The 230686-nt window shown below is 36.9% G+C and carries 195 protein-coding genes, 1 tRNA gene, 2 other RNA genes and 3 pseudogenes (2 of these 201 cut by a window edge); 66 read left to right on the forward strand and 135 right to left on the reverse strand.

All coding sequences use genetic code 11. The features are described 5' to 3' along the window. The 4 genes in view from DSM02_RS00445 to DSM02_RS00460 are tightly spaced (at most 58 nt apart) and all read left to right on the forward strand, a layout consistent with a single transcriptional unit that may run on beyond the window. A protein-coding gene (locus tag DSM02_RS00445; protein WP_205875034.1) for a beta-N-acetylhexosaminidase crosses the window boundary here: on the forward strand, nt 1–554 show its 3' portion. It extends 1087 nt beyond the left edge of the window; 554 of the gene's 1641 nt are visible here — the last part of the coding sequence; its start codon lies off the left edge, out of view; its stop codon occupies nt 552–554. A gap of 36 nt (nt 555–590) precedes the next feature. Next, nucleotides 591–2522 carry a glucosamine-6-phosphate deaminase gene (gene nagB, locus DSM02_RS00450; protein ID WP_128763802.1) on the forward strand — a complete coding sequence of 644 codons (1932 nt, stop codon included), beginning with the start codon at nt 591–593 and terminating at the stop codon, nt 2520–2522. Between the two features lie 58 nt (nt 2523–2580). Next, nucleotides 2581–4401: a sodium:solute symporter family protein gene (locus tag DSM02_RS00455; protein WP_128763803.1), complete on the forward strand. Its 1821-nt coding sequence runs from the start codon at nt 2581–2583 to the stop codon at nt 4399–4401. 32 nt (nt 4402–4433) lie between these two features. After that, nucleotides 4434–5063, forward strand: coding sequence for a copper homeostasis protein CutC (locus DSM02_RS00460; protein ID WP_128763804.1), 630 nt, complete (start codon nt 4434–4436; stop codon nt 5061–5063). 350 nt (nt 5064–5413) lie between these two features. Here DSM02_RS00460 and DSM02_RS00465 read toward each other — a convergent pair whose 3' ends face one another. The 9 genes from DSM02_RS00465 to DSM02_RS00505 form a co-directional block, all read right to left on the reverse strand. Further along, nucleotides 5414–5728 carry a DUF6730 family protein gene (locus tag DSM02_RS00465; protein WP_128763805.1) on the reverse strand — a complete coding sequence of 105 codons (315 nt, stop codon included), beginning with the start codon at nt 5726–5728 and terminating at the stop codon, nt 5414–5416. After that, nucleotides 5725–6549: a relaxase/mobilization nuclease domain-containing protein gene (locus tag DSM02_RS00470; RefSeq protein ID WP_128763806.1), complete on the reverse strand. Its 825-nt coding sequence runs from the start codon at nt 6547–6549 to the stop codon at nt 5725–5727. The genes DSM02_RS00465 and DSM02_RS00470 overlap by 4 nt, the downstream gene beginning before the upstream one ends. Beyond that, on the reverse strand, nt 6546–6842 hold the full coding sequence (mbpA, locus tag DSM02_RS00475; protein ID WP_128763807.1) for a mobilization protein MbpA: 297 nt from the start codon (nt 6840–6842) through the stop codon (nt 6546–6548). The genes DSM02_RS00470 and mbpA overlap by 4 nt, the downstream gene beginning before the upstream one ends. A gap of 88 nt (nt 6843–6930) precedes the next feature. After that, complete coding sequence (locus DSM02_RS00480; protein ID WP_128763808.1) at nt 6931–7785, reverse strand: toprim domain-containing protein; 855 nt, start codon at nt 7783–7785, stop codon at nt 6931–6933. Between the two features lie 220 nt (nt 7786–8005). Further along, nucleotides 8006–9184 (reverse strand): VapE domain-containing protein, encoded by a 1179-nt coding sequence (locus DSM02_RS00485; RefSeq protein WP_128763809.1) that lies wholly within the window; start codon nt 9182–9184, stop codon nt 8006–8008. A gap of 18 nt (nt 9185–9202) precedes the next feature. Further along, nucleotides 9203–9490, reverse strand: coding sequence for a helix-turn-helix domain-containing protein (locus tag DSM02_RS00490; RefSeq protein ID WP_128763810.1), 288 nt, complete (start codon nt 9488–9490; stop codon nt 9203–9205). A 298-nt stretch (nt 9491–9788) separates the two neighbouring features. Then, nucleotides 9789–11027 carry a site-specific integrase gene (locus tag DSM02_RS00495; protein ID WP_128763811.1) on the reverse strand — a complete coding sequence of 413 codons (1239 nt, stop codon included), beginning with the start codon at nt 11025–11027 and terminating at the stop codon, nt 9789–9791. Nucleotides 11028–11281: 254 nt separating this feature from the next. Beyond that, nucleotides 11282–11683, reverse strand: a transfer-messenger RNA (tmRNA) gene (ssrA, locus tag DSM02_RS00500). Nucleotides 11684–11792: 109 nt separating this feature from the next. Then, complete coding sequence (locus DSM02_RS00505; protein WP_128763812.1) at nt 11793–12620, reverse strand: GIN domain-containing protein; 828 nt, start codon at nt 12618–12620, stop codon at nt 11793–11795. Nucleotides 12621–12769: 149 nt separating this feature from the next. Here DSM02_RS00505 and DSM02_RS00510 point away from each other — a divergent pair, with 149 nt between their 5' ends. Beyond that, nucleotides 12770–13984 (forward strand): NAD(P)-dependent oxidoreductase, encoded by a 1215-nt coding sequence (locus tag DSM02_RS00510; RefSeq protein ID WP_128763813.1) that lies wholly within the window; start codon nt 12770–12772, stop codon nt 13982–13984. A gap of 37 nt (nt 13985–14021) precedes the next feature. Here DSM02_RS00510 and DSM02_RS00515 read toward each other — a convergent pair whose 3' ends face one another. The 10 genes from DSM02_RS00515 to DSM02_RS00560 form a co-directional block, all read right to left on the reverse strand. Next, nucleotides 14022–14423, reverse strand: coding sequence for a ribosomal maturation YjgA family protein (locus DSM02_RS00515; RefSeq protein ID WP_164918200.1), 402 nt, complete (start codon nt 14421–14423; stop codon nt 14022–14024). Continuing rightward, a complete protein-coding gene (locus tag DSM02_RS00520) occupies nt 14407–15084 on the reverse strand; it encodes a DUF1361 domain-containing protein (RefSeq protein ID WP_128763815.1) in 678 nt (225 codons plus the stop codon). Before DSM02_RS00520 ends, DSM02_RS00515 begins: the two co-directional genes overlap by 17 nt. A gap of 11 nt (nt 15085–15095) precedes the next feature. Beyond that, nucleotides 15096–15884: a DoxX family protein gene (locus DSM02_RS00525; protein WP_128763816.1), complete on the reverse strand. Its 789-nt coding sequence runs from the start codon at nt 15882–15884 to the stop codon at nt 15096–15098. Between the two features lie 34 nt (nt 15885–15918). Continuing rightward, nucleotides 15919–17295: a cell envelope integrity protein CreD gene (gene creD, locus DSM02_RS00530; RefSeq protein ID WP_128763817.1), complete on the reverse strand. Its 1377-nt coding sequence runs from the start codon at nt 17293–17295 to the stop codon at nt 15919–15921. Between the two features lie 4 nt (nt 17296–17299). After that, nucleotides 17300–17815, reverse strand: coding sequence for a Coq4 family protein (locus DSM02_RS00535; protein ID WP_128763818.1), 516 nt, complete (start codon nt 17813–17815; stop codon nt 17300–17302). Next, complete coding sequence (locus tag DSM02_RS00540; protein WP_128763819.1) at nt 17808–18107, reverse strand: winged helix-turn-helix domain-containing protein; 300 nt, start codon at nt 18105–18107, stop codon at nt 17808–17810. The genes DSM02_RS00535 and DSM02_RS00540 overlap by 8 nt, the downstream gene beginning before the upstream one ends. Before the next feature lie 24 nt (nt 18108–18131). Further along, entirely contained in the window at nt 18132–18788 is a 657-nt protein-coding gene (locus DSM02_RS00545) for a hypothetical protein (protein WP_128763820.1), read from the reverse strand. 106 nt (nt 18789–18894) lie between these two features. Then, complete coding sequence (locus DSM02_RS00550) at nt 18895–19752, reverse strand: universal stress protein (protein WP_128763821.1); 858 nt, start codon at nt 19750–19752, stop codon at nt 18895–18897. A 2-nt stretch (nt 19753–19754) separates the two neighbouring features. Continuing rightward, nucleotides 19755–21365 (reverse strand): BCCT family transporter, encoded by a 1611-nt coding sequence (locus tag DSM02_RS00555; protein ID WP_128763822.1) that lies wholly within the window; start codon nt 21363–21365, stop codon nt 19755–19757. 15 nt (nt 21366–21380) lie between these two features. Next, a complete protein-coding gene (locus tag DSM02_RS00560) occupies nt 21381–22526 on the reverse strand; it encodes a hypothetical protein (RefSeq protein WP_240673942.1) in 1146 nt (381 codons plus the stop codon). Nucleotides 22527–22660: 134 nt separating this feature from the next. Between DSM02_RS00560 and DSM02_RS00565 the strand changes: the two genes are divergently transcribed. Continuing rightward, nucleotides 22661–23005, forward strand: coding sequence for a DUF1801 domain-containing protein (locus DSM02_RS00565; protein WP_128763823.1), 345 nt, complete (start codon nt 22661–22663; stop codon nt 23003–23005). Nucleotides 23006–23062: 57 nt separating this feature from the next. Here DSM02_RS00565 and DSM02_RS00570 read toward each other — a convergent pair whose 3' ends face one another. Both DSM02_RS00570 and kdsA read right to left on the reverse strand, forming a co-directional pair. Then, nucleotides 23063–24952 carry a TlpA disulfide reductase family protein gene (locus tag DSM02_RS00570; protein ID WP_128763824.1) on the reverse strand — a complete coding sequence of 630 codons (1890 nt, stop codon included), beginning with the start codon at nt 24950–24952 and terminating at the stop codon, nt 23063–23065. 206 nt (nt 24953–25158) lie between these two features. Continuing rightward, nucleotides 25159–25977: a 3-deoxy-8-phosphooctulonate synthase gene (gene kdsA, locus DSM02_RS00575; protein ID WP_128763825.1), complete on the reverse strand. Its 819-nt coding sequence runs from the start codon at nt 25975–25977 to the stop codon at nt 25159–25161. Between the two features lie 355 nt (nt 25978–26332). Between kdsA and typA the strand changes: the two genes are divergently transcribed. Both typA and DSM02_RS00585 read left to right on the forward strand, forming a co-directional pair. Then, complete coding sequence (typA, locus tag DSM02_RS00580; RefSeq protein ID WP_128763826.1) at nt 26333–28126, forward strand: translational GTPase TypA; 1794 nt, start codon at nt 26333–26335, stop codon at nt 28124–28126. A 114-nt stretch (nt 28127–28240) separates the two neighbouring features. After that, complete coding sequence (locus tag DSM02_RS00585) at nt 28241–28687, forward strand: hypothetical protein (protein ID WP_128763827.1); 447 nt, start codon at nt 28241–28243, stop codon at nt 28685–28687. Between the two features lie 107 nt (nt 28688–28794). Here the strand turns inward: DSM02_RS00585 and DSM02_RS00590 are convergent, their stop codons facing one another. From DSM02_RS00590 to DSM02_RS00600, 3 genes are all read right to left on the reverse strand, one after another. After that, nucleotides 28795–30642, reverse strand: a complete 1848-nt coding sequence (locus DSM02_RS00590) for a RagB/SusD family nutrient uptake outer membrane protein (protein ID WP_128763828.1) — start codon at nt 30640–30642, stop codon at nt 28795–28797. Between the two features lie 17 nt (nt 30643–30659). Beyond that, nucleotides 30660–34025, reverse strand: coding sequence for a TonB-dependent receptor (locus DSM02_RS00595; protein WP_205875037.1), 3366 nt, complete (start codon nt 34023–34025; stop codon nt 30660–30662). 146 nt (nt 34026–34171) lie between these two features. Beyond that, a complete protein-coding gene (locus tag DSM02_RS00600) occupies nt 34172–35323 on the reverse strand; it encodes a FecR family protein (RefSeq protein ID WP_128763829.1) in 1152 nt (383 codons plus the stop codon). A gap of 134 nt (nt 35324–35457) precedes the next feature. Between DSM02_RS00600 and DSM02_RS00605 the strand changes: the two genes are divergently transcribed. The 5 genes from DSM02_RS00605 (at nt 35458) to DSM02_RS00625 (ending at nt 40579) form a co-directional block, all read left to right on the forward strand. Further along, nucleotides 35458–36036 (forward strand): RNA polymerase sigma factor, encoded by a 579-nt coding sequence (locus DSM02_RS00605; RefSeq protein ID WP_128763830.1) that lies wholly within the window; start codon nt 35458–35460, stop codon nt 36034–36036. Nucleotides 36037–36095: 59 nt separating this feature from the next. Beyond that, the gene (locus DSM02_RS00610) at nt 36096–37097 is read left to right on the forward strand and encodes a GNAT family N-acetyltransferase (protein WP_240673943.1); all 1002 of its coding nucleotides are present in this window, start codon (nt 36096–36098) and stop codon (nt 37095–37097) included. Further along, the gene (locus tag DSM02_RS00615; RefSeq protein WP_128763831.1) at nt 37094–38194 is read left to right on the forward strand and encodes a DegT/DnrJ/EryC1/StrS family aminotransferase; all 1101 of its coding nucleotides are present in this window, start codon (nt 37094–37096) and stop codon (nt 38192–38194) included. The genes DSM02_RS00610 and DSM02_RS00615 overlap by 4 nt, the downstream gene beginning before the upstream one ends. Continuing rightward, the gene (locus tag DSM02_RS00620; protein ID WP_128763832.1) at nt 38187–39491 is read left to right on the forward strand and encodes an O-antigen translocase; all 1305 of its coding nucleotides are present in this window, start codon (nt 38187–38189) and stop codon (nt 39489–39491) included. Before DSM02_RS00615 ends, DSM02_RS00620 begins: the two co-directional genes overlap by 8 nt. A 77-nt stretch (nt 39492–39568) precedes the next feature. Continuing rightward, a complete protein-coding gene (locus tag DSM02_RS00625; RefSeq protein WP_164918201.1) occupies nt 39569–40579 on the forward strand; it encodes an acyltransferase family protein in 1011 nt (336 codons plus the stop codon). Here the strand turns inward: DSM02_RS00625 and DSM02_RS00630 are convergent. Then, nucleotides 40494–41699 carry a glycosyltransferase family protein gene (locus tag DSM02_RS00630; protein WP_128763834.1) on the reverse strand — a complete coding sequence of 402 codons (1206 nt, stop codon included), beginning with the start codon at nt 41697–41699 and terminating at the stop codon, nt 40494–40496. The genes DSM02_RS00625 and DSM02_RS00630 overlap by 86 nt on opposite strands. 125 nt (nt 41700–41824) lie before the next feature. On the opposite strand from DSM02_RS00630, the gene DSM02_RS00635 reads away from it, so the two are divergent. Further along, the gene (locus DSM02_RS00635) at nt 41825–42841 is read left to right on the forward strand and encodes a glycosyltransferase (protein WP_128763835.1); all 1017 of its coding nucleotides are present in this window, start codon (nt 41825–41827) and stop codon (nt 42839–42841) included. Further along, a complete protein-coding gene (locus tag DSM02_RS00640; protein WP_128763836.1) occupies nt 42828–43226 on the forward strand; it encodes a sugar 3,4-ketoisomerase in 399 nt (132 codons plus the stop codon). Before DSM02_RS00635 ends, DSM02_RS00640 begins: the two co-directional genes overlap by 14 nt. Here DSM02_RS00640 and DSM02_RS00645 read toward each other — a convergent pair. The 3 genes from DSM02_RS00645 to DSM02_RS00655 are packed head-to-tail and all read right to left on the reverse strand — an operon-like array spanning nt 43213 to nt 45720. Beyond that, complete coding sequence (locus DSM02_RS00645) at nt 43213–44142, reverse strand: glycosyltransferase family 2 protein (RefSeq protein ID WP_128763837.1); 930 nt, start codon at nt 44140–44142, stop codon at nt 43213–43215. The two genes, DSM02_RS00640 and DSM02_RS00645, sit on opposite strands and share 14 nt — an antisense overlap. Continuing rightward, nucleotides 44135–45022, reverse strand: coding sequence for a glycosyltransferase (locus DSM02_RS00650; protein ID WP_128763838.1), 888 nt, complete (start codon nt 45020–45022; stop codon nt 44135–44137). The genes DSM02_RS00645 and DSM02_RS00650 overlap by 8 nt, the downstream gene beginning before the upstream one ends. Before the next feature lie 14 nt (nt 45023–45036). Next, entirely contained in the window at nt 45037–45720 is a 684-nt protein-coding gene (locus tag DSM02_RS00655) for a cell division ATP-binding protein FtsE (RefSeq protein WP_128763839.1), read from the reverse strand. A 232-nt stretch (nt 45721–45952) separates the two neighbouring features. Between DSM02_RS00655 and DSM02_RS00660 the strand changes: the two genes are divergently transcribed. From DSM02_RS00660 to DSM02_RS00670, 3 genes are all read left to right on the forward strand, one after another. Then, nucleotides 45953–48970 (forward strand): tetratricopeptide repeat protein, encoded by a 3018-nt coding sequence (locus tag DSM02_RS00660; protein ID WP_128763840.1) that lies wholly within the window; start codon nt 45953–45955, stop codon nt 48968–48970. Nucleotides 48971–49021: 51 nt separating this feature from the next. Further along, nucleotides 49022–50770 (forward strand): TonB-dependent receptor, encoded by a 1749-nt coding sequence (locus tag DSM02_RS00665; RefSeq protein WP_240673944.1) that lies wholly within the window; start codon nt 49022–49024, stop codon nt 50768–50770. A gap of 99 nt (nt 50771–50869) precedes the next feature. Further along, a complete protein-coding gene (locus DSM02_RS00670; protein ID WP_128763841.1) occupies nt 50870–52504 on the forward strand; it encodes an amidohydrolase in 1635 nt (544 codons plus the stop codon). 24 nt (nt 52505–52528) lie between these two features. Here DSM02_RS00670 and DSM02_RS00675 read toward each other — a convergent pair whose 3' ends face one another. The 4 genes from DSM02_RS00675 to DSM02_RS20710 form a co-directional block, all read right to left on the reverse strand. Next, nucleotides 52529–52759 carry a hypothetical protein gene (locus DSM02_RS00675; RefSeq protein WP_128763842.1) on the reverse strand — a complete coding sequence of 77 codons (231 nt, stop codon included), beginning with the start codon at nt 52757–52759 and terminating at the stop codon, nt 52529–52531. A 40-nt stretch (nt 52760–52799) separates the two neighbouring features. After that, nucleotides 52800–53927, reverse strand: coding sequence for a lactonase family protein (locus tag DSM02_RS00680; protein ID WP_128763843.1), 1128 nt, complete (start codon nt 53925–53927; stop codon nt 52800–52802). Nucleotides 53928–54060: 133 nt separating this feature from the next. Beyond that, on the reverse strand, nt 54061–54864 hold the full coding sequence (locus tag DSM02_RS00685) for an MBL fold metallo-hydrolase (RefSeq protein WP_128763844.1): 804 nt from the start codon (nt 54862–54864) through the stop codon (nt 54061–54063). 69 nt (nt 54865–54933) lie between these two features. Then, nucleotides 54934–55329: a GNAT family N-acetyltransferase gene (locus DSM02_RS20710; RefSeq protein ID WP_394342617.1), complete on the reverse strand. Its 396-nt coding sequence runs from the start codon at nt 55327–55329 to the stop codon at nt 54934–54936. 278 nt (nt 55330–55607) lie between these two features. Between DSM02_RS20710 and DSM02_RS00695 the strand changes: the two genes are divergently transcribed. From DSM02_RS00695 to DSM02_RS00715, 5 genes are all read left to right on the forward strand, one after another. Then, nucleotides 55608–56783, forward strand: coding sequence for a trans-sulfuration enzyme family protein (locus DSM02_RS00695; protein ID WP_128763845.1), 1176 nt, complete (start codon nt 55608–55610; stop codon nt 56781–56783). A gap of 74 nt (nt 56784–56857) precedes the next feature. Continuing rightward, complete coding sequence (bshB1, locus tag DSM02_RS00700) at nt 56858–57574, forward strand: bacillithiol biosynthesis deacetylase BshB1 (protein ID WP_128763846.1); 717 nt, start codon at nt 56858–56860, stop codon at nt 57572–57574. Nucleotides 57575–57660: 86 nt separating this feature from the next. Then, nucleotides 57661–57736, forward strand: a tRNA-His gene (locus DSM02_RS00705). An 887-nt stretch (nt 57737–58623) separates the two neighbouring features. Then, a complete protein-coding gene (locus DSM02_RS00710) occupies nt 58624–59139 on the forward strand; it encodes a hypothetical protein (RefSeq protein ID WP_128763847.1) in 516 nt (171 codons plus the stop codon). 160 nt (nt 59140–59299) lie between these two features. Then, nucleotides 59300–59947 (forward strand): hypothetical protein, encoded by a 648-nt coding sequence (locus tag DSM02_RS00715; RefSeq protein ID WP_128763848.1) that lies wholly within the window; start codon nt 59300–59302, stop codon nt 59945–59947. A gap of 100 nt (nt 59948–60047) precedes the next feature. Here DSM02_RS00715 and DSM02_RS20520 read toward each other — a convergent pair whose 3' ends face one another. Further along, nucleotides 60048–60320 (reverse strand): transposase, encoded by a 273-nt coding sequence (locus DSM02_RS20520; RefSeq protein WP_240673945.1) that lies wholly within the window; start codon nt 60318–60320, stop codon nt 60048–60050. A 417-nt stretch (nt 60321–60737) separates the two neighbouring features. Here DSM02_RS20520 and DSM02_RS00725 point away from each other — a divergent pair, with 417 nt between their 5' ends. Beyond that, nucleotides 60738–61247 (forward strand): hypothetical protein, encoded by a 510-nt coding sequence (locus DSM02_RS00725; RefSeq protein ID WP_128763849.1) that lies wholly within the window; start codon nt 60738–60740, stop codon nt 61245–61247. Between the two features lie 2 nt (nt 61248–61249). After that, nucleotides 61250–61765, forward strand: coding sequence for a hypothetical protein (locus DSM02_RS00730; RefSeq protein ID WP_128763850.1), 516 nt, complete (start codon nt 61250–61252; stop codon nt 61763–61765). 299 nt (nt 61766–62064) lie between these two features. Here the strand turns inward: DSM02_RS00730 and DSM02_RS20865 are convergent. The 10 genes and pseudogenes from DSM02_RS20865 to DSM02_RS00775 all read right to left on the reverse strand — a co-directional run. Next, a pseudogene (locus DSM02_RS20865) lies at nt 62065–62292 on the reverse strand (IS91 family transposase); the annotation flags it as partial. An 87-nt stretch (nt 62293–62379) separates the two neighbouring features. Next, nucleotides 62380–62913, reverse strand: a complete 534-nt coding sequence (locus DSM02_RS00735) for a DUF1697 domain-containing protein (protein ID WP_128763851.1) — start codon at nt 62911–62913, stop codon at nt 62380–62382. A gap of 1 nt (nt 62914) precedes the next feature. Further along, a complete protein-coding gene (locus tag DSM02_RS00740) occupies nt 62915–63520 on the reverse strand; it encodes a GNAT family N-acetyltransferase (protein WP_128763852.1) in 606 nt (201 codons plus the stop codon). Nucleotides 63521–63643: 123 nt separating this feature from the next. Next, nucleotides 63644–64690 carry a M28 family metallopeptidase gene (locus tag DSM02_RS00745; protein WP_128763853.1) on the reverse strand — a complete coding sequence of 349 codons (1047 nt, stop codon included), beginning with the start codon at nt 64688–64690 and terminating at the stop codon, nt 63644–63646. 164 nt (nt 64691–64854) lie between these two features. After that, nucleotides 64855–65550 carry an HAD family hydrolase gene (locus tag DSM02_RS00750; protein WP_240673946.1) on the reverse strand — a complete coding sequence of 232 codons (696 nt, stop codon included), beginning with the start codon at nt 65548–65550 and terminating at the stop codon, nt 64855–64857. A 142-nt stretch (nt 65551–65692) separates the two neighbouring features. Continuing rightward, complete coding sequence (locus DSM02_RS00755) at nt 65693–67006, reverse strand: hypothetical protein (protein ID WP_128763854.1); 1314 nt, start codon at nt 67004–67006, stop codon at nt 65693–65695. Between the two features lie 262 nt (nt 67007–67268). After that, entirely contained in the window at nt 67269–67607 is a 339-nt protein-coding gene (locus DSM02_RS00760; protein ID WP_128763855.1) for a gamma-glutamylcyclotransferase family protein, read from the reverse strand. Between the two features lie 6 nt (nt 67608–67613). After that, nucleotides 67614–70115, reverse strand: a complete 2502-nt coding sequence (locus DSM02_RS00765) for a T9SS type B sorting domain-containing protein (RefSeq protein ID WP_128763856.1) — start codon at nt 70113–70115, stop codon at nt 67614–67616. Between the two features lie 3 nt (nt 70116–70118). Beyond that, nucleotides 70119–71672, reverse strand: a complete 1554-nt coding sequence (locus DSM02_RS00770) for a hypothetical protein (RefSeq protein WP_317128217.1) — start codon at nt 71670–71672, stop codon at nt 70119–70121. 4 nt (nt 71673–71676) lie between these two features. Then, nucleotides 71677–72735, reverse strand: coding sequence for a glutaminyl-peptide cyclotransferase (locus tag DSM02_RS00775; RefSeq protein WP_128763857.1), 1059 nt, complete (start codon nt 72733–72735; stop codon nt 71677–71679). Nucleotides 72736–72823: 88 nt separating this feature from the next. On the opposite strand from DSM02_RS00775, the gene ffs reads away from it, so the two are divergent. From ffs to fsa, 3 genes are all read left to right on the forward strand, one after another. Then, an RNA gene (ffs, locus tag DSM02_RS00780) (signal recognition particle sRNA small type) lies at nt 72824–72923 on the forward strand. 45 nt (nt 72924–72968) lie between these two features. Next, nucleotides 72969–73772 (forward strand): SDR family oxidoreductase, encoded by an 804-nt coding sequence (locus DSM02_RS00785; RefSeq protein ID WP_128763858.1) that lies wholly within the window; start codon nt 72969–72971, stop codon nt 73770–73772. A 121-nt stretch (nt 73773–73893) separates the two neighbouring features. After that, complete coding sequence (fsa, locus tag DSM02_RS00790; RefSeq protein WP_128763859.1) at nt 73894–74550, forward strand: fructose-6-phosphate aldolase; 657 nt, start codon at nt 73894–73896, stop codon at nt 74548–74550. Nucleotides 74551–74823: 273 nt separating this feature from the next. Here fsa and DSM02_RS00795 read toward each other — a convergent pair whose 3' ends face one another. Continuing rightward, complete coding sequence (locus DSM02_RS00795; RefSeq protein WP_128763860.1) at nt 74824–76242, reverse strand: TlpA family protein disulfide reductase; 1419 nt, start codon at nt 76240–76242, stop codon at nt 74824–74826. 181 nt (nt 76243–76423) lie between these two features. On the opposite strand from DSM02_RS00795, the gene DSM02_RS00800 reads away from it, so the two are divergent. Next, nucleotides 76424–78049 carry an ABC-F family ATP-binding cassette domain-containing protein gene (locus tag DSM02_RS00800; RefSeq protein WP_128762135.1) on the forward strand — a complete coding sequence of 542 codons (1626 nt, stop codon included), beginning with the start codon at nt 76424–76426 and terminating at the stop codon, nt 78047–78049. A gap of 88 nt (nt 78050–78137) precedes the next feature. Here DSM02_RS00800 and DSM02_RS00805 read toward each other — a convergent pair whose 3' ends face one another. The 5 genes from DSM02_RS00805 to recG form a co-directional block, all read right to left on the reverse strand. Beyond that, nucleotides 78138–78737 carry a hypothetical protein gene (locus DSM02_RS00805; protein ID WP_128763861.1) on the reverse strand — a complete coding sequence of 200 codons (600 nt, stop codon included), beginning with the start codon at nt 78735–78737 and terminating at the stop codon, nt 78138–78140. Nucleotides 78738–78804: 67 nt separating this feature from the next. Next, nucleotides 78805–79323, reverse strand: a complete 519-nt coding sequence (locus tag DSM02_RS00810; RefSeq protein WP_128763862.1) for a putative signal transducing protein — start codon at nt 79321–79323, stop codon at nt 78805–78807. Next, nucleotides 79320–80042 (reverse strand): hypothetical protein, encoded by a 723-nt coding sequence (locus tag DSM02_RS00815; RefSeq protein WP_128763863.1) that lies wholly within the window; start codon nt 80040–80042, stop codon nt 79320–79322. The genes DSM02_RS00810 and DSM02_RS00815 overlap by 4 nt, the downstream gene beginning before the upstream one ends. A 68-nt stretch (nt 80043–80110) precedes the next feature. Continuing rightward, nucleotides 80111–82537 (reverse strand): phenylalanine--tRNA ligase subunit beta, encoded by a 2427-nt coding sequence (pheT, locus tag DSM02_RS00820; RefSeq protein WP_128763864.1) that lies wholly within the window; start codon nt 82535–82537, stop codon nt 80111–80113. 147 nt (nt 82538–82684) lie between these two features. After that, entirely contained in the window at nt 82685–84790 is a 2106-nt protein-coding gene (gene recG / locus DSM02_RS00825) for an ATP-dependent DNA helicase RecG (protein WP_128763865.1), read from the reverse strand. Between the two features lie 596 nt (nt 84791–85386). On the opposite strand from recG, the gene DSM02_RS00830 reads away from it, so the two are divergent. Together DSM02_RS00830 and DSM02_RS00835 are read left to right on the forward strand one after the other, a co-directional pair. Beyond that, complete coding sequence (locus tag DSM02_RS00830; RefSeq protein ID WP_128763866.1) at nt 85387–87456, forward strand: M1 family metallopeptidase; 2070 nt, start codon at nt 85387–85389, stop codon at nt 87454–87456. Then, a complete protein-coding gene (locus DSM02_RS00835; protein WP_128763867.1) occupies nt 87456–88379 on the forward strand; it encodes a patatin-like phospholipase family protein in 924 nt (307 codons plus the stop codon). Before DSM02_RS00830 ends, DSM02_RS00835 begins: the two co-directional genes overlap by 1 nt. A gap of 7 nt (nt 88380–88386) precedes the next feature. Here DSM02_RS00835 and DSM02_RS00840 read toward each other — a convergent pair whose 3' ends face one another. From DSM02_RS00840 to DSM02_RS00875, 8 genes are all read right to left on the reverse strand, one after another. Further along, a complete protein-coding gene (locus DSM02_RS00840) occupies nt 88387–88794 on the reverse strand; it encodes a hypothetical protein (protein ID WP_128763868.1) in 408 nt (135 codons plus the stop codon). An 81-nt stretch (nt 88795–88875) separates the two neighbouring features. Next, nucleotides 88876–90333 (reverse strand): potassium/proton antiporter, encoded by a 1458-nt coding sequence (locus DSM02_RS00845; RefSeq protein WP_128763869.1) that lies wholly within the window; start codon nt 90331–90333, stop codon nt 88876–88878. A gap of 33 nt (nt 90334–90366) precedes the next feature. After that, nucleotides 90367–90876, reverse strand: coding sequence for a DUF3124 domain-containing protein (locus DSM02_RS00850; RefSeq protein ID WP_128763870.1), 510 nt, complete (start codon nt 90874–90876; stop codon nt 90367–90369). Nucleotides 90877–90886: 10 nt separating this feature from the next. Further along, nucleotides 90887–91405 carry a DUF7935 family protein gene (locus DSM02_RS00855; RefSeq protein WP_128763871.1) on the reverse strand — a complete coding sequence of 173 codons (519 nt, stop codon included), beginning with the start codon at nt 91403–91405 and terminating at the stop codon, nt 90887–90889. Nucleotides 91406–91414: 9 nt separating this feature from the next. After that, complete coding sequence (locus tag DSM02_RS00860; protein WP_128763872.1) at nt 91415–93034, reverse strand: FMN-binding glutamate synthase family protein; 1620 nt, start codon at nt 93032–93034, stop codon at nt 91415–91417. 217 nt (nt 93035–93251) lie between these two features. Beyond that, complete coding sequence (locus tag DSM02_RS00865) at nt 93252–94535, reverse strand: amidohydrolase (RefSeq protein ID WP_128763873.1); 1284 nt, start codon at nt 94533–94535, stop codon at nt 93252–93254. A gap of 9 nt (nt 94536–94544) precedes the next feature. After that, on the reverse strand, nt 94545–95090 hold the full coding sequence (locus DSM02_RS00870) for a DsrE family protein (protein ID WP_128763874.1): 546 nt from the start codon (nt 95088–95090) through the stop codon (nt 94545–94547). 219 nt (nt 95091–95309) lie between these two features. Further along, a complete protein-coding gene (locus DSM02_RS00875) occupies nt 95310–96494 on the reverse strand; it encodes a vWA domain-containing protein (RefSeq protein ID WP_128763875.1) in 1185 nt (394 codons plus the stop codon). A gap of 324 nt (nt 96495–96818) precedes the next feature. On the opposite strand from DSM02_RS00875, the gene DSM02_RS00880 reads away from it, so the two are divergent. Both DSM02_RS00880 and DSM02_RS00885 read left to right on the forward strand, forming a co-directional pair. Continuing rightward, complete coding sequence (locus DSM02_RS00880; RefSeq protein WP_128763876.1) at nt 96819–99140, forward strand: ATP-dependent helicase; 2322 nt, start codon at nt 96819–96821, stop codon at nt 99138–99140. Nucleotides 99141–99209: 69 nt separating this feature from the next. After that, nucleotides 99210–99695, forward strand: a complete 486-nt coding sequence (locus DSM02_RS00885) for a hypothetical protein (RefSeq protein WP_128763877.1) — start codon at nt 99210–99212, stop codon at nt 99693–99695. Between the two features lie 9 nt (nt 99696–99704). Here the strand turns inward: DSM02_RS00885 and DSM02_RS00890 are convergent, their stop codons facing one another. Beyond that, nucleotides 99705–100529 carry a UDP-2,3-diacylglucosamine diphosphatase gene (locus DSM02_RS00890; RefSeq protein ID WP_128763878.1) on the reverse strand — a complete coding sequence of 275 codons (825 nt, stop codon included), beginning with the start codon at nt 100527–100529 and terminating at the stop codon, nt 99705–99707. A gap of 159 nt (nt 100530–100688) precedes the next feature. On the opposite strand from DSM02_RS00890, the gene aroC reads away from it, so the two are divergent. The 3 genes from aroC to DSM02_RS00905 all read left to right on the forward strand — a co-directional run bounded on the left by aroC (nt 100689) and on the right by DSM02_RS00905 (nt 104824). Further along, entirely contained in the window at nt 100689–101753 is a 1065-nt protein-coding gene (gene aroC, locus DSM02_RS00895) for a chorismate synthase (protein WP_128763879.1), read from the forward strand. A 365-nt stretch (nt 101754–102118) separates the two neighbouring features. Next, complete coding sequence (locus DSM02_RS00900) at nt 102119–103567, forward strand: dicarboxylate/amino acid:cation symporter (protein ID WP_128763880.1); 1449 nt, start codon at nt 102119–102121, stop codon at nt 103565–103567. Between the two features lie 132 nt (nt 103568–103699). Further along, the gene (locus tag DSM02_RS00905) at nt 103700–104824 is read left to right on the forward strand and encodes a lamin tail domain-containing protein (RefSeq protein ID WP_128763881.1); all 1125 of its coding nucleotides are present in this window, start codon (nt 103700–103702) and stop codon (nt 104822–104824) included. Here DSM02_RS00905 and DSM02_RS00910 read toward each other — a convergent pair. The 4 genes from DSM02_RS00910 to DSM02_RS00925 form a co-directional block, all read right to left on the reverse strand. Further along, nucleotides 104804–105466, reverse strand: coding sequence for a haloacid dehalogenase type II (locus DSM02_RS00910; protein ID WP_128763882.1), 663 nt, complete (start codon nt 105464–105466; stop codon nt 104804–104806). The two genes, DSM02_RS00905 and DSM02_RS00910, sit on opposite strands and share 21 nt — an antisense overlap. A gap of 8 nt (nt 105467–105474) precedes the next feature. After that, on the reverse strand, nt 105475–107376 hold the full coding sequence (locus DSM02_RS00915; RefSeq protein WP_128763883.1) for a mucoidy inhibitor MuiA family protein: 1902 nt from the start codon (nt 107374–107376) through the stop codon (nt 105475–105477). A gap of 113 nt (nt 107377–107489) precedes the next feature. After that, on the reverse strand, nt 107490–107888 hold the full coding sequence (locus tag DSM02_RS00920; protein WP_128763884.1) for a thiol-disulfide oxidoreductase DCC family protein: 399 nt from the start codon (nt 107886–107888) through the stop codon (nt 107490–107492). Beyond that, nucleotides 107888–110059: an endonuclease MutS2 gene (locus DSM02_RS00925; protein WP_128763885.1), complete on the reverse strand. Its 2172-nt coding sequence runs from the start codon at nt 110057–110059 to the stop codon at nt 107888–107890. The genes DSM02_RS00920 and DSM02_RS00925 overlap by 1 nt, the downstream gene beginning before the upstream one ends. Before the next feature lie 158 nt (nt 110060–110217). Here DSM02_RS00925 and ung point away from each other — a divergent pair, with 158 nt between their 5' ends. Then, nucleotides 110218–110883 (forward strand): uracil-DNA glycosylase, encoded by a 666-nt coding sequence (gene ung, locus DSM02_RS00930; protein WP_128763886.1) that lies wholly within the window; start codon nt 110218–110220, stop codon nt 110881–110883. A gap of 344 nt (nt 110884–111227) precedes the next feature. On the opposite strand, the gene DSM02_RS00935 is transcribed toward ung, so the two are convergent. From DSM02_RS00935 to DSM02_RS00960, 6 genes are all read right to left on the reverse strand, one after another. Continuing rightward, nucleotides 111228–112049 (reverse strand): substrate-binding domain-containing protein, encoded by an 822-nt coding sequence (locus tag DSM02_RS00935; RefSeq protein WP_128763887.1) that lies wholly within the window; start codon nt 112047–112049, stop codon nt 111228–111230. Between the two features lie 3 nt (nt 112050–112052). Continuing rightward, nucleotides 112053–114104, reverse strand: coding sequence for a polyphosphate kinase 1 (ppk1, locus tag DSM02_RS00940; protein ID WP_128763888.1), 2052 nt, complete (start codon nt 114102–114104; stop codon nt 112053–112055). Between the two features lie 71 nt (nt 114105–114175). Continuing rightward, complete coding sequence (locus tag DSM02_RS00945; RefSeq protein ID WP_128763889.1) at nt 114176–115048, reverse strand: nucleoside phosphorylase; 873 nt, start codon at nt 115046–115048, stop codon at nt 114176–114178. Further along, nucleotides 115049–115984, reverse strand: coding sequence for a DUF1835 domain-containing protein (locus tag DSM02_RS00950; protein WP_128763890.1), 936 nt, complete (start codon nt 115982–115984; stop codon nt 115049–115051). A 15-nt stretch (nt 115985–115999) separates the two neighbouring features. Continuing rightward, the gene (locus tag DSM02_RS00955; protein WP_128763891.1) at nt 116000–116332 is read right to left on the reverse strand and encodes a translation initiation factor; all 333 of its coding nucleotides are present in this window, start codon (nt 116330–116332) and stop codon (nt 116000–116002) included. 4 nt (nt 116333–116336) lie between these two features. Continuing rightward, entirely contained in the window at nt 116337–117287 is a 951-nt protein-coding gene (locus tag DSM02_RS00960; protein WP_128763892.1) for an isopenicillin N synthase family dioxygenase, read from the reverse strand. A gap of 152 nt (nt 117288–117439) precedes the next feature. Between DSM02_RS00960 and DSM02_RS00965 the strand changes: the two genes are divergently transcribed. From DSM02_RS00965 to DSM02_RS01020, 12 genes are all read left to right on the forward strand, one after another. Continuing rightward, nucleotides 117440–119449, forward strand: coding sequence for an alpha-ketoacid dehydrogenase subunit alpha/beta (locus tag DSM02_RS00965; RefSeq protein ID WP_205875038.1), 2010 nt, complete (start codon nt 117440–117442; stop codon nt 119447–119449). A 145-nt stretch (nt 119450–119594) separates the two neighbouring features. Next, nucleotides 119595–119753: a DUF1328 family protein gene (locus DSM02_RS00970; protein ID WP_073099802.1), complete on the forward strand. Its 159-nt coding sequence runs from the start codon at nt 119595–119597 to the stop codon at nt 119751–119753. Between the two features lie 20 nt (nt 119754–119773). Next, the gene (locus DSM02_RS00975) at nt 119774–120256 is read left to right on the forward strand and encodes a lipocalin family protein (RefSeq protein ID WP_128763893.1); all 483 of its coding nucleotides are present in this window, start codon (nt 119774–119776) and stop codon (nt 120254–120256) included. Nucleotides 120257–120339: 83 nt separating this feature from the next. Next, nucleotides 120340–121044, forward strand: coding sequence for an OmpA family protein (locus DSM02_RS00980; protein WP_128763894.1), 705 nt, complete (start codon nt 120340–120342; stop codon nt 121042–121044). 104 nt (nt 121045–121148) lie between these two features. Continuing rightward, nucleotides 121149–122270 (forward strand): NAD(P)/FAD-dependent oxidoreductase, encoded by a 1122-nt coding sequence (locus tag DSM02_RS00985; RefSeq protein WP_128763895.1) that lies wholly within the window; start codon nt 121149–121151, stop codon nt 122268–122270. After that, complete coding sequence (locus DSM02_RS00990; protein WP_128763896.1) at nt 122267–122968, forward strand: methyltransferase domain-containing protein; 702 nt, start codon at nt 122267–122269, stop codon at nt 122966–122968. The genes DSM02_RS00985 and DSM02_RS00990 overlap by 4 nt, the downstream gene beginning before the upstream one ends. Continuing rightward, nucleotides 122944–124011: a type III polyketide synthase gene (locus tag DSM02_RS00995; RefSeq protein ID WP_128763897.1), complete on the forward strand. Its 1068-nt coding sequence runs from the start codon at nt 122944–122946 to the stop codon at nt 124009–124011. The genes DSM02_RS00990 and DSM02_RS00995 overlap by 25 nt, the downstream gene beginning before the upstream one ends. Further along, nucleotides 124005–124814, forward strand: a complete 810-nt coding sequence (locus tag DSM02_RS01000) for an SDR family oxidoreductase (protein ID WP_128763898.1) — start codon at nt 124005–124007, stop codon at nt 124812–124814. The genes DSM02_RS00995 and DSM02_RS01000 overlap by 7 nt, the downstream gene beginning before the upstream one ends. A gap of 27 nt (nt 124815–124841) precedes the next feature. Beyond that, on the forward strand, nt 124842–125861 hold the full coding sequence (locus tag DSM02_RS01005) for a threonine aldolase family protein (RefSeq protein WP_128763899.1): 1020 nt from the start codon (nt 124842–124844) through the stop codon (nt 125859–125861). Nucleotides 125862–126091: 230 nt separating this feature from the next. After that, entirely contained in the window at nt 126092–129448 is a 3357-nt protein-coding gene (locus DSM02_RS01010; protein WP_128763900.1) for a transglutaminase family protein, read from the forward strand. Nucleotides 129449–129466: 18 nt separating this feature from the next. Beyond that, nucleotides 129467–132031 carry a circularly permuted type 2 ATP-grasp protein gene (locus DSM02_RS01015; protein ID WP_128763901.1) on the forward strand — a complete coding sequence of 855 codons (2565 nt, stop codon included), beginning with the start codon at nt 129467–129469 and terminating at the stop codon, nt 132029–132031. Continuing rightward, nucleotides 132031–132921 carry a transglutaminase family protein gene (locus DSM02_RS01020; RefSeq protein WP_128763902.1) on the forward strand — a complete coding sequence of 297 codons (891 nt, stop codon included), beginning with the start codon at nt 132031–132033 and terminating at the stop codon, nt 132919–132921. Before DSM02_RS01015 ends, DSM02_RS01020 begins: the two co-directional genes overlap by 1 nt. 3 nt (nt 132922–132924) lie before the next feature. Here the strand turns inward: DSM02_RS01020 and DSM02_RS01025 are convergent, their stop codons facing one another. The 5 genes from DSM02_RS01025 to DSM02_RS01045 all read right to left on the reverse strand — a co-directional run bounded on the left by DSM02_RS01025 (nt 132925) and on the right by DSM02_RS01045 (nt 137495). Then, complete coding sequence (locus tag DSM02_RS01025; protein ID WP_128762178.1) at nt 132925–133383, reverse strand: GNAT family N-acetyltransferase; 459 nt, start codon at nt 133381–133383, stop codon at nt 132925–132927. Between the two features lie 265 nt (nt 133384–133648). Then, nucleotides 133649–133867, reverse strand: a complete 219-nt coding sequence (locus DSM02_RS01030) for a hypothetical protein (protein ID WP_128763903.1) — start codon at nt 133865–133867, stop codon at nt 133649–133651. A 156-nt stretch (nt 133868–134023) separates the two neighbouring features. Beyond that, nucleotides 134024–134404 carry a PH domain-containing protein gene (locus tag DSM02_RS01035; RefSeq protein WP_128763904.1) on the reverse strand — a complete coding sequence of 127 codons (381 nt, stop codon included), beginning with the start codon at nt 134402–134404 and terminating at the stop codon, nt 134024–134026. A 287-nt stretch (nt 134405–134691) separates the two neighbouring features. Beyond that, a complete protein-coding gene (gene xylA, locus DSM02_RS01040) occupies nt 134692–136002 on the reverse strand; it encodes a xylose isomerase (protein WP_205875039.1) in 1311 nt (436 codons plus the stop codon). Nucleotides 136003–136004: 2 nt separating this feature from the next. Further along, nucleotides 136005–137495 carry a xylulokinase gene (locus DSM02_RS01045; protein ID WP_128763906.1) on the reverse strand — a complete coding sequence of 497 codons (1491 nt, stop codon included), beginning with the start codon at nt 137493–137495 and terminating at the stop codon, nt 136005–136007. A 140-nt stretch (nt 137496–137635) separates the two neighbouring features. On the opposite strand from DSM02_RS01045, the gene DSM02_RS01050 reads away from it, so the two are divergent. Beyond that, complete coding sequence (locus tag DSM02_RS01050) at nt 137636–138337, forward strand: NUDIX hydrolase (RefSeq protein ID WP_128763907.1); 702 nt, start codon at nt 137636–137638, stop codon at nt 138335–138337. Nucleotides 138338–138612: 275 nt separating this feature from the next. Here the strand turns inward: DSM02_RS01050 and DSM02_RS01055 are convergent, their stop codons facing one another. The 13 genes from DSM02_RS01055 to DSM02_RS01115 form a co-directional block, all read right to left on the reverse strand. Then, the gene (locus DSM02_RS01055; RefSeq protein WP_128763908.1) at nt 138613–139461 is read right to left on the reverse strand and encodes a mechanosensitive ion channel family protein; all 849 of its coding nucleotides are present in this window, start codon (nt 139459–139461) and stop codon (nt 138613–138615) included. A gap of 230 nt (nt 139462–139691) precedes the next feature. Then, the gene (gene blaOXA / locus DSM02_RS01060) at nt 139692–140531 is read right to left on the reverse strand and encodes a class D beta-lactamase (RefSeq protein WP_128763909.1); all 840 of its coding nucleotides are present in this window, start codon (nt 140529–140531) and stop codon (nt 139692–139694) included. A 164-nt stretch (nt 140532–140695) separates the two neighbouring features. Then, nucleotides 140696–141367 (reverse strand): SDR family NAD(P)-dependent oxidoreductase, encoded by a 672-nt coding sequence (locus tag DSM02_RS01065; RefSeq protein ID WP_128763910.1) that lies wholly within the window; start codon nt 141365–141367, stop codon nt 140696–140698. 99 nt (nt 141368–141466) lie between these two features. After that, entirely contained in the window at nt 141467–142357 is an 891-nt protein-coding gene (locus tag DSM02_RS01070) for a helix-turn-helix domain-containing protein (protein WP_128763911.1), read from the reverse strand. Nucleotides 142358–142513: 156 nt separating this feature from the next. Further along, a complete protein-coding gene (locus DSM02_RS01075; protein WP_128763912.1) occupies nt 142514–143983 on the reverse strand; it encodes an efflux transporter outer membrane subunit in 1470 nt (489 codons plus the stop codon). A 32-nt stretch (nt 143984–144015) separates the two neighbouring features. Next, nucleotides 144016–147162 carry an efflux RND transporter permease subunit gene (locus tag DSM02_RS01080; RefSeq protein ID WP_128763913.1) on the reverse strand — a complete coding sequence of 1049 codons (3147 nt, stop codon included), beginning with the start codon at nt 147160–147162 and terminating at the stop codon, nt 144016–144018. Nucleotides 147163–147293: 131 nt separating this feature from the next. Continuing rightward, nucleotides 147294–148499, reverse strand: coding sequence for an efflux RND transporter periplasmic adaptor subunit (locus DSM02_RS01085; protein WP_128763914.1), 1206 nt, complete (start codon nt 148497–148499; stop codon nt 147294–147296). 119 nt (nt 148500–148618) lie between these two features. Next, nucleotides 148619–149074 (reverse strand): hypothetical protein, encoded by a 456-nt coding sequence (locus DSM02_RS01090; protein WP_128763915.1) that lies wholly within the window; start codon nt 149072–149074, stop codon nt 148619–148621. A 320-nt stretch (nt 149075–149394) separates the two neighbouring features. Beyond that, nucleotides 149395–150306 carry a helix-turn-helix domain-containing protein gene (locus DSM02_RS01095; protein ID WP_128763916.1) on the reverse strand — a complete coding sequence of 304 codons (912 nt, stop codon included), beginning with the start codon at nt 150304–150306 and terminating at the stop codon, nt 149395–149397. Between the two features lie 32 nt (nt 150307–150338). After that, nucleotides 150339–151076, reverse strand: a complete 738-nt coding sequence (locus DSM02_RS01100; protein WP_128763917.1) for an SDR family oxidoreductase — start codon at nt 151074–151076, stop codon at nt 150339–150341. Between the two features lie 12 nt (nt 151077–151088). Further along, on the reverse strand, nt 151089–151991 hold the full coding sequence (locus DSM02_RS01105) for an NAD(P)H-binding protein (protein ID WP_128763918.1): 903 nt from the start codon (nt 151989–151991) through the stop codon (nt 151089–151091). 161 nt (nt 151992–152152) lie between these two features. Next, nucleotides 152153–152950 (reverse strand): DUF3147 family protein, encoded by a 798-nt coding sequence (locus DSM02_RS01110; RefSeq protein ID WP_128763919.1) that lies wholly within the window; start codon nt 152948–152950, stop codon nt 152153–152155. A gap of 289 nt (nt 152951–153239) precedes the next feature. Beyond that, nucleotides 153240–153527: a winged helix-turn-helix transcriptional regulator gene (locus DSM02_RS01115; protein ID WP_128763920.1), complete on the reverse strand. Its 288-nt coding sequence runs from the start codon at nt 153525–153527 to the stop codon at nt 153240–153242. 128 nt (nt 153528–153655) lie between these two features. On the opposite strand from DSM02_RS01115, the gene DSM02_RS01120 reads away from it, so the two are divergent. Continuing rightward, on the forward strand, nt 153656–154306 hold the full coding sequence (locus tag DSM02_RS01120) for an NAD(P)-dependent oxidoreductase (RefSeq protein ID WP_128763921.1): 651 nt from the start codon (nt 153656–153658) through the stop codon (nt 154304–154306). A gap of 18 nt (nt 154307–154324) precedes the next feature. Further along, nucleotides 154325–154972, forward strand: coding sequence for a DsbA family protein (locus DSM02_RS01125; RefSeq protein ID WP_128763922.1), 648 nt, complete (start codon nt 154325–154327; stop codon nt 154970–154972). A 72-nt stretch (nt 154973–155044) separates the two neighbouring features. Here DSM02_RS01125 and DSM02_RS01130 read toward each other — a convergent pair whose 3' ends face one another. Continuing rightward, the gene (locus DSM02_RS01130) at nt 155045–155389 is read right to left on the reverse strand and encodes a DUF983 domain-containing protein (protein WP_128763923.1); all 345 of its coding nucleotides are present in this window, start codon (nt 155387–155389) and stop codon (nt 155045–155047) included. A gap of 95 nt (nt 155390–155484) precedes the next feature. Between DSM02_RS01130 and DSM02_RS01135 the strand changes: the two genes are divergently transcribed. Beyond that, on the forward strand, nt 155485–156357 hold the full coding sequence (locus DSM02_RS01135; protein WP_128763924.1) for a helix-turn-helix domain-containing protein: 873 nt from the start codon (nt 155485–155487) through the stop codon (nt 156355–156357). Between the two features lie 326 nt (nt 156358–156683). After that, a pseudogene (locus DSM02_RS01140) lies at nt 156684–156788 on the forward strand (IS110 family transposase); the annotation flags it as partial. Between the two features lie 129 nt (nt 156789–156917). On the opposite strand, the gene DSM02_RS01145 reads toward DSM02_RS01140, so the two are convergent. From DSM02_RS01145 to DSM02_RS01180, 8 genes are all read right to left on the reverse strand, one after another. Beyond that, nucleotides 156918–159737, reverse strand: coding sequence for a M16 family metallopeptidase (locus tag DSM02_RS01145; RefSeq protein ID WP_128763925.1), 2820 nt, complete (start codon nt 159735–159737; stop codon nt 156918–156920). Nucleotides 159738–159743: 6 nt separating this feature from the next. Continuing rightward, nucleotides 159744–161894 carry a cytochrome c biogenesis protein CcdA gene (locus DSM02_RS01150; protein ID WP_128763926.1) on the reverse strand — a complete coding sequence of 717 codons (2151 nt, stop codon included), beginning with the start codon at nt 161892–161894 and terminating at the stop codon, nt 159744–159746. A gap of 176 nt (nt 161895–162070) precedes the next feature. Continuing rightward, nucleotides 162071–163252: a TlpA disulfide reductase family protein gene (locus DSM02_RS01155; RefSeq protein ID WP_164918203.1), complete on the reverse strand. Its 1182-nt coding sequence runs from the start codon at nt 163250–163252 to the stop codon at nt 162071–162073. Nucleotides 163253–163343: 91 nt separating this feature from the next. Beyond that, the gene (locus DSM02_RS01160; RefSeq protein ID WP_128763928.1) at nt 163344–164390 is read right to left on the reverse strand and encodes a thioredoxin fold domain-containing protein; all 1047 of its coding nucleotides are present in this window, start codon (nt 164388–164390) and stop codon (nt 163344–163346) included. 68 nt (nt 164391–164458) lie between these two features. After that, nucleotides 164459–165880 carry a RagB/SusD family nutrient uptake outer membrane protein gene (locus DSM02_RS01165; RefSeq protein ID WP_128763929.1) on the reverse strand — a complete coding sequence of 474 codons (1422 nt, stop codon included), beginning with the start codon at nt 165878–165880 and terminating at the stop codon, nt 164459–164461. Nucleotides 165881–165891: 11 nt separating this feature from the next. Further along, entirely contained in the window at nt 165892–169569 is a 3678-nt protein-coding gene (locus DSM02_RS01170; protein WP_128763930.1) for a SusC/RagA family TonB-linked outer membrane protein, read from the reverse strand. 109 nt (nt 169570–169678) lie between these two features. Beyond that, nucleotides 169679–170839, reverse strand: coding sequence for a FecR family protein (locus DSM02_RS01175; protein WP_128763931.1), 1161 nt, complete (start codon nt 170837–170839; stop codon nt 169679–169681). Between the two features lie 155 nt (nt 170840–170994). Beyond that, on the reverse strand, nt 170995–171549 hold the full coding sequence (locus tag DSM02_RS01180) for an RNA polymerase sigma-70 factor (RefSeq protein ID WP_240673948.1): 555 nt from the start codon (nt 171547–171549) through the stop codon (nt 170995–170997). A 489-nt stretch (nt 171550–172038) separates the two neighbouring features. Between DSM02_RS01180 and DSM02_RS01185 the strand changes: the two genes are divergently transcribed. After that, nucleotides 172039–176097 carry a hybrid sensor histidine kinase/response regulator transcription factor gene (locus tag DSM02_RS01185; protein ID WP_164918204.1) on the forward strand — a complete coding sequence of 1353 codons (4059 nt, stop codon included), beginning with the start codon at nt 172039–172041 and terminating at the stop codon, nt 176095–176097. Between the two features lie 761 nt (nt 176098–176858). Here DSM02_RS01185 and DSM02_RS01190 read toward each other — a convergent pair. The 4 genes from DSM02_RS01190 to DSM02_RS01205 form a co-directional block, all read right to left on the reverse strand. Beyond that, entirely contained in the window at nt 176859–177560 is a 702-nt protein-coding gene (locus DSM02_RS01190) for a response regulator transcription factor (protein ID WP_128763933.1), read from the reverse strand. 26 nt (nt 177561–177586) lie between these two features. Next, complete coding sequence (locus tag DSM02_RS20740; protein ID WP_128764320.1) at nt 177587–177742, reverse strand: ATP-binding protein; 156 nt, start codon at nt 177740–177742, stop codon at nt 177587–177589. Between the two features lie 310 nt (nt 177743–178052). After that, nucleotides 178053–178241: a histidine kinase dimerization/phospho-acceptor domain-containing protein gene (locus tag DSM02_RS20745; RefSeq protein ID WP_128764321.1), complete on the reverse strand. Its 189-nt coding sequence runs from the start codon at nt 178239–178241 to the stop codon at nt 178053–178055. Between the two features lie 33 nt (nt 178242–178274). After that, nucleotides 178275–178586 carry a hypothetical protein gene (locus DSM02_RS01205; RefSeq protein ID WP_128763934.1) on the reverse strand — a complete coding sequence of 104 codons (312 nt, stop codon included), beginning with the start codon at nt 178584–178586 and terminating at the stop codon, nt 178275–178277. Nucleotides 178587–179030: 444 nt separating this feature from the next. Between DSM02_RS01205 and DSM02_RS01210 the strand changes: the two genes are divergently transcribed. Further along, nucleotides 179031–180017, forward strand: a complete 987-nt coding sequence (locus DSM02_RS01210) for a transporter (protein WP_205875040.1) — start codon at nt 179031–179033, stop codon at nt 180015–180017. Then, nucleotides 180007–181551 (forward strand): phosphatase PAP2 family protein, encoded by a 1545-nt coding sequence (locus DSM02_RS01215; protein ID WP_128763935.1) that lies wholly within the window; start codon nt 180007–180009, stop codon nt 181549–181551. Before DSM02_RS01210 ends, DSM02_RS01215 begins: the two co-directional genes overlap by 11 nt. Before the next feature lie 250 nt (nt 181552–181801). Here DSM02_RS01215 and DSM02_RS01220 read toward each other — a convergent pair whose 3' ends face one another. The 7 genes from DSM02_RS01220 to DSM02_RS01250 all read right to left on the reverse strand — a co-directional run bounded on the left by DSM02_RS01220 (nt 181802) and on the right by DSM02_RS01250 (nt 190855). Next, nucleotides 181802–182332 (reverse strand): DUF1003 domain-containing protein, encoded by a 531-nt coding sequence (locus DSM02_RS01220; RefSeq protein ID WP_128763936.1) that lies wholly within the window; start codon nt 182330–182332, stop codon nt 181802–181804. A 418-nt stretch (nt 182333–182750) separates the two neighbouring features. After that, nucleotides 182751–183134, reverse strand: a complete 384-nt coding sequence (locus DSM02_RS01225; RefSeq protein ID WP_128763937.1) for a response regulator — start codon at nt 183132–183134, stop codon at nt 182751–182753. Further along, nucleotides 183121–184686 carry a hypothetical protein gene (locus tag DSM02_RS01230; RefSeq protein ID WP_128763938.1) on the reverse strand — a complete coding sequence of 522 codons (1566 nt, stop codon included), beginning with the start codon at nt 184684–184686 and terminating at the stop codon, nt 183121–183123. Before DSM02_RS01230 ends, DSM02_RS01225 begins: the two co-directional genes overlap by 14 nt. Further along, the gene (locus tag DSM02_RS01235) at nt 184683–186578 is read right to left on the reverse strand and encodes a glycosyltransferase family 2 protein (RefSeq protein ID WP_128763939.1); all 1896 of its coding nucleotides are present in this window, start codon (nt 186576–186578) and stop codon (nt 184683–184685) included. Before DSM02_RS01235 ends, DSM02_RS01230 begins: the two co-directional genes overlap by 4 nt. 1 nt (nt 186579) lies before the next feature. Beyond that, on the reverse strand, nt 186580–187470 hold the full coding sequence (locus tag DSM02_RS01240; RefSeq protein WP_128763940.1) for a hypothetical protein: 891 nt from the start codon (nt 187468–187470) through the stop codon (nt 186580–186582). After that, nucleotides 187460–189499, reverse strand: coding sequence for a cellulose biosynthesis cyclic di-GMP-binding regulatory protein BcsB (locus DSM02_RS01245; protein WP_128763941.1), 2040 nt, complete (start codon nt 189497–189499; stop codon nt 187460–187462). The genes DSM02_RS01240 and DSM02_RS01245 overlap by 11 nt, the downstream gene beginning before the upstream one ends. Before the next feature lie 24 nt (nt 189500–189523). Beyond that, complete coding sequence (locus DSM02_RS01250; protein WP_128763942.1) at nt 189524–190855, reverse strand: sensor histidine kinase; 1332 nt, start codon at nt 190853–190855, stop codon at nt 189524–189526. Between the two features lie 40 nt (nt 190856–190895). Here DSM02_RS01250 and DSM02_RS01255 point away from each other — a divergent pair, with 40 nt between their 5' ends. After that, a complete protein-coding gene (locus tag DSM02_RS01255; RefSeq protein ID WP_128763943.1) occupies nt 190896–191933 on the forward strand; it encodes a glycoside hydrolase family 5 protein in 1038 nt (345 codons plus the stop codon). 162 nt (nt 191934–192095) lie between these two features. Beyond that, nucleotides 192096–193508 carry a TlpA family protein disulfide reductase gene (locus tag DSM02_RS01260; protein WP_128763944.1) on the forward strand — a complete coding sequence of 471 codons (1413 nt, stop codon included), beginning with the start codon at nt 192096–192098 and terminating at the stop codon, nt 193506–193508. A 95-nt stretch (nt 193509–193603) separates the two neighbouring features. Here the strand turns inward: DSM02_RS01260 and DSM02_RS01265 are convergent, their stop codons facing one another. From DSM02_RS01265 to DSM02_RS01305, 9 genes are all read right to left on the reverse strand, one after another. Further along, entirely contained in the window at nt 193604–193777 is a 174-nt protein-coding gene (locus DSM02_RS01265; RefSeq protein ID WP_128763945.1) for an adenylosuccinate synthetase, read from the reverse strand. A gap of 384 nt (nt 193778–194161) precedes the next feature. After that, the gene (locus DSM02_RS01270) at nt 194162–194497 is read right to left on the reverse strand and encodes a n-acetylglutamate synthase (RefSeq protein WP_128763946.1); all 336 of its coding nucleotides are present in this window, start codon (nt 194495–194497) and stop codon (nt 194162–194164) included. Nucleotides 194498–194807: 310 nt separating this feature from the next. Continuing rightward, nucleotides 194808–195719: a helix-turn-helix domain-containing protein gene (locus tag DSM02_RS01275; protein ID WP_128763947.1), complete on the reverse strand. Its 912-nt coding sequence runs from the start codon at nt 195717–195719 to the stop codon at nt 194808–194810. A 6-nt stretch (nt 195720–195725) separates the two neighbouring features. Further along, a complete protein-coding gene (locus tag DSM02_RS01280; protein ID WP_128763948.1) occupies nt 195726–196559 on the reverse strand; it encodes an SDR family oxidoreductase in 834 nt (277 codons plus the stop codon). A 392-nt stretch (nt 196560–196951) separates the two neighbouring features. Further along, a complete protein-coding gene (locus DSM02_RS01285; protein WP_240673949.1) occupies nt 196952–197602 on the reverse strand; it encodes a DUF1349 domain-containing protein in 651 nt (216 codons plus the stop codon). A 523-nt stretch (nt 197603–198125) separates the two neighbouring features. Beyond that, complete coding sequence (locus DSM02_RS01290; protein WP_128763949.1) at nt 198126–198737, reverse strand: DapH/DapD/GlmU-related protein; 612 nt, start codon at nt 198735–198737, stop codon at nt 198126–198128. 303 nt (nt 198738–199040) lie between these two features. Then, nucleotides 199041–199871, reverse strand: coding sequence for an SDR family NAD(P)-dependent oxidoreductase (locus tag DSM02_RS01295; RefSeq protein ID WP_128763950.1), 831 nt, complete (start codon nt 199869–199871; stop codon nt 199041–199043). An 82-nt stretch (nt 199872–199953) separates the two neighbouring features. Beyond that, nucleotides 199954–200847 (reverse strand): helix-turn-helix domain-containing protein, encoded by an 894-nt coding sequence (locus DSM02_RS01300; protein ID WP_205875041.1) that lies wholly within the window; start codon nt 200845–200847, stop codon nt 199954–199956. 239 nt (nt 200848–201086) lie between these two features. Continuing rightward, on the reverse strand, nt 201087–201584 hold the full coding sequence (locus tag DSM02_RS01305; protein ID WP_128763952.1) for a hypothetical protein: 498 nt from the start codon (nt 201582–201584) through the stop codon (nt 201087–201089). 876 nt (nt 201585–202460) lie between these two features. On the opposite strand from DSM02_RS01305, the gene DSM02_RS01310 reads away from it, so the two are divergent. After that, nucleotides 202461–203357: a DMT family transporter gene (locus tag DSM02_RS01310; protein ID WP_128763953.1), complete on the forward strand. Its 897-nt coding sequence runs from the start codon at nt 202461–202463 to the stop codon at nt 203355–203357. Nucleotides 203358–203633: 276 nt separating this feature from the next. Here the strand turns inward: DSM02_RS01310 and DSM02_RS01315 are convergent, their stop codons facing one another. The 4 genes from DSM02_RS01315 to DSM02_RS01330 form a co-directional block, all read right to left on the reverse strand. Beyond that, on the reverse strand, nt 203634–204764 hold the full coding sequence (locus DSM02_RS01315) for an epoxide hydrolase family protein (protein WP_128763954.1): 1131 nt from the start codon (nt 204762–204764) through the stop codon (nt 203634–203636). A 177-nt stretch (nt 204765–204941) separates the two neighbouring features. Further along, nucleotides 204942–205382 carry a carboxymuconolactone decarboxylase family protein gene (locus DSM02_RS01320; protein WP_128763955.1) on the reverse strand — a complete coding sequence of 147 codons (441 nt, stop codon included), beginning with the start codon at nt 205380–205382 and terminating at the stop codon, nt 204942–204944. A 67-nt stretch (nt 205383–205449) separates the two neighbouring features. Beyond that, complete coding sequence (locus DSM02_RS01325; protein ID WP_128763956.1) at nt 205450–206025, reverse strand: Crp/Fnr family transcriptional regulator; 576 nt, start codon at nt 206023–206025, stop codon at nt 205450–205452. A gap of 1186 nt (nt 206026–207211) precedes the next feature. Continuing rightward, nucleotides 207212–208300 (reverse strand): hypothetical protein, encoded by a 1089-nt coding sequence (locus DSM02_RS01330; RefSeq protein WP_128763957.1) that lies wholly within the window; start codon nt 208298–208300, stop codon nt 207212–207214. A 108-nt stretch (nt 208301–208408) separates the two neighbouring features. Between DSM02_RS01330 and DSM02_RS01335 the strand changes: the two genes are divergently transcribed. Continuing rightward, the gene (locus DSM02_RS01335; protein WP_128763958.1) at nt 208409–210841 is read left to right on the forward strand and encodes a TonB-dependent receptor; all 2433 of its coding nucleotides are present in this window, start codon (nt 208409–208411) and stop codon (nt 210839–210841) included. Nucleotides 210842–210886: 45 nt separating this feature from the next. On the opposite strand, the gene DSM02_RS01340 is transcribed toward DSM02_RS01335, so the two are convergent. The 3 genes from DSM02_RS01340 to DSM02_RS01350 are packed head-to-tail and all read right to left on the reverse strand — an operon-like array spanning nt 210887 to nt 212883. Beyond that, nucleotides 210887–211513, reverse strand: a complete 627-nt coding sequence (locus DSM02_RS01340; RefSeq protein WP_128763959.1) for a hypothetical protein — start codon at nt 211511–211513, stop codon at nt 210887–210889. Then, entirely contained in the window at nt 211500–212006 is a 507-nt protein-coding gene (locus DSM02_RS01345; RefSeq protein WP_128763960.1) for an RNA polymerase sigma factor, read from the reverse strand. Before DSM02_RS01345 ends, DSM02_RS01340 begins: the two co-directional genes overlap by 14 nt. A 10-nt stretch (nt 212007–212016) precedes the next feature. Next, nucleotides 212017–212883: a TraB/GumN family protein gene (locus DSM02_RS01350; protein ID WP_128763961.1), complete on the reverse strand. Its 867-nt coding sequence runs from the start codon at nt 212881–212883 to the stop codon at nt 212017–212019. A 261-nt stretch (nt 212884–213144) separates the two neighbouring features. Here DSM02_RS01350 and DSM02_RS01355 point away from each other — a divergent pair. Then, a pseudogene (locus DSM02_RS01355) lies at nt 213145–213624 on the forward strand (IS91 family transposase); the annotation flags it as partial. Nucleotides 213625–214195: 571 nt separating this feature from the next. Here DSM02_RS01355 and DSM02_RS01360 read toward each other — a convergent pair. Both DSM02_RS01360 and DSM02_RS01365 read right to left on the reverse strand, forming a co-directional pair. Then, nucleotides 214196–215116 carry a helix-turn-helix domain-containing protein gene (locus tag DSM02_RS01360; RefSeq protein ID WP_128763962.1) on the reverse strand — a complete coding sequence of 307 codons (921 nt, stop codon included), beginning with the start codon at nt 215114–215116 and terminating at the stop codon, nt 214196–214198. A gap of 14 nt (nt 215117–215130) precedes the next feature. Continuing rightward, complete coding sequence (locus DSM02_RS01365) at nt 215131–215970, reverse strand: SDR family oxidoreductase (RefSeq protein WP_128763963.1); 840 nt, start codon at nt 215968–215970, stop codon at nt 215131–215133. Nucleotides 215971–216748: 778 nt separating this feature from the next. On the opposite strand from DSM02_RS01365, the gene DSM02_RS01370 reads away from it, so the two are divergent. Next, nucleotides 216749–218620 carry a glycoside hydrolase family 97 protein gene (locus DSM02_RS01370; RefSeq protein WP_128763964.1) on the forward strand — a complete coding sequence of 624 codons (1872 nt, stop codon included), beginning with the start codon at nt 216749–216751 and terminating at the stop codon, nt 218618–218620. Between the two features lie 320 nt (nt 218621–218940). Here the strand turns inward: DSM02_RS01370 and DSM02_RS20750 are convergent, their stop codons facing one another. From DSM02_RS20750 to DSM02_RS20275, 10 genes are all read right to left on the reverse strand, one after another. After that, entirely contained in the window at nt 218941–219102 is a 162-nt protein-coding gene (locus tag DSM02_RS20750; RefSeq protein ID WP_128763965.1) for an HNH endonuclease domain-containing protein, read from the reverse strand. A 350-nt stretch (nt 219103–219452) separates the two neighbouring features. Next, nucleotides 219453–220292 (reverse strand): helix-turn-helix domain-containing protein, encoded by an 840-nt coding sequence (locus DSM02_RS01380; RefSeq protein WP_240673950.1) that lies wholly within the window; start codon nt 220290–220292, stop codon nt 219453–219455. Nucleotides 220293–220463: 171 nt separating this feature from the next. Continuing rightward, nucleotides 220464–221186, reverse strand: a complete 723-nt coding sequence (locus DSM02_RS01385) for an SDR family oxidoreductase (protein ID WP_128763967.1) — start codon at nt 221184–221186, stop codon at nt 220464–220466. 126 nt (nt 221187–221312) lie between these two features. Beyond that, entirely contained in the window at nt 221313–222209 is an 897-nt protein-coding gene (locus DSM02_RS01390; RefSeq protein WP_128763968.1) for an NmrA family NAD(P)-binding protein, read from the reverse strand. Nucleotides 222210–222220: 11 nt separating this feature from the next. Continuing rightward, nucleotides 222221–223147: an alpha/beta fold hydrolase gene (locus DSM02_RS01395; RefSeq protein ID WP_240673951.1), complete on the reverse strand. Its 927-nt coding sequence runs from the start codon at nt 223145–223147 to the stop codon at nt 222221–222223. 70 nt (nt 223148–223217) lie between these two features. Continuing rightward, complete coding sequence (locus DSM02_RS01400) at nt 223218–223781, reverse strand: Crp/Fnr family transcriptional regulator (RefSeq protein WP_128763969.1); 564 nt, start codon at nt 223779–223781, stop codon at nt 223218–223220. 333 nt (nt 223782–224114) lie between these two features. Next, complete coding sequence (locus tag DSM02_RS20755) at nt 224115–224279, reverse strand: HNH endonuclease domain-containing protein (RefSeq protein WP_128764325.1); 165 nt, start codon at nt 224277–224279, stop codon at nt 224115–224117. Nucleotides 224280–224554: 275 nt separating this feature from the next. Beyond that, entirely contained in the window at nt 224555–224959 is a 405-nt protein-coding gene (locus DSM02_RS01410; protein ID WP_128763970.1) for a hypothetical protein, read from the reverse strand. Nucleotides 224960–224999: 40 nt separating this feature from the next. Further along, nucleotides 225000–225722: a DUF3891 family protein gene (locus DSM02_RS01415; RefSeq protein WP_128763971.1), complete on the reverse strand. Its 723-nt coding sequence runs from the start codon at nt 225720–225722 to the stop codon at nt 225000–225002. A 63-nt stretch (nt 225723–225785) separates the two neighbouring features. Beyond that, entirely contained in the window at nt 225786–225923 is a 138-nt protein-coding gene (locus DSM02_RS20275) for a hypothetical protein (protein WP_164918206.1), read from the reverse strand. A 230-nt stretch (nt 225924–226153) separates the two neighbouring features. Here DSM02_RS20275 and DSM02_RS01420 point away from each other — a divergent pair, with 230 nt between their 5' ends. The 3 genes from DSM02_RS01420 (at nt 226154) to DSM02_RS01430 (ending at nt 229267) form a co-directional block, all read left to right on the forward strand. Next, entirely contained in the window at nt 226154–227023 is an 870-nt protein-coding gene (locus tag DSM02_RS01420; RefSeq protein ID WP_128763972.1) for an NAD(P)H-binding protein, read from the forward strand. Beyond that, entirely contained in the window at nt 227023–228447 is a 1425-nt protein-coding gene (locus DSM02_RS01425) for a phytoene desaturase family protein (protein ID WP_128763973.1), read from the forward strand. The genes DSM02_RS01420 and DSM02_RS01425 overlap by 1 nt, the downstream gene beginning before the upstream one ends. 127 nt (nt 228448–228574) lie before the next feature. Next, a complete protein-coding gene (locus DSM02_RS01430) occupies nt 228575–229267 on the forward strand; it encodes a type 1 glutamine amidotransferase domain-containing protein (RefSeq protein ID WP_128763974.1) in 693 nt (230 codons plus the stop codon). An 83-nt stretch (nt 229268–229350) separates the two neighbouring features. Here the strand turns inward: DSM02_RS01430 and DSM02_RS01435 are convergent, their stop codons facing one another. Then, on the reverse strand, nt 229351–230686 hold the 3' portion of the coding sequence (locus DSM02_RS01435) for a xanthine dehydrogenase family protein molybdopterin-binding subunit (protein ID WP_128763975.1). The gene runs 857 nt beyond the window's last position; 1336 of the gene's 2193 nt are visible here — the last part of the coding sequence; its start codon lies beyond the right edge, outside the window; it ends in the stop codon at nt 229351–229353.

Consider the following 230686-nt stretch of genomic DNA (forward strand, 5'->3'; position numbering starts at 1 on the left):
AAACACCAATTGATTTACAGGTTTATTTTACTAACCAGATTTCGAATTACATAGACAGCAGGGGTAAACGTATGATGGGATGGAATGAAATTATGGGAACAGACATTCACGAAGATAATGGTGAAACTAAAGCCGAAGCTAAACAGAAGCTTGCAAATTCTGCCATTGTTCATTTCTGGAAAGGTGATCTAAAACTGATTAACGAAGCAGTAGCGGAAGGTTATGATGTGGTAAATTCCAATCATTGGGATACCTATTTAGACTATACCTACGAGCGTACCCCCTTATCAAAATCTTATGCCTTTAATCCCATTCCGGAAGGTTTAAATGAAGAATACCATTCAAAGATTCTCGGCACAGGAGCGCAAATGTGGAGCGAGTGGATTCCCACGGTTGCCAGTATGCAACAGCAGGTGTTTCCGCGTCTGGCGGCTTATGCAGAAGTGGGTTGGACCGCCCTGGAAAACAAAGATTTTCAACGATTTGAAGAAACGATGCAATTAATAAAACAACGCTGGGAATTTATGGGTATTCGTTTTTACAATGGAAATTAAAGATTGAGCAACTCTTACAGCTAATAAAAAATAAATATGCAAGTAAAAATTAAAAGTTCAAATCTCATTGGTTACGAGCCGGCAGGTAAATTTGAAGAGACCCGCTTTGAGAAGATACACAACATCAGTTTTGAACAATCAACACAGGCTTCGGCTATTGTAGCTCAGGAGATCGCCGATTTGATCCGCAGTAAAGAGGCTGCAGGAGAAAAGTGCGTGCTGGGACTGGCAACGGGTTCTTCCCCCATTAATGTATATGCAGAACTGGTACGTATGCATAAGGAAGAAGGATTAAGTTTTAAAAATGTGATCACCTTCAATCTGGATGAATACTGGCCGATGGAAAAATCAGACGTGCAGAGTTACCATTACTTTATGCACGAGCATTTATTCAACCACGTAGATATTCCGGCAGATCAGGTAAACATACCTGATGGAACTGTAGCTCAGGAAGAAATCAAGCCGTTTTGTATCGCTTACGAAGCCAAAATTAAAGCAGCCGGCGGATTGGATTTTCAGTTGTTGGGAATCGGTCGTACCGGACACATCGGTTTTAATGAACCGGGTTCACACTTCAATTCCGGTACCCGTATGATTACTCTGGATTACCTGACCCGCGCCGATGCAGCGGGATCATTTAGAGGGCTCTCTAATGTGCCTAAAAAGGCAATCACGATGGGGATCAATACGGTGTTGAACGCCAACCGCATTGTGCTTTTAGGATGGGGTCAAAACAAAGCCGAAATTTTAAAAGAGACTATTGAAGGAGAGATATCTTCAATAGTTCCTGCAACTTATTTACAGGAGCATGAGAATACCACCTTTGTACTTGACGATGCAGCCGCATCTGAGCTTACACGTGTTAAAACACCCTGGCTGGTAGGTACTTGTGACTGGACCAAAGAATTGACTGCAAAGGCTGTTTTCTGGTTGTGCGAAAAGACCGGTAAGACCATTTTAAGCCTTACCGATAAAGATTATAATGACCACGGAATGTCTGACCTGCTTGCCTTGCAAGGTTCAGCTTACAATCTCAATATTGAGATGTTCAACAAATTGCAGCATACCATCACCGGATGGCCGGGAGGTAAACCCGGTGCTGATGATACCAACAGACCCGAGCGTGCAGAACCTGCTAAAAAGCGGGTGATTATCTTCAGTCCGCATCCCGATGATGATGTGATCTCTATGGGAGGTACCTTTGATCGACTTGTGGAACAAGGGCACGAAGTGCACATTGCTTATCAAACTTCAGGAAACATAGCTGTAAGCGACACCGAAGCCTTAAAGTTCGCTGAAGTTTCCGCATTAATGGGTAATAACGACTGCGAGCGCTTCAGTAAAATCGCCGAACAGATCAAGAACAAACAACGCAACGAGGTTGATCCGCTTGAAGTACGCCAGCTAAAAGGATTGATCAGACGCTGCGAATCTTTGGGTGCCACCCGTTTTGAAGGCGTTCCTGATGAGCAGGTACACTTTTTAGACCTTCCGTTTTACGAAACCGGAGGGATCAAGAAAAACCCGATGTCTCAGGAAGATGTAGCGATTGTAAACGAACTTATTTCGACCGTAAAACCGCATCAGATTTACGCTGCCGGGGATCTCGCCGATCCGCACGGAACCCACAAAGTATGCCTCAATATCATTTTTGAATCTCTGGCTCAACTTAAAAATGAGCCTTATATGAACGATTGCTGGGTATGGCTGTACCGCGGCGCGTGGCACGAGTTTGAGATGCACGAGATCGAAATGGCCGTGCCTATGAGTCCGGACCAGGTTTTAAAGAAACGCCAGGCTATTTTTTACCACCAGTCTCAAAAAGACGGGGTGATGTTTCAGGGAGAAGATTTGAGAGAATTCTGGGTGCGTGCCGAAGATCGAAACAAAGAAACTGCTCAAAAATATAGAGCTTTAGGTTTGGCAGAATATGCTGCGATGGAAGCTTTTATGCGCTATCATTTTTAAAAAGCATAGTTTCACAGGAATAGCAATCTCAATAAAACAGTAATAATTCAAAATACGTATGGTAGCTCTAGAAACACTTGATTATGCCATTATCATCGGCTTTTTTGCAATCACCTTGATCATTGGACTTTTGGTTGCAAAAAAATCGGGTAAGAGCTCCTCAGAATACTTTTTATCGGGCCGGAATATGCCTTGGTGGCTGTTAGGTATTTCGATGGTAGCTACCACCTTTTCTACTGATACTCCAAACCTGGTAACCGATATTGTACGGAATCAGGGCGTAAGCGGTAACTGGGTATGGTGGGCGTTTTTGATCACCGGTTTGCTTACCGTTTTTGTCTACGCTAAACTCTGGAGGAAGTCTGAGGTTAATACCGATATTGAATTTTACGAATTGCGTTATGGCGGAAAACCTGCGAAGTTTTTACGTGGTTTTCGGGCTGTATATCTGGGTGTGATCTTTAATGTGCTTGCGATGAGCGCGGTGACTTTGGCAGCGATCAAGATCGGGCAGATTATGCTGGGATTAACACCCCTGGAAACCATAGGTTATGCCGGATTGGTAACCGTGATATTCAGTACCATTGGTGGATTTAAAGGCGTGGTGTATACCGATTTTATACTGTTTTTTGCAGCAATGGCCGGGGGTATCGGTGCAGCGTATTATTGTGTCAACCTTCCGGAAGTAGGCGGTATGACCGGACTGATGAATAGTCCGCAGGTTATAGATAAAATCAATATTTTGCCTGATTTTGATGATACCAGTACGTTGATAACCCTGCTGATTATTCCGCTTGCGGTACAATGGTGGAGCGCCTGGTATCCGGGAGCTGAGCCGGGTGGCGGTGGATATATCGCACAGCGTATGCTGGCTGCCAAAGATGAGAATCACGCCATAGGCGCCACCTTTTTCTTTAACGCATTACATTACGCATTACGGCCGTGGCCGTGGATTTTAGTAGCCCTGGCTTCGCTGGTGGTTTACCCGGATATCGCCAGTATTCACGAAGCTTTTCCCAATATTGTAGAAAGTAAATTAGGAGATGATTTAGCCTATTCAGCAATGCTGACTAAGCTACCAACGGGACTTTTGGGTCTGGTTATGGCCTCGCTTATCGCAGCCTATATGTCTACAATTTCAACTCATTTAAACTGGGGATCTTCGTATGTGGTTAATGATTTTTATGCCCGTTATGTAAAGCCTAAAGCTTCGCAAAAAGAACTGGTTAATGTAGGACGAATTTCAACGGTACTGTTGATGGTTATAAGTTCTGCCTTGGCACTGGTGCTTACTAATGCTTATCAGTTATTCAATATTATTTTGATGTTTGGTGCAGGAACGGGGCTTATTTTTATTTTGCGTTGGTTCTGGTGGCGAATCAATGCCTGGAGCGAGATTTCTGCGATGTTCTCTTCGGGAATTATTTCAATACTGTTCAACTTTACTTCTTTAGGTGTCATTCTTTTCGGTACAGCAGAAGCAGATGGTGTGTTACCTAATTGGTCAACATATCCTGTGATTGTATTACTTACTTCTATTGTTTGGCTTTCGGTTACCTTTTTGACCAAACCTGAAAAAGACAAGACTTTATTTGATTTTTACAAGCAAACACAACCCGGTGGTCCCGGTTGGTCGCGCATTCATACAAAAGCGCGTGCTGCGGGAGCTGCTTTGGTAACAACCAATCAAAAATGGTCTGTGCCGGCAGGAATACTGGCTACCCTTGTAGGTTGTGTTACAATATATGGTGCACTGTTCAGCACCGGATACTGGATCTATGGTTATTATACCAAAGCCAGCATCCTAACGCTACTCACGCTGATTGCAACTGTAGTTCTGGTGAAACTATGGCAGCGAATTAAAACGAGAGTTTTTTAGAAGTAAATGAATATAATATGCAGAGCTTTTAAATGAATGCAATTATAAAAGAGGCGTGTGTAGAGTGTTTACAACAAGCTTTAAATGCAGAACGTCAGGGAGCGAACAGACTTGAACTGGTCACTTCGTATAGCGTTGGTGGTCTTACACCTGCAAAAGAACTGATAGAAGAGGTAGCTCAGGGTGTTTCTATACCAATACGGGTAATGATAAGACCACGCCCAGGAAATTTTTTGTACAATCAGGAGGAGCATATTCAAATGCTTAAAAGTATTGACATGTGTAAGAAACTTCCAGTTGAGGGTGTCGTTTTTGGAGTTTTAAAAGCTGATAATACCATGGATTTAAAAGCGATCTCAGAACTCTCGAAATATGCGTTTCCCTTAAAAGTTGTTATTCACAAAGCTATAGATCAAACACCAGATATTTTTGTTGCTCTTCATCAGCTTTTGAAAATTAATGAGATTACTACAATACTTACTTCCGGGGGAAAAGCCAATGCCGAAGCGGGTTCAGCTACTTTAAAAGAAATGATAGGTATTGCCGGAGCTAAAATTCAAATCATGGCACAAGGTGATATTTCACCATCTAATTTTGAGAAACTTCACAAAGAAATTTCCGCGACTGCGTACCACGGAAAGTATATCGTGGGGGAGGTTTAATAATATAAAAATTAATATGATTTTATAAGCGTGAGGCGTGGCTAATGACATATACTAAAAATCATATAATTTGCTATTACCGTTTTATTATAAAAGGATTTGATTAATTCAATACGGCAAAGAAAGAAAAAACTCTTTTTTGTGACAAACGCACTGCTTTGATTGGGATAAGCGTGTTTTTAGAAAATTAGAACTTTTAAATGGGTAATCCATTAATTTAAAATTCTATATCGATGGAATATTGATTCATTATTTTACCTAAGCTCCCCTAACCATTATTTTTTCTTTCGAAAAGGCCTTCACAAAATACAGGTTTTTTTGAAAGAAAAAATTAATTCTACTTTTTCCAATTAGCGCAGCAGGAGATAGATAATGGCGAGTGCTTGTGAAAGAAAAAGAAGCAGGGCTAAGATGACAAGCCAATTTGGGATCATTCGCGTATTCTTGATCTTCCTCAGTAGCTCCTTGCGATTTTCCTGCTGTGTGGTTTGATCCATCTCCAGCTTTCTAAGGTACGCATTGATCATCTTTTCAACTTGGTTGCTATCTGCTTTTATGGAGGTACTCTTAAGATTTTTTTCAATCCGTTCTAAGCGATTGACCTCTTGTTTGAACGAATGCAACTCTTCAACCAGTAGTTCTGATAGGTGTTCTAGTTTAGTCATATTCCAATTCCTTTATCGATTACAATTTTTAATAATTTTTGAGCAACAGCTTTAGCCAGGCTCGGTGCAATAGGAATGCTTCCTCCAGATAACACCACACGTTTGGCGTGCTTAATGGATTTAAGCAAATTACTAGCCGACATCGACCGATGCACTTCACTACCTTTTATGTTTTGACCTTTGTATTCAAAGCGAAAACCTTGAAGTTGTTTGGATTTATTGATTACGGGAACCACCGTGATATGCTGCTTTTGCATGCGATTGATGTATGTCTGAAGATCTTTAGTAGATCCTTGAATAGCCTGCTGATGCGCCTTGTGGATTTCACCACGCGTCTGTGCTAAGGCTTTATTTTTTTCAAGCTGAACGTCTTGTACGGTTTGGATGCCCATTTGCTTTGCAGTCCGCTCAGCAGCCCACTGACTTTGCTTTCCGATAAAACTATCCGTATAAGCCTTACCATTTAGATCGATACGATTCACATAGAGATGCACATGGGTATGTGCTTTGTCCCTATTTACATTCGCGACTGCCTGGCGCTCTTGTAATTTCATATGTTGAATAAAAGCTCTAGTGAGTTTCCCTAAATCCTCGGTGTTCATTTGAGCTCCATCGTTTACCGTTGGACTTAGAACAAAACTCAACGTATTGCGCTCACAATTTTGATTTAGCGCTTGCACGGCTTTAAATTCTTGGATGATTTCTTCTGCAGTATCGCCTACCACCAGATCGCTATATACCAGCTCAGCTCGTTTGTCTGGATCATTACCGTAACGTAATGCGCAAAGGGTACTGGATATAGAACTGCCTTTGCCAATCATTTGAGTATGGTTTTTAAATGTTTCTTGATTTCTTTAGCCACTAAAATCACTTCTTCACTGAGCTTTGGATTTCCTTTTTTGTACATATTCCCAATGCGTTTAAAATTGTTGTGATACTTCACCAACATTTTATAGGTATTGATATGTTCTTCATTCATCCGCTCGGTAATCTGTTGTTCCATTAAGCTGTTTCTGCAAAATGCACTTAAGGAAACACCTGCAGCTTTAGCTTTGACTTGCAGCAATTTTTTCTCATAAACGCTGCATCTGAATTTGATAAGTGCTCGTTTCATCGTATTTGTTTTTTTCTTTGCAACCATCGGACGCAAAGCAAGATTGTGCCACAGCCACACATCTTGCCCTGCTTTCCAGAAATCAGTTTCAATTCGTTTTCATTAGCCAGGCATTAAGATCTTTTTCAGCAGTATAGAGCTCAGATTTATCAATACACTTAGAAGTTTCATTCAAGAAGTATATTGTGGTTTTTCTTCCGGCTTCATCCTGATCTAAATAGAGTTCAACAATTTTATAATAATCAAAGTAGGGGAGTGCTTTATCTGCAAAAGCAACAGAGTTTAAAATCAGAAAATCAGCCTCTCGTTTTAAATTTGGACAGATTGTAATCAGCGATAACAGATCAAACATACCCTCTAAGACGATCAAGTTTTGAGACCCATTAGTGATCCATTTCAAATCCTTTGGTGAGCTAGAGGATTTAAAATATTTGTTTCTAAGTTCCCATCCTCCGGAATTATTTTTCAGACCAATAGAAAAACCATATTTCTTCTTTATTGTATAATGCACTTCTCTGCAAAACCACATCGCTACAACCGGATTAATTTTTCGATTCTTCAGATAGGCTAATAATGCCGGATGTTGAATCGGTTTTACATCTCTGATTACAATTCCAGACTCTTTAACCTTCGTTTGTTGTGGTTTTGGAAGCGCATAGTTGTCGGTATAGACTTGAGCTAAAATTGCTAAAGCTTCACGTACGGCTATATTGTGAAGTTCACAGATAAGATCGATGCAGTTGCCTCCTTTTCCTAGTCCGTGATCGTACCAGCAGTTTAAAGTTTTAGAAACTTTAAAGGATGCTTGGGTTTCTGACCGTAGGGGACTCAGAAACCAAGCTTCCTTTTCCGAATTGCGAGTGGGAAGGTGTCCTAAAAATTCCAGCGCCTTCACGATGGAAATTTTTCGGGCATTTTCACACGATAATTTTTCTTTTTTCATCTGTAAATAGTTTAAAAATCCCAAAACATCCTACCATCTTACCCATCCCAGTAAACACGGGGCTTGGTGGCCTGGGTAGGTTGTTTTTTATCTTACCCATCCTACCAAAAATTTGTGGTAAGATGATTTATTATGATCCTACCACAAATGAGACTACTGTTTATAAGTTCTCAGAAGATTTGTGGTAGAATGGTAAGAGGTTTTACTCTTTTTTCTTTCATCAGCCTAGTTCATAAGGTGATTCTGTGAACTTTCGTTTTGCTAAATAGCCGTAAATCCTGCGTTGGGGGTGTTTGATCTTTTGAAAACTAAAGCCTGAGAGGGCGCGTCCCAGATTGATCTGACTGATGCGGATGTTCAAACAATTTAGACTCACCATGATGTCTGTGGCCGTTACAAAATCTTTTTCGTGGGTAGACTTTTCATAGTACTTCGCAATGAGTTCCTGTTCAGTAGTCATTTTAGTATACTTCTGATTGCGCTCCTCATTCTCATTCACATCCTTGACGGTGAGCTCAGGATTAAAATCAGGATCTTTATAAGCCAAATGATAAGCCTGGCTCCAGACGTCAGCAATAGCAACTTCCTTTTTATAGTTGAAGTCTATAGGACCCATCAGCTCAAAGCACAGCCAGCGTACCGAACCGGTTTCATCATTTAAAAAGGAAGACATATTGGTCGAACCCATAAAGGAGCAAATTCTTGGAAGTATCGTATTCTTCCGGTCATAAGGCAAACGCTCGTTGATAAAGGTCTTTGAGAAAAAAGTTTTGAGGGCATTCACATCATTCTTAGAAAGTACTGCCAGTTCGTCGAGATTATACAGGAAGTTTTGGCATAGTTGAATTCGGGCATCTTTATCGCTATTGATATCTTCCGCCATATATTCTGCTAATTCGGGTGGGCAGAGATAGCGGCACCAGGTGGACTTGCCCGAACTCTGACCACTATGGCTGATAATTAGCGCCTGCTTGTTGAAATAAGCAGGCTCCAGAGCGCATTTGATAGCTCTAACCAGCCATTTCTTAAAATGATATACAAATACTTCATATTCATAAAGCGGAACGAAAGAAGCTAGTTTTTCAATATAATCTTTACCATCCCAAGTCTTCAGAGAGTCGAAGTATTCTCGAATTGGATTGTATTTATGGATCAGTTCTGACTTGATTAGAATCTCTAATTTAGAAGTACTGATATCAATTCCGGCTTTGGTCAGTTCAATAATCAACGAATTCAGGTTCAAGTAGCACCATTGACGCTTTCCTTTTAGAGATATCTGAAAGTCGTGTGATATTTCATTGTAGAGAATATCATACTTCTCAAATAAGTATTCAATGGTGTAATCGTAAACAGTTTTCTTTTTAGGATCTGCTACATGATAGAGTTTATTAGTTTCCATAGCTTTAGTTTTATAGGTCTATGAAATTTTTGATCCTTTTGAATGGCACTTTACTGATTCTCCTGAATCGACCTCTGAAAACATTTTGTTTTGTAGCAACCACTGCTCAAGTTCTTCCCGCTCAAAATAAATTAGTTTACCATTAGGTTTACTATGGGGTATAGTACCGGTAGAGGTTAATTTATAAAGATAGCTTCTAGATATTCCTGCATAGTCGCAAGCTTCCTCTAGGGTAAGTACTTTCTTATTGGCAAGTAAAAGCGATTCGATTCGCTCAAGTCTTTCGTCTAATTTAAGTATGTTCATTGTATTCTTTTTTAATGTGAATAGTGAACAAAGCGCTTTGTTTGATTAAGTAGAATTCTTGAATTAAAAGTAAAAAAGTGAAAGTTTAAACACCCTTTTTTGAGAGAAGAGTTATTTACAAATAGCTTGTAATTAGCCCCTCATATTGTTTGCATTTATCTGATAAAGATTGAATTCATTTGTTATTAAATATTATCCAATACGATGCATCGCCAAACAGTTTTCCGGAGTTATGAACATTTCTATGAAGAATTTAAACTCCTATTCGATAATGAAAAGGCTTAGATACGGTTAAGCTCTATTCCATTTTGGACTCCTTCTTTGACTTCTGAGCAGCGAGTTTAGCCTTTAAAATGTTCATGTCATCACTAATTTTCCGATCAACTATTTTTGCATAGTGCTGTGTTGTGCGTAAGGACTGATGTCCTAGCATTTTACTTACAGTTTCGATTGGCACTCCATTTGTTAAAGTGATTGTAGTTGCGAAGGTATGTCGGGCTAAGTGTGTTGTTAGTGGTTTAGTTATACCACACATAATTGCTATTTCTTTCAAAAAAATATTAGACTTTTGATTACTAAAAACAGGAATCACACGCTCAGAATTTTCTACTTCAGGATGATTTTCGCAACGCTCAAGAATCTGTTCAGCTACGGGAAGGAGTGGAATACTGCTTTTTGTACCTGTTTTAGTTCGATTAATTCGAATCCATCTGTCACCGTCTATTCCCAAAGTGATATCAGACTTAGAAAGCTTCTCAACATCAGAATAAGCTAAACCGGTATAGCAAGAAAACACAAACATATCCCGTACTAATTTCAACCTATCAAAATGAAGCTCTTTGCTCCAGAGTGCGTCAACTTCCTCTTGGCTCAGAAACTCTCGTTCGACAGGTTCAAATTTTACTTTATAATTAATAAGAGGGTCATGATCCATCCATTTATTTGCTAATGCAATACGGATGATTTTTTTGAAGTTATTGACGTATTTCAATGCAGAATTGTGGTTGCAGTTACGTTTAGTTTTGAGAAAATGTTCAAACTTGGTAATAAAGGTATAATCGATATCCTTTAGTCGATAGTCATTTTCTTTATAATACTCTTTAATGAATTGCTTAATGTGATTGTGACACGTCCAATATCTTTGGGCTGATGCAGCCGAAATATCTTTACCGATTAATTGATCTAGGTTTTCGTTATGTTCTTTAAAGACCTCAAGAGCTTTTCTGTCCCTATCATCTATACCATTTAAAGCCCTGATCATTTTATTAGGAGTAATCAGTTGAGCACTATCCATAAAATTTTGATGAATCTTATTTAAGTTGTAGGTCAACTTATCAATGTGATCATTAATTTCTTTGGATTCTTTATTCGTTCCTTTAGCTCGTCCCTTAGAACTACTCCATTTATTTAAAGGGATAGATCTGCTAATGCTCATTTGTGCACGAGATCCATTGATGGTTATCCGTAGATATATTAGTGAATTCGTGTTTTTTTCTGATCGACTTTTACGGATAAAAAAAAGAAGGTTATAAGACATATTCGTGGATTTAGAATTTTTAATTAATTCAAATTACGTGAATATACTATTACTTACAAATCTGTTAACATTTCAAGAATCTGATAAACAAGGGTTTATGATCAATTCGGTATCCCCAAAAGTCTTGAAAACTAGGGGACACCGAATTGGCTCCCTTTTATTTGATATTAAATGAATTTATTTGAGGGTAAATAAAATAAAAAACCCTGTAAATCAGTAATTTACAGGGTTTTTAAAGGAGTTTGAAACTCAAAAAGTGGAGTCGGGCGGGTTCGAACCGCCGTGCAAACAGGCAACTCAATAGCTTTCTACACGTTTATTTGCCAATTGGTTTTCGTGCAACAGCCGGTCGGCAACTACCAACTGGTACCTTATTCTCGATTAGATTTCACTATCACATCAAGACCCTGTAATAGCTATGTTTACTTTTTCGGTACCTCTAAGCGAAACGCCGCAAACCAAGGCTTTTCAGAGGTATCATGGTCTCATACCTTGTATGAGATTAAGATAACCTTACTATAATTCGGGTTATGCAGCCATGGCGTAGTTATTCTCGCCGTTTAAAAAGTGTGAAACATGAGATTTACGAGCTTGTGTCCCAGCGCTCGACGTGCTTACTATTCAATTAGACCCGCTGTCAAAACCAAATCGACCCCAAATCCATTTTTCAATTCTAAAAATAGAACCGGAAAAGGTGAGCAAAGATACTAATTTTTAACAGGATAAAAACCTAAGTATCTTCACACTTTAAAGATTTTATAAAGCTTATCTCTTATTAATCTGTGCATCATCGTTTAAGGCTTTTACATTGATTTCGGGTTTGCCATAAACATTAACGATAGCTTTATCTTGTGCAGAAACCATCAATTTATCTGATGCACTTATAGCTGAGCTACTACGATCGCTTAAAGTTAGCATCGCTTCTTTGATATCAAAATCATCACCTTTATAATCAGCCTTCCCGGTAAGTGTTAGATTTAAGGTTTCAGATTTTCCTCTTGGGTTGAATTCTGCATTATCAGACATTGTTAAGAAGGTTTCGGTTGCGGTGAACTTTCCGTCCAGATCAGTACGCCCGCTCATTTTGATTTCAAGTTCTCGAGTCTTAGTGTTGACTTCGCCTCCTGCCTTTTCTGAAAGATTTATTCTCGTTTTTTTACTGGTGATATTCAAATCAATTTGAGAATCACTCATGGCAGTTGCTGTAAAATAAGGCACTTCAATTTGCCCAGGAGTCTTGAGGTCGCTATCACCTTTAAGAACTATATGTTGGGGATTTTGCAATTTGAGATAAACCTCCAATTTTTTAGAACGGGTGATTTTCATATTGGTATTGATATGCAAAACACTATCCTTGACTTTAAAATCTACAACACTTATAAGATTACGGTCTGTAGTTAATACATAATCATTGCTTTTAGCTTGAACAAGTTCAACTTCAATATCATTATCAACTTCAATGGTATTAATACCGGTTTGTAAAGTTCCATTTACCGAAATCACGTCGCGATCTCCTTTAATTTTAGATTGTTGTGCTCCACAAGATGTAGTTAATAGTGCTAGGGTTATACCCAGTCCAAATATACTTTTCATATAATTTTTTGTTTTAAAGAATATAGTAGATAATAGTGGCAAGGCTACCCAATGAATTATTAAACATTTGCCAATACGTTATTAAAGTTGGCTTAAAAAGACTGTGCCCGTATCTCTATAAATTTGTAATTTTCTCAAAAACCATTTTTATGGCAGTATTAAACTTTGCACTCTTAAAAGAACGTAAATCACCACCAGATCGCCGCTCGGTATTATCACCCATAGCGATGTCTCGTGCGCAAGAATTATTTCCTAAAGCTACATTTTTAGTGGAGCGTTCAACTATACGCATATTTCCTGATGTAGCCTATGAGAAAGCAGAGTTTGAAGTAAAAGATGATGTTTCTGATGCAGATGTTTTGCTGGGTGTTAAAGAAGTGCCTATAGATGCATTAATCCCAAATAAGAAATATTTCTTTTTTAGCCATACGATTAAAAAGCAACCGTACAATCGGGATTTATTGCGTGCGGTTTTAGATAAAAATATCGAACTCTATGACCATGAGGTGATCACACGTAAAAGTGGGTTGAGACTTATAGGTTTTGGGCGTTATGCCGGTTTGGTAGGAGCTTATAACGGGTTTAGAGCTTACGGAAAAAAACACCATTCTTTTGATTTGCCACCCGCTCATACATTGACCGATGTGAGTGCTCTTATCACTCAATTAAAAAAGATAGAATTGCCGGCAATTAAGACCTGCCTCTCCGGAAGCGGGAAAGTTGCTGGTGGTGCTCAGGAAATTCTGGAAGCAATTGGTATTAAAAAAGTGAGTATTTCAGACTACCTCAACAAGTCTTTTGATATGCCGGTATACTGTAAAATAGGTGTGTTGGATTATGCAAAACGAACAGATGGTGAAAAAGGAAGTTTGTCTCAATTTATAAAAGATCCTTCTGCGTATGAAACTGATTTTTTACGCTTTGCGAAAGTGACACAGCTGTTTATAGCCGGACATTTTTATGGTGATGGCGCACCGTATTTATTTACCCGAGAGCAGGCCAAAATTCCTGATTTTAAAATTGAAGTTATTGCCGATATCTCTTGTGATATTGATGGCCCTGTAGCTTCTACCTTGCGGCCTTCTACAATAGGTGAACCTTTTTATGGCTATGATGCTCAAACTGAAGAGGAAGTGGCTTTTGATGCTCCCGGAGCGATCACCGTTATGGCGGTAGATAACTTGCCGTGTGAGTTACCCAAGGATGCCAGTGAAGGTTTTGGCGAAATGTTTATAGACAATGTATTGCCAGCTTTTTTTAACGAAGATAAAGATGGAATCTTACAACGTGCCCGTATGACAAAAGATGGAAAATTGACACCACGTTTCAGCTATCTGCAGGATTATGTAGATGGAAAGGAATAGGCTTTTTGTAGAAATACAACATAAATGTGTAATTACATTAAATTCCTTTCTTAGGCGACAGAGGGGATGGGGATGAGACTATTTCTACCCACAAAATAAATCCAATACCTAAAACATACATCAGTAGATCAAGCCAGGAAAAATGACTGCCGAAAACTAATGTAGCTGCGTGTTTGTATTCCTGAGGAGCATATTGTGGAAGGTTTACCAGCTGTAAAAATTCTATTATAAAAGAAATCGCAAGCGTCACCAATAATCCGGTTTTCACGGAAATAGAGCTACAACCCATCAACAAGCAATACAATAAAATAACTACTAGAAAATCTCCCAAATTAGCTCGTATAAACCCGGTTTTTAAATAGGTTGCGATAGCTATTTCAATACTGAGAAGGATAAAAAAAACGATGCTATAAATAGAACCTTTACTGCGTGGAATCATAATTCCTTGTTGATTTGTGCCCAAGTTGAAAAATATAAAAACCGGCATTTAAAAGTATTCCAAAAGCCAGAGTAAAAAGCCATACAAGTTTATGCTTTACAGGGTTGATAAGAAATTGAAGAATAGTAGTAAATAACTCAAATGGATTGGTAACTAAATCCCAGGAGTTAAACCGGACTACTCTACCCAAATAAATACCAAAACCGCAAAGTATAAAAACGGAAATCGTGGCTATATTCAGGAGTTTTTTATTGATCGTATTTTTGAGCAATCTTCTTAATTCTAAAATGGATTGATAACCAAAATACAAGCTGATTCCTGCAAACGTAAGAATAACAATTGCATCGTAAACAAACCACTGAGACGTACTGTATGATAGATGAATCAAATCGGTTAGAACATACGGCGCGTTGGGTAAAAAGAGCAGCCATAGTACCAGTACAAAAAACTTCTTTATGGGATTGAGAAATAATTTTTTATTGAATTGAATAAACCAGACAATTCCTAAAGGAATAAACGCCAAAAAGAGATTCCATACCAGAAATAAGCCAAAATAATCATGTGTAGTTTTAACTCTGAACACCAGTAGTAAGAAGCAGACCAAAAGCGCTATAAACAGATGCTTGAGTGTAGTGTATTTAGTAAGAATAAACTCTTTCATACCTATTATTTTTAATTGATTTTTTCATAATCTTTCAGACATTCGTCAAGCGTTTTCCCTTGATTATGTATACAATTGCAAAAATCAAAACCTGCTTGTTCAGGAGTTCGGCTTTCAAGCCGGCTTACACAATCGTCATAATTGTTGCGGGGCATTAGTTCAAAAAGTCGGTTAGATGCAAACATCGTAATCACAAAAGTGAGGATAATGATTCCCAAAAATCCCCAAGGGAACTTTTTTGAAACCAGAGGTGATTTTATACTGTCTAAACTGAAATTTAACCGCAAGGGGACGTTTTTCTTAAAATGAGGGTTATTTTCTGTCTCTCTAAGCGTAAGTGGAGGATCGTATTTCAGTGATGTTTCACTGAAAGGCAAAATAAATTTGAGACGGTCGTAATTGTAAAGTAGGATATATAAGTTAGCTAAAATCATTAGGGTTGAAGTAACTAGTGAACCTTCAAAACGCACGGCCCACGACAGCACAAAAATGTTTAAAATGATGGGAAAATATACCAATGCACCCAGCAGCACTGTACGTGGAATGAGTAACAATATAGCAGCTGTAATCTGAGCAACACCAATAAACGGATAGTAAAATCCCGTATGATGTAAAGCTTCAAGATAAGCTCCCATAGGATGTTTTATAGCAAGTCCGCTGGCAAAACGCTCGTCTATGATTTTGACCCAACCGGCAACTATAAAACCCAAAGCGAGCGTACACCTGCAAAAGAGATAGAAGCCAGCGTGCCAGAAATTGCGACGCACTTTGGTATAAAAAGAAAGAAATGACGTGTTCATAGTTTTCACTAGTGCATGGTTTTTAATTATGAATTTAGGAATTCCAATCGATCTTTCGAGATACATACATCACCAAAGCCAAAATGATAAAAAGACCTATACTGCCCACTAGCAATGCATAATTTTCCAGCTGAATGATCACATAGATAAAACTATATAGGAGCGTAAGTGAAAAGCCTATAAAAGCCGGGAATTTAATGTTCTTGAGTATACTGCGCGCGTAAAGTGATATCAATAGGATTACAGCAATACTGGCAACGAGATATGCATTTAAATAACTGCTGTGTTCAGATATTGAAATCAAGAGTGTATAAAACATAATTAGCGCAAGCCCGATCATTAGATATTGAAAAGGATGGATATGAATTTTACTGAGTGTTTGAATTAGAAAAAAGATCAGAAACGTAAGACCAATAACCAGAAAACCATACTTGGCTGTTCGCTCACTTTTTTGATATTCATCTACCGGAATTTTAAAATTTACACCAAAAGCAAACTCAGTAAGATTAGGCAAACCTTGAAAAAACTCTTGCGGAAAAGGTCTGTTAATATCCAATACTTTCCATTTTGCATCAAAGCCTTTACCATCAAGTTTATCTTCATTATGCGGTAGATAATTACCGGTGAAATTATTGGTTTCCCAGTCTGAAGTAACCTGTGCTTCCGTAGTTTTTCCGGTAGGAATAAAACGTAATTGTTCGCTTCCGTTTATGTGTAAATCCATCTCAAAATTCATGGTGTTTTCCTGTGGAAGATTTTCTGGTTTTACAAAAGTCGTTTCCATTGTAAAAAGATTTAGATGAGAAAGATCGGTAGGATTTCGCTTTTCGTACTTTGAAGAGAACGGATAAGAATTGCCATTTAATTTTATGATCACTTGCTCGTTGACTCCTTTGAGATTAGAAGTTTGAAAGATTACACGTGCTTTTTCCCATAAAATCTGATTGGGTTCGGCAGGAGCATCAGAGAAATCAGGAATAGCAAAAGAACCTTCAAAGTGCGTTTCAGAATTATAAACACTGGTTTTGTATATGCTTCTGTTTTTTATTTCGGCATTTACATGAGTTTTAAGGTTTAATTCCTTCGGAAAGAAATAGGCTGATTTTTCTTCCTCGATATATTGCGTTTCAAATGCTTTAGTCTCTTTATTTTGAATTGCCTGTTTTACTGAAACCATATAGGGTATCTTTAAAACAGGACCATAGATCAGAACTTCTTCTCCCCATTTTTCATTAATTTCAGATACCACCTCTTCTTGCCGCTGAGCCCGTTCTTGAATGAGGTCTTGAACAAAAAATAACGGAATAAGCAGGATTAAGGTAAGAAAACCCACCATAAACATGCGAGCGGTGATAGAAGTTTTTAGCCACTGTATAAAGCGATTGGGATATTGTGTTTTTTGAGAGTCCATAAGATTATAATTGATTGATGTTAAATGTATTTTTAAAAGTTATGATTGAAGACTTGAGAGACTCTTTGTAGTTAAAGTCGTGTAGCGTTTTGGTGTTTTGCCCTTTTATTTGAGCCTTTTTAAAAGTCTTATAGTGATCGGGGTAGAGGAGGTAACCAGCAAACATAGCAAGTAGTAAAAATGCACTTCTCTTCCCATTTCCATAGAGAAAGAATTGGAGTGCGATTTCTTGAGCAGTATCGGTTTGATAACCGGTCAGGACATGAAAAACATCGTGATTTTCGCAACGGGGTTGAGGCTCAAAATTATGTTTTAGCAAAAAACAGCCCAGATAAAAACCTAACGTATTTTCGGGATATTGTAATAATTCTTTCCGGGAAATGCCCCAAGATTCTGTGCGTTTAAACTTCACATAAATGCGACTGCTTAGATCAAAAGAAGCTCCTACAAATAGTTCTCTTATTAATATTAAAGCACTTTGAAATTCAAAGTTTAATGATAAAAAAATAGATTTAGTCATTATTATTGATGAGTTTTTCTAAAGCTTCAATGTGTTTAGTAAAAGCTTCCCGGCCAGATGCGGTAGCAATATACCTGGTATTGGGCTTTCGGTTAATAAATGATTTTTCAATACTGATATAAGCTTCTTTTTCTAGTGCTTTGGTATGACTGGCAATATTTCCGTCTGTAGCTCCCAATAGTTCTTTCAGCATATTAAAGTCGGCAAAATCATTCACCATCAAAATACTCATAATCCCCAGGCGTACCCTGTGATCAAAAGCTTTATTTATATGTTGAATGATGTTTTTCAATGTATGTTGAAATTTATGAATGAATTAATTGATATTCTCCTCGCTTTGGGAGGGACGGTCGTATTTATTGTATAAAATAGTTCCGTAAATGATGTGGAAAATTCCAAATCCGAGTGCCCAAAAATACAAACCATAACCCACAAACTGTGTAGCGATAAGACCTATTATAATATTAGCTATTCCCAGATATTTTATATCACCTATTGTGAATTTGCTGGCGTTTACGAGAGAAAGGCCGTAGAAAATTAGTGTTGCTGGAGCTACAAGACCGGCTATGTCATATTGTATAAGTACTATACAAAACAAACCTCCTGACACAAGAGGTAGTGCAAAATTAGCCAAGAGGCGTTTTGAGACCGGATTCCAGATTTTTTCATTTTGCTTTTTAGCTTTACGTAATGTGAGGAAAAATCCTGTTGCGATAGCAGCTGCAAGAACAATAAGCGCAATGGTTACTAAATTAAAAAACAAACTAGAGTAGGGGTTATCAGAAATCCAGTCGGTTTCATTATAAATTAAAAACTTAAAATCTTTAATTTGAAAATATGCGATAGTTGCGCCTATCAATGCGTAAACACCTGCTAGAACTCCTGAGAGTCCACTTAGTGACATAAAGCGAGAAGATCTGCTCATCATGGTTTTGATGTCGCTGATGTCTTTGAGATAGTTTTTAGTATTCATACAAAAGTACTTTGAGTTACAAAGTAAAGCTAAAATAGTTTACCAACCAAGAATAAAAAAAGCTTCACGTTCTCGTGAAGCTTTATGTTTTGATTATAGTTATAAGCTATCGTACTACTAGTAGTGGACTACTTAGGGTTTCATTAAAGAGTTCTTCAGTAAGACTACCTATCAATAAGGTTGAAATATTGCTACCTCCTTTGTCCGATAGGATAACCAATTTAGGTTTGCGTTTTTCAATTTCAACTAGAAATTTCTGACTGATGCTTTTATCTTTTGCAAAAAGAAATTCGTGATTATCAGGATCTGTCACAGCAAGTTTTTTAAAGAATTTAGCAGATTTCTGACGCATATGTTTCTCTATTTTTTCTTGCGCATCTTCTCGGGCAACATATGGAGAAAATTGAATAGGAACTTGTGCGATATGTAATGCATTTATGGTAATGGGTTGCTTGCCTCTAAGCTCTTCAGCAAAGAAAAAAGACTTTCTTGAATGACTAGAAAAATCTGTACCTACCCATATCGTTTCTAAACTTAGCTCAGTTGTTTTAGGTACTGTAAGTATACTACACTTGAGCAATCTTAGCAACTTTGAAGTGACCACACCTGTCCCATCTTTAGCAGCTTTATTCCCTACAATAGCAAGATTGATCTGATATTTATTAGCGATATAATGAATGAGTGATTCTGTATTAGAATCTTCAGAAATTAGCACTTCCCAATTCACATTTGCAGAAAAGCGGTTTGCTACTTTCTCGTTAAGCTCATCACCTATAAGTTGGTCAAGATTTAACTGATTCAGCTCTTCTTTAAATAGATCAGAGATCTCATATTTCTTGATATTATGAACAAAATATACGTTTTCAGCCTCAAACTTTTCAGCAAGAAAAGAGGTGTATTCGATGAGGTGGTTATCTAAAGAGGAGAGGTCTAAAGCAACCAGTATGTTTTTTACTTTTTCCATTTTTAGTCTTTTTTATTTCTTCGAGCTACAATTTCTTTAACGACATCTTCATAGTCGTCCATTTGCTTTTCAGATTTCTTTTTCTCCATTTTCTCATAATCTTCTTTTAGTCCTTTATAGAGTGAATAACACATAATAAGTAAAATTATAGCAAATGGTAATCCAGTTACAATGGTTGCGGTTTGTAAGGCTTCAAGCCCACCACCAAATAAAAGAACAGCCGCAACAGTGCCTTCGGTCACTGCCCAGAAAATACGTTGCCCTACCGGTGCTTCAATTTTTCCGCCAGAAGTTAAACTATCTACTACAAGTGATCCTGAATCTGATGAAGTAATGAAGAAACCTGCAATAAGAATAACAGCAACCACATTAATCACCATCGATAATGGGTAATCTTGAAAAAATATAAATAGCGCAGTAGCGACATCATCTTTTACAGCTGTAACTATAGTCATATCACCATTCAAGACTTGCTGAATAGCGACACTACCAAATGCAGACATCCAGAAAAACGTAACCAATGATGGTATTAATAAAACACCTAGAATAAATTCTCTAATTGTGCGTCCTTTAGAAATACGCGCAATAAACATTCCTACAAATGGAGACCAACCTATCCACCAACCCCAGTAAAAAACAGTTTGGTTATTTTGCCAAGAGCTTCCTTCATAGGTTTCTACCCAAGTAGAGATTTTTAAGAAGTTGAAAATATAGCTTCCCGTATTTTCAACAAAGGAGCGAAAAATAAATAGCGTAGGGCCTAGAATTACAGCAAGAAGTAATAAAATTATAGCTATGCGCATATTCCATTCGCTTAAAATACGCACTCCTTTATCTACTCCTAATACTACAGACATTGTAGCAATTAATGTAATGCCGGCAATGAGAAGAATTTGTGTTAGTGTCCCATCAGGTACACCAAATACGTGATTGAGGCCACTGGCAATTTGTTGAACACCAAAACCTAATGACGTTGCAAGTCCAAAAAGTGTAGCAAGCACTGCAAAAATATCTATAATGTCACCTGTTCTCCCGTAGATTTTATCTCCTAAAAATGGATAAAAAATGGATCGAATCGTTAACGGTAAACCTCTGGAATACGTGAAGTAGGAGAGTGCCAAACCTACTAAAGCGTACACACCCCAAGCATGAAAGCCCCAGTGTAAAAATGTAAAATTCATTGCTTCTATAGCTGCTGCCACAGACTTGGGTTCTGTCGTGGGCGGATTTAAAAGGTGGTCTACAGGTTCTGCAACTCCAAAAAAGAGCAAACCAATACCCATACCTGCACTAAAGAGCATCGCAAACCAAGACCCTGTTTTGTACTCTGGTTTTGCTTTTTGCCCCCCAATTCTAAGTTTTCCGTATTTACCTAACGCCAGATAGGTAAGAAATATCAAGAACAGATTTATACAAAGCACAAAGAACCAGTCTGCTTTTTCTGCCACAGTATGTTGAATGTCGCTAAATATTTTTTGTGCCTTTTTTTCAAATATGATCGTAAGTGCAATACTTATGATGATAAATATCGTAGAGGTAAAAAATACCGGTCCATTTACTTCTAGACCAAATATTGATTTCTTTTCATCACTTCGCGTAATTTTCTTTGCCATAAAATTTTATTTCTATTAAAAGTAGTATCCAATATTTATATTAAAACGAGCTTCCCATTTTGCATCAGGATTACCTGCTGAAAAATCATCTACAAAATTACCGCCTAACCATGAGTGGTTATAACCAGCAGCATAATCTATGTAGGTATATACTTGACCGGCTGTAACTAACAGACCGGTTACATTTTGAAAAGAATCTGTAAATTCTTTTTCTTTTTTCTGCATATAACCAAAGTCATTATAGACTTCAATTTGAGAGATAGGTCCCCAGTTTACTGAAATTTTTTTGGAAACAGCAGCAGTGTACATGTTAAAGTCGCTAGCAACTTCATATGGAGTACCGTATGCTCCCATTTTTATAATTTTATTTGATTCCCCCGGTGCATTTTCTGGAGCATGAGAAACAGCAATTGCTTCGGTCTTTAAATTCCAGTTTTTCCAGTTCATCTCATAGTGAAGCGCAAGAGCATAGTGGTAACCATTCTTGTTGGTATCTATATTATACAGACTACCATACTGCCCAGAGAAACCTATTCTGTGTTTGACATTCTCACCTAGTTTACGAACGACTTTTCCGTTAAATTGGTTGGTTTCTTTATTTCTACCCACTACATCATATGAATATCTGCTAGAGCTATTTTCTACACCGCCTCCAAAATTTAATTCTTCAGCATTTTTTAGAAAAGCCAAAGCATAATCCCATTTGTCTCCTGTATGCACATACTTTAACCCCATATCATGATCATCTTCAAGCCCCACATAATACGTGATATTAAAAAACCAATTGTGAGAATTGTATTGCTTGATTCCAAAAGGAACATAAACTAAGCCTGCATGAAGCTCGTCTTTTTCATTAAATTTATAGCCGACCCATCCTTGTTTTAAAAAGCCTCCGCCAAAAGCTTCAGAATAAAGTCTGTATTCAGCATTTAAAAAAATCTTTTTATAAGAGGCTTTAGCATTAATCCTAAACATATCGTAACCAAACTCTCCTCCTTTTGTTTTTTGCTCTTCTTTCCAGGAAGAATAAACATAATTAACCCGAAAGGCACCTCCTAATTTAAGCTTTGGCTTTTCTTTTTCCTGACCTGTTGCGGCAGCAGAAATTAATAAAAGAACTAACAGTCCTTTGACGCGTGAAAGTTGGAAGTGTGAAGACATACTCTGAAAGGTTGGTGGGCAAAGTAGGGGATTTTATTGGAACAGCTAATAACTTCTTGGAATTAATACTTTTTTATAATTTACTGATTTTTTGGAAAGCAAAGAAGCCCTAAGAATTATAACAACTCTCACAAATGAATCCTGCCGAAAATTACATTCTAAAAACACCGCAACCCTATCGGGATATTTTGCTACAATTGCAGGTGCTTATTGAGCACAGCGTACCTGAAGCGCAATTGCTTTATAAGTGGCATTTGCCTTTTTATTACCTGAACGGAAAGATGTTCTGCTTTCTAAATTTTAGGAAAAGCTTTGTGGAACTTAGTTTTCCCAAAGGCGTGGATCTCGATGACCTCAAAAATAACTTGATGGCAGGAGAGGGTCGAAAGAATTTACGCTCGCTTCGGTATCACAACCTAGAAGATATAGATGCTGAAATCGCTATTGGATTTTTAAAGCAGTTGAAGGAAATTACATAAAAAATCCGTGTTGGTTTCAAACCAACACGGATTTTTTATTTTTCTAACGTCTAACGATTACTGCCCGGCAGCCAGACCAATCATCATATCAAGTTCTTCAACCAAGCCGTCTGTGTTGCCGTCAAAACCAACAGCTTTGAATTTGATTTTACCGTCAGGCCCCACTACAAACTTGGTAGGAATTCCCTCTACTTCGTAAGCCGAAACTACATCATATTCCCGGCTTCCTTCTTCTTTAGGAGTATCCATCAATACGTTAAACGTATAGTTGTTTTGTTTGATGAAATCACTAACTCCTTTTTCCCGGGCTTCTCCGCTGGTGCTTTCCCAGGTGTCTATAAATAGGAATTCTACATTTTCGTTATCAGCATATTTAGAAACAGCTTTTTGCATGCCTGGGAAAGAAACTTTACAAGGACCACACCAGGTTGCCCAGAAATCAAGTACCACGGTTTTTCCTTTTAAATCGGCTAAAGCGATTTCCTCGCCATTTAAATTTTTAAGATTGAATGTGGGCGCCTCCTCATAAAGCATTTCCTTTTTTAGATCGGCCAACGCGTTATCGTGGGCTATTTTTTCCAAACCACTCAAATAGCCATCAAAATCACCATCGTGATCGGTTTTGGTAAAAGCAGTAGCCAGATACTCTTTAGTTTTCGTAGTAGCTTTACCTTTTTTAACGAATTCTGAAGCTTTTTCAAGAACCTTGTCATATTGCTCATCTGCGGTTAGAAACTGCACGTAACGTTCATATACATCTGGAGAAGTCCTGTCTGCAACAGCATCTTCCTGAGCTGCGATGGCTTCTTTGATTTTACCTTGTTTAAATAAGATCAACCCGTAGGTGTCTGAATACATTGCTTGGGTAGATGCCAGATTCTTTTCAAACTGACTTTTGGTATAATAATCAGGTTTGTCAGATTTTTGAGCATCTACAAGATCTAAAGATGTTTTGGATAATTCTTCGGCTAACTCAAGATTTTCTCCTTTTTCAGCCATGTTCCAGGCAACGTTATTATAAAGACTAGCTTTATTGGTAGCTGCACTGATTTTTTCTGCAGCGTCTTTAAACTTTTCAATATTACCTTCAGCTAATTCTGCTTGAGCCAAAGCAGAATACATATAGTTTCCGTAGCTAGAAGGTACTCCGCCTGCTGCTTCGAATTCTACAGCGATCGCCTCTTTATCTTCCAGACTTTTGGCTTCATAAATTTTTTGATAATACGCGCGCTGTGCCTGATTTCCTTTAGGATACTTTGCCGCGATTATAGGAGTAATAGAGTCTAGAGCAGCTTTATCTTTTTTTACATTATAAATGGTGATTAAATTGCTGTAATCCTCTTCAACCAATTGTTCTTTAGCAGCTAGAGATGCGAGCTTTGCATCATAAATTGAATCAGCAAAAGCTTTATCTGATGAATTTATTACATACAGAAAAGCTAGGTTGTCAGGATGCTTACTCCAATTTTCTTTTAATAACTTAGCTGCATCTTCTTGGTTGTATTTGATTCCATAATCAGAGCCTCTAGTAGCTTTATAATATGTAACACTAGATTCGCTTTCAGGAAGTATCTCGCCATCTGTATCATAGAGATTTACCGAATATCCCTTTTCATCATTAGCTTCATAATCTTCTCCTAATTTAAAATTGAAAATCAACCCATCAGCAGAATCAGGAATTTTTAGGCCTCCTGTGAAGCGCTCACCATCTTTTATTAGGTCAAGGTCAACCGGGTAAGCACTTGATTTTACGGTATAAACGTAAAAGGCTTCAGTTATTGTGTCAGTTGCGGAATAGGCCAATTTTAAACTATCACCGGGAGAAGGTTTACTTTCTGAAAGTTCAAGATTCCCTATAGTCAAAGGCGTTTCTTTAGGCTCGTCTGAGCACGAAAAGATAGTTAGTGCAGTAAACGCCAGTACTGCCGGAATTCGCAAGTTTTTCATATAAATGTGTTTTTGATTGCACTTAAATGTACTAAGAATTTAGTTTATAGCATATTGATGTGCAGTCTTTTGAGATTCAGTTTAAGAATGAGAACTGATCTTTTTAATTAATTTGATAAAATAGCTTTCTAAAAAATAAAGGATTGCTAAAGTGTGAACTTCAGCAATCCTTAAAATTATGAGATTCTTATTTTGTTAAATGTACTTTAGTTTTCAGCAACAATTTTTCTGATAGCTACCAATTTAGTCAATAAACCTTCCAGCAAACTAAGATCTAGCATATTCGCTCCATCACTCTTCGCGTTTTTAGGATCAAAGTGGGTTTCAATAAAAAGACCGTCAACACCTGCTGCGATGCCCGCTTTGGCCATAGTGCCTATAAGCTCCGGGCGACCACCGGTTACCCCACTACTTTGATTGGGTTGTTGTAAACTGTGGGTGACATCAAGTACGGTAGGAGCATAACTCTTCATTGTAGGGATTCCTCTAAAATCTACGATGAGATCCTGATAGCCAAACATCGTCCCGCGGTCTGTGATCCATACATTTTCATTGCCTGTATCGGTGACTTTGGCAACCGCATGTTTCATTGCTTCGGGGCTCATAAACTGGCCTTTTTTGAGATTGACAACCTTACCGGTTTCAGCAGCAGCGACAACCAGATCGGTCTGACGTACAAGAAACGCAGGTATTTGCAAAACATCTACATATTCTGCAGCCATTGCTGCATCTTCATTTACGTGAATATCTGTAACGGTGGGTACATCAAAAGTCTCAGAAACTTTACGTAAAATCTTTAAAGCTTTTTCATCACCAATGCCAGTAAAACTATCGATACGGCTTCGGTTTGCCTTTTTAAAACTTCCTTTAAATACATACGGAATGTTCAGTTTATCGGTGATACTTACGATTTTTTCCGCAATGCGTAACGCCATTTCTTCGCCTTCAATCGCGCAAGGCCCTGCAAGAAGAAAGAAATTATTAGTATTTGTATGTTTTATTTTTGGAATGGAATTCAATTTCATTTTTTGAAAAATTTAGAGCGTAAAGATAAGGCTTTGGAAATATGAAATAGAAAATTCAAAATTGAATATGTAAATCCCGAATTGAACGATGTTAGTGTATAGCGAACAAAAACTTTAAAATATCTGAAATATGTTGTTTAAACCTGTAATTTTTGATGCTATGCTCTGAGCCAAAGAAAATCTAAATTTTAATATATAATAAAGATGAGGTTCTAAATAATATATTTAGCTATTGATTATCAGTTTATTGACTATAACGATAGGAGTTAAAATATGCTTAAAACTTAATACAACATAAGGTATCAATAAGTCATTAATTACCACTATATTTGCGCCCTTAAAATAAGGGCATCTTATGGAAATTAAAAACATTGCGATTATCGCGCACGTTGACCACGGTAAAACAACCCTAGTTGACAAAATTATGTACCACTGTCAGTTATTTCGTGAAAACGAAAACACCGGCGATCTAATTCTTGATAATAACGACTTAGAACGTGAACGTGGTATTACCATTACGTCTAAGAACGTTTCGGTTATGTACAAGGGTACAAAGATCAATATTATAGATACTCCTGGTCACGCTGATTTTGGTGGGGAAGTAGAGCGTGTTTTAAACATGGCAGATGGTGTGTTACTTCTGGTAGATGCCTTTGAAGGACCTATGCCACAAACCCGTTTTGTACTTCAAAAAGCAATTGACCTGGGTCTTAAGCCTTGTGTGGTAATCAATAAAGTAGATAAAGAAAACTGTACTCCTGATGAAGTTCATGAGAAAGTCTTTGACTTGATGTTTGAATTAGGTGCCGAAGAATGGCAGCTTGATTTTCCAACAGTTTATGGTTCTGCTAAGAACAACTGGATGAGTGATGATTGGAAAAAAGAAACAGAAAATATAGAGCCTCTTCTTGATATGGTTATGGAGCATATTCCTGCTCCAAAAATTGAAGAAGGTACTGTGCAAATGCTAATTACCTCTTTAGACTTTTCTTCTTTTACAGGACGTATTGCTATAGGTCGTTTACAAAGAGGGATTTTGAAAGAAGGTATGCAAGTATCTTTAGTAAAGCGTGACGGTGCTGTTAAAAAAGTTAAAATAAAAGAATTACATACCTTTGAAGGTTTAGGACGTCTTAAGGTTTCAGAAGTTCTTCCTGGCGATATTTGTGCACTTGTAGGTATTGAAGGTTTTGAAATAGGTGATACTATTGCAGATTTTGAAAATCCAGAAGCACTAAAAACAATTGCTATTGATGAGCCTACAATGAGTATGCTTTTCACCATTAATGATTCGCCTTTCTTTGGTAAAGACGGTAAATTTGTGACTTCTCGTCATATTAAGGATCGTTTATTTAAAGAATTAGAGAAAAACTTGGCACTTCGTGTAGAAGAAACTGGTAGTGCAGATAAATTTATGGTTTACGGTCGTGGGGTATTGCACCTTTCGGTATTGATTGAAACGATGCGTCGTGAAGGTTATGAACTACAAATTGGTCAGCCACAGGTAATCATTAAGGAAATAGATGGTGTTAAATGCGAGCCTGTGGAAGAGTTGACTATAGACTTACCAGATACTGTTTCTGGTAAAGCAGTAGAGATGGTTTCTATGCGTAAAGGAGAGATGTTGAGTATGGAAGCAAAAGGAACTCGGATGGTTTGCCAGTTCTTAATTCCATCACGAGGTATTATTGGTTTACGTAATCAATTACTAACAGCTACCGCGGGAGAAGCGATTATGGCTCACAGATTTTTAGAGTATCAGCCTTATAAAGGAGAAATTCCTGGACGTATAAGTGGTTCTCTAGTCTCTATGGAAAATGGATCTGCAATACCGTATTCTATAGATAAATTACAAGATAGAGGTAAGTTTTTTGTTTCTCCAGGAGAAGATATTTATGAAGGTCAGGTGATTGGTGAAAACTCTCGCCAAGATGATATGAATATCAATATTACTAAGGCTAAAAAGCAATCTAATGTACGCTCATCTGGTGCAGATGATAAAGCTAAGATTGTTCCTGCTATTAAATTCTCTTTAGAAGAAGCATTAGAATACATTCAAAAAGATGAATATGTTGAGGTAACACCAAATCATTTACGTTTACGTAAAGTATATTTAACTGAAAACGAACGTAAGCGTAACAAAATCTAGGAGCGTTAAGCGTATAAATAGTTTAAAAGCACGTCCGCAAGGAGGTGCTTTTTTGCTTACTAAAATAACGCAACTATTCTATTAAAAATGCATCTATAAGCTAAACATCCAAAAATGAAAAAAGTCTACCTATTCTTAATTTTATTTGCTTCACTTCTTCAATCTTGTGATAACGATGATTGTGGTTCATGTTTTACACCTCCTCAAGGTTTTGTATTTGAACTCGTTGATGCAGAAACTGGAGGGAATCTTTTTACAAGTGGTATATATAATCCCGAAGATATTTCGGTTGTAAATGCCGTTGATGATACAGAAAGAGCATTTCAATTTATTTCTGAAAATCAATTAAACGTAATCCAAATTCAGGAAGTAGGCTGGGAAACCGAAATTGTAAATCTTGAGATCAAAATAGGTGAGGATACAGTATTCAATTTATATGTAAATGCAGAAAGAACAACCGATGATTGCTGCTCATTTACAAAATATAATGAGATAGAAATCCGTAATACTGATTTTGAATTAGATAGTCAGACCGGGGTTTATAAAATTTTAGTTGAATAGAATTGAGCGTTCTTGATTTAATTTTTTGGTGATTATTATTTTCTCTTATGAGAATTATACCCCCCACACCTTACAATTAGTTAGGGGGCATAAAACCTCACAAAGTCTTACCAGAACGGATTTTGTACCAAATCTGGATTGATATCTATTTCTGTCTGATGAATAGGAATCCAATAATTCTTTTTAGAGAATTGACGTTCCTGATAGGATTTTCTTATAAAAAAGCAATCTGGATTGCTTTCATCATCACAATATTGAGAAGCAAAGAAATTCATTCCATAAAATTTTCTATCAAGTGTTTCTTCTCCTATTTTCCAACGTCTAATATCGTGGTACCTTAATCCCATTTCACAGTTGAGCTCCACACGTCTTTCTCTGTGTATGGCTTCGCGCATTTCACTTTGGTTCATACCAGTTGGCAAATCAGGAATACCAGCTCGTTCTCTTATAAGGTTAACGTATTTCAAAATATCAGGATTGCCTGGGTCGCTTTCGTTAAGGGCCTCGGCATAATTTAAATAGGCTTCCCCCAATCTGTAAAGAATACCTGGCCTGTATGGATTTGTTCCGTTTCTTGGATCGTGATCTGGATGTACTTTCTTACGTACAAGATATCCATTTTGTGGTGCATCGTGGGTTGGCCCTCCATCCCATTCATCTTTCATAAAACGCGTAGTGCGATTCTCTCTTCGGTACCACGCTCTGTTATATAAAACAGAAATATAGAAGCGAGGTTCACGATGGGTATACATATTATAAGTATCTGGCAGCGTAACCTGTCCCGCTTTTCCATCTTGATTTCCCTGAACTTCAATCCATTTGGTGTTTCTAAATTCTGCTTCTTCAGAAAACCCTTTTTCAACATAGCCTGAATTAGGATCGTCAATAGGTAATCCGTTCTCCATAAAAAATGCATCTACCAAAGATTGTGTTACTCCTAGACCACCGTTACCAGCAGTACCTCTGGGCTGTGCATGTTTATCATACTCCCAGTGATTTACATCAGGACGTGCAAAAAGTATTTCCGTATTGCCATCTGTAGTTTTTCTAAACATCATATTTTGATAGGAAAGAAAAGGATCTATAGAGCCGTCATCATTGTATTCATAATACAGATCGTGACCAGCCTGATGTGCTGCATCAATTAGTTCTTTACACGCATTACTTGCTCTAACCCATTTTTCTGGACTATAAGTAGTATTAAAAAGCGGTTCTCCCAGGCTGTTTGTAAAACCAGAATATTCAGAGTTGCCATTTACAAGAGGGCTCGCGGCAAATAAGAGCATACGTGCTCTTACTGCTAAAGCCATGATTGATGTGGCACGACCAAACTTTGACGCATCACTATATGTTGCAGGCAGTTCTTGAGATACTTCTTTTAACTCATTATCAATCCAGGAAACCAATTCATCATACGGTCTTCTTTCATTTAGCAAGTCTTCATCAGCTGTACGTATACCCTCATTAAAAGGAACAGGTCCATAAGCCTGAATGAGTAGAAAATTATAATAGGCTATAAGAAAGCGTGCTTCATTTTTCATAATCTGCACTTCTTCTTCTGAAACTTTCTGAGCTGGTAATGCCTTAATATTTTCTATAAATATATAAGCAGATCTGATTCTTTTGGGCAAGACATCCCAATAATCACTATTCCAGTTTGACGTGGGGTTCCAGTCTCCTCTTTGTTTAGCAATTACATCCCATCCAAATTGCTCCCACCCTGTAGAAGGAGCCATATCGTCTCCAAACGCATCGTAACCAATATTTCTTATCATGCCCCAATAGGGGTCTGGGATATTTGAATAAATACCAGCCAACCAATCTTCAGTTCTGGTTTTATCGTTAAAAACTTTCTCGAGCGTAAGTATATCTTCTGGTTTTTGGTCCAGATAATCAGAACACGACGTAAATGTCATCGTTAACAAAATGACAGTTATGTATTTTAATATTTTCATAATCTATGTTTTTTTTATTAGAAGATAATATCTAGGCCTAAGGCAATAGACTGCATAGGAGGGTAAGTAAATCCTGTACCTGTATCAATTTCAGGGTCCCAAAGTTTGAAAGAAGACAATGTGAGTACATTATTGCCCCTTACATAAAGGCGAGCATTGTTACTGCTTATTTTTTCTGTTAGACTTTTTGGAAATGTATATCCAAATTCTACATTTTTCATACGCAGCATGCTCATATCTCTAAGCCACCAAGTTGAAGCCTTATCATTATTGGCATTTGGGGCATTGGATAAACGTGGCCAGAAAACATCTTGTCTGGGGTTTTCTACCGTCCAACGATCTGTATAATTCGTGTAAATGTTACCTAGCCCTCCTTGACCTGAGCCAGGGCTGAAATACGAACCTCCTATAATTCGATATGTTTTCGCATTTCCTTGAAAAAACATGCCAAAGTCAAAATTTTTATACTGCATATTAAAACCAAAACCGTAAACAATCTCTGGGTTGTAAGTGCCTCCTATAGCGGTTCTATCTAATTCTGTAATTCTTCCATCTCCATTAATATCCTTATACTTAATATCACCTGGTCTTACATTCCCAAACGTATGTTCGGGTACATCATCATTCAATACCCCATTATCAATATCAGCAAAGTCTTCATTAGTAAATAAACCATTATCTAGGAGTCCAAATATCTGACCAACAGATTGACCTGTAGAGGACCGGTTGGTACCGATTATAGCTACTGGTTCATCCTGTTCCAGTATTTCGTTATGGGCATAACTGAAATTACCCCAACCTCTTATCGAAAAATCATCGTTAAATCTCTTATTTACATCTAAAGAGACTTCAAATCCCTGATTTTTTACTTTACCATAGTTTGACCACGGATTGTTTACAAAACCTGCAGATCCTGGTACTGTACGCCTTTGCATAAAAATATCGCTGCGCACTTCATTAAACACATCAGCCGTGATATTAATGCTTTCCCACAAACCTAAATTAATACCAAGGTTTGCCTTGGCTACGGTTTCCCAGGTTAAGTTAGATACCCCATAATCTCCTTCCCAACGACCTGCTCTTTCGTAATCATTATTAACCCCCCATCTATAGCCATTTGTATCGCCTATAGTTGTTATATAAGCAAACCTACGGCCATCTATTTGATCATTACCTGCAAGACCATAAGATGCTCTTAGCTTTAGGTTTGATATCGTTTTTATATCTTTTAAGAAATCTTCTTCAGAAACAATCCAACCCACTGCTGCAGAAGGAAAGAATCCATAACGTTTACCTTTTGCGAAATTTTCTGAACCGTTATAACCAAAATTAAATTCGGCTATATACTTACGTTTGTAGGAATAGGAAGCACGTCCTGCAAACCCTTGATTTCGGTAAGGGAGTCTGGATCCATCATCATAATTACGCTGATTATACAAAAACAAACCATCTACCTGATGATCTCCTTTAAAATTGTTAGAGTACTCAACTCTTCCTTCTAAATAAACCGCTTTGTTACCCCATTCTGAACCGGTTTCATAGCCTAAGAAATCTTGGCCAAACCTGTAAACAGTCAAATCTAAAGAGCCATCTTCGTTTCTCCCGGTTGCCGGGTTATAATATTCAAGGGATTTTGCGCGTCTAACACTATTTGCATTATACCGGTCAAAAGAAAATTTAAATGTTGTAGATAATCCCTGAACTATAAAGTCTAGATCTTGCTCTACAGAAAATAACGATTCTAATTTACTGGCACTTTGACGTTCATACCCCGTTTGAGTAGCAAGAGCCCAAGGATTTGCTCTCTCTGGCTGAACAGGTATTTCTCCAGAAGAATATTGTGTTGGATGTTGATAAGGCGGAGTTTCAAATGCAAGATTTAATAACTCATTTACGTTTTGAGGAGCTCTTCTCAAATCCTGAAGAAAACCTCCTATACTCACTCGAAACAAGGTAGTTGGGGTCATATTCAAATCAAGATTAGATCGCATGTTATACCGATCTAAATGTGGAGAAGAATCCCATTCTTGTCTTGGATCATTTTCAATAATCCCATTTTCACCATAATAAGAAGCCACAAAAGCATATCTTAAGAGATCTGTACCTCCAGTGACAGTAAGGTTAAGTCTGTCGCTTAACGCATGATCTTTGGTTATTTCATCAAGCCAGTTAACATCCGGGTATAAATCAGGATCTACTCCAGAGCGTATATTATCAATTCGTTCTTGTGAAAAGGGCTCTGTGTTGCCTTCTTCTCTTGCGATAGCATTAAACACTTCAAGATACTCTGCAGCACCTATAAACTCTGGTAATTGTGTAGGCTGTGTAAGACTATGCTCGTAACGCGCATTAAAACTTGGTTTAGCAATCTTTCCTCGTTTTGTGGTTATCAATATCACACCATTTGCACCACGTACTCCATAAACTGCGCTAGCTGCTGCATCTTTAAGGATAGAAAATGTTGCTATTTCTGCAGGGTCTATGTTATTGAGCGATCGTTCTATACCATCTACTAATACTAGGGGTTGAGAATTTCCTGCAAAAGATGAAATTCCACGAATCCAGAATTGAGAGTTATCGTATCCTGTTTCTCCAGAACGCTGTACTGCGATCACACCAGCCAATCTTCCTGCAAGATTATTACTAAGAGAACGTGAAGAACTGGTTTGCAATTCTTCGGGCTCAATAGTTGCAACCGAGCTGATCACTGAATATTTCTTTTGCTTTCCGTAGCCAACAACAACCAATTCATCAAGACTGGCAGCATTTTCTTCCAATTTTACAGAAATACTTGTTTGGCCTTCAAGTGGAATTTCTTGAGTTGTAAATCCAATATAAGATACGATCAGAATTGCATTCGGATCACTAACATTAAGTGTAAAACTCCCGTCAAATTCAGAAGTAGCACCGTTTTTGGTGCCTTTTTCTACTATGTTTGCTCCTGGAAGTGGCTGGCCGGTAGGATCAAGTATTTTTCCTGATATTTTATACTGATTTTGTTTGTCTGATAGCGAATTGTTAGATACAGCTTTTTTAAGTATAATTTGATTATTTAAAACTTCGTAATCAATATCAGAATTCTTAAATACTTTTTTAAGAACCTGATCAATAGATTGGTCATTTACAAGAACAGTGACTTTTTGCTCAAGGTTTACATCTTTTCTATTGAAGAGAAATTTATAATTAGATTTTGCTTCTATAGCATGAATAATATCAATCACAGAGACCTGCTCCAGATCTAATGATATTTTATCTTGAGAATAAGAATTAGCCTGAACCTGAAAAATTGAAATTAAGGTTATAAGTACAGCAGTAATGCTCATTTTTAAGTTTAATAGATAAATAGAATGATTCGCACTCCATCTTTGTGAGTGTTTTTTCATAATTTGCGAGTAGTTAATAATGGTTTAAATTTTGTTTTAAATCAGAGTTTAAAACCGGGAAATGTTAGAGCATTTTCTGGTTTTTTTGATTCAGGTAAGTTGGACCTCGTAGTTGTTGTTTCATTTTTAATTAGTTTAAAGTTGATTTAATAGATGGTAATGTGATTTTTATCGATTTTATATTCAAACGAATAACTTCTTTTAAAAGATTCTAAAACCTCTCTAATGCTTTCAATATCAAAGGAGGCATCAAAGATTTCTTTTTCAAGTTCTTTGTTTTCTATTTCTATTTTGACATTATATTTTCTTTCAAGCGCACGGCTTATTTTATGAAATTTTGCATTTCTAAAGATTAATTTCCCGTCCATCCAGGCGGTGTATCTGTAAGAATCTACGTCTTCAACATGGATTGTATTATCTTTTCTATTCCAATCAGCTTTTTGATTGGGTTTTAATAATATTTCATCAGAATTTTTAGGATTGAGAAGACTAACCGAACCTTCCACCAGAACGGTATGTATATTTTGGTTTTCAGCATAGTTATTGACATTAAATTTGGTCCCTAAAACTTTAATTTTAATAGCATCAGACTCAACTATAAAAGGGTGAGTCTTGTCTTCAGCAACTTCAAAAAAGGCTTCACCTGTTAGCGTTACAGATCTGGGAATATCCTTTTTAAAAAATGTAGGGTATCTTAATGTACTTCCTGAATTGAGATAAATACTTGTGCCATCTGCCAGAACGATATTAAATTTTTTACCATTAGGAATACGTATGGTAACATATGAGGGCTCTTCAACATGAGCGTCGTTGAGATAAATCAGTTTTTCTCCTTTTTGATTACCTATAGAATTGCCTTGAGCATTAGTAATTACTTTTTGATTTGTGGGTAGTAGTTTTATCATATCACCCTCTTCTGTTTCAAGAATGACAAATTTTTCTTGAATAGTTTGCCCTGTATTATTTATTAAGGGGAGTAAAAATTGTGTAGCAGAAAAATATCCTCCTGTTATCAGAACAACGACTAAGGCAGCATAGCTTAGAATACGTTTCGTAGTGATTTTTTTTGAATTCTTTTTCTTGTTTTCAGAAATCTTAGAAAGCAATTTGTCTTTTAAAGGAGCAACTTCTTCATTTTGAAGTACTGTTGAAATTTCAAAATGAAGCTTTACATACTCATCAAATGTCTTTTGGTTTTCATCATCTTTTATCCATTCAGATAATAATTCTACATCGTTTTCGGAAGCGTGCCCAGTTAAGTATCTGATTAATGAATTTTCAATGCTATTTCTGTTCATTTCTTATTGAGTTATATAGCTAAGACAATCCTCATTTAGAAAACCCTAATATTTTCATAATATTTTTTTCATATATTTATTTTTTATCAAAATAGATAAGATTAATTCCAACTTGATAAAACGTTTTATTAATAATGTCTGAACAAATAAACAATACTTGGGTGATTGCCTTAAAAAAAGGTGATAAAAATGCACACGCATTTTTAATTGAAAAATACAGTCCTTCACTTATGGGCTATGTTTTTTCCTTGACCAATGACAAAGCTTCAGCAAAAGACATTTTGCAAAATGTATTTATGAAAATCTGGGAAAAACGAGAGCGTTTAGCTATAAACACCTCATTAAAGAGTTATTTATTTAAAAGTGCTTATAACGAATTTATAAACCACTATAAGAAAGAGAGTGCTATTATAAAGCTTGAAAAAAAGTATCACGAAAGCTTAGAGAGAGTTGCAAAAGAAAGCGATGATGAAAGTTTAGAAAAAATCATGTCAGAAATATTTAATGAGATAGAAAGGCTTTCACCCAAATGCAAGGAGGTATTTTTATTGAGCAGAAAAGACGGTCTTACCAATAAAGAAATAGCGCAATATCTTAATATATCTGTAAAAACAGTAGAAGCTCAAATAAGTAAAGCATTTAAGACTTTACGTAAAAAATTAGAGGTTAAACTTTATATGATGCTTTTCCTTTTAAGGGATTGCAAAATGTGATTTCACAATAGGCATTTTTTAAATGCTTATTTTATTACTTTCACATTAAAATATATTCTTTGCCTAAATTAACAGTAAAAACCTACACACCTAACTATAAATCCAGATGGGATCGTTTTGTAGCTTCACTTAATGGAACCTATAAAGGTTCTAAGAATACATCTTTTCTCTTTCAAAGGGATTTTATGGAGTACCATAAAGACCGTTTTAAAGATTACAGCCTACTTGTTTTTAAAGGTGAAAGAGTAGTTGCTGTTTTACCTGCAAATAAAGTAGAAGACACGATATATTCACATCAGGGATTAACCTATGGAGGCTTGATTTTAGAAGCTGAAATACGGTTAAAAGAAGCTCTGGAAATTTTTGAAGCCGTTTTGAGTTTTCTTTCGCAAAGCGAAATAAAAAACCTGGAAATTAAAGTCTTACCTCAATTTTATCAGGAGTTACCTGGAGACGAACTCGATTATCTCTTGTTTTTAATTAAAGCTAAACTTGTTAAAGTGGAAACCGCTGCGGTAATTGAGTATCGCAATAGAATTCCATTGAATTCATCCAGAAAAAGCGCAGCCAATCAAGCTCAAAAAGCAGGGTTGCAAATAGTACAGACGATAGATTTTGAACCATTCTGGAAACAGGTTTTAGAACCAAATCTGCACGCAAGACATAGTGCAAAACCTACCCATTCTTTAGAAGAGATTACACTTTTAGCAAAGCGGTTTAAATATAACATTAAACAGTTTAATGTGGTTGACGATTTAGGGAGTTTATTAGCGGGAGCGACTATTTTTGAAACCCAAACAGTTGCACATGTACAGTATATTTCTGCCAACCCCCAAGGACGCAAACAAGGTGCTTTAGATCTACTATTTCAATATTTGATTGAAAAAAAATATACAGACAAGTGGTATTTTGATTTCGGAACTTCTAATGAGCAAGCCGGCTTAAAACTCAATAACGGACTCCAATTCTGGAAAGAGACCTTTGGAGCACGTACACGGGTTCAGCGAACTTTTAGTGTAAAAACGGGCAATGCACATTATCTAAAAGATATTGTTTTATGATTCCGTTTTTAGATATCAAAAAGCTCAACGCCCCTTATGAGGAAACTTTAAAGTCGAAGTTTTCAGAGTTCTTGAGTAATGGGAATTATATTCTTGGAGATGCCGTAGAATCCTTTGAAAACGAATTTGCCAGCTTTTGCGGTACAGCTCACTGCATCGGCACAGGTAACGGACTTGATGCTTTGAGACTTATCTTTGAAGCCTGTAAAACACAGGGAAAACTTAAAACGGGAGATTCTGTTTTAATGGCGGCAAATTCTTATATCGCAACGGTATTGGCTGTTATAAACGCCGGATTAAAACCTGTTTTTGTAGATATTGAAGACGCTACTTTTAATATAGATTTATACCAGTTGCCAAAGCCAGAAACTTCTGTAAAAGCTATTGTTATTACCCATTTATATGGGCTGCTGGGACCGGTAGATGAAGTTTCAGCTTATGCTAAAGACCATAATTTATTATTCATAGAAGATGCGAGTCAGGCACATGGAGCAGCATTAAAAGGCAAAAAATCCGGGAGTTTTGGTGATGCAGCAGCATTCAGTTTTTATCCCACTAAAAATCTTGGGGCATTAGGTGATGGGGGAGCGGTTACAACGTCAGATTCTAACTTGGCGACAATAATAAAGAGCCTGCGAAACTACGGAAGAAGAACCGCTCATACTAATGAATATGCAGGATTTAATTCACGATTAGATGCTTTGCAGGCTCTGTTTTTAAGCGAAAAGCTGAAGCATCTCACTACCGAAAATCAAATACGACAAAATATTGCAAAACGCTATTTAGGTCAAATCAAAAATCCCTTGGTCAAGCTTCCTTATTGGGATGATACTGACAATCACGTATTTTATCTTTTTGTTATTCTTGTCGAAGATCGTGGTTCTTTTTTAACGTATTTGAATTCAAATGAAATTGGGTATTCATTACACTATCCTGTTCCGTCGTATCAACAACAAGCTTTAAATTCCTATGCACATTTGAGCTTCCCGGTTACCGAGCAGGTAGCCAATACCTGTGTGAGTATTCCGCTTAATCCTGCGCTCTCTGAATCAGAAATAGATCGCATTATCACAGTTTTAAACCAGTATCATGCTTAAGTTTCTGCGAAAGCTCATACAGCAGAATATCTTATTAAAAGTGAGCTCTGTAAATACGCTGCGTATTTCAGTTCGCATTGTCTGTGGTTTAATAACCTCTAAGTTGATCGCAATTTATTTAGGCTCCTCGGGAATGGCAATTCTGGGAGACTTGCGTAATTTTTTGAACTCTGTTCAAAGTGTTGGTCAATTGGGAATAAACAATGGTGTAGTAAAATATTCCGCCGAATATAAGCAACAAAAAACAAAGCTAAATAGCCTTGTTTCGACTTCTTTAAAAATTAGCTTTTTGACTTCTGTAGTGCTAAGCTTAATACTTTTTATTGCGGCTCCAGAGCTTAATAATTTGGTTTTTACTAATGCATTTAATTTTACCCGAATACTTCGGTTTGTGGCACTAGCTTTACCTATTTTCACTTTAAATGCATTAACTATAAGCGTTTTAAGTGGTTTGGGGGATTATAAGAAAGTTATTTACATCAATATTGCGACAAACGTTTTAGGAGTTCTGTTAGCTGCATTTTTAATTATTAGAATGCAAGTTTTTGGCGCGCTGCTGAGTTTGGTATTTAGCGCTGCGATCGCATTCCTAATAATAGCTGTTGCCTTGCGTAAAAATCGTGGGTATTTAATCACAGTCCTATCATTACCTATCAAATATTCTATTTTAAAGAAACTAGCCTCTTATGGGGGAATGACCTTGTTTTCAGCCATCGTTTCTCCGTGGGTTTACATCAGTATCAGGCAACACATCATTGCAGTAGATGGACTCGAAAAAGCGGGATACTGGGATGCGATGCTTCGTCTTTCTGACTACTATTTGATGTTTACCACAACTTTATTGACGCTTTATGTATTGCCTAAACTCTCAACTATGCAGACTAGAAAAGAGTTTAAAACAGAGGTTTTTAGTTTTTATAAAACCATTTTACCACTTTTTGGACTGGGATTAATTCTCGTTTATTTCCTGAAAATATGGATTATTAAATTGGTTTATAATGCTGATTTTTTACAGATGAACACCTTGTTCATTTGGCAACTATCGGGTGATTTCTTTAGGGTTGCAAGTCTGGTAATTGCATATCAGTTTATCGCAAAAAATAAATTCTGGGCATTTATAATTACACAAATCATTTCCTTAAGTGTTATCTATTTTAGCAGTACACTTCTGGTTTCAGAATATGGTTTTGTGGGAGCGTCTATGGGGCATTTAGTGAGTTATATCATTTATTTTCTAATGCTATTGGTTATATTTCGAAAGTCTTTATTGAAACCCCTAAAAGGTTCAACATCCTGAGGCTTACCTCGAAATTGAAAATATGTTTCTAACGAATGCCTTGTGGGCTTACCAAGAGGTAGTTGATCTATAAAAACGTGCTAAAATCACTTGCTTCCTTACGTTTTGTTTTTGCTTTTTTGGTGTTTTTGCACCATATAAAGATTCTGGAAGATGCCATTGGTCACGCCTTTTTTTATGCGCTGAGCGGCTTTATTCTCTCTTATGTTTATGCAGAAAGAATAAGCGCTAATAAAATCAGCTTAGGTCAGTTTTTAAAATTGCGATTGAGCAGGTTGTACCCTTTGTATTTTCTCACTTTGCTAGTTGCAATACCACTAACTTTAGAAGTATTTGCTAAAAATACAATCGAATGGTGGACGAGCTTTTTGGCAGCTGTTTTGATGCTGCAAAGTTTTATACCTGATGCATTTTATTACTTCTCGTTAAACAGTGTAGCGTGGAGTATCTCAGACTTATTTTTCTTTTACTTATTATTTCCATTTTTGTTGAGATATGCGTTGAAACTTTCTAAAAGGTCTTTACTTCTATTTTATAGTGTTTCAGGCTTGATTATTTTAGCCTTAATGGTTGTTATTCCAGAGTCTTTGCAACACTGGTTTTTTTACATCAATCCGTTTCTAAGAGTTTTTGATTTTGGCTTAGGAATACTGCTTTATAAATTGCTTCGGAAGGATTCTTTTCAGGTTTATAAGTCGGCTTTCACCTATTATGAACTTGCCACAATCGCTTTACTTATCTTTTTTTACAGCGCTGCAGAATTCTTTCCGAAAGTGGTTCGGTATTCTGTTTATTACTGGTTACCGATAACGCTTTTCATTGGTGTTTTTGCACAACAAAAAGGCGCTGTTTCCAGACTCTTGTATAATAGAGTAGCTTTATTTTTAGGCGAACTCAGTTTTGGTTTTTACCTCTGGCACCAGCTTATTTTACGATATGCAAGACGCTTTATAAACCACTTTGATATTGCTTTGTCAGATTGGCAATTCAATAGTTTGAGTTTTATATTGATTCTATTGGTTTGTGTGGTTTCGTATCAATATTTTGAGCGTCCACTGAAGCGGAAGATTCGTCAGCTTTGGCTGTGATCGAATTCCAGGCTTCCACATACTTGTTAGCTATTATTTTATAATTGTGATGCTTTTTGATAAAAAGCTGTGCAGCCAGACCAATTTCCCGAATGCGATTGGGGTTTAAAATAAGCTTTTCCAGATCTGCAGTGATTCTTTCAGCATTAGGAATGGTATGAATCGCAACACTATTCGGTTCTAAATTATAGGTTTTACAAAATAATTTTCCGGCACCGGTAAAAACCACTTTTCCCTGCGCCATAGCTTCTAATGCATTATAACCTTGATCCAATGCATAGGTTTGATCGAGAATGATATCAGCCTCTTTATACGTTTGTATATATTCAGCATACGGAATACTTGTAACAAAAATGACCTCAATTTGATCCTGATATTTCTGTTGAATGCTTGTTAGCGCAGCATCAAAATAATCATTCCCTTTTTTGTGATAATTGATACGGTTTACGCCGTGAAAAATTATAAGTTTTGAACTTTCTTTTTGTGGTTTTAACTGAAAATTACTCAGGTTAACAGGATTGGGTATAAGTCCGTAATAGTCTTTAACTCCTTTATAAATAGGATGGTAATCCAGATCAGAACTGATGATCAAATCTTTTTGTTGAAACACAAAATCATGATATTTTTTGTGCCTTATAGTCAGGTATTTTTTACTAAACGGAAATTCAATATCTGGATGTTGAAGAATAGGATGGTGTGGGAGTTTATCAATATTTTTGAGATAAATATAATCGTCACCGCAAGCCAATACCACCAATTTGGGAGTCAGGATTCTCAGACGCTTTAGAATTCTTTTTTCTAAAAAATAGGGTGTTTTAAAAGGGTACTCATTGATGAGTTGAATCACATCATATTTTTTCTGATCTACAAGCCAGTCTAAACAACGATACCCAATTTCTAAAAACGCAATATCAAATCGAAAAACTTTAAATATAGCTTTTCGCAAAAAACGCATCACACTACTGTTTTCAATACGTTTTGCACTAAATATAATATCGGCAGGTAGTTTTTTAAATGCATCACCAGTACTGATAAGTGTGACCTGATGACCGGCCTCGACTAAACCAGATTTTAAGCTGTTGTGCAAATTGCTGTATTCTCCTACGAGTAGAATTCTCATAAATTGCGTTACATTTAGCGTGATAAGATACATAATCTCTGAAATCAAAACCTCAAAATATCTGTATTCTCGTAGAGTCACTTGCTGGTGGCGGGGCAGAGCGATCTGCCGCCTTGCTCACGGAAATGCTTTCAGATAAAGGGTTCAACGTACATCTAGTCACAATAACAGATACTATTGGCTACGCTTTTAAAGCTCATTTGCTAAATCTGGGTTTGTATAAAAACAAACGCAACGATTTCCTGAATAAAATGAGACGCTTACAGATTGTTAAAACGTATTTGAAGGTGCAGGAGATTGATGTTGTACTGGATTTTAGAATGCGAAAGAGTGTTTTAAAAGAATTGATAGTCCAAAAATTTTTATACCGAAAAGCGAAACCAGTTTATATGGTACGCAGCTCCAATCTGGATTATTATTTTCCTAAATCGTCCAGGTTTACCAGGAAACTATTTGAAACAAAACCGATTTGTGTTTTGACGGAAGGCATTAAAACGAGCATTGAAGATCAGTTTAAATTGAAAAATATTACCGTAATTCCTAATGCAATTGATCTTAAGAAATATAAGGAGAATTATGCGATACCATCTCCTATTGAACGTAGGTATATTTTAGCTTCCGGACGTTTAGTGCCGGGAGTTAAACAGTTTGATAAATTGATAGCAGCCTATGCAGAAAGTGAGTTGCCACAGGCAAATATAGACTTGCGCATTCTGGGCGTAGGAGAAACACTTGATGCGCTCAAGGCTTTAGCTAAAAAAATGGGTTTGGAAAAGCAGGTTGTTTTTGAAGGTTTTGTAAAAGATCCCGAACCTTATGTCGCAAATGCACTTTATACGGTACTGTGCAGCAAGTTTGAAGGATTTCCTCGGGTTATTTTAGAAAGTTTGGCCTGTGGAACGCCGGTTGTAGCAACAGATTGTCCCACCGGTCCTGCAGAAATCTTAGACGGTACAAATGGAATTTTAGTCCCTCATAATGACTTTAAAGTACTGATTCTGGCGATGAATAGATTGGCTTTCAACGAAGGTTTAAGAAAGCAATTTAAGGCTTCATGCCGCTCAAGTATTTGTAAATTTGAAGCTGCTAAGATCTCAACGCGCTGGCAGCACTATTTAAACCAAGTTTATGAATTGTATTAGGCGTATAAAACTTCCTAAAATTGAAGACCGCAGAGGTAATCTTTCGGTATTAGAGAACGATATTTTACCGTTCACTTTTAAGCGGGTTTATTATTTGTATGACGTACCCAGTGGTGCATCTCGAGGGGGGCATGCACATAAAGAACAAAGCGAATTTTTAATTGCGCTTTCCGGTAGTTTTGATGTGCTGATCAATACGGGTTTTGAAACTCAAATTTACACGCTTAATAGACCTGATGAAGGCTTGTTGATTCCTAATGGGTATTGGCGCGAACTCGATAATTTTTCTAGTGGTGGGATTTGCCTGGTTTTGGCAAGTGATGTTTTTAAGGAAGTAGATTACGTAAGAAACCTTAATGATTTTTTAGCTTCTAAAAAGCTGTAAACCGAAAGCCTCTCCGTAATAAAAATAACTTTGCTTTTCTGATTACAATCAATATTAGTCTTGGAGCATTCAATAGAAAGCGCTGTTTTTTATTGAGCACCGAAGGATCTAGTTTCTTTTTAAGTTTAGAAAATAAATCCAATCGCCCTTCAGTTTTGTAAAAGATGCACAAGAAATACCGTTTAAACTGAATATACTTATGTAAAGATTGATGTTCAGGATTGGCCCGAAGTATTGCACCAAATTTAGGAGCCTGTAGTTCGCTTTTTTTTTGACTGCTTATTTGATTAGGTACATATGAGCGATAACGGCAAGTAATCTTAGGGTTATAAGCCAACCGGAAATTGAGATTAGCCTGTATCAAAAAATCAACATCTTCAGAATACGTAATGGGATTTTTGAAACCTTCTATAGCTAAGAAACCTACCTTAGTAAAAGCCATGCCGCTGGGGATTATTAAGGGTTGATATAAACTGGTATCAAAATAATCAGTGACAAGATGAGCTTCTTTTATTTTGAGATTGAGTCTGGGTTTTAAAAGCTTGCCAGTACTATAAAATTCTTCATAACCGGTGCCAAATAAATCAGCTTCAGGGAAAGAGTTTCTAAGTTTTATTAAAACGTCTAAATGATCAGGGAGCCAGATATCATCTGCATCTAGCAAGGCGATAAAATCAGCTTGAGAAGCCAAAACACCGGTATTTCTTGTTTGAGATAAACCTTGATTCTCCTGATCGATGATGCGAATACGGACATCTGAAAAACCGTGTAAAATCTCCAGACTATTATCTGTAGAGCCATCGTTGATAAGGATCAATTCAAAATCTGTAAAACGCTGTGCCAATACAGATTGAATAGTTTCTTGCAAATAGGCAGCTTTATTAAATACCGGGATAACGACACTGATCTCAGGCATCCTGCTTCAATTTTATATAAAAATAGAGGCGGTATAGATCAAATAAGCGCAGATAGGGTTTAGTACCACAAAGGTTTTTGATGATTTGGGATTCCTGTTTTTTTATAAGCTTTATAAACTGTTTTTGGGTCCTTGTTTTTTTTAAGAACAAAGCAACACGCTGCAGCGGCCGGAAATCTTCCGGGAGTTTTTGGGCTTTTTCAAGATTGACCATGGTTTGCAATCCTTCTTGTGTTTTTACCAGGTATTGCGCATTAGTTTCCAGACCTAAATGTAGCGTAGGATTGTCAATATGTAAAACCGAAACCTTCTGTTTTTGAAGTAAGTAGGAAAAGTAAATATCCAGTCCGTAGGCGTTTTCTTCAGCGGGATTGCAAGCTAGAAAAACCGATTTTTCAATCAATATATGCTGACTGATCAAAGATAAGTAGGGTTTTTTATTGCGTTTTGTAGCAGGTTTTGCTTCTCTGCTTTTTCCGTAGTAATAGCGTAGAAGTTTGGTGTCATCACTCGGTTTCTCGGCATAAGCCACTCCTCCAAAAACAACCGAAGCTTTACCCAAATGTTCAAGCATAATTCGCAGAAAGTTTTCGCGTAACGGCATCACATCAGCATCAAAAAACAGCAAATGCTCATATTTTGAATGCTCTGCTAAAAACTGTCGAGTAGCTGTACGCCCTTTATTTATAGTAAATGTATCGTAGTAACAGTTTTGATATTTAGTCAGTTTTTCATTTTCGGCTTTTAAATTTTCGTCAGTTGAAGCATCATCAGCTATTCTGATTTCATAATCAATATCCACAAGTTTGATCATCTCGAGAATTCGAGAAACCAGTTCGGTTACCGAAGTGTTATAAACGGGTATGAGGATGGAAAGCATATCCCCGAAGATACTTAAATCGTCTTTTGTACAACTTCAAAAATCTTATTTCCGTCGCATTTAAGAGTTTTTGAAGGGTATTTGAGTAACAACGCATAATCATGTGTAGCCATAAGAATGGTGTTTCCGTTCTTGTTGATTTCTTGCAAGACGCCCATAACTTCAACCGAAGTTTGTGGATCCAGATTACCGGTTGGTTCATCGGCAAGAATCAATTCGGGGTCGTTAAGCAGCGCACGGGCAATCGCCACACGTTGCTGTTCACCTCCTGAGAGTTGGTAAGGGTATTTAAACCCTTTGGTTTTCATCCCTACTTTATCCAGTACTTCGTCAATCTTAGAATCCATTTCACTTTGATTCTTCCAGCCGGTAGCTTTAAGAACAAACTTGAGATTCTCTTTTACCGTACGGTCATTCAGCAGTTTAAAATCCTGAAAAACGACGCCCAGTTTCCGTCTTAAAAAAGGTATTTGTTTCTCTTTAAGTGTTGTCAAGTCATAATCTACAATGGTTCCTTGTCCTTGTTGTAGCGGTAAATCGCCGTAAAGCGTTTTCATAAAACTACTTTTTCCACTTCCGGTTTTACCGATGAGGTAAACAAACTCACCTTTATTGATGCTGAGGCTTACATCAGAAAGAATAAGGCTTTCGCGTTGAAAAATAGAAGCATTTTGAAGTTGCAATACCGGTGTAGACATAGAAAACGACTAAGAGTTGATAGGTTTATCTAACGTCAAAAATACAATAAGTATTTCATTTGAAGTGCTTCTCTAAGCTGTTGAAAACTCGTTTAAAATAAGCATCAAGAACTTATTTATAAGAAGGCCTATCTAGATATAATTATCCTAGTTTTGTAACGTTATTAACAGTAGTTGCTTTTAGAATTTGAGGTTTTAAAAAGTACTGCTTTTGCAACTTAACACGATATTTATGATTAAGAAATATGCCGCTTTGGCACTACTTATGCTGCTCACATTGCCGGTTGTTACCGCGCAGCAATCTGCCGCTTTTACAAATGAACTTGCCCAGTATAACAAGGCGCTTACGCTGTATAACAGCAAGCAGTATCTGGCTGCCCAGACTGTTTTTTTAGAAATAAAAGAGAAAACTACAGACCCTACAATTGAAGGTGATTGTGCTTATTATATCGCTAACGCAGCGGTACGTCTCAATCAGAGTGGCGCAGATGCCGCGATGCAAAAATTTGTAGAAGAATATCCTACCAGTACTAAGCGCAACTCTGCTTATAAGGATGTTGCAGATTATTATTACGAGAACGGAAAGTATTCTGTAGCTAAACGCTGGTATGAGCAAGTAGATTTATCTCGCTTAAACTGGAGCGAACTCGAGCGTTACAACTTCAATATGGGGTATGTCCATCTTAAGACTAACAGTCCGCAAGAGGCAAAAGTATATTTCAGCCGGGTACGTAATTCAGAGAAATACGGAGCTCAGGCTAAGTATTATGAAGGCTTTATGGCCTATGAAAATGATGATTATGAAGAAGCGAGTCAGCTTTTTGAAGAAGTAGAAGCCGAAGAAGGAACCCGCGAAGATCTGAGTTATTTTAAGGCAGATCTCAATTTTAAGAAAGGTGATTTTCAGGAAGCTATAAGGCTTGCTAAAGAGCAATTACCCACCGCAAACAGACTGGATCAATCTGAATTAAACAAGATAATAGGTGAAAGTTATTTTAACCTTGGTCAGTTTGATGAAGCGCTTCCGTATTTAAAAGAATACCGCGGGAAACGCGGAAAATGGACGAATACCGATTATTACCAATTGGGTTATGCATATTACAAGCAAGGCGATTATGCTGCTGCAATCGGCGAATTCAATAAAATTATAGACGGAAAAAACAGCGTTGCACAAAATGCATATTATCACTTAGCTGATGCCTATCTCAAAACTGATAAAAAGCAAGAGGCACTGAATGCTTTTCGTAATGCCTATCAAATGGATTTTGAGCCGAAAATTAAAGAAGACAGCGGACTTAATTATGCAAAGCTGAGCTACGAGATCGGTAATGCATACGAACCTGCACCGGTGGCTATAAGCAACTACTTAGACCAATATCCTGATACGCCAGAGCGTCAACAACTTCAAAATTTACTCATAGACTCTTACATAACTTCTAAGAATTATGAAGGTGCGATGGAACTTATTGAGAACAACCGCAATTTTGATGATAAAGTAGCTTATCAAAAAGTAGCTTTTTACCGCGGCATCGAATTATACAACGACGGAGATTTTCAGGAAGCAATCATCAATTTTGAAAAATCATTAAGTGAACCCCGGACACCCGAATTTACAGCTCGAGCACTCTATTGGAAAGCAGAAAGTGAATACACTATAAACCGTATTGATGATGCACTGCTTACGTTTAAGCAGTTTGAGCAAAACAGTGCGGCGCCTTCATTATCAGAATATGATAATCTGGCTTATAACTTAGGTTATGCCTACTTTAAAAAGAAAAATTACAATCAGGCTGCAAAATATTTCAGTCAGTATACAAAATCAGCTACAGCAGATAACGTGAGAAAAATGGATGCGTATATGCGTCTGGGTGATAGTCATTTTATTGATAGTGAATACTGGCCGGCTATGGAAGCGTATAACGAAGCGATTGCTATGCCCGGCGGAAATAAAGATTATGCAACCTTTCAGAAATCTATAAGCTATGGTTTTGTAGATCGTAACGCTCAAAAGATAGAAGGCTTAAGCAATTTTGCCAATCAGTTTCCGCAGTCTAGTTATCGGGATGACGCTTTATACGAGTTGGGAAATACGTATGTTGCTACCGGTGACAACGAACGCGGAATTCAAGCTTACGATCGTTTAGTTAGAGAAATTCCTAAAAGTAAATTTGCCGCTAAAGCACAGCTGAAAAAAGCACTTATTTATGACAATACAAACCGAAGCGATCAGGCCTTAAACCTTTTTAAACGTGTTGCTCAGGACTATCCGGGGACTCCAGAAGGTGTTCAGGCTGTAGCTTCAGCAAAACTGATTTATATAGATAAGGGTCAGGTTGAAGAATATGGGCGATGGGCAAACAGTCTCGATTATATTTCGGTAGAAGATGCAGAACTTGATGATGCTGCATTCTCTTCAGCAGAAAAACAATTGGTAGGCAGCAACAATCCTGAAGCGATTCAGAATTTTGAGAAATACCTGCGCGAGTATCCTAATGGGCAACGCGCAATGGAAGCACACTTCTATTTGGGTCAACTATACTTTGGTAAAAATGAATTTCCGAAGACCATTCCACATTATAAATATGTGATTGAAAAGCAACGCAGTGAATTTACAGAACAAGCTTTAGCTCGTTTAGGTCAGGTGTACCTTAGTGAGCGTAATTATGCTGACGCAGTGCCTGTATTGAAACGTCTGGAAAATGAAGCAGACAGTTCCCAGAACCTCATTTTTGCGCAAAGTAACCTGATGAAGTCGTACTACGAACTCAAGCAGTATGACAATGCAGTTAGTTACGCAGAGCAGGTGTTGAGCAATTCTAAAATAGATAATAAAGTAAAGAGCGATGCTCAGGTAATTATTGCTCGTAGCGCAATGCAAACCGGTAACGAAAGCAGAGCCGCAAGTGCTTATGCTGAAGTTTCAAAAATAGCAACCGGTGCATTGGCAGCTGAAGCCTTGTATTATGATGCTTATTTTAAGAACAAAAATGGGGACTATAAAGGCTCTAATGTTTCGGTACAAAAACTAGCTAAAGACTATAGTGGTTATAAAGAATATGGCGCAAAAGGTCTTGTGTTAATGGCAAAGAATTTTTATGAACTGAAAGACGCGTACCAAGCGACCTATATTTTAGATAACGTGATCTCAAACTTTAGCGATTATCCTGAAGTTGTAGCAGAAGCTCAACAAGAATTAGAACGAATTAAAGCAACTGAATCTAAAACGAATTCATCGTTAGAAGAAAACTAAAATTCACCAGAACGCTTTCAGTTTTTGAAACACCTAATTAGAAAATCAATTATGATTAAGAATATAAAATCAATTTTCACTACAGCTTTGATCTTGAGTGCGATAGGAGTTGCGCAGGCTCAGGATAAAGATAATCTGGGTACCGAAGTAGTAAATGTTGTAAAACCCTATACGCCAGAAATAGGAGATGCATTTAAAGTAAAAGCGACACCTAGTCTTAACGACTCGGTGAATACCGCTAAGAAAAAAGTAACCTATGGGATATTTTCGGTCCCTGTAGCTTCAACGTTTACGCCTGCTAAAGGAAAGGCTGCTCAGGTAGAAAAGGCAAAGCGAGTGAAATTATATGATAATTATGTGCGCTTAGGCTTTGGTACGTATACTACAGCTTTAGCTGAATTTTACAGCAATTTTGAGATAGATCGGGATTCAAATTTTGGAGTTTATTTAAATCACAATTCATCACAAGGAGAGATTGAAGATGTAGTTTTAGACAATCAGTTTTATGATACGGATCTTAATTTAAATTACTCTTCTCGCAACCGCGATTACAACTGGCACACCGATCTTGATCTGGGACATCGGCTATTCAATTGGTATGGCATAAATGATGCTGTTGCAGCATCACCTACCTTGACAGAAGCTATTGACCCTGTTCATAGTTATTTTCAGGCTGGTTTGAGTGGAGGTATTGAGTTTAATGAAGGTTTTTTTGAAAGTGCTACAGCTCGTGTAGGCTATTTTGGAGACTCGTATGAATCTAGTGAAATCAGGGCTGTTGTTGCTCCGGAATTTATGATTCCGATTACAGATCAGAAAATAAGCTTAGACTTGAAATTAGATTATCTAAACGGAAGCTTTGACCGCAATTACAGAAACTCTGAAGCAATAGAATACACGCATTTAATAGTGAGTGCAAACCCTAGTTTACAAATCTTAAAAGACGATTTGACTTTAGACTTAGGGGTAACTGTTGCGACAGATTTAAATCCTGATGCAGACAAAACAGATATTAATATCTACCCAAGTGTACGCGCTTCTTACAATGTAGTCGATGAGTATTTTATTGCTTATGGTGGGCTAGAAGGTGGTTTGATGCAAAACAGCTACCAAGAGCTAGCTACAGAGAATCCGTTTATATCTCCGACTATAGATTCCCTTTCTCCAACTGATCAGAAATATGATTTATACGCGGGTATAAAAGGGAAGCTGAGTAGCGCGATGAGTTACAACTTACGTGCAAGTTATTTAGCTCAGGATAATCGTTTGTTATACCGAAATAACTACCGTTCTGCAAGTGAAACCACTATTACCGGAGCAGAAAATTATCAATACGGAAATTCTTTTGCGGTAATTAATGACAATGTAAAAACGCTTTCGGTTTTTGGTGAATTGAATTTTGATGTGAACAGCAATCTGAAAATGCGTGTAAATGGAGAAGTCTTTTCTTATGATACCAGTATAGAAGATCAGGCGTGGAATTTACCCGATTTTAAAGCTTCATTTTTTGCAGATTATCAGATAGACGAGCATTGGTTTGCAGGTGTTACACTATTTTATGTTGGGGAGCGCAATGATCAGGTTGATGTGTTTACCACTTCAATACCCAGCAATCCACAACCTGTTACTGTAGAAAGTTATTTTGATGCAAATGCACACGCCGGTTATCGCTTAAATGATCAGCTAAGCTTTTTTGCACGTGTGAACAATGCATTAGGGAATAATTATCAGCGTTGGGTTAATTATCCGGTACAAGGCATTCAGGGAATGGCAGGAGCGACTTATCGTTTTGACTGGTAATTTTTTAGAAATTATAAATAAAAAACTCCCGACTTTCGGGAGTTTTTTTGTTTAATGCTGTTATAACTTAATTTGTACATTCGCCAAAACTATTTTCTTATGCGTAATGCACTTTTTCTCCTTTTGAGCTTTTTAATATTAGGCAGCTGCCAAAATAAAATATCAGATAAAATAGCTGTTGATGCAATTTTTATAAATGGAAGGGTTTACACTGTAGATAAAGAATTTGCCAGAGCGGAAGCTTTTGCGGTTAAAGACGGTAAGTTTATAGCCGTGGGTCTTACCGATTCTATTCAGGCAAAATATCAGTCTGAACAAGTTCACGATTTAAAAGGAAATACAGTCTTGCCGGGATTGATTGACGCGCATTGTCACTTTTTTAGATTTGGTCAATCGCTTCAAAATGTTGATTTAGTAGGAACTCAAAGCTACGCTGAAGTTATAAAGCGCGTAACTGATTTTCAAACTGAAAATCCGGCAGAATTTATTTATGGTCGAGGTTGGGATCAAAACGACTGGGATTTAAAAGAGTTTCCTAACAAGAGTAAATTAGATTCGTTATTCCCAGATATTCCGGTGGTTTTACAGCGTATTGACGGTCACGCGCTTCTAGTGAATCAAAAAGCATTAGATCTTGCTAAGATAGATAACACTACACGTATCGAAGGCGGTGAGGTTATCAAAGAAAACAATCAGATTACCGGTGTTCTTATTGATAACGCGATGGATTTGGTAAATAACGTTATGCCAAAAATGACTCGGGAACAAGCGATAGAAGCTTTGCAGGATGCGCAGGAGTATTGTTTTGATTATGGCTTGACAACGGTCAACGATGCCGGGTTAGATCGCAATACTATTATGCTTATTGACAGTTTACAAAAAACAGATGCACTCGATATGCGCGTTTATGCAATGATTAGCAACAATACTGTAGACGTAGATTATTTTATAAAAAATGGAATTTTAAAAACCGAAAAGCTAAACGTACGTTCGGTTAAGGTTTATGGTGACGGAGCATTGGGCTCTCGTGGTGCGGCTTTACGCGCACCCTATACAGACCGTCACAAGCATTTTGGAGCAATGGTTACACCTGTAGATAGCATCTATAGTTTAGCCCAAAAACTTGCCAAAACCAATTTGCAGATGAATACTCATGCAATAGGAGATTCTGCCAATACTGTTGTGCTCAAAGCTTATGAAAAAGCTTTAAAAGGTCAATCAGATCGCCGCTGGAAAGTTGAACATGCACAAGTGATTTCTCCGGAAGACTTTGATTATTTTGATGATAATATTTTACCATCGGTACAGCCTACGCACGCTACCAGCGATATGTACTGGGCAAAAGATCGTTTGGGCGAACGCCGTATGAAAGGCGCCTATGCTTATAAAAAATTGTTAGATGAAGCAGGAATTATCGCTTTAGGTACCGACTTTCCAGTGGAGCAAGTGAGTCCGTTTTATACCTTTTATGCTTCGGTAGCCCGAAAGGATTTGATGCAATATCCCGAAAACGGTTTTCAAATGAAAGATGCACTTTCTCGTGAAGAAACGCTGCGGGGAATGACTATCTGGGCAGCATATTCTAATTTTGAAGAAGCTGAAAAGGGAAGCATAGAAGTTGGTAAATTCGCCGACTTTATCATTATGGATCAGGATATTATGACCGTTGAAGAGGATTCAATTCCTAATCTAAAAGTTGATCAAACCTGGTTAGGAGGGAAGCAGGTAAAGTAGGTGAAAATAGTATGTCACTCAGAACTAAACCACCCAGCTTTTACCAAATAACATCCAGGATATCACTGTTTGTCTACCTGACTGTGATGAAATATGTGATACTCTAGGAGTTAAAATGAATGTTATTGCTGCACAAACAGCAGCTTTTAGAACTCCTTCAAAGCTTGGGAAGCCCCACAACATTAAATACCAAAGGGCTACATAACAGATTATAAATGCGAGCGTGCTTAAAAAAATGATTGCAAAGCGTTTCATAATATTATATTTTGATACATTCAAAATATAAGAAATTCTATTACTCAAACAAAATACAAACCGGTGCTGAAGCACTTATTTCAGAAACATAAGTCATTAAGCCGGTTTCTGAATTACGCTTATACGAAACCAGATTATCACTATTTTGATTAGCAACAATCACAAAGTTCTCATCTGGTGTTAACTGAAAATTTCGAGGATCTTTTCCTTTTGTCGGTTCGTTAGCTAGAAGACTTAAACTACCATCTTCTGCAACTTCAAGAATAGCAATACTATTGTGGCCTCTGTTTGATGCGTATATAAATTTACCGTTTTTAGAAATGTGTATATCTGCCGCTTTGCTATAGTCCTCAAAACCTTCTGGTAAAATAGAAGTGATACTTGTAACCGAGTAGTTTTTACCACTTTTTGCTATTTGCGCAATGGTATTGTCAAGTTCATTTAAAACATAAATAAAACCATTATTGGGATGAAAAACCAAGTGACGCGGACCTGCGCCTTCAGGAAAATCTAGTTTTTGGTTTTCAGACGGTTCTAATTTATCGGTTTTTGTATTTATCTGTGAAAACCACAATTGATTGGTTCCAAGATCAGCTGAAATAATGCCGCTGCCATCCGGAATAAACCAAGCAGAATGTGCGTGTGGACCTTCCTGACGATCTGTAGTTCCTTTACCTTCGTGCTGTTCTACATCGAGAAGTTCAGATAGACTACCGTCTTTAGTATCCAATTTAAGAAGCCCTAAATTCCCACCAGAATAATTTGCAACCAAAACATAACCCTTATCGTTTATGGTAACAAAGCAGGGGTGCGCACCACCGGTTTGCGATTTGCTAACTTGCAGCAAGGTATCACCTTCAACTCTAAAAGATTCAATAGTACCCGGATCATTTTCATTTACAGCGAGAAGAATGTCTTTCTTAGAATTGAAACTTAGAAAAGAAGGATTAGAAGTTTCTGCGACAAGTGCCGGTTTTGTAAAACTTCCATCTTCTAATAAACTCAATTTGTAAATCCCTTTACTATCACCATCAGTATATGTACCGATATAAAACGGTACTTCGCTTTTGAGTTCTTCATGAGTTTCCATAGTGTTTTCAGTTTTTGTTTCAGAATTTTTACAAGCGCATAAAAGCATCAAAATCAGGCCAAAAAAAACAGATTTCATAATTGAATTTTATAAGGTTATTCTTCCGAGTCAGCGAAGATTAAAATTAACGTATTCTGCAGTATTGAAGTTTTATTTCTAAAAGAAAAATCCCGACACCTTGTACCGGGATTTGACTTATTTTTTTGTGTTGTTATTCACCTCCGTTAGGATACCAGTCCAAAATCATAACCTCGGTGCCTACGTTTGCAGAGTCTACAATTCCTTTAAATTTCTCTACATCACTTAGCCCGTCCTGACCTCTAAAATGATATGGATAAACTTCTTCAGGTTTAAAAGCAATAACGCCGTCTGCTGCACTTTCTACAGTCATGGTATAGGGTAGATTCATACAAACAAATGCTTTGTCAATATCTTTAAGATTACGCATCTCTGGGATATCTTCTGTATCACCTGAGAAATAAACGCGCATTCCGTCTTTTTCTATAACGTAACCGTTGCCCCGACCTTTTGTATGAAACTGTTTAGCTTCTTCACGCAAGTTGTACATAGGGATTGCGGTTAAAGAATAACCATCCCAACTCTTTGTTTCGTCATTATTAATGACAGTTACCTGAGAACGAATAGCGCCTTCTAACTGATCATAAACCTCTTGAGGTGCAAAAATTGCAGATTCTGGAGTAGCTACTGCTTCTAACGTAGCGGGATTAAGGTGATCTCCATGTATATCTGTAACCAAAATCACATCTGGTTTTGGTTGCCCTTCAAATGCTTCAGCGCCACCCACAGGGTCTATATAAAAAACGCTATCGCCAAAATCGAACACAGCAGTGGCGTGCTCAATAGGAGTGATATTAAACTCAGTTTCTACAGCTTTTGAATCTTCGGTCATTGCCATTTCTTCAGTTTCTGAAGCAGACTCATCTGTAGATTTATTTTCATTTTTACAGCTAAAAATTGCCAAGGCCGTAAACGCAGTAAGTATGATTTTTTTCATTTCGCAGTAGTTTTAACAGCAAATAAACTAATAATAAGCTGGTTAGGCTATTAAAGAAATTGTAAAACATTAAAGTTGAATCCGCATTTTTATATCGGCTCGCCGGTAAGGATTGGGTTGTTGCAGCGGTTCTTCTATAAAGCCATATTTACGATAGAGGTGAATGGCATTTTCTAATTTACGACTTGAGTATAAAATGAGGGTTTTTAGCCCTTTGTTACGCGCAAAATCCAGCGAATGTGCTAAAAGTTGTTGTCCTATTTTTTGACCTCTCAACTCGACGTCAACGGCCATTTTTGTGAGTTCGTATTCCTCATTCTCATCAGGCATCAGAGCAACTACACCCACGACTTTATTATCAAGAAGCGCTATTAAGATTTCTCCTCCGGGTTTTATAATATGAGTTTCAGGATCACTTAAAACATCATTGTCATGAGGTTCTACGGTAAAAAACGCTGCAGCCAGTGCAGATTGAGTAGTTTAAAAGCCTCTGTGTATTGAGGCTTGTAGGTATCAAAAGTAAGATTCATATAAAAATTTAGAGCGAGTAAAGTTATAACAGAAAACAGAGCTATATGCATCAATATCCTTTTGAATTAGAAGAGTCTTAACGTCATTTTAAATGGTGTTTTTGTAAATTCGGGTTTTACTCGATAATTGATATTTTGAGTAGCCGATTTTTAAATTCAATTCAAATAATTTCCTTGTGGGCTTACTATGAGGCGATTTGATAAAATAAAATTATGACCAAGCAAAAACCAGGTTTGAATACTATTTGTACTCACGTAGGAGAAGTAGAAGACAAGCAGTTTAAAGGAGCGATTTCACCTATTTATATGTCAACGTCTTATGCTTACGAAGATGTTGACGTAAAGCGTTATCCGCGATATTTTAATACTCCTAATCAAGAAATGTTAGGCAAAAAAATAGCAGCGTTAGAAGGTACAGAAGCCGGGATGGTTTTTGGAAGTGGAATGGCAGCTGTAAGTACTGCATTGCTTGCTTTTTTAAACGCTGGGGATCATATTGTTTTACAGAAGACTTTGTACGGTGGGACGTTTAATCTCGTTGAAGAAGAATTTTCTAAAATGGGAATCGAATATACCTTTACCGACGGATTGCAGAAAGCTGATTTTGAAAAGGCAATACAAACCAACACTAAAGTGGTTTATATAGAAACACCTTCTAATCCGCTAATGACTGTTACCGATATGAGAATGGTAGCTGAGCTGGCTCAATCAAATGGAATAGTGAGTATGATAGACAATACGTTTGCTTCTCCAGTGAATCAGAATCCAGCGGAATTTGGTATAGATATCATCATTCACAGTGCGACCAAATATATGGGAGGTCACAGTGATATTCTTGCCGGAGCTGTTGCAGCATCAGCCGCACATATGGAACAAATTTGGCATAAAGCTAAAAATCTGGGGGGAAGTCTTAGTGATTTTACCGTATGGATGCTAGAGCGTAGTTTAAAGACTTTGGTTCTTCGCGTAAAACAACAAAATAAAAATGCTAAAAAACTGGCGAAGTGGTTAGAACAAAACGGTCATGTGAAAGCGGTTTATTATCCCGGTTTGAAAACACATCCTGATTATGCGCTGGCAAAATCACAAATGAGAGGTTTTGGCGGAATGCTTTCTTTTGAACTCGCTGACGAATTGGATGCTGCGGCCTTTTTAAAAGAACTAAAACTGATCAAACCTTCTATGAGTTTAGCAGGAGTGGAGTCTACGATATTATCACCTACACAAACTTCCCATGCGTTATTAAGTGCTGAAGAGCGGGCACATCAAGGAATTTCAGATGGCTTATTGCGGTTTTCTGTAGGTATAGAAGATAAGGCAGATCTTATTGCAGATTTGGAACAAGCGCTGGAAAAAGTGATTAAAGACAGCTTGAATTTTAGTTTATAATCAAATTCCTGCGAAATACGGGTTAGTAAACTGTTTGAAGACCGACTTATACAATTAAATTAAAAATAAGCCAATTGAAATTAGATATACTTGCGATAGGTGCACATCCTGACGACGTAGAACTTTCTTGTAGCGGAGTACTTGCAAAGGAAGCCAGTAGAGGAAAAAAAACAGGAATATTAGATTTAACTCGTGGTGAACTAGGAACGCGTGGTTCTGCAGAAATACGAGATCAAGAGGCTGCTGCAGCTGCTAAAATACTTGGATTAAGCGTACGAGAGAATATTGCTTTAGCAGACGGTTTTTTTGTAAACGATAAAGAATCGCAACTGAGAATTATTGAGATCATACGCAAGTATAAACCAGAAATAGTTTTGTGTAACGCTATTGATGATAGACATATAGATCACGGTAAAGGAAGTAAATTAGCAAGTGATGCTTGTTTTCTAAGTGGTTTAAAAAAGATAGAGACAAGCCTTGATGGAGAAGTGCAGGAAGCCTGGAGGCCTAAACACGTGTATCATTATATACAGTGGAAAAATCTACAACCCGATGTAGTGGTTGATATAAGTGGTTTTATGGATGTAAAGATGCAAGCTGTACTGGCTTACGGTTCTCAGTTTTACGATCCTAATAACCCTGATAGTAATACGCCCATATCTAGCAAAAACTTTCAGGATAGTGTAAAATATCGCGCTCAGGATCTGGGTAGATTAATAGGAACCGATTATGCAGAAGGCTTTACCGTAGAGCGATATCCGGCTGTAGATTCTATTTTTGATTTGATATAAATTTTTTGAAAGAATGTATTGCTCATAATATGGATTTGCATTACATTTGCACCCGCATAATTCGCTAGCGAAATATGTTTAAAAATGGTGGTTGTAGCTCAGTTGGTTAGAGCGCCTGATTGTGGTTCAGGAGGTCGTCGGTTCGAGACCGATCTTCCACCCGGAAGTAAAAATCCTTGCAGAAATGCAGGGATTTTTTCGTTTATAGTGTTTTGTGGAAAATAGGAACACACTAATTTAGTAAACGCTACTCAGCAAAGTCTAATGATCCGTATAGGCTCACCTCTTGACAAGGCCTTAAAAATGCCTTATATTAGCAGACCTAAGCTCAGACGCATTTATCTTAACCGCACAGCCTAGGATAGGGGAAGGCTCTTTTTTTATAAGTTAGCTCTCTAAAGACTAGCTTGCCATACTACCTGCAGCGAGTACTCCGTGCTGCCATTATCCCATTTTAAACTTCCCAGAGCTCCATTCACCCAAGGTTCACCCGTAGTTCACCCGAGGTTCACCCACGTTTCACCCGGGGATACTGCATAGCAAAGGCAGGGTAACGGTATGCTAACGCTATGGGAGGTATATGGCTGAGGCTCATCAACTAGTTACGGATGCAAGGCTACCTTTTCAAGAAACACAATCCCTAAAAGTCCCAATATGATAAGCTGTTTTAAATGGCCTGTACTTGCAGGCAATTGCACAGTCTCGCATACTCCAGCATACTTTTACATACTATAGCCTACTCCTGCATAGCAAATCGATTTTTAGAGGGGTTTGCTTCGAGTCTTGTTCGGGTATCCTTCGAGAGGGCTTCGGTAAAAGGGGGTATTTCTCGAACAAATCCCGAAGGAAACTGGAAATACAATCGAATAAAAGGGTGTTTTACATGGATTTATTCCCTTTTTTTGCGTTGACCCATGGGATTACAGGATTCTGTAAACTAGATTTAAGACAAAGGTCTACTTTTATTAACGCAACTCAATAGTGGTGATATCCCGTAAATTTTGAGGGGATATGTATATATTTAGTGTTGATATAACAAGTTGTACATAATGCTGAAAAAACTAAATTACATATCAATTTTCATTCTGATTTTAATCGGTATTTCGTGCAAAAACGAAAAGAAAAATAACGAACTAAACTCAAATGCGGAATCGTTATTAAAAATTGATTCTCTAAATGGTTACAATGAATTGGCAAATCCTGACAAACGAGAAACTTATACGATTTCAGAATATAATACTGACAACCCTGAAATAAAGAACATAAAACGTCCTGAAAAAACAATCATACGGAATTTAACGATTGACACAACTCAAGCGTTCGGAATTTGGACTCAAGACCCAAATGGACCACACGCTGATTTTTGGTTGACCGCAAAGGATTTCCTAGTTGCTGATTATGATGGTGATGGACATATGCCATACATTTTGGATGGAAATAAAATCACGATATTTTATAATGACTTTGTTCAAAAAGGAACAATAACTTCAACGAAAAACGATACACTAAAAATTAAATGGGCTGACTTTGACGTTGAAACCAAATATGTGAAATTTGAAAATTAAAAAGCACTATGTACAACACCGGCTATAGTTCATTGCTTCTGACTTTCCTCTCGGAAAGTCCTCGCAAATTTGCTATCTTCGGTTTACGGCGGAAAATCCTCGCGGATTTTCACGCAACGAAACCATAGCCAAACACGTTGTGGTGCATTAAAAAGAAATCGTGAAAACAAAGAAAATCCGCGGACATAAAAGAAGATGGAATGACATTGACCAGTGGGTTGAAACGCATAAGAATCTCGACTTGAACTATTTGAAAGAGTACAAGCGAGATTATGCGAAAATTCGAGTTCACCCTTGGAGCGGAATTTCTTTAACCAACAGCCAAACACCTAGTCCAAAAGGACAAACCAAGACCAGAATTCTAAGTGGACTTATTGAAATTTATGATTCTTGGAAAAGGGAATTGGACAAACTTGACGAAAACTATTATTTAAGAATATGGCTCTTTGAACCAAGATTTGCGAATTCTCAAGTTGTCTGTGCGATTGGAGACTATTTGGACTTTTATGAAAACACTTTTTTCAAACCAGACGAGTCAAAAAAGTTGAACCCCGAGAAATATGGACAGTTAAAAGATGAAATTGAAAATTTTAATTGGGAATATAGACTTGACGAAGACCACTTTGACAACAGCGAACCAGGTGACCCAGAATTATACGCAACATTAGCGGACTATGAAGAAGATAAAAAGTGGTTTGAAAAAATGCTAAAAAAGCCACACAGAACAACGAAATTTAAAGAGCCGATTGGAGAAGCTACTGAATCATATTCATTCAAAAAAGGAGATGTTTGGCTTGGAGAAAAATAAAAAAACGCACCACAACAACGGTAGCCGTTGCAAAAGTCTATAATTTGTATAAAACTAATTCATCTAATCCGCTTTTAAGCGGTTTTCTTGTTTGAGAGCGTTATAGACATTGGAAGTTAACGAGCATTAGTATTGATTTAAATACCTCTTTTAGGGCTTTTTTGAGTCTAAAATACAAGCTGAGCATTCCTGCTCCGCTTTTTACTCGGTTTTGAGTGAATTTGAGGTATTTTTTGAGGTTGTAGGCAATGGCGGAGAGTTGCATACACTTGTTGGCTTGTTTTAGTCCTATGGTATTTATCTTCCTTAATCCCACAAACTGCGTTAGCGTTCCAAAAACAGGTTCTACCGTGCTTTGCCGTTTGCCTTTCATATACCTGCCTTGAGTCCCGACAGCTATCGGGATCTACCCGGGCGATGTTGCGCTGGTATTCTGCCTGGTAATAGGTGACGCTGAATTTCTTTTCCTTTGCGCTTTTACCCAGACAGCTGCTGCGTATAGGGCAGTCCATACATACGTGCTTGCGGGCACGGTATTCTTTCTTGCGGGTACCTGTTCTGTAATCATTAAACTCCTTGGTGAATGGGATGATCTTAAAAGGCTCATCAAACTTGGGATAGCATTCAATACTGCTCTTGACCATACGATATCACGTGTTATAAGGCTTGCTAAGGCCCTTAAAAGAAGGATAAGCAAACTGTATTGCCTAGAGGTCACTCTTGCCTATTATTTAAATTTTATTGGATATCGAACACGCTTCAACTACTTTTAAGGAATAAATAGGTGGTTTTGAGACAAACTGCCGTTGTAAAACATTTGAAAAAGACAATCAGCGTACTAACATTCTTCTTAATTCTTTCTTGCTCTTCCGAAAAAGACAAGATTGAAAAAAGTACTGATATGACTTATTTAGGTGGAATTATAGAAAACTATATGTTTGAGTGTACTGACGCAAATCAATTAGAAGTTCACACTAAAGCGAAATACAATCCAACCGATTCTACTTTAACTTTCTTTATTGGTAAATCTAAAACAGAATTCTTTCAGAAGTGGGAAATTCCATTACAAGATATTTATGTGGATATAAATTTTATTCATTCATTGACAGATACAATGAAACAAATAAACATTAAGGCAACTGAAAAAGATTCTGTTATTCAATATTCTGACAAAAAAAATATGACTTTTAAAATGACCAATTCTTATAATATTTATTTATTTGATTGGTGTGATAAAGAAAAACAAGAAAACTTTATAAGTGCATTAGAGAGAATAACTGAATTGAGTAAACTTAAATAAAAATGCAAGAAACCATCAAAAATGGGATTCCTATTCACGTTGATTTAGCACCAAATCGTAACGAAGTTTATTCAGGAATTTGCCTAAAATCTAACGACAATATCTTCATATTTATCTGTTTTAATGACGAGACAAAAGAATTTGATGGTTTTGCAATTATTAGAAATTTCGAAATTGAAAAATATCGAGAATGGGACGAAGAAGAATTAAGTGAAATAAAGAATAACAATTACTCGGAATTTATCGAAAAACTACCACTCGAAAAAATAAACAATATGTTCGAGTGTTTATCGGAATTGGAAAACGAAGAGTTGATTGCAGTATTTACAGAAGCTGATGATGATTCATATTTTGTCGGACAAATTAAAAATCTAACAGAAAATGAAGCGGAATTAAAATTAATGAATGAAGATGCGGAATGGATTGAAAATAAGAAAATAAATATTGCCGAAATAACTTATATTGGATTTCGGACAAGTATTGAAAAAGAGTTACTGAATAAAAACGTTTTACAATAACTAGCGTTCGTGTGGTCGGTACAGCCTGTCCCGTTGCAGAACGGGAACCCAGCATGAACGCCGTGTTGACTGAACCGGTTCTTTGTCGGTCATCCCTCTATGGGGATTGGTCCGTTTTGGGGTGGGTTATTTTAGGTAGGTATCGGGTCTGTTGGGTACACTTCCGCTCTTGATTTTTCTTAGGTAGTTATATCACTTGTTAGAAGCTCTTGAAGCTTTCGTTTTTTGGAGTGTTTTATCCACTTTTACTTCGTTTAAGCCATAGGGTTCCTCTTACCCTTCAAGAGGCGTTTTGTGCTTTAGTGTGCTTTAGTATATTTTTTGAGTTTTGCGATCCAGTATGGCGGTGGTCCCCGTGCCGTGAAGGTCTCCAGGGTGATGAGTGTTCCTTTTTTACACGTTGGGCATATTCGGTGTTGCAGCGGTGGTTTTTCTTGGAGCTGTACCTGAACCAGGGTCTGGTGCAGGTGGGCAAGGCTTTCCCGTTTATGGGAAGCGCTTAAGATTCCATAATGGCGGATGCGTACTATATTTAAATAAATACGGATATCCGGCACTTACAACTTCATACTTCATACTTCATGTATTTAAAGGTTGATCCTAAGAATAAAGAATTACGTTATTAATTCAATCAACTTCAAAGCGGTCTTCCAGTTGCGGGTGGTGGCGGTAAGATTTAGTTTTTTCTCAAAAAAAGCATTGGAGATTTTAGTTTTATGGTATTTCCCGGGAATAGTTAAGTATGCATAAGAAGTACTTATTATAAACTGATCAGGAGCAAAGCTGTTTTGGTCTAAAGCTGCAACATCTTCCGGTTTTGGTATTTCACTTAAAAACGTTAGATGTAAATTTTCAATAGGTTCAGCGCTAAACGGATTTACTTCAACAGCCTTTTTTATAGCATCAGCAGTTTTAACAACTACAGGAACCTCAAATCCAAATTCTTCTAAAATAGCATTACTTATAATTTTAGCCAATTGTGTTTCGGTATGTTTCTCATCAGATAGAAAAATGATGTTTCCGCTTTGTATGTAGGTTTTCACCTCTTTAAAATTTAGATCACTCATTAGTTGGCGTAATGTTGCCATAGGTACTTTTCGGTGTCCACCTACATTTATCCCGCGCAAGAGCCCAATATAGTGCTGCATATCACAAGTTTTTATAGCGGTTCAATTTATAATTTAATGTTTTCTTTACACCCATCCACTCACTTTCTGTAATAGAAAAAACAACAGTATCGCGATAGCTTCCGTCTGCATTAAGACGATGATTGCGCAGAATACCATCCTGTTTTGCACCAAGACGCGCAATAGCTTCTCGAGATTTTATATTAAACCAGTTGGTGACGATTTGTACAGCGATGCAGTTCAATCCTTCAAATGCGTATTGTAATAGCAAATACTTACATTGTGTATTTGCAGCAGTGCGTTGATAACTTTTAGCATACCAGGTATATCCTATTTCCAGCCGTCTGTGCTCCGGTTGTAAATTGTAGAAACGGGTACAACCTATAATCGTTTCAGTTTGTGTATCTATTATGGTGAGCGGATATTCTAATCCCTTTTCTTTTTGAGCTAAAGCAGTAGCAATATACGAGTCTATTGAGTTGGCATCAGGAACAGAAGTATACCACAATTCCCAGAGTTTACCGTCTGAAGCTGCTTTTAGAAGTCCGTCTTTATGCTCTGCTTTTAAAGGAATAAGCGTAACGCTTTCGCTTTTAAAATGTAAGATTTTATCAATCCAGTGTTTCATAATTCGTTAACAGGAAATGGTTGTTGTGATAAAATTAGGTTTTAAATAAAAAAAGAGCCTCCAAATAGAAGAGGCTCTTTTAAAATTTTTACTCAATAATCGAGATAATCATTTTACCAGGTATTACGGAGTTTTATCAACTACAATTCGGTCTTCACGGTTTGCTAATTCCCAGGCAGTTAAAAACACAAGTTGTGCACGTTTTGCAAGCATAGGGTAGTTGATTTTATCTGGAGTATCAGAAACTTTATGGTAATCTGCGTGAGTACCATTAAAGTAAAAGATGATAGGTACACCTTGCTTAGCAAAGTTGTAATGGTCAGAACGGTAATAAAAACGATTAGGATCGTTATCATCATTATAGGTATAATCCAGATCAATGTTCATATACTTGTTATTAACAGCAGTAGAAATGCTGTCTAACTCAGTACTCAACTTGTCAGAACCTATTAAGTATATGTAATTCTCATTGTCTGCGTGTGCATCATCAACACGACCAATCATGTCAATATTTAAATCGGCTACTGTATTTGCGATAGGGAAAATAGGATTCTCAGCATAATAGCTAGAGCCGTATAAGCCTTTCTCTTCACCTGTTACATGTAAGAAAACGATAGAACGTTGTGGTCTGTAACCAGCTTCTACAGCTTTGTTAAATGCTTCAGCGATCTCTAATACACCTACCGTACCAGAACCATCATCATCTGCACCATTAAATACTTCACCATCATCACGAACACCTACGTGATCTAAATGTGCTGAAATAACAATGTATTCTTCAGGCTTAGTACTACCTTTAATATAAGCAACAACATTTTCTGATGCTTTTATACCGCTTCCTGCTCTAAAAAAGCTTTCTGGTACTGTCTGAAAATAGGTGCTGTCTATAGCAGATGGTATTTCTTGACTTACGTAAAAATCTTTAAGATATTCTGCTGCTTTTTTCTGTCCTGGTTCACCAGTATTACGACCTTCAAATTCGTCAGAAGCATACACGTAAAGCATTTCTTTTAACTCGTCTGCTGTAATACTTTCAGCAAAAGGCATTGGATCAACATTTGTTAGATCTACAGTTTTACCAGAACGGCTAGAAGATTCATTCATTTTAGGACCGCACTTTACAAGAAGAATACTTGCAAGTATACCGGTCATCCACATTATTTTTTTCATAGAGGGTTATTATTTTATTGCCCTAAAAATACACTTTTACTTGATAATCGAAATTAAAACGCATAAATGCTTGCTGAAAATTTAAGAAGTATCATCATCCAGCAATTTGATTATGATTCAGATAAAGACATTATAATAATTTGTAAAACCTTTTTGCTGAAATTTTAAAACCGAAGATAAAAGCTCTCATCTTCTGCTTTGTGCAAATTGATATTGTTGTAATCTGCCATGAAGTTTTGAATTCCGTTTATTGCTGAAAATTCGTTCTGAGTGTGTGTAGTCGTAAGCACAATTGATTTTGAATTTCCGTTAGCAGCAGCCTGTGCTCCGGTAGGACTGTCTTCAAAAATCAAACATTCTTCAAGTTTAATCGCTAGATCGTTTGCTACCATCTCAAATACTTGCGGATCAGGTTTACCACGCGCTACCATATCTGAATGTACAACTGTTTTAAAAAATTCCTGAAGCTTTAAGGCTTCTACAGCGAACTCTGCATTCTCCTTAGGTGCGGCGGTACCAATACCCATTGGGATACCTAGTTTTTTAGCATTATCAAGAAACTCTTGCAAACCCGGAAGCAATTTTATTTGATCAGCATAGATCTCGCGATAGGCAGCTTCTTTATCCCAAGCGATCTGAGCCACTTCCTCATCGGTATAACGATCACCAAATAAGCGGCGAATGATTTCGTTGTTCACTCCGTGTATGTCCCGTTTCACTTCTTCAAGCGTCATATCAAGACCTAATTCTTTCAGCTTTTTTTGCCAAGCACGGTGGTGAATCATCATATTATCAATCATCGTCCCATCCATATCAAAGATGAGTGCTTTTACCGGTATTTTAGTCTTTTGAGAAATCAATATGAAGAATTTTGAGATTAAAGAACGAATATAATAGGATAGAAGTGATTTACAAGAGTGCAGCGGAATCAAAAATACAAAAAGGCGCTATTATGTTATAAATAGCGCCACAATTTAGATATTATTGAAGGTATTCTAAATATTAATATTCTGTAATAACTTCTTCACTAACAGGTATGATAGATCTCATTTCAAACTGATTAAGGAGCTCTTTTTCAAGTTGGGTGATATAATCTGTTCTCTCTCTTATTTGGTTCATACTATCGGTAAAAGCTTGTAGACTGCGTTTACCTACTTTTAGATTTTGAAACATGTTGCTGATGAAGCGAGACATTTCAACTTCACCAATTGCATTTTCAAGATCCACAAATTGTTCAGGTGTTATGAGAAGTGCTTGTAGACGAGTTTGATCTGTGGTAGGCGTGGTTGCAACAGCATTTTTAGTAAGATAGCTGTTGAGTGAATTGTACTGATTAGGGTTGTATTTTTTAAGATATTTAAGTTTTACGTATTTAGCTAGTGATTGTAAAAGCATTTTATCTAATTGATTTTCAGGCTTAAAGTTGCTTGCTAAGTAATAATATGCGTCACTCTCTTTAATGGCATAGTCAATTTTATCAGAATCAACATTTTGAGCCGTATTGATGATGGTGTTATAGGTGCTCTCATTACCATAAACTGGAGAACTTATTTGAGCATATACTACTTTATCATCATCAGAAACCTGTGTCAATTCTTCTAAAAATCCACGAGTTTTAGCAAATTTAGCTTCCAGTTGCGGGATATCTTTTTCGGGTACATTTATATAATTAGCATATTTTCCAGTTTGATAATTTAAATCACCTGCCAAAAGAACCAGATCTCCCGCTACTTTATTATTTGTAAAAACTGATCCACTGGGTTGGGGTTTGCCTTTTCCTATATAAATTTTATCACACGTATCACAATTAGCAGTAATCGAATAAGTATAAATAAATGGATTCATATAATCTGAAATATTACTAGACTTATTTACAATTTCAGGGTACCATTTATCTGTATTTCCCGCTCTTAAAACACCGTTTGAATATACAAGCTGACCTTTATATCGTTTAGCATTTTTAGAATTTTCAAATTTTTTGAATGTACCTCTTGTTACAATTTTAAGTTCTGATTGCGGATTGATTTCTATTTCACATCCTACAAGAACGGTGTAGATCAAACAATCGTCACAGTTTTGTGGAACTTTACTTGAAGCAATTCGACCTCCGTTAAGATAGATAGCATCAACCTTTATGTATTCATTAAGCCTGAAAGATAGCGTTTGCGTGTCTATAGGAAGATTTGTGATTTTGTAAGTAGCGTCTATCGTCTCATCTTCAAGTGAAATAGTAACATCACCGTTTAAATGACTCAATTTTTGAGCACTGGTAAACTGGGTGATTAAAAACAAAAAAAGTAATAAAGCAATTCTCATCAGTAGGTTAGATTTTAGACTAAAATATTGAACTCGTTTTTAGTAGTCTTTTTAGCGTGTTCTTTATCCTGAAAAAAGAGAACTTTATCTGTAAAGCTATTTTAAGCTAGACGTATTGCGAGATTTCACAGATGAAATCGATAAGGAATTCCTTAAAGATCTGAATATACAGTACTTTTAATGAAATTAATCGGGATTTAATTGTAGATATTAAAATATCACTTGTACAAATTGAAAATATTTTAAGAAATAATTAACAATCTTAATTGATGATGTTTTTTGGGCTTTCGCAATAAAAATTCGCCTTTGTGTTTGAGTCTAATATGATGATTCTTCGCTCATAAGAGTTTCCTTCATATTCGTCTGCAAGAGCTAATTCGAAGTCTTTTAGTTCGTAGACAATTCCCTCAATTTGATCGTTCTCATCACCGGTATATATAGCTATAAAATAGGATTGTACTTGCGGATGATTTTCAGGTATTTTGATAGTTCCTAATCTGTATTTTTTTAGAAAGTCTTTTTTACCCTTAAGTTTTCGGCCAAATAATTCTGTTTGAATTTTGATATTCTGAAGCGTTCCGTAGGTGAATAAAAACGCCATCTATTACTATCGTTTAAGACTAAAATGGCCTTTGTATTCTTTCTGCTCTCCCAATGTATCGGTTAGTAAAACGGTATACCAATATTCGTCAGAAGGCAAGGTTTTGTCTCGTACAGTACCATCCCAATTTTGGTCAAAATCTATTAATGATTTTAATAATTTTCCGTAGCGGTTGTAGATATATACAGTGATTGCGGTAAAATTAGCATTACTCAAGCCTGCAGCTCCCCATTCATCATGATAGCCATCATTGTTAGGTGTAAAATACTTTGGGAACCCTAATACCGGAATCTCAATACTGCTCAAACCGCACCCATTTTTATCCCTTACATAGAGTGTTCTAAAACCAATTGCTACATTTCTAAAGACAGCCTCATCTTGATAGGGGCCAAGTGCATCATCTAAAGCAAACTCATAATCACCTATACCCAAATTATTCAAATCAATAACGCGAATTGTATTGATCTCATTTTCAGTCATTACTTCAATAGTATTCATATCTACTGTAGCAGCTTCAGAAGCTATAACTTCAATCATTTTAGACGCTGACTTACAACCGTAAGCCGTAGTTGCAGTAACCGTATAGACCCCGGGAGAATTCACCACTACAGAAGCTGTATTTCCTATGCTCGTACCCGAAGCATCGGTCCAGTTATAAGTATAAGCGTCTCTCGCGTTAGTGGTCTCTAACGTAAAAGAACTCGCATTACTGCAGAATTTTCCTTCGTTTAGAATATCAAATACCGGGATGGGTTCAACTAGTAATTGCAAATGTGGCCCTACTCCAAAGCATGAACCCGATGTTGCATCGTCAACACGAACATATAATGTCTGAGCATTTACAGTTTCGTTTGTATAAGAGTTTTGAGGAAGAATTTCGTTTGTGGCAAGCAGTGCATCTTGTTCATTTCTAAAATAAGAAACCTTTAAATTATTTCCTGACGGGAATTGACTCAACATAGCGGCAGTGGCTTCAGACAGGTCAAAATTTTGAAAACCATCAACAGTGCCATCTGTATCACATTGGGTTAAATTATAACTATATCCAGTAGGAAACGAAGTCGTTGAAACTTCAAGATTTAGAATTGACACTTTAAAGCAACCATTTGCATTTTCGGTATATGAATAGATTGTGCTGCCGTTTTGATTGTTATAGGATTCTGGTGTTATTATAGTATTCCCAGAATTTGTATCTGCGTCAAATCGGGTTTGATAAAACGTAACATTAATATCGGTATCACTAGTAATAAATGGTATGCTGTTATTAAGATTGAAGTCTGTAAAACCATCTGGAGTTCCGTCTTCATCACAATTTTTAATGGTGATTGTATCGGCTGCATCTACAACATCAAGTATTGTTGCAGTAACAGTTTTACGACTACCGGTATTACAACCTAAAGCTTCGCCAGCTACATAAAAATTTTGAGTTGTATTAATTATTGGATTGTAATTAGTTCCTGTATGAACCAGATTTCCACCAGATGGAGCATCATACCAATTCAAGATCCCATCTGTTGTGCTAGCACTTAAGTTTACAGTTCCCGCGCCACAGCGCGTATCACCTGTTACGGTAGTAGTGGGTATGCTGATACTAGTTGAGGTTGCAATTTTTAGCGATGGATCACCCGGCATCCCACCGTATTCTACAAGATAACCTTTAGGCTGAAAGTCTAGGTTAGTCTCCCCGGTTGTTCTGAGATCATTCCAGGAGCCGGGAATACCAATACCCGGAGCAGTAATATGAGCATAGTCTTCGCCGCCATTTACATTATTAGGTTCACCGCTATTCCAATAGGCAAACCTTGTGGTGCTTCCGTTAGGACCACCACGCCAAAACTCAACACCTCCTGCAAGACCTTCGGGGCCGGTAACCCATTCCCAAACTCCTTCCTGAGCTTCATCTGTACCACCAATCCATCCGGCACCTTGAGTTTGTTCTCCGCATAAAACAGCCTCTTCAAAAGATGTTAATGTTGCTAAATATCCTTGTAATCCATAATAAACTCTATTCTCAGCTGCAGTTTTAGCAGCTTCCCAGGTTATTAAATTATCAGGGACATACTCATAATAGTGGTCTGTTGAGGGTAAATAATTAGCCTGACCTATAGTGATAGAGAACGCTCTCTTGCCGCTTATGTTTGCTCGTGAGCTTCTAAAGGTAACTGCTCTGACCGCAGCAATTATTTCTGCAGTGGTTATTGTAGTAGAAAATGTAAGAGTGAGCTTTGCATTACCCGGGTTAAATGATTGTGAAATATTAGGTAGGTTAGGAATCTCTAAAAAGTCGCTTCCTCTTTCGTAACCTGAAGAAATCTGAATATAAAGAGCATCAATTGGAGAGTCGCCAGGATTTTGAAGATCAAAATCAGGAGCTATAGTAATACTTGATAACGGACAATAAATTTGATCTGCATCAGCTTCTAATATTGGAGCTTGACCACGTGTAGTATCTATATTAAGTAAGAAGAGTAGAAGTAGAAAAAGTGTCTTAGATAATTTTATGTTCATAGTCTAATCTTCAAAAAGTGTTGCTTGATAGGCACCTGAGTCTGCCCGATTTGATCTGGATTCTCCTAAAATATCTAAAGGAACTTTAAGTGCTGTGCTGGGATCACCTAGATTTTTTGCTGCAGAATCATCACCAATTCTGTAATCATTTATAGCTGAATTTCTAAAATCAGGATTCTCGCTGAATAGTATATTTAAGTAAATACGTTCATTATTGAAGTCGTAGTTGACATCATTAGCAAACTCACCAAAAGAATCATCAAATTTGATTAAGGAATGTGAAAAACTGAAATTAAAATCAGTAGTAGCCAAAGCTTCTAAGCTGATCTCCTGCGATTGATTGCCGTAAATGATACAGTTAGTAAATGTTGCTTGCTTTAATGCCGAAGTAAACAATTCTGAGTCGGTTTCTAGAAAATTATCTAGCCGTACAGCCGGCGTATTTCTGAAACTTTGAGACCAATAATTAGCAAATGTACTGTGAGTAAACTCATAATTACCTCCTAAACGCAGCCATAAATTGGAGACTCCTGAATTGCCAATAACTAAATTCTCTCCAAGAATTGATGCGGTTAAGGCATATAACCCCATACTTGACGTATTGTAGATCTGTGTATTTTTTATGTAAAAATCTGGATTCACATCACCGGTATTTCCATCAGCGAGAATACCTATGTTGTTGTTCTTTATAGTAACATAATCTATAGAGGCTGTGCTACCGGGAGTAAACCAAATTGTTCCCCACTGACCGGGGACTTCGCTGTATTCTGGTTCTAAGCGGTCACCTTCAAGAATGATCTCGTTTTCTAAAATTTCTTGATCCTCACTCAAAGCACCAGTTGCTTCTAAACGTGATCCATTTGCAAAAATGAGTCCGCTGTTTTCATGAAAATGAATACGCGCACCGGCATCTATTTGCAACGTTTTACCAGAAGGTATTCCGGCATAGCCGTAAATAACATAAGGCTTTTGGTTGGTGAAATTCAATTGATCATCCTCTAGTAAAAAACCTTCAACCGTTAGGGGAGCTCCTGTTTCGTTAAGACCAATTTCTAAGGTTTCTTTAATACCTGCGGCATTTTTCTCTGGATATAAAAAAATCGCATCCTGAATAAGTGTAACCAGTTCTACGGTTTGTAGATTGCTACCAGAATCAAACTGAATTTGATCGGTGTATACAAAGCTGTTTTCGGTTTGAATAGTTGCATCTACAGTAGTTTCAATAAAAATATAAATACTGTCTTTAGGTAGAATTTCTATGTTTTTAAAAACCGTTCCGGCCAGGCCGTCAACATTAAGCCTATATTGAGAGTTTTCGCCTTGCGATAAACCAACATAAGGTATCGAGATAAGATTAGTTGAGTTGTTGTAAACCTTTAAATTATAAGTGCTGCTGCCAATATTTGAAAAAATCGTATCTAAAAAAACCGTGTCTTTAGAAAACCACAGGTTCCCTTCACTGCGCGTAGGTTCAAAATCTTCACGGCACGCACTCATAAAAAGCGTAGCAGTAAAAACAGCAAGAAATAGAAGTCCGGTTTTTAGTAGATTTTTCAACAGATTATTTCTTGATCAGACGAATCTCAAACAATTTGTCCCAATGTTTACCTGTGACGTAAAGCTGGTCTGTTTTGGGGTTGTAAGCGATCCCATTAAGGACTTCATTACCGGCATCTTCTATAGAATTAATTTTTTTCTTGAGCGATCTCAAATCAACAACACCTTCAATTGCACCGGTTTCTGGATTTATAATCGAAATGCTGTCAAACTGATAGCTGTTTGCATAAATTTTACCGTTAACCCATTCTAACTCGTTGTATTTAGATCGTAATTTTTTAGAATCTACCACTTGAATGAATTCTTTTTCAGCATAGGTTTTAGCATCTAGAAGCCATATTTTCTCAGTACCATCAGATTTGTAAATGGTATTGCCATCGTTGCAAAGACCCCAGCCTTCTTTACTTTTTCCATAATTGAAGGTATCGGTTTTTTCAAAAGTGTCTAAGTCGTAAACAAAACCTTGATTCTCTCTCCATGTCAATTGAATCAATCTAGAGTCTATTATTGTTAAGCCTTCGGCGAAAAAATTCTTGGCAAGATCAATGCGCTTTAGGATTTCTCCAGTTTTAAAGTCAGTTTTCAGCAAGCCAGATTTCCCGTATTCGCCTACACTTTCATATAAGGTGTCACCGTGAAATTCCAGACCTTGGGTGTAAGAAGTTTTGCTGTGTGGGTAAGTATTTACAATTTCATAAGTGTATAAAACCGGTGCTTCTGAAGCCACAAACGTAAGCTTAGAGGAGAGAGTAGCTTGTTTACCATCTGCATAAACTTCAGCTTCCAGCATTTTTTCACCTAACTGAGTAACATTGAGAATCGCATCAATGCTGCTCAAATCTTTTTTGCGATCCAAAACCTTATCATCAAAAGAATAAACAACCGAATCTATGGTAACATCACCCTTTGGTTTGAGGTTTATAATCACTTGATCTCCGTTTTTTAGAGTAGATTCTGGCTTGTTTAGTGTTAAAGTAAAACTTTTACTCAAATCTTTTCCGTTGCCACAGGAGAGAATCGTAAGACTTAAGGTTAAGATAGCGAGAAGGTTATAACTGCGCATAAGTATGATAATTTTGCTGTCAAGTTAAATCAATAAATTCAGTTTAAAAAACGTTTGGTTTGCTGTTTGATTGCTGTATATTTGCACCCGGCAAGTCCTACACAACCAGCTCCTGTCGAATTCCCCCAGGGCGGGAACGCAGCAAGGGTAGATGGTCGTAGCGGTGTGATGTAGGTAGCTTGCCTTTTTTTATGCCTTATATTTACGTATTTTCCCCGCTCTAAATTTAATGTATGTCTCAAGTAGTCTTGATCACAGGAGCCTCTTCAGGAATAGGAAAATCAATAGCAGAGTTTTTAGTTACAAAAGGATTTACGGTTTATGGAACCAGCCGAAGCCCTAAAGTTAGTTCAGATAATGGCGTTCAATTTTTAGCACTTGATGTTACTAAAGAGGAAACCGTTTCTGCTGCAGTTGATCAAATTCTTAAAGCTGAAGGTCGCATTGATATTCTTATTAATAATGCCGGTAAAGGAATTACCGGCCCCTTAGAAGAAATTCCCGAAGAAGAACTCAAATCAATTTTTGAGACCAATTATTTTGGACCGTTACGGGTGATCAAAGCTGTTCTTCCTAGGATGCGAAAGAAAAAGAACGGACTTATCATTAATGTAACTTCTATTGCCGGTTATATGGGCTTGCCGTATCGCAGTGCCTATTCTGCCACAAAAGGAGCTTTAGGTTTAACAACCGAAGCTTTGCGAATGGAATTGAAAGAGTTCAATATAAAACTGACTAATGTAGCGCCCGGTGATTTTGCAACAAATATCGCTTCGGGTCGCTATCACGCTCCTTTATTAGAAGACTCACCGTATGCTAAAAATTATGGAAAGTCTCTCTCTTTGATGGATGAGCATGTAGATCACGGGGAAGATCCTCAAAAAATGGGAGAAGCTGTTTATGCAATCATCAATACTAAAGAGCCTGAAGTGCATTATAAAGTAGGTGCTTTTATGCAGAAAATCTCTGTTTTTCTAAAAGGAGTTCTTCCAGGCAAAATGTATGAACGTTTGTTGCTAAATCATTATAAATTATAGTATTTGAGTGATTTTAGTGTAAATACAACACTTAAATTGTTTTAAATGCTATCTTCTTAAATATTGACGATTATATTGCTTAATTTTGAGATTCAATTTTTTGATAATCTAAATTCTTCACATGAAATTTTTTATTGATACAGCAAATCTAGACCAGATTAAAGAAGCTCAGGAACTAGGAGTTCTTGACGGTGTAACTACAAATCCATCTTTGATGCATAAAGAGGGCATCACCGGAAGAGAAAATATTTTAAAACATTACGTAGATATTTGCAACCTTGTAGATGGTGATGTAAGTGCAGAGGTAATATCAACAGATTTTGATGGTATGGTTAAAGAAGGTGAGGAGCTTGCTGCACTTCACGATCAAATCGTTGTAAAAATACCTATGATTAAAGATGGTGTTAAAGCGTTAAAATATTTTAGCGATAAAGGTATTAGAACAAATTGTACATTAATATTTTCTGTGGGGCAGGCTTTATTAGCAGCAAAAGCTGGAGCTTCTTATGTTTCTCCATTCTTAGGTCGTCTTGACGATATCTCTACAGATGGTTTACAGCTTATAGCAGATATCCGTTTAGTCTTTGATAACTATGCTTTTGAAACTGAAATCTTAGCTGCATCTATACGTCACACTATGCACGTTATTGACTGTGCTAAATTAGGTTCTGATGTTATGACAGGACCATTAAGTTCTATTGAAGGTTTATTAAAACACCCACTAACAGATATCGGTTTAGAAAAATTCTTAGCAGATTACAATGCAGGTAACAGTTAAATCTTAGCCTTTTATAAATTTAAAAACCCGCTTTTAGCGGGTTTTTTTATGCTTTGTAGTTTGGGATTGAAGCTTCAGTTATTAAATATTTTACTAAGATTACATTATAGTATGTGATTAATCTTGGTAGAAAATGCTACTGTATTTTTTTTGAATTTACCAGACTAATATTTATTGCCGCCGCCAAAGAGTTTAATAACACGAGGGATTGCTGCAGAATTGAAAAACTTGTTTCTATAATGTATGCCTCGTAGACTTGTCTCGAGAGGTGGTTTACTTATTCAATCCCTGAAGTAATTCGTTTTCAAAATTACTACTAAAGATATTTGCGTGGGCATTAATGATAATACCATTGCGATCTAAAATAAAGGTCTTAAGAAGTGAGTTTAAAGCCAGATCGTGAGAAAGTTCATCAAAACTATCTTCAAAGAAATATTGTTTAGATAGATCAAATTGATAGCGATTAATTGTTCGCTGCCATTTACCGAAATCATCATTTACATTAATAGCTATATAGGTATACTCAGGATATTTCTGTATTAGCGTTTTGGCTAGCTCTTGAGCCCGAAGCGCATGAGATTTACGGGCAGAAGACCAGAAGAATACAAAAGTAGGTTTTTTTATAATTTCTTCGATACTCAACGTGACACTATCAGAGTTTATGATTCTCTCGTTAGGAATATGCTTTCCGGTTTCAATCTTTTTATTAGCTTCGTATAGCTTTTGAATGAGTCTCTTGTCTTTTTTAGAAGCGATACGATCCATATACATATCGTATAATGTTTGTCCTCCTTTTTTATCGTTACTGTTCGCCAGATAATCTTTTATAGTTCGGGTAAGTAAGAAACTTTCTACAGAATCATTAGAGATCTTAGAGTCTATAGTTCTTAGTTTGTGGAGGTTGTGTGTGAACGATAACGGATTGTAGGGTTCTTCCTTATAGTAATCTTTAAAAGCTGCCTGATTAAAATAATTGATCAAGAAGCGTTGATAACTGTAAAGGTCTAATAGGCTTGCATCATTAAAATCTGCATTGTCTCTATAGCTATAAAAAGATTTAGGAAAACTCTCTAAGAATTCAATGCGATCTACGCCGAAATGAGACATTGGGTAGACTTCTTGTCGCGCATAAAAATCATAATCAACAATAGCGTGAATTATTTTTTCAAAGTAAGCACTTACAGTATATTTTTGAAGAAAGCGAGAAACAATTGCTTCTCGATTTTCTTTCATCTTTGCAATACTTCTGGTAAATGTTTCAGGATCTTGCTGGTAAATCTCTTGCTGAAGCATTAAATCATTTTCCTCTTCATTCTGAAGGTAGAGGTCTATTATCAGATTGTTGTTTACCGCTCCATAACCTGAGAAAGTCAGCGTTTCGTCAAACTCAAATGTATTTACTCTAAAAAGTAAACTGTCATTAGGCTCTACGTATATAACTTGTCCTTCGTTGTGAAAAACCTGATAAAGCCCCTGTTTCGGATTTGAAAATTTATATAGAAAGCTGTTATTTTGGTCTAGTTTGATGCTGTCAATAAGCTTATCATCCTTTTTAAGAAGTAAAAAATTAGAAGTAGGATTGATTATTTGACCACCTATGTAAGTCCCTGATTCTGTTTTTTGCGTTTCTTTTGAGCAACCTATTAGAACGAGTAGGGAAATACAGGTGGCTAAAATTAGCTTAGAGCTCATAAAGTGTTGAGATAGAAATATTGCAATAAAACGAATATTGGTTAAATCATCAAATGTAATTGTGAGATGCTAATTCTGCTGTTAATTGTGCGTTAAAACATAGAATATAAAAGTTAATATTTCTTCTTTTAGCTTATTAGCTGTACTTTTGCAAATCATTATAAAATCAGGGCTTAAGCTTATGTTATCAGTATCAAATTTATCTGTACAGTTTGGAAAACGTGTCTTATTTGACGAAGTAAATGTTTCCTTTACTCAAGGAAACTGCTATGGAATTATTGGAGCAAATGGTGCAGGAAAATCTACATTTTTAAAAATAATATCAGGAAAAGAAGATCCTACAAGTGGTCACGTTCATCTTGAACCTGGTAAGCGTATGTCTGTTCTAGAACAAGATCACTATGCTTATGATGATCATACGGTTCTAGAAACAGTTTTGATAGGAAACAAACCTCTGTTTAAAATTAAAACCGAAATAGATGCATTATATGCAGATTATTCTGATGAGAATGCAGATCGTATTGGTGAGTTGCAGGTAGAATTTGAAGAGATGAATGGTTGGAACGCAGACAGCGATGCAGCAGCTTTATTGTCTAGTTTAGGTATACCAGAAGATTTACATTACAGTTTGGTAAAAGATCTTGATAGCAAACAAAAAGTTCGTGTTTTATTAGCTCAGGCACTTTTTGGTAATCCAGATGTTTTGATAATGGATGAGCCAACTAACGACCTGGATTATGAGACCATAAACTGGCTTGAGAATTTTTTAGCGAATTACGATAATTGTGTTATTGTGGTATCTCACGACCGTCACTTCTTAGATGCGGTTTGTACGCATATTTCAGATATAGATTTTGGTAAGATTTCTCACTTTAGTGGTAACTATACCTTCTGGTATGAGTCTTCTCAATTAGCTGCACGTCAACGTGCTCAGCAGAATAAAAAAGCAGAAGACAAGAAGAAAGAATTAGAAGAGTTCATTCGCCGTTTTAGTGCAAACGTAGCTAAGAGTAAACAAGCTACTTCTCGTAAAAAGATGATTGATAAACTTAATGTTAATGAGATAAAACCTTCAAGTAGAAGATATCCCGCAATTATTTTTGAGCGGGAGCGTGAAGCAGGTGATCAGATTTTAAATATCGAAAAATTAGCTTCTTCCATAGATGGGGAGATCCTGTTTAAAAATGTCAATTTAAATCTGGCTAAAGGAGATAAGGTTGTTATTTATTCTAAAGACAGTAGAGCAACCAGTGCTTTTTATGAGATCATAAATGGAAAGCAAAAAGCATTAGAAGGAAAATATGAGTGGGGTGTAACTACAAACCAATCGTATTTACCCGTTGATAATCAGGAATATTTTGAAAACGAATTAACTTTAGTTGATTGGTTGCGACAATACGCAAAAACTGAGCAAGAACGTGAGGAAGTATATTTACGTGGTTTCTTAGGAAAGATGATCTTTTCTGGAGAGGAAGCTTTAAAAACGTCTAATGTATTATCTGGGGGTGAGAAAGTGCGTTGTATGTTGAGCAGAATGATGATGCAGCGTGCAAATGTTTTGATGTTTGATGAACCTACTAACCACTTGGATTTGGAGTCTATTACTGCTATAAACAACAGTCTAAAGAACTTTAAGGGAACCATTCTCCTTACAACAAGTGATCATGAGTTTGCACAAACAGTGGGTAACCGCATTGTAGAATTAACTCCGGGTGGATCAATTGATCGTTACCTAACTTTTGACGATTATATGAATGATCCTAAAATAAAAGAACAACGCGAGCAAATGTATGCTGTAGAAGCTTAACAATTTACTGCTCAGATAAATTGAATAAACCTAAAAAAAGGTCTGCGATAAGTAAATCGCAGACCTTTTTTAGGTTTATCAAGATTGCTTATTCAGCTTCAACTGTATAGGAAAAACGATTTGCAGGGTCTTGCCCTTCAATGGTAGTTTTCAACTCTACGAAATCTGTTGTTTGTCTGTCTTGTAGTACAACGTAGAATGCATTATCTACAGATTGACTGTGTGGAGCTAAGTAAAAGCTTCCAGCTTCGGTCAATTTAATACCTAAACGAGCAGTATAGGCATTTCCATCTTTAAGCCCAGTAATAGCTAAGCCTTTAGAATCAGATACAAGACGGCGAGTACCATTTTTCTCAACAATAAATATATCTTCTAAAGTAAATGCTAAAGGTGCTTTTTGCTCAGTATCATCTCCCTTATATCTGAAAAAGTAGGTTTCTGCAAATTGAGCATTAGGTACTAATGCAGTCAGACTTATGTCTTCTTCCTGATCACTTACAAGAGTTGTAGGTACTGTTAAGTCAATGTACAGCGTGTCATTGAGTGAATACGTCTCTTGCGCTTCAGGAAAAGTTATTAAATCTGAAACCTCAAAATCATAGTAAATAGGTTCTTTGTAATCATCAGTATCTGAACAGGAGATGATTAACCCGGATAAGCTTAAAAGTAAAAAATGTGAAAATTTCATCAGTTGTAATTTATATTAGTTTATAACTACAACGTAGATGAAGGTTTTTGTAATTAGTTGCGTCTGGCTATCTGGTTTTTGTGAAATGTCTCACTAGCGTTACGGTACAAAACACTGCGATAAAACTACTCAAAAGAATTCGATAGGTGGGAAGTTCTTGTCCTTCAAGCAAGGGGTAGAGTCTCCATAAAGAATAAACCAACAAACCCGCGTTTAGAGCAATATTAAAAAAGGAACGTTTGGGCTTTTCTTCCTTTGAGATAAGCGGTCGAGCACCTTTTAATTCAGTAGCCTGTTCTTCTAAACGACTGTCTTTAGCTTGCTGTTCTAGTTCCGTATCAGTAAGATTGGATTCTGAGAATGTTTTTTCTGTTATGTATTTAGCGCGTACTAAATCTTCTTTTTTAACGGAAAGTAAAGCCTGACTTCCGTAATCACTTAGAGGGCCAAAGCCAGCTCTTAATGCGCTGTCTTGATCGTTACGAATGACGCTGCCTATTCCGGCTTCATCTAATTTATTTTTAAGGTAATTTACGTTTATTTCAGAGCCTGTAAAAACGCGCTCATAACTAGAATCTTTAATCATTGTGCTTTATCATATTGACACTTCCAGATAGCGGTGTTAAAATTTTTACCTAGTGCAAAACCATAGAATAGTACGATTGCTGAAATAGATTTAAACATAAAAAAGAAAACCATTACATCCTGACTAAATGATTGCTCTGGGGCAAACAAACCATCAGGAATTAATGCTGTAGCAATTAGACTGGAGAGTAATATAGCTACAATGATGTTTTCAAAGCTTTTAAAAGGCCACATCGTTAATTTGCGTAACGGGTGTAAATCGTTTCCCCATTTGTGAATTAAATAATAATAATCATTACCCATAGGAGCAAATAATAGCGGATCATCTGTCTTATTCAAAACAAACATTTTAGAGGGTGCCATTATTTTAAATCCATTTAAAGGAGTTTGATGCTCTTTTTCAAGATTTTTAATTTCATTCAAAGCTTCCTGAGGAAATGTTCCTTTAAAGAAGCGGGTATCTAAAAATCGTAATCTATAATTCACGCAGATTTTTTTGATACTGCTTTCGTGAAAAATACGCTCACTGTCTAACAGATCAAAATTAAAATCAGTAACATCTGCTTCAATGTTTTTAGAGAGATTTTCTAAAATACGTTGATTGCTAGATGGTGTTTTTTTAATGAATTGATTTACCCAGTTTAAAACACCGGCCTCACTAGTTGCGCGATGTTGCTCACGAAGTAATTTATCGTGAATATTGGTTCTTTTTAAAAGCATCTTTCTTTTTTAGATTCTTAAAGTTAACCAATTGATCACGAACGCACAATACTGTAAATGCTAAAGTATTAGCGCAAAACCGCGTTAAGTTGCTGCTCAAATTGTTTTTGCAGCGTATTCATTATTTTGTCTATTTCTTTGTCTGTAAGCGTTTTGTTTTCGTCCTGAAGCGTGAAACTCACTGCGTAACTTTTTTTGTCTTCCGGCAGGTTTTTACCTTCGTAAACATCAAAAAGAGCAACATCTTTAAGGAGCTTTTTCTCTACGTTATACGCTTCCTGATAGATCTGATCAAAACTTATTTCTTTATCCAGAAGTAAAGCAAAATCACGACGAACCGCAGGATTCTTAGGAATAGGAGTAAAGCTTATTTTGTTTTGCTTTACGAGATCTAAAATTGCATCCCAGTTAAAGTCTGCAAATAAAACTTCTTGGTCTAGATCAAAATGACTGCGAATCGTCTTAGGTATGAGTCCGAAATTTACTATAGGTTTTTTCTGAGTGGTATAGGTCAATCCTTCAGAAAATTGAGCATCTTTTACTGGTTTTACGGTCCAATTGTTAATGCCTAAACGGCTTAAAACAGCTTCAACACTTCCTTTTAAATTGAAAAAACTAGTATTCTGCTGTGCTTGAAACCAGTTTTCTGAATTTTGCTTACCGCTCATTAAAAGCGTTAAATGCTTGTGTTCTTCACGACCCCCTGGAAAGTTGTGGTAGCTTTTTCCGAATTCAAAAAGTTTAAGATCAGGCTGACGACGGTTGCTGTTAAAGGCAACTACTTCTAATCCTGAAAAAAGTAAAGACTGTCGCATTACCGAAAGATCTGTACTCAACGGATTAAGTATTTTAACGTTATAATCTTCTTTAAACGCATCGTTCAGAGATGCATAGGTCGGACTAGTCAGTGAGTTATTCGATATTTCATTGAAACCCAAAGAAGCTAAAAGGCTTCCGGTGATTTGCTGAACTTTATGATCAGCAAAGCGGCTGCTTTCTGATACTGAAGCATTCAGCTTTGATTTAAATTGAATTTTATTGTACCCGTAAACGCGTAAAATTTCTTCTACAACATCTACTTCGCGAGTAACGTCATTGCGGTAAGCCGGTATGGTCATTCCAATTCCAGACTCGGTAATGTTATTTATTTTAATGTCTAAAGAAGAAAGTATAGACTTAATAGTTTCTTTAGGAATAGCTTCGCCAATCAATTTTTCTGCGCGATCAAAGCTTAAAAATACTTGATGGTCTTCAATCTTTTTAGGATAAATATCAACTACATCACTCGTGACCTCACCACCTGCACATTCCTGTATGAGCAGAACCGCTCTAATGAGTGCGTATTCTGTTAAATTAGGATCTATACCACGCTCAAATCTAAAAGAAGCATCTGTGTTTAAACCGTGACGTTTAGCTGTTTTTCTAACACTAACGGGATCAAAAAATGCACTTTCTAAAAATATAGAGGTTGTACCTTTGGTTACACCGCTATTTTCTCCTCCAAAAACCCCTGCAATACACATTGGTTTTTCAGCATCACAAATCATAAGGTCTTCTTCATGCAATTCACGTTCAATACCATCTAGGGTTGTGAATTTGGTACCTGCAGCAACCGTTTTGACATTCACTTGTTTTCCGGCAATTTTAGCCAGATCAAATGCGTGTAGAGGCTGCCCCAGTTCATGTAGAACATAATTTGTGATATCGACAACATTATTCTTTGGTGTAATCCCAATAGCTTTTAATCTGTTTTGTATCCAAGCCGGAGATTCTTTGATGGTAAGACCACTAAGTGTTATACCACAGTATCTTGGAGCACGCTCATTGTTGAGTACTTCTACGCTTATTTTTTGAGTGCGGTTATCTATTCTAAACGAACTTGTAGAAGGAGTTATAAATTCTGGAGTAACACCAGATTGTATAAGCCCGGCGCGTAAATCACGAGCTGCACCCATATGACTCATCGCGTCAGCGCGATTAGGTGTTAAGCCTATTTCGAAAATAATATCATCTTCAACTTCAAAAACTTCAGCCAACGGAGTTCCGGGCTTGAGGTCGTCTTTCAGAATCATAATTCCGTCATGACTTTCGCCAAGACCTAACTCATCTTCAGCGCAAATCATACCGTTACTCACCTCGCCACGTATCTTGCCTTTTTTTATTTTCCAGGCTTCTCCTTTGTCATCATAAAGTGTCGTGCCTACAGTTGCAACAGGAACTTTTTGACCAGCATCTACGTTAGCTGCACCACAAACAATTTGTACAGGTTCGCCATCACCAAGGTCAACTGTAGTGAGTTTAAGACGATCTGCGTTAGGATGTTTTACACAAGTAAGCACGTGACCTACCACAATACCTTTTAGACCGCCTTTTACGCTCTGAAAGTTTTCTATACCTTCAACTTCAAGACCTAGGTCTGTCAATAAATTGCCGGTTTTTTCGGCATCCCAATCAATATTTATAAACTGCTTTAACCAGTTGTAGCTTATTTGCATTCCTTTATTTTTGAAAGAGCAAATATAACATTTACCGTGCTTTTTTACTCAATAAGTCGGGTTTAATCAATTGCAGAAAGAATACTTTTTTAGAACAAAAAGAGAAGCTTTAATAATCAAGTTATAATCCTGAAATTATAAGGTTTGTTAACTGATGTAATTCCAGATATTTTTAAACTTCATTACCGCTGCATACGTCTTTCTAATAGGAAGATTATCTGGTTTTGCAAGTTGTGGATCGTCTTTGAGTAGAGCAGAAGCATAGTTTCTGGCGATTTTCATAATCTCATTATCCTTAACGATATCAGCAATTTTAAGATTGAGTACACCGCTTTGTTGAGTTCCCATCAAATCCCCGGGACCACGCAATTTAAGATCCACTTCTGCAATCTCAAAACCGTCATTTGTGTTGGTCATAGTTTGTAAACGCGTTTTTGAATCTTCAGATAATTTATGGCCGGTCATTAAAATACAATAACTCTGATCTGCACCACGACCTACACGACCGCGTAATTGATGCAATTGAGAAAGCCCAAAACGTTCTGCACTTTCAATAATCATCACCGAAGCATTGGGTACATTGACACCAACTTCAATTACCGTAGTCGCAACCATAATCTGGGTTTCGCCATTCACAAAGCGATTCATTTCAAAATCTTTATCGGCGGGTTTCATCTGCCCGTGAACAATAGAAATTTGATAGTCTGGCATTGGGAATTCTCTGGCGATGCTTTCATAACCATCCATCAGGTCTTTGTAGTCCAGAGCTTCACTTTCCTGAATCAATGGATAAACCACATAGATCTGTCTCCCTTTTTTGATTTCATCTCTGATAAAACCAAAAACTTTCAGTCTGTTATTGTCAAAACGATGCACGGTCTTGATTGCTTTTCTACCCGGTGGCAGCTCATCTATCACCGAAACATCCAGATCTCCGTAAACACTCATCGCCAAAGTACGTGGAATAGGTGTCGCGGTCATGATCAAGATATGAGGCGGCAGCTCGTTTTTATGCCAGAGTTTGCTGCGCTGCGCAACTCCAAAGCGGTGTTGCTCGTCAATCACCGCCAAGCCCAGATTTTTAAATTTAACTTTATCCTCAAGCAGGGCATGCGTGCCTATTAAAATATTTAATGAACCGTCTTCAAGACTTTCGTGAATGATACGACGTTCTTTGGTTTTAGAAGATCCGGTAAGTAATGCGATCTTGATATCCAAGTGCTCGCACAAATCACTAATCCCTTGAAAATGCTGAATAGCTAGAATCTCAGTGGGAGCCATCAAACAAGCCTGAAACCCATTATCCAGAGCGATAAGCATTGTCATCAGTGCGACAATCGTTTTCCCACTACCTACATCACCTTGTAATAGTCGGTTCATCTGAGCCGGTTTTCCCAGATCATTACGTATCTCTTTGAGTACGCGTTTTTGAGCTCCGGTTAATTTAAAAGGCAGGTGTTTACTGTAAAAAGTGGTGAAATTATCGCCTATATTTTCAAACGGATATCCCTTAATTTTTTGCTTATGCAGTTTGTTTTTGACCAGTAATTGTAACTGAATGTAAAAGAGTTCTTCAAATTTTAACCGAAACTGCGCCAGTCCTAACTTTTGTTGTTTCTGGGGAAAATGAATGTTAAGATAAGCTTCCCGCTTCGGTATTAATTTTAAAGCGGTTAGTATGTCTTGCGAAAGTGACTCTTCAATACTCTTATGAACTTCTTGAAATAGTGTTTGCATCAGTCCATTCATCACCCGGTTTGTGATGCCTTTATTGCTGAGTTTTTCTGTAGAAGGGTAGACCGGTTGCATAGCAACACGTATACTTTTCTCATGTTCCTCAAGCAATTCCATATCAGGATGCGCGATGGAGTAGGTGCTGCCAAAGCGTTGCACTTTTCCAAAAACCACATAAGGTACATTGATTTTTAATCCTTCTCGAATCCATTTCAAGCCTCTAAACCACACCAGTTCCATAGACCCGGTTTGATCTATAAAAGTAGCGACTAGTCTTTTTGAGCGACCTTCCCCAACAGTTTTAAGATGTGTGACTTTACCTATGATTTGCACATCTGCACTGGTAGGTTGTAACTGAGTTACCTTGTAATACTGCGTTTTATCAATATAGCGGTTGGGGAATAAATTTAGTAGGTCTTGATAGGTGTGGATACCCAATTCTGAACGCAGCAGATTTGCTCGGTTAGGCCCTACGCCTTTCAAGTAATCTATTGGAGTTTGAAGTTTGCTGCTGCTCATCGTTTTATAATCTGTACTATTTTTTTACCCGTGGTAAGGCTAACAACCAGTAAAAGGATCAGGATAAACAACCTCATACTGTTTAATACTTTAATAAGAGTATCGTTTCTAAATAAGGCAGAATTGCTTCCGAGGGGTTCAATATTTAAATTTTGCGAATTAAAAACAGGATTCAATTCTGACAAAAATAAAAGGATTAGAATACACGATAGTATAAAAAGTATGCCTGGGATTACTCCTGAATTTTTAAAGATCAGTAATTTAATTCCATAACCCAGGAAAAGAAGTAGCGTGAAAATACCTAGCAACATATATAAACCAGATAATATAAAGTAGGTGTCATGTATATTAATATCTATATCATTATCGATTTGAAAACCAGCTATCCCGAATACTAAAAAATGTATGATAGCCGTAACGATCACAAGAAAAATAAGAAAAAAGGGTTCTCGTTTTAGCATTATTTAGAAAGAATTATAGCATCAAAAAACGAAGATATAAAACCCTATTATTTTATTCTTGTTTTCTCTACGTTTAAAACAAGCGGTTTTAAAATCAAATCCTTAATTTGGCAGCCTATTCATTAGTTTGATTTTATGAGATTGATTTTTTCGCTTATCGCTGCATTTTTGATAAGCACAACATACGCCCAACAGACCGAAACGGTAGACTTTGAACGCATATATGTACTGCTTGATTTTAACTTTGTCGAGGGCACTGTGACCGGAGATATGGAGGTTAAATTCACAATGAAAAGCGATGCTGATTTTGTATATCTCGACGCAAAAAATATTACTAAATATGAATCGCTACTTAACGGCAAATTGATTAGCACACATACCGATGAAGGTAGAATTATTTTTACTCAGAGTTTTGAGGCAGGTAATACTTATAATCTCAAACTAAAGTATACCGCAAAGCCTAACAAAGCACTTTATTTTGTAAATAATGGTGGTTTTCAGCAAATATGGACACAAGGACAGGGTAAATACACTTCAAACTGGTTGCCTAGTATAGATGATATGAATGATAAGATCGAGTTTGATCTTTCGGTAATTGCTTATCCAGGTCAGGAAGTTATCGCAAACGGAGTTTTAAAAGAAAAAGAAGAAAGCGACGAGAAATTCATCTGGCATTATGAGATGTCAGAACCAATGTCTAGTTATCTGGTAGCGGTTATTTTGGGTGATTATCGCAAACAAAAGCGCAGATCAGAATCTGGAGTGCCTATTGATTTGTATTATTATCCAGAAGATTCGCTTAAAGTGATGACCACCTATCGCTATAGTGATGATATGTTTGACTTTTTAGAGGAAGAGATAGGAGTTGCTTATCCCTGGCCAAATTATAAGCAGGTTCCTGTAAAAGACTTCTTATATGCCGGTATGGAAAATACAACGGCGACTGTTTTTAGCGATCAATATATGGTAGATCGCAGTGGTTTTACAGATCGTAATTATGTAAATGTAAATGCTCACGAACTCGCGCATCAATGGTTTGGTGATTATGTGACCGAAACTTCAGGAACACATCACTGGCTGCAGGAAGGGTTTGCTACGTATTATGCGTTATTAGCTGAAGCTGATGCAATGGGCAAAGAAATTTATGCGTGGAAGCTTTTTCAAGCTGCCATGCAACTCAAAGAACTTACAGATAAGGGTAGCGGAGAGGCATTGCTCAACGCTAATGCTAGTTCACTCACATTTTATCAAAAAGGAGCCTGGGCTTTGCATATGTTACGATTAGAAATAGGTGATGATGCGTTTAGAACAGCAGTTAAAAACTATTTAGAAAAACATAAATTCAGCAATGTAGAGACTGAAGATTTCTTAATTGAAGCTCGTGCAGTCAGCGGTCAGGATTTATTAGATTTTGAAGAAAACTGGTTGAACAGTCCAGAATTTAGATATGAAGAAGCTATTGCAACGCTTGAAGAATACCCGGTGATTCAGCGATATAAAAGAACGGTTGGTTTGCGTAAGCTTTCTTTTGGGCAGAAGTCACAAAAATTATTTGAGCTTTTAGCATTACCAGATAAATACTCGGGCCCTGAAGCGATCTACCAGTTGGCAGACGTTTCTCCGGAAGCTGCCGGGCGTATTTATGAGCGTGCTTTTTATACTAATAATCCTTGGGTACGACAGGCGATTGCACAAACAGTGCGCAAAGTACCGGCTTCAATGAAAACCAATTATGAGCGGTTGCTTAATGATGATTCTTACATCACTCGCGAACTGGCATTAATGAATTTATGGTCTTCATTTCCGGGAGATCGTCATAACTATTTAGATAAGATGAAAGGTGTTCAGGGGTTTGCTAATCATAATGTAGAGATTGCCTGGCTGGCTCTTGCTATTTCTACCCTTGATTATGAGGAAGCTTATATACGTGATCAGTTTTTTCGTTTGACACGTTTTACAGGGAATAGATATTCTTTTGAGACCCGCGAGCAGGCGTTTACAAAATTGTACCAGCTTCAGCTTTTTGAGCCCAAGAGTTTAGAGAATTTAGTAGAAGCGTGTTTTCATCACAATTGGCGATTTGCACAAACATGTAAGCAGATTTTAGATGAAGTACTCAAGAATGAAAATTATCGCAAGGAGCTGGAAAAGCTCAATATCAAAGACGAAAAACAAAAAACCTTTTTAGCAGAAAAATTAAGCTGATGCGGGCATTAGTAATTTCGGGAGGAGGAAGTAAAGGAGCTTATGCCGGTGGTGTAGCGCAACACCTTATGCAAGAACAAGGTCATAAATATGACCTGTTTTTAGGTACATCTACCGGAAGTCTTTTGATATCTCAATTAGCAAATAACAATATACAACGGGCATACGAAGTTTATACGCAAGTAAACCAGAATACCATTTTTAACGTGAATCCTTTCAATATAAAAAAGAAAGGAAACCGGGAGTATGTATCTATCAATTACTGGAACACGGTTTGGCAATTTATAAGACGTAAACGTACGTTTGGTGAAAGTAAAAATCTGCTCAAGAATATCAGGAAAAACCTATCTAAAGCAGAGTTTGAAACTATAAAGCATCAGACTGCAGATGTGGTTGTGACAGTATCTAACCTTACCAAAAATACCGTAGAGTACAAATCGATCAAGAATTGGGACTACGATGATTTTTGTGAGTGGGTATGGATCAGTTGTAATTATGTGCCGTTTATGAGTCTGGTAAAAAAGAATGGTTTTGAGTATGCAGACGGCGGTTTTGGGTGTATTGTCCCTATTCGGGAAGCAATACGCCGCGGTGCCACAGAAGTTGACGCCATTATTTTGGAGTCAGAAAATATGGAGTACAACAAAGTGCTGGGTAAAAACCCGTTTTCTTTGATGGTAAACCTATTTGGCTTTCTGATGGATCAGGTAGAATACCATGATGTGATTGTGGGTAAACTTGCAGCAATAAATAAAGAGGTACCATTAAATCTTTACTATACACCTTCTAAACTCACTGAGAACAGTCTGATATTCAATAAAAAATTAATGTCAAACTGGTGGCAGCAAGGTTGGGATTACGCAGCTGCTAAAGCAAAACAAGCACAGGATAATAAACTCCGTGAAATTTCAGAGACTGAATAATTCAGGTTTAATTAACCGTGATGTTTTTTTCTATATAGTCAGTTTCAGAACTTTTAAACTTCAAGGTGTAATTTCCTTTTTCTGACGGGTTAAAAGCATACGTGGTAGTGCGGATTGGAATATCCATGGTGCAGATACAGCCTTCGTAAATAGCTTCAACTTCGATGGTAATAGTCTTGCCGGATACAGTTTCTTTAAATTCATTGAATTGACCACAGCCGTTCATAACCGGAAACGAAATTGTCAAGTCAAGCGTGCTTCCAGCCTCAATTGCTTGCTCTCCTGAGACTTCAGAAATATATGCAATCCCAATTTTAGTGCATTCTTCAGATTCTTCTTCAGGAGTTTTTGAAACAGAATCACAGCTGAACACAATAAAAGCCGAAAATATTAAAAATAAGGTTTTAATTTTCATAGTAGATTTTTTCAAAAGATGCTTTATGTTTGATTTGGTTGCGTGACTTCAATTTAAATAAAGAGAAATTGTGAATCCCATTTAGGTATTGAGACAGCGCACAACATCATCCAGACCTTCTTCATCTTCAGAAAGTACAACTAGTGTATCGCCGTCATGAATTACAGTAGAGCCTTTTGGAGTAAGAAACTTTTCGTTTCTCTTAATCATTGCAATGATAGCATTTTTAGGAAAACCCAGTTCAACGATTTTCTTATCAATAGCGTTGCAATGCGGTGTGATCACAATTTCTTTCATAGCTGTTTTGGGTATTTCAGAAATCATACCGGCCATATCTTTGGGTTTAGCTGCTTCCGGTAAGCCTACTTTTAGCCATTTTGCAACTATAGAAAGTGTTGTACCTTGAATTAAAACTGAAGTAAGCGAAATGAAGAACACAATATTAAATATTATATGTGCTTTTTCAATACCAGCCAGTAGCGGATAAGTTGCAAATACAATTGGCACAGCACCTCTTAAACCTACCCACGAGATGTAAAAGCGACGTCGCATTTTCATCTTAAAAAAGGCTAGACTTATAAAAACCCCAACGGGTCTGGCAATAAAAATCAGAAATAAAGAGATCAAAAGACCAATGCCTATAAACGGAACAACCTGAGTCGGGAAAACTAGTAAACCAAGGGTTAAGAACAAAACAATCTGCATCAACCAGGCAAGACCGTCAAACATTTTGAGGATAGTCTGTTTGTGAATTAAGTCTTGATTCCCCAGATAAACGGCACAAATGTAAATGGCTAGAAATCCATTTCCTCCTATAAATTCTGTAGCTGAAAAGGTGATAAACATCAATGCAATGACGAGAACCGGGTAGAGTCCTTCAAAGCCTAGTTGAATTTTATTAATGGTGAGTTTACTCAATTTTCCAAAAATGAAACCTGCAACACCACCTACAATCATTTGGGTTAGTAGCATCGGTATAACAGAAGCTAAACCTTTATCTTGATTGATTACGAGTGTTAAAAAGGCTATGGTAAGCACGTAAGCCATGGGATCATTACTACCACTTTCTAGCTCTAGCGTTGGCCGTAGGTTGGTTTTTAAAGCAAGACTTTTAGAACGAAGGATAGAAAAAACCGCAGCCGCATCTGTTGAAGAAACAATAGAACCTAGTAAAAGGCTTTCGTAGATTGTAAAATCGGTCACATAATAAACGAAGCAACCTAGGGTGACTGCCGTAAGCAAAACGCCCATAGTAGAAAGTGCAAGCCCTTCTCTAAGAATGGGTTTTACCGACGACCAATTCGTATCTAAACCTCCGGAAAATAGAATAAAGTTGAGCGAAACAATTCCAATAAATTGGGCGATTTGTGGATCGTCAAATTTAATTCCTCCAATACCATCAGAGCCGGCGAGCATCCCAATACCTAAGAATAACAATAGGGTAGGAACACCAAATTTATAAGAGGTTTTACCTACTACAATACTTATTAATAGTAAAACAGAGCCAACGAGGACGATGTTCTCAATAGTGAGGTTCATACCATATGGGGGTTAAACGGGATTTATAATAGCTTATTTAATGCGCTTACCTATAGAAGTAAAAGACAAGCCTTGTGTGCCACGCGTAGAAATCATAATCCCTTCAAAAATAGGGTCTGTAACTTCAGAGTCATCTAACCAGTCAAAAATGAAATTTCCTCCTGTACCACCGGTTTTGTCTCCTTCTTCAATAATTATTTCTACAGTCTCCAGGGGTTTAAGCGTTATCGGGAAATCAAAATAGGTGCGTATTGGTTTTCCGCTGGTGTCATAATACGCTCCTTTGGTAAGTAAAATAGGATCGGTTTCGCTGGTATTTCTAAGACTTACAGTAACGGTCAAGTCGTGTGTAAGATGCTCAGAAGTACTATAGATTTCAGAATAAATACCCAAGTAGGTTTTAGCTAGTTGCAGCGAGTCATTTACAGGTATTTCTGCGCGTCTTTTTTCCCAGTTTATGGGATCAATAGAGCTCATAGGCTTTTCTTCGTCACAAGAGATGAGTAGAAAAATACCGACTATAAAAAGTAAAATGTTACGCATATGCTTGGTTTTAATCAAATAATTCCTGAACCTCTGTCTTAAGATAATCTAAACCTAGTAAAGTAGGATTATGAGACTCATCAAAATTTGTTAAAATGTACGCTCTAAGGTCATGAGCCGAATTCAACTCAGTATTGGCAACTCCTTTTCTTAGTTGCTGGATCAGGGTGTTTTTTGATGACTTGATCACACTCCAGCACTCATTTGAAATATAAATCTGTTGGGTGAGATTGTGTTCAAACTCTTGCTCTATGGTTGCAATCAACAAATCTACGTAAGATTTTTTATCATCAGATGATGGCTTTACTCGAATTAGAAGTTGGTTGGGACTTATACGCTCTAAAAAAAGTGTAAGACGCTCATAAGCTTGTAACCGTAAAGCCAACGTGTCTTTTTGATTTTGTTTATGAAGTAAGAAGCGTCTTCTGTTTTCTTCATTTTTCATAAAGGAATCAAAGAAATAATAGGCGAGTAAAGCAACAACTATTGCTGGTCCTACCGAAATTAAAATATCTAAAATAGCATCCATATTCATAATTTAGTATCTTACAGCGTCTTCAAATTGTTTTATTTTACTGTTTTCACGCTTAACGGTTTCTTTATCGTATTCTCCACCCAAATGTTCACAGTTCAATAAGGATGACATACCATCAAAAGGTACAGCTACTTTATGGTAACTGAAACAAGCCGCTAAAGTCTGACTTAAGTTTTTATCGCCTAGAGTTAGATCAACATCTTCTGTAGTTAACTGGCACGGATGCTCATAACCGCAGGCGTGTGTGATTTCGAGTAATTCTTTTCTAAAGTTTTTAAAGTAAAAATTGGTACGCACCGCTTTATCTTCAACATCAATACCGGCTTGCAACCATTTGTTTTGAGTAGCAACGCCACTTGGGCAGGTGTTATTGTGACATGCTTTGGCCTGAATACAACCTATAGAAAGCATCGCTTCACGAGCTACGTTGATTACGTCAGCTCCCATTGCAAAAGCCATCGCGCCTTTTGCCGGTAAGCCTAACTTACCACTACCTATAAAAACAATACGTTCTGTGAGGTGGTGTTTTTTAAAGATTTTATATAAATCACTAAAAGCATAAACCCAAGGTAAAGATACGTGATCAGCAAAGCTAGGAGGAGCCGCTCCAGTACCACCTTCACCACCGTCAACCTGAATAAAATCTGGTCCTTTATTGGTTTTAACCATCAATTGGGCTAGTTTTTCCCAATCTTGTAGTTTACCTATTGCGGCTTTAATACCAACGGGAAGTCCGGTAGCTTCAGCAATTTGTTCTACAAATTCCAATAGTCCTTCTACGCCATCAAAAGCCGTGTGGGTCGCAGGAGAAATCACATCTTTACCCATAGGTACGTGACGTATTTCAGAAATTTCCTTTGTTATTTTTGAAGCAGGGAGCACGCCACCTTTACCCGGTTTTGCTCCTTGTGACAATTTAACTTCAATCGCTTTGATTTCAGGATTAGCTTCGACTAAAGCAATCATTTTTTCCATCGAAAAACTCCCGTTCTCATCTCGTACCCCAAAATATCCGGTACCTACTTGAAAGATTACATCTGCACCTTGTTTATGATAAGGGGACAAACCACCCTCGCCACAGTTATGGTACGCGTGCGCCAATTTGCAACCTTTATTGAGCGATTCGATAGCACGTGCAGAAAGCGAACCAAAACTCATAGCAGATACGTTAATTGCAGAAGCCGGTCTATACGGTTTACGGCGTTTATTGTAGGCTCCCATCACTTTTGCGCACGGGAGAAAATATGGGTTTTTAGCATTGGGATGTTCTGCAGGAACTTTAAATCCCATCATCGCATTATTTATAAAGATGTAATTGGCTTCATAGATATTTTGATCGGTACCAAAACCTTCATAGTTATTCTGATTTTTAGCGGAAGCATAAATCCAGCCACGCTCAATTCGATTAAACGGAAGTTCTTCGCGGTTATTTGCAACGATATATTGACGCAATTCTGGGCCAATACTTTCTAACATATAGCGAATATGTCCTACCACAGGAAAGTTATGCGTGATAATGTGTTTTTTGTTGAAAAATACATCGCGAATACCAATGATTACAAGCACAAGTATAAGCCAGCACCACCAGGGTATGTTGCCTAAAAATGTTAGAAATTCGTTCATAACGGGGTTTAAAAAATTCAATCTTCAAACTTAGTGTTTCCTATGTTTTTGAAAGGCTCTAAGTTGAGAATTTAAGAATTATTAACCCTTTCTTAAATAGTTAGGAGTAAAAATTTGAACATAAAAAAACGAATGTGTGATTACATTCGCTTTTTTAGAAAAGAACAGATTTCTAGATAATAGAGATTTAAATACTCTTGAGCATGCATATGATGAGCTACTTGGCGTTTAAGTAATCAAGTGTTAATTGACTCATTGTTTTTACACCCAATAATAATCCGTCATCGTCAATTTGAAAATCTGGAGTATGATGCGGATACGCTTCTGTATTCCCTGGAGTCATTCCACCTAAAAAGAAAAATAGACCAGGAACTTCCTCTTGGTAATAACTAAAATCTTCACCACCGGTAGTTGCTTTAACCAGTTTTACGTGATCTTCGCCCGCAACACGTTTAAGGGTGGGAAGCATTTGTTCGGTAAGTGCAAGATCGTTATATGTAATAGCGGTGTTACTCTGAAATTCTATTGTAGCGCTTCCGCCATAGGCTTTAGCCAGGCCTTCACTCATTTCAGTCATGCGATCTATGATCAATTCACGCATGTCAGGATCTAAGGTGCGCACAGTACCTATTAATTCTGCAGTTTCAGGAATGATATTAAATCGAACTCCACCAGAAATTTTACCAACTGTAATCACGGCAGGCTCTACTAATAAGTTAGATTCTCTACTAATAATAGATTGAAATCCGTCAATAATTTTAGCAGCGATGTATATGGGGTCAACACCTCCCCAAGGTTGAGACCCGTGAGTTTGTTTTCCTTGTATTTTAACAACAAAACGTTCTACAGCAGCCATTGTACCTCCTGGTTTATAAGCGATGGTTCCTACCGGAGTTGCACTGTTTATATGCAGTCCGAAAATAGTATCTACATCAGGATTTTTTAGAACCCCTTCTTTAATCATCAAAGCTGCTCCGCCTTCTTCTCCCGGAGGCGCTCCTTCTTCAGCTGGCTGAAAAACAAATTTTACGGTACCGTGAATTTTGTCTTTATTCTCTGCTAGTATCTGAGCTGTACCCATAAGAATAGCGACATGTGTGTCGTGACCGCAAGCGTGCATTACGCCGGTCTCTTCGCCCATAAAGGTTGCGGTAACTTCACTTTTAAACGGTAAATTATTACGCTCAGTCACCGGGAGTGCGTCTATATCTGCACGTAGGGCTACAACTTTACCGGGATGGTCTCCTTTAAGAACGCCTACAACGCCAGTCTTTGCAACTTCGGTTTCTACTTCTATACCTAATGATTTAAGATGTTTTGCGATTTTAGCAGCCGTTTCAAATTCGCGATTACTCAATTCCGGATGTTCATGAATGTCATGACGCCATTCGATCACTTGATCTTCTAGAGCTTCTGCAGCAGCAGTGATTTCAGGATCTGGAGTTTGAGCAAAAGCAGCAGCACCAATGGTTAAGAATGCTAGTGTGTGTAGTTTTTTCATATGTTTTATTTAAAAGGAAATTAATGCGTAACCTAAATTCTGATAATGTATTAATGCGGTCATTGCAGATAAAGCAAGTGTTGTATGTTCCCAACGCTTATCTTTTGAAATATCACGAGAACCGGCGGTTTGCCCACAAAGAAGCACAGGTACATCTAAGGAATGAAGCTTATTTAGCAAGACTAGATTAGGATTGTCAACACCAAATTTCTCCTTATAGTATTCATTTTTCAGTAAGCCAAAAGCTGCGCTGCCGTGTACGACTAGTACAGGCTTTAATCGATTTTTATCAACTCCTGCAGCAACGTGCATATTGAGAAAACGAACTACAGTATTAAAATATAGATTTAAAGAAGCCGGATCTTCCGGGGCTTTAGCGATGTCAAAAACCACTTTATAATCTTCAGTTGTATTTACAGGAAGATCAGGCGCAGGAACAGTATAAGTACTTCCGAAATCTTCAATTAGGGGCCCAATTATTTGTTCTTGTGCAATACCTATTTCCGCGAATGCGAAAAAGAAAAACAAGCTAATGCCCCAACGTTTTAAGTTCATAAAAATAATATCAGAAAACTAAAGATATAGAAAAGCTAGAGAAGCTAAAACCGGAAGGTGGAGATTTATGAGTATCTGCATTTTGATTTGTAATGCTGTAAAATTGATATTCAGAATCAATTTTAGTGAAAATTAGACAAAACAAAAGCGTGCCTCTAGTTATCTTGAGACACGCTTTTTTATTCTTCTTTTTCAAAAAAAAAAGTATTAGGAATGATATCAGCTCGTATATTTTGTGATGAGACGTATCATTAATTCTTGAAGGATTTCAACGTCATAGTCACCTACCGTAGGCTCGAGGTGATCATTACCTACACCGCTATCATTAGTTATAAAAACATACGTTCCGTTTGTTGCTATGCTGAAGTTTCGCATTAGAAATTCAGTTTCCTTATTAATGCCGCTGGCAACTATGGGAATGATCTTAATTCCTTTTTGAGCCGCTTTTTTAATTGATGTATGCAGGTCGTCAATTATTTGTGCTTCTTCGTGTGGCGGAGCATCTAACAACAAAAATGCAATGCGTGTTTTTGCAGTTGTAGCCCATTGTAATTCATCTATACTGGTCTTAAGAGCAGTATGTACAGCCTCGGGGAAATCTCCGCCGCCATCTGCGGACTGTGCATTAATGTAAGTAAGCGTGTTCTCTAGATTTAAGGTAAAATCAGATTTTTTAACCAGATATTCGTCATCAATATCTCTGTAGAAAACAGTTCCTGTAGAAATCTGAAGATTAGTATTTGCGGCTTTAACCTTCTGAATAACTTGTTTAAGATCATCCTTTAGAAAATTCATCTCATCACCCATAGAGCCTGTCGCATCAACGATAAAAGCGAGGTCAACATTGCTGTATACTGGAGCAGAACTGTTTAGTTTAATTGTGTTTATTCCTTCAGAAAAAGGTTTTACACCACTTAATTTTTGATTACCCAGATAAAAACTATAATTAGAGATATCTGTAGTTTTCTGGTTTTTGCTCTTGAGATCAATCCAAAGTTCTGCAGTCCCTAAATTATCTGTTTTTGCAGACCATATTACATTTGTACCTTCTTTTATCGTCAAAACAGCATCTACAACCGGTAAGCTATTTTCATCTTTCAATTCAAAAGAATAGCGGTTTGCAGTATTGAACTCCCAGTTTGTAGTAAGTTTATCTGCAACTTCCTGATTGAGTAAATTTTGCCAGAAACTCCAGTTTGATAAATCATTCCATTCTCCTGCGGTGATAATTCCGGCATTATCAGAACCTCCATTGCCTGATCCTCCTGTATCACCAGAACCACCAGATTCAGATGAAAAAGCACCATCTGTTAATCCTTCTCCTTCGGTTAGCGAGCCGTCTTCGCTACAGGATAAAAAGAGCGCAAAAAATAAGAGAATGAGAAAAGCGTAGGATTTTTTCATAAGGCTGTTCGTTTTTTGATTGATATATAAAATAGATGCTTTTTGTCTAAAAGGTTGCGTGTGAGTGTCTTATTTTTTTTAATTGAAATTGATTGGCACCGCCAAAAGGTTTAATGCCCCAAGGCTTGCCGTGAAATTGAAGATTTGTTTGTAATAAGTGCCTCGTAGGCTTGCCGAGGTAGTTTGCTATAGTTTAAATTTCTTGATAACTAAATACCATAGTGTTCTAATAAAAAATTAAGTTTCCTTAATTTTCGCCATCTTACTAAATGGAGGTACTATTATAGCTCATCAAGTTTAGTTTCAGTAAAAAAATCAATTGTTTTGGAGGCACTTTTAGAAGGATTAAATGAAGCACAGCGTGCGCCGGTTTTGCAAAAAGACGGAGCAATGATGGTGATTGCCGGTGCAGGCTCTGGGAAAACCAGAGTACTAACCATGCGTATTGCTTACCTGATGCAACAGGGAGTAGACGCGTTTAATATCTTATCACTCACATTTACTAACAAAGCAGCACGCGAGATGAAAACGCGTATTGGTAGTATTGTAGGTAATAGCGAAGCAAAAAACCTGTGGATGGGAACTTTTCACTCGGTTTTTGCTAAGATCTTACGTATTGAAGGACACCACCTGGGCTTTCCACCCAATTTCACGATTTATGATTCTCAGGATTCTCAGCGACTTATTTCTGCGATCATCAAAGAAATGGGGCTTGATAAAGATATATACAAGTACAAGCAGGTTCATAGCCGTATCTCTTCCTTTAAAAACAGTTTGATCACCGTTAAAGCTTATTTTCAAAATCCGGAATTGATGGAAGCTGATGCTATGGCAAAAAAGCCTCGTATTGGTGAGATTTATAAGGAATATGTAGACCGGTGTTTTAAAGCGGGAGCAATGGATTTTGATGATTTATTGTTGCGTACTAATGAATTGCTGGCGCGTTTTCCTGAAGTGCTTGCTAAATACCAAAAACGTTTTCAGTACATTCTTGTTGATGAGTACCAGGATACAAATCACTCACAATACCTGATTGTAAAAGCACTTGCAGATCGGTATCAAAACATTTGTGTGGTAGGGGATGACTCCCAGAGTATTTATGCATTCCGCGGGGCGAATATTAATAATATTTTGAATTATCAGCGGGATTATGATGATGTAAAAGTGTATCGTCTGGAGCAAAATTACCGCTCAACCAAAAATATCGTAGAGGCCGCAAACTCGGTTATTGAGCACAATAAAACCAAACTGGATAAAGTGGTCTGGACGGCTAATGATGACGGACCCAAAATCATCGTGCATCGCTCGCTTACCGATGGGGAAGAAGGGCGCTATGTTGCGAGTAACATCTTTGAAACAAAGATGAATAACCAGTTACAACACAGTGATTTTGCTATTTTATATCGAACAAATGCGCAATCCCGTGCGATGGAAGATGCACTTAGAAAACGGGAAATTCCGTATAGAATTTTTGGTGGACTTTCATTCTATCAGCGGAAAGAGATTAAAGATGTGTTGGCTTATCTGCGTATTTTGGTAAATCCCAATGATGAGGAAGCCTTAAAGCGTGTGATTAATTATCCTGCAAGAGGTATTGGGGCTACAACTTTAGACCGTCTCGTAATCGCTGCAAAGCAATACGATCGCTCCATTTTTGAAGTGATGGAAAATATTCAGCATTTAGATATTAAAATCAATTCAAGCACAAAAAATAAGCTTTACAATTTTGTGAATATGATTCACAGTTTTAAAATTTTAAGCGAAAACGCCGATGCCTTTGCCGTTGCTGAAACTGTAGCGCGTAAAACAGGATTACTTCAGGAATTGAAAAAAGACGGTACGCCGGAAGGAATTGCACGTATTGAAAATATTGAAGAATTACTCAACGGTATGCGTGACTTTGTTGAAGGTCAAAAGGAAATAGCAGACGCTACCGGTAGCTTATCAGAATTTTTAGAAGATGTTGCGTTAGCGACTGATATGGATAAAGACATTGATGATGTTGATCGGGTTTCACTCATGACGATTCACTTGGCTAAAGGGTTAGAATTCCCGTATGTTTATATCGTGGGGCTTGAAGAGGATTTGTTCCCGAGTGGAATGAGTATGAATACCCGTAGCGAACTGGAAGAAGAGCGTCGCCTGTTTTATGTAGCTCTTACCCGTGCCGAAAAGCAAGCCTATCTCACCTATACCGAGTCTCGCTACCGCTGGGGGAAACTTATTGATGCAGAACCCAGCCGATTTATCGAAGAAATAAATGAACAATATCTGGACATCCAGACACCAATGGATAATTATCGCTACAAGCCGATGATTGATACTGATATTTTTGGAGAGCCGGATAAAAGTAAACTGCGTCTCAAAAAACCGGTAAGCGGAAGCGCCCCAACTGTGGGGAAACCTACTGAAGACCAATTGCGGAAACTGCGTAAGCTACGTCCTCAAAGTACTTCACAGCCGCAAACTGATGATCTCAACGGGAACCTTTCTAAAGGTATGCGTGTAGAGCACAGTCGTTTTGGCCACGGCGAAGTTATAGGTATAGAAGGAGTAGGGCAGGATCAGAAAGCAGAAATAAACTTTCAAACCGGCGGAATTAAGAAGTTGTTGTTGCGTTTTGCGAAGTTGAAAATACTAGATTAGAATTTACTTATTTGTACGCAACCATTTTTAGGCTATTGTATCTTCTAAAAGAATAGCTAATCCAAAAAAATGAAAAAACTATTATTTGTTGCAGCGATACTTTTATTTGTTAGTTCTTGTGCTAATGATGATGACACCCTTATACAGTTAGAAAATTCTGATTTACAAGGCGACTGGTCTATGACCTCTGAAACTGATGTGGAAAATGAAACCTGGAAAGTTACATATACCTTTAGTTTGAGCGGGGGTTTTGAAGCTGTAACAGCTTATAAAAATCAAGAATCAAACGCCCTTATAGGTTATGGTTATAAAAGGGAAGGGAGTTATTCTTTTAAACAGGATAGTATAATTATTAATACAGAAAAGGAATTTGTAGTACCTGGCGATTCTGATTACTATGTTGAAGATAGTTCTGAGCTTGAAGAGCGAGATGTTTTTTATTCTAATACTATGGGCTATAGTCTCACAGAGAATAGGTCAAAACTTACTTTAAAATATAAGCCTTGTGGGCCTTTAGAAAATTGTGTTGCTGAAACAATTTTATTCAAAGAATAATTTAACTTTTTAAGTAGACATCTTAATCGAAGCCATTAGGGCTACTGGATCTATTTCTGTGTTTACAGATTCGTCATCTTTTGAAATAGGTAGATTTTGCTTTTCGTATTCCATTAGAGACCAGGTTTTGTTGTGGTATTCAAGAGCGGTTAAGTTTTCAATCCAGTCTCCGCTGTTGAGGTATAAGCAACTCCCGTTCCCATTTTCTACTTTTCGCATTTGCGGTTGATGAATGTGGCCACAAATCACATAGTCAAACTTGTTTTCGATGGCAAGTTCAGCAGCGGTTTCTTCAAAATTGGAGACAAAACTCACTGCTTTTTTTACGCTGTTTTTGATCTTTTTAGAGAGTGAATATTTTGGTCTTCCTAAGCTTACCAGACACCAGTTTATAAAACTGTTGAGTACAATGAGAAAGTCGTAACCCCAGCCGCCTAACTTGGCAATCCATTTGGTATGTTGGATAGAAGCATCAAAAACATCTCCGTGAAAAATCCATGCTTTTTTTCCGTCTAGATTCAATACCAGTTTATCAATCACAGCAATATTTCCCAGTTCAACCGGACTGAACTTACGCAGTTTTTCGTCATGATTACCGGTGATGTAATACACCTTAGTCCCTTTTGCGGCGAGCGAAATGATTTTTTTAATAACCTGAAGATGTGATTTTGGGAAATACCGTTTTCTAAACTGCCAGATGTCTATAATATCACCGTTGAGCACCAGAGTTTTAGGTTTGATGCTTTGCAGGTAATTAACCAGTTCTTTTGCGTGAGCGCCGTACGTACCTAAATGCACATCAGAAAGGATAACAAGTTCTACTTTTCGTTTCAAAGAATATGATTTTTAACAAATTACAACCATGTCTGTTATCCTAGTTTTACCTCATTATTAAATTATTTAGGTATTTCGGCTTTTTTTACAATGAATTAGCTGCGTAATGACAAGGCTTTTAGCCTAAAACATTTTAATTTCGCCGCTCAAACTTTTGTTATGGCAGGTAATACTTTTGGAAAATTATTTACGCTAACCACTTTTGGCGAATCTCACGGTGAAGCTATAGGTGGAATTATTGATGGATGCCCTGCGGGTGTTGCTATCGATCTGGATTTGGTTTACCGCGATATGGAACGTCGCAAACCGGGCCAGTCTAAAATTGTTACCCAGCGTAAAGAGCCCGATTCTGTAAATTTCTTTTCCGGGATTTTTGAAGGAAAAACTACAGGAACTCCTATTGGCTTCAATATTGTGAATACCAATCAGAAGTCTCACGATTACAGTCATATCAAAGATACTTATCGTCCATCGCACGCAGATTACACTTATGATCAGAAATATGGTGTGCGGGATTACCGCGGTGGTGGTCGCTCTTCTGCTAGAGAAACTGCTAGCCGTGTTGCTGCAGGAGCAATCGCAAAACAGGTTTTAAAGGATGTGAAAATCAATGCGTTTGTAGATCAGGTAGGAGATATACGAATGACCACACCCTATCAGGAACTTGATCTTGATAAAAGTGAAACAAATATCGTGCGTTGCCCGGATGAGGCTTTTGCCGAAAAGATGATCGATAAGATTAAAGAGATTCGTAAAGCAGGAGATACTATTGGTGGTACCGTGATGTGTGTCATACAAAATGTACCCGTAGGTTTAGGTGAACCCGTTTTTGATAAACTTCATGCAGAGTTAGGAAAAGCAATGCTATCTATCAACGCTGTAAAAGGTTTTGAATACGGAAGCGGTTTCCACGGAGCTTCTATGTTAGGAAGTGAGCATAACGATCTTTTCAACAAAGACGGAAGCACGAAGACCAATTTGAGTGGTGGTATACAAGGTGGTATCAGCAATGGAATGGATATTTATTTCCGTGTAGCTTTTAAACCGGTTGCTACTATAATGCAAAATCAACCTACAATAGATAAAGAAGGAAACGAAACCGAAATGCAAGGTAAAGGGCGTCACGATCCTTGTGTGGTTCCCAGAGCGGTTCCTATTGTTGAAGCAATGGCTGCTTTAGTTCTTGCAGATTTTCTTTTGATCAATAAAGGTTCTAAAATATAATTCAACCTTTAGTAAACCCATAAAAGCTTTCGGAGAAACCCGGGAGCTTTTTTATTGGTACCACCACTGGATTTAATATCCTCGAGGCTTGCCGCGAAATTGAAAATTTGCTTCTAACGAGTGGCTCGTGTGCTTACTCGAGGTAGTTTACTTTAGGACTTATCTATTTTTCTACAAATTTTATGTTTTACTAACAATTCTGTATCAAAAACCGTCTTAAACTTAATCTAAATACGGAATTTGTTTATCTTTCACGTCATAGAAAAATCTTCGAGTAAACCGTAATGGTATTAAAATGTACATTCTTGCTTTCTTAGCAATTATTAAACATCTAAATCTCGATAATTAAAAAGAAAACACCTTTTATGAAGAAAATAGCATTGCACTGGAAAATAATTATAGGTCTGGTTTTAGGTATAATTTGGGCTTTAATTTCCAGTCAGTTAGGATGGAGTCAGTTTACTATAGACTGGATTGCTCCATTTGGTAAAATTTTCATCAATCTCTTAAAACTTATAGCAGTTCCGCTGGTGTTGTTTTCTATTATAAGTGGCGTGGCAAATTTAGGAGACCCTGCAAGTCTGGGGAGAATGGGAGGTAAAACGCTTTTGGCTTATCTGGTTACTACAGTTTTAGCGGTCGGGGTAGGTTTACTTCTAGTAAACGTAATAGGTCCCGGTAAGCTTGTAGATGAGCAAAGCCGAATAGATAACCGGATCAGTTATGAGATTTGGGCCGCAGATGAAGGTTATGTGATTAAAGATGGAGTGAACTACCTTCAGGATCCTAAGTTTATGGATCGTGCCCGAGAGATTTCAGATTTATCGAGAAGCGAACTCAAAGATGCTTCCGTAAATGATAAAATGGCAACTGCTGATGCAGCTAAAGAGGCAGGTCCGCTTCAACCTTTAGTAGATATTGTACCAGATAATTTTTTCAGTTCGTTAGCAGATAACGGCTTAATGTTGCAAGTGATATTCTTTGGGTTATTTTTTGGGATAAGTATGTTATTTATAGATCCTAAAAAGTCAGCTCCTGTTACGCGTGCTGTAGATGGAATAATGGAGATTTTTCTAAAAATGGTTGACCTCACCATGCAGGCTGCACCATTTTTTGTTTTTGCACTTTTAGCTGGTGTTGTAAGTCAAATGGCAGGTAATGACATTAGTAAAGTAGTTGAGATTTTTAAAGGCTTGAGTTGGTATTCGCTTACAGTTGTAGGTGGTTTGGGATTAATGATATTCGGTATTTATCCACTTATTTTTAAGCTTTTTGTACGCAAAGTATCTTATTTCGGATTCTTTAAAGCAATGGGGCCTGCACAAACTTTAGCGTTCTCAACATCAAGTAGTGCAGCGACGCTTCCGGTTACTATGGAATGTGTAGAAGACAACTTAGGTGTAGATAAAAAAGTAACCAGTTTTGTATTACCTATTGGAGCAACAGTAAATATGGATGGTACGTGTCTGTACCAAGCGGTAGCAGTTGTTTTTCTGGCTCAATTGCATATGATAGATCTTACTATAGGTCAGCAGCTTACTATTGTTTTGACGGCTACCTTGGCATCTATAGGATCTGCAGCAGTACCCAGTGCTGGTCTGGTAATGCTTATTATTGTATTAGAATCTGTAGGATTGAATCCCGCTTGGATCGGTATTATTTTTCCGGTAGATCGTATTTTAGATATGTGTCGTACAGTAGTAAATGTTACAGGTGATGCAACTGTGTCTTCAGTTATTGCAAAAGGGGAAGGATTATTCAATTACAAACCCAATAAAGAACCCGATGCTGCATTCGATATCGATGAAAAATAATTCAAATAGTTGATTTTTAGTGCTTAATATTTTGTTTTTTTGAAATAATTATTAATTTCGAAAGACCCAATCTATTATAGTTGGCCCTACACAATTACTTGACTTACCATTTATAAACTTAAATGCGTAAGTATGAAGCATTTTTTACTTCTCTTTTTTGTCGGAATTTATCAAGTATTTGCTCAGGTGGGTATAGGAACTACAAACCCGAGTGCTGCTTCTATGCTAGAGATTAGCAGCAAATCATCAGACGGAAACTTTAAAGGTTTGATGCCTCCGCGTGTGACGGTAGCTCAGCGAGATTTGATTCGTGCTACAGAAGGTGACACGGGCCTGATGGTTTTTGTTGACGATGCTGATGCTACAATTTTTGGGCTTCAGGTGTGGAACGGGACTTTTTGGGAAAATATATACTTACTTCAAAATTCATTGCAACCCACTGAAATAGCTTATACCCTTTCTGAAAATTCACAGCTTGAAAGTATAGCAAGTGTAGATCTGGAATTTAATATAACCAATCCGTCAACAACAAACTCTGTAAGCGTAACCGTATCAGCATCCTCATATGATGATTTAGTTGAGAATACTTCGCAGGTATTTACCATTCCGCCAGGTAGTCTAGTTTTTAATGCAATAAGTATCTTCAATCTCCTGGATGATACAGAAGTTGAAGGTAATGAATTGCTGCAGTTCACAATAACTAAAGTAAGTGGAGGATCTGGCGCACCTACAATCGGTATCAAATCAATTTTTGATTTGACTATAGTAGATAACGATATTGATATTTGGATTAATGAAATTCACTATGACAATGTAGGTGGTGACGTAGATGAACGTGTTGAGATCGCTGGTTCGGCGGGTGTTGATTTAAGCGGATATAGTCTTGTTCATTACAACGGTTCTGGAGGAACTATTATTTCTAGCGAATCAATTTCGGGAGTAATCGTAGAGATAAATGCGGGTTTAGGAGTTAAGAACATAGATTACCCCGGCTTACAAAATAGCAATGAAGCAATTGCATTAGTAGACCCCGCCGGTAATGTAATTCAATTCTTGAGTTATGAGGGGAGTGTCACTGCTACTGAAGGACCTGCCTCAGGTATGACTGCCACACTATTACCAATTGATCAAGATCCTTCAACAGCTTTAGGCAAATCAATGCAGTTAACCGGAGCTGGAAATAAATATACAGATTTTACCTGGTCAATTGAAAATGAAACCATTGATGAAATCAACTCAGGTCAAACGTTCAACTAACGCATTTAAATCTCTACAATCGTAAGTGGGTTTTTCTGCAAGTGGATATTTGAATTTTCCTTCACGGGCGATGAATGCGGTTTGTAGTCCGGCTCGTTGTGCGCCGGTAATGTCCCATCCATGAGCCGCGACGAGTAAACTTTCTGCAGCCTGAGTTTTCATTTCATTTAAGACAAATTCGTAAGGTTCTGAACTTGGTTTAAAAGCACCCGCTTCATCCACACTAAAAATTCGATCAAAATAATGATCCAATTCAGCAAAAGCCAATTGCTTTTTAGCAACATCAAGATTTCCATTAGTTAAGGCAACTAATTGAAAACCTTTGTTTTTCAATCTTTTTAATGCTTCTGTGCTATCTGGATGTGCAGGTAGTTTGCTGATGAGAGCCAGAACAGCAATGATCTCATCTTCAGGAATTACTTTTTTGAATTTAGCAGCTGTCATTTCAAAAGTAGCTTTAGCAATGTTGCTAAAATCTTCGTGATTGCCACTTACGGTTTCAACTAAAGAATAATGAAGCAACTTGCTGAACCAAATCTCAAAGGCTTGTTCATTACTCAACAAAACATTTATACGCCTAGCCAGAGGTTTTAGATCTAGCAAGGTTTCGTTAACGTCAAAAAGAATAAGTTTTGGTTTCAAAAAATGAATTATAGATTAATATTTTGACCTTTAGGATAACGCACTTCGTACGAGAAATTTTTAGTAACCGAAGCTTTTGGAGCCAGTTCTAGTGTCCATTTTAGGATACCGGTTTTTTCATCATAGGCAGCATCTGAGGTTTCCTGATCAGAAACTTTAATGTCCTTGTTTTGAGAAACCGGAATACGATCTTCTAAAACCAAATTAACCGCTGAGCTTTTAGTATTTCGAATTGAAATTTCATAAGCTTTTGCTACGACTCGGGTTCCGCCTAAGAACGATTTGCTTTTAAAGTTATCTTTTTTCTCGCGTTTAACAATAATGTTGGGGTCAATACCTAGAGAGATTTCTAAGCTGTCTGTAGTCGCCAGCGGACTAATAGCTGTCTTGCCTGCGTAGCTTCCTTCAAAATAAATATTGGCTTCACCTTGCAGTAAATCATAGCGTTCCCAGTCTGTAACCGTGGCGGTGAGAAATACATTTTCATTAAGCTCCGGTGCAGCATAATGCTGATAGCTTGCGGGTAAGACAAACTTGTCAATCTCAATGGTAGTGATGTCTGCATTTGAAACAATCGTATAGCGTTTTTTAATCTCAAAACGGGTATTGGTAAGACTTTCTTCTTTGGCTTCAACATTCTCGTTGTAAGATTCTGAGTTAATAGTAACTCCAGCAACTTTTCCTGCTAAAGCGCCCACTACAGATCTTTTTTCTTGTGTTCCATAACCTACCACTACAACTTCGTCTAACGACTCGTTGTTAGATTCCATTTGAACATTCATCATAGAGCCGTGAATGGGTATAGATTCAGTATTAAAACCTACATAAGAATAGTGTAACTCATTCCCGCCATTACTGTTTATTGAAAGGCGGTATTTACCATCAAAATCTGTCGTCGTACCATTTGAAGAGCCGGCTTGTGCGACATTTGCACCCGGTAATGGAGCGCCAGAATCATCTGTTACAATACCGGAAACACTTCTAATAGTAGGATTGTATTTATAATTTGTACGGTTTACAGCACTGGTTTTTCTATAATAACCGTTTACAAAATTGAGATATTTAGGTTGCAAGTCTGGTTTAAAATTATTGGTGTTGGGATCTCCGGTAGAGAGAACCAACTTCACATTGTCCCAATCTATGCCGCTTTGTTGATACACATTTGCTTTATAGTTGAGTTCAATAGGGCTCGCAGTGCTTTCTGCGCGGATATCATATAGCGGAAACCATCCTGCATTTTGAATGATATAAGATAACTCCAGGTTGAGGCTTGTAGCACGATCGCTTTGCAGTTTTACAGTGATTTCGCCGCGCATTTCTTTTCGGGAATCATCAAGATTATTCATTTGCTGCCGGTAATCGTTGATCTTGCGATCTAATTCTTGCATATCCCGCTTTTGCTTGTAAATGATGTTTTGAATTTCAGTACTCCGCTGGCGATAATAGGCACTTATCTGCTTTACTTTTTCTAAAGAAAGGTCTGTATTATCACTATTTATACGTTGATTTTCAGTAAGTAGTTTGAGTTCGCGCTCATAGCCTTCTATAGTATTTTGTATGGAATTCTTCTCATATAGTAGTTGGTCTAAATTTGTTTTTAGACTTTCATATTCAGCAGAAACTGTTTTCTTATCTAGATAGTCTAAATTGAATGCAATGGAAAGAATACTAGCATCATCAAGCCCTCGTAACTGAATACTGTTTTCTAAAATATCTGGCGAAAGATTGTCAAAAACCAATTCGTTAACACCAGATTTTACAGTTACAGATGAAGAACGCTCTATGGTAGCCCCTTGTAGATAGATCGTTACCTTTTCAATTTTTGAATTTTGAGCAAGAGGTTTTTCTGAAGCTATCAAATTTGGATTGCTTAGAAACAGGCAGAATAGGAGAAGAACTAGAATTCGCATAAGTAGTTTATTTTCCTTAAAAATAAACGAAAAGATTAGTTTAAAGATGCTTTTTTGCGAATGAAAATAATTTATTGATGCCGCCAATGAGGTCAATACTCCGAGGTAGGTTATTAATCTAAAAATCTAGACTTAAGCTCTGGAGTGGGAATCATACAGCTTTCTTTTTTGCCAAACCATTTATAGCGGTTACGAGCTATGTAATCATAAACTGCGTTTCTAATGAATTTAGGGACAATCATAAACCCAAAAAGCAGCGGGTAGCCCTTGTTTAAATACTTTGCAATACGCAAGGCTGCTGAAGATTTAACCGAAACCGTATCACCCTCAATAAGAACGATAGAGTCTGTTTCTGCGGAATTAATTTGATGCTTTTGAAGCAAGCGCTGACCAGTTTCTCCTTGCAACGAGGCGAATTTAAACAAGGCTTTGGGATCGTGCTTAATGATAAAATTTATAGCACCATTGCATAAATTACAGACTCCGTCAAAAAGAATGATTTTGGTTTCCATTATTTTTTGCGCTGTACGAGTTCTAAAGTATCTACATCCACGTTAGTGGTAAACATTCCATAATCAACAATAGCTTTTCCTTTTTCAATTTTATCGATGGTTCCCACAGCTCGTCCATCTGGTAAGCGTACGCGGTCACCAATTTTTAGAGTTACTTTAGGTTTTTCTTTTTCAATTTGAATTTCTTTTTGCTTTTCTACTTTTTTCTTTTCTCTAATGATTTCGACTTTCTTTTCAGCCTCTTGCTGTACTTTTCTTTCTTTAGCTTTTTGTGCACGTTTCTGTTTAGCATTCAGTTTTGCACGTTTAGAATTTTCAATTTGTACCACTTTGTACAATTCGTCAAGTAGTAGTTTTTTATTCTTATTGGTGAAAAACGTATCACTCAAATCATCTAGTTTTTGTCCTAGATAAATTAAACGTTGATTGCTATCGTACAATTCTTGATAGCTTTCTAACTTTTCCTGAATGCGTGTATTGGTTTTATTAAGCTCCTGCTTTTGCTTAAGCGCTTCTTGTTCTTTGGTTTTAAGCGAGGTTGTGGTTTTTGCCAGTTTACTACGCTCTTTCTGAAGATCTGCGATACTCTTATCAAAACGTATTTTACCACGTTCCACTTTCTTTTTTGAACGATTGATGAGCGAATATGGAATACCATTCTTCTGAGCAACTTCAAAAGTAAACGAACTTCCGGCTTCACCTACGTAAAGTTTATATAGCGGCTCAAGCGTTCGGGAGTCAAAAAGCATATTGGCATTGGTTATCGCTTCGGTCTCATTGGCCATCATTTTTAGATTGGCATAATGTGTAGTGATAATACCATAACTGTTTCGCTCGTAGAAGACTTCAAGAAAAGTTTCGGCAAGAGCTCCTCCCAATTCAGGATCACTACCTGTACCAAATTCATCAATTAAGAACAGGGTTTTATCATCACATTTCCTCAGAAAATAGTTCATATTCTTCAGACGGTAACTGTACGTACTCAGATGATTTTCTATACTTTGATTGTCGCCGATATCCGTGAGTATTTTTTCGAAAAAACAAAATCTCGAATATTCATGAACGGGTATCAGAAGACCACTTTGAAGCATTACCTGTAATAAACCTACCGTTTTTAGGGTAATACTCTTACCACCTGCATTGGGGCCACTAATCACGATGATTCTATTTTGCTCATCTAGCGTGATGTCCTGCGGAAAAGTTTTTTCACCGCGTTTTCTATTGTTGAGCAACAGCAGCGGGTGATAGGCTTCCTTGATTTCTAACTCTCGATCTTGAGTTATTTTTGGTAAGACAGCATTTAATTTTTTTGCGTATTTGGCTTTCGCCGAAATAACATCAATAGTGCTGAGCAGCTTTTGATAGTCTTTAAGCAGAGGAGTAAAAGGACGCACAAAATCAGTCAAAGCTTTTAAAATACGCTTTATTTCTTCCTGTTCATCGTATTGAAGATTATTGAGTTCGCGTTGATGAGATTGTGTAGCTTCCGGCTGAATGTAAACAATACTTCCGGTTTTTGAGTTTCCTAAAATTGAACCTTTAACCTTGCGGCGGTGCATTGCCGAAACAGCAAGAACACGCACATTATCTACAATAGACTCTCTGATTTCATCTAAATAACCATAAGAAGAATAACTTGATAAGGCAGATGCAAAACTGCTGTTGATCTTTCCTTTAACCTGATTGATTGCTCTTCGCGTTTGTTGTAAAAGGGGAGAAGCATCATCTTTTATCTCACCGTATTTATCAACAATAGTATTGATCTCATCAGTAAGAATAGTGGTGTACTCCGTTTCTCTTACTGTTTGATAAAGCACCGGATACACTTCCTGAAATTTTCTGAAATAGCGTAAATGGCTATTAACCGTTTCAGACAGACTACCTATTTTTCTAAAACTTCCCACCTCAAGAACCGTGTCTTCAATACCTAACATTTTGAGTTCATGATCAAGTGCATCGAAGCCGTGATTAGGAATAGGTGTCTCGTGGGTATCAGAATTGATGTATTCCTGAGTTTGGTCGAGAGCAAAAAGCGTTTTTTTATAACTGCGTTTAGGAGCCAATTTTAAAGCTTTTACCTTTCCCATATCTGTAATGCACAATTCACTCAGTTGCGCACAAACGGTATGAAATTCTAGATCTGATAATGTTTTTGGATGAATTTTTATCATATTGAGTTGCCTATTTTAAGGCTGAAACTAAGGCTCTTTAGTTTAAAATTGATTTGTAAAATTTTAGATGAGAAATTAAAATAATAGTATACAAAATACTATTTTGATCTCTATAATAGTTTTCCATTTTTGAACAGGAAAGCAAATTTAAGACATTCATGAACGTTGACATAGACCCCAGCTGGAAAGCTGTATTAGCCGAAGAATTTGAGAAACCTTACTTCAAATCACTAATAGAATTTGTAAAGAAAGAGTATGCTTCTTTTACCTGTTATCCCAAAGGAAAAGATATTTTTAAAGCCTTTGATCTTTGTACTTTTAATGATGTAAAAGTGGTGATCTTAGGACAGGACCCATACCACGGCTCAGGGCAGGCTCACGGTTTATGCTTTTCGGTACCTGAAGGAATGGCTGTGCCACCTTCTTTGATTAATATTTTTAAAGAAATAGAAGCAGACCTAAAGAAGCCTAATCGAGATTCTGGTAACTTAGAGCGTTGGTCAAAGCAAGGTGTTTTATTGCTTAATGCAACTTTGACTGTAAGAGCACATCAAGCGGGTTCACATCAAGGCAAAGGCTGGGAAATTTTTACAGATCGTGTAATAGAATTGATTTCTGAAAAGCGAGAAGGAGTTGTCTTTATGCTTTGGGGTGGTTATGCTAAGAAGAAAATTAAAAAGGTAGATGCTTCTAAGCATCTTATCTTAACCAGTGGGCATCCTTCTCCTTTAAGTGCAAATAGAGGGTACTGGTTTGGAAATAGGCATTTTAGTACAGCAAATAGCTATTTAGAAAACTCAGGCAATGTAAAAATTGAATGGTAATAAAAAAGCGATTCTACTTTAGGGGTAGAATCGCTTTTTGTTAGGTTTGATTTGAGGTCGACTTAAGAAGCTTTATTAAAAGCCATTTGTCGAGTCAAGGTTGATTGTTTAGGGGTTACATGCTTTTGTGATTTCTCAATCACGGGTCCACCTGCAACACTAAATTTAAATAACAAAAAATTAATGAGTAACAAGACGCCCAAAATACTAAAAAATGTAACCATTGTTCAATAATTTTGATTGCTTATATTAATTCGGATGTAAAATTGAACATTTTTTTTACTATTAATGCTAAATTAATTGTAAAACTTTCATTAAATGTGAGTTAAAGAAAAATTAGCATATTACTCTTTATCGATGGATTTGAGTTTAGAAAGATATTTTTTGACCAAAATAGTTTCTTCCTGAGGTAATTGTTCTTGGGACCAGGTAGTTAATGATAACCACTTTTTAATGTCTTCTAACTTTTGTTCATATCTCTCAGAAAGTAAGTGTTCAATGCGTGTAAGAAGCTTAAAATTCTTTGTTTTTTTATTCAATATATCGAGAAATTTACTGATAGTTGTAGCGTGATTCGCCTTGTACCTGTCGGTTGCTGCGATAACAAAACTAGACCAAGGTGTGGGGAAATCACTTACACGTCTAAAGAGTTTTTTATCGACTAACGGCTTGGTCGTAAAATGTTCCCACATAAAATAATCTGCTTCTCCAGCAGTAAGCGCTTTAACCGCAGTATCTATATTATTTACTACAATACAATCAATATTAGAGGTGTCCCAACCTAATTGTTCGGCTTGTATATAGGCCATGGTGTGACTTCCTGAGCCATAGCGGCTAATAGCAGGTCTTGTGTTTTCTAAGTCTTCAATAGTTTTAAAATCACTTTTTTGAGCAACGTGAACTCCCCAAATTAAGGGACTTGAAACGTAGTTCTGCACTATACTAGAAGGGTTACCGTTATCGATATCTTTGATGATTCCTTCCGTTAAGATTACTGCAAGGTCAATTTCACCGCTACGTAAGGCAGCATTCATAGCGCCTGTACCACCGGGAAATTCTACCCATTCTACGTGAATTCCTGCTTCAGCAAAAAGACCTTCTTCAATACACAAATGTATAGGTAGATTAAAATGTTCTGGCACTCCGCCTATTTTTAATGTGGTCATACGTTAGTTTTTAGATTTTAAATAGTCATAAATGGCATATTGTGAGCGAATAGCTTTTTCATTTGACTCTCTTGAGATGTAGGCATTGGATTCTGCCTCATCTTGTATGCGTGCTTTGGTATTGTCTGATAATTGTATTTCTAAGATATCCTTTAATTCAGAAAATAAATCTTGATCATAAATAGGGGTAAGTACCTCGATGCGACGGTCTAAATTACGCGTCATCCAGTCTGCAGAGCCCATGTACATTTGCTCATCACCATTATTATGAAATAAATAGATACGACCATGCTCCAGATATCTATCTATTATTGAAGTCATATAAATATTCTCACTAAGACCTTTTACACCGGGAATTAGACTTGTAAAACCACGAACAATCATACGAATTTTAACACCCGCTTGACTTGCTTTGTACAATAACTGAATCATGTCTGGATCTTCAAGACTGTTCATTTTGGCAATGATCTGGGCTTTTTTACCAGTTTGCGCAGCTTCGATCTCATTATGAATGAGTTTCTCAAAGGTTCTTCTGGTCGTGAATGGCGAGATCAATAAATGTTTATTTCGGGGTATAATGAGTTCTCCTTCTAAAACTCTAAATACACGTTCAAGCTCTTTTGTAATCTTCTTATGAGCGGTAAATAGTCCGTGATCACAATATATTTTTGAGGTTTCGCCATTGAAATTTCCTGTGCCTATATAAGCGTAGCGTCTTGATTTTTTTTCTTCTTCACGTATGATCATCAAAATTTTTGAGTGAACTTTTATACGGGGATAACTGTAAATAACACACGCACCCTTCTTTTCAAATTTTCGCCCCCAAGTAATATTATTTTCTTCGTCAAAACGAGCTTTAGCCTCAATAAAAATGGTGACTTGCTTCCCGTTTTCTATTGCTTTTAAAAGCGATGTTGTCAAAATGGACTCATCTGCGACACGATATAAAGAAATTTTTATATGGGTTACTGCAGTGTCATCTGCTGCTTGTTCAACTAATTGCTCAACATAATTAAAAGACATAAAAGGAAAGTGTACCAACTGATCTTTCTTCTGAATAGTTTTAAAAAAGTTTGTTGATTTTTCAAGCTCCCGATGTTTGATAAAAGGCTTTTTATCATAATGCAATGCTGCATTTTCAGTAGGATCAGGGAATTTAAAAAAGTCATTAAAGTTATGATACCTTCCGCCAGGCATCATATCTATCTTTCCCAGATTCAATAATTTTCGCAAACGCTTTGCAGCAGGTTTTGGCATAGAAGCGTCGTAAAGCAGACGGGTAGGCTGTCCCTCCTGGCGTTGTTCTAAAGATTTATATATGCGTTCTGCGAGAATCCCGTCTAGCTCATCATCAATATATAACTCAGCATCACGAGATAGTTTGATCTCATAAATCCCTTCTATAGTTTCAGAATTGAAAATATTATTGATTTCATATCGAATAATATCGTCTAGAAAAGTGATATTATGCGTTTCCTTTACCTTACCAAGATCCACAAAGCGTTCATTAGTATTTGTAGGTATTTTTACAAAACCTAATTTCTTAGAATCTGTGAATGTGATACAGAAATACAGCACCTGATTTTCAAGGAAAATTTCTTTGTCTTTGAAAGGATCAATAATTATTGTTTCAAGATCATTTTTAATATGAGCGATGAACCAAATAGTAGCCAATTGCGCCTGAATATTGGTATATTTTTCAGAAGGAACTAAAACAATATTATTTTCAGCCAGTTCTGGTATAATCTCTTCATTGTAAACTCTACCGAACTCTTCTTGTTGTTCTTTTACAACGGCAAGAATTTCTTTGACAGTTTTATTGGGTCTAAGCGCTAACTTTTTACGAATGCTTTTTTCTACCCGTTTCATCTGTCTGAGCTGACTTACCCGAACGCGAAAATACTCATCTAAATTAGAAGAATATATGGCTAAAAACTTCATACGCTCATAAAGAGGATTGTGCTCTTTATCTTGCGCTTCTTGTAAAACACGGGCGTTAAAGCTAAGCCAGTTTAAATCCCTGTGTTTTAAATTTTCAGCCAAGTCTGTTTCCATAAGTAGTTTAGGTTTTTACCAAAAATACGAAAGGCTTTAACGGTCTGAATTAAGCTTTTGTTAAAAGAAGATTAGAGTAAGGCAATGCGATCTAGTGCCCACACAATCATATCCTCAACAATTTGTGAAGGTTGACTACTGAAGGTTTCTTTTACACGATTTGCAAGAATAGCATTAATGGAAAGTGCACGATGCCCTAATAGCAGACTCAAACTATAAATCCCCGAAGTTTCCATCTCGAGGTTGGTTATTGATTCACCTGAATATGAAAAGCTTTCCAGCTTTTTATTCATTTGCGGATCTTGAGTATTGAGGCGTAATTTTCTGCCCTGCGGACCGTAAAATCCTATATTGGTAGCAGTTATTCCAGAAAAAATAGTTTCTTCCTTAAAATGATTATATAAGTCTTGATTTGCTAAAATACAGTAGGGTTTACTCTTTTCTAAACTCCAGTTTGTATGCGCAACAAATGCGTTTTCAAAAGCACGATCTCTATAAGATTCATTTTCGTAGAAATGGAGTAATGCGTCAAAGCCCAGTGCTTTTTTACTGATTAAGACAGAGTCAACAGGAATTTCTTGCTGAATAGAACCGCTCGTGCCCAATCTGATAATATTGAGCGTTTTTAAATCTTTTTTTATGCGTCGAGTTTCAAAATCAATATTTGCCAAAGCATCTAATTCGTTGAGAACGATATCAATATTATCAGTTCCTATTCCGGTAGAAACTACGGTTAGACGTTTCCCTTTATAGGAACCGGTTTGTGTTTTAAATTCTCTTTTTTGAGTTGAAAATTCAATAATGTCAAAATGTTTTGTCACGGTCTCAACCCGTTCGGGATCACCTACTGTAATGATAGTGTCAGCAATATGTTCTGGTAATAGATGAAGGTGGTAAATGCTTCCATCTTCATTAAGAATAAGTTCAGAGGGTGCCAGCGTCATTTAGCGGTGTTTAATAAGTTCGTGACTCGCAGGATTATATAAAAAAGAATATTTATGCGTGCCACCGTAAGAAGAATCGTCTTTTAACGTGTCATAGTAATTTTCAGAACCATCAAGCACATTTTTACCTTTTGTATTGAGAATAAGTTGGCCATCTTTCATCCTAAAAAATGGTTTAAGCGCTTTGATCATACGGTTGAATTGTAAATCACCGTACCCATAATAACCCTGATAGTTCAAAGCATAACCACACAATTGCTTAACAGAGTGTATGTCATATAAATCAATAAGCTTTAAGATGTTTGTTTCCAGGCTATTAAGGCCGGTGTCTTTATTGGGAAAACGCTCAATATGTGCACGGATACAGCTCGAAAGATATTTAAAATTTGAACTGTTTTTGATTTCGGCTTTAAGTTCAATCGGTTTTTCATCACAATACAATTGCCAGATGTGATGAGCAATTTTGAGATCTTCTGGTGCAAGCTGAATTTTCTTCTCATAATGCGTTAAAAGTTGTTCATCTGTAAGTTCAGAAAGGCCTTTTAACTGCGCTTCACCTTTTACCCAGCCGCTGCAAACAATATAAATAGGCATCGTGTTTTTGTGCTGTATCAGGTAGCTTATCGCAGCAAGCATATTGATGTGGCAAAACAGATCAAATTCAAACCAAAGTATGACTTCATCATATGTATTTATCTCTGAAAGTTTCTTAAGCTCAGAAACAAATTTGTTTTCATAATCAGCTGCAGGAATATTATAGGTGTCTTTAAAGAACGCTTTACGTGCATCTATAAATGCTTGAGAACCCACCTCTTTTAGCGTGGGGCCTTCACAAAGCATTTCGCGCCAAATGACGAGGTCACCATCTAATTCTAAAGAATCTAATCGCTTGGTAAGACTATCACCATTTGTAATGTGCAACATATTATTCCCCATGATTTTGAGTTTAAGTTATCCTCCTACACGCTTTACCTTAAAGCCTTTATCTTTTAAAAAAGACATGATTTTGTCGCGGTAATCTCCTTGAATAATTATTTTTTCTTTTTTAAAACTTCCTCCTACACCCAACATTTTTTTGAGCTCCTTAGACAGAATTTTAAAGTCTGAATCTGCGCCAGTATATCCTTCAATAATTGTGAGTGGTTTTCCTTTGCGTTTTTCATACTTACAGATAAGAGGATCATCTTGCATCCAGATATCAAGGTCATTAGGGTCTTCTGTATTTTCAGAAGGCTCAGGTTTATGATCTGGAAAAAGGTTCTTTAACTGGTCTTGTAAGTCCATTATATTATTTTTTGATCAAGCCTATTTCAACAAGTCGTTGGTGTAAAAAATCTCCTGCAGTAATATCAGGATAAGCTTTTGGATGATCAGCATCAACGCATTCTTCTAGACAATTGAGAGGCATCTCGCTGCGCGGATGCATAAAGAAAGGAATAGAATATCGGGGTGTGTCCCACTCTTCTTTAGGAGGATTCACAACGCGGTGAATAGTAGATCTTAGTTTATTATTGGTGTGGCGTTCTAACATATCGCCAACATTTATTACGAGTTCGTCTTCATTAGGTATAGCATCAATCCACTCACCATCGTTACGTAAAACTTGTAAGCCTCCGGCTGAAGCTCCCATAAGAAGTGTAATCAGATTGATATCACCGTGAGCACCGGCACGCACTGCGCCTTTAGGCTCTTCGGTAATAGGCGGGTAATGAATGGGACGTAGAATACTGTTTCCGTTTCTGGCCCATTTGTCAAAGTAAAATTCGTCAAGACCTAGATATAAAGACAAGGCTCTTAAAACATAAATACCGGTTTTTTCAAGCATTTTATAAGCTTCCATACCTGTAGAGTTGAAATACTTAAGCTCTTTAACCTCAACATTTTCAGGATATTCTTCAATTAGATTAGCATTAGCATCAGGTTCTTGGCCAAAATGCCAAAACTCTTTTAAGTCACCTTCTTTTTTCCCTTTAGCATGTTCTTTTCCAAATGAAATATAACCGCGCTGACCGCCAAGGCCTTCTATCTCATAACTTTGTTTAACATCTTCAGGAAGGTCAAAGAAAGCTTTTACTTCTGCATATAAATTGTCAACTAGAGCATCATCCAGAAAGTGATTTTTTAAAGAAACAAAACCTATCTCCTCATACGCTTTTCCTATTTCGTCAACAAACTTTTGCTTTTGTGCCAGATCATCACTTAAAAAATCTGAAAGATTTACACTGGGGATTGTATTCATAACAATTAAGGGTTCAATTTTATACACGTAATCAAATATATCAAATTTAACCCGCTTCTTATTTTAAAGAGTACTTAAAATAATACGGAAAATTGAATACTTCATAATCAGGTAGATCAATTTAACTAAATTTAATCTATCTAATTTAAGTTATGTCAAACCATTCTTATATCATTTCACGACTCAATTTTAACCGAAGAGATTTAGATAACAAGCAGCTTTTAGACCTCTACAAGTCGCTTTTAAAGCCAAGGTTAATTGAAGAGAAAATGCTCATTTTGCTGCGTCAAGGAAAAATCTCAAAATGGTTTAGCGGTATAGGTCAAGAAGCCATAGCGGTTGGATTAACTGAGGCTTTAAAGAAGGATGAATATATTTTGCCAATGCATCGTAATCTTGGGGTTTTTACTTCAAGGGATGTTCCGCTGGCTAGATTGTTCAGTCAGTGGCAGGGTAAAGCTAATGGCTTTACTAAAGGTAGAGATCGCAGTTTTCATTTTGGAACACAAGACTACAAGATTGTAGGTATGATTTCACATTTGGGTCCTCAATTAGGCGTTGCAGATGGAATTGCACTGGCTCATAAGCTGCGTTCAGAAAAGAAGATAACTGCTGTTTTTACAGGAGAAGGTGGTACGAGCGAAGGAGATTTTCACGAAGCTTTAAATGTAGCTTCGGTTTGGGATTTGCCTGTTTTATTTTGCATTGAGAATAATGGCTATGGACTTTCGACACCTACTTTTGAACAATATCGCTGTCAGAATTTAGCAGATCGCGGAGTTGGTTATGGTATTGAAAGTCGGATAATAGACGGTAATAATATTCTAGAGGTTTTTTCAGAAATAAAAAGCTTGGCAGCATCTATGCGCGAAAACCCTCGCCCGGTTTTGGTTGAGTTTAAAACCTTCAGAATGAGAGGGCACGAAGAAGCCAGCGGAACTAAATATGTGCCTGAAGATTTAAGGAACCACTGGGCTGCATTAGATCCTGTGGAGAATTATAAAGCTTATTTATTTGAAGCAGGAATTTTAAATGAAGAGACTCAAAATTCAATGATTCAAAATATAAATGCTGAAATTGATCAGGCTTATAAAATCACTTCTGAAGAGAACGAAATAGTTGCAAACTTAGAAGGCGAACTTGATGATGTTTTTGCTTCCGTTCATTTAGAATCGATAAATATTGAAAATGCTCCAAAAACAAGTATTCGGTTTATTGATGCTATTTCAAGCGCGCTGGATTTGAGTTTGGAACATCATCAAAATCTGGTTTTGATGGGGCAGGATGTTGCTGAATATGGCGGGGTGTTTAAAATTACTCAGGGTTTTATAGATAAATATGGTAAAGATCGCATTCGTAATACACCCATTTGTGAATCAGCAATAATTGAGGCTGCAATGGGACTTTCAATTAATGGGTATAAAGCTATCGTAGAAATGCAGTTTGCAGATTTTGTAAGTAGCGGTTTTAATCCTATTGTAAACTACCTTGCTAAATCACATTATCGCTGGGGGCAAAAAGCTGATGTTGTAATCAGAATGCCATGTGGAGCCGGAGTAGGAGCAGGGCCCTTTCACAGTCAAACAAACGAAGCTTGGTTTACGCATACTCCTGGATTAAAAGTAGTTTATCCTGCTTTTCCTTCAGATGCAAAAGGATTATTAGCTGCATCCATTGAGGATCCTAATCCTGTTTTGTTCTTCGAGCATAAAGCTTTGTATAGAACCATTTATGGAGAAGTTCCAGATTCTTATTATACGATTCCATTAGGTAAAGCTGCGCTAGTGAAGTGTGGAAGTAAAGCTTCAGTTATTACTTACGGCGCACCGGTACATTGGTGTCTAGATCTTTTAAAATCTCATCCAGAATGGCATATTGACCTATTAGATTTACGCACCTTATGTCCTTTAGACTACGACGCTATAAAAAAATCGGTAATAAAAACAGGAAAGGTTTTGTTGCTTACTGAAGATTCAAATTTTGGTAGTGTAATGGCAGATATTTCAGCATATATCGCTGAGGAATGCTTTGAATATTTAGATGCTCCAGTTAAAAGACTCTCTAGTTTAGATACACCTATTCCCTTTGCTCAGAACCTTGAAATAAAGTATTTAGCTAAGAATAAATTAGAAGAGAGCCTAACTAACCTGATGGCTTATTAATGTTAAAATTTTATTGAAAATGGCTTTGGCAAGGTTTTTCGTTAACTGTATTTAACAGCGACGAGTTAAACACTATTAATTCTAAAAAATCAAGTTTGGGTTCTGAGTAGTTTTGAAGCATTACTAACCAATAAAATTTAGAATTATGTTAAAGTGGACTGTTATATTTATCGTTATTGCAATAATCGCAGCAATCTTCGGATTTGGTGGAATTGCATCAGGTGCAGAGAGTATTGCAAAAATTCTTTTCTTCATCTTTATAGTATTATTTTTAATCAGCCTTCTTTCAAGATTATTTAGATAATAACTTAATTAAAAACAATTATGAAGCGTATACTAAGCGTACTTTTATTAAGCGTGTTTTTAGTTTCTTGCGGCACCAGTAAAGTGGTAAAAGAATCTAGAAAAACTCTTAAGGGATACTGGAATTTAGACAATATCAATTATAATAATGCTCCCGGTGTTTATGATGTGACTCTCTTTGGAGATGCATCTTCAGAATGCCTTGTGGGTAGTACCTGGAGATTCATACCAAATAACAACTTTGGTAATTACGAGATCGCTGATGGTAGCTGTACATTAGGAAAGCGTTATTTTGTGTGGAGTATTCCTGATCAAGAGGGTGCCACATCTTACGATATTCTTTTGAAACCAACAAATGAGAAGATGAAATCTACCATGAACAATGCAGGTTTTCGTTTAAATATCAATTATTTATCTGATAATGAATTGACATTTACTCAAACTGTTCAGGTTGATGGAAAACCGTTTACAATTGTGATGAATTTCTCTAAAATTTCAGAATAAATTAAACTAGAATATGCTTTCTATTTGAGCCTAAGGGCTTAATTTGAAGGCATATTTTAATTTTAAATCAAATAAAAACAATTATGAAAACTATACTTAAAAATGTTTCGGTATTGGCTATTGCCATTACAATGCTTACCGGTTGTGAAGCCACCAAAAATGCAAATAATCAGCAAAAAGGTTCTGTAATAGGTGCTGCAGGTGGTGCCATCTTAGGAGCTGTGATTGGTAATAATGTAGGTAAAAAAGGTGATGGTGGTGAGCTGGGTGCAGTTATAGGTGGTGTTGTAGGTGGTGCTGCCGGGAATGTTATCGGTAAAAAAATGGATAAGCAGGCACAACGTATTGAAGAAGAAATTCCAGGTGCTGAAGTAGAACGTGTGGATGATGGTATCGTTGTAAACTTTGATGAAAACAGTGGTGTTTACTTTGCTACAAATAAATATGATGTGAACTCAGCTTCTCAACAAACATTGAATGGTCTTGCAAAAGTAATGGCAGAATATCCTCAGACTAACGTATTAGTTGTAGGTCATACAGACAGTACGGGTTCTGCAGAATATAATATGACGCTTTCTAAAAACAGAGCTCAGGCTGTGACAAATTACTTATCTAGCCATGGTATTTCTGCTGGTAGATTTACCACGCAGTGGTATGGTGAAGAACAGCCAAAATATACTAATGAAACTGCAGAAGGACGTTCTAAAAACCGTCGTGTAACTTTAGCAATTGTTCCTAATCAAGAGATGGTGAACGAAGCTAAACAAGAGGCTGGTGAAGATCAATAAACTTTTTTTCCTTTTTTAGGAAGATTAATTGAGATGGAAAACTCCTTACAATATCAATTGTAAGGAGTTTTTTTGTGGGCTTTATTTAGTATCTTCAAACAGCTTTGAAAAAGAACTTAAATATAGCAATACTAGGCGGTGGTCTCGCTGGACTCACTGCGGCCATACACCTCAAAAAAGCCAAATATGATGTACAGGTTTTTGAGAAAGAAAGGTATCCTAAGCATAAAGTTTGTGGAGAATATCTTTCTAATGAGATAATTCCGTATTGGCAAAAACTGGGTGTTGACCCGTTTAATTGGGGAGCGGTTGAAATTTCAGAACTCCATTTTACTACATCTGAAGGGAAAAATATTAAAACTGCCTTGCCGCTCGGAGGTTTTGGGATCAGTAGATATATGTTAGATTCAAAAATGGCTGAAGTAGCTCAGGAAGCTGGTTGTAAATTCATTTTTAAAACTGTAGAATCTGTTGTTCTTGACGAAACTTTTACGATAAAAACACAGGATAACTCTCAGTATAAAGCAGATCTGGTCATAGGTTCTTTTGGTAAACGTTCTAACCTTGATATTTCGCTTTCCCGGAAATTCATGAAACAGAAAAGTCCGTGGTTAGGTGTGAAGATGCATTATAAGGCTAAAGTAAATTCACAAACTGTGCAGCTGCATAATTTTGAAGGAGGTTACTGTGGTATCTCTCAGGTTGAAGATAATAGTGTGAATGTTTGTTACCTCACGCATATGGATGCCTTTAAAAAATGGGGAAATCTCAATAATTTTCAGAATCAGGTGTTGAGGCAAAATCCATATTTAGATGCATTTTTTTCAGAAGCTACACCACTTTTTGAAAAACCCTTAAGCATCAGTCAGGTTTCTTTTCAGCAAAAACAGCTTGTGGAAAATCACGTTTTAATGTGCGGAGATAGCGCCGGGCTCATACATCCGCTTTGTGGTAACGGGATGGCGATGGCGGTTGTAGGAGCTAAAATACTTTCAGAATGTATTATAGAATACCAGCAAAGCAATCAAAACCGAAGCCAACTCGAAACTAATTATTCTAAAAAATGGAATGCAGAATTTACCGCCAGACTCAGAACCGGTCGTGTTTTGCAGCGTATCTTACTAAATAAAACAGCAACTAATTATTCCTTAAAAGCGCTACAAACGTTCCCAATTATGATGGATAAATTAATAGCTTCAACTCACGGAAAACCAGTTAGCTTTTGAAAACAAGAAGCCTTATTCCTGAGTTGATGGACGATCCTAAGTTAAATGAAGATCGCTTGCAGGCAGCACTGAAAGATGTGACCTTGGTAAATCGTTATTTGGGAGGTCAGCAGATTACCATAGATGGTATCAAACATTTTATATTTAAGTTTCCGCAGAAAAAATACAGCATAGTTGATCTGGGTTGTGGTGATGGCGCGATGCTTCGAAAAATAGCAGATTTTGCCCGGAAAAATAAGCTTGATTTTCAGCTTTTAGGATTGGATCTAAATGCAAAAAGTATTGCTTTAGCAAAATCTAAATCAGAAAATTATCCTGAAATAAAATATTCACAAAAAGACATCTTACAATTGAATCAAGACACCTTTAGTTGTGATATTATTACCTCGACGCTTACCATGCATCATTTTACAGATGTAGAGATTCAAACTTTTTTAATGCAGTTTTTATCTATTTCAAAACTGGGTGTCGTTATCAATGATTTACAACGCAGTCATGTTGCTTATGTTTTATTTAAAGCGTTTAGTGTGGTATTTATGAAAACACATATTGCACGACACGATGGTTTAATTTCTATCAAAAGAGCATTTACAAAAAACGAATTATTAACTTTTACCCAAAAGCTTCAGCTAGAGTCTTACAAATTAAAATGGCGCTGGGCTTTCCGATATTTATGGATTCTAGAAAAAAAGCAGTAAAGATAGCAGGAGTAGCTAAAGCAATACCACAATATCACCGGGAAACTCCAGATATTCTACCACTATTAGACGTTTGGCTTGCAGGTCAAGAAGAGCGATTTGTGCGCAAGGTTAAAAAGATTTTTACCAATGCAGCAGTAGATAAGCGCTACAGTATTATGGCTCCTGAAGAGGTTTTTACAGCAACTTCTTTTGAAGATAAAAATGATATTTACAGTCGTGAAGTCGTTAAATTGGGGGAGCAAGCTCTTACCGATGCTTTAAAGAAAACCGGTTGGGATGCGCAAAGTTTAGATTATATAATTACGGTGAGTTGTACCGGGATTATGATTCCTTCTCTGGATGCTTATCTCATTAATAAATTAAATTTAAGACAAGATATTACGCGACTTCCCGTTACTGAAATGGGTTGCGCAGCAGGCATTAGTGGTATTTTATATGCGAACGATTTTTTGAAAGCCAATTCAGGTAAGCGGGCAGCGGTTATCGCGGTTGAAAGTCCTACAGCTACTTTTCAGCTTAATGATTATTCAATGGCAAATGTGGTGAGCGCAGCGATTTTTGGTGATGGTGGTGCTTGTGTTTTACTCTCTTCTAAAGAAGAAGATCAAGGTCCGCAAATAGTTGATACCGGTATGTACCACTTTTTTGATGCTGAAGAAATGATGGGCTTTAGGTTGACGAATACCGGACTGAAAATGATTTTAGATCCCAGTGTGCCAGAGACGATCGCTTCAAACTTTCCAGACATTATTGACCCATTTTTAGAGCGAAATGGTATAACTATAGCAGATGTAAATAATCTGGTATTTCATCCCGGTGGAAAAAAAATTGTTCAGACCGTTGAAGAGCTTTTTGGCAAACGCGGAAAAAATATAGAGGATACTAAAGAAGTTTTAAGGCTTTATGGCAATATGAGCAGCGTAACCGTGTTGTATGTTTTGGAGCGGTTTTTAAATCGAAAAATTCCTGCAGAAGATTACGGATTGATGCTTAGTTTTGGTCCTGGCTTTTCGGCACAACGTATATTATTAAAATGGTAAATAACTTTGAATTTAATACAAAATCCGGTTCTAATTCCTGGGCACTTATACTGGGCGGAAGCAGTGGTTTGGGCTTTGCATCTGCTCAAAAGTTAGCAAAAAAGGGTTTAAATATCTGCATCATTCACCGCACGCGCCGAAGCAAACTCAGAGAATTTGAATCAATTTGCGAATCGTTAAGAAGTGATGGTGTTGAGGTAGCAGCATTCAATAAAGATGCGATGAGTGCAGATACTGTTGCAGAGCTGATTCAATTTTTTAAAGATAATAATGCTGAAATTTTAGTGCTTTTACACAGTATTGCAAAGGGGAATTTAAAACCTATCTATTCAGAAAAAGCAGAAGAAGCAACCTTGACCGGTAAAGACTTTTTACTAACTGCCGAAGCTATGGCGGTAAGTTTATACGACTGGGCAAGCGCTTTCGCGAAAGCAAAACTATTTAAGGAAAACGGGAGAATTCTCACATTTACCAGTGAGGGCAGTACAAAACCTTTACCCAATTACGCAGCAGTTTCAGCAGCAAAAGCCGCGCTGGAAGCCATTGTAAGAAGTCTGGCATTTGAGCTAGCACCCTTAAAGATAACTGCAAATTGTATACAAGCAGGAGTAACAGATACTGAGAGTTTACAACTTATACCAGGTAGTGCCGTTTTAATAGAACAAGCTTTATCACGCAACCCCCAAAAAAGATTAACGACTGCTCAAGATGTGGCTAACGTGGTGTATTTATTGAGCAAGCCCGAAGCGAGCTGGATAAATGGAGCTGTAATTCCGGTAGATGGCGGAGAACATTTGAGATAATTTACAACCAATTAATAGAGTTCAATAATGAAGATTGATTTACGTAGTGATACCGTTACAAAACCAACCCCAGGAATGTTAGATGCGATGATGAACGCAGAAGTGGGTGATGATGTATATAAAGAAGATCCCAGTGTCAATAAACTGGAAAAACACATAGCAGAACTTTTTGGGATGGATTCTGCCTTGTATTTCCCTACTGGAAGTATGACCAATCAAGCTGCAATTAAGATTCATACGCAACCTGGCGAACAATTAATCGCAGATAAATTTGCACATGTTTACAACTATGAAGGCGGTGGTGTCTCGTTTAACAGTGGTGTTTCGTGTAAATTAATAGATGGGCACCGTGGTATGATTACGGCAGATCAGGTTGAAGAACAGATCAATCCGCCAGATTTTTATCACAGTCCCTTAACTTCTTTAGTTTGTTTAGAGAATACTACCAACAAAGGCGGTGGAGCTTGTTATGATTTTAGAGAAATACTTAAAATAAGAAAAGTGTGTGATGACCACGGCTTAGGACTTCATTTAGATGGAGCTCGTTTATGGAACGCACTTGTTGTTACTGATGAGTCTCCTAAAGATTATGGTGCTGCTTTTGATACCATTTCGGTGTGTTTGTCAAAAGGCTTAGGGGCGCCTATGGGTTCTGTACTTGTGGGTAAAAAGGAGTTTATGGATAAAGCTATGCGCGTACGTAAAGTGCTGGGAGGTGGTATGCGTCAGGTAGGTTTTGCTGCAGCTGCAGGACTTTATGCTTTAGAGTATCACTGGCAACATATGGAGGAAGATCACAAACGCGCTCAGGAGCTTTCAGTCGCTCTAAATCAAATTAACGATGTCGCGCATGTAGAACCAGTTGAGACTAATATTTTGATCTTTAAACTTCGTGCAGATGTTGATGAGGCTCAATTCATAACCAAGCTAAAAGATGCTGATATTCATATTAGCGCTTTAGGAAAAGGTAAACTGCGCATAGTAACGCATTATGATTACACTGCAGAAATGCATACTCATTTTTTAGAGTTTTTAAGTAAACTGTAGTTTACTAACAGCCTTTACTTAAAAGTCAACATCTTATCTTTTAGGATAAATATGATGTTTTGATTAATGAAATCAGGTTCAAACTCCTTTAAATTAGCGATTTTTTAAAAATTTAAGATTTAATAGGAGTTTTTGAAGCTTAGTGCTTGATTTTCTTTACGGTATGCTATCTTAGTGTATAGTTAACCCATTAGTGCTTTTGTTCTAAAAATATTCAAAACCAGTTCTTTATGGCTTTAAAAGTTGCGATCTCCCATAAAACGAAATATAAATATGACAAACGTATTTCGCTTTCTCCGCATATTTTCAGATTGCGTCCTGCACCACACAGTAGAACTCCTATTGAAGCGTATTCTTTAAAGATCACACCTGAAAATCATTTTTTTAACTGGCAACAGGACCCTTTTGGTAACTATCTGGCTCGTGTGGTTTTTCCTGAAAAGACAGACGAACTTTCTATAGATGTTGAAATATTAGCCGATTTAAAAACAATAAATCCGTTTGATTTTTTTGTTGAGGAAGCGGTTGAAGATTTTCCATTTAAATACAAAGAATCTTTAAAAAAGGAATTATTGCCGTATCTGGAAATTACAGATGACGGTCCGTTGCTTAAAGAGTTTCTAAAAACCATAGACGTTTCAGAACAGCTTACTATTTATTTTTTAATAGGTATCAATCGTCATATTAATGAATATTTAAATTATACCGTTCGTATGGAACCGGGGGTTCAAACCTGTGAAGAAACCCTAGATAAAAAATTAGGTTCTTGTCGGGATTTTGCTTGGTTATTGGTACAATCTCTACGGCATTTAGGTTTGGCAGCACGTTTTGTTTCGGGTTATTTAGTGCAATTAAAGTCTGATGAAAAATCCCTGGATGGTCCTTCTGGTCCAGAAGAAGATTTTACAGATTTGCATGCTTGGGCAGAAGTCTATATTCCCGGAGCAGGATGGATTGGGTTAGATTCTACTTCTGGTCTTTTAGCCGGAGAAGGGCATATTCCGCTAGCGTGTACGCCTTCGTTTGAAAGTGCAGCACCCGTAACTGGTTTTTCTGACCCTGCAGAAACGGAGTTTGAATTTGACAATTCGGTGACGCGTATTTTTGAATCTCCGCGTGTTACAAAACCCTATACAGAAAATCAGTGGAACGAGATTTATAATCTGGGTTTTGAAGTTGAAAAAGAATTACAAGCGGGTGATGTGCGTCTTACAATGGGAGGGGAGCCCACATTTGTATCTATTGATGATATGGAGTCTGAACAGTGGAATACCGCTGCAGACGGACCAGAAAAACGTAAACTTTCTGAAGATTTATCAATCCGACTATTACACAAATTTGCAAGCGGCGGAATGTTTCATCACGCTCAGGGGAAATGGTATCCCGGCGAACCTATTCCGCGTTGGTCTATAGGTATCCATTGGCGTAAAGATGGTTTACCGCTTTGGAAAGATGAAAGCCTTATGGCTTCTTTCAATAAAGAGTATGATTTAAAGGAAGGTATTTCTAAGAAGTTTCTACAAGAATTGGCAATTAATCTAGGGATTCGTCTGGAGTATATTATGCCCGCCTATGAAGATGTGTTCTATTTTATGTGGGAAGAGGGCAGGTTACCGGTAGATGTAGATCCTATGAAAGGAGATGATACGGTTACTTCGGTACGCAACCGCTTGAATAAAATATTAAAACAAGGACTAGATAAAAAGATAGGGCACGTTTTACCTTTAGCAAACATTCAAGGGAAATGGGTTACCAATCCGTGGAAATTTAGGCAAAATAATTTGTTTTTAATTCCGGGGAATTCACCTGTGGGGCTTCGGTTACCGCTCAATTCGTTAATTGAAGATCCTGAAGTGGCAACACAACCTATTGCAGACCCAGATCTTTTTGATAAGCGCAAGCCTTTTGGCCCCCACGGGGAAGCTTTAGAAAAACGTAAAGCTTCCGCCAAAGCGAAAACAAAAAACGGAAAGGTTGATTATAATGCCGATAAAAAAGAGAAAAATCCGTTTGCACGTACAGCAATTTGTGCTGAGGTTCGCGATAAAAAACTCTACCTGTTTTTACCGCCTTTAGACGATGCTGAAACATTTATAGATTTAATTGCATCTATAGAAGCTACTGCAAAACAACTGAATACACCTGTACTTATAGAAGGCTATGAACCTCCAAGAGACAATCGCTTAGAAGTATTGAAAGTAACACCAGATCCGGGTGTTATTGAGGTAAATGTGCACCCTGCTAAAAACTGGGATGAGCTTACTAAAAATACGTTAACGCTTTATGAAGAAGCAAAAAAGAGTCGTTTGGGTACCGAAAAGTTTATGCTTGATGGCAAACATACCGGCACCGGTGGAGGAAATCATGTGACTTTAGGAGGTGTTAGTCCGGCAGATAGTCCGTTACTGCGCAGACCAGATTTATTGCGCAGTTTATTAACCTTCTGGCAGCATCACCCGGGACTTTCCTATTTATTTTCCGGCGGATTTATAGGTTCTACCAGTCAGGCACCGCGTATTGATGAAGGAAGACAAGAAAATTTATACGAGTTGGAGATCGCTTTCAATCAAATTCCTGAAGATGAAGATGTGCCGTTTTGGTTAACCGATCGTTTGTTTAGACATTTATTAACCGATATAACCGGAAATACCCACCGTGCAGAATTTTGTATCGATAAATTATACAGTCCCGATTCTTCTTCTGGAAGATTGGGTATTTTAGAACTGAGAGCCTTTGATATGCCACCACATGCTCAAATGAGTTTGATGCAAATGTTACTGGTGCGTACATTGGTTTCCTGGTTTTGGAATGAGCCGTATAAGCATACATTAACCCGATGGGGAACACAGCTGCATGACAAATTTTTAATGGAGCATTATGTGCGGGAAGATATCAAAGATATTGTGGAGCAACTCAATGCAGCAGGATATCCATTCAAAGTAGATTGGTTTGATCCGTTCTTTGAGTTCCGTTTTCCATTGTATGGAATGGTAGCTATCAAAGATATGAATGTAGAATTGCGCGCTGCTATTGAACCATGGAATGTGCTGGGTGAAGAAATGACCGGTGGCGGAACTTCCCGTTACGTTGATTCTTCATTAGAGCGTGTGCAAATTAAAGTTTCAAACTTTAATGACGAGCGATATGTTCTCACGTGTAACGGTGTCAAAGTACAATTGAGTAATACGGGTGTAAAAGGAGAGTATGTTGCAGGAGTACGTTACAAAGCCTGGCAACCTTGGTCTGCACTGCACCCTACCATTCCGGTAGACACACCGTTGGTTTTTGATATTGTAGATTTATGGAATCAACGTTCTATAGGAGGTTGTACCTATTTTGTATCGCATCCGGGAGGACGTTCATATGAGACGCATCCTATTAATAGTCTGGAAGCAGAGTCTAGAAGAATTAATCGCTTCTGGGATATGGGGCATACTCAAGGTAATTTGGTCTATACTGAAAAAGAACCTGATAGTAGATTGGTAGGGCGTTCATTAAAATCCACAACTTCAGAAAAAACATTTAATTTTAAAGAGATTCCGGTAAATCCAGAATTTCCACATTTACTAGATTTACGGAAGAAATAATTATTTACAACCCTGAATATGACGGTGGCTACTAATGCTTGGTTTACTAAGTATTTTACAGACTATACCTACGATGAGATGTTTACTCCAGATCTTAGCGTTAAAGAAGACTGGCAAGAACTTTTAGAGAATTTTAAGCGCATAGGTATTGACGGTTTAACGCAGCGGCAGAATGATATCAACTGGCTGCTGGAGGAAAACGGGGTAACGTATAATGTTTATAACGATCCTAATGGCCTCAATAGACCTTGGAACCTCAATGTCGTGCCTTTTATTTTACAATCTGAAGAATGGCGACAAATAGAAAAAGGATTGAAACAACGTGCACACCTCTTAGATTTAGTTCTTAAAGATATTTATGGGGAGCGAAGACTCATCAAAGAAGGTATTGTACCGCATGAAGTGATATATGGTCACAGAGGTTTCTTGAGACAGTGTGATAAAATCAACTATAAAATAGATAAGCATTTGTTGCTCTATGCTGCAGATCTTGCGCGGGGTAGTGATGGTAGAATGTGGGTGGTAAATGATCGTTCTCAGGCACCTTCTGGAATGGGGTATGCCTTAGAAAATAGAGCTACAGCAAACCGTGTTCTCGCAGATGTTTTTGCCGATATGAATATCAAGCGCCTTTCAGAGTTCTTTAAAGAGTTTAATGAGTTTCTTTTAGAGGTGTCTCCAGAGAAAATAGAAAATCCCAATATTGTAATTCTTACACCGGGTTCACATAACGAGACTTATTTTGAACACGCTTATTTAGCCTCATTTCTAGGATATCCATTAGTGCAAGGGAATGATCTGGTAGTGCGAGATGGGTTCTTATTTATGAAATCGCTTAAAGGATTAAAACGCGTACACGTTGTGTTGCGTCGTGTAGATGATGTGTTTACAGATCCGCTTGAATTGCGTGAAGATTCGCATTTAGGAGTAGCCGGATTATTGGATGTAGTAAGAAGACAAAATGTAGCTGTGGTAAACCCTATTGGAAGTGGAGTTTTAGAAAACCCTGGATTGATTCCTTTTATGCCGGCTATTTGTAAATTCTTTTTAAATGAGCAATTGCAACTTCCACAGATTGCATCCTGGTGGTGTGGTCAGGAAAAGGAGAAGAAATACGTACTTGAAAATCTGTCTAATCTGGTTGTAAAACCCATAGACCGTACGAATAGAGAGCATATTCATTTTGGATCTCTGATGTCTGAACAAGAATTAGAAAATCTTAAGAAAGAAATAATTAAAAAGCCTTATCACTTTGTAGCTCAGGAGCGCATTAGTTTTTCTACCACTCCTAACTATAGCAAAGGCACTTTTGAACCCCGAAATATGGTTGCCCGCACATTTACTATGGCTGGTAAAAATGGTTATAATGTGATGCCGGGAGGTTTAGTTCGTGTCGCTCCAGAACGCGGAAAACTACGGGTTTCTAATCAGCGTGGAGGTACGAGTAAAGATTTTTGGATCATAGGTGATTCTAAAAATGAAGAGCGTCAAAACTATAGTTGGAACCGTAGGACTGCAGTTTCTGTGAGTGGTCTTGATGACCTTCCAAGTTTAACAGCTGAAAACCTGTATTGGGCAGGAAGATACGTGGGCCGTACATTGGTCAATGCACGTTTTTTAAGAATGGTGCTCAAGCAAATGAACGCTCCTGACACAGTAGCTAATCAGCAGGCGTGTTCTGTAAAAATGAATGTTCTGTATAAAGCGGTAACGCAAATGACGGGTACTTACCCCGGTTTTATGGATAAGGACAAAGCCGGGAATTTTGCGATTGATAATCCGTTGAAGGAAATTATCGCAGTTGTTCTTGATAAAAATAAACAGGGAAGTCTTGCTAACACCATGATGATGTTTAGCAATTCGTATTATTCAATAAGAAATTTATGGAGCAGTGACATGTGGCGTGTTTTTGAGAATATTCAAAAATTGTGGCGCAGTCTTGAGAATGAAAAAGATGTTACGGTAAACAAGATGATCAAAACCCTCAATCAGCTGATTACAAGACTGATTGCGTTTATGGGGCTTATTGAAGAAAGCATTATGGTAGAGCAAGGATTATTGCTTTACTTCATAGGTCTTCAGTTGGAACAAAGTATGCTCACGATTACAAAATGCCGTTCGTTACTGGTTATAAAACAATCTGGTCAAACCGAATACGAGGTTTTAGAATCCCTGTTGAGTAGCCACGAAAGTCTAAATATTTACAGATACAGTTACCGTTCTTTTATACGAGTAGAGCCGGTGATCAGTCTGCTTTTAATGGACTTGAAATACCCGAGATCGCTTACCTTTTTATTAGGTCGTTTGCAAAAAGATATCGCCAGATTACCCCATTCTAAAAAATCTGATACGCTGATGCAATACGAGAAGAACGTATTTGAAGCATTTTCCAGCCTGAGACTTGCTAACTCAGAAGAGCTTGCAGTAGTGGGGGGGGAGAACACTCTCATTCGGGAAGATCTTGATACATTATTAGAAAAACTAAGTGATTTGCTTTTTGAAACTTCTCAATCAATATCTAATACCTATTTCAACCATACCTATAAGCAAAGTCAATTAGTAGATCAAAACTTCCCCTTATAATGCTCTATTCTGTAACGCATACCACAAAATACGATTACGATGCTCCGGTAAGTTATTGCCATAATATAGCAGTACTTAAACCCAGAAGATCACTAGGGCAGGAGTTGCTCGAGTATAAAATGGTGGTCTCACCAGAAGCTGATGAAGTTTCTGAACGTGTAGATTTCTTCGGAAATTATATTACGCGTTTTTCTATTCAGAAAGAACACCGTCAATTGAAGGTTACAACAAAGAGCAGGCTACGTCGGGAATATGAGCAATTTAAAACAGATTTTAGATCTGATAAATGCGTGAAAATTACGCTGGAGCAGGCAAAAAATTCTCTATTGAAAACTGATGTAGAGATTCTTGAAGCCAAACAATTTGTACTTGAATCGATCTTTATAAAAAGGGCCAGCGCCGCAGTTGAAACATATGCCAGACAGAGTTTTAAACCCAATCGATCGGTTTTTGAAGCAGCAGAAGAATTGATGCAACGTATTTATACAGACTTTGATTTTGTCTCTGGTTTTACCAGTGTTTCAACACCCATAGATGAGGTGATGGAAGAACGCAAAGGGGTTTGTCAAGATTTTGCACAGATTGCTATAGCTTGTATAAGATCTATCGGTTTACCCGCGCGATATATAAGTGGATATATTGAAACCTTACCCCCTCCGGGACAAGAAAAACTGGTAGGAGCAGATGCCTCACACGCATGGTTTTCTATTTTTATTCCGGGTTTTGGATGGGTTGATTTTGACCCAACTAATAATCAAATCCCCGGAGATCAACACTTGGTTGTGGGGTGGGGAAGAGATTATTATGATGTACCTCCTTTAAAAGGTGTGGTATATGGTAGCGGAAAAAGCAAACTTGCGGTTGAGGTTGATATCGCACGAGTGATATAAAAGTTAGATTGAGCCCAAATACTTTAAGAAGCACATACTACCACCTATACCGCTATACTGTCCGTAATTAGGAATAATATCATAATCCCGTTTCTTGTATAATGCTATAGCAGGAGGCTGAAAAATGCCTGTTTCAAGAATACATTTATTGTAGCCTATTTCACAAGCCCAATTTTCTAGAGCTTCAAGAATAGCACTTGCATAACCACGTTTTCTATATAATGGTTTAGTGTACATCCTTTTTATTTCTACGCTTTTAGGACCGTATTCTCTAAAAGATCCACAAGCTACAGGTATACCGCTATCGTAAGCAACGATCACATTTTTAATTCGGTCTAATGAATTGAATTGATTATAGAATGCATGATCTTCACCATCAGTTACTTTGAGGGTTTGATCTAATTCTTTTATCATTTTTAAGAAGTCGGCATTCTTAGAATCGGTACGTACAAGATTAAGCATTTCTAAAATGATGTTTGATTGGTTGAACTCGAAAGATACATTTCTAGAACACTTTTTAAAAGATTTACAGAAAGTATTTTTTTAAGAGTTATCAAAATATGCCTCTAAAACTGTAGTATATATAAATTGTAGGAGTGTAATTTTAGATATATGTAATGTATTATCAATAATAGATGGTATATAAACCTATAAAGAACTTTAATATGATCAATATAGAACATAAAAAAACCTGCATACACAGGTTTTTAAAAGCTTTTCTAAATTCTTATTTTAAGGGAATATATTCACCAACTAATAGTCCTAAACATTTCAATTCGTTTTTAATTCGCTCATAAACACTAGGCTTTGCATAATCTACAGCGATAATATTTTTCTGGAGATTAATTTCAAGAACACGCACCTCCATAATCCTATTGAGACACATTAAGATGACTTCTTGCGTACCTTTAAAATTATGATCTGAGATTTTTAGAGCGGCTTTCATAGTCCTTGTTTTGGAGAATTAAACATTTGAGGATATTAAAAGTACAATTAGATTTCAATTTAAATGTTAAGGAAATGTTTTAAAAATATTGATTTACAAGGTTTTAGTGTTAATTTTCATACTAAACCGTTTAAGTATAATACAACTACAATCACCTTATTGAAGAACTTTATCTGCTAAATAGCGTTGTACAGCATATATATCAATTTCTTTCGTAAACTTTTTACTAACGCTAGGTGTATTTTCACTAGAAATCCAGATTTTAAGTTCAGAATCTAGGTCAAACGTACCTGCACTTTCTAAAGAAAATCTAGAAATACTTTTATAAGGAAGTGACTTATATTCTGTTTTGCTTCCGGTGACTCCTTGCTTGTCTATAAGTATTAATCGTTTTGAAGTAAAAATAAATACATCTCTAAAGAGTTTAAATCCCAGCTCTATATGTTCTTTTTCTGTTAAAAGCCGCTCGTATTTAGAAGTTAACTCTTCAATAGATACTTCACTTGCATTTCCCAATATTCTATTTAATATACTCATGATTTTTTTAGTTTGATAGTATTACTAATGAGTTACGAAAGAAAATTAGAAAGAGTTACACCTCAATTAGTGTTTAACAAGACTTTAGCGTGTATCGTATTTTTTTTTAAAGTTCACATTATAAAAAAAGCATCCACTTGGGATGCCTCTTAATTCAATGTATTTTACTCAATAATCGAGATTTAAATGCTTCGAGACTTGTCTCGTTCTAAAAATGTTTTGTTCAGTTTAATGCTTTGCGGGCTTGCCTTTGTCGGCAGACAGGCTTGTCCCGAAGTAGTTTACTTTTAAAACGCATTAGCTATAATTTGCTCATAAAGTTCTTGTTGTCCACTAATCGCTTTAGGTTCTCCGGTTTTTCTTCCCAGCTCACTGAGTTGTTCTAAGCTCAATTCTCCTTTTTCAAATTGAGAGCCCGCACCAGAATCAAAAGACGCATATCTATTCTTACGTAGGGCTTTATATTTTGTGTTGGTAAGAATATGATCTGCTGCGATAAGTCCTCTTGCAAAGGTATCCATACCTGCAATGTGGGCGATGAATTTATCTTCCAGGTCTATAGAGTTTCTGCGTACTTTGGCATCGAAGTTAATACCACCACCCTGAATACCACCACTTTCTAAAATAACAAGCATCGCTTGTGTAACTTCAAAAACATCTATGGGGAACTGGTCTGTATCCCAACCGTTTTGATAATCACCCCGGTTGGCATCAATGCTTCCTAACATTCCTGCGTCTGCAGCAACTTGCAATTCGTGCTCAAATGTATGACTGGCAAGTGTTGCGTGATTCACTTCAATATTCAGTTTAAAATCATCTTGTAAACCGTATTTATTTATAAAGCCTAAACTGGTCGCCGAGTCAAAATCATATTGATGTTTTGTAGGTTCCATCGGTTTCGGTTCGATTAAAAAGTTTCCTTTAAAACCATTGTTACGCGCATAATCTCTGCACATAGTCAGAAACTGAGCCAAATGATCTTGCTCGCGTTTCATATCTGTATTCAACAAACTCATATAGCCTTCACGGCCACCCCAGAATACATAATTCTCACCGCCTAATTCCAGTGTAGCATCTATTGCAATTTTTATTTGAGAACCGGCGTAGGCTAAAACATCAAAATTAGGATTAGTCGCTGCCCCATTCATATAGCGTGGGTTACTAAAAAGGTTTGCGGTACCCCAGAGTAATTTTATACCACTCTCTTGTTGCTTTACTTTTGCATAATCTACCAGTTGATGCATTCTTTTCTCAAACTCAGCGACAGTTGGAGCTTCATCCACCACATCAACATCATGAAAACAATAATACGGTAACCCCATTTTGGTCATAAACTCAAAAGCGGCATCCATTTTATCTTTTGCTCTGCCTACCGGATCAGGATTTTTATCCCATTCAAAAGTTTCTGTATCTCCACCAAAGGGATCATTACCCTTATTGTTTAAGGTGTGCCAGTAAGCCATCGCAAAGCGCATATGCTCCTTTAAAGTTTTGCCGGCAACAATCTTGTTTTCATCATAATATTTAAACGCAAGCGGGTTATCACTGCCTTTTCCTTCAAAAGGGATTTTGCTGATATTTTTAAAATAGGTACTCATAATTAGTCTCGTATTTGAATGTTGTCTTTCCAGTTTTGATAATAGGCTTTATAAGCTTGTGTGAGCCTAGGGTCAGGCTCTTGAGTGCCCATCAACTCCAGAGATTGATTGGCTTCATTTAAACTTGAATAGTGACCAAAGCCAAATGCCGCCCCACGTGCTGCCCCTTCTGCACCGTTTGTATTGTAAAGCTCTAAAGAAGTTTGTGTGGTGTTTACAAAAATATCTCTAAACACCGGACTCAAGAATAAATTGGCATGGGTCGCTTTTACCCGTGAACCTCCTGCACCAATGGTTTGCATCACTTCAAAGCCATAGTTCATAGCAAACACGATCCCTTCACAGGCTGCCCTGACCACGTGCGCCGTCTCGTGGCGGTTAAAGTTGAGATTCTCAATACCACTGCTCGATTTTTTATTGTTGAAAATACGTTCTACCCCGTTACCAAACGGGTAAAAAAGTAGCCCGTCACTACCGGGTGTAACTTGAGAAGCCAGTTTGTTGAGTTGGTCATAAGAGATCAACTGATTTTGTTCTGTTGACAGGATCTTGCGCAACCATTGGTATAGAATACCAGAACCGTTTATACAAAGCAAAACACCATTGCGCTTCTGCTTCTCTGTGTGGTTCACGTGTAAAAAAGTATTCACACGATTTTCTGTATCTGAAGCATCCTGATCTGTTACCGAATAAATCACTGCTGAAGTCCCTGCTGTGGTAGCGATCTCTCCCGGTTGTGTCACATTAAGCGATAACGCATTGTTAGGCTGATCTCCTGCCCGGTAGGTTATTTTAACCTCTTTAGACAAGCCAAGTTCTTCAGCTAGTGTCGAATCTATTTGAGCCTGGATCCCAAAATTAGCAACGATCTCCGGAATCACATCTTTAGGCAACTCCATCGCTTCTAATACTTCTGTAGCGAGACTCTGTTTTTTAAAATTCCACAGGGCAGCTTCAGACAAGCCCGATTTGCTGGTCTGGGCTACACCCGAAAATTTAGCCGCTATATAATCTCCCGGAAGCATCATATAAGCGACCTTTTTAAATAGCTCCGGCTCATTCTTTTGTACCCATTTGAGTTTTGAAGCTGTAAAATTCCCCGGACTTTGCAAGACACGTTCCTGAAAGAACGAGGCTCCTTTTTCAGTATATATTTGTGATCCTATAGGTGCAGCCCGGCTGTCACACCAGATTATAGAAGGCCGCAAAACCTTTAGATTCTTATCGGTTAACACTAAACCGTGCATTTGATAAGAAATCCCTATTGCCTGAATACGAGCTATAGCGACACCATCTGATCTCAATTTCTTAATTCCGTCGCAGATGTAGTTCCACCAGAGTTCAGGGTCCTGTTCTGCCCAGCCGGCCTTTGGGGCGTGCATTTGCATTTCCTTCTCAGGTACCGTTGTATTTGCAAGCGCCTTACCACTGTGACCATCAAGAACAGCTAACTTAATAGAAGAACTTCCCAGATCGATTCCTAAAAAATACATAGCTATTTTTGAATTAATTACGTTAAAGACTTCCTTATAGTTTATTTGACTACAAGTATACATATAAAAATCTATTCCGCATAATTTTTATAATTTAGAGCACTTAAAAAAAACCAACCCCTAGATCTAATTCTAAATTCATGAATAACCTCTCATCAGCTGAAAAGAAGGCTACTTTAGAAAGTATTACTATAGATTGTGTGATTTTTGGTTTTAAAGCAGGCAATTTGGAAGTTCTACTGGTGCGGCACGGTGAAGGGATCAGTAAAGATAAATGGGGACTTCCCGGGGGGTGGATCTATAAAACTGAAAGTACAGATGATGCTGCAAACAGGCTTTTGCTAGAATTAACCGGTATTAAAGATATTTATCTGGAGCAATTGCGGGCTTTTAGTGACCCGGATCGTTTTCCTTTGTCGCGGGTAATTACAATAGGATATTATGCGCTGATTAAAGAAGAGGACTATGACCTTAAAGCCGGGGCAACAGCAGCTGAAGTAGCCTGGTTTAAAGTTTCACAGGTAAAGGACTTGATCTATGATCACGCTCAGATCTTAGAAATTGGTCTTAAACGCTTACGCAGAAGGATCAAGCAGGAACCCATAGGGTTTAATCTGCTTCCGCAAAAATTCACGCTATTACAACTGATGCATCTCTATGAAGAAATCCTTGGGAAAGAAATGGATAAACCCAACTTTAGACGCAAGATCTTAAAAATGAACCTATTGACCCCGCTGAACGAAAAAGAAAAAGATGTTTCGCACAGAGCCGCTAAACTCTATCAGTTCAACCCGGAAACCTATCAACAACTCCTGGAAAAAGGATTTAATTTTGAGTTTTAAACTCTAGAGTTTTTAAGTTTGGACTTGAAACAAAAAACTGGACTTTAAGTTGAGTGACTATGCTGGTAGTTTTTGATTATACACATCTATTTCAAATTATTTTACAATTCTTTTCCTCAATAAAAATGTCTTCTTCTGGTATTATACCTAGTTTATATCTATTGAAAAATAGATGACTCTGCCTGTGGATCTAAGCTTGTAATTATTCAAGTCATTACTAGAAGGATTAGGATTCTTCTTCGTTGTCGTAGTAGGATATCAAACTGGAGCGTATTTTAATTAGGATCTTTGATAATCACATTTTGATAGCTGTACGGTATTTCTATACCTTCTTTGTCAAAGCGCTCTTTTATGGATCGCAACAGATCACAATACATGGTAAACCCATTGGAGATATTGTCTGAATACGCCCAAATCTTTAAAGTGACCGATGAATCTGCTAATGCGATTACCCGTGCCGTAACGATCGGGATACCATTCTCAATGTCTTGCGGGCTTCGATTATCTATATGTAAGGGATGCTTTACGACTTCATCTTCCATGATTTGTAAAGCTTTGCCAATATCTGAATCGTAGCCAATTCCTATTTCGATCATTTTACAAACTTTGGTGTCGTTTAGGTTTGTATTGACAATTACATTTGAACTTATTACCGAATTGGGTACCACAATCCTGTTGTTTTCAAAATCCCGAAGCACAACCTGTCTCAAATTGATTTCTTCTACTGTCCCGGTATAGGTTTGGTTAAAGGTTATTCTATCGTTTATTCTAAAAGGCTTAAATAAAACAATAAGAAAGCCACTCATAATGTTGCTCAATGCCTGTTGAGAGGCCAGCCCTGCAACCAGAGATATGATACCCGCACCAGCCAGTAAGGAGTGCCCCAGGGTTTTCATTTCGGGTATTTGAATTAAAGCAAATGAAACACCTATAATTACAATGATTGCCGAAATGAAGTTTGTAGCAAAAAGATAGCTGGTAGGATCTATATGTTTTGTCGCTACCAGACTGTTTATTTTTTTACGGCTCAAATATTTAAAAATCAAAGCACATGAAATTGTTATCGCGATTATAACAGTAATTATAATGACAGTCTTAAAATCTGAAAAGAACGAATTTTTCATATGATAATTATTTGCGCATATAAAGCTTTTTAATCAAACTTGTTTTCTAAAATAAACAAAAACGGATCAGGTGTGTAAATTAAGTTAAAACTTTTCGTATAAAAACAAACACTAGAAAATAGGTGCGGATTTACCGATTCAAGCGGAAAGCGGAGCTTGTTTTTCTTTCGGAAATACCCGTATTGCAGCAACAATTCCGGTAAGGATAGGAAGTATTTATCAGAGGGTTTTTAATTTATTAATTTCATTTGTATGAATGCTTTAAGAGTCACCTCTTTTCGAATCATTGGGAACAAATCCATATTAAATTGCGGTTTCGGGTCAACGTTTGTAGCGAAAAAATAAGTGTTGTTTTCGGTTTCCATATACCCCACAAACCAACCGTTGTTATTTCCGTTTCTTATAGACCAACCTGTTTTCCCGCGTAAGGTATAGTTTTCATTTTCTTCCAGGATCATCATTCGTTTCATGATCATTTCGGTACGTTCTGAAATGGGCAATTCAGATTCATAAAATCTCTTTAGAAAATCTATTTGCTGGAATTGATTAATTCGGGATTCACCCTCAAGCCAGAACATATAAATGTTTGTTGAATCAACATCCATCGCTCCATATTCAAGTTTGCTTACATATTTAGACATGCGTTGCGCACCTATTTTTCGTGCTACATCCTGATAACATGGTACACAGGAATAGTGAAAAGCTTCTCTAAGTATTAAATCCTGTTCCCAACTTTTTAGACTTCGCTCTTCTCCATTCCACTTAAAAAGGGTGCTGTCATTTTCAACAACTCCGGTCTCCAGCGCAATGATGGAATTGGTGATCTTAAACGTTGAAGCGGGTAACCTTCCTTTCGCGGCCCATTGAAAGTCATTAGAATAGTAGGTATCATCCTTTAAATCATAGATTAGAATCGAACCTTCAACACCTGCGGAATCCAAAATCGTTTGAAATTCCGGAGTTAGTATTTTACTTTGAATGCCGGTATCTTTAGGGTTCTCGGAAGTCTTTTTCCTATTTATACAGGAAAAGCAGGTTAGTGTAATTAGAGCGATATAAGCAAGTTTCATCTTGACAATTTGATGCCAAAGATCTTAAAAATGTCTTTTATTCAAATTTGCTAAGTTGATTAATCTCGCTTATAAATGCATTTAAGCATCTAACTATTTGTTGCTCAGATCTTATTTTCGATCAAGCAGATGAAGAACAGCAAAAGTTTATAGAAATACAATCTTTAAAGAGGATCTTTAGAAATCAGCTTAACAAACTCATCTTTAATTCCGTCACAGATAACTACCGAATTATGTGTACAGTTCTTTAAAGAGATAGGATCAAAACCGTTTATTTTGATCTTTGAAGGTTTAAACTCTTTACATTGCAGATGTGTAAACATATTCAAAGCCGCTTTTGAAGTGGCATAAGCAGTCATACAATAATTGGAGTAGCAAAAATTATCATCGGTCATTTTTGTAATATCACCTAAAGAACTCGTGATGTTTATGATACTGGGATCATCACTTTTCTCAAGTACAGGTTTTAAAGACTGTATGATTCTAATCACCGCGAAAAGATTGATCTCATAAAGCTCTTTGACCTCTTCAAGATTCAACTGACTTATTTTTTGACCAAAACCGTTTGCTATTTCTGCATTATTAATAAGAAGATCTAACCTTCCGTAAGTTGAAGTTATAAGACTTTTCAATTCAGAAACACTCTCTGAAGAAGTAAAATCGACCTTTACCAATTTAAAATCCTGTAACGTGATTGCATCTAGGGAGAGGGTGTCGTAACTTTTCTTACTAGCAGCCAGAATTACATTATAATTATGGTGTACTAATATCTTAGCAAAAGTCTTCCCCAATCCATTTCCTGCCTCTGTGACTACCGCAACTCTCTTAACTTCCATAGCATGCTTAATAATGTGAAACTAATCTGATCAATTTTAAATATGATTTAGTTTATTAATTTTTAATTCTACTGCAATAGGTATACCCATTTGCAATTTTTAATCCATTTGTCTGAATTGATTAGGCGTTAGCCCGCTCAATTTTTTAAAAAACCGCGTAAAATGCGTAGGTTCTTGAAAATTCAATCGATAAGCGATCTCACCTATATCTAAGCCTGAAAACTTCAGTAAACTTTTACTTTCTACTAATAACCGGTCTTGAATAATATCTTTTGCACTTTTACCGGTCAACTTTTTTACCGTGGTTGTTAGATAGTTAGGAGTTATATTTAACTCATCTGCATAATCTCCCACGTTTTTTGTATCTACATACATTTTATCAACCAGAATTTCAAATTTCTGAGTAATAACCTGCGCCCGTGTAAGGTGATTTTCAGTCGTCTTGTATCGCTCATAAACAGCCTTGCAAAAGTATAAAAAAGAGACCAGCATACCCTCTAACATTTTCTCTTGATAGGGGTGTGGATTTTTATACACCGAATGCATACGCTGCGCATCAAAAAGCAATGATTCATGCTCCTCTTTAGTAAGCATCAACAAACTGCGTTCGGACATTTTTAAGAACGGAAAATCTTCTACTACATTATCTACCACATTCATCAAAAACTCTTTCTTGAACATAATACTAAAGCCGGCCATTTTCTCATCGCGCACCCATGAAAATACCTGCCCCGGAACTACAAACCATAACGGATATTCTTCCGGAGAAATCCAATCTGTATTTAAATTCAATTTGCTTTCTCCCACATAACTCAATATCCCTATCTGATAAAAACTTTGTCTGTAAGGTGGCATACACCGTCTGGCAGAAGGCTCTAACCTACCCAATTCATATACATCAAAATTGGGTATGTGACTCCTATGAGGGAAACCCATAGCCTCACTCAGCGCATTACTTGTTTCATAAACCGGTATCTCTGTCTGGGTCATCTTATAAAAGTATTAAGTAATGACCAAAATCGGTTCTTTATAATTTTAAAAATAAATTCTATATGCAAAAATTTGTGTTTAAAGAATACACTGCATTAAAATGCTACTGCGTATTCTAATTATAAATTTAGTCCTCAAAAGTAACCTCACCTGTATTTAGTCTGAAGTCTTTTCAGTTACTTTCATCGTTTCAAATCTGGTATTTAATTCTGCTTCAGAAATAATCTTCCAGCCGCCACCTAAAGCTTTGTAGATCGCTATTAAAGAAGTCGCTGAAGCTATTTCACTTTGCGCCAATAAATTTTCAGATTGAAGCAAGGTATTATCTGCGCTTAAGTAGTCTATAAAACTATCCAGACCGGCGTTGTACCTGTCTTTAGCAAATTGTGCTGCCTGAGCACTTGCTGTTGAAGACCGCTCCAGAATAGCCCTTCTCTGTAACTCCTGAGTATAGTTTACCAAGCGTGTTTTAAGTTCTTCCAGGCCTTCTAAAACTGCTTTTTCATATTGGTTAAGTGCTGCGAGTGTTAACGCATCATTTTGCTTTATTTGTTGGCGCACACGCCCCAGGTTGAATGCAGCCCAACTGATGCTGGGCATAATACTCCATTTAAAGGATTCTTTTTGACCGAAGTTTGCAAAATCTACTGCCGAAAAACCTATAGAACCTCCAAATTGTATTTTTGGGTAGAGTTCTGCTACAGAAATATTATACTTGGCAATCTGCATCTGTAATGCAGCTTCTGCCCTTCTGATATCAGGGCGGCGTCTTAATAAGTCTTTTACCTCCCCTATTTCTACCGAAGCCGGCAAGCTGGGTAAAGGTTGATCGTTTACAACAACCGCATCTAAATTTCCGGGAACTTCGCCAATTAAAACGCTCAGACTGTTTTTTAAAGCTTCAAGACGGGCTTTAAGCGGTGGTATGGTTGCACGGGTATTTTCAAGCTGTGCCAAGGCTCTGGAAACATCAAGACTGTTGCTGGTACCGGCTTCAGATAACTGCAACGTTAAGTCATACGTATCTTGCTGACCTTCTAAATTGCGGGTTGCGATATCTAACAAATACTGGGTTCCGCGCAGTTCCATATAATCAGTAGCTACCTCTGCAAAAATGCTCACATAAGCACCCTGCATATCGGCCAGCGCCATTTGATTATTGGCTACCGCTCCTTTAATTCGGTTTGAAACCCTTCCGAAGAGATCAGCCTCCCAAAAAGCATCAAAACTGGCATTAAATGTATTGTACGTAGGATTACTCCCCTGTACAAAAACATTTTCTCCCAGACGGGTACGGGTATAATCTCCATTAGCTGTCACCGTAGGAATCCTGTCAAATTTAGCTTCCTTAATAAGTGCCCGCGATGCGTAAAAGTTAGCAATCGCCGTGTTGATGTCCAGATTGTGTTTACGGGCTTTTTCAATAAGCGTATCTAAAACCGGATCATTAAAATTAGACCACCAGTCTTGAATCACTTCTGAATTGTTTGCAGTTTCTGGTGCAAGCTCTTCTTCTAAATAATCTTCCGGAATGTTCACAGTAGGTTCAACTTCAAAATCTCGCTTTGTGATCCCACAAGAGCTTAAAATCAAAGAGAACAGGAATATTAAAAATCTATTTTTCATCGGTTTAGATTGTATAAATTATAAGGTTGCTGCTAGTGCAGTTCATTTGTTTTTTTGGTCGTCCATTTTCTTCCCAGATAGTAAAATACAGGGGTTAGAAAAATACCGAATATCGTAACTCCAAGCATTCCGCTAAATACTGCGATACCTAGTGATACCCGTAACTCTGCCCCTGCTCCTGTAGCAATAGCTAACGGAATTACGCCCAGAATAAAAGCCATTGCTGTCATTAAGATAGGACGCAGCCTCAATCGGGATGCTTCTATAACAGCCGTTTTTAGATCTTTGCCCTGATCTTCTAACTGCTTGGCAAACTCGACGATAAGAATCGCATTTTTACTTGCAAGACCTACCAAAACGATCAGTCCTATCTGTACCATAATATTGTTATCAAGACCCGCCAAGTCAATACCTACAATTGCAGATAGCAACACCATAGGCACAATAAAGATTACCGCAAGCGGAAGTACCAAACTTTCAAACTGCGCGGCCAGCAACAGAAATACAAATACAACAGCCAGTAAAAAGGCGATACCTGCCGTATTTCCGGTTTGACGCTCCTGATAAGCCAATTCGGTCCACTCAAAAGAGATTCCCTGCGGAAGTACTTCTGCAGCAAGTTCTTCCATTCGGTCTAAAGCTTCACCAGAACTGTAACCGGGAGCTATATTCCCATTTAAAGAAGCTGCAGGATACAGGTTGAAACGAGGAATACGCGACGCACCTGAAATATCTTCCTGCTTTGTAAAGGTTCCCAAGGGTACCATTTCAGCATCTGCATTACGCACCTTAATTCGGGAAATATCATCTGGAGTTAAGCGGTTAGGCGCATCAGCCTGTGCAGTCACCTGAAAGGTTCTTCCCAGATAATTAAACTCATTTACAAATGCAGAACCCATATAAATCTCCAAAGACTGAAAAACGTCACCTACATCAATTCCTAGCTTTTCAGCTTTAACACGATCAATATCCAGATACAACTGCGGTGTCTGATCATTAAAAAATGTAAAAACATTACTCAAAATAGGATCGGCATTAGCAGCTGCTGCGAGTGCATAGGTCGCTTTGACCAACTCATCTGTACCTAAGTTTGCTCGATCCTGAACCATCATTCTAAACCCACCGGCGTTACCAATACCTCGTACAGATGGTGGCGGTATTACCAGTACAATCGCATCATCTATCTGACCTAAAGTGGCACTTATTGTGCCCAACAGGGCTTCGTATTCCAAACCTTTTTCTTCGCGTATTTCAAAATCTTCCAGCGGTAAAAATACCGCTGCTGTGTTAGAAGCGTTTGTGTTGGATGCCGCATCAAAACCGGTAAAGGCAATCGCATTTTCTACTCCATCAATATCTAAGGCCTTGTCTATAACCTCTTTTACAACAGCATCTGTTCTAGATAACGATGCGCCGGGTGGTAACTGTACCAAGGTGATAAAGTACTGCTGATCCATAGCGGGGATAAACCCTTTTGGCACTCTGCCAAATTCAAAACCTGTTATCAGGATCAGACCGCCGTAAACCACGAGTACCATAATGGATGTACGTACCAGTTTTTGTACGCGCTTCCCATAGCTTTCCGAAATTTTGTCAATAAATCTATTGAAACCATTTCCTACATAAGCAAAAGGTTTCAGTATTACTGGTGTCTTTTTATCAGGGTCTTTTACTTCGTGCTTCATCAACAAAGCCGCCATCGCCGGACTCAACGTCAGGGAAACAAATACCGAAATTGCAGTTGCAACCGCGATAGTCATCCCAAATTGCTTGTAAAACTGACCTGAAATTCCGTCTAAAAATGCAGTAGGAATAAATACAGCAATCAAGACCAGACCAATAGCAACCAAAGCGCCTCCTACTTCATCCATCGTTTTACGCGCTGCTTCTTTTGGAGCAAAACCTTTTGCCAGATACCGCTCCATATTTTCTACCACAACAATCGCATCATCTACTACAATCCCAATAGCGAGAACTAAACCAAAAAGCGTAAGGTTATTCAACGAAAAACCGATGGCCTGCATCACAGCAAAGGTTCCTATCAAAGAAACCGGTATTGCCAGAATCGGAATTATTGCAGCCCGCCAAGATTGCAGGAATAAGAGAATAACCAGTACAACCAGAATAATCGCTTCAAAAATAGTGTGGTATACCTCGTCTACCGATTTTTGAATAAACTTGGTTGGATTATAAGCAATCTTATATTCTAAATCTTTCGGAAAACTTTTAGCAAGTTCTTGCATACGGGCTTCGATCTCTGCTGAAGTTTCTAACGCATTTCCTCCCGGCTGTTGAAAGACAGGCATCGCAATCGCAGGGTCTTTACCTAAATACCCAGTCGTGGCATAATTCTGTGCACCTAGTTCTACGCGCCCTACATCTTTAAGACGCACCAGTCTTCCGCCTTCATTTGATTTTAGAATTACATTTTCAAACTGTTCTGGTGTTACTAATTTACCCTGTGTTTGAATATTAATTTCAAATGCAGATTGATTTCCGGAAGGCAATGTATTTAAAGTACCACTGGCGATCTGTACGTTTTGCGCACGTAAAGCTGCTACCACCTCACCTGCTGTCATATCTAAATTCGAAATTTTATCAGGATCTAACCAGATACGCATAGCATATTCTGCTGCACCAAAAATCTGAATATCACCAATCCCCTTTATACGCGCCAGTTCATCTTTTAACTGAAGTGCCGCATAATTCCCCATATAAGTCTGATCATAAGTTTTATTAGGCGAATACATATTCACCACAAGGAGAATATCTGGAGATATTTTTTTGGTAGTGATCCCTAATCTACGGGAAGCTTCCGGCAATCTGGGCTCTGCAATAGCAACCCGGTTTTGAACCTGAACCTGCGCCCGGTCTAAATCGGTACCCAATTCAAAAGCGACCTGTACGATTACCCTTCCATCGGCAGAAGATTGAGAGGTCATGTACAACATCCCTTCTACTCCATTTATTTCCTTTTCTAAAGGTGCGGCCACCGTTTCAGAAAGCGTTCTTGCGTTGGCACCGGGATACATAGCGACAACTTCAACGGTAGGTGGTGCAACATCCGGAAATTGAGAAATGGGTAAGGATAAATAAGCAAGCGCACCTATGATGAGTATGAGTACGCTCAAGACTCCCGCAAAAATGGGTCGCTGTATAAAAATGTGACTGAATTTCATAATGGTATTTACAAATAGGATGTACGGTTCTACCCTTCTCTTTTTCGCAAGCGGAAAAAGGAAAGGATATATTCCGGTTTAATTTTTAGAATTTTCTAAATAAGCAGGTTAGCTGTTGTTTTAATAACAGTTTATTTTTCAGAAGAGCTTCCCGTAAACGAAGTTTCAACGGGTGAGATGACCATTCCCGGACGTATTTTCTGAATGTTATTTACTACTAACTTATCTTCTTTGGTCAAGCCCTCTCTAACAATTCTCAAGCCGTTGCTGTGAAGCGGACCCAGCGTGACATTTTTTACTTCCACCGTATTGTTTTCACCCAAGACGTAAACAAAACGAAGGGATTGATTGGTACCAATAACGTCATCAGAAATCATTAATGCCTCGTGCTCGGCACTACCCATTAATCGTGCTTTACCAAACATACCCGGTTCTAAAAGCTGATCTTTATTTTCTAAAATCGCTCTGCTTTCTATCGTTCCGGTACTGTTATCGATCTCATTATCTACGAAGTCCATTTTAGCATTATGTAAAAATTCAGTTTCATCCTGTAATTTAATACTTACCGGCAACGCTTCAGAACGCATAGAACCGCGTTCGCCATTACGTGCTAAACGTACGTATCGTAAATAATCAGATTCACTTCCTGTAAAATAAAAATAGATAGGGCTTGTAGCTACAATTGTAGTAAGTAAAGTTGCATTGGAAGTACCACCGTCTATAAGATTTCCCCCATTCACCATATGCCTGCTAACAAGGCCAGAAATCGGAGCGGTAACTCGTGTAAACTGCAAATCTAATTTTGCTTTGTCTACATGAGATTGAGACAGGGCAACACTTGCCTGTGCAAAAGCCAATGCTTGTTTTCTACGGTCGTACTCCTCAATTGATAAAGCCCCGGATTCCCTTAGAGATTCTACTCTGTTGTAATTATCCTGAGCTGTTTTTAAAGACGCCTGTGCCTGGCTGTATTCTGCTGTGGCTTGAGATAATGCGATTTTAAAAGGTCTGTCATCTAAAGTAAATAGTACTTCTCCTTTTTTAACGTGCTGGCCATCTGTAAAGTTTACGCGGTCTAAAAAACCATTTACACGGGCTCGTACATCTACGCGGTCACTTGCTTCAAAGCGACCTGTATATTCATCCCATTCGGTTATTTTACTAAAAACAGGAGTCGATACTTCTACCGGCATAGCTTGAGATGCAGCAGCCGGTTCTGAATTTTCTTCGGTGCTTTCATTAGTAAACGAAAGAATTAAAAATAGTAGTAATAAAAGTCCTGCTACCGTAAGAATGTTGACGGCTATTTTTTTTGTATTGAGATCTAGTGTTTTCATTTTAATTTGAGTTTAAACAGGTTGTATTTTGATTGGCAAATTTAGGAGGGGTGAAAGACGTATGACTGATCAATATGTTTGTATAAATGACCAAAATCTATTTTTTTGATAAGAAGAATCTAGTAATATTTTTGCCAGTTATCTAGAAAACCATTAAAAGTGGTCTGTCTTATCGTATTGTAGAGCTGTTCTATAACGTACTGATCAAGTGCAGCAATAAAGCTTAAGTTTATGTTTTTAAAGTACAAAGCAAACGCCTCTGCTGAATCAGATTTACGAGCGGCTTTTTTAAAGTGCTTTAAAAGATTTGCTTCTGTGATCTCAACATCACCTAACCTATAGTATTTATTACTGGATTTTGATTCTTTTAATGCTTTGCGGTATTTAAAGTCTTTATCCGTAATAATATCTGAAACGAAATCGTTCACTGCAGTGCTCTTATAATTTACATTAACTGTATCTAAGTCTACAATTTTAGTTGATAGGTGATTTGCCTGAGCTGAAGTGTTTACAGTAAACAGCAATGTAGTTAATACGGATAAAGTTGTTGCTAAAATTTGTTTTCTTGTTTTCATCTCTTCCGGTTTTAGTTATACTTCTTTTACGATACAAAGGTATTTTTAAAGCCTCCCGTGATGACGACCAAAAACAAGGTTATAATGACCAAAATCTACATTATCTAATTTTGATAGGGCATTGAAAGGAATACATCCAATTGATATCGCTGAATTTGGATGCTGTTTCAAGTGATACTCCGCCTATCTGTACCATAACTAGTAGGATAGTTACTCCCGTTTTAGCACAGACAATTAATGTCTCAAATTTAATCCCGATGCAGCATCGGTTTTTACATCAGTTCGTTATAGGTTATAGTGCTTTTTTTACCGCAGGCGATTCAATTAAAAGACTGTCTGAATTCCAAGGGGGAACGGTTCGTTTTTTTCTTGAAAAGCTTACTAAATGATTGTGAATGTTCAAAACCCAGTTCATAGGCAATTTCGCTAACCGTCAAATCTGTAGTCGATAATTTTTCCTTTGCTTTTTCAATCAGTTTCCTATGAATGTATTGTTTTGCACTTTGACCAATTAAGGAACGTAAAAGATCGCTTAAATAACTGGGTGAAATAGTGAGTTGCCCGGCAAGAAACCGTACAGTCGGAATTCCTTGCGTTAAAGATTTTTCGTTGTTGAAATAATCGTCTACAATTTCTTCCAACTTTTGTAACAAGTCGTTATTTATAGCTTTTCTGGTGATGAATTGTCGCTTATAAAAGCGGTTGCTATAATTTAATACTAATCCCAGTTGAGAGATGATTACATCCTGGCTAAAATCATCAATTCTACTTTGTAATTCTTCGTCTATAATTTTAAAAATTGAAAATATGGTTTCTTTTTCCTTCTCTGAAATATGCAATGCTTCATTGGCTGCATATCTGAAAAAACCAAACTGTTTGATTTTTTTTGCCAATGAATAACCTAACAAAAAATCGGGGTGAATGAGTACTAAAAAACCAGTACTCGGTTGATGATTCAATTCAAATACTTGATGGGGTGCGGTATAAACCAATCCGCCTTCTCCAAAATCATAATAATGCTGCCCGTATTTAGCCTGTCCGCAAAGATCTGACTTATAGGAAATTTTGTAAAAGTTAAGAATATAAGCATTGCCTAATTCTTCCGGCAGGATTTTGATATCCTTAATGTCTGTAAAACTGATCATCGGATGCAATGGCTTTGGCAAGCCAAGCACCCGATGCAAGTCCGATAAAGATTGGAATAGTTGAAAATTCTCCTCTGATCTCTTCATACTCTAAATTTACGATATATCTGGTTGGCTGTTTACCAAGGACATTCGCCGGTTTCTGGATTGTATTCTTCACTAAAGAATTTTCCTGTTGGTCCATCTTCGCCAATGGTGGCATATTTTGCAATACGCGTTCCGGCTTCCTGAACCGTCCCGGTGCCACGATGCCCATTAAAATCGGTAGCTACAAAACCGGGACAAACAGCATTCACTTTAAAATTGGTATCCTTCAATTCATAAGCCAATGCAATGGTGTACATATTCATAGCTGCTTTGGATGGTGCATATACTGCAGATTTATGGTCATAATATTTCCAGGTTGGGTCGCTATGCAAAGTTAAGGAGCAACCACTTGAGGATACATTGACAATGCGAGGCTGTTCTGATTTACGCATTAAATCTGTGAATGCCTGTGTAACCCGAACTACTCCATACAAGTTGGTATTCAACACATTTTGCAATTGATCTATAGTTGCACTCAGTGCTTCCTGAGGCATACCGCCATTAATTCCTGCATTGTTGATGAGTACATCCAACACATTTGTTTTTTTACCTAATTCAGCTCTTGCCGCTTCCACCGAAACGCTATCGTTTACATCTAATTGGATGAACTCTACATTTGTAAATCCTTCACTTTTTAGTTTTTCTATGGCAATATTTCCTCTTTCGATGCTACGGCTACCTAAATACACATAATACCCTTGTTGTACTAATTGTCGAGCTGTTTCAAAGCCAATACTTTTATTGGCTCCGGTAATTAACACGTTCTTCATCCTTTCAAAATTTTATTGGTTATAAACTGATGCGAATTCTTTGGCAAAATCTGTAAGCTTGATTTCACCCAGCATGGGTTTATTTTTATAAAAATCTTCGTATAACATGCCACTTCCCTGTGCATGCTGCATTTCTACAAAACCGTTAGCAACCCATTCGTTCATACCAGATTCCAGTACGCCTTTAAGTAATTCTTTAGCGGGAACCACTTTCCATTCTAATTCTTGATTGCCGATGGCTTCTCCTAAAATTGTAGCTACTTCATTGGGTGAAACTTCATCACTGGCTACATAGCGAAAACTTCTGCCTTCAAAAGGTTTTCCCAGTTCTTCAACAATCACATTGGCAATATCTACGGGTGATACCCAAGGCTCTTTAGTGTCGCCACCATAGCTTTGTATAATAGCTCCCTGGGTCTTGATGCTTTGTATAAATCTGAAGAGGTTGGGATAAAAGGCAACAGGGCGTATAAATTTGATGGATACATCATCAGGCAGTTGATTCATTAGATCCTCCACTCCCTTATAGACGGAAAGGCTACCAATACCTTGGTTAGTATGTGCTCCGATACTGCTTAAAAGCACTGCCTTTTTTACACCCGACTGTTTCAAGGCTTGTTTATACTTGCTGGCAATTTTGCTGAATTCAGTAGGGAAATCTATGCTTTTGTCGAAGCTATTGCCGATAGCATCCCAGGCTATCATAAGGTAAACAGCATCAGCACCTTTGAATGTGTTAGTCAAAAAATCAACATCATGCATACTGCCTATTGCTGCTTTTGCGCCAAGTGTTTCAATTTCTTCTTGTCTTTCGGGTTTACTGCTAATAACGGTTACGGACTGCCCCTTTTTCACTAAACTTTGTGTTAGTGGTTTTCCAATACGGCCCAATGATCCTGTCAATACAATTTTCATATTTCTCTTTCTAAAATTTTGAAATACAAAGGTCGTATGGCTGCTTTTTCAGAGTGTGTTCTAATTGAGGATTTGTGTAGTCAAAATGAGAATGAAGTCAAAACTATTTACATTAGTACTAGCTATGTATCATACAGGGGTTAATGCGATTATTTATCTGTTTATTTCAATTTCTTTAAAATAAATTGATGTGTTAAATATGCCGTAACTAATGATACACTAAGTCCGATCAATGTTCCCCAATAAATACCCACGGAAACATACAAGAACCTTATTACCATTATATATGATATTACATTTATGAAACCACTTATTAATAATGATTTAGTCAAGCCTATAGCTACTTTTGCTCCTCGACTATTGTGTAAAATAATTAATGTGGAAACAAAAACAGCTGGGAAAGAAGCTAAAATCCCTCCAAATAATGGATTTAAAAATTTAGAAGCAGCTACAGCCGAACCTATTATTACTCCCGCAAAAAGGGCTCTTGCTAAAAGTTGTGATTTTTTATATTCTGTTTTTTGTCCTGCTATTGAACGTGCACGAAAAGTTTTTTCAAAAATAATTGCGCTAATGATAAGTACCAAAATACAAATTACCAACCCCCAATTAAAGTCGTTAAAATCGAATAAAATTATTAAATAAGAAATACCAAACCAGACCAGTATTGCTGCGCCCATTGCTTGCCATATACCTCTTTTTGATAAAGCTGCGTAAATCAACATAAATGGACCATTTGCTGCGAATGCTAATGGAACCACTGAAGTTGATTCTAGCACTTTTTGTACTCCTTGACTTAATCCGATAAAAAATAAGGCTACAACAACGGTACTCGGAAGCCCGGCAATAAGCCCACCAACTTTAGTTCCAAATTTATCAACAATTATAGTACTTGATGCTACCCAGATTCCACCTACGATTACGCTTAAAAGTATCTTGATTATAAAATCTTGCTCCATAGGTTTATTGGGTTTTTGAAATCTTCAATGATGCACCATCTTTTTGGTTATAGCAAGTTTACGTACTAATCTGTATGGATTTGTCAGCTTGCTATACGCCTTATTAAAAATTAAAAATATCGAAGTTTATTCAAATACTAGATATTTACGATTAATCATTCTTGCATGCTGTACCTTGCCTAAACGTTTAAATAAAGTTTCTGAGAAATTTTCATCTGAAGATTAACTGATTTCCAGATTAAAAAGAACCTATTATTTTTCATTCTAAAGTAGACGAATACGTATAAAATCAGTCTCCAACTACTTTTTTTCGGTATTTCATACCCCATTCACTCATGGCGTCTACCACAATCCCAAGACTTTTTCCATACGAGGTAAGTTCATATTCTACAGTTATAGGCATTGTATCTAACACTTTACGTTTTACAAGATTATTTGCTTCAAGATCTTTAAGCTCCTGCGAAAGCATTTTTGGAGAAATCCCCTCAATATGACGCGCGAGCTCCATAAATCTAAATTTCCCAGCATTGTATAAAGCAGCAATGATGACGGTTTTCCATTTTCCATAGCAGCAAATTTAAAAATAACAAAGTACTAAAATACAAACTAGTTACTAATTGGTAACTACTTACCAAAAGGTAAGAGTAGTAAAATGAGTAACTCCTATATCTAATTTTGTAATCAAATTATTAAACTAGAAATGATATGAAAAAAGTAGTAGTTATTGGTGCAACAGGTTTTGTTGGAAGCACTATAGTTAATGAATTAGTGAACCGGGATTTTGAAGTCACCGGAATTTCAAGAAGTGAAAAGGATTCAGATAAGAACAACATGTCTTATGTCGCTTTAAATATCAAGGAGGTGGAAAAATTGTCTACTGTACTTGAAGGATCTGATGTAGTTGTTAGTGCATTTAGCCCTGCAGCAACTAAACCCGATTTGATTGAAGATTTCGTGAATGGTTCAAAGGCGATACAACAAGCTGTGAAAAAATCCGGAGTCAAAAGATTTATCGTCATTGGTGGGGCTGGTAGTTTACTCAATGAGGAAGGAAAGCAGATTGTAGATACGTTACCTCAGGATCTTCCTTTTATTCCAAAATCAAAAGCAGCTCGCGATTATTTTGAAATAATCAAAAAGGAAGACAAACTTGACTGGGCCTATTTTAGTCCGGCATTAGAAATGAATCCGGATATTTCAATTGGCCGAACAGGAAGTTACCGTCTGGGTACGAACCGTCCTGTTTCTGACGATTCCGGGAAAAACAGAATGTCTGTAGAAGATGTTGCCGTGGTGATAGCAGATGAAATAGAAAATCCCAAGCACCACCAGCAGCAGTTCACCGCGGGATATTAAACTCAAAATTGATCTGATATGAATACCGAAAATTTAAATCTCATCTATATTTGGGATGGCTATTGTGGATGGTGTTACGGTTTTTCTACCGAATTAACCAAATTCCTGGATAGTCACCCAGAATTACCCATCAGGGTTTTACCCGGTGGTTTATTTACAGGGGAGAAAAGCCTTTCTATTTCTAATTATCCACATATTCCCGGAGCTAATGAGCGAATACATCAACTCACCGGAGCAAAGTTTGGAGCATCTTATAATCAATTATTAGAAGATGGAAACTTTATATTGAACTCAGAAGATGCAGGAAAAGGTTTTGTTGCATTAAAACATTTTGCTCCGGCAAAGCAGTATGAAATTGTCTATGCGATGATGAAGTTGTTTTATCAGGATGGGAAAAGTTTAAGCAATCCTGAAACCTTCGGTGAGCTCGCAGAAGATTTCGGGTTAAATTCTAAACAAGTCAAAGCCTTTTATCATATTGAAGAGGCATTAAATGAGACACGAAAACTTTTTGCAGAAGTACAGGAAATTGGAGTCAATAGTTATCCAACATTACTCGTGCAAAAGGGAGAGGAACTAATCAAAATTGGTGGCGGCGTGGCACGCATTGAAAAACTTGAAGAGAATTTTCAAAATGCCTTAGCCCTTATTGAGACCAACAGATAGCATTCCAAATAATATAAATTACTACTGGAGAGCCGTTTTAGCTCTCCAGTAGTAATTGTATTTAATAAAATGTTAGTTGAATAAGTAGATCCAAATTGCCCGGGATACTCTAAAATTAAAGGTACTGGTGAGAATAGCTATACCTGCTATAATCATAAAAACGGTCAATGGAGCCAGGTCGATGAACATCCAGAAAATTACGAGACTGGCAACCATCTCTGCAACTGCCAGCGCATAACTTACGAACATAGCACCAAAAAAGAAACCTGTTTCTTTTTCAAACTTTAAATTGCAAACACCGCATCGTTCGTTCATTTTAGGCATTCGCAATAAAAATATATTACCTTTTGTTTCAAAAATAGCTCCCTTTTTACAATTGGGACATGTTCCTTTTACAATTCCAGCGATCTTCATCATGGTATTATTATTTTTAATGGTACAAATTTAAATTGCATAGAAAGGAATTGTGTTACATTTAATACTCCCATTTTTGCACTTTTAAGACATTCTAGATGAGAATAGCGGTACTGGATATAGATCAATTTAAAACCTCTAAGGTGTTTAATACTGTCTACGTAAATACATTTTCAAAGCACTTTAGAACAAATAAAGATTTAATTAGTACGCCTCATAGTCACAATTTTTACCTGTGTATCCTGTTTACAGCAGGTAGTGGCGTTCATGAAATAGATTTCAATACTTATGAAATTAAACCGGGAAAAGTGTTCTTTCTGAAACCCGGGCAAGTTCACTCCTGGAAGTTTGATTCAGAGCCGGAAGGATTTATTTTCTTTCACTCCAAGGATTTCTATGAAATGCACTATGTTCTTCATGAGCTTAAAATATTTCCTTTTTATTATTCGTATCAGAATCCACCATTTTTGGATATCGCTGGAGCTGTTGAGAAAACTGCACTTAAATTTCAGAATTTATTAAAGGAGTATACCGATAGCAAACCCTTAAAAGAATTGAAACTCGTAAACGGGATTACAGATATTTATATTACGCTCACCAGACTATACACCTCAAAGGTTGATTTCGATAATTTCTCCAATCCCAGCTATCTAAAAATTCTAGAAAATTTTGAAACCTTGATTGAGATGCATTACGAGAATCAAAAGCTACCCAAATTTTATGCGGACAACTTAAATATTACGACAAGACACCTCAACAGGATTGTAAATGAAACCGTTGGTAAAACCACAAATCAGTTAATTTCTGAACGTGTTATTCTGGAAGCCAAGCGGTTAATCTGTCATTCTAAAAACAGTCTTCTTAGAATTTCTGAAATTTTAGGTTTTAATGATTACGCCTATTTTTCCAGATACTTTAAAAATAAGACAGGAATTAAACCCATTGATTTTGAAAAAAACTACTATAACTAATTTTTTCAAAACATTTTATACAACCCTATATATACTTTAAAACATTAGAATTAAGTCGATTAAAAGTCCAAAGAATAATAACCCAATTAATTGAGCATACCTTTTTTTAATTTCTTCAATAAAACGAATAACCCACCCCAAACACCTCGTAAACTCAGTATTACAAATAGCGCGAGTAACCAATTTGGGTACCTCAAAATTGATTAACATATCTGTGTACTGGTATAGATACCATAAATGCACAAAATGCCAAGCCCAATATAGAGAAGCCACTATTTGAATGATTCCGTTTAAAGCGGGGTAATTAACTATCGAATTCATTCAATGCATTAATTGTTGTAGCTAATAGGCTTTTAAAACAAGCTTTTGCAATAGCTACATCAGACTTGTCATACGATGAGAATTACGTGTCTGTTCTACCGAAAGGATAGGCTGGTTGGAATTCTGAACTATTTTCATCCTGTGCAAAAGCAGCCTGAAGGCTCATCGCAACCAACAAAGCAAGTAATTCGTAATTTGAAATTTAATAAATGCTAAGGTTCTATTTATTTTAATTTGAACTATTTGCTTTCTTGTGTTTCTGGAGCTAAAATTCCTTCTACAATACGAGGGTTATCGTTTACTTTTTTTGCAACTGTTTTAATATTTTCTGCCGTAAGTCTTTCAACTCTAACAATATCTTCCTGGTAACTCGAAATAGCAGTATTTGTTTCAATACTGCTTGTAATCTTTTCAAGATGATTCATACTATTATCTTTCTTATCACCCAGTTCTTTCATAAGATTGGTCTTGACTTCAAGAAGTTTCGCACTATCTACATTGTGAGAAAGCGCGTGAAGTTCTTCATATACTATTTCTACTAATCGATCAGTCTTTGAAGGATTACAATTGAAATTCACAGATAGCGTGAAATGATCCTCCGGTATATACTGGAGATCGCCCTTTACTCTTACAACATAGGTACCGCCTTCTTCCTCGCGTATTCTTTCCATATAACGTTTCTCCAGCAATTCTGCGATAACAGCCATCACCAGTTTATTTTCGTGATTATATGGAAGATCATCAGTAATATAAACGCTTACCGTGGTTTGCGGAGTTTCCATTTGCTGTGAAATATGTACTTTTCTGATTCCCTTTGCGGGTTTCATTCCATGATCTACGATCTTTTCAGTAGCAGTAGTATCTCCCGAAAGACTTCCTATATATTTTTCTATAAGTGGAATAAAAACCTCTTTTTCAATATCTCCCATAAAAATAAAACGGAAATCTGCTGCATTTTTTATTCGGTCCTTATAAAGAGTTTCCATCTTTTCCATCGAAAGTGAATTAAGCAATTTTTCACCTAAATACACTTCACGCGGACTATAATTACTCATTGCCAGTTTTAAAGAATCTGAAAAATCTGCACGATTATTAGCGTGTAGCATTCTGTTCAGATTTTCGAGATTTTGCTTGGCAGCATCAAAAGCCGATTCATCAAACCTAGGCTCGGTAAAAGCCAAGTAAATTCCTTTTAATAAATTTTCCAGATTATTGGCATAAGAATACCGGTCCATCGTCTCTTCATATTCTTCAATTTTCACGGAAGGGACGATAACCTCATTAGATTTAGCCAGTTCTTTCTTGGTAAGATTTGCAATTCCAGAAGCTTCGGCAAACATATAGGCAAAAAGGGAATTATCAAGCAATTCTTTATTCAGCTGCGAACGGCCGCCGGGGCTAATGGCCTTGAAATAAACCATTTTATCATCTTTATCTAATGTTGGATAAAGAAAAACTTCTGCACCATTAGAAAGAATGAACTTTGTTCCTTCGGTATCTTTTACTTGTTCTTCACTGATGACTTTGCCGCCTTTAAGCTCAAGGTTCATCAACTTTTTAGCCTTAACTTCTACTTCTTTATAAGGCTCAGGTTTGGTATTCTTTGCATCTATTATAGTATTGAAAGCTTCTTTTTTAGAAGGATATTTAATTTCATCGGAACCAAGGATTGCCACGACGTTACCTTTCACGGTATAATATTGTTTGAAAAAAATCAATATATCTTCCTTCGTTAAACCTTCTAAATAATCGAGTTTATACTGATACAAACTTGTATAATCTATTACCTGATGATTTCTGAAAAAAGCTTCGGAAATTTCTATGGCGTGATAAATATTGCTGCTTCCTCCACTGTTAATTCTACTTTTCAGTCCGCCGGCAATAGAAGATTTCGTACGATCAAATTCATCTTGGTTGGCTCCATGTAGCCAGAACCGTTTTAATTCGGTTGCTGCAAGTTTCAATGCCGGCAACAAGCTGTCTTTTTTGGGGTGAAGGGTGGACTTCAGAATACCTATATTTTTGGGCAGCGTAAAATCACGATCTGTAAACCTTGCCGAATATACCGGACTTGACGGTTGATCTACTGTCTTGATAAAGCGACGGTCAATAATCGAAGTGAGTATCTCTAATTTTACTTCATGTTGGAACATTTCTTTTTCGGTAAGTGTGGGATCCACTTCATATCTTAAAAAATATTCTATTGACGTGGTGCCGAGTTCCTTATTTGCGAGATTGAGGTATGTGAATTCATCTCCAACTTTAACCTTGTATCTTTCACGTTTTGGCCTGTCTTTTTCAAGCGAAATGGTTGAAAATAGTTTTTTCACTTTCTCTTCCATCTTTTTCTCATCAATATCCCCCACGATAATTACAGCCTGAAGATCTGGGCGATACCATTTCTGGTAATAATCCCGAAGTTCTTCATAGTTGAAATTATCAATCACATCCATGGTTCCTATTACTCCTCTTTTGGCATACCTGGAATCTTTAAGCAGACCCTGATTAAGAATGCTGTCGGCAGCGCGGCGTTGTGCAGTATATCTGGAGCGCCATTCTTCCCTAACCACCCCTCTTTCATTATCAATTTCGGCTGCCGAAAGGGTTAAACCGTCAGACCAGTCATGAAGTATGAGTAATATGGAATCGAGCAAACGTTCATTTTCTACTGGAACATTCTGAATTCTATAGATAGTTTCATCATAGTGCGTTGCTGCATTTATTTCATTCCCGAACTTTATACTGTTTTTCTCCAAATACTCCAGCATTCTTTTATTCGGAAAATGCTCGGTCCCGTTGAATGCCATATGTTCCAAAAAATGCGCAAGGCCTTGCTGACTGTCTTCTTCCAAAATAGAACCCACCTTTTGCGCAAAATAGAAGGATACCCGATCTTCGGGCTCTTCATTATGCATAATATAGTAATGCATCCCGTTGTTTAGCTGGCCCTTAGTGATATCGGCTGGTTTGAGTTCTGGTTTATCTTTTTGCTGTCCTCTACTTAGCTGAAAGCAACCAATTAATAACACTATTAAATAGTATGTAATGGGAAATTTCATTTTCTTTTAATTATAATTTTCAATTCCTTCTCTCAGCCAGTCCAGATAAGAGTCAATATCGGGATTGTAGGCTGTGGGATCATTTAGGTTTTTTCCTTCAATATCGATCAGTACATAATAAGGCTGCGCATTCGCTTTATAGTGGGTGATCTGAAAATCACTCCATTTATTCCCGATAGTTTTGATTTTCTTACCGGTGGTTTTTGAAACGTACTGCTCCGTTTCGGGTAGTTCTTTCTTGTCATCTACGTAAAGAGAGATAAGAACAACATCATTTTGCAAAAGCTGTAATACCTGAGGATCAGACCATACGCGTTCTTCCATCTTGCGGCAGTTTACACAGGCATATCCGGTAAAATCAAGCAGTACCGGTTTGTTTACTTTTTCGGCGTATGCCATACCGGTTTCATAGTCCTTAAAAGCGGGAATGTCGTGAGGACCCAGTTCAGCTCCTTCAGGAAGGATAACTTGAGAAGCCATTCCCCCTTTCGTATTGCCAACACCATAAGGCGATTCGCTATATTGCTGTGGGGGTGGAAAACCGCTAATCCACTGCAGGGGTGCTCCCCATAGTCCAGGGATTAGGTAAACGGTAAACGCTAAGGTAAGCATTCCCAAAGACAGCCGTCCTACTGAAATAGAAGGTAGTGGACTATCGTGCGGGAGCTTTATTTTTCCGAAGAGATATAAGGTAAGCGTTCCTAAAATTGCAATCCAAATTGCCAAGAACGTCTCGCGTTCGAGTAGATGCAATTGTAAAACAAGGTCTGCATTGCTTAAAAACTTAAAGGCCAAGGCCAGTTCCAAAAATCCGAGTACTGCCTTTACTGTATTCAGCCAGCCTCCAGATTTGGGAAGCGAATTCAACCAACCTGGAAAGGCCGCAAACAGGGCAAACGGAATCGCGATCGCCCCAGAAAAACCCAGCATCCCAACAATTGGTGCTAAACCTCCTTTGGAGGCAGCCTGAACCAACAAGGTTCCAACTATCGGCCCTGTACATGAGAAGGATACGATAGCCAGTGCAAGCGCCATAAAAAATATACCAATCATGCCTCCTTTATCAGCCCGAGCATCCATTTTTGTGCCCCAGCTGCTAGGAAGCACAATTTCAAAAGCGCCAAGAAAAGAAACCGCAAAAATGACAAGAATGACAAAAAACACGAGATTAAACCAAATATTGGTAGAAAGCGCATTGAGTGCATCAGCTCCAAAAATGAGGGTGACTAAGCTGCCTAGCAGTACATAAATAACGATGATACTGAGTCCATAAATAATTGCATTGCGAATGCCTACGGCCCTATTCTTACTTTGTTTGGTAAAGAAACTTACCGTTAATGGGATCATAGGGAAGACACATGGCGTCAATAGCGCGGCAAAACCGGATAGAAAGGACACTATAAAAATTCCCCACAGACTTTTATTATCTGTATCTGAAGCGTTATTGTTATCTTCGTTTTCTTGAGAACTCTTTATTTCTTTGTTCGAACTATCCTTTTTAGATTCGGAAAGTTTTTCTTTATTTTCAGATCTTTTTTCATCAATTTCTAAACCGATTTCCTTTTGGTCATTTGTTTTTTCTTCAAGATTACTTTTCTCTTCTACAGAATCTTGTTCATCAACTGAAGTCTTGGATTTAACGTTCTGCTCTTTGGGTTCTGAGGTTTCAGGTTTTGAAGAAATCGGAATTTTAAAATGAAGCTCTTCTGTAGTTGGTGGCAAACATTGGCTATCGTCGCATACCATAAAGGTGACTTCCGCATTAATAGTTTTTAAGGAAGTCTCTTTTACTTGAACAATTTGCGAAAACGTTGCACGATTTTCGTAATAGGAAGTTTCCATTTCAAAAATATCATCAAAAAAAGTATGCGGCTTACTCTGCTCTACCTTCCCTATAATTTTGTAAGAACTTTCAAAAGGAAATGAAAAAGAGGTTGGCACCGGTCCTCCTTCAGGTAGATTCTGAGCATATAAATGCCAGCCCGGTTCAATAGTTGCCAAGATCTGGAGTTCATATTTATTTTCTCCAAGTTCCTTTACCGAAGTTTCCCAAGATACCGGATCATAAATCTGAGAAAATGCAGTACTCCCCGTAAAAAAAAGGCAGCTGGCTAAAAAGAGTTTTAAAAAAAATGTTCGTAAGGTATTTGCTTGCACTTTATATGATCTTAAAAGAGTTAAATGATGATTATCAGCTTAAAATTTAGCTGTCAACACCATATAAAAAGACACTCCGGACATAAAAATATCCGGAAGGTCAGTTTCAAAAAATAGTAGAAAGATCTATTCTTTCGATAGTAGTTATGAGTAGCTTAAATGGGGTTTTAAGTATTTTAAAACAGTTGAGAAAGATATTCGTTCAAAGCATCACCTCTTAGGTTTTTGGCAATAATAATTCCTTGAGGATCAATAAGAATATTTGCTGGTACCGAATTGATATCATACTGTATGGCTACTTCATTTTTCCAGTATTGAAGGTCGCTCACATGTATCCAGGGAAGCCCGTCTTTTTCAATTGCGTTCTTCCACTGTTCTTTACTCGCATCCAGCGATACACCAACAATTTCAAAGTTCTGATCTTTATATGTATTATAGGCCTTAACCAAATTTGGATTCTCTGCTCTACATGGTTTACACCAAGCCGCCCAGAAGTCGATAAGAACATATTTACCCCGTAACGAACTCAGTTTAAAATCTTCTCCATCCAAAGTTTTCTGGGTAAAATCTATTGCTTCCTGACCGATCGCAGTTTTTTTCCCTATCGCTATCTTATCTAAGATAAATTTACCGTTTGCAGTATTCTGAAGATCTTCATCAAATTTATAGAAAAGCACTTCGGCCTCCCTTGCATCAAATCCTTTTCGCAATTCAACAGACGTAAATTCCTCTAAGGCCTTATAAGAATGTGGATGCGCCACAATAAAGTCGTGCCTTATTTTTCTGATGCTATCCACATATATTTGAACGGTATCATAGGTAACCATTATCTGCTCTTTAGTTCTTCCTTTCATACGATTTTGCAGAGCTATAATTTCTTCTGTTAACGGCGAAACTTGTTGAGATAACTTAAAAGATTCTTCGTTGAGCATGGAACCTTCAATGTTGGCATTTTTTATTGAATCTGTGGTAACAATCCTTATATCACTATTTTCAATATAGAAATGAAAGATATCCCCCTTCCATTCCGGTTCTGGAAAGCTATCCCCATGCCGCAAGAAGATCATGGCATTTGCCGGATGCTCTACTTTACCCTGAAAGCTAAATTTACCCTGATTTACAACCGAAGAGTCTCTGAAGGTTGAATCGTTTTCTTTATAGGAAAGTATGGCCAGGGAAGCATCTGGAGATTCTTGTAGGGTTCCAGTTATTGAGTAACCATCAAGATTTGCGCCTTCTTTTTTCTCTTCCTTACAAGCCCCTATCGTCATCAGGATTATAGCAAGAAGCCAAAAAGGTCTGGGAAATGTCCCTTGGAGATTTAAAATTTCTGATATATTATGATCTATTCTTTTCATCGTAGAATTTTTAATACTTGAACTCTTCATAAAGAGTGCTTTATTGTATGTTTTGAGCTTCTGTAAACCCGTATTAACTAGGGTTGGTGTATCAATTGATACTTCTCTCTATATATCCTTTGACGTCTTCATTAGATACCAGAGTTAATAGGTATTGCTTATCGCTTTCTGAAAGTAGTTTCTTAAGACCTGGAATAATTTGGTAGAGCATAATATCCTTTTCATTATCGGTAAGGCTTGGAATCGTTTGATCTACCGTTTTGAGGAACTGTTCCTTTCCTTCTTGCGTGAGTTGTACTTTTGCTCCTGCAACCATAACTGGCAAGCTTTTCAACTCCTTTATTCCTAAACTATAGACGTGTTTTTCTGTTTCTTGTATTTCATCTATAGTCACATCTTGAGAATATCCCTTTGTTATAGTACCTAAATAATTTTCATATTTACTCCTCAGAATAGAATCTACTTTTTGAGTGTTTAAAATCTGCCTGAATTGAGCTCGATTTTCCTCAAAAAATTTCGCTTTTTCAGAGCCAAAAGGAGCAAAAAATTCATAGATAAATAAGGTTTGATCACTTATTTTTTCTTCCTTACTCAACGAATTATAAAATGACTCTACCTGTGGTTCCGGGTTTTCGGTGTGCGTATTCATCAAAGCCTGCAAATATTTAGCTTGTAAAGCTATACCCTGCTCCCCCCCCTCTATACGTCGTTTTAAGCTTCCAAAGGCCTTTTGGGGATCAAATGTATTTTCTACCTTACCAATAAATTTATCTCCATCAAGAATACCACCTGCAAACATATGTTTCAAATCCCCGCTTTTATCAAGGACTACAAAAGTGGGATAGGCTTTAATCCCGTACTTTTTAGCAAGTTGAATTCCTTCTTTTTCTGCATTAATCTTTAGACTTATAAATTTTGAATTAAAATATTCTCCTACGTTTTGTTGGGGAAATACCTGTTTATCCATCATCTTACAGGGCGCGCACCAGTTGGTGTAAAAATCGATGAATACGCATTTGTTTTGCTCCTGGGCCTGTACCAAAGCTCCTTTTAAATCCGTCCTAGCAAATTGCACCCCCTGACCAAAGCTTATAATACCGGTGTGTACAATGAGTATTAATAAAATTATTCTTTTCATATTTTTTTATTTAAAAAAAGAGGTTCTACTAAGGATTTTAATTCATTTCGAACCTCATTTTAAGTCACTTAATCATTATTTATTAGGTTAGGATTTTGATCCATAACAGTTGGGGAAAATTTAACTACTAAGCGATCTTGTGTGAGTTGGTACTCGTCTTGTAGCGAACCATCTGCATTATAAATCTTGTGGGTATAGCTTGAAACAGGCGTTGGAATGTCAGGATCTACTGTTAATCTTCTCATATCGAACCAGTGGTAACCTTCTAGCGCAAACTCGCGTAAACGTTCATCAAATATAAAGCGTAGTAACTCCTCCCGATTGGATGCAATCTCAGCAGGGACATCAGAAAAACCAGGCATCAACCTTTTTCCACGTAAGAACTCAAGATCATCCACAGCACCCGAAAGATCATTGAGGCGACATTTTACCTCTGCACTAAGTAAATATAACTCTGGAACACGCACACCAATCTGACTTTGAGAAGTTCCAACATTCTTTTTGTAAGCACCGTCTATAGGTATGGGAGCACCAGATTGGAGTGAAGGTGTATACAGCAATTGAAAACGTAAATCATTATCATTATACAATGCCATTACTTCAGGTTTAACCACCAATTCATATTCTCTATTAGCTATAGCAGCGATAACAATTTGCTTTCCATAAAGATTTTGAGGATCAAGTTGTGCATTAGGTCTTTCATACTGCTCATTATAATCAATTAGCCCAACTTCTATTCCTATATTGTATTGTTCTACCAATGCCTCATCAAGTAAAGGTCGTGCCTCGGCAAATTTTCCCATAAACGTATAAACCTTTCCCAACAGTCCCTTGGCAGCTGCCCTAGTAAATCTAAACCTACTGTCTATCTGTGTAGGCAAATCTGGTATTGCCTCCGTGAGATCCTTTATTATCAGATCGTAATTTTCCTGTACGGTTGCTCTCTCAAAATCAGTTGCTGCGAGATCGGCTACAGTAACTATTGGAAAGCCAAGATCAGTTGAAGATGTCTGGTCATTGTATGGCATACCAAAATAGTTTACCATGAGAAAATAGACCCAGGCACGTCCGGCCTTCGCCTCGGCTTGCAGGACACGTTTTTGCTCTTCAGTACCATCTGTAGCGATCAGTATCTCGTTAATAATCTTATTGTAGATATACAGATTCTCCATGGTGACCTCCAGCTCGCCCATATTCTCATCATTGTCATAGACGTCAGCCTCCCACTTAAAAAATCGTTGTCTGCGAAGTTCAGTATTGCCAAAGAAAGGTTCAAAAGCAGTTGATTCTGCACCCAAATATGCTTGACCATTAGCAGATCTAAGATTTACCAGATTAAGATTGTAAAACAGCTTATCATAGTCCACCACTTTTTCACCTATGAGCTGTCCTTTAGGAACTATTTCCAGAAATTCATTTGAGCACGAACCAAATACCAGGATACTTAAACAAATAAGTATTTTATAATATGTTTTATATATATTCTTCATTATGCGATTTTTTAGAATTTTACGTTTAGACCTAAAGTCACTCTTTGCCCTCTTCTGAGCACTCTGGAACCTCCATAAAAATGGTATTCAGGATCGATGTCATAATCGTTATCTGCCCATAATAATATATTAGAAACCTGACCTCTTAAGGTAACTTGATCAATACCCGAATTTCCAAATATGTTATTGGGTAAGCGATAAAGCAGGTTGATATCCCTTATTTTGATATAGGAAGCACTTATTATATTACTGTCTCCATTGACGTAATAATCAGTATCTCTATTTCCACTTTCTATATCTACAAACCTAGGAATGTCAGTAAACTCCTCATCTCCAGGCTCCATCCAACGATCTAAGAAATCTTCATTAATATTTCCTGAGGTAAAGTTGTAATTAGCAGCATCCAATCGTGTACCTTGATAGCGGTTATTCACATCTCTGCGCATTACATGACCCAAACTAAACACCGTGTTTACATTTAAGGAAAGATTTTTATAACTGAATGTATTTCCAAAACCACCATTCCATTTCGGTTGTGTGGTCCCCATGTGTTTGATATCTTCTGGGGTAGTTACGTTAGGTTCAGTGGTAATGGTTCCATCTGCCAATCGTACTTGAGGATCTCCATTTTCATCCAGACCGGCATAATCAAAAGCAAAAAGAGAAAATGCAGGGTATCCCACAACAAACTGCTCATTCACCCTAGTATCACCTGTAGTGGTCTCATTAATGAGTCTTAAATTGGTGATCTTATTTTCATTAAAAGCCATATTTAACTGGGAAGACCAAGTAAAATCTTTTAACGCTATGTTTATCGTATTCAACCCTATTTCGAAACCATCGTTTTCTAAATCACCGAGGTTTCCATTTACAGAACTGTATCCGGTAAATACATTTGTAGGAATAGTTCCCAATAGATCTGAGGTCTTTCTTTGATAATAATCCAATGATCCTGTAATACGACCGTTGATATTATAATCGATACCTAAGTTTGTAGTAGCCGTTCTTTCCCAACTTAATTTACGGTTACCTGGTGTAGATATGCGAAGACCGGTTTCAGGAAAAAAGGCTGATGATATAGGAACTAAAATATCAAATGATGCCGCATCTCCCGGTTTAGGGGCATTCCCTGTGATACCATATGTTGCTCTTAATGCCAAAGAATTTAACCAATCTGCACTTTGAAAGAAAGATTCCCTTCCTATATTCCATTTACCACCAACACTCCATACGGGTCTATTTTGAGCAGATTTGTCTAGCCCGAAAAGGTTACTTTGGTCAGCTCTTATACTTGCATTTAAGGTGTATTTACGATTAAATGTATATGCCGCATTTCCATAATAGGAAATGAATCGCGTTGTGGTTTCATTTCTACCGAAATAGCGCTCTGAGATCAAAGGTTGAAGATTACTCAGGCCACCATAACCAGGGAAGAACTCAAAGAAATTAGGTTTTACTACATTGCCCAGGAAATTCCCTATGGGTATTGCGTAGGTTCCATATTCTCTTTGTTCATAGCTTTGTAGCCTATCATCATACCCCCTTACTTGACTAAGTTTGGTAGTGCTCATCTGCTGTTGTGCTTCGTGTCCAGCAATTATGTTAAGCTGATGCATTCTATCGTTCCAATCTTTTCCGAAAGACAATTGATTTCTTACGGTCCAGGCTTCTACGTCTGAACTTCTCGCAGCATACTTCCCTCCTGTATTGGGTAAAATATATTGTGGTGTCGCCCCCGGGGAAGAAACTACCGTGTATTCAACGAGTTCTTGTCTTTCTGCAATGGCTAAATGATCAGTGTACTCTTCATTATCCACTGCATTGAGCGTGTAACTATAAGTACCCTGGAACTTTAAGCCCTCAAAGATATCTAAATCAACACCCAGAATATTTCTCATGGATTTTGTCATGTTTTTGGTATATGCCAAATCCAATTCATCCAAAGGGGTATAACTCAAGTCTACAAGACTTGCCTGTTCAAATTCACTTCTTACCTCATCATTTAACTCGGTCATATAGGAAGTTTCAATATTATTCCCGTTAGCATCTCTAAAAAGCTGATAAGGCAAAAAGCGACTGTTAATATTAATGTTATTAGGGCTGAATCTATTCTGATATGTGAGATCAGTAATGATGTCAATATTGATACGATTACCAACATCAAAATTCTGTCTAAGGTTTAGCTTATACCTATTATCTTTCTCACCAGGTGTGTTACTCTGCCTTCCAGTATAATTACCAGAGGCATAAAAGGAATATCCTTTTTTTCCTCCAGATGCAGAAAGGGTGTGGGTGGTAAGGATAGAAGGTCTATAAAATAAATTATTGATTTGACTCCTATTGTTTATAGCAGCTAAACTATCTAATCTTTGTCTTGCAATCCCTTCAGATATTACTCCTCTATTACGATCGTATAAAATTTGTTCATGAGGAGAGATGCCATTTCCACTTATTCCGTAACCTACAGCATTTTCATAAGGATTTATATCAGGATTAAAAATCTGCTCAGCAACCGCTATAAAGTCGGCACTTTTAAGCGTACGCAAATAATCCTGATCTGGTCTGCCATCCATAGTAATGAATGTGTCGTATTGAAAACTTACAGCTCCGCTGGAAGATCCTCTTTTTGTATTGATCACAATAACACCGTTAGCGGCTCGTGAGCCCCATATAGAAGCTGCTGTAGCATCCTTTAATACGGTAATATCTCTAATATCCTGTGGATTAATATTAGCAAGACCAGAAATTGCTGCCGCACTATTAGTCTGTGTAGAAATATCTGGAATAGGAACACCATCTACAACAATTAAAGGACTGCTGTTTAAAAGCTGAACAGTGGCCAATCCTCTAACCAATAATGGATTAAATAGTTCTGCACCAGGACTACTATTTACCGTAAGCCCAGGAATTAGACCGTCAAGACGTTCTGCAACATTCATCGTGCTGCTTCGATTTTGAAAAACTTCCATATCTGGTTTAGCAAAAGAACCTGCGCTGCGTTCTTTAGCTATAGTCTGGTATCCGGTAGAAACAAGCACCACTTCATCTAAAGCACTCACGTCTGCTTTTAAAACCACTATCAGGTTCTTTGCGTTATCTGCGGTAAGGATAACCTCCTGATTCAGAAACCCGATATAAGTGATTAACAGACTCGTACCTGTAGCGACATTGGCAAATTTAAATTCACCTTCCATATTTGTTGAAACAGCACGATTGCTATCTTTTAATTGTACAGTGGCACCAGCGAGGGGTACGCCCAATGAATCTCTAACCACACCGCTTACGGTAACTTGTTGCTGAGTATTTAAGATGGGTGTTTGTGCTTTTTTTCTACTTACAATAACCACATTGTTTTCAAAAGAATACTGATAACCGATGCGATCAAGACCCTCATTAAGCAAATCTGAAGTCTTATAAATACCACTACTAACTTCAAAAGTAGGTGCTTTAGTAAGTTCATTGGACCGGTATACAAAATTGTAATCGGTTTGTGCTTTGATTAAGTTAAAGACCTCTTCTAAGGACAATGTTTGATCTTTTGAAATTGCAATAGAAGCATCTTGTGAGAATCCGCTGTTGGGGCTCAGTGCAAAGGTTGTTGCGCAGAGCATAAAAATAAGTGTTCTCATGATGAGGTGTTGAGCTATACGGCTTAAAAAACCATGGTTGGGAGTCAAATTAATTTTCATAAATTTGTTGAGGATTATTTAAACATTAAGTTGTTTTAGGTAATTAAACTAGAGGAATTTTAGTCTGATGCTGTGGAAGGTGCTGACTTCAATTCCTTTTTTCTTGCCATTATTTTATCATAATTTTCTTATCTTTTATTTCGAAGGTTACTTCTCCGGTTTTTTCTAAATTTTGAAGAAGCGTTTGAATATCATCTTCCCGTTTTAAAGTACCTGAAAACAAATAATTCTTCTTTACCTCATTTTCAAAATCCACTTCAGCATCATACCATCTGGAAAGTTGATGCATCATCGCTTGCAGCGGCTCATCACGAAATAGGAATATTCCATCTTTCCAAGCTATGGCGTAATTCACATCGACCTTTTTAATAACCAGATCATTATCAGAACCCGTATTGACTGCTTGCTCACCGGGCTTTAAAACTTTGCTAGAGTGTTTATTATGAATAGCAATACTACCTTCAACTAATGTGGTATAAAGGGCCTTATCATTTTTATAAGCACTTATATTAAATTCGGTTCCTAAAACTTCCAGCTCCTGCTCTTTTTGTTTTACGATGAAAGAATCGCCATGATGTTGCGTACTGTGTGAGACATTAAAATAGGCTTCCCCATAAACCAATTCAACTGTCCTGGGCTGACCCGCAATAAACTGTACCGGATATTTTAATTTTGATTCTGAATTGAGCCAAACTTGAGTACCATCTGAAAGTTCTACAAAAAATTTACCCCCTCTAGGTATTGTCAAGTAATTATAAATAAGCTCTCCAATATTTTTATCCTTAGTATACAAAAGGTGATTGCTTACAAGGCTGGAGTTTTTGCCGTTATAAACGGTTTCTTTAGAAAGAGAGATTTCTTCTCCATTTTCAAGGCCTAAAATAGCCTTATCTGAACCGGAAACTATATTATTACCTAATGCTGAAGGATCCTCAGTAGTTTTAAAAGTATCAGGTAAATTATAAAAAACGCCCAATCCAAAACCTATTAACAGAACGGCGGCAGCAGCATATTGTAAAAAATTTTGCTTTTTAGATTTTGAAAAGTAAATCTTGCTTTTCAAAGCTTTCCAGTCTTCTACAACATCAATATCTCCCAAAACCTTCTCACGCTCAGCCCAATAGTTGCGATCATTAAAATCTCTAAAGAGTTTATCCTGATCCTCTTTAGTTATCAAATCGGTATGAGGATTAGCTGTATTTTCTTTACCCTTCAAAATAAAATTTGAAAGGCTTTTACAATACGCTGTTATCTCTTTAAAATCTAACATACATGACAGTTCTACTGTTAAGACGATTAAATATTAAAGTAGGGTTAAAAAAAAGTTATTTTTTTTTAATAAATTAAAAGTATAGCTGTAGAATCTTAAAACATTCGAAAAAGCTATCTTAATATTTTAACTAAAGTAAATATGTATTGGATTGATTAGAAAGTGCTATTTGCAATAACTAAGAGAAGGAAGTGATAATGCTCTTTCAATAAGGGACGCATTTTTTTATAAGCAATCTTTTTCTGTGCTTTAACGGTATTTATAGAAAGTGATAGACTGTCTGCAATTTCCTGATTAGAATAATTTTTGAGGCTCAATTTTATTATTTGTGCACATCTATATGGTAAACTATTCATTGCTTTTTCTATAAGATTACTTGTTTCTATATGTATGATTTCCTTATAAAAAAAACGGTCTGATTCCAACCATTCAAATTCTTCAATGGTAGATTGCGAATCCATTACACGAACATACTTAGACTTTAAAACATCTAAACATTTATTTTTCACAGCTGTATACAGGTAGCTTTTTGCAGCATTCATTTCTGTAAAATGAATTTCTTTTTCCCAGACTTTAACAAAAACCTCCTGCACAACATCTTTAGATGCCTGTAGATCAGATAGATAACTTTTTGCAAAAAGACATAAAGATGGATAAAGTGCCTTATAAAGCAACTTGAATTCGTTTATATCCAAATTTGAGTCATTCAAAACATAAAATTTTGCTAAATATATGATCTTTAAAATAAAAATTTTAAAGAGTCTAAATAATTATGGATTTACTATTATTTAATTCTAAAATTTTTAATATTAAAAATTAAAAAACAATTTTTTAGATTATCTCATTTTATACGAAAGAAACAGATAGTTTAGAATTTTACTTAAACTAAATACTAAGATTTATCCCATCATGAAATCTTATTATTTAATTATTTGAAAACGACACGGATATTGTTGTACGAGAAATTGTAATTAAAAACCAAAACATCCTAACATGTATCTTCAAAAAAAATGTTATGACGTTTATCGTTACCTACTTGTAGGTGCAAAAAGTAACATCTCATAAAGTGAATGAAACCAAAACATCCTTCGATTAACCAGAAATATGTTATTTTACAAACTCAGGATTTATCTAAGTTTGGATATCCTATTTTGTATTTTTTTTCATGATTTTTGATTTTTTTTTAAACCAGCGCTTTGTTGAAGTATTTAAACGTTTACATCCTATTACAAATACTGTTTCTATTTTGTGGTTATGCACAGAACGGAAGAGTTTTTTCGGTTGATTCTGAGCTTTCAAGCAGCCTTATTAATGATATTTATCAGGATCACAAAGGCTATATTTGGATTGCCACAGAAGACGGACTAAACAAATATGACGGAGCAAAATTTGTTATTTACAAGAGAAACGTGCAGGATTCTACTTCAATTCTCAATAATTATGTAAAGAGTATTTATGAAGACGAAAATAAGAATCTGTATTTTGGTTTTTTTAATGGTCTTCAGATTTATGATCATGGTACCGATACCTTTAAGCAAATACAACTTTCAACTGATGAAGAGAATACGTATGACGCTCATGTCACGAGTATAACGCAACGCGTAACAGGAGAAATTCTTATAGGTACTTCGGGTCGTGGAGTTTTTAGTTTAAAAAAAGATGAGAAAGGTTATTATGCTAAACATTTATCCAATTTTATTCCAACTGCATTCGTAGATCATTTTTATCAGGGCAAAGATCACAATTTATGGATTATTACTCCCGAGACCGGTCTTTTTAAAGTATCCCCTAATAACAGAATGACTCCTTTTTTTCAAGACCCTGAGCAACGTGCCACACTTTCAGCACTAGGTGAAGATGCCGACGGGAACATTTATATAGGTAGTTATACCCAGGGCTTATTTAAGTTTGACCCAATCAAGCAAGATTTTAACCCCATTCCTAATACGCAGAAATTTGCAATTCACAGCCTATTTCTAAATTCTGAAGGTGAGATGTTAGTAGGAACAGATGGAGATGGTTTATTTAAATTTAACACACAAGACTCATCCTTAATCCCATTTCAGATACCGGTATCAAGTTTTGATTCTTCAAAATCAAAAGTGCACGATATCCTTGAAGACGATTCTGGAAATATTTGGCTGGGCCTGTATCAAAAAGGGGTTGCACTCATCCCAAGTAAAAAAAATAACTTCAATTATATTGGCTATGAATCTAATGCACTAGACATTATAGGTTCTAACTGTGTTATGTCTGTTTTTAAAGACTCTATGGGAATATTATGGGTAGGTACAGACGGTGATGGATTATACAGTATAGCTCCAGATTATACAGTGTTAAATCACTATAAAAATCAGAACTACCTGGGAAGACAACTCAATACTGTAGTTTCTATTTATGAAGACAGCAATAATGATTTATGGATAGGTACATACCTTAATGGTTTGGCTAAGATTGATCGCAATTCACTTAAGATGCGATTTATTGAAAATTTGGTAGATGAACAGTCAAATCCTGTAAAAAGTATTTACAGTATCGTAGAAGACTCAAATAAAAACCTATGGTTAGGTTCAATGGGCTCAGGTCTTTTTAACCTCAATATTCAAACTGAGGTTATTAAATCTTGTAATATTCAGATTGCAGACGCACCCAAAGGACCTACTTTTTTTAATAATAAATGGATTAATAATCTACTGTTAGACGATTCTGAAAATTGGCTCTATATCGCTTCTTACGATGGTATTAGCAGGTATAATCTAAAAAATCAAAAATTTCAAACTTTTGAAAACGGGATAAGACAATTTTATGGGGAGATTATTTATACACTTCATCAAGACCATCAGAATTATATCTGGGTAGGAACCGCAAATGGGCTATTAAAAATTGATACTAAGTTCAATAAGCTGGCACACTATAATATAGCGAATGGTCTTCCTAGCAACACTATTTGCTCTATTGAAGAAGATGCTAAACACAAGTTGTGGGTTGCTACAAATCAAGGTATTTCTGAATTTATCTCTGATACTCAGAGTTTTTTAAATTACTATTTTAATGATGGCCTTCAGGGGAATGAGTTTAGTAAGAATGCATCCTATCTTTATCAGGAAAATCAGCTCTTTTTTGGTGGAATGAATGGCATAACTTTTTTTAACCCTTCAGAAATAAAAGATAAAGATACCAAGCCTGAGATATTTATTACAGATGTTTATCTGCAAAATACACCCGTACGTAAAGGGATGAAATCTGGAAATTATACGATTCTTGATAAAGCGATAATTGATGCAGACACTCTCAATCTTTCCTTTCAAGATAATTCATTCAGCCTTGAATTTTCCTCAATGGAATACCGTAATCCAAAACGTATTTCGTACTCCTACTCTATTAATGACAGTCCCTGGATCAATTTAAATCCTGGGGTGAACAGCGTTGCTTTTGATAATCTGGAAGCGGGCTCCTATCATTTTAAACTGCGCGCTAAAGACTACGATAAATATTCTGATGTCAAAATCTTTACAGCGATCGTTCACCCGCTTTGGTTCGCTTCAAAAAAAGCAAAGATTATTTATTTTTTGCTTCTTATTTTAATATTGGTATTGATTATCTATCAACTGAAACAACGGCAAATAAGCCGTAACCGCTTACGGGAATACTCAAAATCTCGTTTAATAAACGAAGCAAAACTTCAGTTTCTTACAAATATATCTCATGATATACGCACCCCACTAACCCTAGTTATTAACCCCCTAAAAAAATTACTTCAGACAGATTCTGATCCGTTGCGCACCAAATCGTACAAAACAATGATGCGTAATACAGAGCGAATTTTACATCTTACAACCCAATTACTTGATGTTCGAAAAATAGACAAGGGACAACTGGAGCTTAAATTTGAAGAAGTCGAGTTGGTTTCCTATATAAATAATATATGTATCCTTTTTGAGGATCAAATAGAAGCTAAAGAAATAAACTTCAATTTCACCCACGAAAAGGATAAACTTCAAGCCTGGATTGACCCCAATTACTTTGACAAGGTGATTCAGAATCTGGTTGCTAATTCTTTGAAATTTGTCAAAAAAGGCGGAATGGTTACGGTAGCTTTAGATATAAACAAAGCCGTTAGAAGTACACACGGCCAGCCGCATTTTCAGGTGAGCGTTATTGATGATGGGATTGGCATCGAAGAGGGAATGGAGAATCTTATTTTTGATCGTTTTTATCAGGTCAAAGGAACACCACACCATCTGGAAGGTACAGGTATAGGATTGAATCTTACCCGCTCAATCGCAGAGTTACACCACGGCACTATTTTTGCTCAAAATAACGAGAATGGTAAAGGCTGTAGGTTTATAATACACATACCTTTGAATAATAAGCATTTATCTCCAGAAGAATTAGCCGAAACAATCTCTACTTCTGATGAGGACCACGAAACAGTTAAAAATAATGAACTCCCAAAATCCTTAGGGGCAGAGCCCGATGTTGTGTATGGTGCAAGTAAAATCCTTGTTGTTGACGATGATATAGATATTCGTAATTATATTAAACGAGAATTATCCTCAAAATTCAATGTCCTACTCGCGGCTGATGGTAAGGAAGCCTTAAATAAAATATTAAAGAAAGAACCTAATCTTGTCATTAGTGATATTATGATGCCTGAGATGGATGGCTTAGAATTATGCCGCCGTATTAAAAAGAATATAAATATCAATCATATTCCTGTTATATTACTCACCGCAAAATCAACTCAAGAGCGTAATCTGGAGAGTTTAAATCTGGGCGCTGATGCTTATATACCGAAACCTTTTGATATTAATATCCTTCAAAAAACAGTTATAAATCTTATTCAAAACCGAAAATTACTTAAGAATACCTTTGATGGTAGTCAACTGCAAGAGGATAAAGTAAAACAGGTAGCAGTCGAATCTTCTGATGAGATTCTACTAAAAAAAATCATTAGTTATATTAACGAAAATATAAACAATTCTGACCTCAATGTGGAAATGATCGCAAACTCTGTTGGAATCAGTCGTGTGCATCTTTACAGAAAGTTGAAAGATCTTACCAATCAATCTGCGAGTGATCTAATTAAAAACATACGCCTTAAACAAGCTGCAGATTTGCTGGTGTCAAAACAAATAAGCATTGCAGAAGTCGCTTATGCGGTAGGATTTTCTAACCTTTCTACCTTCTCCACCAATTTTAAAAATCTATATGGTGAGTCTCCAAAAAAATATCAGGATAGGCGTTTGAAAAAATAAGAAATAGAACAAAAAGTGTTTTTAGGATGTCTTATAATGAAATAGGTTGACGATTTTCGGGTTACTATTTTGTTTTTATTGAGTAATTCATATCTGTATTTTTCAAACCAAAACAATTGATTTTTTTAGGGCTTGAAGAATAAACTTTTCTTTAATCGCAAAGTTGAATATTACGATTCAAAGAATAGGTTTGGATTTTTTAAGGCGGTTTGCTCGATGTCAAAATCTCTATTAATGTCAAAAGAGAAAATACTATTTATGTAATTCATCTATTTTGGTTCGATTTTTCAAACTTATTTCAGTCTTTGAGTTTGTCAAAGTCAAATTGAGTGAACTGTCTCTTTGGTTGAGAAAGTACGTTTTCTCAAATTGGTTACAACTTATTATATCAATACTAAATATAGAGATATACCCTCAAAAATGATGAGATATCAATACTTTTTGTTTTTATATCCATTTAGAAAAACAATCCTTACTTACATAACATACAGAATCCTTAAGTAGACACGCCTGCTTAAGGAACCAGATCTCTACCCTATTACAATTTCAGACTCAGGCCGTCAAACATCCAGATAAAATAGAAGGTAGTGTTCTTCTCTTTTTCAACCCTTATCCCAAAAAAGGGTACCTGATTTTAACCTAATTGAAATACATACTAAATTCCAACCGGAAGGGTTAAACGAAGCCTACTCCCTCAGTTCAGAATGCTCTCGGGAAGCTCCAAAAGATAATAGCGATAACGACGCTTAGCTGACTAATTCCTAAGTCGGAGACTGCTCACTTTCTGAAAGCATAAAGCCGCGCGTGTGGAGATTCTCAATCTTAAGAGTGGGATCATTATTCAGGTATTTACGCAATCTGGATATGTATACATTTAAACTTTTACGATTGAAGTAATCATTTTTCCCCCAAATGCTGGTCAGGATTTCTTTGTGACTGCATAATTGACCTTTATGGGTAACTAAAAAAAGTAAGAGCTCAAATTCTCTTGTAGTTAGACGGGTGGTATGCCCTTCAAAAACAAGTTCACTATTTAATGTATTTAAGGTGTAACCTCCCAGCCTTAATTCCTGATCAATAGCAATGCCTTTAGAAGGTTGTTTGATCCTGGCAAGAAGCGTGTTTAAACGCACAACAAGTTCTTCCTCATCTAAAGGTTTTTTCAAATAATCTACCGCTCCTAATGAAAAACCTTTTAGAACATCAATCTTTAATGAACGGGAAGTAAGAAAAAGAAAAGGGATGGTGCTGTGTTGTAGCTTTATTTTCTGAGCAAGGTCAAAACCCGAACCATCAGGAAGCATCACATCAAGTACGATTAAATCGTACGAATACTGTTTTAAATTTTTGAGTGCATCTGCAGTTGTTTTTGCCAGTGTGATATCAAAACCCTTTAGGGTAAGGTATTCCTGAAGCAAATAGCCTAGAGAGGTATCATCTTCTACCAGTAAAATTTTATTCATTACTAAAAATGTTTTAATAATTTAAACTAAAGCGTAAAGTGTGTTCCCTGGTCCGGTTTACTTGTAACTTCAATTTTAACGCTGTGAAGCTTCATAATTTGATTTACATAAGAAAGCTCCAATCCATATCCGCTTATCGTATGCGAATCATCCTTCGTTACGCGATAGTACTTTTTAAATATTTTTTAACTCCTTTTTAGAAATGCCTATTCCATTATCCTATTACTAACCTTAGTTTCCCTTCTATCTTCTCAGCCTTTAAAACTATTACCTATTTTTTGCATACTTACAGGCATTGTCCAATATAGTGCGTAGTGCCACTTTCTAAATGCCTGAAGCTCCCCTGATAAGATAAGATCCCTCTTCTAAATTAAAGTTAAATTTTAAAAGCCCCTGTTGTTCAAAAAAAATATAGTCTTATAATTTTTTCAAGAACAGGTCTTAAATCCATTTCTTTGAGCTGTACACTTTTTTTTACCGCTTTCAGGCTGGCTAAATCAAGTACTTTATTGATATGAAGCAGTACAGTAGCCTATCACTTTCCCTTTTAATCAATTGCAAAACTGTATGTTCACTGACTTGTAAACGTTCTTCAAGAATTTTGGCAGCTAGCTTTATCAAAAAAACTGGAGTTTTAAGTTCGTGAGTCAGGTTGTTTATAGAATTATTGGTAGTGGTAATTAGCTTGCCTTGCCTATAATACGATCTGAGACTTTAGATCACTGCTAGTATGATTACCAGAACAAATGTAAATCCGGGAATGGTAAGACCATTTAGCTGACTCAGGAAATAGGAATTTACATTATGAAAAGCGAGTTGCAAAATAAGTTCTTTCTCAGTGCTACTCTCCAGGTAACCTTTTATAGGAAACGTGTAAAAAAAAGTATTATCGCCTGTAGTAGCTACATCAGCAGATGTTAGATACGTGATCGAACCTCTAAATTTTACAACAAAGGAAAAAGCAGTATTGATACCTTCGTTTTGCAATTGATATTTTAAATAATCATTGAGATAATAGGTGTTCAATTTTTGGAGGCTGTCCCAATCAATACCTAACTCATCTGTAGTATTTAGTATACTTCTATTGAGCGAATAGATCTATGCATTGAACTCTGACAAATCTTCCTGAACACGGGACTTCACTTTATCCTTTTTAGTGGAAAATTGCGAATTAGCCAATACGAGAACCACCTGCAAATACTGATATTGTACAATCAATAAGCCAGTCACCGCTGTTATAAATAACACGAGATATAGCCACTTCTTCTTAACCATGACTTCAAATAAATGAAACATTGAATAGACTTTAAGGTTTTATTAGGATTATTAATCTTTCATTAATCTTTTTATCTTTTGATTGAACACCTGATAATTGCCCGTGTATTACATTCGTAATCAATACAGAAGAGTTTCCTTAAGCCTTGTATTAAATAAAAGGGGGAATAACAATTCAATAATAACCATAGGTACATGACCCATTATAGAGCTAGTAGTAACACGATATGCAGGATTGTGCAGATTGCATTGTTTTTAAACTTAATACTTATACCATTTAGCTTTTATGCACAAACACCCAGTGATGGTCTGATGATGCCTGCCAAAGAGGCTTGTATTTTAGTGAATTTTCAGAATGGGAGTTTTGATCAATATTGGGAAGGTAGCCGGTTAAGAACAAACGAAACTATTGCCACAGTAACCCGGCAGACTTTGAATCCCATGATAGCGGTGGGTATACTATCAGGTTTAAACGTCTATATTGGTTTGCCATATGTACAAACATCTTCTTCAGTTCCCAATGGAGGTAGATTTGCCGGTGCCGAAGGTTTTCAAGACCTGAACATAGCGCTCAAATATCGGTTTCTGAAACGAAACATAGGTCAGGATCAACTGTCACTTTTTAGCACTGCCAGTTTCTCTACCCCTTTTACTAACTACCTCTCAGACTATATGCCCTACAGCCTTGGCCTGGGAACACCACAGTTTGCGCTACGAGGAATTCTATTTTATGAACTTAAGTCAGGATTTTATCTTAGGGGAATGGGAGCTCACTTATGGCGCGGATATACAAAAGCAGAACGTGATTACTATTATAACAACGGCAGCTATTACACAGCCTGGATGGATGTTCCCAATGCCTGGGATGCAGAAGTAGCATTTGGAAAATGGTTTTTTGATACCACTTTGAGACTCGAGTTCAATTATAATGTTCTCAGGTCAACTAGCGGTGATGATACACGAGCTTACAATGCTGCACAACCTACCAATAAAGTAAATCGAGATCAGGTAGGTGTCACTTTACAGTATTATACATCCTTCCTGAAAGGGCTGGGAGCTGTAGCCAACTATAGCCAAGTGGTTGATGGCAGAAACACCGGGAAGTTTGCAAATCTAAGTCTGGGACTTACGTATCAATTCAACTTTTTAGAAAAATCCAATCCTATTACAGATGTTAACTAGAATACCTTTTAAATTAACAATAATTCTGGGAGTTCTCCTACTGGTATCTTGCGAGAAAGATCTTCCTACCTATTTAGAGTTTCAAACCTACTCCTATTCGGGTATCGATGAAAATGGTGGGACTTGGAAACCCATCCTTATAGATCAGCCTGAAAATGTAGAAATTGATATAGCTGCTAACAGCAGCGATGCATCCTATCAGACCGAGCTAGCAGATTTAAAGGAAAATATGTCTAAAATGACAGCGGCAGATGAAGAGGCTATTCAATACTGGGGAAACAATCCGGTTATACGTTGGAATGAAATTGCGTTAGAACTTATAGCTAAATATAACCTGATACCGGGACCTAATGATGATGGGAGTTATACCCTACCATCCCCCGGTGAGCCAGATGGTCCGCCGGCATTTCCGTTTGCACATCCTCCCTATGCGAGTAGAGCGCTGGCTTATCTTTCGGTAGCACAGTTTGACGCTTTGATTACAGCCTGGCATTATAAATATACATACAACCGCAAGTCTCCCTATCAGCAAGACGCATCAATACCCTACGCCTATGAACCCACGACTATACCTTCTTACCCTTCAGAAGGAGCTGTATTGGCACGGGTTTCCCGAAAAATACTGACTGCGATGTTTCCTCTTGAAGCTGATCATCTTCTTGAACTCGAAGCAGCTCATTTAAAAAGTCTTTCTCAAACTGGCGGATATGTGAACAGTGATCTTACTGCAGGTTTAAGCATTGGTGATCAAATTGCCGAAGCCGCTCTCAGGCGGGCTGCAACTGATGGTATGAAAAAGGCACAAACCTCCAAAGCTGTTTCAGATTCCATCAAACTAGCCGCCTTCAACCGCTTTGGATGGCAATGGGATAATCTGGAATTACCCGCCCGTCCGGTAGGTCTTACCCCTTTATTTGGACAGGTCAAAATGTGGAATGTCGAACGTGTTGAAGATACCCGCCCGGTTGCTCCTCCGGCAATAGGTTCGGAATTATATCTGAAAGATGTTAAAATCCTGAAAGATCATGCCAGGAATATGACAGAAGAAAAGCGAAGGATTGCCAATTTCTGGCAGGATGGCCTGGGAACCTATACTCCACCGGGACACTGGAACCGGTTTGCCAATGAATTCATCGTCAAATATAAAATGAACCCCTTGCGATCTGCACGAACCCTGGCCTATCTCAACATGGCTATTATGGATGCCGGCATCAGTTGTTGGGACGCCAAGTACTACTATCATTATCCCAGGCCTATACAAACAATTGCGGGCTTTAAGACCATTGCAGGTACTCCTAATTTTCCGAGTTATACATCGGGGCATAGTGTTTTTTCTGCAGCCGGAGCCGAAGTTTTAGCGTATATATTTCCAGAGGAAGCCTCTTTAGTAAAAGGTTGGGCAGAAGAAGCTGCTATATCCCGAGTTTATGGAGGTATTCACTGGACCTTTGATGCTGAGGTTGGTACCACTCAAGGTATTGAAGTGGCTAAATATACGCTTTATCGAGCAGCTGCAGATGGTGCAGAAAGATAAGTATCCAAAAATAAAATTTATATCAGGTAGGCTTATATATGTAGCCTACAACCTCAAAAAACACCTTAAATTCACTCAAAAAGGATAAAAATCGGAGCAGGAGTGTTTGGCTTATTAATATGGAACTCAAAACAGCCTTAAAGCACGTTTCTTCATACATTTTTCAGACAACTACTTGAAAGAATAGTCGATACTAATTGTTGCTGTCAATAATAAACCTATAATTATTACCGTTCTGAAATCTATTTTGTCATAGTTTTTGTTCTAGCTTTTTTAAGATTTCCAATTGCGCTGCCTGACTTTCAAATAAGGATTGTATTTGTTCTTCTAAGATTAAGTCAATTTTTTGATTCAATGCATTTATTTCCAATTCAGCCTTTAGATTAATAAGATAATCATTCTCACTGCGTTTTCTGTCTTTTTCTTCTTGCCGATTTTGACTCATCATAATAATGGGTGCTTGTAATGCCGCAATACAAGAAAGAATGAGGTTCATTAATATGAAAGGATACGGGTCAAAATTGTCCTTTATTGGTGTTAAAGTGTTAAACAGTATCCAAACGACTAGTATTATAAAGAATGAGATAATAAATGCCCAACTGCCTCCAAATTTTGCAACCTTATCAGATATACTTTGCCCTTTAGTGAGTAGTTCTTTGGGTGGGTTTAAAAGGTTGTTCGTTATTAAATTTTCATCTTCAATTGCTTTTTTAACTATTTCCTGAAGCTTCTTGACTTGAATAGATTTTGCATTCAGTAAATTATCTAAATCCTTATCCATATTTTGCTTTTTTAATTATGTCTGAACTCTTTTTAAATGCACCTGTGCAACGATAACCTTAATTTTGATTTTAATCAAATCAAAAAGAACCAAAGAGATAATTAAGTTTAAATTATACGTTGAAGCTTACATTACGACTTCATGAAAATTGGTAATCCCCGCTCTTTTCTACTTTAGGTTTTGATCAGATCCTGGTTAGCAATAATACGTTTTAAAGATTCATTTAATTCCACTTTACTGCATACGCTTAACTCGACCACCAAGTTAAATGAAAATCTTTTAAGAGTATGTCATTTATACCCGCACGATCCCTCGGTTCAGAATACCCGTAAAGAGCTCTAAAAAACAGGAGCGCTAGCGACTTAGAGCTGACCTTGCGATTTACGGTTTTGCGCAGCATTTGAGTGATCGTTATCAATTAATGAAAAATCTTATCCAGAATTAATTTAAGCTCATTAAATCGTATAGGTTTTTCAAGGTACGCATCGATAAGATTATCGTATTTCAAATGATTCTCTTCAGAAGCTTGATTTGCGCTAACCACAACAATTGGCGTTCGGCTTTGGATCTCCAAAGTTCTTATGTGCTGAATAACCTCAAAACCGTTCATATCAGGAAGCTTAATGTCCATAAATATAAGATCTGGTTTTAATGATTTAAAACTTTCCAATGCATCATAGCCATTTTCAGCTTCAAGCATAGTACAGTCTGAGACTATTTTGTTTACAATAGTAGTTATTAAAAACCTATTTAGCGGATTGTCATCAACAGTAAGAATAGATCGTAGTTTATCTGAAATCATAGGTTTTATCTTGGGTCTTTAAGATGCTGAAAACTTCATTCTGATATATAACAGGAAAAGATTTGAGGTCTTTATAAAATGTATTTCTTGAGCCTTTTTCTATTTCAAAAATATAAATATCATTAATAATCAGTATGTAATCTGCATGAACAACGGGTACTTGTAATGCCATATAAAAATCATTATCAAACTGATCAACGTATTGTACCTCTTTTCTAGTTAATGCGCTCACCGGATAGGTTAATGAATTGTCGGTCAAAATTTTAGAGCCTTGCGGAATATTTTCCTTAATGTATTGAGCTGTCTCGGTAACATCTTCGGTATTCAAAGGTGCCTCTTGTTTTAGGAATGACAACATATTTTGTTCTCGGGGATTCTCAGAATTTTCTAAATAATAATACTCGCTGGTCAGGCATAAACACAACAAAGCAAAGCTTGTCAAATACACCACCCTATTGGACCTAAAAAACTGTATCATAGGTGTTTGCAAGAGATGAATAAAACCCGCTATTCCTGCAGCATTTATAATGGTCAAGTCTTCAAGAGGAAGTCTTTGCAGCGGGTTGGAGTTCAATTTGTAAATAATCCATACCGGAACCAGAAACAAGATCAATTGAAACAACAATTTCTTTCTACCTACTAAAAATGAAAGCATAAACGGGGCCGATAAAAGAAAAGAGGAAGTAATGGTATATTTCCAAGAGTCAAAAATTAATAAGTCATCCGGATCGAGCTGGTAAAAAACAAAACTCAGCTCAGGTTGATTATTCCAAGATGTGGTTTTCGCATCAGCAAAAAACATAAAATCTCCCGTAAACCAGTAATTGATTATTAGGAAAAAACCAAAACCCATTAAAGGCGTAAAGAGAATAACTAAAAGTGTGGATAAAGATTTATTTAAAAGTTCGCGAGCAGAAAATCTGTTTTGAGTTAGTTCTTTAAATATACCAATATATGATTTTTGAATATCTGTAAAGTTAAAAAGGCTGAATAAAAATATAATCGGAACAATAAAGATAAGAATCCACAAAAACGTATAATCCAACAAGGCAAAAAGCGTCAAACTGAGACTAATCATCACAAAATTATACGAAGTGTAATCCCGAGTATAACGAAATAAAAAATTAAAGAACACGTAATAAAGAATCAGGAACAAGTATAGCGAGGTACCCGAAATAGCAATCGAAAGAATAACCGGACTGGTTAAAAAGTAGATACTTACCAAAACAGAAACCGTTTTCATTCTTTGCTGAAATAACTCTACTATGATATGTGCAGCAAAAAAACCCATTATTAAACCCGAAGTGATAAGCGGCGCCCACAACGGATTGATAAGTGACGCAGGTATATTAAGGAGCTGGGTTAATGCCGGATAAGTAAAATAAAAAAGCTCAAGCGTTTTTACATCACTTGTAAACAGCAGTTGCAGGCGATCACTAAGGAATAAAGGCTCTAGAAATGTAAACCCCAGAGATTGCTGATAAAAGCCCATCCCGATATAGTAAGCAGAAATGAGCAGTCCAATTAATAGAACGGAATATATCTTTTTCATTCTGTTTCCGGTTTATGCTCTTTGGTGAGGCCGTGATTGGTCTTTTCCCAATAAAAGGGTTTAGATACCAGCTGAAAAAGGCCTTTATATGCAGATATGGAATGCATGAGCCAGTATACCGGGTTAGTTATGGCATATAAGATTAAACTATACGATTTCCTGCGGAAAACTGCGATCATATTTATGTATATCATCAACAGGTTACCGGCCATAAAGTTAAAAACAGAAATAATTATAACCCATTCCGGAAATATCAACTTAAAAAAATTGATGATTTCCGTATTTAAAGATCCTACAAAATGGGAACTGATGTCAAATGTCAAAAAAATATAAAACAGAAACAGTAGCAGTAATACTGGATAAGCCAAAAAAGTAAAAAAGGTACCGCCAATAAAAAACTGGAACCCCAAAAAACCATTAAGACCTACTTCCCTGTACAATTTAGCAGGGTTTCGCATATGAACCAAGTAGGTCTGCATATATCCTTTGATCCATCTGGACCGCTGTCTAATCCAATTGTAAAATGCATTATTGGCTTCTTCGTAGGTCGTGGAATTCAATACGGTTACCTTATAACCTTTAGCATAAGCTCGAATCCCCAAGTCTGCATCTTCCGTTACATTAAACCCATCCCATCCCCCAAGTTCAATCAGTTTGTCAAACTTAAAATGATTACTGGTTCCCCCCAAAGGAATAGGAACTTTTAAACCGTCTAATCCCGGGAGCATATAATCAAACCAATAGGAATATTCTAGGGTAAACATTCTGGTGAGAAAATTCTCTGTTTTGTTGAAATAATTCAGGGCACATTGAATGACAATATATTCCTCCGGAAGCTTTTTAAACAGACTGTGTACCATTTTGAGCTGGTCACTATCCGGTATGTCTTCTGCATCATAAATAGTAAGATAGGTACCTTTGCTGAAATGGAGTCCGTAATTACAGGCTTTGGGTTTTGTTTTAGGCTGAGCATAGGGAATGATTACCGGATCAAAGATACACGGGAACTTGAGGTTTTTTACAGCATTAAAAGTGACTTCATCGTCTGATTCTATGAGCAGTTTAACATCTAGTTTCTCTTTAGGATAATCTAGGTTTTGCAGGTTTGAAGCGAGTTTATAAATCACTTCAGATTCTTTAAAAACCGGTAATTGAATAGTATAATAGGGTAAATCCTCATCTTTGATTTCAGAAAGCTCTGCCTGTGATATTTTCTGAATCGTTTCTGACCTGGCTCCTACCACTGTTAAAAGAAATTTGAAGCCTATTGCCAGCAGCAAAAACAAATTGATGAACAGATTAAGACCTATGAGTGTTGTCACCGGGTAAAAAAGCAATACGCTCAAAAAAATAAAACCTAAAATACCCAATACCAAAACCTGTCTTAAAGTAAACGTTTCCAGCGCAGAACTTTTAGTATCCTTCTCGTAGAGTTCAAATACCGCTTTGCGTAAGATAACTCCTCCGTAAGTCATATGCATAGCTTTGACAATATCCAGATCTTCACCAATGTAAATGGTACCTACTTCATAGCCGAAGAAGACTTTAAATCGTGTTATGCTGATATCATCTGAGGGGTCTGCTGTTACCAGGTCAACTTTTCCTTCTTTAAGGGTTAACGGATAGAGATTTTGATCTAATAAAAAATCAAACTCTTCTTTGGTAAGTTCCTTTTTGATTTTTGAAAGACTGGTATAATCAAACTGAAAAAAAGAAATATTTAAAGATTGCAGGTGTTCTTTAAACTTGAGTCTTGAAAGAAATGCATAATTAAGGGTAACCTTTAGGAATGATTTATTGAGGCTTTTACTCATTTCCTCTATTTGGGCATAGACCTCCTGAGTAATCAAACCTGATTTTAAAAAAATATCATTTCTATAGTGGTTGAGCATTTTATCTGATTTTAATCACAGAGAATAACTGAAATCCGCGTCCAATTGCAGCATTACGGTTATAGATATCATGAAAGAACCCGCCATAAAGTGCAACATCCGGAGTAAATTCATAGCCCATATTTCCTGAAGCTTTAATCATTTTATAATCTGCAACAGCCTGTAAATTGGTATTGAAAAAAGCTTCATTCTCACTAAATGAAAACATTCCTTCAAGTTCTCCCAACAAAACTAGCTTACTTGTGATGCGATAGCCCTCTGAAAGTAAAAAACGTAACTGTGCAGGATCATTCGGAAAAAAATATCGGAAGCCAAGCTCTACCTTATGAAAATTATTATATTCTCCTAAGAATGGTAGATTTCCCACCAGAGCCAGGCGGGATTCTAAGGCAAAGAGATCATATCCCGCAAAAGGAGGGCTTGTATTTTCATAACCCGGAATATACCCAATCAGGCTTCCCAACAGATAATTATTCTTAAGTTTTGCCAGATGAAAACGAAGTCCTAGTTCTATATCCCCAAAATCTGTATTGGTATTGAATTCAGAATTTGTTTCGTATTTATTAAAAAAATAGGGAATGGAGGCAATAAGATTAACTTTTTCGGAAATCAATGGTGCTGCAATAAATACTCTGGGATTAAAATTGCTATACCTTCCGTTATCAGCAAAATTAATTTTTGTTCCTCTTGAATTCCTATATGAATCTGCAACATAATGACTTATATAAGGTGAAATGAGAATTTCACCTTTAGCCTGTTGCCATGGATTTAAACGGACCGATGTCTCTGTCAAGGTCGTGTCGGGTTGAGGCTGACTCAAGCGATCAAGATCTTGAGCCTGTAGTTGGTAAGCCGTAAAACAAATAAATAGTAGGACCAGTTTAGTTTTCATTCACTATATTTTTTTTGGACTGTTGGGATTTTTGAAAAATATAAATCAGGGTTACCACCATGATTACAAACAATGCGAAAATGACAAAAACCCGATAGTCACTCCAAAACACGTCAAAATTACTTTGGATTTCTTCTTTGTTTGCCTGACTGTTTAACGTATTTAAATCAAAAATAAATGCTTCGCGATCGCCTGACAAAATAAGATCTCCCTTACCCTGACTCCCCTGCTCTTCTAACTTAGTCACCATAAATTCTAAAGCGGATGCTTTATCTTCGGGTACATACATATACATTGCATTAACAGCTCCTTTTTTAAATAATTGGGCTACTCCGAGTTCTTCAGAATAGGCTAAATTGAAATACTTCGCATAGTCTGTTTTCTCAAAATTATATCTATCCCCTTCAAGATTGAAATTAGCAGTAGATGCATCAAATCGGGTTAATGAACCGGATCTTGAAGAAATAATTATGGGGCTGAATTTGTCTCCATTATGTTTGAGGCTGTCTGCGGGCATGATTCTTGGATAAAGATATGCTCTTTGGTAAGCACCTGAATTTATGCTTTTTATAAGCTCACTTAATGCAGATATATGGTCTTTATCATAGGGCATATCCAGATAGATTGCGGGTGGCTGATTTGAAGTCAAGATTTCCGGATAGTAGAAAAAGTCCAGATCTTTATTTTCGCTATATCCCGCAGCTTTAATGAAGGAACGATCTAGATTGATCTGGGCATAGAATAAAATAGGATTTTTTATGCATAACCCCCCTGCAGGGACATAGTAGTACTCCACTTTTATCTGACTGTTTTTACCCAGATTTAAATTTTCAAAAGTGATCGTGCGGTCAAACTTCCCTGTGGTGTTTAAAGCTTCACTCAGCTCTAAATTCTCATTGAGGTAAATATTTACATAAGCGTTTTCCGTTTCTTTTAACGGGCGGTAGGTAAATGATAACTGCATGGTCAACTCCGACAAATCGGCTCCAAATAGTGATCGGGAAAATGTTATCTCTTTCGAAAGTTTACCAATACCTTCGGTTATTTCGTCAGCAACTCCAAGCTGTCTGAAATTTAGCTTTTGATCTATAGAAGGATGTTTATAGCTCATATCCATACCCTCATTTACCGTATAGGTATCACTATATGCACTCTGCAGGATGTCTTTAGCCAACAAACTCTGGGAAGCGTTGAGAAAGCTTTTTAAATGGGTTCCAGTTACCAACAAGGTTTGAATTAGGTTACCTGCACCTGTATCACCAGTGGTTAATGTATCAGCTAAGGTTAATAATTTTATTAAACCTGCTGACTTCACATCTTCTACAGCAGATTCTCTGATTTTTTCAGGAAGTTTTTCAAATTTGCTTAGTGTAATACTGTTGGTATGAGCTTTATTATAGGTTTGGGGTATGTTTTCAATTTGAAGTTCTGTTCCCCATTCCCGTTTAAAGAAAAACTTAATATATGCGGCGTAATTTAACTCCTCATATGAAGGATTTTCAGGTATTAGAAGCTTTTCTATTCTTGGAATGAATTCAGCTATAGTTATGGGTTTACTATAAGATTTATCGTAGTCGAGACTGATAAAAGAGGAATTGAGCCGCCGAATCCAAAAGGCACCTTCGTTATATATCTCACAAATATCATCAGCTATTGAGAAGTTATTCAGAACTTCAATTTTTAAAAATCCAGACACCACATCTTCAGCCTCGAAAGATTCTGTAAAACTTACTTTATAATCCCCTTCTCCAGGAGATTTTGTCGCCCGTGGAGTTCCCGCAACAACCAAGGTAATAAAACTCTTATCTCTGGTTAAAACTTCAGATGTTTTAAAATCAAGATGAATGCTGTTATTCTTAAGAAGTATAGCACGATCTACGGGAATAAAGTAAGTCATCTTGGTATGAGATCCCCAGGTAATCGTTTCTTCCGGATAATTAAAGGTTGTAAAATCTAGGTTGATCTGCGCAAAAGCATTAAAAAAATTCAGTAATGCTAAAACTGTAAATCCTAATATTTTTTTTTTCATTGTTTAATTTTTGTAATCAAATACTCAATCCAATTTGCTACTGTATGTAAATTCAATAAGAAATTCAAAGCCCAAAGTATTTGATGCACTGTACCTCAAATGACCATCTAAAAGCTCAATATTATTTTTTGCAATACTCAGACCTAACCCCCGATTGCTTTGTTTATCCTGTAACTGATAATAGGATAGGTTCTTAAAGTAAGACTCCAACTGAGCCATAGGTAAACCAGTCTTTCTGTTTACAATTTCTAGCAGTATCAAATCCTGATAATTGCGGGAGGTGATCATTAGGGTATCATTATTTCTTGAAAACCGAATAGCATAATTCAACAAATTATAAATAGCTGTATTTGCAATGTTTCGATCTACATAAATGAATGAATTTGCTGCCTGTAAATCAATGTGGAACTTAATATTTTGAGAAGTTATTTTTTCGAAGAGTTTTAAGCGATTATTGTTAATCAATTCGTGGAGATCAATTCTAGACTTGTTCAACACTATTTGTTCTTCTGCCTCTTCCCGGAAGTTATTAAAAAAGGTATGCTCACCAGAGGCTTCTTCTAGCGAATTTTTAATCATACCTAAAAAATTATTTTGCTCAGGTTGCACCGTGTATTGCCCCTCCAATTCTATAAGTTCTATAAGGGATTCTATACTTCCCAATTTGTTTTTTAGATCATGCCTAAAGACTTTCACACTATTTTCATAGCGGCTAAGCTTTTGCTTTTGAATGTCATTTTCCTTTTGCAAACTGAGATTAAGGCGTGATACTTCTTTACTTTCCTGTTGAAGTCTATAGAACTCTTTCAATTCATCAACGAGACTCAACATTTTCACAGAGGGAAAAATGATACTGAAAGCTACCACAGCCAGCACGGTGTACATGCCGTAATGTTCCAACTCTGAAAAATTGAGCACATCATAAAAATCCATACCTACAATTAAAACACTCAGCACAAAACACTGAAAAACAGCACTTCCCAGTGTCCATACAGCAATACTGTTAAAAGCTATGAATGTTATACAAATGAGGGAAAGGTATAAATAGTATCCCATTACCCCCGCTAAACTCATACTGAAGAGGAATAAAAAACTCAATAGAATTAAAACCAAATGAAGAATTAATGTAGGTTTTTTAAGTATTTTAGATAAAAAATAATTGCAGACAGCAATTAAAGTCAGGGTACAGCCGTTAAGAGATGTTAGAACTATATATTTATCTTCTATGAGAAGAAAATCTAAAATGGAAATAAATATCATAAAGAATATGGAACCCCAAATCAGGATATTTGAAGCTTTCCACATTTGCGCTTCAAGCGCTTCTAAAAAGTAAGTTTTAGATAATCTTGTTTTCATCGGAATTTTTAGATGCAGTACGAATATAGTAATTACGGCTATGACCTCAGTTAATTGGAAGGCTTTTTTAAGCTTTATTTTTATAGTTTGTAAGATATTTATTACTTATAGCCAAGGAATTAATATTACAGGACTGGAACAAACCTGGAACTTAGAGAAGGTCCCCAATTATCAGGATTATCAAACCAACCTGAAATTGGTTTCAAATGCAGGAATTAAAAACATCAGACTTCCTATTGATCTAAGCTATTTTCTTAATAATACAAGCAAAGCCGAAAACAAGCGATTGAAGAAGTTGGTTAAACGCATCACGCGTTTCGCTTCGCAACAACAGATGATCCTGATTTTATCAAATTTCAATCAGGATCTTAATCAACAAAATTATCAGACTCAAGGAAAACGAATTGCTGAAAATTGGTTGCAATTACTTAATTTTCTGAAACAGAACCATCTGCTTTATTCAGAACTCTATATTGATATTGTAAATGAGCCAGCACTTTATCCAAAAGAATGGGAAGAAACAGCTAAAGCTATCATCAAACGTATTCGTATAAACTATCCTGAAATTGGTATCGTGTATGGAGCTTCAAATTATAATAGCATTTATGAGCTATCACGGATGCAACCCCTTCCTTTTGATTCTATAATTTACAGTTTTCATTTCTATGAACCCTTTATATTCACACATCAGGGAACAAACTGGACCGGGGATCAGAATGCAACTACCGGGATTCCTTTTCCGTATCCTGATTCTACTGAAGTTACCCCAATGCCTCAATTGTCGGAAAAAGCGATTGGTACTGCTGGAGCAGTAAATTTTAGGGATTATTCTCAGACCGGAACTTATCAGGCTATTCGTGATAAATTAACTTTAGTAGACACCTGGAGAAGTACTCACGGTGTTGAAGTATGGTGCACCGAATATGGAGCAACTCGAAATGCAGACAAACAATCACGTATAAAGTATTTAAAAGCTGTAAATGAGGCTTTAAAAGAACTTCGTATACCAGGTTATATTTGGGAGTATCGCGGAAATTTTGGGATTGACGATTTACCTATTTCTACTGTTTTTAAATAATATCATTAGTGTCTCGGTAAAAAAATAATACAGCCAGCTGTTTAAGTATTGCATGAACGGATCTACTTTGCACCTTATTGTATGAACCTATTTTTAAGGTATGTACCGAAATTGATGCTAAATTGCTAAATTTAAAATTCCTAACCACTCCAGCTCAATTTTATGAAAACTGATCTGCTATTTCTTGTTGCTTTATTTTTTATTATTTCTTCTTGTAAGGACAAACAGGAATTTGCTGTGGTTCATTTTAAAAACATTGACGAGTTTCCTCAAAAAATCATTGCTACACAACTTAGCAAAAATGGCATTTCACAAACAGACACTTTCAATCTGGATGTTCCAGAGAAAACATCTATTTCCCTAGAAATTGAAAGACCACAATATGTTTATATTCAGCGAAATTCTAAAAATTCCCGTTTATTTCTTACTCCGGGTACAGACCTGACCATTCGGCAAAAAAATGGAAGGGATGTATTTGAAGGCGACTTAAAAGGTGAAAACACCTATCTCGAGGAGTTTTATAACAACGAGCAGATTGAGGTGCTTAGCTGGGATTATAATGCCTCCTTCAATACTTTTAAAGAGCAGACTACCGCTTATTTTGATTTTATGAATAATTTGCTAGACACTTATATCGCTGACACAACTTCTTATTTCTACCGTCTGAGTAAATTGGATAACCGAGCCTTTGAAAACAGCGCGATTCTGGATTATGTATTGACCCGTACTCCTTCTGATAAGAAAGACAGTTTATTTCACGTAAATATTGACAAAGATTTGTTTGATTTTAAAAAGCTAAAAGACTATACTGCTGCCCCCTATCTTCTTTCCTTTTATGAAAAAAAAGGATTTGAATATTATGGCAGGGAAACCTATGGAGTGTATTTTGATAGTATACGGCAAGCAGCAGAACATTATGTTTTAACCACAGATGTACTTGCTGAAAACATCCAGCCTCCTTTTAAGTCAGTCATCCTGTATAGAAATCTGCAGTATTATCCAGAGGAATTTGATTATGTACCAGACTCCTTAAAAGCTAAGTTCACGACTCCACGTAAGCTTATAGATCGGTATCAAAATGACTTGAATGATGAGTCTTATGATGAATTACTGGCTAAAATAGCTCGCAATGAATCTAATAAGCTACGGTACGCATCAGGAACCACTGTACCTGATTTTAAGTTACAGCATGCAAAACAGGAAGAAATAAACTTTAGAGATGTATATACCGATAAACCTATTTTAATAGATGTCTGGGCTTCCTGGTGTGGCCCCTGCATACGTAGTTTTCCTAAAGTACACGAATTACAAGAGCTGTATCAGGATGATTTAAAGGTAATTTCAATATCTATAGATAAGACTTTTGATCTTTATCAAAAAGGACTGGATAACTATGAAGTGCCTGGGTCATTTAAATTATATGCCGAAGGAGGCTTTTCGAGTGCGTTTGCCACACATTTCAATATCGTTTCCATACCAAGATATATTTTACTATCTGCTGATGAAAAGGTCATCGAGGCCACGCTATCTTTAGCCGATTTAGAAGAAAAACTGAAAAATAGGTTTGTCAAATAAGTAAAAGTTGCTTAAAAGCAACAAAGCCTAATCTCAGACGCTATTTTAGAATTGGCATTCATAAGTTATATTTAACTTTTACCCAACAAGAAGCCTCAATCCTTAGGTTTGTTCCGTTTCCTTCTCCAGATTATGTAACCTACAATAAGAAGTATGGGAAGTATAACAAAAACGATTACCTCAAAGGGATCCTTAAAATCCACAGGAAGATTATCATCGGGATTTTGAGTTCCCTGAGGTAATTGGTATAAAAAGAATTTCGTCTGCATATCTGTAAATTAAATCTTTTACCAATACTGCTATATTAAAGAAAACACAAATTTAAAACAGTAGCTCATATGATACTAATTTCCTTTCTTATGTTTATGTGGTTTTGTACGCTACCCCCGATTAGAACTGCTTAATTTCCCAAAACTTGTTTAAAATTATTGTCGCCATGGTGCCTATCTGGTTGGATAGCTAGGATCAAATTGTGTCGTTTTGTCGGTCGATTAGTGCCAACCATTGGGGTTTTGAATTGTGGTATTTTGATGTTGAGTTAAGCTTACACTTTGCCTTATTTACACAACATTACAAAGATTCGCTTGAGCCGGTGTGAGACTCCACTTTACCTCCTCTATTGGCAACTGGCTATTATATGTTATTAATTCAAACTACAATTCTTCTAAAATGGAATTTCCGCTAGACATATCACCAGAAGTCCATTTCCAGCTTTCATAGAGTCTTAATTTTCCATTTTCGTTAAACTCCGGTTTTGAATAACAAATGCCCGTCATTAATTCTCCTCTTTTATTGATTTGATGATAACGCATTTCGATATTTCCATTTTCGTCCACTAATCCGATCAGATGCCCTTTTATTATTTGCCCACCCTTATATTCAGCTGTCAGGATGTTGTTTATTTGTTTATACTCAAATATAGTTTCTTCTGTAGTTTCGCCATTCTCTGTATTATTAACTGGTTTGAATTTCTTGTTGTTGTAGTCCATATATTTTAAACTATTTTCTCGATTTTTATGCTTGCACCCAATTCGTTATATCCCGATAAATATACCTATTGCCCCTTTACATTTCCCGGAATAACCACAACTTTCATCATGTTTACCAATACATAACATTAAAATACCACATCCCCACACAAACTAGCTTAGGGTAATCTGTATAACCTAAAAAAATAAATCTATTTAAAAAAATTAAAAACTTACTCAGTCAACACGGCGTTCAAGCTGGGCTCCTGCTATGTTATGGGACAAGCTGTACCGATCGCACGAACGCTAGTTATTAGCGGTAGTAATCTTTTTAATTAAATGATGTCCTAAACTGTAAAGGTGTTTGTTGTGTATTTTTTTTAAACATAGTACTGAAAGATTGGGGGTATTCAAACCCCAAATCATAAGCGATTTGCTTTATGCTTAAATTAGTTGTTGAAAGCAGCTCTTTTGCTCTTTCAACTAGGGATTCCTGAATATGGGTTTGGGCATTTCTGCCGGTTGAATTTTTTAATAAATCACTTAAATAATTGGGAGAGGTATGGAGTTTTTCCGCAAAAAAGCTCACTGTTGGTACACCCGAAAGTTTAGCTTCATTTTTAAGGTACTCATCCATTAATTCTTCCATTTTTACTACAATATCATTAGTTACAGAACTTCGCGTCAAAAATTGCCTGTTGTGAAAACGCTTTGCATAATTGAGTAGAAGGTCAATGTGTGAAACTATTAAATCCTGACTGTAATGATCTATGTTGTTTTCTAATTCACTTTGTATTTGAAGCATCAAAGACATAATGATATAATCCTCTTTTCCAGATAGGTGAAGCGCCTCTGCAGTAGCATAAGAGAAAAATCCATAATTACCAATATTCTTACCTAATTCATAATGCCGTATCAGGTCAGCTTTAAAAACCATCATATATCCTGACACGGGTTCACCTATATAATTTGTGACAGAAAAAATTTGACCTGGTTTGGTAAAACTCATTACACCTTCATCAAAATCATAATGACTCTGTCCGTAACGGAATTTACCTGACGCACCTTTTTTAATCGCTACACAATAAAAATCATAATAAAAACTGCTCCAAATATCACTAGAGTCAAATCTTAAAAGCTCAAAATCAATCACGCTTATCAAAGGATGAATAGGCTTTGGCAAATTGAATAATCTATGAAGTTCAGATATGGTTTCAATTCTATATGGAGCCGCATTCTTCATCCTATTTTAATCAAAATCTGTAAATAAAGATAAGGTTTTCCATTCTTGCATTTCTTCTTTTTCGTTTTTACGAACTTCTAGAATGGCAGTGTAACTATCAGATCCCAAAGGAAGGTGCAAGGGAGGATTCGGCATTTCTGCGAGTTTAAGTACTACCTGTGCTAATTTTTTAGGATTCCCCAACTGTTTACCATCAACCCCTGTAAACTGTTCTATCTGTGTATCTAAATTATAGGCATCCATTTTATGTTGAGCAGTATGGAGTGTTTCCGCATTCATAAAATTTGTTCGGAAAGTTCCTGGAGCCAAAATACTTACTTTAATGCCAAATGGCGCAACTTCCTGAGCCAATGCTTCCGATAATCCTATAACAGCATATTTTGAAGCACTATAGCTGCCATTGCCAGGATAGCTCATATACCCCATCATAGAAGCAATGTTGATGATATGCCCCGAATTTTGCCTGCGTAGGTGTGGCAAGACATTTCTAAGAATATGGGTTATTGCAAAAAGATTGACATCCATTGTTTTTTTAAATTCCTCATCACTTAACTCTTCGATATTCCCCAAAAGGTTATAGCCCGCATTATTGACTATCACATCTAGTTTACCAAAAGTTTCTATCCCCTTTGAAACAGCATTTGCAACCTCTTTTTCATTGGTAATGTCCAGTTTTATTGGAAGTAAATTGCTGTCATATTCTTTAATATTTTTCAACAGTGTATTTGTATTTCGAGAAGTCGCAATGACTTTATCGCCATTCCTTAAAACTGCTTTTGTAATTTCAAGTCCCATTCCTTTAGAGGCACCGGTAATCAACCAAACTTTTTGTATTTTCATTTTTTTGTTTTGAACAAAATTACAAGGCCAGAAGATTTATAAAGTTTTCAAATCAAGGATAAGCGTATTTAAATTCAAGAATTGGGCTAATTTGTTTTAGTACCACTAAATGACTAAGTCAATCTTAATGTTACTCCTATCAATTTTAAACTAGACCTTTGGGACGATACAAACCAATGTAAATAGGTTCAAGAGCTTTCAGACTATTAATTCCTTTTCATATTTTCATTTTTTGTCTTGATACGGAAAAGTATGTCTTTGAGCGCATTGATTAGGCTGGAACCCTAAAGATCAAGACTGCTCTATAATTGGGAACCTTAAATGGCTTAGTCGTTATATTCTGGAAAGGAGGCTTAAACGTCAAATTAATTTAAAGATGTTTTAGAGAGTTGTTATTCTTTATTTTTTTCTAACCATTCTAATCTTCTCAAATCAGGTAAGTGTTTTATATTAAATTCTTCAAATATAGCTTTGAATCCTTCTCCATCAGGGCTTGCTGCCATCATACCTACCTTAACCGGAACATCGCCTTTTAGATAACTTAAATTACTCATCGTATAATTTTCTCCATCAAGGGAATAGAATATTTCAACAGCATCTAATCGTCTAACAGCCTTAATCCATACCGAACGAGGTTGTTGTGACAATTGAATCACACTCCAACTACTTTTAGTATCGGTAACTACGGTACTGAAATTATATTTACCGTCAACATATTCAATTCCTGTCTTTATCCAATGTTTTTCATCAACTCTTAGCATCATTCCCATTTGATCAAAGCGGGTTTTATATTCTCCTGTTATTTTTAGGGTTGCCTCGAACTCTCCTCCTCTGGTTGTAAAATAAAATGGTCCATCGTCTACTGTAAAACCATAGTGTGTTTCACGCCAATAGTCTGATTGCGGGGTCACGAACATTTCCAATTTATCTTCTGACACTTGCCATGAGGCAGGTTCATTATACCAATTCATAGTTTCTATTTTTTGAGAAGATGCAAGTGTTGCTATCATCATGAGTAACGGTAAAACAATATTTTTTTTCACTTTATTCTTGTTAAGTATTACGAATTGTAGTCTATCTCAAAACTATCTGTTTATTTCTTAAAAGTAGTTGAAGCGTGTTCGATATCCAATAAAATTTAAATAATAGACAAGAGTGACCTCAAGGCAATACCGTTTGCATATCCTTCTTTTAACGACCTCATCAAACTCTAAACACCTGATATTTAATTCTCAAGAGCAGTATTGAATGCTATCCCAAGGTTGATGCCCCTTTTAATGTTGTAAGTAAAAAGCATCAGCCCTAAATCTGCCAACGCTGCTTGTAAACCTCTTTTGGTTCGGTAGGTGTACTTCAAAGAAAAACAAGCCCTCCAAAACACTATACGAGTTCAGTGCAGACCTCAAATAACCATCCTAAAACAGACTAACTCCTATAGAAGGCTGACCGAATCCCGCTATCGGGACGGTTCAGTCAACACGGCGTTCAAGCTGGGCTCCTGCTATGTTACGGGACAATCTGTACCGATCGCACGAACGCTAATTGTTGTTGCCCGTTTTTTTTCCGTTATAGTTGCTCAATTAATTCCAATCTTTTCACAATCGAGTTTTTTTCAAGAATTGTTCCCGGGGATAAAACTGCATTCGCACCTATTCTCGAATTGTCGCCTACCAAGGCTCCGAATTTTTCGACTCCGGTATCAATTACAGTATTTTTGTATTTTACTAGAATCTTTTTGTCCGCTCTTTCATTGTAATGGTTTGCTGCTATTGAGCCTCCTTCGAAATTAACTTTTTGTCCAATAATACTATTCCCGATATAGTTTAAATGCGCAATTGCTGTTTCCGCACAAATTATGCTGCTTTTAATCTCAGAACTTGGTCCAATATTCACAGATTTATCCAAGAATACTCCTTCTCTAAAATATGCGTTTGCTCCGATGCGACAATTTTGCATTGCTATAAAGGGTTTTTTAAATGTAACTCCGCTTTCTACACTTACAGATTTATGAATTGCTATTCCGTCAGAAACTTTAAATTCCGTTCCGAGTAATGGAAGTATTTTCTCAATGATTTTTTTCAGATTAATAGTCAATTCCCACGGTGCTAAGATTTGCTCCGTTTCCAGAAATTCTGGAAGGTTTGATATGAAATTCTTAATGTCCATCTTTTGTTCCATTTGACAATATTTATAACTTACAAAAGTTCAATTTAATCCAAATTTTGATTTCTGTAAATTGATTACAATGTTTTGCACATGGCTTATGGCAGTTTCGAAGCACTTTCCTGACCACCGAAACCAAAGTTAGCTGTGAAGCGAAAACCTTACTGTGAGTTGTCCATCCGTCATAAGTAGTATGCTTAGCTTTTATCTTTACACCTTAGTATTCTGTCTTGATAGGTTTGCATAGTTCAATTAGCAGTCCATTGTTATCTGTTAGATAACAATGGACTTGCAATAAAAAACTGGACTTTAAGTTGCTTATTTGTCAAAGTCTGTTGATAAAGAAAGAATTTTCCATCCGTCAATTTGCTTTAATAAATGATTGGTTTTGTCTATCGCTCTTTTGTGGGCATCACTTCCTAAAAATAAAAGTGTTGGAGGATTTTGGCTATTAATTAATTCAATAAAAGCGTTCGCAACTTTGTCGGGGTTGCCTAATTGTTTTCCGTCTATTTCAGTCATTTTTTGGTGTGCAGCTCTCAAAAAACTGTAATCGTCAATTTGTTTTTTGCCGAAACTAATCGAGTCTGCTTTTGCGAAATTAGTGCGAAACCATCCGGGTAAAACCGCTGTAACGTTTATACCTAATGGTTTCAAATCATTCGCCAATGCTTCAGACAAACCTGTTACCGCAAATTTTGCTGCGGAATAAATACTCCAACCAAGTCCTGGTGCAAAACCTGCGATTGATGAAATATTAATAATATGTCCCGAACGCTGATTGCGTAAGTAGGGCAATGCTTGCTGAATGACTTTTACAACAGCAAAAAAATTGACATTGAAATTGTCATTTATTTCTTCGTCCGATAATTCTTCTATTGCTCCGCCAATTCCGTAACCTGCGTTGTTTATAACTACATCTATTTTTCCAAAAGCGTACTTAGTGCTTTCGAATGATGTTGCAATTGATTTTTCGTCTGTTAAATCAACTTCCAAGGGCAAAAAGTTTTCATTCGCAATGCCCGAAAAAGCAGAAATTTTTCGTGAAGTTGCAGCAACTTTTTCTCCTTGTAATAATAATTGTTCTACTAAAGAACGTCCAATACCTTTGGATGCTCCCGTGATGTACCAAACTTTTGAGTTTTCCATTTTTATACTTTTGTTGTGGTTACAAAATTAGAATGGATTTCTTGGAGATGGTAAGTAGGATAGAAATCAATATTTGTAAAAATCAAACCAATTTAAAAGAACTCGGGTTTATTCCTGTTTGTTTTTTAAAGAATTTATTAAAATGTGCAGGGTCGCCAAAACCCAAAGTTTCACTTACTTCCGAAATTGTCCAATCGGTGTGTTTGAGCAAAATTTTTGCTTCTGTACCTATTCGTTCAAATATGTGTTGGCTCGTTGTTTTTCCTGTTACTTTTTTTACGCACCTATTCAGATAATTAACGTGAACAAACATTTTCTCTGCGTATTCATTAGGCAAGCGAAATTTTAGTTTGTCAGACTTGTATTGAATAGGGAATTGCTGTTCCAATAATTCTGTAAAGATCATTGTAATGCGTTTGCTTGCATCCCCATATTGAAAAAAATTTTCTGGCGGGATCCATTTCATTGCCAAAAAATATAATTCGCTTACATAATTTCTAATCAAATCATACTTGTAGATGTAATCTCCTTGCACTTCTTGAAGCATTTTTGAGAATAAGTTCTCTACCTCTTGACAGCTGGTTTTTGATAGCTTAAAAATAGGTGGATTTGATGATTTAAAAAGAGAAAGATTGTCTAAATCTAACTTGTAATTGCCTTGAAAAAATTCACTTTTAAAAACGCAGAAAGCACCTTTTGTTATGGCTGATAAAGGTTGATACGAATAAGGAATATTCGGGTGGAAAAACAATAAAGTATTGCCGCTTACTTTTATATTTTGATTTCCATATCTAAACGTATTTTCACCTGAAAAAAGCATTATTTTAAAGAAATTTCTGCGAATGTGAATTGGAAATTCTTCATTTTTTCTCATTCGGTTTTCAATCTGAAACACATTGAATTGTCCGATTGTATTGTGAAGATTTTCAGGATATTTATTGAACTTGTACTTATAAAATTCTTCTATTGATTCCATTTTAACTATTTGCATAAACGAAACCAAAGTACAATATATTTTCCGAATGGATTTTTGGTCACCTATTTCTGGAAATGACGAAGTTTGCAATGACCATAAATCAGGAATATAAGTCCATTTTAAAGGGACATCATGTTGCTGATTTACAAACGGTCTAAAACTAGAAAACCGCTCATCCCGAGCTATCGGAACGGTTTAAATGAATGCGTTTTTTAAATAGTTAAGGGGTTGTGCAACGACTACCTGCTTGTTGTAGAGCGTTTTTTATAGTTATTTGCTTTTACTGTGTTACTTTTCCTTTCTATAGATTTTATTTTACCTTCTTTGATTTCCACTCTTATACCAATATCTTTCTTCAAGAAACCAAAATATTCATAGTGCTTTCCGCAAATAAGGATCAGGTCATATTTTTTGTTCTCGTCCTGAATTTCAATCAAGTCAACATTTAGTTTGGTATTTTTAATTTGAGTTTCTTTTTTTTGTTCTGCTTTAGTTAGTGTAGACAATAAGTACTGCTCAATTTCATTTATATAATCTTCCCTATTTTTATTTAGATTGTTAACCTTTTCAATTTGATTTTGAGAGATTTCATTCTGATTAAATTTTATATATAAATCGTAAAATTTTCTGTTGCTATCATAAACTACTTCTGCAAAATAAAATGAGCCATGACGCGAAAATTCTCGTTGAATTTTTTCCAAGGTTAGTATTTCAGATTGTTTAATTCGGTTTTTCAATTTCTTCAAATTTGGTTAATGCACCACAACTCGTTATATCACACTAAATTTATACATATCCGCTGAGATCTGATAGGACTTGATGCTGTAATTATAAGATACTGTACAATCAAAACTGACTCACCTTGCTGAGTACCTGGTCGCTACCCTACTTCTATTTTCGATCCATTTACCTGGTGATCTAATAAGGCCTAACCTCCCCGGGTTTCAATCAGATACTTGCAACTATTTTGTAGTTGGGTTATGCCCTGTTGTCTCCACATGTCAATCGTATAATTCCCCAACAACGCTACCTGAATTTCCTTTTTAAAGCGTTGCTATTGATTCTCGTGCAGCATTTCCCAATTTTCCAGAATGACCGCGCTGACACTCTATACGCTCCGGAGCAGGTATTTTATCACGTTTCTGGGCATTGATCCGGGATGCTGCCGGTAGCAGATTCCAGAGGTCTTTTTTTTTCCAGATAGAAGAGGGAATTACTTTGTGCCAAGCGTTTTGATTTCATCTCGCCTTTTGCTTTTACTGCTATAAACGGTTACCAAATGTCCGTTTTTCACTAACCTTGTGTGATTGGTTTTCCAATACGATCCAATGATGCTGTCAATATACTTTTTATATTTTTATCTTTAAACTTTGAAATACAAAGGTCTTATGGGTTCTTTTGGTGTGTGTTCTAATTGAGAATTTTTGTCGTCAAAATGAGAATAAAAGTCCAGATTATTGAGATAAGTTCAAGTTATACAAACTATAATTTGATAAAAGCTATTCGTTATTAGTTAGATAATATTTCAATAGGGTATTTTTATGAATTACTTTATCAATGGAGAACAGGCTTGTGAAAAAACATCATCTTAACACTGAAATTACTTACGAGTTATGAGTTTTAAAAACACCAAGCAATTAGGTTTCTTAGCTGCCTTATTCTCTGCATTGGCTTGGTCAACTACAGGTATATTCGTTCGATTTTTAAAGGATTTCTCTGCCTTGGAAATTATAGCCGGACGTTGTTGTATTGGTCTGATATTTATTCTTTTATTTTTCCTAATTCGCCACTATTCATTGGGTAAAAAATTATGGAAGTCTAAACAAGCCTGGGGATTGGGAACCCTGATGGCCTGCTATTTTATGCTTGTTGTAATTTCTTATCAGATTGCGCCGGTAGCAGAAGTTTCCATACTTACAAATACAACCCCTTTATTTGCGTTGATTTACAAAAGAAGTAAAGGGCTTTCAATTTCTTCTCAGGAGATGTGGGGTATATCTTTGGGAATGATTGGTGTGATCTTAGTGGTGATCTCTGGGAATTCCTCTCCCCAATTTTCTTCTGGAACATTGCATTTATTGGGAGATTTTATGGCATTACTTGCCGGAGGAGCAATGGCATTCTATTCTATTCTTTATAAGAACATTCCCGAGGAGAAAAAACCCTCCTCACCACTAGCAAGCTTTTTTACATTCTTTGTCGGCAGTGCAATAAGTCTCCTTATCATTGGTTTTTCTGGAGATAGTGGTGCTATTATTAATTCTCTTGATGTTAATGCTTTATATCTATTCCTGGCCTTAGGAATCTTAGCTACCCTTTTACCGACATTGTGTTACGCCTACGCTTCTTCGGTTTTGGCTTCAGTCACAGTTACCTCATTAAGGTTGCTTACGCCATTATTGGCTGCATTTTTAGCTATTATATTTCTAGATGAAATTCCCGGTTTCTTGTTTTGGCCAGGAGCTTTAATTCTTCTGATGGGATTGTTCCTGATTATAAAATCAAAATAAAGGTATTAAGATTTTTATAGCACTTTCTACAAATAATGGTCGATTTGGAAAAGCCTTTCCCCTACGCTACTGTCTACAGGTTAAGCGACAGGAGTGTTAGCTTATACGAGTAAACATAGCCTATAAGGATTAGACTTTTCTCAGCAGCGTTAACTCAAACCTTGCCTATTTGCCGGAGCGTTAGGACTCCCACTATACAACGGGACAGGCTGTACCGACCGCACGAACGCTAGTTATTAACTGTGGTTTTTTCATTTTTAAACTATAGCATTTTTTCTATATAGCTAATTCTTTAAAAAAATCTTTTATATCTTTTGCTAATAAATCTGGTTTCTCCATTGCTGCAAAATGTCCACCAGCCGGCATTTCAGTCCAATGTGTAATATTGAAACCTTTTTCGATATATGAACGTGGTGGCGTGGGTAATTCTTTCGGAAATTTTGCGAATGCTACAGGGGTTTTTATGTAATCATTTTCGCCAAGTTGTAAGGGATATTTGCTGTTTTCGTTATACATTCGAATGGATGAATGAATTGTTTGAGTCATCCAATAGAGTGTTACGTTTGCAAGTAACTCATCCTTTGTAAATATGGAATTGATCTCTCCATTATTATCGCTCCACGAATTAAATTTTTCAATAATCCAAGCACATAATCCTACGGGCGAGTCATTTAATCCAAAGGCTAATGTTATAGGCTTTGTACTTTGTATAAATGAATATGCGGCTTCTTTAGTAGCCCAATCTGATGCGTATTTTTGGAAAGCTACAACTTCACCTGTCAATTGCTCCCCATCTTTTAAAAATGGTTTGTAAGAGCCAGAAATGTAATTTAGATGCAAACCAATTAGGTTTAGAGGATATTTTAAAGTGAGCCAAGAGCTAACTCCGGAACCAATATCTCCGCCTTGAGCTCCATACTTTTCATATCCTAATTTCATCATTAATTTGTGCCATAAGTGAGCCACAAATTCTGAATTGCAACCTTCAACCTGACTTTTCCCTGAATATCCAAACCCAATAACGGAAGGAATGACTAAATCAAAAGAAATTTCTTCATCATTCGTCAACATTGGTATTAGCTTAAGCATTTCGAGAAAAGAACCCGGCCAACCGTGAGTTATGATTAATGGAATGTTTTTTTCACCTTTTCCTTTAACGTGTATAAAGTGAATATCATAACCATCGATGGTCGCCATGAAATTTGGAAAAGAATTTATTTCAGCTTCTACTTTTCTCCAGTTGAATTCGTACAGCCAATAATTGGATAGTTCTTTCATAAAAGAAAGATTGGTTCCGTACATCCAATTTGAGTTAGTTATTTCATCTGGCCAGCGTGTATTTTTAATTCTATTTTTTAGGTCATCAAGAATCTCTTCAGAAATACTGGCTGAAAATGGTCGTATCATTGTATTTTTTTGTCAGAATTTTCTGTTTTAGCTCAAATGTTAATCAACGGTTAGTAATTTAAAATGTAGAAGATTTATGAGTGCTCTTTTTCGGTTTTAAAACAAAGATAGCAGAAAAGAACTGAACTTTGAGTTTAGCTCTTAACTGCTATTTTTATATAGGGTGCTCGCAAGAGTTTATACTCCTAGCTCCATATGGGTACTTACAGCAATTCGGTTCCAAGCATTGATGGTGACCACCATCATCATAAGTTGAACTAAATAATTATCCTTGAAAAGCTGTGTTGCTTTCTCGTAAGTTTTGCTTGATAAACCTTGATTGTGAATCAAAGTTATTTCTTCTGTAATTTCAAGAATTACTTTTTCTTCTTCTGTAAATAAATCGGTTTCTCTCCAAGCATTCAATAAAAAAATACGCTGATTTGTTTCTCCATTTTTTAGTGCATCTTTTGTATGCATATCAATACAGAATGCACAACCATTAATTTGAGATGCACGAATTTTTATCAATTCTTTATGAGATTTGCTTAATTGGGTGGTGGCCAAGTAATTTTCTAGAGCATACATTGCTTTGTATGCTTGCGGTTCTGTTTTGTTGATGTTGACTCTTGTTTCCATTTTGCTCTTATTTTTTAATTAATAGCACAAAGGACGGGCACTGAAAAAAGAAAAATCTTAAACTGGTTTAAGAACGCTTGTGATTTCTAATTTCACTCAAATATTCAGGTGTAAATCCTAAAAAGGAAGCAATTAAATATTGGGGAACACGCTGTACAAATTCAGGTTGTTTGCTTACCAATTGATGATAAAACTCCTCTTTGGAAAGAGAAAAAAGATACTTTACGCGCATTTGCGAAGCCGCATACGCTCGTTGATAAATGAAACGGAAATAGCGTTCCATTATTGGCAATTCTTCGACAAGCTTTTTTTGATTTTCTTGACTTATGCAAAATACTTCTGACTTTTCAACCGCTTGAATATAGAAAGATGTTGGAAGTTGGTGCTCGTAAGCAATATTGTCTGTAAGCCACCACGTTTCTATAGCAAATTCTGTGGTCTGTTCTATACCTTTTTCGTTTATGAAAAATTTTCGAATGAGCCCCTTCGTTACAAAATAATGATACCTACATATTTGTCCTTCCTCCAATAGATTTTCCTTTTTAGAGAAAGTCCTGATGCTGAAAAATTTCAGTATGTTGTCAAAATCATCATCACTACATACGATGAATTTATTTAGATGTTCTTTTAGTATTTGCGACATTGGATTGTGTTGTTTTAATTGCAGGTAACTCGTTATATCCTGATAAATATACCCATTAGCCCTCTAATTTTTCCGGGATAACCGGAGCAGGTGTTCCTGTTTATCAATCGTAAACCTAAATTAGAACATCAATAACAAACTCGTTTATAAAAGTCCTTAATCACATCAAAAAGCATCTAATTATTTTATAAATACGGCGTGTAAATTTCTAGGAATTGTGTTCCTTGAAAAGGTAGCATGGCATCCACAACTATTGGAATAGAACCTTAGCGTTATACCTCCCATACTACTACCCTATTTCTATTTTAGATTCATGTACCAAGTAATTTAATACCGCCTCACATACCGACCCACAGGGCGCACCGACATATACATAACTATTTTATAGAAGCCTCTTGGTAGGCAATTGGGACAGATTCTCTCATATTGAAATATTACTGCAAATTCCAGAAAAGAACGTAAAGAGCATTATAGTCAAAGTAGCAAGTAAACTACTGAGCCGGCCCCAGGCAGTAATTAAAACAGAAACTCCCTATACCATAGAGATAGTGGCTTAAAATAAAATATAAATGGACATGCTCCTCCAAGGCTTGTTGAATCTTGTGAGAAGCGTAGAGGTTCCCAAGATAATTCGTAAATCAATATCTTAATAAGATCTCGTGGATGCTAACTTGATGTGCCTTTTTCTTTAAAGGTTCTCTCAACAGAACTTATATCAATCTGGCTGATAATCGCATTAAAATACGTACAGGATGATTTTCTGGAACACAATCATCATAACTCAGCGACAGAATACTTAATTGAGCCTAATTATTGGCTTTCAGAGTATTAGGTTTAATAACCTTAAAATACTAAAATCAAAAAATAATCTCAAAAAAAAGACTGTCTTTTTAGACAGCCTCTTTTTAAACTATTTAAGTACTTACATTACTAGGGTCCGGGTAGTATTTCTTTTAGACATTCTTGCTTGATGCTCTTCACGCATCATTTCTTGGACCCTTTTCATCTTTAAAGGTTAGCTGGTAACTTTTTCAAGATTGTTAATCATTCTGCCAATTGGGCTTTCACTTTAGCTTAGGACTCCTCATCAATTATAAAATAAATTCAGACCCTATGGATTACTTAATAATAAATCCATTATCATCAAATAAATAACTTTAGACTTAGGGGTATTGAAATAAGCAAGTTATTCTAAAGATAATGTAAGAAACGTATTAAATTCCAATCCTGTAGAAGTTACGGCCTTAATTGTTATTCTATAATCCCCTCCTGCCAAGGTGTTATTTTCTTTGGTGGTAACTTCGCCAGTTTCTTTGATTATATTGAAAATTCCGTCAAGATCCTCATAGGTTTGCTCATCTTTTTCAATCTTTACAATCTCATAACTTCCTGAATATTCTGATGGATAAAGTACTGGAGCACTAGTTTTAGAGCCACCTGCTTTTGAAAGGTGTAATAAATTAATTAAAATACTCATATCACTTTCAGGCAGGTAAAATCCATAAAAGAATTTTATTTCCGGAATGAATATTACTTGAAACTGTACACTACAAACCGGAAACCCATTTTTTAGCAAACTAGGGGTTAGATTATACTTTAATTCTTCTTGCTGTGAAGGGTTCCCTTCAACTCCTGAAAAAAAAATTTGATTATCGCTCAAGGTAATGCTTTCTGCATAATCTTTTATTTCAGGCAAAGACCAAGTTAGATTATCAGTATCAATAGCAGGTGCATTTAAATTGAATTTAGTTTGATCATTGCTGTAAAGAGCATAAGAAAATGAAATACCATCGCTTATCTCAGCTCCTTCCACTTGAATTGATCCAGGAAGAACTTTTATAGAAATAGTCTTTTCGCCTATTGGATTATCATTACTATCAAATGCTAAAATTGTAACGGTATATTCTTCAGGTATTTGCTGCTCATTAATAGATGAGACAGTTCCGGTGGGGTACACAAGAGCACTTTTAAAGTTTATACGCGCTTGACCAGTATTAGACACCACCATCGCTTGTTTGAGTTGATCATGCAGGTTTGTCGAATTGTCGATCTTCACATTAGCTGTTTGGCTAAAGTCTAATTCAAATTCTACAGAATTTGCTTGCTCCTTTATTTCTGATAAGTCAATTGTTAAGTCGTCACCATAGGTCAATTCATAATTCGACGGCAGGTCAATAGAAATAGTTTCAATAGGAGCTTCATCATCTTTGCTGCATGAGAATTGGAATACGGTCAAGCAAATAAGTGCCAAAATTTTCTTTTGTTTTTTTATCATGGTTTTCAAATTTTCAGCGAAAGTAATCTAATTAACTATATTATCGCAACAAAGTTGCATTAATGTAAAAGTTTGATATTTTTGCACGCTTTAACTCCACTACTACAAATGCAAAAGCACTTTCCAGTCATTCTTATTTTATTTAGTGTTCTTACCTCTTTACCAGCTGTTTGCCACGCTCAAGAAAAGATGGATACCGATAGTCTATCTGTTGTTAAACTCTTTGAAGTTATTGTTAAGGGGAACTCAACTCAATTTTCAAAAGAGAAAACTAGTTCTATTGATTCAGAGCATCTTACTAGAGAGAAGATAGATCTTTTACAGTATCAAACATTGGGAGCTACCCTTAGCCACCTTCCAGGGGTACAAAATTCATATTTCGGTCCTAACTCAGGGACACCCACAATTAGAAGCATGAGCGGAAACCGCGTCAAGATTCTATCAAATGGATTAGAAATCAATAACCTATCTGGAATAAGCCCCAATATTAATATTAATGTCGATTCAGAAAACCTACTAAGCATTGATGTTTATAAAGGAGAAGCTGGTGTTCTATTTGGAGGAAAAGCTATAGGGGGAGCTGTTAATTTACAGGATAATACCATTCCTGAAGCACAGTTTAAAAAGCAATTGGAAGGCTATGGTGTTGTTGAAGGAGGTAGCAATAGTGGCTATAGACAGGCAGTAACTATAAATGGTAACTTAGGAAAAAATCTGGCATGGTATATAGGAGGGATGAATCGCTGGAATGGTGATCTGAAAATTCCTGGAAATACAAAGGCTCCTATTGCATATGATAAAAATATTGATGACTTAACACAGTCACTTGCCCAGGTAAATGTAGATGCAGAAAACATACGTAATCTAAGTCTTTACCCCTACATAAGTCAGTACGTTTTAGATAAACTAGATGATCCTAAATTAGGGTTGACAGAAGATGATCTTTATACTTTTAAAGAATATTCATACATCAATGGGCAAGATATTCGGAATCCTGTAAATGATTTATTTATTCCTAATCAAGATCCTGATACGCCACTCTATGAAAAGGTTGTTCATGGAATTTCAGATTATGCTCCGGTTACTAAAGGGATCATGCCTAATAGTCATTCTAAGTCTAAGTCTTTGAATATAGGTACTAATTATAGTCGTGATAATCTTAGCGTTGGAATAGGCTATCGATATATAGAAGGGTTTTACGGTATACCCGGTTTTGCATTAACAAATCGACCAACCCACAGTCATGATCACGGTCATAATCATGACCACGGAGCGGTTTCTAGTTCTGAATATGCTCCCATAAATACAGCCTCAATCTCAAGCAGTATTTTGTTTGAATCTGAATTGCAAGCCAAAGAATCCTACTTTTCATCATTCCGCTTAAATTATACTTTTCAATATTCCGTTGATCGTGAATTAATTGGGGAATTTCTAGGCAATAAATTTGATAGCAACCGCCAAGCTTTCCGAATTGAAGCTCAACAAAAGCCTTGGAAGTTTGGAAGCGGAATGAGCGGAATTGATTATTCTTTTCTCAAGATGAACGGTAAAGGGGCTCAGCGTTATTTACCAAATAATCAAAGTCAGGAATTTGGTGTTTTTACATTGCAAGAATTAAAATTTAGATCCTTATTAATGAATTTGGGTTATCGCCATGATTGGATTGCAAGAAAAGCATTGCCAGATCCAACGTATAAGCCTGGTAGAGGTTTGGCTGGAGGGAATTTATCAGCTCGCTATTTTGATTTAAATCATTTTACGGCAGGCATACGCTGGGATTTCTTTAAGAGTGCTTTCTTAAAAGCTAGTTTTAATCATGGCGAACGGGCTCCTAATGTTAATGAGCTCTATGCGGGAAATGACCATTTTGCTATTATGATCGAAGAAAATGGGGACGATCAATTGAATAAAGAAATTGCTAATACGTATGAATATGGCTTAGGTTTAAACTATAAAGGGCTCAACTGGAGCATTACCAATTATCACACTACTTTTAATAACTACCTTTACCTTGCACATACCGGAATTGCCCGTTCGGGAGGCTTTTTAGTTAAGGAATGGAGAGGTTCTGACACCGAAATATCGGGTTGGGAAACAACCTTAAACTATCAGCGCAGCTTAGGAAATAAAAGTAGTCTTGAACTATCTACTTTCTTTGATTTGGTCAAAAGTAAGAATGTTTCTGACGATCCATTGAGAAAATGGGCCGAAGGTGATTATATGCCTAACTTACCCACAAGTAGATATAGTATTTCCTCAACATTTACTTACCATAAACTATTATTTCATACTTTGTTTGAACGCTATCTTAAACAAAAGTATTTAGGTAAGAACATCAATCCAGAACCTGCTATGCCTGCTTATTCTTTACTTTCAGCACGAATTGGCTACCCATTAAAAATTTTTCTGCAAGAAATCGACGTCTATGTTTCTGGTGATAATATACTCAATATTGAAGCCCGACCCCAAAATTCATACCTGAAATATCTCGCTCCTCTGCCAGGAAGAAATATTACATTAGGTTTGAAATTAACATTATAATTAAAATATGGGGTTGTGCGACGACTAGCGTTTGTTGTGGCAGTTTTATGCAGCATTAATTTCGTCCAATGTTTTCTCAATCGTTTTTATATACTTGCCATAGAGATAATTTGTCCACCAATTTGTAATATAGACAATTAAAATTGAGATTAATAAATAGCCAACGATATATAATATTAAATAATTGGGACCAATATTTAAAGTGATAATATCATATAACAATGATTCTTCGAATTTAGCTTTTCCTGTATAAACCACGAAAGCTAAAAGTGGCAATAATAGACTTCCCGATACTATGGCGGTTTTGTAAACTTCTAAAGTTAAATTAAGTTCGTTTAATATATTTATAAGAACCTGCTTAGAGTTTAGGGATATATCTGTAGTACGTTTAAGGAAAGTACTCATTTTTAATAAATATGTAATTGTGATTAATGTTATTATAAATAGCAATATAAAATACAATCCTTTTGCAATTTCATTCATTTCCAAAAAAATCGGGATAGAAAAAAAACAAATAAAAACTAATATTTGGGTTAAAATTTCATTTCTTAAGTTCCGTCTCACTTTGAGAAGTGGTAATTGAGTTGTTTTTAATTCTTTAATGTTCTGTGGAATTGTCTGATCATCCATATTATCAGAATCCATTTTACTTTTTATATCATCTAAATTCATATCCTTGATTTTTTACGATTTCTTGTAATTTACTTTTTGTTCTATTTATTTTTACACGAACATTTACTTCAGAAAGCCCTAAATTTTCAGCTATTTCTTGACCTGAAAACCCTTCAATATATTGTAGTATTAACGCTTTTTCAATTTTGTTCAACTTTTTTACAGCTTTATAAAAATGAACTAACTGCTGGTCTTTTTTAGTGTTATATCCGTCAGGTTCCATAGGTTCAACTTTTATTGATGTGTATTTATCAGGCTTGCGTTTTTCTTTTTTAAAGAATACAATTGCTGTATTTAAAGCTACCCTATACATCCACGAAGAAAACTCACTATTCCCTTTAAAAGAATTTAATGACTTCCACATTTGTAAAATGATTTCTTGAAATAAATCCTGCTGGTCGTCAAGTTTATCAAAGTACATTCTGGAAACTTTGTATAGAATACCTTTGTGTTGATTGATTAAATCTAAAAATTCCTGTTCTGTTATTTTCATCAATAAAATTCTATTTAAAAACAGGCGTAACTGTATATCCTTTTTCTCTTAAAAGATGGATTATACCATAGTCATTTGTTAAATGTCCTGCACCTATTACAAAGAGATTACTTCTCTCTTTCATCATAGATGGCATCTTTTTAACCCAATTTTTATTTCTATCTATTTGCATTATTTTTGTGGCATTTTCATCCATATATTGCTCTTTAGTAATTAAGTCAACAGTTTTGGTAATTTCTTCTTTGTTGTAAAACAAAATGGCATCATTAAAATCCTTTTTATAGGAATCGAACAACATAATCTGTTCAAGTGCAAATTCTGTTGGATAAGCGTTTTTTAAAATCTCAATTTGTTCCGAAGCTTTTTCTAAACTGAATATCGGTTTTTCACTTTTATTGGCTAATAATGTGATTTCATTTTCAAAAGATTTGAATGTAGTGCAGGGCAACATTTTAGAAATTAAAATCGAATTTAAACCTGATAGGCCATAAGAATCGTAATTTTTTAAATCTACACCTGTGACCTTTGTAACAAGCTTATTTAATTCATTGTATTGTTCATTCGATATTTCATCCGATATTTTTTTCGGATTACTCATTGAATTTTGAAGTTCCTGCATCTCCTTTGAGTCAGATAAATTGACTTCCAATACTAATGCGTTCACATTTTGAAGTGCTTCACTTACTTTTTTAGGTATTTTGAACTCATTTTCACACATTATGTGTATAGTTCCAAATAAATAAGAAGGTTCTTTAAAGTCTACGTGCTCTACTTTCCATAAAATAGAATTCTCTAGTTTTATTTTTTTTTGTGCTTGTGAAAAATTGATAAATAAGACGGTTGAAAAGATTGCTGTAATAAATTTTGAATGTTTCATTTTTATGTTTTTTTAGAATTCGCTAGGTAAGTATTGGAATCTAAAATTTGTTACAAAAAATAAAAATTGCTCTTAATTATAGAATTATTTGAGTGCGAACGGGTTGTTTTATAGGTATAGTCCTAAAATATGGCTACAGTTTTAAAATTGATTTACGCTGTTAATTTGTATACCGCATTTGGTGTTCTATAGTTTAAAGATAGATGTAATCTTACCTCATTATACAGAGCGCAAATGCCGCACCGCTGCACCAATGCATCCTGTAATACAGTGCACCTGAGCTACCACAGTTGCCGCAACCGCCATTGCCCGAAGTGCCAAGGGCACACAAGGAGCAATGGATTAGGGCACGGCAAGAAGAACTCTTGAATGTTCCTTACTTCCACGTGGTATTTACCCTGCCTTCAGAACTCAACCGCTTATGCCTGTAGGAACCCAAATTGCTCTTTAACTTGCTGTTCAAAACCGCCCGGGAGGTCATTACCTGCTTTGCATCCAACCCTAAATTTCTATGTGCGAGTCCCGGGATGAGTGCCATTCTGCATACCTGGGGACAGAACCTGTCCCTGCATCCCTGCCTTTGCCGGCAGGCAGGCCCACCTTCATTGCATCGTGCCTAGAGGTGGGATCACCAAAAACGGTAAGTGGAAATCTGCCCGGAATAAGGGGAAATACCTGTTCCCGGTCAAGGCTATGAGCAAGGTGTTTCGAGCTCGTTTTGTTGCAGCGTTACTTGAAAAAAAATAAAACAGAACAAGCCCAAAACCTTTACCAAAGCTTGTTTAAATAGGTACTTCGTTTATAAAAGTCCATAATCAAATCCAAAAAGATATCATTATTTTAGAATTACAGCGTGTAAATTTCTAGGAATTGCGTTTGTTGAAAATGGTAGCATGGCATCCACAACTATTGGAATAGAACCTTAGCGTTATACCTCCCATAGCGTTAGTATACCGCTACCCTACTTTTGCTATGCACTATTCTTGGGTGGATCTTGAGTGAATGGAGCTCTGAGAATGTATAAAATGAAATACTTGCAGTATGGAGAACTCGCGGCAGGTAATTTAATAAGTTCGTCTTGAAGAACCAACTTGACCTCTATACAAGAGCCATTCGCCTACCCTACTGTGAGCCCGTTAAGCCACAAGCGTCTTTGCTTATATTAGTAAACTACCTTGGGCATTTAAATACAGAATAAAAACAAGGGATTTATAAGTCCTTGTCAAGAGGGCACGAAGAAGTTTTTCTCTTGCGTAACCAATAGGTTGTAGGTGTAAGATTAGTATTAGTTCTTGTATTAGCTCCTGCAGTTCTAATTAAAACTAGCTCTAAATTCTGAAGGAGATTGTTTGGTTTTGCTCATAAATAGTTTACTGAACGACTGGGAGTGTTTAAAGCCTAATTCATAAGCAATTTCGCTAATGGTATCATCTGTGGTAGAGAGCTTCTCTTTGGCCCTTTCAATCACCTTATTTTGGATGTGTTGCCGCGTATTTTGTCCGGTCAAGGTTTTTAATAACGAACTGAGGTAATTGGGTGAACTATTCAATTGTGCTGCAATGAACTTTACGCTTGGTAGGCCACTTTCTAAAAGACTTTCGTTGTTAAAATAAGCTGATAAAACCTCATCCAGTTTGATCAGGATTTGTTGACTGTTTTTGTTTCTTGTAATAAACTGTCTTTGGTAAAATCTTTCCGAATAGTTGAGTAGTACCTCCAGTTGTGCGATAATGATATTCTGAGTAAACGTATCAATACTTGAATTGTATTCCTGTTCAATATTTTGCATAATGTTGATGATCAAGTCTTCTTCTCTTTTTGATAAAAACAAAGCCTCATTAATCGCATATCCAAAAAAATCATATCGTTTAATATTTTTGGCTAATGGAGTGTTCCAAATAAAATCAGGATGGATACAAAGAATCCACCCTGATTTATGTTGCTCTGCGCCTTCTATCACCTCAAAACTAACCACTTGACTAGGAGCTATAAACGACATCAATCCCTGATCAAAATCATATTCTTGCTGTCCATATCCAAATTTCTCTTCCAGATTTCTTTTCAATCCTATGGAATAAAAATTTTGCACCCAACATACCTTATTCGTGGTGGTCTGATACTGTACTTTGCTGTAATCTACCAAACTCACCAATGGATGATGAGGAGCTTCTAGTCCGGCTGCTTTATGAAAATCGTTTACCGATCGTATATCGTGAGTTATTTTACGCTCCATTTTAAAAGTGAAAATTAATAATCTGTAGCAGTCGCCAATTCTTTATGAAGTGCCATTTCGTTTTCTAAAGTCTCCATTTTTTGCTGTGCATATTGGTTCGCATCAGTTCCTAAAAATAAATGTAAGGGCGGATGTTCCATTTCTGCTAGTTGCATTAAAACTGCAGCTGCCTTTTCCGGATCTCCTGTTTGATTTCCGGCAATATCATCTAAGTGTACCTGTTGCAAATCACGAGCTTCCTTGTAAATAGACATCTCATTTTGGGGTAAGACTAAAGAACCCTGATTTAAAAAGTTTGTCCTGAAATATCCGGGATAAACAACTGTAGCGGTAAGACCCAATGATTTGATTTCTGCTGAAAATGATTCTGTTAAACCTGCCAAGGCATACTTTGTAGCACAATATATTCCCCAACCGGGAAAACTACCTACAAATCCTGCTATAGATGAGATATTGATAAAATGTCCAGACTTTTGTGTACGCATAAAAGGCATCGCCTTGCGAATGACATTGAGTACGCCAAATACATTTACATCAAAATTCTCACGTGCCTCAGCATTGGTTAGTTCCTCCAAGGTACCCAGTTGCCCGTAACCGGCATTATTTACGACCACATCCAGTTGTCCAAAGGTATCTTTTGTTTTTGAAAGAGCATCAGCAACACTATCTTCATCTAATAAATCCATTTCTAAAGGTAGAAAATTTGAAGATGATGTTTTGACCGCTTCGATCAAAGCGTTGAGATTTCTGGAAGTCGCAGCTACCTGATGACCGTTGTTGAGTAATGTTTTAACTAAGTTAAGCCCCAAACCTTTTGAAGCTCCTGTGACAAACCACTTTTTTTTAGTATCCATAGTTTAATTTATTAATGATACGGCAAAGGTCTGCAACAGTATCCCCTTCCATGTATCCCAACTTAAGAATGTTGTAGTCAAAACGTGACCCTATGGTTCAAAGGGAAACGTGTTGATGTCTTTATTTTTAAGATTATCCTAGTACCTCAAGTACTTTGAACTTCCTCTCACCTCCCACGCCTCAAAACCCCGGGTTTTGATCAAATACTTGCAGCTATTTTGTAACTGCGTAATACCTTGTTCTTTTCAGGTGTTAAACTTATGATTTCCCAATATTCCAGTATAACGATCACGCTGTCGCTCAATAAGCTCTGGAGCTGGGATTTTATCGCTTTTAGCAGCGTTTACATTTCGAGCAGCAGGTAAAAGATTTCAGAGCTCGTTGTTTTTCCATTGGTGGTCTAGTGCGTAATTCTCAATCCGTTTCCCGGTCCATGCACAAGGTATCAACCATAAACAAAATCTTCGACAGCCTCTAACAAACGATACCTATACTCGGGAGAAAATCAAGACCACAAGAGCATCCAATAGCTCCAATATCTAGCTCAAAACAGACTAATCTCCATAGCGGGCTTACCGACAAAGCCCCGGTTAAGAATCTTTGAGCTTACTTCACCTATTGAATTTATTAGTAAATTACCCACATCCAGATTCGGATCAATAGGTCTGACTGTTTTAGAAAAAAATATTAACACGAATGATCCAAATACATCTAAAATAACCTATAGCATTTCAGAAATGTGGCTCAATCCCTAAATGGAATTACTTAAGTAAACTTATGAAAACTAAGATTTTAATTGTCTTTGTACTATTTACATCATTTTTGCTACAGGCTAAAGGTGAATATAGCGTACCTAACGTGTCTTCTGGCTCGGCCATATTTCCTGTGGTAATCACATCGCCAAACAGCAGACTACAGTTAAAATTCACCCGCCACCCCGATGGGGAAATCACCTATTCCTTTACTGCCAATTCGAAGAGGATGATTACAAACTCTAAAGTGGGATTAACCGGTATTGGTAAGCCAGTACCAACTAGTAAGTCCACTCGTTCTATAAGGTCTATTTGGAAACCGGTTTGGGGGAAAAGGGCAACTGTGCCAGAAAATTATAACGAACTTACATTAGATTTAAAAACGTATAAAATCATTGTTAGAGCATATGATGATGGGGTAGCGTTCAAATATGATTTCCCTAAAGAAGAAGCGGTTGATGATTTGACTCAGTTCAACTTCAGCGGTAATTATACCGCATGGTATTACAACGGAGAAAACGCCAACATTGGTCCTGAGCAACTGTCAGACTGCAGTGATAACCGATTACCAGTAATGACTATAAAGGTAGATGATACCAATTATATGGCTATTCACGAAGCTAATTTATCATGGGGTGAGCCGCTAGTATTGGGGTCAAAAAAAAATGTGAACTTATTTACTATCGCGTCTAAACCCAACAATGCCTGGAAGGTTATCATGTATGGTAATAAGCCAGGAGAATTGGTTGATTCGCATATCATAGAATTGTTAAATCCTTTACCATCAAAAGACTTAGATTTCTCGTGGGTAAAACCTGGAGTCGCCGTTTGGGATTGGCGGATCGCCGGTGCGCAGGTCGACGGTTTTAAATATGATATGTCACTTCCTTCCTGGAAAAGAATGGTGGATTTCGCTTTTGAAAACAACATTCGCTATCTGGCACTTGATGCCGACTGGTATGGTCCTGAATTTGGTAAAGATTCAGATCCGCTTAAAGGTGGCAAAGTATCGCAGGTGCACGAAATCATAGCGTATGGTAAAACAAAGAATGTAGGTATTTGGCTATATCTTAATGATGTGGGCGGCCGTAAGTTTCCGATAGATCTCACCTTAAAACAATATGGGGATTGGGGTACTGCAGGAATCAAATACGGATTTATGTCGGGCAGTCCTGCTGAAAAGAATGAACGTACGCGGATGATCACCGAATTGTGTGCAAAGAATCATCTATTATGTGATTTTCACGATGGCCCGGTACATCCTTATGGACAAATGCGCACGTTTCCAAACGCGGTTACCCGCGAATACTGCCAGGCACAGCTTGATGGAAGCACTGTTTTAGAGCCTAAAACATTTGTTACCTCGGTATTTGTAAATATGCTTGCCGGACCACTTGATATGAATAATGGACTTGCTGACCTCAAACAGACCGGAAGAATTCATAGTCCTGCCTACTCTACTAATACCACATTGGCTGGTGAGGCTGCTCGTACGTTAATTACTTTTTCAGGGGTAACCGTAATACCCGATATCCCTGAGAGTTATAAAAAACATCCTGAAATCCTTAAATTTATTGCATCACAAAATATGCCCTGGCTGGAAAGCAAAACTCTTATGGGTGAAATAGGCGAATATATTGTGATGGCGCGGCAGGCCAGCGATAAAACATGGCTAATAGGCGCAGCAACAAATGAAAATTCACGGGAATTAGATATTCCTCTTACTTTTTTAAATACGGGCACATATAAGGCTCTGATAATTCAAGATGGTGATACTGCTGATTATCGTACACAAAATGAGAGTTATAAAACATCGCACAGAGCGGTAAATTCGACAGATACATTGCATGTTAAAATTGCGCCAGGTGGGGGCGCCTGTATTCTACTAAAGCAGTAACGGCTCTATTAAAAAACTGAGTATATTTTTGGCGTTTTGAAGCTCTTAGAACCTGATTCCTCTTCATCTTTGTATCAGTGGGCTGGTTTGGTGTAAGCTATTTTAATAGCTATTGCTTGGTTAAAAATATTCCTCAAGCCTTGAACACGTACATAGGCTATCTTTAATTCTGGGTATTCAGTAAACCCTATCTGCCCCTGTCTTTCTGATTTGGAGTTCATTTATCGGGGGATTTATACAGTAGATATCTACTCCTAGCCAGGAGTTGTGTTGCGCTATCACCATTAGAAAAAGTTACAGTATATGATCACGCTGGCGCGCTATAAGCTCTGGAGCTGGGATCTTATCGCCTTTGCAGCGTTTACATTCCTGGCAGCAGGTAACAGGTTCCAGAGGTCGTTGTTTTTACAGATAGAAGACGGAATGACATGATCTATAGCATTGCTGTTGATGCGTGTCCTGGCTCGTACCCTAATAGTCATGTGAAATTTCTAATGGCGTGCACTTTAGCATATAAGGGGATCATCCTGCCTTTATAGTTACTTAATCCCGGGAGTATATATGCTTTATTGGGGTAGTTTCACTGAGTAAAGTATGGGTGACCTTTTTCTATTGGGAGTGCGTAATTTATTGGTGTAGGATTTCTAAAGTATAAAAAAAATTACCTTTTGAAGATTAACTCTTTATACATCGGGTAAGTTTACCATGCCACCAGTCACAGACTGGCGGGAGCGGGGGCAATACGTTTCTCGGTCCATACGCAATATTCCTTACTTTGGATATTGAGTACATCATGAAGGAGAAAAACTTCAGAAACGCTAACCAACGGGATTTATTGAAAAAAAGATTTTCTAAATTCCAGCGGGGACTGATCTGTCTTTCTTTTGAAGAGCTTATTAAACGATTGAGGATGCGCGAATCCTAAATTATAAGCTATTTCGTTAACTGATTCTTCTGTGGTCGATAATTGCAATTTTGCAATTTCGATTACCTTTTCTTGAATATGTTGCTGAGGCGTTTGTCCTGTGATTTCTTTTAATAGCTTACTTAAATACTTAGAGGTAATGTGAAGCTGTTCCGCCAAAAATTGCACGCTAGGCAGACCACTTTTTAACGAGACATCTGAGTTCAAATGGTCTATTAATAAGGTTTCAAAGCTCTCGACAACTTTACTATTAGTGACTTTGCGGGAGGTAAATTGGCGTTGATAAAAGCGTTCTGAATACTGAAGTAAGGTTTCGATGTGAGCCGTAATAATATTTTGACTGTATTGATCAATATCCGTTTGATATTCTTTTTTAATTCCATTCAAAATGGGTTCTAATGTTTCTTCCTCATCTTCTGAAAGAAATAAAGCTTCATTTATGGCATAATCAAAAAAATCATATTTTGATATTGTTTTAGCCAAGGAAGTATGCCAGATAAAATCAGGATGAATCAATAACATCCACCCTGATCTATTCTCATTAGGACTTGGGTCTGGCTCAATACGAAACACTTGTTTAGGTGCCACAAAAAACATAATGCCCTTGTCGCAATCATACTGCTGTTGCCCATAATACATTTTCCCCTGCAATCCACGTTTTATGGCTATAAGGTAGCAATCAAGCATCCAGCTAGAATCTCGTTCCTTTTGGGAAATATTCAAACCGGAATAATTAATAATACTCACCAAAGGATGTTTAGGAGTCTCCAGGTCCGATAAAAAATGAAAATCTGCTATCGTTTTTACCTTGCAAATGTTTTGCATTGAAATACTATTCTTTTCTTAAGATAAGTAACAAATCTACATATCTAATTTTTACTATTCATAAACTCAAAAACTGAATCAATACATAATAACTTACCAAGTAACTTCGCCTTGCTCCCCATAAAATTTTCCAGAAGTAAAACGAGTTGCTTCAGTAGCTATCCTAACAATAGCAGCGGCACCCTCTTCTACTGTTTTTGTTCCTTGATGATCATTAAGATCTGTTGCTGTATAGCCTGGTGTCACGCTAAAAATCCTGAATGAAGTATCTTCCAACTCGTTAGCTAGCATAACCGTAAACGCATTTACTGCCGTTTTTGATGCCCCGTAAGCACTCCAAATTTCTAAATTTGGATCTTTACCGGATGACGAATGAATTTCTAAAGATCCAACTTCACTGGAAATATTGATAATGATAGGCTGTTCTGATTTTTCCAATAGAGGCAAGAATTGTTGCGTTACTTCAACGGTACCAAAGAAATTGGTGTCAAATAGATTTCGTAAGGTTTCAATATTAGGAGTAGAAAACTTTTGGGGTTGAATCCCGCTAATACCCGCATTATTGATTAATAGATCTAGAGAGCCGATTTTGGAGGCTAGTTGCGTTTTGGCCTGTTTAATTGATTGGCTGTTTGTCACATCAAGCACAATCCAATTTATACTTTTCAAGCCTAACTTTTGAAGCTTCTCTACAGCTTCCTGTCCCTTACTATTGGTTCTACAACCTATATTAACCGCATAACCCAGTTCACCTAGTTGCCTAGCTGTTTCAAATCCGATACCTTTATTACCTCCTGTTATCAATACTGTTTTCATCTTCTAAATCTTTAAATTATTTTACAAATTTATCAAGGATTAAATGCTTAAAAGTAGTTGAACAGCACAAGTTTGTAGCCCAATGTAAGTTATACTGGATCACCTCCACCTCTTTAGATCAAAAACCTATCTTAAAAAAGATTGTAAATAAGTTAAAGCTGAAGTCCAGGTAAGGTTTTTATAGCGCCCGTTAGCTAAGTTCTGATGCTGTGTTGAAAACATGGAATACATGTATTGACTTTGCTGCCATTTAGCATACAATTCCATTTCCCCGGCAGGATTATCTGCTCTTTGTTTTTTAATGAACTCCTCGAAATTTTCCATACTCGATAGCTGCCTAAGATTAAAACTTTTGCCTGTTAGTTCCTTTACAAAAGCCTGAAGCATACTAGGACTTATTTGAAAACTTGCAATCTGCAAGTCTCTGGGAGCCTCATCATCCAATGCTACTTCCGCAGTAAATGCAGCGGTATCATCCATCGTAGTAAAGTCCAGTTTCCAGTCGGCTTTCTCCCCCCAATAACCCATGCTTTGGTCCTTCCGGTTTAATACCGGAGTATGGTATTGAAGTATCTCTGCAAAAGCACCGTTAAACACGGAAGATGCTTGTATGGAAGTGCTATCCAGATAGGTTCTGAATACTCTTCTTAGATCAAAGTTCCGGTTTTCACCCGGTACTAAATCCGTATAATCAGTACAGAAATCGGAAGGAATAAACCGAGGAACCCTTGCTTGCAGGGCAGCATCTAAGATTCGTTTTTGTAAATCTACAATCACATCCTCCAGGCCTGCCAAAGCCGAAACAACCAGGTCTTTCCCCTCGCACGCATCGGCTATTTCTTTGGTACTGTTGAGGTCTACCCTTTGAATTGTTACACCCATTTTTGAAAGTGCTTCTATTTTTTGAGGGTCGGTCGTGGGACGTGCTATAGCACTCACAATGGCGTCTCTGTTTAACAGCTCCCGGCAAATTTTCATTCCTAAATTACCGGTAGCACCTGCTACTAAAATCGATTTCTTCATAATAAATCTCCTTATTTTTTATTTTCAGTTAAGAAATTTACCACCGCTTCAATAACCTGCTCCGGCTGTTCCTCGTACATATAATGGCCGCTATCAAGAATTCCTATCACCTCCAAATTGTTTGCTACGTAAGGCAACCCCATCTTCATATAATTATAGCTTACATAACTGCCAATGCCTAATAGGGGCATTTCTAGTTGCTGATAGGATTTGGAATCCTCTATATCTTTTGCAAAAGCCTGATACCATGCATTGGATGCTCTAATGCTCTCGGCATCATTGTATGCGCTGGCATATACTTCACGCTCAAAGGAACTCATTATCGTTTCATCAATCATAACATACTTAAAAAGATAATCAAGCAAGATTTCAAAACGTCCTTCCAGTAATTTTTCAGGTAAGCCCTTAACCTGATTGAAGCCCATCCACCAGGCATAAGGCATCTGTGCATCCATTTTTTCACCGAATGTACCTGGAGCCGGTATTAAAGGCATCTGCAAGATGCCTTCGCTGGGGTGCGCCCCATCTAATACGATAAGCTTATCTATCAATTCCGGGTAGTTAAATGCAAAGCTCATCGCTACCATTCCACCAATATCATGGCCCATCATATGTACTTTTGCAAAACCGAGTTTTTTTACAAGCTCTAAAACATCTGTAGCCATAGTTTTCTTGTCATATCCCCGTTCTGGTTTTTCTGATGTTCCCATACCTCTAATATCTACTACGATCACTTGGTATGATTTAGAGAGCTCCTGAACAACAGGATGGTAAGAATACCAGGTTTGCGGCCATCCGGGCAGGCAAATTAGTGGTTCTCCCTCACCTCCTACTACATAGTGGAGTTCTATACCATTCACTGTAGCGTATTGGTTAACAAAGCCGGTCCAGCTTTTTATAAGCTCAGCATCAGCATATTGATTTTGAATTTTCATCATTTGTACTTTTAATTTTTACAAATGTATGGTGGTAAAATCCTGACCAAACTACCATATGGTAGGTAATGTCTTACTTGATTTCTTTGCGGATTCTGCTCAGTGCATTGGGAGTAATACCCAGAATTGAAGCCAATTGCTTTACGGGTATTTTTTTTACGAAATCAGAATTTTGGAGTAGTTCGAGGTAAATCTGTTTGGCGGATAAGGTTTGATAATTCAGGTTTTGGTCTACCTGCCTGATACACATAGCTTCCCATATTTTTCTTCCGAACTCTTGCCATACGGGAAGTTTCTTATAAAGCTGATCCATTTCAGCCTTGCTGATTACCAGAAGTTCTGTGTTTTCTATGGCCTCAATATTGAAACGCGAAGGTACTTGAGCGTGTAAACTTGAGATCTCGGTAAAAAAATCATGTTCAAAAAACACCCACGAAGTATGTTGTTCTTCAAATGTTCCATAATGAAGTCGCAAGCCTCCGGATTTTATAAAATAGTATTGATTGGCAATTTGTCCTTTTCTCAATACAAGCACACCTTTCTTAACTGTTGTACTCTTGAATTTTGAGAGAACTAGTGCGAGGTCTTCTTCGCTAATACCCACCCGGGATTTAATAAAATTTTTAAACTCGTTCATATAATTTCCTTAGTGCTCAGCTTTATGAATTAAAAATTGGATTTTAACCGCTATTGAGACCCTATCTAAAATCACCTGTTTATACTTAAAAATGTTGTAGTTGCGAAGCTATCCCATTCTTTTTAATTACGTAAAGTATACAAACTTTTTTGAGTTCCCTTAACTTCTCCTTACATCCCAGGCCTCAAAGTCCCGGGTATTAATCAGATACTTACAGCTGCTTTGTAATTGGGAAATGCCCTCTTCTCTCCAACTGTCAAACCCTTGATTCCCTAAAAGAACCACCTGAATTTCCCTTGTAAAGCGTTGTTGTTGATGCTCGTGCAGCATTTCTCAGTATTCCAGTATACGATCACGCTGTCGCTCAATAAGCTCCGGAGCTGGGATCTTATCGCTTTTAGCAGCGTTTACATTCCTGGCAGCAGGTAACAGGTTCCAGAGGTCGTTGTTTTTACAGATAGAAAAGGGAATTACGAGGTCTAGTGGGTAACGCGCAATCCGTTTCCCGGTCTATACGCAATGTATCGCCCATAAACAGAATCTTCAATAGCATCTACAAACGATACCTATACTCGGCAAAAAATCAAGACCACAAGAGCATCCAACAGATCCAATACCTACCTCAAAACAGACTAATCTCCATAGCGGGCTCACCGACAAAGTCCCGATGATTATCGGGACGGTTCAGTCAACACGGAGTTTATGCCAGGCTCCCCTTCTACAACGGGACAGGCTGTACCGGCCACACGAACGCCAGGTATTACCCATAGTTTTTATTTTCGTTCATAAATCAAAACATATTTTTCTCTTTCAGCTATTGTCATTGAGTCAGTTCCCATAATTAAAATTCTTTTCTTGACTGGCTTTTGATAATAAAAGCCATCTTTTCTTTTAATTACAATTTTAGCTTTTTTGAGAGAAGGTAAGTAGGGACTTTCTGCTTCAATTCGTAATTCAAGATTAATATCATTCGTTTTTTTGTCCAAGAACCAAGTTCCGTATGCAGTGTTAAGAGGATTAAAACTTTTATAAGTTCCAGCATCATTTAAAATATAACTAGCTCGATTTACGTTTTCAATTCCCATATCACGTCCAAATCTTGTCAAAGGAATTTTTGTTTTTTTATCTCCATTTTCATCCTGCAATTCAATTAACCAGCAATTTAAAAAGGCTGTCAATGGACAGTCTTTTTTATATGCTGTATTGCTCCTCGTAAACTCAGTTTTTAAAAACTACTTTTTTTAAGCAAATTTCACTTTCTGAAAAAGCTTTTAAAAAAGCTTCCGTATTTTTAAAACTGCTTTGTTTTATAAGATGATATTCATAATTTATTTCCAAAGAATCTCCCGTAAAAGGCCAAGGATCTATTAGAAATTCACCCTCTTTTTCAAGCATATTATGAAGTGTGTTTCCTAATGAATGATTAATCTCAAAACAGCGGTTTGCATCTGGAAATTCCTCTTTGCAGATCATTAATGAAAGTCGGTCACAAAACTTTAAAATACCATAAAGTAACTTATATTCTTTAACTGGTATTGCATAGAGTTTCATAGCATCTTTGTCAAGATTACAATTCCTTGGAGATACCAGTTTATTATTGAAAACTTCAGGGTACAAAAATTTAAAATGACTGCTTACTAAAGCTGCTACTAGAAGTGATCTAGTAACTAAATCATTTAGAATATGCTCAACCTTCTTTGCTGATTCTGCTGTAGATCCTTCAGGCTTATCGAATGAGATTGGCTGACCTAAATCACTAAGTTGTTGGTTATAATTAAAATCAGTTTCTTTAGATTCGTGGAAAGCGATAGCAGCAAACACATCTGAAAAATAAAGTTTCTTATACTCCTCTTTTAAATTTTCAGCAATCAAGCAAGCCAGATGCGCGTGATGTGTCTGGGTTATTATAGAAAAACCCTCTGTATTTAGATTGACAATCATTGGTTATTAAAAATAGTATTAAAAAATCTAAAAATAAACTACAGCGTTTTCTGTTAATGAATATTAAGCCCCACGTTTCTTCTTCGATTCATTATCCTTTTCTCCATATTGATTTACGTGTTTATCCTTTAATGGGCCTTTATCAATGTCTTGCTTATTCTCTTTTTTATCATTTTTTGATTCTTTTTTATTGGCACCCATGTCGTTGAAAATTATAATAATTAATAATTTCTAAGTTATATTTAATTTCTACGAATTATCTTAATAAAAACTTAGAAAATTTCCCAATACCCTTATTTAGTGGATTGCATCACAGGTTCATCTCGATTTTTACGCTCGTAGAAACTATGCAAAACTAACGTTAATTAGCTGCAATAATTGATTTAAACAAAATATGTAGTTTACATTTATGAAGCTAAAAGGAGAAAAATATGAGCTCAAAAGTGCTGTTGTTGGGAGGTTCTGGATCTTTAGGTCTGGAAATTGCTAAATGTTTAAAGCGAGTTTTAATTCCGTTTAGAGCACAAACAAGTTCGTTTGATGGAGCTGAAAAATTGCAGCCCTACACACCTGATATTTGGATTGTAGATCCCGTTACCAACCCAGAAAAAATACAGGGCATAACGGAGGGTATTACCACTGTAATTTCAGGGATGGGTAAAAGTGTGAGTTTATTCACAAATTCTCCAGACACATTTAATGAAGTAGATCATATAGGTAATGCTGAGGTTCTTTTAGATGCTTTGAAAAATAAAGTATCCTATTACATATACATATCTATAAAAGAAGCGGGAGATAATGATGATTATGCGATACCTAAAAATCATAAAAAGTTTGAAAAAAAATTAGAAGAGTCCGGAATTCCTCATTGTATTTTAAGACCTGTTGGACTTTTTTCAGGTTTAAATGATTTGGCAATAATGGCCAAAAGAAATATGATTCCAGTTATAGGTGACGGTGAAGCCAAAACCAATAGCATTTCTCAAACCGATATGGCTGAAGTTGTGCTGAATACCTTAAAAAATAGAATCACGGGAATACGCATAATCGGGGGGCCTGAAATCCATTCTAGATATGAGATGGCATTAATGATACAGGAACGTTTTGGCGCTAAAATTGTGAAAATACCTAGTACTATAGCTAATGTTGGCGCTTTTTTACCTCAATTTTTTGATAAAAATTTACACGATAAAGTTGGCTTCTTCAAATACATAACTACTCATGACATGATAGGAGAAAAACACGGGGTAATTACCTTCAGGCAATACCTGAACTCTATAGATGAAAATGAGTTGCCCTAATGAAAAATTATGACTGCATACTAGTAGGAAGTGGTATAAATGGTATTGCAGCAGCGATTTACCTCCAGCAAAAAGGTTTGAAAACTTGTATTTATGAGGGATCAAATGCACCGGGTGGCTCTACAAAAACACAGCCATTAACATTACCGGGTTTTCAACATGATACAGGATCGGCGATACATCCCATGGCTTTTGCCTCTCCGTTTTTAAAAACACTTCCTCTAAAAGACCATGGATTAGAATGGATATTTCCTAAAATCCCCTATGCCCATCCTTTTTTAGACGGTAGCGCTGTAGCGGCATATACCGATGTAAAAATAACCGCTTCAGAGTTGGGTGCCGATGAAGAAGCATATCTCAATGTATTTGAAAAGATTACATCAAAATGGGAATCTGTAGATTCAGATTTATTAGGACCACTTACAATTCCCGAAAACCCATTAGATTTTATTCGTTTTGGGTTAAAAGCTATACAATCTGCAGAGCAACTTAGTGATCATTATTTCCAGAATGAAAAGACAAAGGCCTTTTTCTTTGGTGCAGCCGCTCATTCAACACTCCCACTAGATGCCTGGGCTTCGAGTTCATTTGGATTGGTACTAAGTATAATGGCTCATAAATACAACTGGCCTTTTCCTAAAGGTGGTGCCGGTAATTTGATTAAGGCCTTGGTATCCTATTACAAATCTTTAGGTGGAACTCTTATTTTAAATCATAAAGTAACAGATGTTGAATCACTTCCAAAGGCAGATGCTTATTTGTTTGATTGTACACCTAAACAACTCTTGGCTATTAAAAACACCAATCTAAGTCAAACTTACAGAAAGCGACTCTCAAATTTTAAATATGGGCCTGGAGTTTTCAAAATTGATTGGGCATTAGATAAATCCATTCCGTTTACAAATGAAAAATGTAGAATGGCAGGAACAGTGCATATAGGATATAGCACTTCTGCAATTAAAAACTCGGAAGCCCTGATTTATGAGGGTACTATTTCAGAAACACCTTATATTTTAATCGCACAACATACTTTATTTGATGATTCCCGTGCACCTGAAGGTAAACATACTGCGTGGGCTTATTGCCACGTTCCTAATGGGAATATCACAGATATGACCACGATAATCGAAAATCAAATAGAAAAGGTTGCCCCCGGATTTAAACAACTCATTCTTGCCAGAAGCACCAAAAACACACAAGAACTAGAAGCATTCAATCCCAATATAATAGGTGGTGATATAAATGGAGGTAAGCAAGATATCACACAACTCTTTACACGGCCTATTGTAAAAATATCTCCGTATAGCACTTCAAATAAAAGTATGTACCTATGCTCTTCGTCAACACCTCCAGGCGGTGGTGTTCATGGTATGTGTGGATATCACGCTGCTCATAAAGCTTTTAAAGATCATTTCAAAAAGTAGAATTTACAAAGGCAACTCATTAAATTTTTGCAAATTTTTAGCTTTTGACTTACTGAAAAAATCGGAACTTTAATTTGGAATTCTGCTGATCTAAAAATCTTATTTCTTAAAAAAAACCAACCAAGTTATGAAACCAAAAAAGATACTGTTGATTCTAACATCTCACGAAGCCTTATTAAATACAAAAAGTAAAACAGGCTTATGGATTGGAGAGTTTACAGATCCTTACTATCAATTTATAGATGCCGGATGTGAAGTTACTTTAGCGAGCCCTAAAGGTGGTATGCCACCCATTGATGAAATGAGTCAGCTTACAGAAAATATCACCCAATCAAACAAGCGCTTTACAAAAGATTCCGTTGCTCAAATTGCCTTAAATACGTCGCTAAAATTAGAAAGCGTAGCTGCTTCAGATTTTGATGCTGTATTTTATCCTGGTGGTCACGGGCCTATGTTTGATTTAGCAACAAATGAATTAAGCGGTGAATTAATCCTAGATTTTATTAAAAGCGGAAAACCTGTTGCCGCTGTATGTCACGGCCCGGCAGCACTTCTAAAAGCAGCAGAACTTAATCCATCAATATTAGAAAGTAAGAATGTAACCGGTTTTTCAAATATGGAAGAAAAATTAGCACTACGGTCAAATAATATACCCTACAAATTAGAAGACCGATTGAAAGAGTTTGGCACAAATTATAAAACTGCAGCCGTTCCATTTATAGCTCACGTAGAAACTGATGGGCTATTGATTACAGGACAAAATCCATTATCTGCAGGACCTACAGCAAAAGCCCTACTTGATTTTTGGGGTTCAAACTAATTCTTGAGATTTCAGTACCGTTTACTTGCAATAGCCTCATTCAGATCTTTAAATCTTGAACAAATAATTTAAGGTTTTACAAATTAGACTTCCAAGATATCATCCAGCAGCATCGGGAGCTTTCTCAATCTTTTCCCGGTGGCATCATAAATGGCATTGCTTATCGCAGAAGCCAGACCCACAATGCCTAATTCACCAACTCCTTTAGCTCCCAGCGGATTTACTTTATCGTCTTTTTCTTCTACAAATTCGGCGTGGATGTTGTGTACATCGGCATTGACGGCTATGTGATATTCGGCGAAATTAGCATTCATAATTCGACCGTATTTGCTGTCAACCATTCCTTCTTCGCGTAATGCCATTCCTAATCCCCAGATCATAGCGCCCAAAAGTTGATTTTCTGCTGTCTTGGGGTTGATGATTTTACCGGCAGCAGAGACGTTTACAATACGTGGTACTTTGATAATTCCAAGATCCTGATCAACTGTAACCTCGACCATTACACAACAATGCGCATAGCCGGAATGCGTAGTTTGTCCCTCAATTTTTGCTTCATTGTGCGCTATACTTAATTCTTCTTTAGAGGCCTGCTGCATAATTTCAGCAAAGCTGAAGGTTTTAGCATCGTATTCCAGATTGCCGTCTTGAAACAAAATAGCATCAAAATCTACTTGCTGATAGTCCGGATTATTTCGCTTCCAGACATCAGCAATGCGGTATTGAAACTTTTTACAAACGCCAGCTACCGCAGATCCAACAGATGAGACTGTCCAGGACCCTCCTTCGATAGGCGAATCCGGGTAAGCGGTATCGCCTAGTTTAAATTCAATTTTTTCTATGGGTACACCTAATTTGTCTGCAGCGATCTGAGACATCACGGTATACGTTCCTGTACCAATATCTGCTGTGGCGCATTTAATAGTAAACATTCCATTTTCATCCATTGTCAGAGAAACCGAAGCCGGTTGCTGCAGCGCTTCCCAGGAACCGGTCGCCATACCAAAACCCGTAAGCAGGTGTGGTTCGTTTTCAGATGAAGTCTTTTTGTTTTTCCACCCAAATAATTCTTCGCATCGGTCATAACAGGCCATCAGCTCCTTACTCGTAAAGGGCTTATCTTCGTTCTGATCATAATCCACATAATTTTTTCTACGGAACTCCAGCGGATCAATACCTGCTTCGTGAGCGAGTTCATCTATAGCACATTCCAATGCATAAACCCCGGAAACGCCACCGGGAGCACGCATATCAAGCGGCGTATAACTCTGTACCGGTGTCAGTTCGTATTCCAGATTTACATGTTCACATTTGTATAAAAGACCAGACCAGTCTACAATAGTCTCATTAAAATCCTCAAATGTTGAGGTTTCTCCAACTGTTCTATGAGAAAGTGCCTGCAAGGTTCCATCTTTACTGCAT

The organism is Leeuwenhoekiella polynyae, assembly GCF_004104075.1.
Classification (GTDB): domain Bacteria; phylum Bacteroidota; class Bacteroidia; order Flavobacteriales; family Flavobacteriaceae; genus Leeuwenhoekiella; species Leeuwenhoekiella polynyae.

Coding starts and splice junctions, on each gene's coding strand:
- DSM02_RS01075 (WP_128763912.1), bottom strand. CDS start 143,983: ATGAAAAATAGATTTTTAATATTCCTGTTCTCTTTGATTTTAAGCTCT.
- DSM02_RS01035 (WP_128763904.1), bottom strand. CDS start 134,404: ATGAGTATATTAAATAGAATATTGGGAAATGCAAGTGAAGTATCTATT.
- DSM02_RS00755 (WP_128763854.1), bottom strand. CDS start 67,006: ATGAGAATTGCTTTATTACTTTTTTTGTTTTTAATCACCCAGTTTACC.
- xylA (WP_205875039.1), bottom strand. CDS start 136,002: ATGAGTACCTATTTTAAAAATATCAGCAAAATCCCTTTTGAAGGAAAA.
- DSM02_RS00915 (WP_128763883.1), bottom strand. CDS start 107,376: ATGCGAATTCTAGTTCTTCTCCTATTCTGCCTGTTTCTAAGCAATCCA.
- DSM02_RS00740 (WP_128763852.1), bottom strand. CDS start 63,520: ATGAAACACTGGATTGATAAAATCTTACATTTTAAAAGCGAAAGCGTT.
- DSM02_RS00595 (WP_205875037.1), bottom strand. CDS start 34,025: ATGAAAAAACACTCACAAAGATGGAGTGCGAATCATTCTATTTATCTA.
- DSM02_RS00555 (WP_128763822.1), bottom strand. CDS start 21,365: ATGGCAAAGAAAATTACGCGAAGTGATGAAAAGAAATCAATATTTGGT.
- DSM02_RS01420 (WP_128763972.1), top strand. CDS start 226,154: ATGAGCTCAAAAGTGCTGTTGTTGGGAGGTTCTGGATCTTTAGGTCTG.
- DSM02_RS00670 (WP_128763841.1), top strand. CDS start 50,870: ATGCGTAATGCACTTTTTCTCCTTTTGAGCTTTTTAATATTAGGCAGC.
- DSM02_RS00850 (WP_128763870.1), bottom strand. CDS start 90,876: ATGCGTAACATTTTACTTTTTATAGTCGGTATTTTTCTACTCATCTCT.
- fsa (WP_128763859.1), top strand. CDS start 73,894: ATGAAATTTTTTATTGATACAGCAAATCTAGACCAGATTAAAGAAGCT.
- DSM02_RS00860 (WP_128763872.1), bottom strand. CDS start 93,034: ATGAACGAATTTCTAACATTTTTAGGCAACATACCCTGGTGGTGCTGG.
- DSM02_RS01395 (WP_240673951.1), bottom strand. CDS start 223,147: ATGATGAAAATTCAAAATCAATATGCTGATGCTGAGCTTATAAAAAGC.
- DSM02_RS00570 (WP_128763824.1), bottom strand. CDS start 24,952: ATGAAAAACTTGCGAATTCCGGCAGTACTGGCGTTTACTGCACTAACT.
- DSM02_RS00515 (WP_164918200.1), bottom strand. CDS start 14,423: ATGATTCCACGCAGTAAAGGTTCTATTTATAGCATCGTTTTTTTTATC.
- DSM02_RS00660 (WP_128763840.1), top strand. CDS start 45,953: ATGATTAAGAAATATGCCGCTTTGGCACTACTTATGCTGCTCACATTG.
- DSM02_RS00560 (WP_240673942.1), bottom strand. CDS start 22,526: ATGTCTTCACACTTCCAACTTTCACGCGTCAAAGGACTGTTAGTTCTT.
- DSM02_RS00460 (WP_128763804.1), top strand. CDS start 4,434: ATGAATGCAATTATAAAAGAGGCGTGTGTAGAGTGTTTACAACAAGCT.
- DSM02_RS00565 (WP_128763823.1), top strand. CDS start 22,661: ATGAATCCTGCCGAAAATTACATTCTAAAAACACCGCAACCCTATCGG.
- DSM02_RS01015 (WP_128763901.1), top strand. CDS start 129,467: ATGACGGTGGCTACTAATGCTTGGTTTACTAAGTATTTTACAGACTAT.
- DSM02_RS00630 (WP_128763834.1), bottom strand. CDS start 41,699: ATGAGAATTCTACTCGTAGGAGAATACAGCAATTTGCACAACAGCTTA.
- DSM02_RS01275 (WP_128763947.1), bottom strand. CDS start 195,719: ATGAAGAATGCGGCTCCATATAGAATTGAAACCATATCTGAACTTCAT.
- DSM02_RS00885 (WP_128763877.1), top strand. CDS start 99,210: ATGAAAAAACTATTATTTGTTGCAGCGATACTTTTATTTGTTAGTTCT.
- DSM02_RS00805 (WP_128763861.1), bottom strand. CDS start 78,737: ATGAAATTTTCACATTTTTTACTTTTAAGCTTATCCGGGTTAATCATC.
- DSM02_RS00535 (WP_128763818.1), bottom strand. CDS start 17,815: ATGACTAAATCTATTTTTTTATCATTAAACTTTGAATTTCAAAGTGCT.
- DSM02_RS01215 (WP_128763935.1), top strand. CDS start 180,007: ATGTTAACTAGAATACCTTTTAAATTAACAATAATTCTGGGAGTTCTC.
- DSM02_RS00975 (WP_128763893.1), top strand. CDS start 119,774: ATGAAGCGTATACTAAGCGTACTTTTATTAAGCGTGTTTTTAGTTTCT.
- kdsA (WP_128763825.1), bottom strand. CDS start 25,977: ATGAAATTGAATTCCATTCCAAAAATAAAACATACAAATACTAATAAT.
- DSM02_RS00950 (WP_128763890.1), bottom strand. CDS start 115,984: ATGGGGAATAATATGTTGCACATTACAAATGGTGATAGTCTTACCAAG.
- DSM02_RS01230 (WP_128763938.1), bottom strand. CDS start 184,686: ATGAAAAAGATATATTCCGTTCTATTAATTGGACTGCTCATTTCTGCT.
- DSM02_RS01320 (WP_128763955.1), bottom strand. CDS start 205,382: ATGGAAACAAGAGTCAACATCAACAAAACAGAACCGCAAGCATACAAA.
- DSM02_RS00735 (WP_128763851.1), bottom strand. CDS start 62,913: ATGCAGCACTATATTGGGCTCTTGCGCGGGATAAATGTAGGTGGACAC.
- DSM02_RS01260 (WP_128763944.1), top strand. CDS start 192,096: ATGAAAACTGATCTGCTATTTCTTGTTGCTTTATTTTTTATTATTTCT.
- ung (WP_128763886.1), top strand. CDS start 110,218: ATGAACGTTGACATAGACCCCAGCTGGAAAGCTGTATTAGCCGAAGAA.
- DSM02_RS00485 (WP_128763809.1), bottom strand. CDS start 9,184: ATGGAAACTAATAAACTCTATCATGTAGCAGATCCTAAAAAGAAAACT.
- DSM02_RS00640 (WP_128763836.1), top strand. CDS start 42,828: ATGAATTGTATTAGGCGTATAAAACTTCCTAAAATTGAAGACCGCAGA.
- DSM02_RS01225 (WP_128763937.1), bottom strand. CDS start 183,134: ATGATTTCAGATAAACTACGATCTATTCTTACTGTTGATGACAATCCG.
- DSM02_RS00585 (WP_128763827.1), top strand. CDS start 28,241: ATGAAAAAAGTCTACCTATTCTTAATTTTATTTGCTTCACTTCTTCAA.
- DSM02_RS00615 (WP_128763831.1), top strand. CDS start 37,094: ATGATTCCGTTTTTAGATATCAAAAAGCTCAACGCCCCTTATGAGGAA.
- DSM02_RS00815 (WP_128763863.1), bottom strand. CDS start 80,042: ATGCTTTTAAAAAGAACCAATATTCACGATAAATTACTTCGTGAGCAA.
- DSM02_RS00900 (WP_128763880.1), top strand. CDS start 102,119: ATGAAGAAAATAGCATTGCACTGGAAAATAATTATAGGTCTGGTTTTA.
- DSM02_RS00675 (WP_128763842.1), bottom strand. CDS start 52,759: ATGAAACGCTTTGCAATCATTTTTTTAAGCACGCTCGCATTTATAATC.
- DSM02_RS00490 (WP_128763810.1), bottom strand. CDS start 9,490: ATGAACATACTTAAATTAGACGAAAGACTTGAGCGAATCGAATCGCTT.
- DSM02_RS01170 (WP_128763930.1), bottom strand. CDS start 169,569: ATGAAAATTAATTTGACTCCCAACCATGGTTTTTTAAGCCGTATAGCT.
- DSM02_RS00550 (WP_128763821.1), bottom strand. CDS start 19,752: ATGGAAAAAGTAAAAAACATACTGGTTGCTTTAGACCTCTCCTCTTTA.
- DSM02_RS00545 (WP_128763820.1), bottom strand. CDS start 18,788: ATGAATACTAAAAACTATCTCAAAGACATCAGCGACATCAAAACCATG.
- DSM02_RS01290 (WP_128763949.1), bottom strand. CDS start 198,737: ATGGAACAAAAGATGGACATTAAGAATTTCATATCAAACCTTCCAGAA.
- DSM02_RS00835 (WP_128763867.1), top strand. CDS start 87,456: ATGCGGGCATTAGTAATTTCGGGAGGAGGAAGTAAAGGAGCTTATGCC.
- DSM02_RS01190 (WP_128763933.1), bottom strand. CDS start 177,560: ATGAATAAAATTTTACTGGTAGAAGATGATACCTCTCTAGGCTATTTG.
- DSM02_RS00505 (WP_128763812.1), bottom strand. CDS start 12,620: ATGAAAAGTATATTTGGACTGGGTATAACCCTAGCACTATTAACTACA.
- DSM02_RS01030 (WP_128763903.1), bottom strand. CDS start 133,867: ATGAAAGCCGCTCTAAAAATCTCAGATCATAATTTTAAAGGTACGCAA.
- DSM02_RS01330 (WP_128763957.1), bottom strand. CDS start 208,300: ATGATAAAAAAACAAAAGAAAATTTTGGCACTTATTTGCTTGACCGTA.
- DSM02_RS01390 (WP_128763968.1), bottom strand. CDS start 222,209: ATGAAGAAATCGATTTTAGTAGCAGGTGCTACCGGTAATTTAGGAATG.
- DSM02_RS01315 (WP_128763954.1), bottom strand. CDS start 204,764: ATGATACGACCATTTTCAGCCAGTATTTCTGAAGAGATTCTTGATGAC.
- DSM02_RS01055 (WP_128763908.1), bottom strand. CDS start 139,461: ATGAAAAATTCGTTCTTTTCAGATTTTAAGACTGTCATTATAATTACT.
- DSM02_RS01350 (WP_128763961.1), bottom strand. CDS start 212,883: ATGAAACATTCAAAATTTATTACAGCAATCTTTTCAACCGTCTTATTT.
- DSM02_RS01025 (WP_128762178.1), bottom strand. CDS start 133,383: ATGCTTAATCTTGTACGTACCGATTCTAAGAATGCCGACTTCTTAAAA.
- DSM02_RS01250 (WP_128763942.1), bottom strand. CDS start 190,855: ATGAAAACAAGATTATCTAAAACTTACTTTTTAGAAGCGCTTGAAGCG.
- DSM02_RS00510 (WP_128763813.1), top strand. CDS start 12,770: ATGGCAGTATTAAACTTTGCACTCTTAAAAGAACGTAAATCACCACCA.
- DSM02_RS01145 (WP_128763925.1), bottom strand. CDS start 159,737: ATGAAATTTCCCATTACATACTATTTAATAGTGTTATTAATTGGTTGC.
- DSM02_RS00845 (WP_128763869.1), bottom strand. CDS start 90,333: ATGAACCTCACTATTGAGAACATCGTCCTCGTTGGCTCTGTTTTACTA.
- DSM02_RS00590 (WP_128763828.1), bottom strand. CDS start 30,642: ATGAAAATATTAAAATACATAACTGTCATTTTGTTAACGATGACATTT.
- DSM02_RS01080 (WP_128763913.1), bottom strand. CDS start 147,162: ATGAAATTCAGTCACATTTTTATACAGCGACCCATTTTTGCGGGAGTC.
- DSM02_RS01360 (WP_128763962.1), bottom strand. CDS start 215,116: ATGGAGCGTAAAATAACTCACGATATACGATCGGTAAACGATTTTCAT.
- DSM02_RS00620 (WP_128763832.1), top strand. CDS start 38,187: ATGCTTAAGTTTCTGCGAAAGCTCATACAGCAGAATATCTTATTAAAA.
- DSM02_RS00730 (WP_128763850.1), top strand. CDS start 61,250: ATGCAAGAAACCATCAAAAATGGGATTCCTATTCACGTTGATTTAGCA.
- DSM02_RS01155 (WP_164918203.1), bottom strand. CDS start 163,252: ATGAAAAGAATAGATCATAATATATCAGAAATTTTAAATCTCCAAGGG.
- DSM02_RS00980 (WP_128763894.1), top strand. CDS start 120,340: ATGAAAACTATACTTAAAAATGTTTCGGTATTGGCTATTGCCATTACA.
- DSM02_RS01255 (WP_128763943.1), top strand. CDS start 190,896: ATGACCTCAGTTAATTGGAAGGCTTTTTTAAGCTTTATTTTTATAGTT.
- DSM02_RS00840 (WP_128763868.1), bottom strand. CDS start 88,794: ATGAAAATTAAAACCTTATTTTTAATATTTTCGGCTTTTATTGTGTTC.
- DSM02_RS01135 (WP_128763924.1), top strand. CDS start 155,485: ATGAGAATAGCGGTACTGGATATAGATCAATTTAAAACCTCTAAGGTG.
- DSM02_RS01020 (WP_128763902.1), top strand. CDS start 132,031: ATGCTCTATTCTGTAACGCATACCACAAAATACGATTACGATGCTCCG.
- DSM02_RS00800 (WP_128762135.1), top strand. CDS start 76,424: ATGTTATCAGTATCAAATTTATCTGTACAGTTTGGAAAACGTGTCTTA.
- DSM02_RS20520 (WP_240673945.1), bottom strand. CDS start 60,320: ATGAAAGGCAAACGGCAAAGCACGGTAGAACCTGTTTTTGGAACGCTA.
- DSM02_RS00685 (WP_128763844.1), bottom strand. CDS start 54,864: ATGAAAAAAATCATACTTACTGCGTTTACGGCCTTGGCAATTTTTAGC.
- DSM02_RS01280 (WP_128763948.1), bottom strand. CDS start 196,559: ATGAAAATACAAAAAGTTTGGTTGATTACCGGTGCCTCTAAAGGAATG.
- DSM02_RS01370 (WP_128763964.1), top strand. CDS start 216,749: ATGAAAACTAAGATTTTAATTGTCTTTGTACTATTTACATCATTTTTG.
- DSM02_RS01120 (WP_128763921.1), top strand. CDS start 153,656: ATGAAAAAAGTAGTAGTTATTGGTGCAACAGGTTTTGTTGGAAGCACT.
- DSM02_RS01125 (WP_128763922.1), top strand. CDS start 154,325: ATGAATACCGAAAATTTAAATCTCATCTATATTTGGGATGGCTATTGT.
- DSM02_RS00695 (WP_128763845.1), top strand. CDS start 55,608: ATGACCAAGCAAAAACCAGGTTTGAATACTATTTGTACTCACGTAGGA.
- blaOXA (WP_128763909.1), bottom strand. CDS start 140,531: ATGAAACTTGCTTATATCGCTCTAATTACACTAACCTGCTTTTCCTGT.
- DSM02_RS01270 (WP_128763946.1), bottom strand. CDS start 194,497: ATGGACTACAACAACAAGAAATTCAAACCAGTTAATAATACAGAGAAT.
- DSM02_RS01365 (WP_128763963.1), bottom strand. CDS start 215,970: ATGGATACTAAAAAAAAGTGGTTTGTCACAGGAGCTTCAAAAGGTTTG.
- DSM02_RS00470 (WP_128763806.1), bottom strand. CDS start 6,549: ATGATTGGCAAAGGCAGTTCTATATCCAGTACCCTTTGCGCATTACGT.
- pheT (WP_128763864.1), bottom strand. CDS start 82,537: ATGCAAATAAGCTACAACTGGTTAAAGCAGTTTATAAATATTGATTGG.
- DSM02_RS01165 (WP_128763929.1), bottom strand. CDS start 165,880: ATGAAGAATATATATAAAACATATTATAAAATACTTATTTGTTTAAGT.
- DSM02_RS00945 (WP_128763889.1), bottom strand. CDS start 115,048: ATGACGCTGGCACCCTCTGAACTTATTCTTAATGAAGATGGAAGCATT.
- nagB (WP_128763802.1), top strand. CDS start 591: ATGCAAGTAAAAATTAAAAGTTCAAATCTCATTGGTTACGAGCCGGCA.
- DSM02_RS01430 (WP_128763974.1), top strand. CDS start 228,575: ATGAAACCAAAAAAGATACTGTTGATTCTAACATCTCACGAAGCCTTA.
- DSM02_RS01100 (WP_128763917.1), bottom strand. CDS start 151,076: ATGAAGAACGTGTTAATTACCGGAGCCAATAAAAGTATTGGCTTTGAA.
- DSM02_RS00655 (WP_128763839.1), bottom strand. CDS start 45,720: ATGTCTACACCGGTATTGCAACTTCAAAATGCTTCTATTTTTCAACGC.
- DSM02_RS00520 (WP_128763815.1), bottom strand. CDS start 15,084: ATGAAAGAGTTTATTCTTACTAAATACACTACACTCAAGCATCTGTTT.
- DSM02_RS01130 (WP_128763923.1), bottom strand. CDS start 155,389: ATGATGAAGATCGCTGGAATTGTAAAAGGAACATGTCCCAATTGTAAA.
- DSM02_RS00920 (WP_128763884.1), bottom strand. CDS start 107,888: ATGGAAACCAAAATCATTCTTTTTGACGGAGTCTGTAATTTATGCAAT.
- DSM02_RS00785 (WP_128763858.1), top strand. CDS start 72,969: ATGTCTCAAGTAGTCTTGATCACAGGAGCCTCTTCAGGAATAGGAAAA.
- DSM02_RS01050 (WP_128763907.1), top strand. CDS start 137,636: ATGAATAACCTCTCATCAGCTGAAAAGAAGGCTACTTTAGAAAGTATT.
- DSM02_RS00600 (WP_128763829.1), bottom strand. CDS start 35,323: ATGAACAGAAATAGCATTGAAAATTCATTAATCAGATACTTAACTGGG.
- DSM02_RS01210 (WP_205875040.1), top strand. CDS start 179,031: ATGACCCATTATAGAGCTAGTAGTAACACGATATGCAGGATTGTGCAG.
- recG (WP_128763865.1), bottom strand. CDS start 84,790: ATGAGCAGCAGCAAACTTCAAACTCCAATAGATTACTTGAAAGGCGTA.
- DSM02_RS00680 (WP_128763843.1), bottom strand. CDS start 53,927: ATGAAATCTGTTTTTTTTGGCCTGATTTTGATGCTTTTATGCGCTTGT.
- DSM02_RS01310 (WP_128763953.1), top strand. CDS start 202,461: ATGAGTTTTAAAAACACCAAGCAATTAGGTTTCTTAGCTGCCTTATTC.
- DSM02_RS01010 (WP_128763900.1), top strand. CDS start 126,092: ATGGCTTTAAAAGTTGCGATCTCCCATAAAACGAAATATAAATATGAC.
- DSM02_RS00955 (WP_128763891.1), bottom strand. CDS start 116,332: ATGGACTTACAAGACCAGTTAAAGAACCTTTTTCCAGATCATAAACCT.
- DSM02_RS01065 (WP_128763910.1), bottom strand. CDS start 141,367: ATGGAAGTTAAGAGAGTTGCGGTAGTCACAGAGGCAGGAAATGGATTG.
- DSM02_RS00480 (WP_128763808.1), bottom strand. CDS start 7,785: ATGAAAAAAGAAAAATTATCGTGTGAAAATGCCCGAAAAATTTCCATC.
- DSM02_RS00925 (WP_128763885.1), bottom strand. CDS start 110,059: ATGATAAAAATTCATCCAAAAACATTATCAGATCTAGAATTTCATACC.
- DSM02_RS01385 (WP_128763967.1), bottom strand. CDS start 221,186: ATGAAAACAGTATTGATAACAGGAGGTAATAAAGGTATCGGATTTGAA.
- DSM02_RS01005 (WP_128763899.1), top strand. CDS start 124,842: ATGAAGATTGATTTACGTAGTGATACCGTTACAAAACCAACCCCAGGA.
- DSM02_RS00605 (WP_128763830.1), top strand. CDS start 35,458: ATGTCTGAACAAATAAACAATACTTGGGTGATTGCCTTAAAAAAAGGT.
- DSM02_RS01105 (WP_128763918.1), bottom strand. CDS start 151,991: ATGAAAATTGTATTGACAGGATCATTGGGCCGTATTGGAAAACCACTA.
- DSM02_RS01160 (WP_128763928.1), bottom strand. CDS start 164,390: ATGAAAAGAATAATTTTATTAATACTCATTGTACACACCGGTATTATA.
- aroC (WP_128763879.1), top strand. CDS start 100,689: ATGGCAGGTAATACTTTTGGAAAATTATTTACGCTAACCACTTTTGGC.
- DSM02_RS01245 (WP_128763941.1), bottom strand. CDS start 189,499: ATGAAAAAAAAAATATTAGGATTTACAGTTTTAGCATTACTGAATTTT.
- DSM02_RS00455 (WP_128763803.1), top strand. CDS start 2,581: ATGGTAGCTCTAGAAACACTTGATTATGCCATTATCATCGGCTTTTTT.
- DSM02_RS00760 (WP_128763855.1), bottom strand. CDS start 67,607: ATGGCGTTTTTATTCACCTACGGAACGCTTCAGAATATCAAAATTCAA.
- DSM02_RS00905 (WP_128763881.1), top strand. CDS start 103,700: ATGAAGCATTTTTTACTTCTCTTTTTTGTCGGAATTTATCAAGTATTT.
- DSM02_RS01070 (WP_128763911.1), bottom strand. CDS start 142,357: ATGACCCAGACAGAGATACCGGTTTATGAAACAAGTAATGCGCTGAGT.
- DSM02_RS01220 (WP_128763936.1), bottom strand. CDS start 182,332: ATGGATAAGGATTTAGATAATTTACTGAATGCAAAATCTATTCAAGTC.
- DSM02_RS01300 (WP_205875041.1), bottom strand. CDS start 200,847: ATGGAATCAATAGAAGAATTTTATAAGTACAAGTTCAATAAATATCCT.
- DSM02_RS01110 (WP_128763919.1), bottom strand. CDS start 152,950: ATGGAGCAAGATTTTATAATCAAGATACTTTTAAGCGTAATCGTAGGT.
- DSM02_RS00745 (WP_128763853.1), bottom strand. CDS start 64,690: ATGAAAAAAATAATGTGGATGACCGGTATACTTGCAAGTATTCTTCTT.
- DSM02_RS00645 (WP_128763837.1), bottom strand. CDS start 44,142: ATGCCTGAGATCAGTGTCGTTATCCCGGTATTTAATAAAGCTGCCTAT.
- DSM02_RS00795 (WP_128763860.1), bottom strand. CDS start 76,242: ATGAGCTCTAAGCTAATTTTAGCCACCTGTATTTCCCTACTCGTTCTA.
- DSM02_RS00525 (WP_128763816.1), bottom strand. CDS start 15,884: ATGAACACGTCATTTCTTTCTTTTTATACCAAAGTGCGTCGCAATTTC.
- DSM02_RS01345 (WP_128763960.1), bottom strand. CDS start 212,006: ATGAAAATAACAGAACAGGAATTTTTAGATTTAATCAATCAACACAAA.
- DSM02_RS01090 (WP_128763915.1), bottom strand. CDS start 149,074: ATGAAAACAAGAAAACAAATTTTAGCAACAACTTTATCCGTATTAACT.
- DSM02_RS20750 (WP_128763965.1), bottom strand. CDS start 219,102: ATGACTATTAGGGTACGAGCCAGGACACGCATCAACAGCAATGCTATA.
- DSM02_RS00635 (WP_128763835.1), top strand. CDS start 41,825: ATGCTTTCAGATAAAGGGTTCAACGTACATCTAGTCACAATAACAGAT.
- DSM02_RS00870 (WP_128763874.1), bottom strand. CDS start 95,090: ATGAACTTAAAACGTTGGGGCATTAGCTTGTTTTTCTTTTTCGCATTC.
- DSM02_RS01415 (WP_128763971.1), bottom strand. CDS start 225,722: ATGATTGTCAATCTAAATACAGAGGGTTTTTCTATAATAACCCAGACA.
- DSM02_RS01095 (WP_128763916.1), bottom strand. CDS start 150,306: ATGAAGAGATCAGAGGAGAATTTTCAACTATTCCAATCTTTATCGGAC.
- DSM02_RS00650 (WP_128763838.1), bottom strand. CDS start 45,022: ATGCTTTCCATCCTCATACCCGTTTATAACACTTCGGTAACCGAACTG.
- DSM02_RS20275 (WP_164918206.1), bottom strand. CDS start 225,923: ATGGGTGCCAATAAAAAAGAATCAAAAAATGATAAAAAAGAGAATAAG.
- DSM02_RS00810 (WP_128763862.1), bottom strand. CDS start 79,323: ATGATTAAAGATTCTAGTTATGAGCGCGTTTTTACAGGCTCTGAAATA.
- DSM02_RS01235 (WP_128763939.1), bottom strand. CDS start 186,578: ATGCTCAACCACTATAGAAATGATATTTTTTTAAAATCAGGTTTGATT.
- DSM02_RS00495 (WP_128763811.1), bottom strand. CDS start 11,027: ATGTCTTATAACCTTCTTTTTTTTATCCGTAAAAGTCGATCAGAAAAA.
- DSM02_RS00665 (WP_240673944.1), top strand. CDS start 49,022: ATGATTAAGAATATAAAATCAATTTTCACTACAGCTTTGATCTTGAGT.
- DSM02_RS00865 (WP_128763873.1), bottom strand. CDS start 94,535: ATGAAAAAACTACACACACTAGCATTCTTAACCATTGGTGCTGCTGCT.
- DSM02_RS01400 (WP_128763969.1), bottom strand. CDS start 223,781: ATGAACGAGTTTAAAAATTTTATTAAATCCCGGGTGGGTATTAGCGAA.
- ppk1 (WP_128763888.1), bottom strand. CDS start 114,104: ATGGAAACAGACTTGGCTGAAAATTTAAAACACAGGGATTTAAACTGG.
- DSM02_RS01335 (WP_128763958.1), top strand. CDS start 208,409: ATGCAAAAGCACTTTCCAGTCATTCTTATTTTATTTAGTGTTCTTACC.
- DSM02_RS01340 (WP_128763959.1), bottom strand. CDS start 211,513: ATGAATTTAGATGATATAAAAAGTAAAATGGATTCTGATAATATGGAT.
- DSM02_RS01085 (WP_128763914.1), bottom strand. CDS start 148,499: ATGAAAACACTAGATCTCAATACAAAAAAAATAGCCGTCAACATTCTT.
- DSM02_RS00875 (WP_128763875.1), bottom strand. CDS start 96,494: ATGAAAAAATCCTACGCTTTTCTCATTCTCTTATTTTTTGCGCTCTTT.
- DSM02_RS00710 (WP_128763847.1), top strand. CDS start 58,624: ATGCTGAAAAAACTAAATTACATATCAATTTTCATTCTGATTTTAATC.
- DSM02_RS01295 (WP_128763950.1), bottom strand. CDS start 199,871: ATGGAAAACTCAAAAGTTTGGTACATCACGGGAGCATCCAAAGGTATT.
- DSM02_RS00965 (WP_205875038.1), top strand. CDS start 117,440: ATGTCAAACCATTCTTATATCATTTCACGACTCAATTTTAACCGAAGA.
- DSM02_RS00855 (WP_128763871.1), bottom strand. CDS start 91,405: ATGGATGCTATTTTAGATATTTTAATTTCGGTAGGACCAGCAATAGTT.
- creD (WP_128763817.1), bottom strand. CDS start 17,295: ATGGACTCTCAAAAAACACAATATCCCAATCGCTTTATACAGTGGCTA.
- DSM02_RS00995 (WP_128763897.1), top strand. CDS start 122,944: ATGGATTCTAGAAAAAAAGCAGTAAAGATAGCAGGAGTAGCTAAAGCA.
- DSM02_RS01425 (WP_128763973.1), top strand. CDS start 227,023: ATGAAAAATTATGACTGCATACTAGTAGGAAGTGGTATAAATGGTATT.
- DSM02_RS01265 (WP_128763945.1), bottom strand. CDS start 193,777: ATGCAGACGAAATTCTTTTTATACCAATTACCTCAGGGAACTCAAAAT.
- typA (WP_128763826.1), top strand. CDS start 26,333: ATGGAAATTAAAAACATTGCGATTATCGCGCACGTTGACCACGGTAAA.
- DSM02_RS00960 (WP_128763892.1), bottom strand. CDS start 117,287: ATGAATACAATCCCCAGTGTAAATCTTTCAGATTTTTTAAGTGATGAT.
- mbpA (WP_128763807.1), bottom strand. CDS start 6,842: ATGAAACGAGCACTTATCAAATTCAGATGCAGCGTTTATGAGAAAAAA.
- DSM02_RS01240 (WP_128763940.1), bottom strand. CDS start 187,470: ATGAAAACTAAACTGGTCCTACTATTTATTTGTTTTACGGCTTACCAA.
- DSM02_RS01000 (WP_128763898.1), top strand. CDS start 124,005: ATGGTAAATAACTTTGAATTTAATACAAAATCCGGTTCTAATTCCTGG.
- DSM02_RS00970 (WP_073099802.1), top strand. CDS start 119,595: ATGTTAAAGTGGACTGTTATATTTATCGTTATTGCAATAATCGCAGCA.
- DSM02_RS00765 (WP_128763856.1), bottom strand. CDS start 70,115: ATGAACATAAAATTATCTAAGACACTTTTTCTACTTCTACTCTTCTTA.
- DSM02_RS01325 (WP_128763956.1), bottom strand. CDS start 206,025: ATGTCGCAAATACTAAAAGAACATCTAAATAAATTCATCGTATGTAGT.
- DSM02_RS00830 (WP_128763866.1), top strand. CDS start 85,387: ATGAGATTGATTTTTTCGCTTATCGCTGCATTTTTGATAAGCACAACA.
- DSM02_RS00465 (WP_128763805.1), bottom strand. CDS start 5,728: ATGACTAAACTAGAACACCTATCAGAACTACTGGTTGAAGAGTTGCAT.
- DSM02_RS01045 (WP_128763906.1), bottom strand. CDS start 137,495: ATGTATTTTTTAGGAATCGATCTGGGAAGTTCTTCTATTAAGTTAGCT.
- DSM02_RS00775 (WP_128763857.1), bottom strand. CDS start 72,735: ATGCGCAGTTATAACCTTCTCGCTATCTTAACCTTAAGTCTTACGATT.
- DSM02_RS00935 (WP_128763887.1), bottom strand. CDS start 112,049: ATGACCACATTAAAAATAGGCGGAGTGCCAGAACATTTTAATCTACCT.
- DSM02_RS01175 (WP_128763931.1), bottom strand. CDS start 170,839: ATGTTAGATTTTAAAGAGATAACAGCGTATTGTAAAAGCCTTTCAAAT.